At 44.7% G+C, this 230686-nt stretch carries 212 protein-coding genes, 8 tRNA genes, 2 other RNA genes, 2 pseudogenes, 1 CRISPR repeat array and 2 riboswitches (2 of these 227 running past the window's edge); of the genes and pseudogenes, 26 read left to right on the top strand and 198 right to left on the bottom strand.

Going from position 1 to position 230686, the window contains the following annotated elements; translation table 11 throughout:
* The 6 genes in view from rimO to M3079_RS01655 are tightly spaced (at most 57 nt apart) and all read left to right on the top strand, a layout consistent with a single transcriptional unit that may run on beyond the window.
* Nucleotides 1–559, top strand: partial view of a 30S ribosomal protein S12 methylthiotransferase RimO gene (gene rimO / locus M3079_RS01680; protein ID WP_249076832.1) — the 3' end only. The gene continues 785 nt to the left of window position 1, outside the view; only the last 559 of its 1344 coding nucleotides appear in the window; its start codon lies beyond the left edge, outside the window; the stop codon is at nt 557–559.
* Between the two features lie 18 nt (nt 560–577).
* Nucleotides 578–1840 carry a competence/damage-inducible protein A gene (locus M3079_RS01675; RefSeq protein ID WP_249076831.1) on the top strand — a complete coding sequence of 421 codons (1263 nt, stop codon included), beginning with the start codon at nt 578–580 and terminating at the stop codon, nt 1838–1840.
* Nucleotides 1837–3429, top strand: a complete 1593-nt coding sequence (locus M3079_RS01670) for a DEAD/DEAH box helicase (RefSeq protein ID WP_249076830.1) — start codon at nt 1837–1839, stop codon at nt 3427–3429. The genes M3079_RS01675 and M3079_RS01670 overlap by 4 nt, the downstream gene beginning before the upstream one ends.
* A 57-nt stretch (nt 3430–3486) precedes the next feature.
* Nucleotides 3487–5301: a GTPase HflX gene (hflX, locus tag M3079_RS01665; protein WP_249076829.1), complete on the top strand. Its 1815-nt coding sequence runs from the start codon at nt 3487–3489 to the stop codon at nt 5299–5301.
* A 9-nt stretch (nt 5302–5310) separates the two neighbouring features.
* Entirely contained in the window at nt 5311–6549 is a 1239-nt protein-coding gene (locus M3079_RS01660) for a methionine gamma-lyase family protein (RefSeq protein ID WP_249076828.1), read from the top strand.
* A gap of 26 nt (nt 6550–6575) precedes the next feature.
* Nucleotides 6576–7013 (top strand): PaaI family thioesterase, encoded by a 438-nt coding sequence (locus tag M3079_RS01655; RefSeq protein ID WP_249076827.1) that lies wholly within the window; start codon nt 6576–6578, stop codon nt 7011–7013.
* Nucleotides 7014–7343: 330 nt separating this feature from the next.
* On the opposite strand, the gene lexA is transcribed toward M3079_RS01655, so the two are convergent.
* From lexA to M3079_RS01635, 4 genes are all read right to left on the bottom strand, one after another.
* On the bottom strand, nt 7344–8003 hold the full coding sequence (gene lexA, locus M3079_RS01650) for a transcriptional repressor LexA (protein WP_349293315.1): 660 nt from the start codon (nt 8001–8003) through the stop codon (nt 7344–7346).
* Nucleotides 8004–8555: 552 nt separating this feature from the next.
* Nucleotides 8556–10238, bottom strand: coding sequence for a hypothetical protein (locus M3079_RS01645; protein WP_249076826.1), 1683 nt, complete (start codon nt 10236–10238; stop codon nt 8556–8558).
* Nucleotides 10239–10275: 37 nt separating this feature from the next.
* Nucleotides 10276–11592: a sodium ion-translocating decarboxylase subunit beta gene (locus M3079_RS01640; protein WP_249076825.1), complete on the bottom strand. Its 1317-nt coding sequence runs from the start codon at nt 11590–11592 to the stop codon at nt 10276–10278.
* Nucleotides 11593–11611: 19 nt separating this feature from the next.
* Nucleotides 11612–12187 (bottom strand): PduL/EutD family phosphate acyltransferase, encoded by a 576-nt coding sequence (locus M3079_RS01635; RefSeq protein WP_021716417.1) that lies wholly within the window; start codon nt 12185–12187, stop codon nt 11612–11614.
* A 194-nt stretch (nt 12188–12381) separates the two neighbouring features.
* Between M3079_RS01635 and M3079_RS01630 the strand changes: the two genes are divergently transcribed.
* Nucleotides 12382–13269: a GIY-YIG nuclease family protein gene (locus tag M3079_RS01630; protein ID WP_249076824.1), complete on the top strand. Its 888-nt coding sequence runs from the start codon at nt 12382–12384 to the stop codon at nt 13267–13269.
* 53 nt (nt 13270–13322) lie between these two features.
* On the opposite strand, the gene gltA is transcribed toward M3079_RS01630, so the two are convergent.
* The 26 genes from gltA to M3079_RS01500 form a co-directional block, all read right to left on the bottom strand.
* Nucleotides 13323–14714: an NADPH-dependent glutamate synthase gene (gene gltA / locus M3079_RS01625; protein WP_249076823.1), complete on the bottom strand. Its 1392-nt coding sequence runs from the start codon at nt 14712–14714 to the stop codon at nt 13323–13325.
* Nucleotides 14699–15541 carry a sulfide/dihydroorotate dehydrogenase-like FAD/NAD-binding protein gene (locus tag M3079_RS01620; protein WP_249076821.1) on the bottom strand — a complete coding sequence of 281 codons (843 nt, stop codon included), beginning with the start codon at nt 15539–15541 and terminating at the stop codon, nt 14699–14701. The genes gltA and M3079_RS01620 overlap by 16 nt, the downstream gene beginning before the upstream one ends.
* A 25-nt stretch (nt 15542–15566) precedes the next feature.
* Nucleotides 15567–16847 (bottom strand): amidohydrolase, encoded by a 1281-nt coding sequence (locus M3079_RS01615; protein ID WP_249076819.1) that lies wholly within the window; start codon nt 16845–16847, stop codon nt 15567–15569.
* Nucleotides 16847–17515, bottom strand: coding sequence for a class II aldolase/adducin family protein (locus M3079_RS01610; RefSeq protein WP_249076818.1), 669 nt, complete (start codon nt 17513–17515; stop codon nt 16847–16849). Before M3079_RS01610 ends, M3079_RS01615 begins: the two co-directional genes overlap by 1 nt.
* 2 nt (nt 17516–17517) lie before the next feature.
* On the bottom strand, nt 17518–18762 hold the full coding sequence (locus tag M3079_RS01605; RefSeq protein WP_249076815.1) for an adenosylhomocysteinase: 1245 nt from the start codon (nt 18760–18762) through the stop codon (nt 17518–17520).
* Nucleotides 18755–19819: an S-methyl-5-thioribose-1-phosphate isomerase gene (gene mtnA / locus M3079_RS01600; protein WP_249076814.1), complete on the bottom strand. Its 1065-nt coding sequence runs from the start codon at nt 19817–19819 to the stop codon at nt 18755–18757. The genes M3079_RS01605 and mtnA overlap by 8 nt, the downstream gene beginning before the upstream one ends.
* A 9-nt stretch (nt 19820–19828) precedes the next feature.
* A complete protein-coding gene (gene mtnP / locus M3079_RS01595; protein WP_249076812.1) occupies nt 19829–20626 on the bottom strand; it encodes an S-methyl-5'-thioadenosine phosphorylase in 798 nt (265 codons plus the stop codon).
* A 9-nt stretch (nt 20627–20635) separates the two neighbouring features.
* Nucleotides 20636–21289: an HAD hydrolase-like protein gene (locus M3079_RS01590; RefSeq protein WP_249076810.1), complete on the bottom strand. Its 654-nt coding sequence runs from the start codon at nt 21287–21289 to the stop codon at nt 20636–20638.
* A 125-nt stretch (nt 21290–21414) separates the two neighbouring features.
* A complete protein-coding gene (locus M3079_RS01585; protein ID WP_249076807.1) occupies nt 21415–22965 on the bottom strand; it encodes a glycosyltransferase family 39 protein in 1551 nt (516 codons plus the stop codon).
* Nucleotides 22965–23900: an NAD-dependent epimerase/dehydratase family protein gene (locus M3079_RS01580; RefSeq protein WP_249076805.1), complete on the bottom strand. Its 936-nt coding sequence runs from the start codon at nt 23898–23900 to the stop codon at nt 22965–22967. Before M3079_RS01580 ends, M3079_RS01585 begins: the two co-directional genes overlap by 1 nt.
* On the bottom strand, nt 23900–24901 hold the full coding sequence (locus tag M3079_RS01575; protein WP_021716402.1) for a lysylphosphatidylglycerol synthase transmembrane domain-containing protein: 1002 nt from the start codon (nt 24899–24901) through the stop codon (nt 23900–23902). Before M3079_RS01575 ends, M3079_RS01580 begins: the two co-directional genes overlap by 1 nt.
* 2 nt (nt 24902–24903) lie before the next feature.
* Nucleotides 24904–25749 (bottom strand): ChbG/HpnK family deacetylase, encoded by an 846-nt coding sequence (locus M3079_RS01570; protein WP_249076803.1) that lies wholly within the window; start codon nt 25747–25749, stop codon nt 24904–24906.
* An 11-nt stretch (nt 25750–25760) separates the two neighbouring features.
* Nucleotides 25761–26678, bottom strand: coding sequence for a ribonuclease HIII (locus M3079_RS01565; RefSeq protein WP_249076801.1), 918 nt, complete (start codon nt 26676–26678; stop codon nt 25761–25763).
* A complete protein-coding gene (larC, locus tag M3079_RS01560; protein WP_249076799.1) occupies nt 26668–28053 on the bottom strand; it encodes a nickel pincer cofactor biosynthesis protein LarC in 1386 nt (461 codons plus the stop codon). Before larC ends, M3079_RS01565 begins: the two co-directional genes overlap by 11 nt.
* A gap of 4 nt (nt 28054–28057) precedes the next feature.
* Complete coding sequence (gene larB / locus M3079_RS01555) at nt 28058–28813, bottom strand: nickel pincer cofactor biosynthesis protein LarB (RefSeq protein WP_021716398.1); 756 nt, start codon at nt 28811–28813, stop codon at nt 28058–28060.
* 97 nt (nt 28814–28910) lie between these two features.
* Nucleotides 28911–29477, bottom strand: coding sequence for a type 4a pilus biogenesis protein PilO (gene pilO / locus M3079_RS01550; RefSeq protein WP_249076797.1), 567 nt, complete (start codon nt 29475–29477; stop codon nt 28911–28913).
* Nucleotides 29478–29480: 3 nt separating this feature from the next.
* Entirely contained in the window at nt 29481–30920 is a 1440-nt protein-coding gene (locus tag M3079_RS01545; RefSeq protein WP_249076796.1) for a PilN domain-containing protein, read from the bottom strand.
* Between the two features lie 11 nt (nt 30921–30931).
* Complete coding sequence (locus M3079_RS01540) at nt 30932–31648, bottom strand: A24 family peptidase (RefSeq protein WP_249076794.1); 717 nt, start codon at nt 31646–31648, stop codon at nt 30932–30934.
* 165 nt (nt 31649–31813) lie between these two features.
* The gene (gene pyrE, locus M3079_RS01535; protein ID WP_021716394.1) at nt 31814–32389 is read right to left on the bottom strand and encodes an orotate phosphoribosyltransferase; all 576 of its coding nucleotides are present in this window, start codon (nt 32387–32389) and stop codon (nt 31814–31816) included.
* Between the two features lie 4 nt (nt 32390–32393).
* On the bottom strand, nt 32394–33110 hold the full coding sequence (gene pyrF / locus M3079_RS01530) for an orotidine-5'-phosphate decarboxylase (RefSeq protein WP_249076792.1): 717 nt from the start codon (nt 33108–33110) through the stop codon (nt 32394–32396).
* Nucleotides 33111–33113: 3 nt separating this feature from the next.
* Nucleotides 33114–34079 carry a dihydroorotate dehydrogenase gene (locus M3079_RS01525; protein WP_249076790.1) on the bottom strand — a complete coding sequence of 322 codons (966 nt, stop codon included), beginning with the start codon at nt 34077–34079 and terminating at the stop codon, nt 33114–33116.
* Nucleotides 34073–34840: a dihydroorotate dehydrogenase electron transfer subunit gene (locus tag M3079_RS01520; protein WP_249076788.1), complete on the bottom strand. Its 768-nt coding sequence runs from the start codon at nt 34838–34840 to the stop codon at nt 34073–34075. The genes M3079_RS01525 and M3079_RS01520 overlap by 7 nt, the downstream gene beginning before the upstream one ends.
* A 3-nt stretch (nt 34841–34843) precedes the next feature.
* Complete coding sequence (carB, locus tag M3079_RS01515) at nt 34844–38053, bottom strand: carbamoyl-phosphate synthase large subunit (RefSeq protein WP_249076786.1); 3210 nt, start codon at nt 38051–38053, stop codon at nt 34844–34846.
* A gap of 1 nt (nt 38054) precedes the next feature.
* Nucleotides 38055–39131 (bottom strand): glutamine-hydrolyzing carbamoyl-phosphate synthase small subunit, encoded by a 1077-nt coding sequence (gene carA, locus M3079_RS01510; RefSeq protein ID WP_249076784.1) that lies wholly within the window; start codon nt 39129–39131, stop codon nt 38055–38057.
* Entirely contained in the window at nt 39119–40411 is a 1293-nt protein-coding gene (locus M3079_RS01505) for a dihydroorotase (RefSeq protein ID WP_249076782.1), read from the bottom strand. The genes carA and M3079_RS01505 overlap by 13 nt, the downstream gene beginning before the upstream one ends.
* A complete protein-coding gene (locus M3079_RS01500; protein ID WP_021716387.1) occupies nt 40395–41351 on the bottom strand; it encodes an aspartate carbamoyltransferase catalytic subunit in 957 nt (318 codons plus the stop codon). Before M3079_RS01500 ends, M3079_RS01505 begins: the two co-directional genes overlap by 17 nt.
* A gap of 441 nt (nt 41352–41792) precedes the next feature.
* Here M3079_RS01500 and M3079_RS01495 point away from each other — a divergent pair, with 441 nt between their 5' ends.
* The gene (locus M3079_RS01495) at nt 41793–42923 is read left to right on the top strand and encodes an ABC transporter ATP-binding protein (protein WP_249076780.1); all 1131 of its coding nucleotides are present in this window, start codon (nt 41793–41795) and stop codon (nt 42921–42923) included.
* Nucleotides 42920–44521 carry a glycine betaine ABC transporter substrate-binding protein gene (locus M3079_RS01490; RefSeq protein ID WP_249076778.1) on the top strand — a complete coding sequence of 534 codons (1602 nt, stop codon included), beginning with the start codon at nt 42920–42922 and terminating at the stop codon, nt 44519–44521. Before M3079_RS01495 ends, M3079_RS01490 begins: the two co-directional genes overlap by 4 nt.
* A gap of 56 nt (nt 44522–44577) precedes the next feature.
* On the opposite strand, the gene M3079_RS01485 is transcribed toward M3079_RS01490, so the two are convergent.
* The 3 genes from M3079_RS01485 to M3079_RS01475 form a co-directional block, all read right to left on the bottom strand.
* Entirely contained in the window at nt 44578–45522 is a 945-nt protein-coding gene (locus tag M3079_RS01485; RefSeq protein WP_249076776.1) for a nitronate monooxygenase, read from the bottom strand.
* A gap of 75 nt (nt 45523–45597) precedes the next feature.
* On the bottom strand, nt 45598–48927 hold the full coding sequence (locus M3079_RS01480; protein WP_249076774.1) for a UvrD-helicase domain-containing protein: 3330 nt from the start codon (nt 48925–48927) through the stop codon (nt 45598–45600).
* Nucleotides 48920–51943 (bottom strand): PD-(D/E)XK nuclease family protein, encoded by a 3024-nt coding sequence (locus M3079_RS01475; RefSeq protein WP_249076772.1) that lies wholly within the window; start codon nt 51941–51943, stop codon nt 48920–48922. Before M3079_RS01475 ends, M3079_RS01480 begins: the two co-directional genes overlap by 8 nt.
* Before the next feature lie 199 nt (nt 51944–52142).
* Between M3079_RS01475 and M3079_RS01470 the strand changes: the two genes are divergently transcribed.
* Nucleotides 52143–53528: a GntP family permease gene (locus M3079_RS01470; RefSeq protein ID WP_249076771.1), complete on the top strand. Its 1386-nt coding sequence runs from the start codon at nt 52143–52145 to the stop codon at nt 53526–53528.
* Between the two features lie 15 nt (nt 53529–53543).
* Entirely contained in the window at nt 53544–54674 is a 1131-nt protein-coding gene (locus M3079_RS01465; RefSeq protein ID WP_249076770.1) for a glycerate kinase, read from the top strand.
* A 66-nt stretch (nt 54675–54740) separates the two neighbouring features.
* Here M3079_RS01465 and M3079_RS01460 read toward each other — a convergent pair whose 3' ends face one another.
* Nucleotides 54741–55253, bottom strand: coding sequence for a hypothetical protein (locus tag M3079_RS01460; RefSeq protein WP_249076769.1), 513 nt, complete (start codon nt 55251–55253; stop codon nt 54741–54743).
* A 265-nt stretch (nt 55254–55518) separates the two neighbouring features.
* On the opposite strand from M3079_RS01460, the gene M3079_RS01455 reads away from it, so the two are divergent.
* A complete protein-coding gene (locus tag M3079_RS01455; protein ID WP_249076768.1) occupies nt 55519–56472 on the top strand; it encodes an L-lactate dehydrogenase in 954 nt (317 codons plus the stop codon).
* 81 nt (nt 56473–56553) lie between these two features.
* Here M3079_RS01455 and M3079_RS01450 read toward each other — a convergent pair whose 3' ends face one another.
* The 15 genes and pseudogenes from M3079_RS01450 to M3079_RS01380 all read right to left on the bottom strand — a co-directional run bounded on the left by M3079_RS01450 (nt 56554) and on the right by M3079_RS01380 (nt 66892).
* Nucleotides 56554–56907: a molecular chaperone Hsp90 gene (locus M3079_RS01450; protein WP_249076767.1), complete on the bottom strand. Its 354-nt coding sequence runs from the start codon at nt 56905–56907 to the stop codon at nt 56554–56556.
* A 45-nt stretch (nt 56908–56952) separates the two neighbouring features.
* Nucleotides 56953–57297: a hypothetical protein gene (locus M3079_RS01445; protein WP_249076766.1), complete on the bottom strand. Its 345-nt coding sequence runs from the start codon at nt 57295–57297 to the stop codon at nt 56953–56955.
* On the bottom strand, nt 57294–57812 hold the full coding sequence (locus M3079_RS01440; protein WP_249076765.1) for a hypothetical protein: 519 nt from the start codon (nt 57810–57812) through the stop codon (nt 57294–57296). Before M3079_RS01440 ends, M3079_RS01445 begins: the two co-directional genes overlap by 4 nt.
* Before the next feature lie 27 nt (nt 57813–57839).
* Nucleotides 57840–58250 carry a hypothetical protein gene (locus M3079_RS01435; RefSeq protein ID WP_249076764.1) on the bottom strand — a complete coding sequence of 137 codons (411 nt, stop codon included), beginning with the start codon at nt 58248–58250 and terminating at the stop codon, nt 57840–57842.
* Between the two features lie 14 nt (nt 58251–58264).
* A complete protein-coding gene (locus tag M3079_RS01430; RefSeq protein WP_249076763.1) occupies nt 58265–58591 on the bottom strand; it encodes a DUF5713 family protein in 327 nt (108 codons plus the stop codon).
* A gap of 16 nt (nt 58592–58607) precedes the next feature.
* Nucleotides 58608–59336 (bottom strand): annotated as a pseudogene (locus M3079_RS01425) (DUF4261 domain-containing protein); the annotation flags it as partial.
* A 350-nt stretch (nt 59337–59686) separates the two neighbouring features.
* Nucleotides 59687–60433, bottom strand: a complete 747-nt coding sequence (locus tag M3079_RS01420) for a DUF4241 domain-containing protein (protein ID WP_249076761.1) — start codon at nt 60431–60433, stop codon at nt 59687–59689.
* A 14-nt stretch (nt 60434–60447) separates the two neighbouring features.
* Nucleotides 60448–60666, bottom strand: a complete 219-nt coding sequence (locus tag M3079_RS01415) for a cytochrome D ubiquinol oxidase subunit II (protein ID WP_249076760.1) — start codon at nt 60664–60666, stop codon at nt 60448–60450.
* 1 nt (nt 60667) lies between these two features.
* On the bottom strand, nt 60668–62578 hold the full coding sequence (locus M3079_RS01410) for a DUF2185 domain-containing protein (RefSeq protein ID WP_249076759.1): 1911 nt from the start codon (nt 62576–62578) through the stop codon (nt 60668–60670).
* Between the two features lie 251 nt (nt 62579–62829).
* Complete coding sequence (locus tag M3079_RS01405; RefSeq protein WP_249076757.1) at nt 62830–63993, bottom strand: MFS transporter; 1164 nt, start codon at nt 63991–63993, stop codon at nt 62830–62832.
* Nucleotides 63994–64007: 14 nt separating this feature from the next.
* Nucleotides 64008–64937: a lipoprotein gene (locus M3079_RS01400; protein ID WP_249076756.1), complete on the bottom strand. Its 930-nt coding sequence runs from the start codon at nt 64935–64937 to the stop codon at nt 64008–64010.
* Nucleotides 64934–65338 (bottom strand): ribonuclease Z, encoded by a 405-nt coding sequence (locus M3079_RS01395; RefSeq protein WP_249076755.1) that lies wholly within the window; start codon nt 65336–65338, stop codon nt 64934–64936. The genes M3079_RS01400 and M3079_RS01395 overlap by 4 nt, the downstream gene beginning before the upstream one ends.
* Before the next feature lie 2 nt (nt 65339–65340).
* Nucleotides 65341–65760 (bottom strand): FosX/FosE/FosI family fosfomycin resistance hydrolase, encoded by a 420-nt coding sequence (gene fosX / locus M3079_RS01390; protein WP_249076753.1) that lies wholly within the window; start codon nt 65758–65760, stop codon nt 65341–65343.
* A 132-nt stretch (nt 65761–65892) separates the two neighbouring features.
* Nucleotides 65893–66447, bottom strand: a complete 555-nt coding sequence (rbr, locus tag M3079_RS01385) for a rubrerythrin (protein ID WP_021716662.1) — start codon at nt 66445–66447, stop codon at nt 65893–65895.
* Between the two features lie 43 nt (nt 66448–66490).
* Nucleotides 66491–66892, bottom strand: a complete 402-nt coding sequence (locus M3079_RS01380; protein ID WP_021716661.1) for a transcriptional repressor — start codon at nt 66890–66892, stop codon at nt 66491–66493.
* A gap of 295 nt (nt 66893–67187) precedes the next feature.
* Between M3079_RS01380 and M3079_RS01375 the strand changes: the two genes are divergently transcribed.
* Together M3079_RS01375 and feoB are read left to right on the top strand one after the other, a co-directional pair.
* Nucleotides 67188–67427: a FeoA family protein gene (locus M3079_RS01375; RefSeq protein ID WP_021716660.1), complete on the top strand. Its 240-nt coding sequence runs from the start codon at nt 67188–67190 to the stop codon at nt 67425–67427.
* Nucleotides 67424–69439: a ferrous iron transport protein B gene (feoB, locus tag M3079_RS01370; protein WP_249076751.1), complete on the top strand. Its 2016-nt coding sequence runs from the start codon at nt 67424–67426 to the stop codon at nt 69437–69439. Before M3079_RS01375 ends, feoB begins: the two co-directional genes overlap by 4 nt.
* Nucleotides 69440–69590: 151 nt before the next feature.
* Here the strand turns inward: feoB and larA (M3079_RS01365) are convergent, their stop codons facing one another.
* Genes larA (M3079_RS01365) through larA (M3079_RS01355) form a run of 3 tightly spaced genes read right to left on the bottom strand, consistent with a single transcriptional unit; the run spans nt 69591 to nt 73538 of the window.
* The gene (gene larA, locus M3079_RS01365; RefSeq protein ID WP_249076748.1) at nt 69591–70892 is read right to left on the bottom strand and encodes a nickel-dependent lactate racemase; all 1302 of its coding nucleotides are present in this window, start codon (nt 70890–70892) and stop codon (nt 69591–69593) included.
* Between the two features lie 51 nt (nt 70893–70943).
* Nucleotides 70944–72233, bottom strand: a complete 1290-nt coding sequence (gene larA, locus M3079_RS01360) for a nickel-dependent lactate racemase (protein ID WP_249076746.1) — start codon at nt 72231–72233, stop codon at nt 70944–70946.
* Between the two features lie 6 nt (nt 72234–72239).
* Nucleotides 72240–73538, bottom strand: coding sequence for a nickel-dependent lactate racemase (gene larA / locus M3079_RS01355; protein ID WP_249076745.1), 1299 nt, complete (start codon nt 73536–73538; stop codon nt 72240–72242).
* Between the two features lie 167 nt (nt 73539–73705).
* Here larA (M3079_RS01355) and ssrA point away from each other — a divergent pair.
* Nucleotides 73706–74050: a transfer-messenger RNA gene (gene ssrA, locus M3079_RS01350) on the top strand.
* A gap of 139 nt (nt 74051–74189) precedes the next feature.
* Here ssrA and M3079_RS01345 read toward each other — a convergent pair.
* The 33 genes from M3079_RS01345 to M3079_RS01185 all read right to left on the bottom strand — a co-directional run bounded on the left by M3079_RS01345 (nt 74190) and on the right by M3079_RS01185 (nt 103818).
* The gene (locus tag M3079_RS01345; protein WP_249076744.1) at nt 74190–74624 is read right to left on the bottom strand and encodes a rhodanese-like domain-containing protein; all 435 of its coding nucleotides are present in this window, start codon (nt 74622–74624) and stop codon (nt 74190–74192) included.
* Nucleotides 74625–74656: 32 nt separating this feature from the next.
* Nucleotides 74657–75121: an SsrA-binding protein SmpB gene (gene smpB / locus M3079_RS01340; protein ID WP_249076743.1), complete on the bottom strand. Its 465-nt coding sequence runs from the start codon at nt 75119–75121 to the stop codon at nt 74657–74659.
* Nucleotides 75121–77460, bottom strand: a complete 2340-nt coding sequence (rnr, locus tag M3079_RS01335; protein ID WP_249076742.1) for a ribonuclease R — start codon at nt 77458–77460, stop codon at nt 75121–75123. The genes smpB and rnr overlap by 1 nt, the downstream gene beginning before the upstream one ends.
* Before the next feature lies 1 nt (nt 77461).
* On the bottom strand, nt 77462–77860 hold the full coding sequence (locus tag M3079_RS01330; RefSeq protein WP_021716652.1) for a PaaI family thioesterase: 399 nt from the start codon (nt 77858–77860) through the stop codon (nt 77462–77464).
* Nucleotides 77861–78595, bottom strand: coding sequence for an alpha/beta fold hydrolase (locus tag M3079_RS01325; protein WP_249076741.1), 735 nt, complete (start codon nt 78593–78595; stop codon nt 77861–77863).
* Between the two features lie 112 nt (nt 78596–78707).
* A complete protein-coding gene (gene secG, locus M3079_RS01320; protein ID WP_021716650.1) occupies nt 78708–78932 on the bottom strand; it encodes a preprotein translocase subunit SecG in 225 nt (74 codons plus the stop codon).
* A gap of 124 nt (nt 78933–79056) precedes the next feature.
* Complete coding sequence (rpsO, locus tag M3079_RS01315) at nt 79057–79323, bottom strand: 30S ribosomal protein S15 (RefSeq protein WP_021716649.1); 267 nt, start codon at nt 79321–79323, stop codon at nt 79057–79059.
* Nucleotides 79324–79427: 104 nt separating this feature from the next.
* Nucleotides 79428–80378: a bifunctional riboflavin kinase/FAD synthetase gene (locus M3079_RS01310; protein ID WP_249076740.1), complete on the bottom strand. Its 951-nt coding sequence runs from the start codon at nt 80376–80378 to the stop codon at nt 79428–79430.
* Between the two features lie 8 nt (nt 80379–80386).
* Complete coding sequence (truB, locus tag M3079_RS01305; RefSeq protein WP_249076739.1) at nt 80387–81271, bottom strand: tRNA pseudouridine(55) synthase TruB; 885 nt, start codon at nt 81269–81271, stop codon at nt 80387–80389.
* The gene (locus tag M3079_RS01300) at nt 81268–82218 is read right to left on the bottom strand and encodes a bifunctional oligoribonuclease/PAP phosphatase NrnA (protein WP_249076738.1); all 951 of its coding nucleotides are present in this window, start codon (nt 82216–82218) and stop codon (nt 81268–81270) included. The genes truB and M3079_RS01300 overlap by 4 nt, the downstream gene beginning before the upstream one ends.
* Complete coding sequence (gene rbfA / locus M3079_RS01295) at nt 82211–82570, bottom strand: 30S ribosome-binding factor RbfA (protein WP_249076736.1); 360 nt, start codon at nt 82568–82570, stop codon at nt 82211–82213. The genes M3079_RS01300 and rbfA overlap by 8 nt, the downstream gene beginning before the upstream one ends.
* A 12-nt stretch (nt 82571–82582) precedes the next feature.
* The gene (gene infB, locus M3079_RS01290; RefSeq protein WP_249076735.1) at nt 82583–85135 is read right to left on the bottom strand and encodes a translation initiation factor IF-2; all 2553 of its coding nucleotides are present in this window, start codon (nt 85133–85135) and stop codon (nt 82583–82585) included.
* A 16-nt stretch (nt 85136–85151) separates the two neighbouring features.
* The gene (locus M3079_RS01285) at nt 85152–85457 is read right to left on the bottom strand and encodes a ribosomal L7Ae/L30e/S12e/Gadd45 family protein (protein ID WP_249076734.1); all 306 of its coding nucleotides are present in this window, start codon (nt 85455–85457) and stop codon (nt 85152–85154) included.
* Complete coding sequence (locus M3079_RS01280; protein WP_044896970.1) at nt 85447–85725, bottom strand: YlxR family protein; 279 nt, start codon at nt 85723–85725, stop codon at nt 85447–85449. Before M3079_RS01280 ends, M3079_RS01285 begins: the two co-directional genes overlap by 11 nt.
* Nucleotides 85706–86791, bottom strand: a complete 1086-nt coding sequence (nusA, locus tag M3079_RS01275) for a transcription termination factor NusA (RefSeq protein ID WP_021716640.1) — start codon at nt 86789–86791, stop codon at nt 85706–85708. The genes M3079_RS01280 and nusA overlap by 20 nt, the downstream gene beginning before the upstream one ends.
* A gap of 21 nt (nt 86792–86812) precedes the next feature.
* Nucleotides 86813–87289 (bottom strand): ribosome maturation factor RimP, encoded by a 477-nt coding sequence (gene rimP / locus M3079_RS01270; protein WP_249076733.1) that lies wholly within the window; start codon nt 87287–87289, stop codon nt 86813–86815.
* 156 nt (nt 87290–87445) lie between these two features.
* The gene (gene bcp / locus M3079_RS01265) at nt 87446–87904 is read right to left on the bottom strand and encodes a thioredoxin-dependent thiol peroxidase (RefSeq protein ID WP_021716638.1); all 459 of its coding nucleotides are present in this window, start codon (nt 87902–87904) and stop codon (nt 87446–87448) included.
* A gap of 45 nt (nt 87905–87949) precedes the next feature.
* On the bottom strand, nt 87950–88594 hold the full coding sequence (gene rpe, locus M3079_RS01260) for a ribulose-phosphate 3-epimerase (RefSeq protein WP_249076732.1): 645 nt from the start codon (nt 88592–88594) through the stop codon (nt 87950–87952).
* The gene (gene rsgA / locus M3079_RS01255) at nt 88591–89475 is read right to left on the bottom strand and encodes a ribosome small subunit-dependent GTPase A (protein WP_249076731.1); all 885 of its coding nucleotides are present in this window, start codon (nt 89473–89475) and stop codon (nt 88591–88593) included. Before rsgA ends, rpe begins: the two co-directional genes overlap by 4 nt.
* Entirely contained in the window at nt 89472–91388 is a 1917-nt protein-coding gene (pknB, locus tag M3079_RS01250; RefSeq protein ID WP_249076730.1) for a Stk1 family PASTA domain-containing Ser/Thr kinase, read from the bottom strand. The genes rsgA and pknB overlap by 4 nt, the downstream gene beginning before the upstream one ends.
* Nucleotides 91389–92117: a Stp1/IreP family PP2C-type Ser/Thr phosphatase gene (locus M3079_RS01245; RefSeq protein ID WP_249076729.1), complete on the bottom strand. Its 729-nt coding sequence runs from the start codon at nt 92115–92117 to the stop codon at nt 91389–91391.
* A 19-nt stretch (nt 92118–92136) separates the two neighbouring features.
* Nucleotides 92137–93180: a 23S rRNA (adenine(2503)-C(2))-methyltransferase RlmN gene (rlmN, locus tag M3079_RS01240; protein ID WP_249076728.1), complete on the bottom strand. Its 1044-nt coding sequence runs from the start codon at nt 93178–93180 to the stop codon at nt 92137–92139.
* A 2-nt stretch (nt 93181–93182) separates the two neighbouring features.
* Nucleotides 93183–94556: a 16S rRNA (cytosine(967)-C(5))-methyltransferase RsmB gene (gene rsmB, locus M3079_RS01235; RefSeq protein ID WP_249076727.1), complete on the bottom strand. Its 1374-nt coding sequence runs from the start codon at nt 94554–94556 to the stop codon at nt 93183–93185.
* Complete coding sequence (locus M3079_RS01230) at nt 94531–95325, bottom strand: DUF116 domain-containing protein (RefSeq protein WP_021716631.1); 795 nt, start codon at nt 95323–95325, stop codon at nt 94531–94533. Before M3079_RS01230 ends, rsmB begins: the two co-directional genes overlap by 26 nt.
* A 13-nt stretch (nt 95326–95338) precedes the next feature.
* Entirely contained in the window at nt 95339–96274 is a 936-nt protein-coding gene (gene fmt, locus M3079_RS01225; protein ID WP_249076726.1) for a methionyl-tRNA formyltransferase, read from the bottom strand.
* The gene (gene def / locus M3079_RS01220; RefSeq protein ID WP_249076725.1) at nt 96274–96744 is read right to left on the bottom strand and encodes a peptide deformylase; all 471 of its coding nucleotides are present in this window, start codon (nt 96742–96744) and stop codon (nt 96274–96276) included. Before def ends, fmt begins: the two co-directional genes overlap by 1 nt.
* 65 nt (nt 96745–96809) lie before the next feature.
* A complete protein-coding gene (priA, locus tag M3079_RS01215; protein WP_249076723.1) occupies nt 96810–99062 on the bottom strand; it encodes a primosomal protein N' in 2253 nt (750 codons plus the stop codon).
* Nucleotides 99063–99189: 127 nt separating this feature from the next.
* Nucleotides 99190–100368: a methionine adenosyltransferase gene (metK, locus tag M3079_RS01210; RefSeq protein ID WP_249076721.1), complete on the bottom strand. Its 1179-nt coding sequence runs from the start codon at nt 100366–100368 to the stop codon at nt 99190–99192.
* Nucleotides 100369–100431: 63 nt separating this feature from the next.
* Nucleotides 100432–100534: riboswitch (SAM riboswitch) on the bottom strand.
* A gap of 50 nt (nt 100535–100584) precedes the next feature.
* The gene (gene coaBC / locus M3079_RS01205) at nt 100585–101784 is read right to left on the bottom strand and encodes a bifunctional phosphopantothenoylcysteine decarboxylase/phosphopantothenate--cysteine ligase CoaBC (protein WP_249076718.1); all 1200 of its coding nucleotides are present in this window, start codon (nt 101782–101784) and stop codon (nt 100585–100587) included.
* 14 nt (nt 101785–101798) lie between these two features.
* Complete coding sequence (gene rpoZ, locus M3079_RS01200; protein WP_349293323.1) at nt 101799–101987, bottom strand: DNA-directed RNA polymerase subunit omega; 189 nt, start codon at nt 101985–101987, stop codon at nt 101799–101801.
* Nucleotides 101988–101998: 11 nt separating this feature from the next.
* Nucleotides 101999–102622 carry a guanylate kinase gene (gmk, locus tag M3079_RS01195; protein WP_349293322.1) on the bottom strand — a complete coding sequence of 208 codons (624 nt, stop codon included), beginning with the start codon at nt 102620–102622 and terminating at the stop codon, nt 101999–102001.
* A gap of 21 nt (nt 102623–102643) precedes the next feature.
* Entirely contained in the window at nt 102644–102904 is a 261-nt protein-coding gene (locus M3079_RS01190; RefSeq protein ID WP_021716623.1) for an extracellular matrix/biofilm regulator RemA, read from the bottom strand.
* Nucleotides 102905–102918: 14 nt separating this feature from the next.
* A complete protein-coding gene (locus M3079_RS01185; protein ID WP_249076714.1) occupies nt 102919–103818 on the bottom strand; it encodes a YicC/YloC family endoribonuclease in 900 nt (299 codons plus the stop codon).
* A gap of 132 nt (nt 103819–103950) precedes the next feature.
* Between M3079_RS01185 and M3079_RS01180 the strand changes: the two genes are divergently transcribed.
* On the top strand, nt 103951–105687 hold the full coding sequence (locus M3079_RS01180; RefSeq protein ID WP_249076713.1) for an NFACT family protein: 1737 nt from the start codon (nt 103951–103953) through the stop codon (nt 105685–105687).
* Between the two features lie 55 nt (nt 105688–105742).
* On the opposite strand, the gene M3079_RS01175 is transcribed toward M3079_RS01180, so the two are convergent.
* Nucleotides 105743–106777: a PilT/PilU family type 4a pilus ATPase gene (locus M3079_RS01175; RefSeq protein ID WP_249076711.1), complete on the bottom strand. Its 1035-nt coding sequence runs from the start codon at nt 106775–106777 to the stop codon at nt 105743–105745.
* 9 nt (nt 106778–106786) lie between these two features.
* Nucleotides 106787–107980, bottom strand: coding sequence for a GspE/PulE family protein (locus tag M3079_RS01170; RefSeq protein WP_249076710.1), 1194 nt, complete (start codon nt 107978–107980; stop codon nt 106787–106789).
* 117 nt (nt 107981–108097) lie between these two features.
* Here M3079_RS01170 and M3079_RS01165 point away from each other — a divergent pair, with 117 nt between their 5' ends.
* The gene (locus M3079_RS01165) at nt 108098–108550 is read left to right on the top strand and encodes a hypothetical protein (protein WP_249076709.1); all 453 of its coding nucleotides are present in this window, start codon (nt 108098–108100) and stop codon (nt 108548–108550) included.
* Entirely contained in the window at nt 108543–109793 is a 1251-nt protein-coding gene (locus M3079_RS01160; RefSeq protein WP_249076708.1) for a secretin N-terminal domain-containing protein, read from the top strand. Before M3079_RS01165 ends, M3079_RS01160 begins: the two co-directional genes overlap by 8 nt.
* 82 nt (nt 109794–109875) lie before the next feature.
* Here M3079_RS01160 and rlmD read toward each other — a convergent pair whose 3' ends face one another.
* The 24 genes and pseudogenes from rlmD to recG all read right to left on the bottom strand — a co-directional run bounded on the left by rlmD (nt 109876) and on the right by recG (nt 135427).
* Nucleotides 109876–111252 carry a 23S rRNA (uracil(1939)-C(5))-methyltransferase RlmD gene (gene rlmD / locus M3079_RS01155; RefSeq protein ID WP_249076707.1) on the bottom strand — a complete coding sequence of 459 codons (1377 nt, stop codon included), beginning with the start codon at nt 111250–111252 and terminating at the stop codon, nt 109876–109878.
* An 18-nt stretch (nt 111253–111270) separates the two neighbouring features.
* Nucleotides 111271–112293: a copper amine oxidase gene (locus tag M3079_RS01150; RefSeq protein WP_249076706.1), complete on the bottom strand. Its 1023-nt coding sequence runs from the start codon at nt 112291–112293 to the stop codon at nt 111271–111273.
* A gap of 260 nt (nt 112294–112553) precedes the next feature.
* Nucleotides 112554–113576: a dTDP-glucose 4,6-dehydratase gene (rfbB, locus tag M3079_RS01145; protein ID WP_283162393.1), complete on the bottom strand. Its 1023-nt coding sequence runs from the start codon at nt 113574–113576 to the stop codon at nt 112554–112556.
* A gap of 11 nt (nt 113577–113587) precedes the next feature.
* Nucleotides 113588–114310: an SDR family oxidoreductase gene (locus M3079_RS01140; RefSeq protein WP_249076705.1), complete on the bottom strand. Its 723-nt coding sequence runs from the start codon at nt 114308–114310 to the stop codon at nt 113588–113590.
* Nucleotides 114307–115539: a fatty acid--CoA ligase family protein gene (locus tag M3079_RS01135; RefSeq protein ID WP_249076704.1), complete on the bottom strand. Its 1233-nt coding sequence runs from the start codon at nt 115537–115539 to the stop codon at nt 114307–114309. The genes M3079_RS01140 and M3079_RS01135 overlap by 4 nt, the downstream gene beginning before the upstream one ends.
* 2 nt (nt 115540–115541) lie before the next feature.
* Nucleotides 115542–115781, bottom strand: a complete 240-nt coding sequence (locus M3079_RS01130) for a hypothetical protein (RefSeq protein WP_249076703.1) — start codon at nt 115779–115781, stop codon at nt 115542–115544.
* A gap of 5 nt (nt 115782–115786) precedes the next feature.
* A complete protein-coding gene (locus tag M3079_RS01125; RefSeq protein WP_249076701.1) occupies nt 115787–116380 on the bottom strand; it encodes a GNAT family N-acetyltransferase in 594 nt (197 codons plus the stop codon).
* A gap of 13 nt (nt 116381–116393) precedes the next feature.
* Entirely contained in the window at nt 116394–117806 is a 1413-nt protein-coding gene (locus tag M3079_RS01120) for a polysaccharide biosynthesis C-terminal domain-containing protein (RefSeq protein WP_249076699.1), read from the bottom strand.
* A 4-nt stretch (nt 117807–117810) separates the two neighbouring features.
* Nucleotides 117811–118575 carry a hypothetical protein gene (locus M3079_RS01115; protein ID WP_249076698.1) on the bottom strand — a complete coding sequence of 255 codons (765 nt, stop codon included), beginning with the start codon at nt 118573–118575 and terminating at the stop codon, nt 117811–117813.
* 327 nt (nt 118576–118902) lie between these two features.
* A pseudogene (locus M3079_RS01110) lies at nt 118903–120002 on the bottom strand (DegT/DnrJ/EryC1/StrS family aminotransferase).
* A 2-nt stretch (nt 120003–120004) separates the two neighbouring features.
* A complete protein-coding gene (locus M3079_RS01105) occupies nt 120005–120415 on the bottom strand; it encodes an FdtA/QdtA family cupin domain-containing protein (RefSeq protein WP_249076697.1) in 411 nt (136 codons plus the stop codon).
* Nucleotides 120415–121386, bottom strand: coding sequence for a glycosyltransferase (locus M3079_RS01100; protein WP_249076696.1), 972 nt, complete (start codon nt 121384–121386; stop codon nt 120415–120417). The genes M3079_RS01105 and M3079_RS01100 overlap by 1 nt, the downstream gene beginning before the upstream one ends.
* Before the next feature lie 5 nt (nt 121387–121391).
* Nucleotides 121392–122228 (bottom strand): dTDP-4-dehydrorhamnose reductase, encoded by an 837-nt coding sequence (gene rfbD / locus M3079_RS01095; RefSeq protein WP_249076694.1) that lies wholly within the window; start codon nt 122226–122228, stop codon nt 121392–121394.
* A 68-nt stretch (nt 122229–122296) separates the two neighbouring features.
* A complete protein-coding gene (gene rfbC, locus M3079_RS01090; RefSeq protein ID WP_249076693.1) occupies nt 122297–122842 on the bottom strand; it encodes a dTDP-4-dehydrorhamnose 3,5-epimerase in 546 nt (181 codons plus the stop codon).
* A gap of 14 nt (nt 122843–122856) precedes the next feature.
* Nucleotides 122857–123735 carry a glucose-1-phosphate thymidylyltransferase RfbA gene (gene rfbA / locus M3079_RS01085; RefSeq protein WP_249076692.1) on the bottom strand — a complete coding sequence of 293 codons (879 nt, stop codon included), beginning with the start codon at nt 123733–123735 and terminating at the stop codon, nt 122857–122859.
* 13 nt (nt 123736–123748) lie between these two features.
* Nucleotides 123749–124612, bottom strand: a complete 864-nt coding sequence (locus M3079_RS01080; protein ID WP_249076691.1) for a glycosyltransferase family 2 protein — start codon at nt 124610–124612, stop codon at nt 123749–123751.
* A 28-nt stretch (nt 124613–124640) separates the two neighbouring features.
* Nucleotides 124641–125732, bottom strand: a complete 1092-nt coding sequence (locus M3079_RS01075) for a glycosyltransferase (protein ID WP_249076690.1) — start codon at nt 125730–125732, stop codon at nt 124641–124643.
* Nucleotides 125733–125748: 16 nt separating this feature from the next.
* Complete coding sequence (locus tag M3079_RS01070; protein ID WP_249076689.1) at nt 125749–126594, bottom strand: glycosyltransferase family 2 protein; 846 nt, start codon at nt 126592–126594, stop codon at nt 125749–125751.
* The gene (gene wbaP / locus M3079_RS01065; RefSeq protein ID WP_349293321.1) at nt 126594–127964 is read right to left on the bottom strand and encodes an undecaprenyl-phosphate galactose phosphotransferase WbaP; all 1371 of its coding nucleotides are present in this window, start codon (nt 127962–127964) and stop codon (nt 126594–126596) included. The genes M3079_RS01070 and wbaP overlap by 1 nt, the downstream gene beginning before the upstream one ends.
* A 288-nt stretch (nt 127965–128252) precedes the next feature.
* Nucleotides 128253–128702, bottom strand: coding sequence for a dUTP diphosphatase (locus M3079_RS01060; protein WP_249076686.1), 450 nt, complete (start codon nt 128700–128702; stop codon nt 128253–128255).
* A 63-nt stretch (nt 128703–128765) separates the two neighbouring features.
* The gene (locus tag M3079_RS01055) at nt 128766–130853 is read right to left on the bottom strand and encodes a polyribonucleotide nucleotidyltransferase (RefSeq protein ID WP_249076685.1); all 2088 of its coding nucleotides are present in this window, start codon (nt 130851–130853) and stop codon (nt 128766–128768) included.
* A gap of 162 nt (nt 130854–131015) precedes the next feature.
* Nucleotides 131016–132572: a [FeFe] hydrogenase, group A gene (locus M3079_RS01050; RefSeq protein ID WP_249076684.1), complete on the bottom strand. Its 1557-nt coding sequence runs from the start codon at nt 132570–132572 to the stop codon at nt 131016–131018.
* 93 nt (nt 132573–132665) lie between these two features.
* Nucleotides 132666–133358 (bottom strand): TVP38/TMEM64 family protein, encoded by a 693-nt coding sequence (locus M3079_RS01045; RefSeq protein WP_249076683.1) that lies wholly within the window; start codon nt 133356–133358, stop codon nt 132666–132668.
* A gap of 11 nt (nt 133359–133369) precedes the next feature.
* Nucleotides 133370–135427 carry an ATP-dependent DNA helicase RecG gene (gene recG / locus M3079_RS01040; protein ID WP_249076682.1) on the bottom strand — a complete coding sequence of 686 codons (2058 nt, stop codon included), beginning with the start codon at nt 135425–135427 and terminating at the stop codon, nt 133370–133372.
* A 110-nt stretch (nt 135428–135537) separates the two neighbouring features.
* Here recG and rpmB point away from each other — a divergent pair, with 110 nt between their 5' ends.
* A complete protein-coding gene (gene rpmB, locus M3079_RS01035) occupies nt 135538–135729 on the top strand; it encodes a 50S ribosomal protein L28 (RefSeq protein WP_021716145.1) in 192 nt (63 codons plus the stop codon).
* Nucleotides 135730–135980: 251 nt separating this feature from the next.
* Here the strand turns inward: rpmB and fni are convergent, their stop codons facing one another.
* From fni to M3079_RS00955, 16 genes are all read right to left on the bottom strand, one after another.
* Nucleotides 135981–137036, bottom strand: coding sequence for a type 2 isopentenyl-diphosphate Delta-isomerase (gene fni, locus M3079_RS01030; RefSeq protein ID WP_249076680.1), 1056 nt, complete (start codon nt 137034–137036; stop codon nt 135981–135983).
* 17 nt (nt 137037–137053) lie between these two features.
* Entirely contained in the window at nt 137054–139126 is a 2073-nt protein-coding gene (ispH, locus tag M3079_RS01025; RefSeq protein ID WP_249076679.1) for a 4-hydroxy-3-methylbut-2-enyl diphosphate reductase, read from the bottom strand.
* A gap of 1 nt (nt 139127) precedes the next feature.
* Entirely contained in the window at nt 139128–139715 is a 588-nt protein-coding gene (locus M3079_RS01020) for a lysophospholipid acyltransferase family protein (RefSeq protein ID WP_249076678.1), read from the bottom strand.
* A gap of 1 nt (nt 139716) precedes the next feature.
* A complete protein-coding gene (gene cmk / locus M3079_RS01015; protein ID WP_249076677.1) occupies nt 139717–140385 on the bottom strand; it encodes a (d)CMP kinase in 669 nt (222 codons plus the stop codon).
* A 17-nt stretch (nt 140386–140402) separates the two neighbouring features.
* Nucleotides 140403–141644 carry an NAD(P)/FAD-dependent oxidoreductase gene (locus tag M3079_RS01010; RefSeq protein WP_249076676.1) on the bottom strand — a complete coding sequence of 414 codons (1242 nt, stop codon included), beginning with the start codon at nt 141642–141644 and terminating at the stop codon, nt 140403–140405.
* A complete protein-coding gene (locus tag M3079_RS01005; protein ID WP_249076675.1) occupies nt 141637–142365 on the bottom strand; it encodes a pseudouridine synthase in 729 nt (242 codons plus the stop codon). The genes M3079_RS01010 and M3079_RS01005 overlap by 8 nt, the downstream gene beginning before the upstream one ends.
* Nucleotides 142366–142368: 3 nt before the next feature.
* Nucleotides 142369–142956: an SMC-Scp complex subunit ScpB gene (gene scpB, locus M3079_RS01000; protein WP_249076674.1), complete on the bottom strand. Its 588-nt coding sequence runs from the start codon at nt 142954–142956 to the stop codon at nt 142369–142371.
* Nucleotides 142946–143671 carry a segregation/condensation protein A gene (locus M3079_RS00995; protein WP_249076673.1) on the bottom strand — a complete coding sequence of 242 codons (726 nt, stop codon included), beginning with the start codon at nt 143669–143671 and terminating at the stop codon, nt 142946–142948. Before M3079_RS00995 ends, scpB begins: the two co-directional genes overlap by 11 nt.
* A gap of 58 nt (nt 143672–143729) precedes the next feature.
* A complete protein-coding gene (locus tag M3079_RS00990; RefSeq protein ID WP_249076671.1) occupies nt 143730–144350 on the bottom strand; it encodes a site-2 protease family protein in 621 nt (206 codons plus the stop codon).
* 103 nt (nt 144351–144453) lie between these two features.
* The gene (locus M3079_RS00985) at nt 144454–145230 is read right to left on the bottom strand and encodes an enoyl-CoA hydratase-related protein (RefSeq protein ID WP_249076669.1); all 777 of its coding nucleotides are present in this window, start codon (nt 145228–145230) and stop codon (nt 144454–144456) included.
* 34 nt (nt 145231–145264) lie between these two features.
* The gene (codY, locus tag M3079_RS00980; RefSeq protein ID WP_044897031.1) at nt 145265–146041 is read right to left on the bottom strand and encodes a GTP-sensing pleiotropic transcriptional regulator CodY; all 777 of its coding nucleotides are present in this window, start codon (nt 146039–146041) and stop codon (nt 145265–145267) included.
* A 12-nt stretch (nt 146042–146053) separates the two neighbouring features.
* Nucleotides 146054–146974, bottom strand: a complete 921-nt coding sequence (gene xerC, locus M3079_RS00975; RefSeq protein WP_249076667.1) for a tyrosine recombinase XerC — start codon at nt 146972–146974, stop codon at nt 146054–146056.
* Nucleotides 146975–147136: 162 nt separating this feature from the next.
* Nucleotides 147137–148471 (bottom strand): methylenetetrahydrofolate--tRNA-(uracil(54)-C(5))-methyltransferase (FADH(2)-oxidizing) TrmFO, encoded by a 1335-nt coding sequence (gene trmFO / locus M3079_RS00970; protein WP_249076665.1) that lies wholly within the window; start codon nt 148469–148471, stop codon nt 147137–147139.
* Nucleotides 148455–150569 carry a type I DNA topoisomerase gene (topA, locus tag M3079_RS00965; RefSeq protein WP_249076664.1) on the bottom strand — a complete coding sequence of 705 codons (2115 nt, stop codon included), beginning with the start codon at nt 150567–150569 and terminating at the stop codon, nt 148455–148457. The genes trmFO and topA overlap by 17 nt, the downstream gene beginning before the upstream one ends.
* An 11-nt stretch (nt 150570–150580) precedes the next feature.
* A complete protein-coding gene (gene dprA, locus M3079_RS00960) occupies nt 150581–151666 on the bottom strand; it encodes a DNA-processing protein DprA (RefSeq protein ID WP_249076662.1) in 1086 nt (361 codons plus the stop codon).
* Nucleotides 151667–151722: 56 nt separating this feature from the next.
* A complete protein-coding gene (locus M3079_RS00955) occupies nt 151723–152859 on the bottom strand; it encodes a glycosyltransferase (protein ID WP_249076661.1) in 1137 nt (378 codons plus the stop codon).
* 127 nt (nt 152860–152986) lie between these two features.
* Here M3079_RS00955 and M3079_RS00950 point away from each other — a divergent pair, with 127 nt between their 5' ends.
* The gene (locus M3079_RS00950; protein WP_021716827.1) at nt 152987–154039 is read left to right on the top strand and encodes a nicotinate phosphoribosyltransferase; all 1053 of its coding nucleotides are present in this window, start codon (nt 152987–152989) and stop codon (nt 154037–154039) included.
* A 54-nt stretch (nt 154040–154093) separates the two neighbouring features.
* Nucleotides 154094–155308 carry a [FeFe] hydrogenase H-cluster maturation GTPase HydF gene (gene hydF, locus M3079_RS00945; RefSeq protein WP_249076659.1) on the top strand — a complete coding sequence of 405 codons (1215 nt, stop codon included), beginning with the start codon at nt 154094–154096 and terminating at the stop codon, nt 155306–155308.
* Between the two features lie 164 nt (nt 155309–155472).
* Here the strand turns inward: hydF and M3079_RS00940 are convergent.
* From M3079_RS00940 to M3079_RS00900, 9 genes are all read right to left on the bottom strand, one after another.
* Nucleotides 155473–155547 (bottom strand) — tRNA-Glu (locus M3079_RS00940).
* A 9-nt stretch (nt 155548–155556) separates the two neighbouring features.
* Nucleotides 155557–155630 (bottom strand) — tRNA-Gln (locus tag M3079_RS00935).
* A gap of 155 nt (nt 155631–155785) precedes the next feature.
* Entirely contained in the window at nt 155786–156442 is a 657-nt protein-coding gene (locus M3079_RS00930) for a lactate utilization protein (RefSeq protein WP_249076657.1), read from the bottom strand.
* A 29-nt stretch (nt 156443–156471) separates the two neighbouring features.
* Nucleotides 156472–157023, bottom strand: coding sequence for a bifunctional pyr operon transcriptional regulator/uracil phosphoribosyltransferase PyrR (gene pyrR, locus M3079_RS00925; protein WP_021716831.1), 552 nt, complete (start codon nt 157021–157023; stop codon nt 156472–156474).
* A gap of 16 nt (nt 157024–157039) precedes the next feature.
* Complete coding sequence (locus M3079_RS00920) at nt 157040–157984, bottom strand: RluA family pseudouridine synthase (RefSeq protein WP_021716832.1); 945 nt, start codon at nt 157982–157984, stop codon at nt 157040–157042.
* Entirely contained in the window at nt 157948–158391 is a 444-nt protein-coding gene (gene lspA / locus M3079_RS00915; protein ID WP_249076656.1) for a signal peptidase II, read from the bottom strand. The genes M3079_RS00920 and lspA overlap by 37 nt, the downstream gene beginning before the upstream one ends.
* Nucleotides 158392–158520: 129 nt before the next feature.
* Nucleotides 158521–159660, bottom strand: a complete 1140-nt coding sequence (locus M3079_RS00910; protein ID WP_249076655.1) for an acyl-CoA dehydrogenase family protein — start codon at nt 159658–159660, stop codon at nt 158521–158523.
* A gap of 124 nt (nt 159661–159784) precedes the next feature.
* On the bottom strand, nt 159785–160957 hold the full coding sequence (locus tag M3079_RS00905; protein WP_249076654.1) for a phosphoribosylaminoimidazolecarboxamide formyltransferase: 1173 nt from the start codon (nt 160955–160957) through the stop codon (nt 159785–159787).
* Nucleotides 160958–161000: 43 nt separating this feature from the next.
* Nucleotides 161001–161079, bottom strand: a riboswitch (ZMP/ZTP riboswitch).
* 67 nt (nt 161080–161146) lie between these two features.
* Entirely contained in the window at nt 161147–161311 is a 165-nt protein-coding gene (locus M3079_RS00900) for a DUF6290 family protein (protein ID WP_249076653.1), read from the bottom strand.
* Between the two features lie 346 nt (nt 161312–161657).
* On the opposite strand from M3079_RS00900, the gene M3079_RS00895 reads away from it, so the two are divergent.
* Entirely contained in the window at nt 161658–162548 is an 891-nt protein-coding gene (locus M3079_RS00895) for a radical SAM protein (protein ID WP_249076652.1), read from the top strand.
* Nucleotides 162549–162625: 77 nt separating this feature from the next.
* Here M3079_RS00895 and M3079_RS00890 read toward each other — a convergent pair whose 3' ends face one another.
* The 10 genes from M3079_RS00890 to typA all read right to left on the bottom strand — a co-directional run bounded on the left by M3079_RS00890 (nt 162626) and on the right by typA (nt 175563).
* A complete protein-coding gene (locus M3079_RS00890; protein WP_249076651.1) occupies nt 162626–163045 on the bottom strand; it encodes a DUF3783 domain-containing protein in 420 nt (139 codons plus the stop codon).
* Nucleotides 163046–163214: 169 nt separating this feature from the next.
* Nucleotides 163215–164993, bottom strand: coding sequence for an aspartate--tRNA ligase (gene aspS / locus M3079_RS00885; RefSeq protein WP_249076650.1), 1779 nt, complete (start codon nt 164991–164993; stop codon nt 163215–163217).
* Entirely contained in the window at nt 164986–166257 is a 1272-nt protein-coding gene (gene hisS / locus M3079_RS00880; RefSeq protein WP_249076649.1) for a histidine--tRNA ligase, read from the bottom strand. The genes aspS and hisS overlap by 8 nt, the downstream gene beginning before the upstream one ends.
* A gap of 162 nt (nt 166258–166419) precedes the next feature.
* Entirely contained in the window at nt 166420–167529 is a 1110-nt protein-coding gene (locus M3079_RS00875; protein ID WP_249076648.1) for an AI-2E family transporter, read from the bottom strand.
* A gap of 3 nt (nt 167530–167532) precedes the next feature.
* The gene (locus M3079_RS00870) at nt 167533–168153 is read right to left on the bottom strand and encodes an MBL fold metallo-hydrolase (RefSeq protein ID WP_249076646.1); all 621 of its coding nucleotides are present in this window, start codon (nt 168151–168153) and stop codon (nt 167533–167535) included.
* A gap of 25 nt (nt 168154–168178) precedes the next feature.
* Entirely contained in the window at nt 168179–170407 is a 2229-nt protein-coding gene (locus tag M3079_RS00865; RefSeq protein ID WP_021716843.1) for a bifunctional (p)ppGpp synthetase/guanosine-3',5'-bis(diphosphate) 3'-pyrophosphohydrolase, read from the bottom strand.
* Between the two features lie 20 nt (nt 170408–170427).
* The gene (recJ, locus tag M3079_RS00860) at nt 170428–172752 is read right to left on the bottom strand and encodes a single-stranded-DNA-specific exonuclease RecJ (RefSeq protein ID WP_249076645.1); all 2325 of its coding nucleotides are present in this window, start codon (nt 172750–172752) and stop codon (nt 170428–170430) included.
* On the bottom strand, nt 172749–173087 hold the full coding sequence (locus tag M3079_RS00855; RefSeq protein ID WP_021716846.1) for a LapA family protein: 339 nt from the start codon (nt 173085–173087) through the stop codon (nt 172749–172751). The genes recJ and M3079_RS00855 overlap by 4 nt, the downstream gene beginning before the upstream one ends.
* Nucleotides 173088–173296: 209 nt before the next feature.
* Nucleotides 173297–173656: a cell division protein SepF gene (gene sepF / locus M3079_RS00850; protein WP_021716847.1), complete on the bottom strand. Its 360-nt coding sequence runs from the start codon at nt 173654–173656 to the stop codon at nt 173297–173299.
* Between the two features lie 89 nt (nt 173657–173745).
* Nucleotides 173746–175563, bottom strand: a complete 1818-nt coding sequence (gene typA, locus M3079_RS00845; RefSeq protein WP_021716848.1) for a translational GTPase TypA — start codon at nt 175561–175563, stop codon at nt 173746–173748.
* Nucleotides 175564–176246: 683 nt separating this feature from the next.
* On the opposite strand from typA, the gene M3079_RS00840 reads away from it, so the two are divergent.
* Both M3079_RS00840 and M3079_RS00835 read left to right on the top strand, forming a co-directional pair.
* Entirely contained in the window at nt 176247–176603 is a 357-nt protein-coding gene (locus tag M3079_RS00840) for a type II toxin-antitoxin system RelE/ParE family toxin (RefSeq protein WP_249076643.1), read from the top strand.
* Nucleotides 176603–176920, top strand: a complete 318-nt coding sequence (locus tag M3079_RS00835; RefSeq protein WP_249076641.1) for a helix-turn-helix transcriptional regulator — start codon at nt 176603–176605, stop codon at nt 176918–176920. Before M3079_RS00840 ends, M3079_RS00835 begins: the two co-directional genes overlap by 1 nt.
* A 101-nt stretch (nt 176921–177021) precedes the next feature.
* On the opposite strand, the gene M3079_RS00830 is transcribed toward M3079_RS00835, so the two are convergent.
* From M3079_RS00830 to cdaA, 13 genes are all read right to left on the bottom strand, one after another.
* Nucleotides 177022–177110: transfer RNA gene (locus tag M3079_RS00830), tRNA-Leu, on the bottom strand.
* A 7-nt stretch (nt 177111–177117) separates the two neighbouring features.
* Nucleotides 177118–177191, bottom strand: a tRNA-Cys gene (locus M3079_RS00825).
* Nucleotides 177192–177198: 7 nt separating this feature from the next.
* A tRNA-Gly gene (locus M3079_RS00820) sits at nt 177199–177273 on the bottom strand.
* A gap of 3 nt (nt 177274–177276) precedes the next feature.
* Nucleotides 177277–177352, bottom strand: a tRNA-Phe gene (locus M3079_RS00815).
* Between the two features lie 2 nt (nt 177353–177354).
* Nucleotides 177355–177431, bottom strand: a tRNA-Asp gene (locus tag M3079_RS00810).
* Between the two features lie 72 nt (nt 177432–177503).
* Nucleotides 177504–178169, bottom strand: a complete 666-nt coding sequence (locus M3079_RS00805) for a hypothetical protein (RefSeq protein WP_249076640.1) — start codon at nt 178167–178169, stop codon at nt 177504–177506.
* Between the two features lie 36 nt (nt 178170–178205).
* Nucleotides 178206–178796, bottom strand: a complete 591-nt coding sequence (locus tag M3079_RS00800; protein WP_249076639.1) for an N-acetylmuramoyl-L-alanine amidase — start codon at nt 178794–178796, stop codon at nt 178206–178208.
* Nucleotides 178797–179337: 541 nt separating this feature from the next.
* On the bottom strand, nt 179338–180543 hold the full coding sequence (locus tag M3079_RS00795) for an S-layer homology domain-containing protein (RefSeq protein ID WP_249076638.1): 1206 nt from the start codon (nt 180541–180543) through the stop codon (nt 179338–179340).
* Nucleotides 180544–180776: 233 nt separating this feature from the next.
* On the bottom strand, nt 180777–182606 hold the full coding sequence (glmS, locus tag M3079_RS00790) for a glutamine--fructose-6-phosphate transaminase (isomerizing) (protein WP_249076637.1): 1830 nt from the start codon (nt 182604–182606) through the stop codon (nt 180777–180779).
* Between the two features lie 273 nt (nt 182607–182879).
* Complete coding sequence (gene glmM, locus M3079_RS00785) at nt 182880–184220, bottom strand: phosphoglucosamine mutase (RefSeq protein ID WP_249076636.1); 1341 nt, start codon at nt 184218–184220, stop codon at nt 182880–182882.
* 80 nt (nt 184221–184300) lie between these two features.
* On the bottom strand, nt 184301–185899 hold the full coding sequence (locus tag M3079_RS00780) for an FAD-dependent oxidoreductase (protein ID WP_249076635.1): 1599 nt from the start codon (nt 185897–185899) through the stop codon (nt 184301–184303).
* A 12-nt stretch (nt 185900–185911) separates the two neighbouring features.
* Nucleotides 185912–186826: a CdaR family protein gene (locus tag M3079_RS00775; protein WP_021716857.1), complete on the bottom strand. Its 915-nt coding sequence runs from the start codon at nt 186824–186826 to the stop codon at nt 185912–185914.
* Nucleotides 186823–187659, bottom strand: a complete 837-nt coding sequence (gene cdaA / locus M3079_RS00770; RefSeq protein WP_249076634.1) for a diadenylate cyclase CdaA — start codon at nt 187657–187659, stop codon at nt 186823–186825. The genes M3079_RS00775 and cdaA overlap by 4 nt, the downstream gene beginning before the upstream one ends.
* A gap of 210 nt (nt 187660–187869) precedes the next feature.
* Here cdaA and uraA point away from each other — a divergent pair, with 210 nt between their 5' ends.
* Nucleotides 187870–189120, top strand: coding sequence for a uracil permease (gene uraA, locus M3079_RS00765; RefSeq protein WP_249076631.1), 1251 nt, complete (start codon nt 187870–187872; stop codon nt 189118–189120).
* 699 nt (nt 189121–189819) lie between these two features.
* On the opposite strand, the gene M3079_RS00760 is transcribed toward uraA, so the two are convergent.
* The 14 genes from M3079_RS00760 to M3079_RS00695 all read right to left on the bottom strand — a co-directional run bounded on the left by M3079_RS00760 (nt 189820) and on the right by M3079_RS00695 (nt 202300).
* Nucleotides 189820–191100 carry a glycosyltransferase family 2 protein gene (locus tag M3079_RS00760; RefSeq protein WP_021716860.1) on the bottom strand — a complete coding sequence of 427 codons (1281 nt, stop codon included), beginning with the start codon at nt 191098–191100 and terminating at the stop codon, nt 189820–189822.
* Between the two features lie 24 nt (nt 191101–191124).
* A complete protein-coding gene (gene pssA, locus M3079_RS00755; RefSeq protein WP_021716861.1) occupies nt 191125–191802 on the bottom strand; it encodes a CDP-diacylglycerol--serine O-phosphatidyltransferase in 678 nt (225 codons plus the stop codon).
* Complete coding sequence (locus M3079_RS00750; protein WP_021716862.1) at nt 191802–192431, bottom strand: phosphatidylserine decarboxylase family protein; 630 nt, start codon at nt 192429–192431, stop codon at nt 191802–191804. Before M3079_RS00750 ends, pssA begins: the two co-directional genes overlap by 1 nt.
* A 96-nt stretch (nt 192432–192527) precedes the next feature.
* The gene (locus tag M3079_RS00745) at nt 192528–193259 is read right to left on the bottom strand and encodes a WecB/TagA/CpsF family glycosyltransferase (protein ID WP_249076630.1); all 732 of its coding nucleotides are present in this window, start codon (nt 193257–193259) and stop codon (nt 192528–192530) included.
* An 11-nt stretch (nt 193260–193270) separates the two neighbouring features.
* On the bottom strand, nt 193271–194881 hold the full coding sequence (locus tag M3079_RS00740; protein ID WP_249076629.1) for a peptide chain release factor 3: 1611 nt from the start codon (nt 194879–194881) through the stop codon (nt 193271–193273).
* 12 nt (nt 194882–194893) lie between these two features.
* Nucleotides 194894–195448: a hypothetical protein gene (locus tag M3079_RS00735; RefSeq protein WP_249076628.1), complete on the bottom strand. Its 555-nt coding sequence runs from the start codon at nt 195446–195448 to the stop codon at nt 194894–194896.
* Between the two features lie 76 nt (nt 195449–195524).
* Nucleotides 195525–195601, bottom strand: a tRNA-Pro gene (locus M3079_RS00730).
* Nucleotides 195602–195646: 45 nt separating this feature from the next.
* Nucleotides 195647–196564 carry a homoserine kinase gene (gene thrB, locus M3079_RS00725; RefSeq protein WP_021716866.1) on the bottom strand — a complete coding sequence of 306 codons (918 nt, stop codon included), beginning with the start codon at nt 196562–196564 and terminating at the stop codon, nt 195647–195649.
* Between the two features lie 4 nt (nt 196565–196568).
* Entirely contained in the window at nt 196569–197870 is a 1302-nt protein-coding gene (locus tag M3079_RS00720) for a homoserine dehydrogenase (protein ID WP_249076627.1), read from the bottom strand.
* A gap of 34 nt (nt 197871–197904) precedes the next feature.
* On the bottom strand, nt 197905–198348 hold the full coding sequence (locus M3079_RS00715; protein WP_021716869.1) for an ACT domain-containing protein: 444 nt from the start codon (nt 198346–198348) through the stop codon (nt 197905–197907).
* A gap of 159 nt (nt 198349–198507) precedes the next feature.
* Nucleotides 198508–199128 (bottom strand): glycerol-3-phosphate 1-O-acyltransferase PlsY, encoded by a 621-nt coding sequence (gene plsY / locus M3079_RS00710; RefSeq protein ID WP_249076626.1) that lies wholly within the window; start codon nt 199126–199128, stop codon nt 198508–198510.
* 11 nt (nt 199129–199139) lie between these two features.
* Entirely contained in the window at nt 199140–200468 is a 1329-nt protein-coding gene (der, locus tag M3079_RS00705; protein ID WP_249076625.1) for a ribosome biogenesis GTPase Der, read from the bottom strand.
* A 17-nt stretch (nt 200469–200485) separates the two neighbouring features.
* Entirely contained in the window at nt 200486–201010 is a 525-nt protein-coding gene (locus M3079_RS00700; RefSeq protein ID WP_249076624.1) for a cob(I)yrinic acid a,c-diamide adenosyltransferase, read from the bottom strand.
* A 9-nt stretch (nt 201011–201019) separates the two neighbouring features.
* Entirely contained in the window at nt 201020–202300 is a 1281-nt protein-coding gene (locus tag M3079_RS00695; protein WP_249076623.1) for a DUF512 domain-containing protein, read from the bottom strand.
* A gap of 1186 nt (nt 202301–203486) precedes the next feature.
* On the opposite strand from M3079_RS00695, the gene M3079_RS00690 reads away from it, so the two are divergent.
* Complete coding sequence (locus M3079_RS00690) at nt 203487–205742, top strand: autotransporter outer membrane beta-barrel domain-containing protein (protein WP_249076622.1); 2256 nt, start codon at nt 203487–203489, stop codon at nt 205740–205742.
* A gap of 111 nt (nt 205743–205853) precedes the next feature.
* Here the strand turns inward: M3079_RS00690 and M3079_RS00685 are convergent, their stop codons facing one another.
* From M3079_RS00685 to dnaK, 25 genes are all read right to left on the bottom strand, one after another.
* The gene (locus M3079_RS00685; protein ID WP_249076621.1) at nt 205854–206471 is read right to left on the bottom strand and encodes a hypothetical protein; all 618 of its coding nucleotides are present in this window, start codon (nt 206469–206471) and stop codon (nt 205854–205856) included.
* Nucleotides 206472–206826: 355 nt separating this feature from the next.
* A complete protein-coding gene (gene efp / locus M3079_RS00680) occupies nt 206827–207384 on the bottom strand; it encodes an elongation factor P (RefSeq protein ID WP_021716879.1) in 558 nt (185 codons plus the stop codon).
* Nucleotides 207385–207409: 25 nt separating this feature from the next.
* A complete protein-coding gene (locus tag M3079_RS00675; RefSeq protein ID WP_249076620.1) occupies nt 207410–208474 on the bottom strand; it encodes a Xaa-Pro peptidase family protein in 1065 nt (354 codons plus the stop codon).
* 68 nt (nt 208475–208542) lie between these two features.
* The gene (locus tag M3079_RS00670; RefSeq protein ID WP_021716881.1) at nt 208543–208770 is read right to left on the bottom strand and encodes a DUF4911 domain-containing protein; all 228 of its coding nucleotides are present in this window, start codon (nt 208768–208770) and stop codon (nt 208543–208545) included.
* Nucleotides 208767–209999, bottom strand: coding sequence for a U32 family peptidase (locus M3079_RS00665; protein ID WP_249076619.1), 1233 nt, complete (start codon nt 209997–209999; stop codon nt 208767–208769). The genes M3079_RS00670 and M3079_RS00665 overlap by 4 nt, the downstream gene beginning before the upstream one ends.
* A gap of 9 nt (nt 210000–210008) precedes the next feature.
* Nucleotides 210009–211022, bottom strand: a complete 1014-nt coding sequence (gene mltG / locus M3079_RS00660) for an endolytic transglycosylase MltG (protein WP_249076618.1) — start codon at nt 211020–211022, stop codon at nt 210009–210011.
* A 65-nt stretch (nt 211023–211087) separates the two neighbouring features.
* Nucleotides 211088–211438 (bottom strand): DUF1292 domain-containing protein, encoded by a 351-nt coding sequence (locus M3079_RS00655; RefSeq protein ID WP_249076617.1) that lies wholly within the window; start codon nt 211436–211438, stop codon nt 211088–211090.
* A gap of 141 nt (nt 211439–211579) precedes the next feature.
* Nucleotides 211580–213211 carry a hypothetical protein gene (locus M3079_RS00650; RefSeq protein ID WP_249076616.1) on the bottom strand — a complete coding sequence of 544 codons (1632 nt, stop codon included), beginning with the start codon at nt 213209–213211 and terminating at the stop codon, nt 211580–211582.
* 24 nt (nt 213212–213235) lie between these two features.
* A complete protein-coding gene (ruvX, locus tag M3079_RS00645; protein ID WP_249076615.1) occupies nt 213236–213652 on the bottom strand; it encodes a Holliday junction resolvase RuvX in 417 nt (138 codons plus the stop codon).
* A gap of 9 nt (nt 213653–213661) precedes the next feature.
* On the bottom strand, nt 213662–213922 hold the full coding sequence (locus tag M3079_RS00640) for an IreB family regulatory phosphoprotein (RefSeq protein ID WP_021716889.1): 261 nt from the start codon (nt 213920–213922) through the stop codon (nt 213662–213664).
* Nucleotides 213923–214036: 114 nt separating this feature from the next.
* Nucleotides 214037–216661, bottom strand: a complete 2625-nt coding sequence (gene alaS, locus M3079_RS00635) for an alanine--tRNA ligase (RefSeq protein ID WP_249076614.1) — start codon at nt 216659–216661, stop codon at nt 214037–214039.
* 102 nt (nt 216662–216763) lie between these two features.
* Nucleotides 216764–218044: a replication-associated recombination protein A gene (locus M3079_RS00630; protein ID WP_249076613.1), complete on the bottom strand. Its 1281-nt coding sequence runs from the start codon at nt 218042–218044 to the stop codon at nt 216764–216766.
* Between the two features lie 3 nt (nt 218045–218047).
* Nucleotides 218048–218737 (bottom strand): tRNA threonylcarbamoyladenosine dehydratase, encoded by a 690-nt coding sequence (locus M3079_RS00625; protein WP_021716892.1) that lies wholly within the window; start codon nt 218735–218737, stop codon nt 218048–218050.
* A 14-nt stretch (nt 218738–218751) separates the two neighbouring features.
* Nucleotides 218752–218938, bottom strand: a non-coding RNA gene (gene ssrS, locus M3079_RS00620) — 6S RNA.
* Nucleotides 218939–219051: 113 nt separating this feature from the next.
* Nucleotides 219052–219613: direct repeats of the CRISPR family, unit length 36 nt; unit sequence GTGTAAGTTTATCAATATCCAACAGAGTACTAAAAC.
* 28 nt (nt 219614–219641) lie between these two features.
* A complete protein-coding gene (gene cas2 / locus M3079_RS00615) occupies nt 219642–219950 on the bottom strand; it encodes a CRISPR-associated endonuclease Cas2 (protein WP_283162404.1) in 309 nt (102 codons plus the stop codon).
* Nucleotides 219951–219957: 7 nt separating this feature from the next.
* The gene (gene cas1, locus M3079_RS00610; protein ID WP_249076611.1) at nt 219958–220854 is read right to left on the bottom strand and encodes a type II CRISPR-associated endonuclease Cas1; all 897 of its coding nucleotides are present in this window, start codon (nt 220852–220854) and stop codon (nt 219958–219960) included.
* The gene (cas9, locus tag M3079_RS00605; RefSeq protein WP_249076610.1) at nt 220815–223967 is read right to left on the bottom strand and encodes a type II CRISPR RNA-guided endonuclease Cas9; all 3153 of its coding nucleotides are present in this window, start codon (nt 223965–223967) and stop codon (nt 220815–220817) included. The genes cas1 and cas9 overlap by 40 nt, the downstream gene beginning before the upstream one ends.
* A 383-nt stretch (nt 223968–224350) precedes the next feature.
* Nucleotides 224351–224794 (bottom strand): GatB/YqeY domain-containing protein, encoded by a 444-nt coding sequence (locus tag M3079_RS00600; protein WP_021716893.1) that lies wholly within the window; start codon nt 224792–224794, stop codon nt 224351–224353.
* 15 nt (nt 224795–224809) lie between these two features.
* Nucleotides 224810–224986 (bottom strand): 30S ribosomal protein S21, encoded by a 177-nt coding sequence (rpsU, locus tag M3079_RS00595; protein WP_021716894.1) that lies wholly within the window; start codon nt 224984–224986, stop codon nt 224810–224812.
* A 118-nt stretch (nt 224987–225104) separates the two neighbouring features.
* Nucleotides 225105–225440: a histidine triad nucleotide-binding protein gene (locus M3079_RS00590; RefSeq protein WP_249076609.1), complete on the bottom strand. Its 336-nt coding sequence runs from the start codon at nt 225438–225440 to the stop codon at nt 225105–225107.
* A 97-nt stretch (nt 225441–225537) separates the two neighbouring features.
* Nucleotides 225538–226851 (bottom strand): tRNA (N(6)-L-threonylcarbamoyladenosine(37)-C(2))-methylthiotransferase MtaB, encoded by a 1314-nt coding sequence (gene mtaB, locus M3079_RS00585; RefSeq protein WP_249076608.1) that lies wholly within the window; start codon nt 226849–226851, stop codon nt 225538–225540.
* A 2-nt stretch (nt 226852–226853) separates the two neighbouring features.
* On the bottom strand, nt 226854–227588 hold the full coding sequence (locus M3079_RS00580; protein WP_021716897.1) for a 16S rRNA (uracil(1498)-N(3))-methyltransferase: 735 nt from the start codon (nt 227586–227588) through the stop codon (nt 226854–226856).
* Complete coding sequence (prmA, locus tag M3079_RS00575) at nt 227588–228526, bottom strand: 50S ribosomal protein L11 methyltransferase (protein WP_249076607.1); 939 nt, start codon at nt 228524–228526, stop codon at nt 227588–227590. Before prmA ends, M3079_RS00580 begins: the two co-directional genes overlap by 1 nt.
* A 360-nt stretch (nt 228527–228886) precedes the next feature.
* Nucleotides 228887–230041, bottom strand: coding sequence for a molecular chaperone DnaJ (gene dnaJ, locus M3079_RS00570; protein ID WP_249076606.1), 1155 nt, complete (start codon nt 230039–230041; stop codon nt 228887–228889).
* A gap of 22 nt (nt 230042–230063) precedes the next feature.
* Nucleotides 230064–230686, bottom strand: the 3' end of a protein-coding gene (gene dnaK, locus M3079_RS00565) for a molecular chaperone DnaK (RefSeq protein ID WP_249076605.1). 1222 nt of this gene lie beyond the right edge of the window; 623 of the gene's 1845 nt are visible here — the last part of the coding sequence; its start codon lies off the right edge, out of view; the stop codon is at nt 230064–230066.

The following is a 230686-nucleotide window of genomic DNA, read 5'->3' as shown; positions in this document are numbered from 1 at the left end:
TGTTGACCTGCCGCTGCAGCATGCAAGCAACAGGCTGCTGGCTTCAATGAACAGATATGATACCAGGGAAGAAGTGGAAACGCTTCTTGCAAAGCTGCGTAAACGTATTCCCGGAATTGTTATAAGAACTACTTTTATAGTAGGTTTTCCCGGTGAAACGGATGCCGATTTTGAAGAATTAAAAGAATTTGTGGAACAGCAGCGTTTTGAAAATGCCGGTGTTTTTGCCTATTCTCAGGAGGAAGGCACTGTTGCCGGAGCTATGCCCAATCAGATTCCTGATGAAATAAAACAGGAACGTTACCATGAATTAATGGCTTTGCAGGCACAGATTTCCGAAGAAATTCATAAGGATACCGAAGGACAGACTCTTGAAGTTCTGGTTGAAGGCATTGAAGAAGACGGTTCGGGCCTGCATTACGGGCGTTCCTACCGTGAAGCTCCAGATATCGACGGACTGGTATTTATTGAAAATCCGGGAGATATTAAACCCGGCTGTTTTGTAAAGGTTAATATTCTGCAAGGCTTCACTTACGAATCTGTAGGCGAAAGAATATAAACTAAAGGGGGAAGGACCATGAAAGTTGAAGTTATCAATACTGGTACAGAGCTTTTGCTGGGTGAAATTTTAAATACAAATTTTCAGTATTTATCCAGACAGCTGAATAAACTTGGTTTTGATGTACTTTATCAGACTACTGTCGGCGATAATGCCGGGCGCTTAAAAGATGTGTTTAAAAATGCTCTGGAGCGTGCTGACATTATTATTACCACCGGCGGTCTTGGCCCTACCCGCGGCGATATTACCAAAGAAGTTTTATGCGAAACGCTTAATTTAGGCACTTATCTTGACCTGGACACATGGAACCGCATTAATAACTATTTTTGCAAAAGAGGGCTGTGCATGTCCGGCAATAACGAAAAGCAGGCCATGATACCCGTGGGAGCCGAAATTTTAACTAACGAAGTTGGCACTGCTCCCGGGCTTGCCATCAGGCATGAAGGCAAACTGATTGTGCTTTTGCCCGGCCCGCCTTCTGAAATGCAGCATGTATATGAAAAGCAGCTGGAACCTTTTTTGATAAACCATTTTACCAAACAGGGAATTATTTATTCGCATATTATCAGGCTGCGCGGCATTGGCGAAAGCGCCGTTGCCGAAAAGCTGGACGATATTATAACTTCACAAACCAATCCTACCATTGCTATTTATGCCCGCAGGGGAGAAATAATTATCCGCATTACCGCAAAATGTATGGAAGTTAACGAGGCCAAAACCTTAATTGCTGCAATGGAAGCTCTGGTAAATACCAGATTAAAGCAGTTTATCTACGGTACGGATGACGAAACACTTGCTTCTTATCTTGGCAAGGAACTGTTAAGAACAAAAAGCACAATAGCTTTTGCCGAATCCTGCACAGGCGGCCTTGCCAGCAGCCTTGTAACGGATGTTCCGGGCAGCAGCGAATACCTTTTGGGCAGTGCCGTTACTTACAGCAACATGGCTAAACATAAACTGATAAATGTATCGGAAGAAAGCCTTGAAGCCTATGGCGCAGTCAGCTGGCAGGTTGCCTGCGAAATGGCACAGGGCGTGCGTGAACTGTTCGGCACAACTTATGGCGTTGGCATAACAGGCATAGCAGGTCCGGGCGGAGCAACAGAAGATAAACCTGTCGGGCTGGTATATATGGCCGTTGCCGATGCTGACGGCGTAAAATGGGCCAAACATGTTTTTGGCGGTACACGTACCGATAATAAAATGCGCAGTGCATTAACCGCGATTTCGATGGTTATTGACAGAATAAAGGAAAAAGAAACGGAGAATAAAGACAAATGACAACAAATCAAAAAGAGATGTTCGGCAGCCTGCTGCTGGATAAAAAAATAGTTACAGCTTTAACAGACATGGGCTTTGAAGAACCTTCACCGATACAGGAGCAAACCATTCCTCTGGTGCTGGATGGCTACGACGTTATCGGCCAGGCACAGACCGGTACTGGTAAAACTGCTGCTTTCGGCATTCCGCTGGTTCAGAGCATTACCGACCATAAGCATATTCAGGCACTTATTATGACGCCGACCCGCGAACTTGCCATTCAGGTTGCCGAAGAAGTAGGTAAAATCGGCCGTACTTCGCGTATTAAGGCTCTGCCTGTTTACGGTGGCCAGCCTATTGAAAGACAGATTCGTGCCTTAAAAAGCGGAGTACAGATTGTAATAGGCACTCCGGGTCGTTTAATTGACCATATTAACCGCAACACCATCAAACTTGACCATATTAAGTTTTTAGTATTAGACGAAGCTGATGAAATGCTTGATATGGGCTTTGTTGACGATATGGAAGAAATTATGCGCAACCTGCCTGCGGAAAGGCAGACGCTGCTCTTTTCCGCAACCATGCCGCGCCCGATTTTGAGCCTTACCAAAAAATACATGAAAGCTCCTAAAAATGTTACCGTCAGCAAGGAAGAACTGACCGTACCTTTGATTGAGCAGTATTATTTTGAAACCAAAGACAAGGTAGAAGGCCTGTGCCGTTTGCTCGATGCTGAAATTGACGGCAAGATTATTATTTTTTGCCGCACCAAAAAAGGCGTTGATGATTTGGCAATCGCACTTGCCAGCCGCGGTTATATGGCAGAAGGCCTGCACGGCGATTTAAGCCAGACTCAGCGTGACCGTGTTATGAAGAAATTCCGCGAAGGCACGGCTGATATTTTGATTGCAACCGACGTTGCGGCACGCGGCATTGATATTGATAATATTACCCATGTTATTAATTTTGATATTCCGCAGGACCCTGAAAGTTATGTACACCGTATTGGCCGTACAGGCAGGGCAGGCAATACCGGTACTGCCATGACCTTTATTACCCCGCGTGAATTCAGGCAGCTTAAACTTATCGAACGCGCAGCAAATACTAAAATTATGCGCCGTCAGCTGCCTACAACGGCAAACGTTGTTGAACGCCAGCGCGAAATTATTATTTCCCGCATGCAGGCGGTTCTGGAGCTTAACCATTACCATGATTATATGCCTATTGCTGAAACACTGTTGCAGGACTATGCTTCGGAAGACATTATCGCCGCTGCCTTAAAATTAATGCAGGAAGGCAACAAAGCACTTGAAGCGCCGAAAGAAGAAGGCTTGTCCAAAGATTTAACCAATACCGGCGGACGCCCCGGCATGGTGCGTTTCTTTATGAATATCGGCCGCAGCCAGAAAATAAGCGTGCAGGATATTGTGCGTACCATTGCTATTGAAGCCGATATACCGGCCAAAGATATTGGCAAAATTAATATTTATGATAAATTTACATTTGTTGAAGTGCCGGAGGATGTTGCCGAAAAAGTGCTTGGCGTAATGCACCGCAACACCATTAAAGGCTATAAAGTTAATGTTGAGCCGGCACGCAGCCGTCAGTAAAATTTTGTTTATGAAAGAGAGCAGGCAGAAATACTGTCTGCTCTTTGAGGTATAATTATGCGTGAAATTAAAGGTAATATAAAAGGCATACGCGACAGCGTTATAGCAGAACTGCAGAAACTGTACGATATGCAGTCGCCGCAGCTTGTTTCGCAGGAACTTGCTGTTAAACTTGCGGATATTACAGAGTATATAAACAGGGAAATTTCCGTTTATATTACACGCAGCGGCCAGATTATAGAAATTGCAGTGGGTGACAATGCTACCGTGGAATTGCCAACCTTCAGCGGCAGGCGCGGAGCAGGACGCCTAAGCGGTATACGCTGCATACATACGCATCCGGGCGGCAATCCGTATTTAAGCGGCGTTGATATTTCTGCTTTAAAAAACAATAAATACGATGCCATGGTTGCCATCGGCGTTGCTTCGCCGGATTTTACCAAATCTGAACTGACTTTCGGGCTGATAACCGGCATAGACAGCAATGAAAATTACACTGCTGAATGTTACGGCCCGTATAGTATAGAAGACGCTGAAAACATTAACTTTGTTAATACCGTAAGCACGATAGAGCGCATACTCGACAAGCAGACCGGAACTGCCTCTTTGCAGGTTATGTCTGAAAGAGCCATTTTAATAGGCATGGAGTGGGGAAGAAACGATTCGCTGTGGACTGTTGACGATTCACTCGAAGAATTAAAACAGCTTGCCGATACGGCAGGTGCAACTGTAATAAAGAAGTTTATACAAAAACGCCCCAAGCCTGACCCGGCATTTTTTATAGGCAGAGGCAAAGTGCAGGAGCTTGCTTTATATGCCCAGCAGGAAAATATCGACTTATGTATTTTTGACGATGAACTTTCCCCGGCACAGCAGCGCAATATCGAAAGTGTTATGGGCATCAGAATTTTGGACAGAACAGCGCTCATTCTTGATATTTTTGCCCAGCGCGCACGTACCAACGAAGGCAAATTACAGGTTGAACTGGCACAGCTGCAATATACGCTGCCGCGTATTATGGGCAAAGGCCTTATGCTTTCCAGGCTCGGCGGCGGTATTGGCACACGCGGCCCTGGTGAAACGAAACTTGAAGTTGACCGCCGCAGAATCCGCGACCGCATTGCTTTTATTAAGGACCAGATTGAAAAGGTTAAAGCAGTACGTTCGTTGCACCGCAGCAAGCGCAAAAAGAACAATGTATTTGAAGTGAGCCTTGTAGGTTATACCAATGCCGGCAAATCAACACTACTTAATACACTTACAAATTCTGATATTTATGCCAAAGACCAGCTTTTTGCAACGTTAGACCCAACTACACGCCAGCTAACGCTTCCCAATAAGCAGGAAATAATCATAACCGATACGGTTGGTTTTATTCAGCGCCTGCCGCATCAGCTGATTGCCGCTTTCCGTTCTACGCTTGAAGTTGTAACGGAAGCGGATTTACTGGTGCATGTTATCGACGTAAGCCACGAGCTTTACAAAGAACAGGCCGCGGCGGTACACGAAGTTTTAAAGGAAATCGGCGCAGAAACAAAGCCGGTTATTACGGTTTATAATAAAATAGATAGACTGCCTCCGGATAGCAAACTGGCTGACAGATTAGCACTGGAAGAAGATACTGTTTGTATATCGGCAGCTAAAAAGTTAAACCTTGAAACTTTGCAGCAGATGATAGAATCACATCTTAAAAGCAAAGCCGTGGAAGTTACTTTGTGTATTCCTTATGCGGAAACAGCCAAAGCTGCCCAGCTTCATGAAACAGCTAATGTTTTAGAGCAGGAATATACCGAAAATGGCGCAGTAATGAAAGTTATTCTGCCGGTAGAAGATTTGGAAGCATACAATGAATATATTTTAAAAAGCGAGTGAATGATTTAAATGGTAGACTTTGCAGAAATTGAAAAAACAGCACTTAATGATGTAGAAAAATATTCTAAAATATATGAAGAAGCCGCCTTATTTAACACAGAAAAAGTAATGAAGGCTTTCCGTAACCACATGGTTTCAGATTATTACTTAAAACCTACAACCGGTTATGCTTATTCCGATGTTGGGCGAGAGAACCTTGACGCAATTTACGCAGAAATTTTCCATACGGAAGCAGCGCTGGTACGTTCACAGTTTGTAAGCGGCACACATGCGCTGGCAGTAGCTCTTTTGGGTGTACTGCGTGCAGGTGACGAGATGATAGCTGCAACCGGAACACCGTATGATACCATGCAGACCATTATCGGCAGCCCTGTAAAAACGCCGGGTTCGCTTGTAGATTTAGGCGTTATTTATAAAGAAATTCCCATGCAAGACGACAAGCCGGATTTAGAGGCAATTTCCAGTGCTATTACAGATAAAACGCGCTTAATACATATTCAGCGTTCCTGCGGTTACAGCAGTGTGCGTAAAACGCTTAATGTAGCGCAAATAGGCGAGATATGCGCAGCCGTAAAAAAGGTTAAGCCTGATGTTATCTGCTTTGTAGATAACTGCTACGGCGAATTTATTGAAAAACAGGAACCCACGGAAGTCGGCGCGGACTTGCTTGCAGGTTCTCTTATAAAAAATATGGGCGGCGGTTTTGCTCCTACTGGCGGCTATATAGCCGGGCGCTCCGATTTGGTGGAACTTGCTTCATACCGTCTTACAGCTCCGGGATTAGGCGGCGAGATGGGGGCAACATTGGGTGATACGGCACGCGAATTTTATCAGGGCTTGTTTATTGCGCCTCATGTTGTAACGCAGGCCGTAAAAACTGCAATTTTCGCTTCGGCTGTTTTTAAAAACCTTGGTTATTCGGTAAAACCGCTGCCGGAAGAAGTGCGCAGCGATATTATTCAGGCTATACGTTTGGAAACACGTGAAAAATTATGCAATTTCTGTGTTGCAATCCAGACAAATTCTCCGGTTGACGCTCATGTAGAGCCTGTTCCTGCCATGATTCCGGGTTATCAGAATGAAATTATTATGGCAGCAGGAACATTCGTACAGGGCGCTTCTATCGAATTAAGTGCTGACGGTCCGTGCCGTGAGCCATATAATGTGTATTTCCAGGGCGGGCTGACTTTTGAACATGGCCGTATTGCCATTATGAGCGCAGCTCGTATGGTAGGCCCCAAAGAATAAATTGTACCGGTAGGGAGGTAAAGTTGATGAGTGCAAAAGAAGAATATACACAAATTATCAAAGATGTATATAGTATTAATAGTTTCGTTAAACTGTGCGGCATGGAGCTTGTTGACGTTGAATGCGGCATGGTAACACTTGCAATGCCTATTGACGCAGCCAAGCACACCAATTTATATGAAGTTGCCCACGGCGGTTCACTGGCAGCACTTGCAGATACTGCGCTGGGGATGGCAAGCGCAAGTGTAGGGGCCAGAGTAGTAACTATTAATTACACGATAAACTTTATAAAAAACCTCCATGCCGGAGATGTAGCTACTGCTGTTGGCACGGTAATTCAGCGCGGGCATAAAATAATTATTATAAAAGTAGAAACCTTTAATAATGAAGGCACGCTGCTTACGGAAATGCTTGGCACAATGTATGTTATAGGGAAGTTTGAAAGTATACCTGAAAAATGGTAAATTTTTATGGGAAGAGTTATTATTATGAAGAAGTTTTTTAGAATTTTAAGGTTTTTTATAATATTTGCAATCGTGCTTGTAATAGCTGTAGTTCTGTCCAATACTATTTACAGCATTGTTTTAAATTAACTGCAACAGTACTAAATTGCATATAAAAAGGAGACTTGTTCTGTATCAGAGCAAGTCCTTTAATTTTTATTAAGTATTGTATATGGTTTTGATTTTTGAAATTATTATGATGTCATTTAGAAGTTAATATAATATTTTTATAGTGCTTGTATAAAACTGAAATAATTTTATTTTAATACAATTGATGAGAATTTTAAAATATTAAAGCATTCTAAAAACGGCAATTACTTTACCGATAACCTGAATATTATCGCCGCCTACAATAGGCTGATAAGCATCGTTTTCAGGCTGTAAGCGTACGCAGCGGAGTTCACGGAAATAGCGTTTTACAGTAGTTTCTTCGCCGTCGATTAAAGCAACAACTATATCGCCGTTGTTGGCAAAATTTTGCTTGCGCACAACAATATAGTCATGGTCTAAAATACCGGCCTTAATCATGCTGTCACCGCTTACGGAAAGCATGAAAACATCATCGGAGCAGCCCAACAAATCAAGCGGAATGGGGTATGTTTCTTCAATGTTTTCAACAGCCAGAATAGGAACGCCCGCCGTTACACGGCCAACAAGCGGAACGGGCACAACAGTTTTCTGACGCCATTCAGCGTCCTGGGTCAATTCAAGTGCGCGTGGCTTGGAAGGGTCACGCTGCAAAAAACCGTATTCTTCTAATTTGTGCAGGTGATTATGAACACTGGCGCTTGAAGATAATCCTACAGCTTTGCCGATTTCGCGCACAGCCGGAGGATAACCTTTATCTTTAACACATTTGCGAATATATTCTAAAATCTGACGCTGACGGTCAGTAAGCATTTCTTCAGTAATTTGTCCTTCAAAATTAGAAAAGCGTTTATGTCTGGCCATTAATAAAAGCCTCCCGAAATAGATTTTATATAATTCTATTATAACAGTTAATTAAGAAGGAGTCAAAACATTTGTTTGCTGTTCGCTGTATTAGTTTAATTTTGATTTTAATATTGGAAGATGAGATAAAACAGAAGTTTAAAGGAAAGATAAATATATAAAAATAACGTCCGATAATATATATTATGTAAAATTTACAAATTGAAGCCGAACGCAAAACCAGCCAAAATATATGACATGGTTTTGCATGAGTTCACATTCACCATTTTACTTAACAAATTATACCAGACGATAAATTCTATATTAATTTTTGACTAATTTTACCTATTCTAATCAATACTCTCATTGATTTTAGATGAATCTTTTATTTACGCCTTTATATTTGCGTTTTAAGGCGTTTTTATAATAAACACGTTAATTTATATGCGCATGTGTTTTAAAATTTGTTACAACCAATTTATGTGGGTGACTTTTACAGTATAATTACAAAAATATAAGAGGCTCAGGCATTTTCTGCATAAGCCTCTTAATACTTTATTATTATAACACAAATCAGTAAAGATATAAATCGGTTGTATTAAACTGCTTCATAATTTGCTGGTTGGCAGCAGCCTTATCGCCTTTTGTAAAATATAACAGGTTATTAAAGCGCTGACTTCTGTCAAAATAAAGCTGGTTTTTAAAATAGCAGTTAAACGGTATCAGATTGGTATCCAGCATGGCAAAAACTTTATCTTTACTCAGGCTGCTGCGCACTTCATCTGCGTCAGCGGCGTTTCCGGCAATAACATTTGCTTCCTGCAGAACTTTAAATATGTCTGGTATGTGAGCCTTTAAGTCAGCATCACAATTGAAGCGTGCATTGTAATTATTGATGTCAAAAGTATAGTTAAAGTTTTCTGCTTTCAGGTATTTTTCTATGGCTGCAATATCTTCCGGGCGCAGGCTGTTAAAAAGCTGGTTCATACTATTGTGGAAGATAAATTTTGTTAATTCCGGATTATCAAAAATAGTTTTATATTCGTTTACATACTTGCTGAAATCAGGCTCAATTTGGGCAACATTATTAAAATTACCACTGGCCATAACAATGCCTTCATCAAACAAATTTAGTAAATCCGGCATTGTAAACTGCGACAAATCCATTTTCAAGGTATTTTTGCTGTTATCAAAACTTATACCAAAGGTTTTAATTGCGTTATTTGCAGCATCAAGTGAAGTTTCCGGCAAAGCGCTGTAAGCAGTAAGCCCAAAGCCGCCTTTATTAATACCGTAAATGCTGCTGAAATCAGTTCTTGTATACAGCCATTTTTCCGGCAATTGCAGTTTGCGTCCGCTGATATTATCATTGATTGTAAGCGGTTTATTGCCGTTTTTCTGAGGTTCCGTAAATTTTAAACTGTTAACCAGCTGTTTGCTTAATTTATTAAATCCTTTATTATCAAGTTTATAAAGGCTGTCGACATCGTCAGGCAATTCGTTAGTTGAAGCAAACAGGCTCGTTACCGTATACAGGTTGTCATTGGCCGATAATAAATAAGTTTTTTCTGTAATATTATATAAATTTGCTATTTTAGTAACTAAATAACCGTCATCAGCAAATTCAAATTTAAAGCCCTGGTCTTTCAGGTTTTCTTCATCAACTGATTCTTGCGGCAATAATTCCGATTTTTTCAGCGGCAGCTTTAACTCAAATGTTATATTTTCAATATCCGATTCTATCATTAAAGCATCTTTGCCTTTAATATTTTCAACGGATGCCTTTTTTATGTTCGCCATACCGGCAAATTGTTTGTTTAATTCCAATAAACCGGCAAGGTCTTCGCTTTCGCCGCTGTAATTTACATAAGCGCCAGCCGCGGCTTCGGTAAGGTATTTATAGCTGCTGCTTTGCAAAACGTCAGCAGCAGTGCCGCTTTTTAAAGCTTTTTTAATATTATTGAGGTCAGCAGTAAATTTTTCCGTTGTAAAAGCGGTATTAAAATTTTGTTCAAGCTGTTCGTGGTTAAGCCCGGTAACAAAGTGCATGCCGTTGGTTTTTACAAGTTTTTTGTCAAGGTCAAAAACACGGTTTTCGGCAGCAAACATATTTTCGCCTATCAGCATAATGTTCTGATCTGGAATGTTAACGGAAAAACCTGCTCCACTGCTTACATATTCAAAGGCATTAGCCGTAAGAGCAACGCTGCACATCAAACCTGTCATTAAAATATCAGCATATAATTTTTTCATCATCTGTACCCTCTTTTTACTTTAAGTACGAATGTGGACATTAATCTTTTAAAAGTGTTTTGCCGTTCCAAAATTTAAGTGCCGTATTTTCATCATCACCGTTACGGTCAAATACAAAAGCCAGATAAGCAGCTTTGCCAATAACTTTGCCTTCGGCAACTAAAGTGTAATAAAAATCAGTTTCAGCAGGCTTCAATTCAGTTTGCAGGCTAAAGCTCCCCTGCCCGTCTTTAAAATCCGTATTATAAGCAAAGGTTTTAAATTCCGTTCCCTGCTCAATAAGGGCGGCTTTTATATCTTCCAACGCTTCATTTACGCCGTAAGCCGTTTTATTGGGGTTATCAAATACAAAATCCGAAAAACTTTTATCGGTGGCTTTAACAGATAATATTATAATGCCATGACGGAAAATATCCATTATATCATCTTTTTTATCTGTTAATTCAGCGCTTATGCTTTTATCAGCCGCAGCGGCCTGCGATGCAATAACTGCCGATTCTATATCGGTAACGCCAATATCAAGCGCTTCTTTAAGAATCAGCGCCATAGCTTCCTGAGGCATGGCAACCGTTATACCGACAGCTTCTTCATTATATCTGCTGTCTGCTAACTGCACGTAAAACCAGTCATCCGGAAGGGTTACTTTTACATTGGCTGTTTTTTCGCCAAAGGTAAACACAGTGTTTTTATCAACCGGCTTAACGGTTTTAAACTTTTTCAGAAAAGTCTTGTTGGTTTCTTTAGCCAAAACATTATCTTTAACGTAAATGTCTGTCGGGCCATCGGCACCGCCAATAACGCCAATGGTATTTTCCGGCCGGTTTTCAACAGCGTTGGAAACAGCCGTTTGCTGCTCTGCCATAAGCATATAAAGCTTATCATTAGCAGAAGTATAATAAATTGTTACAGGTTCAGTTTCCGGATTTACGTTAAAAGTAACGGCAATATACTTGTTTGAGCCAAACTTTTGCGCCGAAATCAGGTAATCCGGTTCTTCATTTTCTGCAAAAGCAAAAAGCGGTGAAACAACCGGTTCAGCTACAAGCTGATTAATACGTTCGTTGCTGATTCCGTTACGCTGTAAAAGTAGAATATCGCTGTAAGTTTTATCAAACGCTGCTGTGCTGAACGGGACTCCTAAAAATTTAGAAGCCTGTTCACTGCTTAAACATTCGGTATACCCTGCCGCAGCACCGTTATCGTCAATAAAACCGTAAAAATGTTTGCCAACAGCCTCTACGTAATTAGCAGAGGACGGACTTTGTGTTTTAAAACCGTCCTCTTTATTGGTATACGCAAACGCCGTTGCCGCAGTTAGCTGCACTAACAACAGCATAAAAAACAATATTTTGCGCATTGTTCTTCCTCAATAACAATTAAAGCCTGGTTACAATATCAACCAAAGCGCCGTTTTCAAGCCCGCATGCATTGCCTTCGTCGGTATCAATATGAATTTCATCCGCATGCTCCGGGCCGGTTCTTACATAAACGTGCTCAAAACGCAGTGCACGTGAGCCTGTGGTTTCCATGGCAACAATATCATGGTTCTTTAAATGATATTTGGCTGCAGTTTCCGGGCACAAATGAATATGGCGCTGTACAAGCATAATGCCCTCTTTTAAAATAACTTCGCCTTCAGGGCCGACGATTTTGCCGCCGAGCGAGCCGTCAAGATAACCGGAGAAGCAAATCGGCGGGTTCAGCCCAAGCTGACGGGCATCTGTTTTGGCAAGCTCGATTTGCGTATAAGGACGCAGCGGCCCGATAACGCGCAGCGGCATTTCGCCTTTATCCGTTACCAGAATAATTTTTTCTTCGCAGGTAAACTGACCGGGCTGCACAATCGGTTTTATCGGGTGCAGCTCGCTGCCTTTACCGAACAAAATATCCATATCTTCTCTTTTTAAATGGCAATGACGCCCTGAAACGCCCATTCTTAATTTAAAACGCATATAATTCACCTCGTAAAATTTTAATTATTGTAAACCATATCATTATTTATTATACACCAAATACAGGCAGATGTCATTTTGTTTTGGTTGTATACAATTATAAATACGTGCTTACTCTATAATTTAATTGAATAAACAGATAATTTATTATATAATTATTGGCATAAAAATATATATTTAAGGTGAGTTAATTTATGATAAAACGTGGAAAAAGCATAAATATGTTTTTAATTAACGGAGATGTAAATGGCTGTGTAAAATGTACTTTAAAAAACTGGACTGGTATTGCCTATAGAATTCCTAGAAAAGAAATAGAAAATTTAAAAGACCGCGATGATTTAAATAAAAGCGGAATTTATTTCTTGTTTGGTATATCTAACGATTTAGATAAATATATTGCCTACATAGGTCAAGCTAATATGCGCCAAAATGGCAGAGGTATTTTAAACCGTTTGGAAGAACATAAACGCAATCCAGAAAAAGACTATTGGAACGAAGCAATAGTTTTTACTACATCTAATAATTCGTTAGGTTCAACTGAATTAAATTATTTAGAAAATAAATTCTGTGAATTAGCGATTAATGCAAATCGTTATATAATAAAAAATGGAAATACCCCTTCTTTTGGAAATCAAACCGAAGAAACGGAATCTGATATGGAAGAATTTATAGAATATGCTAAAACAGTTATGGTTGTTTTAGGTCATAGACTACTAATTCCTTTAACGATTACTGACAATAATAATTTAGATAATTCTTCTAAAGATATACCACTCTTTTTGACTAGAAAAAATAAAAAAACTGGCCAACTAATAGAAGCATATTGTAAACAAACAAATGAAGGCTTTGTTGTATTACGAGGAAGTCACATTGAAAGAAATGATGCAGAATATCTTAATGAAAGTATGAAGAAAAGACGTAAATTTGCAAAAATTGATGAAAACAATATATTACAAGAAGATATTCTTTTTTCCAGTCCTTCTTATGCCGCAGTATTTGTATTAGGTTATAACAGTAATGGTTTAGATGTATGGAAAACAAAAGACGGTATAAAATTAAAAGATTTAGAAAATAATATTTAGCTTTATATTATAAAAGCTTACTTTAGAAAATACTCTAAAGTAAGCTTTTATTTTTATTTATTCTTTAAATACTCATCAATGGCCTGAGCGGCTTTTTTGCCTGCGCCCATGGCAGAAATTACGGTTGCTGCGCCGGTTACAATGTCGCCGCCTGCAAATACGCCGGGAATAGAGGTTGCGCCGTTTTCATCTGCAACGATGTTGCCGCGTTTGTTGGTTTCCAAATCGTGCGTGGTTTGCTTTAACAGAGGATTAGGCCCCTGCCCTATCGCCATTACAACCATGTCAACGTCAAGCACGTATTCACTGTCTTTAATAGCTACCGGGCTGCGGCGTCCGCTGGCATCAGGTTCGCCAAGCTCCATTTTAATGCATTCCATGCCATTAACCCAGCCTTTTTCGTTGCCTAAAATACGTACAGGGTTGTTCAAAAGACGGAGCTCAATGCCTTCTTCTCTTGCATGGCCGATTTCTTCCTTGCGGGCAGGCATTTCTTCTTCGCTGCGGCGGTAAACAATATAAACCTGTTCTGCGCCGAGGCGTTTTGCGGTACGTGCTGCGTCCATAGCAACATTGCCCGCGCCGACAACGGCAACTTTTTTACCGATGTAAACCGGTGTTGCAACTTTCGGGAACTGATAAGCACGCATTAAGTTAACGCGCGTTAAAAATTCGTTGGCAGAATATACGCCGTTAAGGTTTTCGCCTTCAATATTCATAAAGTGCGGCAGACCTGCGCCTGTGCCTACATAAATGGCGTCGAAGCCTTCTTCTTCAAAAAGTTCCTGAATGGTAAACAAACGGCCGATAACAGCGTCTACCATAATTTTAACGCCAAGCTTTTTCAGCGCGTCAATTTCGTGCTGCACAATTTCTTTCGGCAGGCGGAATTCAGGAATGCCATACATTAAAACGCCGCCCGGTGCGTGCAGTGCTTCAAAAATGGTAACGTCATAGCCCATTTTGGCAAGGTCGCCTGCTGCGGTAAGGCCGGAAGGGCCGCTGCCTACAATGGCAACTTTTTTGCCGTTAGGAGCAGCTTTTTCGTTATCTACGTTATCTAAGCCGTGTTCACGTGCATAATCTGCTACAAAGCGTTCCAGACGGCCGATAGCAACGGACTGACCTTTAATGCCGAGCACGCATTTTGATTCGCACTGGTTTTCCTGCGGGCACACGCGGCCGCAGACTGCCGGAAGGCTGTTTTTGCGTTTTAAAATCTTAATGGCTTCCTGCATGTTGCCTTCTTTTACAGCCTGAATAAAAGCCGGAATTTCAACATTAACAGGGCAGCCGCTTACGCACAGCGGTTTCGGGCAATGCAGGCAGCGCTCTGCTTCATCAACAGCGGTTTTCATATCATAGCCGAGAGCAACTTCTTTAAAGTTTTTATTTCTTACATCAGCCGGCTGTTCCGGCATAGGGTTTCTCATTCCTCCACGCATTTGCAATGACCTCCGCAGCTGTATTCAATAGATTCCTGGTCTTTGTACATCATCTGGCGCTGCATTAAGTTGGCAAAGTCAACCAGATGCCCGTCAAATTCCGGACCGTCAACACAGGCAAATTTATTTTCGTTGCCCACCATTACACGGCAGCCGCCGCACATGCCGGTGCCGTCTACCATAATGGTGTTAAGGCTTACGGTTGTTTTGGTGCCGAAAGGTTTGGTTGTTGCAGCAACGTTTTTCATCATAATTACCGGGCCAATGGCAAGTACCAGGTCAATCTTTTCGCCTTTTTCCAGCATTTCGCGCAGCGGGTCGGTTACAAAGCCTTTATGCCCTTCGCTGCCGTCATCCGTGGTTATAATAAGCTCATCGCTGATTGCCTGCATTTTATCACGCCAGATAATTAAATCTTTGCTGCGTGCGCCGACAATGGAAATTACTTTGTTGCCGAGCTCGTGGTAAGCACGGGCAATCGGGTATACCGGCGCAACGCCGATACCGCCGCCTACGCAGACAACCGTGCCAAACCTGCCCATTTCCGACGGATGGCCGAGCGGACCGACAACGTCGAGAATGTCGTCGCCTTCTTCAAAAGTTTCGCAAAGATGTTTTGTGGTATTGCCTACTGCCTGAACGATTAAGGTAATAGTGCCTTTTTCGCGGTCAAAATCGGCAATCGTGAGCGGAATACGTTCGCTGTCTTCATCGGTGCGTATCATTACAAACTGCCCCGGTTGGCATTTATGTGCAATCAGGGGTGCGTCTACTAAAAATTCGTAAACAGAAGGTGCTAAATTACTTTTAAATAAAATTTTAGCCACTTGTGTTTCCCTCCCAAAATTTTTGTTATTTATTGGTTAAGCGGCGTGCGCGCGCGTCTGCTTCGGCATAAACTTTCTCCAGGTCTATGTAAAGCAGTTCGCCGTTTTGCATAAGAACTTTGCCGTTAACAAGTACGGTATCTGCTTCATTGGCGTTTGCCGCATATACAAACAGCGAAGTTCTGTCGTTGCGCGGATGCCAGTAAGGTTTATTCATGTTATAAAGGACAATATCGGCTTTCTGCCCTGCTTCAATTTTGCCAACGTCAGCAAAGCCAAGCGCTTTGGCACCTTCGCTTGTAGCCATGGCAAGTGCCTGTGCTGCCGGTATAATTTCCGGGTCGCCTGTCATGTTTTTATGCAGCATTGCGGCGAGGCGGCATTCTTCCAGCATATCAAGGTTGTTGTTGCTGCTGGTGCCGTCAGTGCCAAAGCCGACCGTAATGCCGTGCTTTAACATTGCCGGTACCGGTGCAATGCCGCTGGCAAGTTTAAGATTGCTTTGCGGGTTATGGGCAACACGCACATGTTTGGCTGCCATAATTGCCATGTCTTCTTCATCTACATGTACGCTGTGAGCTGCTAATGTGCCGCATTCAAACATGCCAAGGCTGTCCATGAGTTTTATCGGGCTCATGCCGTGTTCTTTAATGCAGTTGTCAACTTCGCCTTTGGTTTCGCAAAGGTGAATATGAATTTCACTGCCAAGCTGCTGAGCTTTGGCAATAACATTTTTCAGGTATTCAACAGAGCAGGTATACGGGGCATGCGGCCCGAGCATTACATGAATACGCCCGCCTGCACTGTTATGGCGTTCTTTAAAGAGCGCTGCATTTTCTTCAAGTTTTGCATAATTTTCGTCACTGAATCCGGTTAAGCCGCGGCTTAATGCAGCCCTGATGCCTGTTTCTTCAACGGCATCGGCAACGCGGTTCATTGCAAAATACATATCGGCAAAACAGGTTGTGCCGGTTTTAAGCATTTCGGCAATGGAAAGCATTGTGCCCCAGTAAATATCGTCATCCGTAAGACCGTCTTCGGCAGGCCAGATTTTATTTTGCAGCCAGTCCATCAGTACCATATCATCGGCATAGCTGCGCAGCAGCGTCATTGCTGCGTGGGTATGGGTGTTTACCATGCCCGGCACGGCAATTTTACCTTCGGCATCAATAACCTGCGCGTCTTCATATCCTTGCGGCAATTCTTTGGATATTACCTGAATGGTGTCGTTTAAAATACCGATATAATATTTATCCGTATCTTTTGCGGTAATAATTTCAGCGTTTTTAATAAGTGTTTTCGCCATTATTCTTCTCCTAACTGACGTTTGCGGTAATGGGCTTCGTAAAAACCGTGCATGGCGTCAATATCGCTCTGAGGCAGCAGCACTGCTCCGCCAAGGCTCTGCGCAATGCAATAAAGCTGAGCGGCTTTTTCAACTATTCCCGCTACCATCATGGCTTCGTCAAGCGTTACTCCCCATGCAGCAACGCCGTGGTTTGCCAAAAGCGCCGCACGTTTGCCGTTCATGGCTTTTATTACGTTTTGAGCAAGCGTTTCCGTACCCGGCAGGGCATATTCGGCACAATGCACCGCGCCGCCCATTATCTGCACCATGTCTTCAATAAGCGGCGGGATATCTCTGCGTGCTGCGGCACAGGCACTGGCATAAATGCTGTGCGTGTGCACAACGGCATTTGCTTCCGGCAGCGCTTTATATATTGCCAGGTGCAAAGGCAGTTCGCTGCTTGGTATTAATGATCCGTCAAGCGTTTGTCCTGCTGCGTCAACTATGGTTATATCATCGGGCGTTAAATTGTCATAACCGCGGCCGGAAGGAGTTATTGCATAAGCATTTTTGTTTATTTTAATGCTTATGTTGCCCCACGAACCCGGCAGCATGTTCTGACCTGCCATTTTTTGCGCAGCTTTAACAATTTGTGCCCTTGCTTTTTCAACAGCTTCGTTTTCCATAATTATTCGGCGTGCAGGTAAGCGTATTGTTCCGGAGTTAAGGTATCAATGCCTGCGCCCATTGCTTCAAGTTTCAGCGCAGCAATTTCCGTATTCAGTTCTTCCGGCAGTACATAAAGGTTATTTTGCAGTTCGCCTTTATGCTCCAGCAGATATTTCATGGCAAGGAACTGCATGGCGAAAGAAAGGTCCATAACTTCTACCGGATGGCCGTCGCCGCATGCAAGGTTTACAAGGCGGCCTTCGCCCAGCAGGTTGATTTTTTTGCCATTAGGCATGGTGTAGGTTGTAATGTTTTTGCGTACTTCGTAAGCAGGTTCAACGGTCATTGCTTCCAGGTCTTTAACATTAATTTCAACGTCAAAATGGCCTGCGTTGGCAAGAACTGCACCGTCTTTCATCAGCGGGAAGTGTTCTTTGGTAATTACATCTTTGCAGCCGGTTACGGTTACAAAGAAATCACCGTATTTTGCTGCTTCACGCATCGGCATTACCCGGAAACCGTCAAATACTGCTTCAATGCCTTTAATCGGGTCAATTTCGGTGACGATAACGTTTGCGCCCAAACCTTTGGCACGCATGGCAACGCCTTTGCCGCACCAGCCGTAGCCTGCAACAACAACGGTTTTGCCTGCAACGGCAAGGTTGGTGGTACGCATAATGCCGTCCCAGGAAGATTGGCCGGTGCCGTATCTGTTATCGAACAGATATTTGCAGTAAGCGTCGTTAACGGCAATCATTGGGAAAGCCAGTTTGCCGGCTTCGTTAAGTGCTTTTAAGCGGTGTACGCCGGTAGTGGTTTCTTCGCTGCCGCCGATAAGGTTCGGAATCAGCTCGCGGCGTGTGCTGTGCAGCATATTAACAAGGTCGCCGCCGTCGTCGATAATAAGCGAAGGTTTGGTATCAAGCGCTTTGCTTAAATATAAGTCGTATTCTTCCTGCGAGCAGGCATGGGTGGCAAAAACGGTAATTCCGCTGTCAGCAAGAGCTGCGGCAACGTCGTCCTGCGTGGAAAGCGGGTTGCTGCCGGTAACAACTACGTTTGCGCCGCAGTTTTTAAGGGTCTGGGCAAGATATGCGGTTTTTGCTTCCAGATGAATGGTTACAACCATATTTAAACCGTTAAAAATTTTCTTTTCTGCATAACGTTCGTTTAAAATGTTAAGCAGCGGCATGTGCTCTTTAACCCAGGCAATTTTCTGATGCCCGGTAGGCGCAAGGGCAATGTCTTTAATCATGCTATTCATTAAAAATTTCCTCCTTGATTTTAAGCTGCAATTTTTTTATATTCTCCCGATAAGGCGGTTTAATAACGCCGTATTCGGTAATAATGCCGCTGATAAGAGCGGCCGGTGCAACATCAAAAGCAGGGTTGTAGGCTAATGCTTCGGGCGGCGCGGTAACAACCCCCTGCAATGTTTTTACTTCCTGTGCGCTGCGTTCTTCTATCGGAATCCCGCTGCCGTCTGGAATGGAAAAATCAAACGTGCTTACAGGTGCGGCAATATAAAACGGTATACCGTGGTATTTTGCGGCCAAAGCTACGCCAAAGGTGCCTATTTTGTTGGCGGTATCGCCGTTTAAGGCAATACGGTCCGCCCCGGTAACAACGGCGTTAATGCCTTTTTGCTGCATGGCCCATGCTGCCATGTTATCGGTAATAACGGTAACGGGAATTTTATCTTCCATAAGCTCCCATACCGTAAGGCGGGCGCCCTGCAGAAGCGGGCGCGTTTCATCGGCGTAAACCATGTCTATTTTACCCTGGGCAAAGGCTTCGCGGATAACGCCGAGAGCCGTGCCCCACCCGCAGGTTGCCAGTGCGCCTGCGTTGCAGTGCGTTAAAATACGGGTATGCGGCGGCAAAAGTTCAGCGCCGTACCTGCCCATTTTTTTATTGCATTCAATGTCATCAGTGTAAATTTGCTGTGCCAGTTTTTCCAAAGCGCAGGCAATTTCGCTCTGCGTTTTGCTTTGCCTTGTCAGGCGTTCTGCCTCAGCGTAAAGCTTATTGGCAGCCCAGGCAAGGTTTACTGCCGTAGGGCGTGCTGCAATAAGTTCATTTTTTATTTCTTCGTAAGCAGGCAAATTGCAGCGGTTTTCCGCCATAAGCTGCTGCCAGCCCAAAACCATGGCAAAACCGGCTGCTGCGCCGATTGCAGGTGCGCCGCGGACTTCCAGTTTTTTTATTGCTTCGCCCACGCGGCTGTAAGTACCGCATTTTATAAAACTGATTTCTACAGGCAGTTTAGTCTGGTCTAAAATTTCCAGTGCGTTATGCTGCCATTCCATTGTCTTAACCATAACAGCCTCTTACAATTTAAAACCGCCAAATTCTGCCATGCAGTGCGCACAGCCGCATTCTGTTTCATCAGCACCGTTATCGGCAATAAAGGCTTCAATCAGGCGGGCCATGTTTTTACCGCTTTGCGCCATTGCTTCAACAACTTCGCTGTGAGAAAGCGGTGTCGGCGAAATACCTGCAGCCATGTTGGTTACAATGCTGCAGTTTGTATAGCACATTTCCGCTTCGCGTGCCAGTAAGGATTCCGGAATATTGGTCATGCCTACAAGGTCGCCGCCCAGCATGGCGAACATTTTAATTTCTGCCGCGGTTTCAAAACGAGGGCCTTCGGTGCAGACATAACAACCGGTTTTATGGAACGGAATGTCCGTTCTTTCAAGGCATTTAATAACCTTTGCACGCAGGCGCGGGCAGTACGGATTGGTAAAATCCACATGAGCTACTCCGCGCTCAGGAGTATCATAAAAAGTGTTAACTCGGCTTTTGGTAAAATCAATCGCCTGGTCACAAACAACAAAATGCCCTGCTTTCATATCTTTATTTAAAGAACCGACAGCCGTGGTTGCAAAAATTTCTTCTGTGCCAAGGCTTTTTAAAGCCCAGATATTGGCACGGTAATTTACTTTATGCGGCGGAACACTGTGCCCTGCACCGTGGCGGGTAATAAACACAACCTGATTGCCGTACAGCGAGCCCATTTTGCAAAGCGCATCGCCGTAAGGCGTTATAATAACCTTTTCTTCAAATCCTCCAAGTGCGTCAGGGCTGTAAACCCCGGTACCGCCGATAATAGCTATTTTGCGCATAATAACCTCCTAATTATTGAGTCTGTCTATCAGTTTAACCAAATCATCCATTTTGTTTAAAACGTAATCCGGTTTGCCTTCATTCAAAATAAAATTCCAGTCAAAACTAGTATAACGCACGGCTGCCGTTAAACAGCCAGCGCCTTTGGCACTTTGCAAATCATAAGGGCTGTCGCCCACACCGATACAGTCACAGCCGTTCAGCTTTAAGCTTTTTAAAGCCATCAGGCTCGGTGCCGGAAGGGGCTTATGTTCTTCACAGTCCTGGCAGGTAACAACAGTTTCAATATATTTATCAAGCCCGTAACAGGCAAGCCCGCGCAGAGTCATCGGCCGTTTTTTAGATGTTACCACAGCCATTTTTATGCCGCGCCCTGCAAGCTGTGCCAGTGCTTCGCTAACGCCGTCAAACGGCTGAATAAGCTTATCGTGCTGGCTGCGGTGGTAATCACTGTAAGCAGTGCAAAAATCTTCTATCATGCTTTCGGGCATATAGGCTTTTGCTGCGGTGCGCAGCGGCAGTCCGAAACCTGCAACAAGCGCTTCTTTTGACGGAACCGGCAGCCCAAACTCCACAAAAGTATGGCGGAACGATTCCAGAATCAGCGGCGTTGTATTAATCAATGTGCCGTCAAGGTCAAATAAAACTCCCTTTATTTTCACAAAAAACTCCTTAATTTTATTCAGCATTTATCATCTAATCATACCATATTTAAGCTTTAAAATAAAGATTTATAACGCTGCGTAAAAATTAAACCTCTCAAAAAATTTTGAGAGGTTCGTTATACTCAATATTTTTCCAAAATCATAATTCCGTCTTTTTCTTTAACAATGCGCAGATTTTGGATTGCCTCGGGATTTTGCAGGCGTTTAAATTCCAGCCTGCGTACAACCACATATTTTGGCGCTGCATCGCTGACGGCTTTTTGCAGAGCATCCGTTTTCGGCAGCATTTCCTCACCGGCAATACCGGTGTAATACATAAAGCCGGGGCGCAAAAACTTATCTACATAAAGCGGCTTGGATGTATCACAGCCCGCCACAAACTCGGCAGCCATTGTTTTTACGCTGAAACGGTCTGCAACCGGCGGCAAAATAAACGAAAATGCAATCAGCATTGTTAAAAAGCCCATTGCCGCATGCAGATAACCGGCAAAGATAACATCGCGCTCGCGCCATAAAAACCATATAATTACCAAACCTACCACAAAAGTTGTGCCGCTGAGCACAGACGCTTCCAGGAACGCTTCCGGCAGCTGATTGCCGCCGATAAGCCAGCCGGCACCCAAAAGCCCGAACATAATTACTGTGCCAATAACCCACGAAAGCAGTGATTCTCCGCGCTGCTTTTCAAGCCTTGCAAGATTCCAGCCGATAATAATTGCAAGTGCCGGAAACATAGGCAGAATATAAGAAACAAGTTTGGTTTGTGAAATACTAAAAAACAGCAGCACAAACACCCACCAGATATTGAAAAATGACATTTTAACAAGTTCTTCGCTGCTTGCTTCGGATATGGAAGCACGGATTGACTGCAATAGCAGGCCAGTCCATGGGAACATGCCCAAAATTATTACCGGCAGATAATACCACCACAAAACACGGTCGGGGTGTTCCGGCGTAGTAAAACGCGTAAGATTATGAAAACCAAGAAAAGTATTGATAAATTCCATGCCGTGCGCCTGATACATCAAATAATACCACGGTGCGGCAATGGCAAAGTAAACAACAAGCCCGCGAATAACGTGCATCTTTAAAATTTCACGTAAATTACCGGTAAAAAGCAGATGCAGGAAAATAATCGCACCGGGAAAAACTATGCCGATGGGGCCTTTGGTTACAGTGGCCAGAGCCATGGCAATATACATTACCCAGTACCATTTGTGCTGGTAACATAAAAGCGCGGCTGTCATAAAAAACAATAAAGTTGTATCGGTAACTGCGGCCTTGCCAAGATAGAAAAACTCCACGCAGGTAGTTAAAACAATGGATGCCCAGAATCCGGCACGTTCCGAAAAAATATTGCTTACCGAAAAATAAAGCATTACCGAAGTTGCAACGGCCATTAACGCCGCCGGAAAACGCGCTGCCGCTTCCCCGTCGCCAAAAAGGCCTATTGAAGCAGCTACCAGCCAGTAATACATCGGCGGCTTGTCATACCAGAAATTGTCAAAAATACGCGGCGATAAGTAATCGTTGTACTTAATCATTTCACGTGCGGTTTCCGCATAAACCGGTTCGTCCGGGTCAAAAAGCGGTACGGAACCTATTCCCCACAAAATGGTTACTAAAGCTAAAACTGCAATAATAATCAGGCTTTGGAGATTTAAATTTTTCATTAAAGACCTTCCTTCCGGCGTGCCAAGTAGTCGTTATATGTTTTCGGAATGCCATGCTCTATATCCATTTGCGGTACAAAGCCAAGCAGAGCTTCCAGTTTTTTGTTGCTTAAAACAGAACGGAAAATATCACCGCTGCGCGCTGGCGCATAGTTTACAGTAAGTTCATGCCCGCAGGCAGATTTAAAAGCATCAAGCAGGCTGTTGAGCGAGGTTTCTTTTCCTGTTGAAATATTAATAACATTATAGCCGGTAAGCGCAACTGCTTTAGCCGCAGCCTGCGCAATATCGCCAGCATATACAAAATCACGTGTTTGTTCGCCATTGCCGAAAACTGTCAAAGGCTTATTCTGAACAAGGAGTTTGCAGAAGATACTGATAACGCCGCCTTCTCCCCCTTCACCCTGACGCTCGCCGTAAACGTTGGCAAAGCGCAGCACCGTGCAGTTAATGCCGTACAAATCGTGGTAAACGCGCATATAATGTTCGGATGTCATTTTAGTAATGCCGTAGCAGGATGTCGGCAAAAGCGGCAAATCTTCGGTAAGAGGAATGTTGGGGTTATCTCCGTAAACGGCCGCGCTTGATGAAAATACCACAGATTTAACATTGTATTTGCGGCAGCATTCCAGAATATTAATCAGCCCCAGCAAATTAACATTGCAGTCCTCCTGCGGGTGCTGCAAAGAATACGGAACCATTGTCTGCGCGGCAAAATGAATAACGGCGTCAAAATGTTCTGCGGCAAACAGAGCATCAACGGCTGCTTCGTCACAAACATCTCCTACGCACAGCTTCATATTTGCCAGTACATTTTTAGCAGAACCGCTGGAAAGATTGTCGAAAACAACTGTTTCATGCGCATGCTGTGCATTAAGGTATTCCAAAAGATGAGAGCCGATAAAACCGGCTCCCCCTGTAACAAGTAATTTCATCAGTTCTCTCTCTCTTTTAAATTATTGGCAGCAATAATGTTTGAACCAAAAGCGCGGATGGAAATAAAAGCACCCAGCAAAAACGGGAAATACTCGGCCGTAAAACGCCAGAGCACTGCCATAATGCCTACCATGCCTTCCGGCAGAAGCGACGCGAACAGCACGATAAAACCTGCTTCGGCAATGCCGCTGCCGCCCGGAGTAGGTGAAAAATATAAAACAAGGTTTAAAAGCACCATCCTGCCCATAACCTGCAGCCAGTCAAATTGAATATTCATGCCTAAAAAGAACATCGGCACAGTAGCGTAAATGCCCAAAAGGCTGATGCCCGATTCAATAAAAGCACGCAGAATCATTAAAGGATGCCTGCCCATAATAAACGATGCTTTTTTGAATTCATAATAACTGTTAAAGCATTTGCGCCTGTAATCGTGCGACAGCTTGCCTGTCAGCGCAACCAGCCAGAACTCCGGATAGCGCGTGCGCATAAGCAGCACCACTGCCACAGGTATGGAAATAAAAATTACGGATACTGCTGCGATAACTGCCGGCGGCATCCATTCGCTTAAAAAAGCGTCATTATACAAAACAAACGGCACCAGTAAAATTAAAAAAGTTATCGACATAATCGTGCGCACAAAAACAATTACCGTTGCTTTGGCAACAGGCACATTCGCCCTTTTCATAAACATAATCTGGGCTATTGCGCCACCGCTGGCGCCGGGAGTAAGCACCGCCAGAAAATAATTGCTTAAAACTACATTGATAACTTCTTTAATGCTCAGGCGTTCATCCGTTACACGCGCCAGAGTCATCAGCCTCAGGCCATCAAAAATAAGCCCAACGGCCAAAATACCGAAGGCTGCCGCAATGCTCCACGGCTTGAACATGGTTAAATATTCAAGCGCCCTTATATCAAATGTAAAGTAGATAACCGCTGCCGGTATCAGGACAATAATTACAAAAACCAGCAGCAGCCTGCCTATCAATTTTTTGTTCATAATTAAAGCCTGCCAAAATTAATTAGTTCTATTCCCTGTTCACGGGCAATGTTTTTATTGCTTTCAGACAAAAAAGCATTTAACTCATCATGCCAATGATAACCCCATTTGAAGTTTTGTGCAAGCAAAACATTATCTGCCCCAGGATGAGTCATTATTTCACTTGTCCCCTCAGGCAAACCAAGCAAAATGTTTTTAACCAGAAGTTCATTTAAGTTGCCGCCTGCCAGCATGCCAAAAAAGTGCTGCGGGTAAATAAGCCCTGCTTTTTTTGCCTTGCTTTTTGCCAGCGCGCTGCAAAAGCTCAAACCGTCCCTGCCTATTTTTCTGCCGGCTCCGGCGCTAAACCCGCCTGTCCAGAAAATACTTTCTTCCGGCATTCTTATTTTGCTTATTCCGTATTCTCTGCATAAGCGTATAACCATACCGGCAATGCCCGGCAGCACATGCATATGCTGATGGCTGTCGATATGTGTAGGCTTAATTCCGGCTTCCAGCACTTTTTCTATTTGTGCGCGCAGTTCCTGTTCGAGTTCACTCCTCTTTATACTACCAGTATACCATTTTTTTGCAAAAACTGTATAATCTTCTGCAAAAACTCCCAGCGAAGTAAGCAAAGAATTTACGCCTTTTTTTAAAACAGGCGCAACTCCGCCAACAAGAGTTAAATGAATTCCGATTCCCAGCTCAGGATTTTGGGCAGCAAGATTTGCCGCTTCCTTAAAATAAGGAGCGCCCGGCATGATAGATGTGCTTGTAATCATGCCTTTTTGGTGCCCTTCTATAATTCCTTTATTAATCAATGGATGCAGACCGAAATCATCGGCGTTAATTATCAGTTTTTTCATAAATTCTCCGGTTATATACGTTTATAATTGGCAAAATGCAATTTAACAAAATTTGCAAGGCTTTCTTTGCCAAATTTTTCCGCAATTATGCGTGCACAACTGCTTGCAGCGTCACTTCCGCCTTTTAGAAGCGGTATGCCTGCCTGTGCTTCCAATTCTGCCATAATGCGAAGAAACTCGGCGCGAGCCAATACCGAGGCGGCTGCTACGGCAATATCTGCTTCTGCTTTTGGCATCTGCACAACTTTAACAGCGGGATATTTTTCATGAATGCGCTGCGTTATATCATTATGCACGGCAAAACGGTCTACAAGGGCATAGCCACAGCCTGGGCATTTGCCTATTACCCCCGTAAGTGCTGCTGCGTGCCCGCTGCTTAATAAATGGTTTAAATTCTGCCCTGCCGCTTTAAGCTGATTGTAACGGTAGTTATACATTTTAGGCGTCAGCGCTAAAACAGATACTGCCAGTGCCGCAGAACAGATTTCGTCTTTCATTTTCAGCACATCTTTATCACTGACAATTTTGCAGTCTTTAACGCCCAGACTGAAAAGCCTTGAAGCGCTTTTCTCATCACAGGCAACTGCCGCAACCACAAGCGGTCCGAAAAAATCGCCTTTGCCGGATTCGTCACTGCCTGCCCAGATACCGTTAAATCCCGGCAAATCCTTCAGCAGGCAATAGTTTGTGCCTGTGCTGCTTTCGTCTGCCAGTATATCTTTGCAGGCTTGTGTAAATGCTGCATTTTTGCCGTTCCAAACAAATTTTATGCCTTTTTTGCCGTTATAAACGGATAAAACAGCTTTATCTATACCTTTGGCAAGCACTAACTGGCAGCCGTATTGCAGGCTTTTTTCTTCAGCACTTATACCGTTTTCCCTGAATTTTTTTACTAATTCTTTAATATATGTGCCAAAATCAGTGTTCAAGCTGAGCCTCCGCAGCGGCCGCAGCCATCTGCATTACTTTTTTCAGCGGCATTTTGCTTGCTTCGGCAAGCTTGCGGCAGTCTTCAAATTCCGGTGCTATGTTTAAAATTTGCCCTCCGGCCTGCGAAAATTTAACTTTTACGCTTCCCTGCGGCAGTGCAACCTCTATAAAGCTTCTTTCGCTGCAATGGCGCGCAACATCATAGTAGCGCATGCCTAATGTAGTGGTTTCGGTTAAAATAATTTTTTCAAGCACAGGCAAGTCCTGCGGATGCATTAAAACTGAAAGCATCTGCGCCGGGCGCCCTTTTTTCATAATTATAGGCGTAATCCATGCATCAAGGGCACCGGCGGCCATTAATTTTTCCTGCACATAGGGCCATACTTCGCCGCTCATGTCGTCAATATTGCATTCCGCAACCGTTAAAGCGTGGCTTTTAACTTCTTCAACAGTACCAAGCGTAGCACGCAGCACATTAGGAATTTCAAGGTTTCTTGTTCCTGCGCCATAACCAACTTTTTCTGCGCTGAAGCCTTTAGGCATATCAGCAGAAGGTTCGGCAAGTGCAGCCATTAATGCGGCTCCGGTAGGTGTTGCCAGTTCGCGTTCAATGTTTCCTTTGGCATAAAGCAGCCCATGCGCCAAAAGCTCGGCTGTTGCCGGTGCAGGTACGGGCATCAGTCCGTGCGCACACTGCACAAAACCGAAGCCGGTTTTAATTTCAGACACATAAATTTTTTCTATGCCGAGGTTTTCCAAAGCCAGGCAGCTGCCGACAATATCAATAATCGTGTCAACTGCCCCTACTTCATGAAAATGCACTTCTTCAAGGCTTTTGCCGTGAACTTTTGCTTCGGCAAGGCCAAGCATACGGAAAACATTTACCGCTTTATCTTTTATATTAGTGCTTAAATCTGAAATTTCAATGATAGTTTTGATGTCGTTAAAATTTCTGTGTTCATGATGATGGTGCGCACCTGCTTCATGCGCATGGCAGCAGTGATGTTCATGTGCTTCTTCGGCAGTATGACAGTGCTGATGGCAGCAATGATGCTCCTCATGAGGGTGGTGATGATGTTCTTCACCTTCGCAGCCGTGGGCATGATGATGGCAGTGATGCCCGTCATGATGTTCATGAAGATGTGCTTCTTCTGCTTCGGCTGCTTCCGTTACGCCCGGAATTTTGACATTAAAATAAGCTGCATTTATGCCGCATTTATCTGCGCGCGTATTAATCAGTTCATATTCTCCAAGGTTCATCTTTTTAAGTTCTGCTTCTATATAAGCAGCGTCAGCGCCAAGGTCAATCAATGCGCCAAGCAGCATGTTGCCGCTGATACCGGAAAATGCTTCTATGTAAAGTGCTTTTTTCATGTTCTCACCTCATATGATTAATAATGCTTGCCAAACGCCCTGCACCAAAACCGTTGTCGATATTTACAACGGCAACGCCTGCCGAACAGCTGTTCAGCATGCCCAAAAGCGCGGATAAACCTTTAAAGTTTGCTCCATAACCGACACTTGTAGGAACCGCAATAACAGGCTTGTCTACAAGCCCGCCCACAACGCTTGCCAGTGCGCCTTCCATACCGGCTACAACAATTACCGCGTTGGCATCGCGTATAATATCAATTTTAGAAAACAAACGGTGAATTCCTGCCACACCAACATCATACACGCGTTTAACCGTATTGCCCATAATTTCCGCCGTAAGTGCAGCTTCCTCAGATACCGGCAAATCGCTGGTACCGGCAGTTACAACGGCAATATAACGTTTTTCGTCTTTTGGCAGAGGATTGCGTTCAATTTTTATGAATCCTGCGTCTTTATAATATTCCGCATCAGGAACTGCTTTTTTTACAGCGGCAAATTTCTCCTCGTTTGCCCTTGTGCCGATTATATTGCTGTGAACCTCAGCCAGCCTGCTCATAATTGCCGCCGTCTGCTCTGCCGTTTTTCCTTCACAGTAAACAACTTCGGCAAAGCCCTGGCGCAAACTGCGCTCGTGGTCTATCATGGCAAAACCCAAATCGGTATATTCGCTGCTGCGCAGCTTTTTTAAAAATGTTTCGTCATCAATTAAACCCTGCTTAAAATCTTTAAGCAATTCATAAGTCTGCTCTTTATATCCCATAGTTTTCAATCCTTTTAACTCTTAAAAATAAGTTCTTCCAACTATTTAATTATACAACTTGGAGCAGGCTTATAGCAAGCAGTTCAATTACTTTGCTTTATTTTAAAGCATAAGCAGTAAGGCTGGCAGTTAAAACAACATCGCCCGCAAAACCGTTTTTGCTTCGTTCAATTACAACATTTGCAGGTACAGAAAGGCGTTTTTGCTGCTGCAAATCATCTAAAAAAGCAGCCGCTTTATAAAAGCTGCCGGTAAGCACAATATTTACCGTTACAGATGTATACGCTTCTTTTTTCTGCTTTTCCTGCTGAACAGGTTTAATGCTTTCAATACGCAGGTTATATTTACCGGCAAGCGCAGTATATTCTTTAATTAATTCTGCCGTTGTTATCTGCGGCGGCAGCAATTCATTTGCCAGTAAAGCTGCCTCGTTTTGCTGTTTTTGCAGCGCGCTGTAATCCTCATATTGTTCTGCAAAAGCAAGATAATTATTAAGATTCTGCTGCTTTTCTTCAAGCAGTTCTCTGCTTGTATTAATGGAATTTTGAAGCGGGTCTGTGGCTAAAATTTTTATTGCCAGGCATAAAAATAAAGACGCAATAAAAATAAGGCAATATTTATCAGTACGTTTTAAATTTTGCAATTGCAGATATAAATCCTGCATTTTTTACCTTCTTTCTATAAGTACATTAAAAGCAGTATATTTTTTGCCGTTTAGTTCTTCTGTTTTAAGTTCCGTTAATTCTGTTTTAAGATTGGCTTTTTTGCTGTTGAGCATTTCGGTAAATTCTACGGCCTTATCAATATTTGCGGCGTAACCGGTAACAGTAAGCTGCTTTTTATTTTCCTGCTGCTCAATTCTTTCAAGCCAGCATCCCTGCGGTACGGCGCTGCTGATATCATTTAACAGTTCATTCCATGTAATATTTTGCTTTTTTATATTTTCAGCAAATTTTAAACGCCTGTTAATCTGCATATTTAAAGCGGCACTTTCTTCATAACGCTGCTGCCAAACAGCACAGTCAGCAATTTTTCCGTCAATTTCTTTTAACTGCTGCTGCACTATAAAAAGTTCCGCTAATTGCCATGCCCAAAAGGCAAGCGTAAAAACAACGGCAAAAACAGCGGCACCGCGGTATACTTTCCACCTTGGCAGACTGAAACTGCTTTTATTATGCCCGGCCAAATTAAATTTGCTGTTGTTTGCCAAGCACAATGCTACACCTATTGCAGCCGCAAAAGAATTTAAATGCTGCAAACTTTCAGCCTTTAAACATTCGTTAAAGCCAACGCTATGTGAAATATCATTTTTAATTACAGGCAATGCAATTTCAGATGACAGAATATCGCTTTTTAAACTGTCATCACAATTTAAAACAACCTGTTTAAATTCAATATCCAGCAGCGCAGCTATTACGGTTTTTATTTCGTCAGCAAAACTTTCCCTGTTAAACACATTAACCGTTTTTTGTAATACCGGCATGCCGCCAGCAAAAGCGGTTAATACACATTCATCATCCGCAAGATAATCACATAACAAAAAATCGGTATAGTTTTTGGCAAATGTTTGTTCAATGCCCAAAGAACGCAGAAAAATTCCGCCAAGCGGCAGTTCTGTTTTTACAGCCGTTTCTTCCATAACCTGATAAATATTTTCAGGCATAACTACGGCCGTTACTCTGTTCAGTTCTTCTTTTAAATGTGTGTTATAAACGGCCGCATAACAAAATTCTTCTGCGTTGCTGCCAAGCTCATGTATAATTTCCCATTTTGCAGCTTCGCGCAATTCCTGTTCTTTTAAATATGGCAGCTGTAAGTTAAGCAACGCTGTTTTATCTGCACCAGCAGTAAAAACAAGCACGCCGTTACTGATATTTTCTTCTTTTAAAATTTCGTTGATAAATGCAGCAAGTTTTTCTTTATTAAAAACATAAGCGTCTGCTGCCAATTCCTGCGGCAGCTGTTTTGATATCAGTTTTTCAACTATATTAATGCGTTTACTGCAATTTACAACCGCAATCCGTATAACATCGGAAGCAATATCAACAGCAATAATATGTTTAAATTTATTAGCCAATAATTTTTCTTTTAAGTTTTTGTAATTCATTCTCAACTTCCCTAAAAATTAAATAAATTCCAATAAAAATTTGCCAAATAACCGGCATATAATAGCGCGGCAAAAGCACCGGCACATAAAAAAGGCCCAAACGGTATAGCGTCCTGCTTATTTTTTACACCTGTTATTATTAACAATATACTTATAATTCCTCCGCTAATAAAAGAAAGCAATAAAAATATAACGGTATTTTCAAAACCAAGCCATAAGCCTGCCGCAGCGCTCAGCTTAACATCACCTCCGCCCATGCCGCCGCGGCTGATTAAAAAAATTACCAGCATTAAGGCAAAGGCAAAAACAGAACCGTAAAGTCCGTTAAGCAAACCTCCCGGCAAATACAAACTGCTGTAAAGAAACCCGCCTGCTGCAAGTATAAGCACTAAGCTGTCAGGTATAATTTGCAATTCGTAATCAATTAAACTTATTAAAATAACTGCACAGCAAAATATAAAAAGCAGCAGCAATTTAAGCCCGAATTCTGTCTGCATTCCGCATAAAACAAAAGCCAAACCAGTTAAAACTTCCGCAAATAAATGGCTGATGCCATAATTAACTCTACAATAGCGGCAGCGGCCTTTTAAAAATAAATAACTTAAAACGGGAACGAGGTCTGTTACCGTCAGCTTTTTCCCGCAGGAATCACAGGCTGACCTGCCAGCAACAACGGATTGCCCACGCGGCAGACGGCAGGCATATAAGTTTAAAAAACTGCCAAGCACACTGCCTGTAAAAAAATAAAAAAGCAGCCAGTAAAACATATTTTTTCAATCACCATAAGTTTAATTTTTTGCTTTAAAGAAAGCGCAACCCTGATATTATAGCAAAAAAATAACAGCAGACGCAAGAAGCATCCGCTGTTATGCAGCTTTTAAATTTTAAATTTTTTATTTACCGGTACGTCCGCGTTTTGTAAACGGTTTGCCTTCTTTGCAGAGCGGGCAGTCGTTCGGGTCGTAAGTGGGAACGTCCAGGTGCAGCAATGCTTCGGTGCGCATGCCAAAATCAACTTTGCCGCCGCTGCGGTCAACCAAAAGGCCGATACCAACAGGTACGCCGCCGTGTTCTTTTACAACGTCCAAAACTTCTTTTACGCTGCCGCCGGTAGTAACAATATCTTCAACAATCAAAACACGGGTACCTTCCGGAATCTGGAAGCCGCGTTTCAAAGTCATTTTGCCGTTTTCACGTTCGGTAAAAATAGCGCGTGTGCCAAGAGCCTTGCCTACTTCATGTGCAAGCAGAATGCCGCCGGTCATAGGGCCTATAACAAGCTCCACATTATCGGCTGCATAGCGTTCTGCCAGTTCCTGGCAAAGCATTTCCGTATATTTGGGATGCTGCAGCACATTGAATTTTTCAACGTACATCGGGCTGTGCAAACCGCTTGTCAGTAAAAAATGTCCATGCAGCACTGCCTGGGTTTCTTCCAATAATTGCATTACTTCTTTTTCCTGCATCATAAGTTTATACACCTCTTATTTCTGCTGCAATGCTTTGTGCCGCAGCTTTTTTATCTTCAGCTTTCGTAATGGGCCTGCCAACTACAATATGGGTGGAACCGTTTTTCAGTGCGCCTGACGGCGTGGCAATTCTGCTCTGATCGTTAACATCGCTGCCTGCCGGGCGGATTCCCGGTGTAACAATTAAAAAGCCTTCGCCGCACGCTTCGCGGATAGCAGCTGCTTCCTGCGGAGAAGCAACAACGCCGTCCATACCGGCTTCTTTGGCAAGTTTTGCCAAAGCGATTACCTGTTCGGCAATGCCTGTTTTGTAATTAAGGTCAGCATACTGTTCTTCGTTAATGCTGGTAAGAATTGTTACGGCAATCAGTTTAGGAGCAGGCCTGCCAAGTTCAGCAGCTTTGGCATGCACAGCTTTCACAGCTTCCTGCATCATTTTTCTGCCGCCTATGGCATGCACATTCATCATATCTGCGCCAAGCTCCGTAAGCACAGCCAGTGCGCTGGCAACAGTGTTGGGAATATCATGCAGTTTTAAATCCAAAAATACTTTTTTGTTATGTTCTTTTAAAAAGCGGATGATTTCACTGCCTGCGGCATAGTAAAGTTCCATACCAACTTTATAATGGCATACGGAATCGCCAAGTTCTTCCACACAGTTTTTGGCCAAATCAGCAGTCGGGAAATCAAGCGCAACTATTAATCTTTCATCACTTTGCATAGCTTACTCCTTCCTGCCGCTGCGCAGGGCAAAGCTGCCTTCCGGCAGAGCCGCGCCAATCATATCGGTAAGTTTATTGTAGCCGTGGCGGTTCATATAGTCTAAAATGCCGTGGCTGATGGTTTCGGCAATGCAGGGATTGCGGAAATTAGCCGTACCAACTGCAATGGCACTTGCACCGCAGAGGAAAAATTCCACGGCGTCTTCGGCTATTTCGATACCGCCCATGCCGATAATAGGCACATGCACCTTCTGCGCTACTTCGTAACACATGCGCACCGCAACCGGGCGTACTGCCGGGCCGCTTAAACCGCCGGTAATATTGCCAAGCACCGGGCGTTTGCGTTCAATATCTATCTTCATGCCGATAAGCGTATTAATTAACGAAATTGCATCAGTACCTGCATTTTCAACAGCCAGTGCCATTTCCGTAATGCTGGTTACGTTAGGAGAAAGTTTGGCAATAACTGTTTTGGTAAAATGTTTTTTTACCTGCTCTACAACGGCAGCAGCACTGTCAGGGCATGTACCGAAAGCAATGCCGCCCTGTTTAACGTTCGGGCAGGAAATATTAATTTCTACCGCATCTACACCGTCAACATCAAGCTTATGAGCAAGTTCGCCGTATTCTTCGGGAGAAGAAGCCGCAATATTTACAATTACTGGCACATCATATTTACGCAGTTTAGGCAGTGTTTCATTCAAAAAGTAATCGCTGCCGGGGTTTTCCAAACCTACGCAGTTAAGCATGCCGGAAGGTGTTTCAACAGCACGCTGGCCTTTATTGCCTTCGCGCGGCAAAAGCGTTGTGCCTTTTACGCATACTGCCCCAACTTTTTCCAAATCCAGAAAATCGGTAAATTCAAGGCCAAAGCCAAAAGTACCGGAAGCGGTGGTAACCGGAGTCTGCATTTTCAAACCGGCAATGTCAACTGCCAGACGTCCGTCATACAATTTTGCGCTTACCATTCTCCCACCTCCTCAGCCCAGAATACCGGGCCGTCAGTGCAAACCTTAAGGCGTTTGCCAATGCCGCTGCAAGAGCAGGACAGGCATGCGCCAAGGCCGCAGGCCATGTATTTTTCAAGTGAAACCTGGCATTTAACGCCGTATTTTTCAGCTGCTTCCGCAACTGCTTTCATCATCGGCACAGGGCCGCATACATACAGCGCGTCATATCTGCCGCTGGCAAGAAGTTCCGGCAGTACGGCCATAACCGTACCTTTGGTGCCGCAGCTTCCGTCATCTGTAGTCAGGTGCATTATCGGGCAGTATTCTTCATAGAGTTTTGTCCAGAACAATTCGTCGGCACAGCGCCCGCCCATAACAATTTCCGCTTTGCCTTTTCCAAAAGCAGAAGCAAGGAACAAAAGCGGTGCAAGGCCAAGGCCGCCGCCGACAATGAGCGGATGCTGCGCGTTCATATCGAAACCGCGCCCAAGCGGGCCCACAATACTTAATTTATCGCCGCTGCAATATTCTGCCAGCAGTTTGGTAGCTTCGCCGATAATGCGGTAAATCATGGTAATGGTGCCTTCTTTTTTATTAACGGCAGCAACACCAAAAGGACGGCGCAGAAGCGGCGCAGTGCAGTTAAATACCTGCACGTTTACAAACTGCCCCGGAACGGCAAGTTCTGCCAGTTCCGGTGCGTAAACTTCTATTAATTTTGTTGAATTGTTTAAAACATGCTGCCCAATAACTTTAGCTTCAACTATTTTCTTAGGCATTTATCAGCCCTCCCAGGAAAGGTCCTGCAAAGCAACAATACTTACTACACGGCGGCGGCGCATAGCGCTCATTACATGCTGCAGTTCGCGTGCCGTATCAAGGGATGTCAGGCAGGCAATGGCATGCTCAACCGTCGAGCGGCGGATTTTAAAGCCGTCGCGTTCAGCATCACGGCCATGGTTGGTTGTATTGATAACCATACTGATATGGCCTTCTTTAATTTCATCAAGAATATTCGGGCTGCCTTCACTTACTTTGGTTGCAACCCTTACTTTTACACCGTGGTTGTTCAGATATTCCGCGGTGCCGCCGGTTGCTACAATTTCATAACCAAGGTCTGCAAAACCGGCTGCAATTTCGCAGGCTTCTTCTTTATCCATATCGGCCACGGTAATAAGAATAGCGCCTTCATGCGGCACATTGATGCCGGCAGCAATGCAGGCTTTATACAGTGCGCGCGAATACTGGTAGTCAATGGCCATTACTTCACCGGTAGATTTCATTTCAGGCCCAAGGGTAATATCAACATTGCTCATCTTGTTGAAGGAGAATACCGGTGCTTTAACTGCATAGTAATCCGGGAAGAGCTGCAGGCCCGGGCGGTAACCCTGTTCGCGGATGCTCTGCCCCATTGCGCATTTGGTTGCAACATCAACCATCTGAATGGTGGTAACTTTGCTGAGGAAAGGCACGGTACGGGAAGAACGCGGGTTAACTTCAATAACGAACACTTCGTTATTGCGTACAATGTACTGAATGTTAATCATGCCGTGTACTTCAAGACCGATGGAAATTCTGTTGGTATAATCGATAATAGTTTTAATAACCGATTCTGCCAGCGTGCGCGGAGGATATACGGCAATAGAGTCGCCGGAGTGTACGCCTGCGCGTTCGATATGTTCCATAATGCCGGGAATCAGTACGTCCTTGCCGTCGCAGATAGCGTCAACTTCAACTTCCGTACCCTGCAGATAGTGGTCAACAAGTACCGGATGTTCGTGCGAAGCCTTAACGGCGTTTGTCATGTAGTATTTCAGTTCATCGTCGTTATAAACAATTTCCATAGCACGGCCGCCGAGTACATAGGACGGGCGCACCATTACCGGGTAACCAACGTCGGCAGCTGCTTTCAGAGCGCCTTCGGTGTCGAATACGGTATGTCCTTTCGGACGCGGAATGTTGCAGGAAGTTAAAAGTTCATCAAAACGTTCGCGGTCTTCGGCGCGGTCAATGCTTTCCACACTGCTGCCCAAAATTTTAATGCCTGCTTTTTCCAGCGGGCCTGCAAGGTTAATGGCTGTCTGGCCGCCGAACTGCACAATAACGCCTTCCGGTTTTTCTTTATCGAGAATGTTCAGTACGTCCTCAATCGTCAGCGGCTCAAAATACAGGCGGTCGCTGGTATCAAAGTCCGTACTAACGGTTTCAGGGTTGTTATTGATAATAATGGTTTCGTAGCCGAGTTCTTTCAGTGCCCATACAGAGTGAACGGAGCAGTAGTCAAATTCTACGCCCTGGCCGATACGGATCGGGCCGCTGCCAAGTACGGCAACTTTCTTTTTATCGCTTACTTCAACTTCGTCTTCTTCCGCATAAGTGGAATAATAGTACGGAGTTGCAGCTTCAAATTCTGCGGCGCAGGTATCAACCATCTTATAGGTCGGAATAATACCCCAGCCTTTGCGCATTTCACGCACTTCCTGCCATGTTTTGCCAATATAGCCTGCAATGGTAACATCCGCAAAGCCTTTTTTCTTGGCGGCAAGCATTAATTCTGCCGTCATGGGTTCGGTTTTAATGCGGTTTTCCATCTCAACAATGTTCATTACTTTTTGCAGGAACCATTTGTCGATTTTGGTAATATCGTGTACTTCGTCAATCGTTACGCCGCGGCGGAATGCTTCGGCAATAACAAACAGACGCTGGTCATCAATCAGATGAATACGCTCGCGTACTTCTTCATCGCTCAATGCTTTCAGTTCCGGCATTTCAAGGTGAATAAGACCGATTTCCAAAGAACGTACAGCTTTTAAAAGCGCTGCTTCCAGATTTCTTTCAATGGCCATTACTTCGCCGGTAGCTTTCATCTGCGTACCGAGAGTACGGTCTGCGGTAACGAATTTATCAAACGGCCAGCGCGGGAATTTTAAAACAACATAGTCCAGCGAAGGCTCGAAGCATGCCGTGGTTTTTTGGGTAACGGCATTCTGAATTTCATCCAGTGTGTAGCCAACGGCAATTTTGGTAGCTACTTTAGCAATGGGATAACCGGTTGCCTTGGAAGCAAGCGCCGAAGAACGGCTTACACGCGGGTTAACTTCGATTACATAATAACGGTAGGAATTCGGGTCGAGCGCAAGCTGTACGTTGCAGGCGCCGCGTACGCCGAGTTCGCGTACAATGTCGATAGAAGCCTGGCGCAGCATCTGTACTTCATGGTCGCTCAAAGTCTGTGCCGGTGCGGCAACAACGGAGTCGCCCGTATGCACGCCAACCGGGTCAAGGTTTTCCATGGAGCAAACGGTAATGCAGTTATCGTCAGCATCGCGCAGAACTTCGTATTCAATTTCTTTCCAGCCGGCAACACTGCGTTCAATCAAGGCCTGGCCGATAAGGCTGTACAAAAGGCCCTTACTTACAATATCGTCCAGTTCTTCGTCGTTGTTGGCAATACCGCCGCCGGTGCCGCCCAAAGTATATGCCGGGCGTACAATAAGCGGATAACCAACTTCACGCGCGAATTCCTTAGCTGCGGAAACGGTTTCAACAATTGTGCTTTCCGGAATCGGCTGGTTGATTTTTTCCATCGTTTCCTTAAACAGTTCACGGTCTTCCGCACGTTTAATGCTTTCAATCTGGGTGCCCAGAAGTTTAACATTATATTCGCGCAAAATACCCTGTTTATCAAGGTCAATGGCAAGGTTCAGGCCAACCTGCCCGCCAAGGGTTGCCAGCAAAGCATCCGGGCGTTCGCGTTTAATAACGCTTTCCAAAAATTCCACATTAACAGGTTCAACATAAACACGGTCGGCAATATGCACGTCCGTCATAATAGTAGCCGGGTTGCTGTTTACCAGTACAACCTCAAGCCCTTCTTCTTTTAATGCGCGGCAGGCCTGTGTACCGGAATAGTCAAATTCTGCCGCCTGCCCGATAATAATCGGGCCGGAACCGATAACCAGTACTTTTTTTACATTTTGCAGTTTCGGCATATTAGCGGCCTCCCATCATTTTAATAAAACGTTCAAACAAATATTCGTGACCGCCAGGCCCCGGGCTTGCTTCCGGATGGTACTGCACGGTAAAGGTCGGATGGTCAAGATAACGCACGCCTTCAATCGTATGGTCATTCAGCGAAATATTTGTAATTTCAATATTTTTACCTTCCAGTGATTTTTCATCAACGGCATAACCGTGATTCTGGGAAGTAATCATAACTTTATGTTCAAGCAAATCCTTAACAGGATGATTAATGCCGCGGTGGCCGAATTTCATTTTGTATGTATCGGCACCATTTGCCAGCGCCATCAGCTGATGGCCGAGGCAGATACCGAAAATCGGGCGTTTGCCGATGAATTTTTTAACTTCTTCGATAACGGAAGTCAAATCCTTCGGGTCCCCCGGTCCGTTGGAAAGGAAAATGCCGTCCGGTTGGGAAGCAAGAACTTCCTGCGCGCTTGTAAACGCCGGGAACACGGTAAGGCGGCAGCCGAAGCTTGCCAGATAGTTAAGGATGTTCTGCTTAATGCCGTAATCCATAACAGCTACATGGTATTTGCCTTCGCCCATTGTATAAATTCTCGGAGTTGTAACTTTGGCGACCTGATCATGAACTTCCGGCAGCGCCAGCAGTTTGTCAACTTCTTCCTGCGGCATTTCGTCCGGAACGATAACGCCCTGCAAAACGCCGTAGTTTCTCAGCTTTCTGGTAATGGCACGCGTATCTACGCCAACCAGTACCGGAACATCCTGTTCGTCAAGAAAATCTTCCAGAGATTTTTCGTTTTTCCAGTTGCTCGGATGGTCGCACAGCTCGCTGATAACATAACCCTGGAAGAAGCACCTTCTGCCCTGGTTAAAATCTTTATTGATGCCGTAATTGCCTACCAAAGGATAAGTCATTACAACAATCTGGTCGCAAAACGAGGGGTCAGTCAAAGTTTCCTGATAACCGCTCATGCCCGTTGTAAAAACAACTTCGCCGACAGCATTGCGTTTGCCGTACAAAGTACCTCTGTAAACGCTGCCGTCTTTTAAAACAAGTTTACCCTTTCTGCCTATTTGCCGCATACTACACCATCTCTCATAACAAATTTACCTGCTACCATAGTGGCAACGGCTTTGCCTTTGCAATGTTTGCCATTGAAAGGTGTTACGTTGCCGCGTGTATAAAATTTCGTATTATCAACTGTCCATTCCTTGTTAAGGTCGATAACAGTTACATCTGCCGGAGAGCCAACTTTTAAACTTCCAGCATTTAATGCAAAAATATGCGCAGGCGCTGTACTCATTTTATCAATAATTTCATTAATTGTGAAGAGCCCAGTATGATAAAGTTCGGTTAAAATTACACCCAGAGAAGTTTCAAGGCCGGTAAAACCGTTCGGTGCATAACGGAACTCAACGTCTTTTTCTTCCGGTGCGTGCGGAGCGTGGTCCGTAACGATAGCGTCCGCAGTACCGTCTTTCAATGCCTGGCGGCATGCTTCCACGTGGTCCATGCTGCGCAGCGGCGGAGAAACTCTTGTAGCCGTGCTGTATGTGCTGCATGCTTCATCCGTTAAAGTCAGGTGGTGAACGGTAACCTCGCAGGTTACATTTACTCCCCTTGCCTTGGCGCGGCGGATAATATCAAGCGCGCCTTTGGAAGCAACATGTGCAATATGTACATGCGCACCGGTATATTCGGAAATAATGCAGTCACGCGCTACAGCAATATCTTCGGAGATATACGGAATGCCGGGCACGCCGATGCGTGCGGAAACAGCGCCTTCATGCATATAGCCTTCGTGGTTAAGTTCTTCTTCGATAGAATGGGAAATCAAAACTTTATCAAAAGCGCTTACATATCTTGCAGCCAGTAAAAACAGGCGGCTGCTTTCTACATAATGGCCATCGTCGCTGAAAGCCATAGCACCTTTTTCTGCCATATCACCAAGTTCTGCCAGTTCCTTGCCCTGTTCGCCCTTGCTGATGGCGCCGATAACTTCTACATTTACATAACCTTCGCGGGCAGCGCGTTCTTTAATGCCGCTGACGATAATGCTGTTATCTACAACCGGTTTGGTGTTAGGCATGCAGGCAATGGTTGTTACGCCGCCTGCTGCTGCTGCCATGGTGCCGGTAACAATATCTTCTTTTGCTTCAAGGCCCGGCTCACGCAGATGCGTATGTACATCAACAAGCCCAGGAGCAACCACAAGGCCGGAAGCATCATAAACTTCATCGGCAGCTGCTTCGATATTTTTATCAATTGCAGCAACAACGCCGTCTTCAATAAGCACGTCCATTACTGCATCAAGATTTTGCGAAGGGTCAACCACACGTCCGTTTTTAATTAATGTTTTCAATTTGTTTCCCTCCTGTCAGCGTTAAGAACAGCAATGCCATACGCACGGCAACACCGTTTTGTACTTCGTCCCTGATTTTGGCGTTGTCGCAGTAACCAACATCCCAGGAAATTTCAAGGCCGCGGTTCATCGGGCCCGGATGCAGCACGGTTACATCAGGTTTGGCCAGTGCCAGGCGTTTTTCGTTAATGCCAAAAATTCTTGCATATTCGCGTGCAGACGGGAACAAACCTTTCTGCTGGCGTTCAAGCTGAATACGCAGAATGTCGATAACATCAGCGCCTTCAATAGCATCTTCAACACGTTTATGTACTTTTACACCAAGTGCTTCAATATCGTGCGGAATTAAAGTCATCGGGCCTGCAACATGCACTTCCGCGCCCAGTTTCGTCCAGGCAGCAATGTTGGTGCGTGCAACACGGCTGTATAAAATATCGCCGACAATTGCCATTTTAAGGCCTTTAAAATCTTTGCCCTGCTCGCGGATGGTAAACATATCAAGCAGTCCCTGAGAAGGATGTGCATGGGCACCGTCACCAGCGTTGATGATGACAGCTTTGGAAACATCGGCAGCATAGGCTGCGGCACCTTCGATAGGATGGCGCATTACAATAGCATCACAAGCCATGGACTGTACGGTAAGAATTGTGTCGCGCAGGCATTCACCCTTTACAACACTGGAGCTTGAAGTAGTAATGTTTACAACATCAGCGCCAAGATATTTTCCTGCCAGTTCAAAAGAAGTGCGGGTTCTCGTACTTGGTTCATAGAACAAGTTGATGATAGATTTGCCACGCAGCGAAGGAACCTTTTTAATATCACGCTTCATAATTCTTTTCATCTCGGCTGCGGTTTTAAGAATGAGTTCGTATTCCTCAACGGAAAGCGAATCCAAATCCAGTATATCCCTGCCGCCGAGAGAAACTGTTGCTTTTGCCATTGCAGAAACCTCCTGTTTGTTAATTTAAGCATAACTTGCGGGCTAAAGCCGCTTACTTATAAAAATAAAAGCCTTCCGGTCCCCATGAGGATAGGAAGGCTTGTAGTACAAGTTACCTAAAAGTCTACCTTACAGTCTCACAGGACCGATTTAAAGGTAAGTTTTATGTTGTTATTATTGTAACACTTCCGGGCATTGGAAGTCAAATTTTTTAAAGCATTTTCATTAATTATGTACTGTTTTCTGAAAACGTTAAAAGATTTTGTGTTTTTACAAAAATTTAATTTTTTAGTTAATAAAACAAAACAGGATTTTTTATAAATTATCACGAATTATAAATTGTTATCTATTTTTTATAGAGAGGAGGCTGATATTATGGATGTATGTTTAAAAGCCATTCAAAATTTCAAAACTTAGAAAAACAAAAAAGGAAGTGACCTCATGATTCAATTCATCAATGTAAGCAAGGCTTATAAAGAACACAATGTTATTGAAAACATCAATCTGGAAATAAACAAAGGCGAACTGGTTGTTTTAATAGGCCCCTCCGGCTGCGGCAAAACAACTATTTTAAAAATGATTAACCGCCTTATCGAACCAAGTGATGGCCAGATTAAAATTAACGGTACCGATATTGAAGCACAAGACCCTATCGAACTACGCCGCAATATTGGTTACGTTATTCAGCAGACAGGCTTATTTATACACATGACAGTACGGGAAAATATCGAAATAATTCCCCGGCTTGCCAAAATGCCGGTTTCCGAAATTGTTGACCGTACAGTAAAATTAATGGAAACGGTCGGTTTACCCGAAGAATTTTTAGACCGCTACCCCAATCATTTAAGCGGCGGACAGCAGCAGCGTGTAGGCGTTGCCCGCGCTTTTGCCATGAACCCCGATATTATTTTAATGGACGAGCCGTTTTCTGCGCTGGACCCTCTTACCCGCAGCCAGCTGCAGGACGAACTCGTAAGTTTGCAGTCAAAGCTGCATAAAACAATAGTTTTTGTTACGCACGATATGGACGAAGCCGTAAAAATTGCAGACCGCATCTGCATTTTACAAGGCGGGCGCATTCTGCAGTACGATACACCGGAAAACATCCTTAAAAATCCTGCCCACGGTTTTGTAAGTGAATTTGTTGGCAGCAAACGTATCTGGAGCAGCCCGCAGTTAATATGCGCCAAAGATATTATGATAACCTCGCCCAAAACAACATACCCTTATGTACCAATGTTTAAAGGGCTTGAAAAAATGCGTATTGATAAGGTCGACAGCCTTATCGTCATTGATGAAGATAATCACCTGCTCGGAATTGTACGTGCCAGAAGCATTCTGAATTCGGCCGACAAAAGCCTGCCGGTCGAAACAGTTATGACTCCCGCACGTGTAACCGCCGATACGGAAGAAAATATAGTTTCCCTTTTAGAAAAAATCAACGGGCTTAATATCTCAAATATTCCCGTTACAGACAGAGATAACCGGCTTGCAGGGCTTATAACAAACTCAAGCCTTGTAACAACAATGAGCCACCAGTTTATTGGTGTTAAAGGAGGTGCCGGAGCATGACTGCTTTTCTCACCTTTCTGCTTGAACAGCACCAATATATTTTTGAACTGCTTTTAGGGCATATACAGCTTACTTTGCTTTCTGTGTCAATAGCTGTTTGCCTTGGCATACCGCTCGGCGTTTATATCTCCGGGCGCGATAAAATTATGAAGCCGGTTATGGGGTTTGCCAATCTTGCCCAGGCATTACCGAGCCTTGCACTCCTAGGTTTTCTCGTTCCTTATATGGGTATCGGCTCTATTACCGCCGTATCCATGGTTGTGCTTTATTCACTATTGCCGATTTTAAAAAATACCTGTACAGGGCTGCGCAACATCAGTTCCGAAACTTTGGAAGCAGCAAAAGGTATCGGCATGACAGACATGCAGATTTTATTTAAAGTGCGCCTGCCCCTGTCGCTGCCGGTAATTATGGCCGGTATACGCATTTCAAGCGTTAACGCTGTAGGGCTGATGACAATAGCCGCCTACATAGGCGCCGGAGGGCTTGGCACGCTTGTTTTAAGCGGTATCCAAACCGATAATTCCGCCATGATTCTGGCCGGTGCAATACCTGCCTGCTGCCTTGCGCTTTTAATGGATTTTGTGATGAGCAAAATCGAAACAGCAGTTACGCCTGTTTCATTACAGCCCGCTTCCAAAAAAATGTCAACCAAAACTATTGAGCAAATTAAAAGCCAGCGCAAAAAAACTCTGGCCGTTGCCGCATGCATCATTCTTATCAGCGGCGGATTTTTGCTCGGGCGCGAACTTGTAAACCGTCCGGATATCCGCATCGGCTCCAAGGATGCAACCGAAAGCGTGATTATCGGCAATATGCTTGCTGATTTAATTGAAGCCAAAACCGATATCAAGGTTGAGCGGCGCCTTGCGCTTGGCGGCACAATGATTGCCTTTGAAGCACTGCGCAGCGGTGAAATTGATTTGTACCCTGAATATACCGGCACAGGTTACAGCACTATATTAAAAAATAAACTGCGCCCCGGTTTTACGCCGGAAGAAATGTATGATATGGTTGAAAAGCAGATGCGGCGCGACCACAACATTGAACTGCTCGGCAGTTTAGGTTTTAATAACACATATGTATTGGCAGTTACCAAAGAAACTGCCGAAAAATACCATTTAAAAACGGTAACGGATTTAACCCGTGTAAGCCACAACCTGCGTTTCGGATGCTCGCCTGAATTTGCGGCACGTGAAGACGGTTTGCCCGGTATTGAAAAAACTTACGGCATAAAATTCAAATCTGTCAATAATTTCAGCGGAACGCTTATGTATACTGCCATTACCAGTAATAATGTTGATGTTATTACGGCGTTTTCCACGGACGGGCTTTTGCAGAAATATGATTTGGTATTGCTGGAAGATGACAAAAACTTTTTCCCGCCCTACTATATGTGCCCGTTTATAAACGGCGAAACCGCAGAAGAATATCCGGAACTTATTGAAGCTCTTAAAGTTTTGGACAACGCTATTAATGACAGCACAATGCAAAGCCTTAACTATGAAGTTGTAGAAAAAGGCCGCGACCGCGCCGAAGTAGCACGCAGTTTCCTTTTGGACAAAGGTTTGGTAAAAACTTCTGATTTTGAAGAATAGCTAAAAAACGCATTACACTTTAAAAAGTGTAATGCGTTTTTCTCACTTAATTACAATTACAGTTCAATATTTTTAGCGTTGGCAAGGGTTTCTCTTGCTTCGGCAATCAGTTTTTCCATAACTTCCTTGCAGGGCAGAATTTCGTTAAGAGCGTTCAGGCTCTGGCCTACAAGCACTGCGCCATGTTCAATGTCGCCGTCTACTGCGCCCATACGGTTGGTGCCGGTTGCAAAATCGTTAAGCTCCTGCTGCGGAGCGCCTGCAACTTCTTTTGCAAGATATTCTTTGGTAAATTCGTTTTTCAGACAGCGTACTGCGTTGTTGCGGCTGAAGCCGGTAACAGCTGAATCGGTGTCGGTAGCATCAATAATTGCCTGTTTAGCACGCGGATGAGTCGGGCATTCGGTGGTAAGAATAAAACGGGAGCCCATCTGTACACCGTCTGCACCCATTAAAAGTGCTGCTGCAATGCCGCGGCCGTCGGCAATACCGCCTGCAACCAGAACAGGTACGTTTTTAACCAGAGGCAGTACGTTGGTCATCAGCGCCATGGTGGTCTGCTGGCCGATATGTCCGCCGCCTTCCATGCCTTCAATAACCATTGCGTCTACGCCTGCTGCTTCCACGCGTTTTGCAAGTTTTACGTTCGGCACAACCGGAATAACCTTAATGCCTGCACTGTGCAGTTTTTCAATATGAGGAACCGGGTTGCCTGCGCCGAGAGTTACAAAAGCAACTCTTTCTTCGCATACAACTTCAATAATTTCGTTAACATTCGGTGCCATCAGCATTAAGTTTACGCCAAAAGGTTTATCGGTTAAGGTTTTGCATTTTTGAATTTCTGCTTTGGTCCATTCGGTGGTACGGCCGCCGGTAGCAATAATGCCTGCGCCGCCAGCATTGGAAACAGCTGCTGCAAGGTTAGCATCGGAAGTCCACGCCATGCCGCCCTGGATAACAGGATATTTAATGCCTAAAAGTTCGGTAATTTTTGTTTTCATTATGTAAACACCTCTTATTCTTTTTTGTATACATTATACTATACTAAAGCAAATTTTACTATATGCGCGCCCGCCTTAAATTTTTTTGCAGAAATACGCATACGGGCAGCTGTGGCAATAAGCTGTGCTGCATGTAAATTCCAGCCCATCTGTTTTGGCAAAAATGCTTTGCAGTTCGGCGGCAATTTCTTCCGGGTTAAAGTCTGCCGGAAGTTCAAAACTTACACAACCGCGCAGAAAGTGCAGCTCCGCACTTTTAACAGGCAGGTTAAACATTTTTTCTGCCGCCAGCTTATATAAGGCCAGCTGATATTTATATCCTTTGGGTAGCGCATCAGGAACATGCCCTGTTTTATAATCAATAATGCTTAAACTGCCGTCAGAATTATAAATAATGTTATCTATAAAACCGTAGCACTGCGCATTTATGCCGTATTTTGCAAGTACCGGCAGCGTAAAGCCGGTTTCGTGCAGCTGTTTAGCCTCCAAGCCCGGATATAAATTGCTTTGCAGATATTTTTCCAGCATTTTTTCTGCTTCGCCAAGGTCATAATTCTGTAAATTCTTATCATAAGCAGCCTGCATTAAGGCTTTTTTTACATTACCGGCATATTTTTCCAGTGCTTCATGCACCAAAGTACCAAAAGTTCTGGCATCAATTGCGTTTTCACCGTTCAGCTGAGGCTCAACAGGCGGCATTTGCAAAATATAATGGTAATAAAAACTGCGCTGGCAGATATTATACTGCTGTAAAGATGAAGCCGAAAAACTCTGCTGCCAGGCTTTTCCGTATTCCGGCAGCGGCAGAGTATTGGCAATTACATCTTCCACGATAAAACTTCTGGTATCTTCTTCCGCCTGCATTTCCTGTGGTAATATTTCCGCCGCGTCAACATCGGTAAAAATCATGCCTTCATAGCCGCTTAATATATTTTTCAGATTTTTAAACCATGTGCCTTTATCACCTTTGGTTTTTGTAACGCCTGATAAAATCAGCCTGTCTTTTGCACGCGTTGCCGCCACATAAAACTGGCGTTCCTTTTCTGCCTTGTCAAGTTCACTGTTTAAGGCTTTTATTTCTTTAAAAACACTGCTTTCCTGCAAGTTTCCGTTAACATCAACTTTAATGCCAAGCCCTGTGTTTTTATTAAAATTTATTTGTGTGCTGCCGCCGCCAACACCTGTATCAAGTGCCGGCAAAATAACGGTTGGAAACTCAAGCCCTTTTGATTTATGGATAGTCATAATTTTTACGGCTTCCTGTGCATTACCGGCAACAGCTGCCGCTTCACGCGCATTAAGCGCACGCAGACGTTTTATGTTATCAAGGTATTCACGCAGCCCACCCTGCCTGTGCAGGCAAAATTCAGCGGCAAGAGCAAATAACTTTTTTAAATTGGCGTTTTTTTCTTCTCCACTAGGCTGTGCGGCAGTAACAGCATTAAGATTAATAATCTGTTCGATAAAGCTGAATAAATCCGTAAGCGGCAATGACATGGAAGCATCATAAATTTGTTTTAAAACGCCGCTGCAACAGTTTAATTTGCTTTTTTCCGTTTCGGCTAAATATTCCGGATATGTTCCGTTTTGCAGAACCTGCCATAAACTTTCATATTTATTTGCATTATCCTGTAATTCAAAGAACAAAGCAGTAAGCGTTTCGTCATCAACTGCAAAATATGGCGAACGCAAAACACCTGCCAGCTCCAAATTACGCCTGCTGTCGGCACAAACTGTCAGCAAATTGATAAAATCAATGATTTCCTGTCTTCCATAAAAACCTTTGCCGTCAACAACATTGCAAGGTATTCCGCAGCAGTTCAGTGCATTTTCGTAATAATCAACCTTTGTCATGGCACGCAGCAAAATAACAATATCGCTGTATAAAACGCCTTCTTCATCATGCAGGGTTTTTATTTTCTGCGCAATAAATGCGGCTTCCGCTTCGCGTGCATCCATCTGCGCCGTCTGCTCATCATGGTTTATTACAATAAGTTCCGGCAAAAGCGTGCCTGAACGGTTGGCCCGCAGCGCTTCAAAAAACACATCCTGCGTTTCGTCAAGCCCCAACAAATCCGGGAAGGTTGCATTACAGAAATCAAGAATTTTATCCACCGTGCGGAAATTGTCATCCAGAACAATGTTTTTACCTTTTTTAGCGGCAATATCTCTGCGCACACGTGCAAAAACATTAACATCGGCACCGCGGAAACGGTAAATTGATTGCTTGGGGTCGCCAACAACGAACAGCTTATTGCCGTTCAGGCTGTCCTTATCGTCGCCGCATAAAAGGTATATAATCTCGCGCTGGCTCTCATTGGTATCCTGAAATTCATCAACCATTATGTATTTAAAATTCTGCTGGTATTTATGCCGTATTTCCTGTGAATCGTGCAAAAGCTTCAAGGCAAGGCTTTCCAAATCATCAAAACCGATTAAATTAAGTTCTTCCTGCTTTGCCAGCACAAATTTACGGCAGCTGCGCAAAACATTATGCCATACGGTAACCAGTTCTGCTGCACGGGCATCAATGGCAGCCTGGTATAGTTTTTTCAGTGTTTCTCTAGCTTCGGCAACAACTGCTTTATCTTTAGCTTGCATGGTAAGCACGCCAATATATTTATCAAATACCGTCCGGCTTTCTTCAGTTTCATATTTCTGAATTGCCTCAATAACCAAATGCCGGTTTTCCTTTAAATTCTGCAATTTAGGATACTGCTTGGTTGTTTTCTTGACAACACTGTCCATACCTGCAATAAGCTCATCAACAAGTGCAGTAAGCTCTGCCTGCAATTCCGGCGCACAATCCGCACTTTTTTTATACGGCTCTGCCGGATTTTCAAGTTTCAAAACCTCATCCGCAATGCCATAAATGCTGAGCAGCTGTTCTTTAACGCCGTCAATTCCGTAATTGCGGATAAGTTCTTCCATACCGATATCATTTTCTGCAATCGCTTTTTTTATAAAACCAGTGATATTAGCTTCCAAAAATTCCTGCATATCATTTTCTTCCGCAACATTAAAAGAAGGGTCCAGCCCTGTTTCTACCGGGTTTTCTTTTAATATGCCGTTGCAGAAACCATGAATTGTGCTGATACGGGCCTGGTCAAAATGCTGCCTGTGGTTATGCCAGAACTCTTTATTTACGGCATCTTCTTTTTCAAGTTCATACAGGCGTTTGCGTATGCGTTCCTTCATTTCTGCCGCAGCTTTGCGCGTAAAAGTTATTGCCAGTATTTCTTTTGGCTGCACAGCCTGCTGCGGATTTTTTATGCCCTGGGCAAGAATATTGATGAAACGCTCAACGAGCACTCTTGTTTTGCCGCTGCCCGCACCGGCAGATACGGAGACGTTGCAGTTAAGAGTATTAATGGCCGCTGCCTGATTTTCTGTAAAATTAAACATCTCCGTCTGCACCTCCGTTGTTTTTTTCGTTGAAACGCCTGCAAATTTCACGTGCCGGGCAATAATTTGAGCATATTCTTTTTGCAGACGGCTTAAAATTGCCGCTGCGCATGGCTTTTATGTAACCGGTAATAAACTGCTTTGTTTCTTCAACAAAACTATCCCATTCACCTACGGATTTTGCTGTAAAGAACGGCGGCTTATTCTTAGCGTCAAAAACTATTCCTTTATCACGTTCGGAACTTTTAAAAGAAAAATAATCGCCGCCCAAAACCGTTTTATCTTTTGTCAGTTGTTCAGCTGCCAGTAAATAAAGCGGCATCTGCAAATCCAAACCATCCTTTATATCTTTGGGGTCCGGTATTTTGCTGCGCTTGTAATCGGTAACAAATATTCTTTCGCCGTCAGCGTCAATGCGGTCAATACGCCCTTTAAAATTATAAACCGCTCCGTCTTCATCACTTAAATTAAGCGGCAGCGATGTGCCCGGTCCAAAAGACATTTCCACATTTAAAGGCTTATATGCGTACCATGCTTTTGCATAATTGTATTCTGCTTTAACAAATTTTAGCAGACGTTTTAAAATATTTTCTTTCTGATAAGTTAAAAATACGGTGTCTTTCAATTTGCCGCTTTGTTCGTATTCCCTGCTTAAAGCATCAAAAATGCGCCGCATTTCTTCACATAAAGTTTCCAGCGGATACTCTGCAAGGCTTTTATTTAAATACAAGCCTATAAACTGTGCAGCTGCGGCGTGCATAAGGCTTCCTTCGTCCGCAGCATTTATACCTTCATCCATTTCGGCATATTCTTCCTGCCGCCACAAATAACTTACCATAAATTTAAACGGGCAATCCGCATAAGTTTCAAGCCTTGAAGCACTGAAGCTGCTGCCAATTTTCCGTGGGAGTTCAGACAGCAGCTCTCTGTTTTTCAGTATGCCGCTGTAACGGTTAAAACAGCTTTCTCTTATATATTCAATGCTGCTGCGTTCAGCCCAGTTCTCAACAGCTTCTGCAAGCAGTTTATTATTTCTGTTTGCAAAAGCAAGATTTTCAAGCAGCTCATTGTCCGACAAGGAAGCGTCAATATTAACCGGCGCGCATTTTTCTACTTCAAGAGAATTATCCGCAAAAGTATTTTGCAGCATTTCCACATATGCGGATGCGCCGCCGGAATCATCACTGTACCAGCTTACGGTAAGGCTTTGCAGGGCTGCTGCTGCCGCAGCGGCAAAAAAGTATTTATCCTCGTTTAAACCGGCAATAGTACCAGGCAAATCTATACCAAGCGCTTCCATTGCCGCACGCTCATAATCGTTATAAATCCAGTTTTCTGTTTTTACTGACGGGAATTCACCTTCGCGCACGCCAAGCAGAAAAACATAAGGATAATAAACGCCCTGTATATTAGCAGCCTCTGTAATAAGCACGCCGTTCATATCGCCTTTTTGCAGAACAAGCTCAACCCCTTGTACCGCTTCATATAAAATATCGGCAAAATCCTGCGCCGTTATTTTTTTGTTAAGCATGCCTCCGGCGGCGTAGTCACTTTGCAGGAGCGATAAAATATCTTTTAATTTATCTGCAGCAAGAATATAATTCTTTATTGCGTCATAACCGGCACTGCCGTTTTTATAGGCGCTGCCAAACTTGGAAGCAATGTCCAGCTTTTCCAGAATATTATCTGCCGCCGTGCAATATTCACTGATGCAGGCATTTTCGGGAACGGTTTTTATTAAATCCAGCAAACGGTTTAATTCCTGCTGTTCTTCATCTTTTAACACTTCCATGTCGTCAGCAACAAAACTGTCTGCCGATTGATAGAGTTTTTCTGTTTTCAAACGCAAAAGCAGCTCCGTGTCAAATTCAAACAGCATTTTTACTGCCTGACAGCCCATAAGCGTGCATAAATTGCTAACCGCAGCGGCAGGTGCAGAATAAGCGGCGGTTTTAACAAGCAGATACATAAACTCCGTTAAAGGCTCATTATTCAGTTTTGCCGTCAGCGGCAAAGAAACGGGAATGCCATATTCATCACTTAAATTGCGCAAACCTGCATAAAACGAAAAATCCCTCAGCAAAATAATAATTTCACTGCTTTTTATACCCTTCTGCAAAAGCTTTTTAACGCTGCGCAGCACCGTACGTATTTCCTGCTCACGGCTTGTAGCCTCCAGCAGCTTTATGCCGCCGGAATATACGGCACTGCTTTCTTCACCAAGATACTCCGCCAATATTTTCAAACTGCTTTCGCGTTCAGGCAGTTCCGGCAATAATTTTTCCATATCCAAAAAATGGCTTAAATCGGCAAAGGCATGTTCTGTTGCCGCAAAAATTTCCGGGCGCTTGGGGTCATACATTAAGCCAACATTTATATTGCAATGTTTTTTCAGTTCGCGCAGCAGTTCTATCTGCAATCCGTCAAAACGGTAAAACTCGCTGAAATATAAATTTTCCCACGGAACAACAGGGTTATCTTTTTGCAGCACATAAACAGCAAGGCGGTACAAGCCTTCAACGTCAAACCAGTCTTCTTTTTTTAATTTCTGGCGGTAAGCCGTATAAACGGCGGCAATTTCGCGGTCTTTAAGCCCAAGTTTTCCCGGCCTGTCCCATCCGTTAAGCGCTTCGTAAATTTCTTCCATTTTGGCGCCGCTGCGCGATAACTGCCCAATAAGCGATGTGACCGCTTTAACAAAGCCTTTCTTTTCAACCAGAATGTTAAAATAATCAAGTTTATTATCGTGGGCATATTTTTGCAGAATTTCTTCGACAATAAGCTCCTGCGTGCGGCGTGAAATGCGCTGTAAACCTGCATAGCCGTTAGCGTTAAGCAGACCGGTTGCAACATCGTCAAAATTTTTTACGCGAACTGCTCCCTCTTTAAAAGCACGGCTTTGCAGCACGCCGCTGGGCAGAACCAAAAGCGAATTTTCCCAGCCATTCTCTGCTATTTCATTAATAAAATATCCTCTGACACTGCACCCCAAGGGGACATAGTAAAGTTTATTCATAAATATTTCTCCGATAGTTTTTCTTATATTTTACCACAAAAACTGCCTTATCCAAAAACTTATAATAGTATACGCTATTTAAAGTTTTAACGTTAACTTTATGTTAAATTTTGTTAAGAATAATTTACATTTTCTTAAAAATGTAGTATTCTATATAAGAATTTTAAAATACCTATTAAATTAAGGGGGAATTTTTATTATGTCAGGTTTAGGTTTAATGATAGCGTTTGTTATCGCTATCATCGTCATGATTGTCGCTATCTCCAAGTACAAGATTCATCCGTTTTTGTCTATTATGACCGTATCTCTTGTTCTTGGCCTCGTTGCCGGTATTCCTCTGGTGGACACCAAAGTTGACGGCAAAACGGTTCAGGGCATTGCCACTGTTATCGGTTCCGGTTTCTCCGGCACATTTACAAGTATCGGTATCGTTATTATTTTAGGCGCCCTTATCGGCGGCATTTTGGAAATTACCGGTGCAGCCTTTAAACTGGCAGACCTTATTATTAAACTGGTTGGCAAAAAGAACCCGGAACTCGCCATTGAACTTATGGGCTGGGTTGTTTCCATTCCTGTATTCTGCGATTCCGGTTTTGTAATTTTGAACCCTATCCGCAAAGCGCTGGTTAAACGTACTCTTGCGCCAAGCGTTGGCATGTCGGTAGCTTTAAGCGCCGGCCTTTACATCTCCCATGTATTTATTCCCCCTACACCGGGCCCTATTGCTGCGGCAAATACTTTGGGCATTGGCAATAATCTGCTGCTGGTTATCGGCATGGGCATGGTAGTTTCCATTTTCCCGCTTATTGCAGGCTATGCTTTCGTCAAATATATCGGCCCGAAAGTTAAAACTCCGGAAGACATTAACGACGGCGAAGTTGTAAAAACTTATGAAGAAATTATGGCTTCCCACAAAAATATTCCGGGCGCGTTCATGTCCCTCGCTCCTATTATCATTCCTATTTTGTTAATGGCTTTGGGTTCCATTTCCAACATGGCTAAATGGACCGGCTTCTTCGCCGATGTATGTGTTTTCCTCGGCACACCTGTAATTGCACTGGCAGTAGGCGTTATCTTTGCTGTTGCCCAGCTTATCAGCTCCGGCAAAACCGGTGAATTTTACGAACTTACCAATGAAACCTTAAAAGTTTCCGGCCCTATTTTGTTTGTAACCGCTGCCGGCGGCGTACTCGGCAAAGTTATTGCTGTTTCCGGTATGGTACAGTACATTACCGCCAACGCAGGCATTTTGGAAACTATCGGTATTTTCTTCCCGTTCCTTCTTTCTGCAATTCTTAAAACGGCTCAGGGTTCTTCCACCGTTGCCCTTACAACAACCGCAGGCATTGTTGCACCGCTCCTGGGCGTACTCGGCCTTGATACCCCGATGCTTACCACCCTTACCGTTATGGCAATCGGCGCAGGCGCTATGGTAGTATCGCACGCTAATGACTCTTACTTCTGGGTTGTTACCAACTTCGGCGAAATGACTCCTGACCAGGGCTACAAAACCCAGACCGTCTGCACTTTGGTGCTTGGCGTATCTTCCATGCTTGGCATCTGGCTCTTGTCCCTGTTCTGCTGATTTAAGGAGTAATTTATGAAAAAAATCCTTTTAATACCCGATTCTTTTAAAGGCACGATGTCTTCCATGGAAATCTGCTCCATTATGGAAGAAAGCATACACCATCACTATCCGGAAGCAGAAGTTGTAAGCATTCCGGTTGCTGACGGCGGCGAAGGAAGCGTTGACGCCTTTTTGGAAGCACTGGGCGGCGAAAAAGTAAGCGTTAAAGCACAGGACCCTTACGGCCGCGAAATAAATTCTTTTTACGGAATTTTACCCGATGGCACTGCTGTAATTGAAATGGCAGCAGCTGCAGGGCTGCCTCTGGTAGGCGAAAACCGCCGCGCAGAAAAAACCACCACTTACGGCGTAGGCCAGCTTATCGATGACGCTTTGCGCAACAAATGCAAAAAACTTATTGTAGGCCTTGGCGGCAGCGCAACCAACGAAGGCGGCTGCGGTGCGGCAGCAGCTCTGGGCGTACGCTTTATCAACAGTAAAAATGAAAGTTTTGTCCCTGTCGGTGAAACCTTAAAGGATATTGCCGCTATCGACGCAAGCGGCATTAATCCACTTCTGCGCGAAGTTCCTATTGTTACCATGTGCGATATTGATAACCCGCTCTGCGGGCCGCATGGGGCTTCAGCTGTTTTCGGTCCGCAAAAGGGCGCTGACGAAGGTTGTATAAAAATGCTTGATGCAGGTCTTTATCACATGTCCGAAATCATTAAACGCGATTTGGATAAAGATGTGCTGAACCTGCCGGGCTCAGGCGCAGCAGGCGGCATGGGCGGCGGTATGGCGGCATTTTTTAACAGCACTTTACAGCCGGGCATAGAAACGGTGCTTGATACCGTTCATTTTAATAACCTGCTTGAAGGTGCAGACCTTATTATTTCAGGCGAAGGCAAAATTGATACCCAGTCCCTGCGCGGTAAAGTAGTTATTGGCGTTGCACGCCGCGCTAAAAAATCATCCGTACCGCTTATTGCCGTTGTCGGCGATATCGGCAGCGATATTCAAAAAGCCTATGAGGAAGGCGTTACCGGAATTTTCAGCATTAACCGCGTTGCCCTCCCCTATGAGCAGATTAAATTAAGAGCGAAAGATGATCTGCGGCTGACAATCGACAATATTATGTATTTTATGAAGCATATGCGCTAAAACAAAATAAAACTCCTGTTTGGCAAACTTAACTGCCGGGCAGGAGTTTTTCTTTTCATATTTTAATTAATCTTCGTAGCGGTCATCATCCCATCTGTCATCGTCATCGTGTTCCCAACGGTCGTCATCCCACCTGTCGTCGTCATCTTCCCAGCGGTCATCGTCCCACCTGTCATCATCGTCGTCTTCCCAGCGGTCGTCGTCCCACCTGTCATCATCGTCATCATCCCAACGGTCGTCGTCCCATCTGTCATCATCGTCGTCTTCCCAGCGGTCATCGTCATGCCTGTCACGGCGTTCTTCACGTTCCCATCTGTCACGGTCTTTTTTGTAATTGCCGCGGCGTCCATTATCGTGACGCCATTTATCGTCATTGCCTCTGCCGTTATCATGGTCAAAAGGGCTGTCCTTGCCGCTTGCCGCGCGCAGAATATCGTTTACAACGCCAAGCTCATTGCCGCCCGTATCTGCGGTAATAGCAGGCATTAATTTTTGTTCAGGAGCAGCTTCCGTTTCCGCTGCCCATAACGGGCTGATAAATGCTGCCATCAATAATGTACACAATACCTTTTTCATCATCCCTCACTCCTTAAAATTAAACAATATACCATCTATAATAATTATACAAAAACATAACAATAATAAGCAATAAACCTTACAAACAATTTACAATTAAAATTTCCTTTGCTGCTTATTTTAGCAGCTAATTGTAATATCTGAAACATAAAGCGCCGCGTCCACGGTTTGAATCTGGCAAAATAATAATTAACTTTCACTTTTTAAAAATTTATAGTATTATGTAAATGCAGCTGACGCTGTAATACGTAAAAAGAAGGTATAGTATATGAAAACAAGAAAGGTTGTCATTATCGGTGCCGGGCATGTAGGCTCTCATGTAGCACTGGGCCTTATTCAATCCGGCGAAGCCGATGACATTGTTTTAATTGATATTTTAAAAGAAAAAGCAGCCGCACAGGCATTGGACCTTGACGACTGCGTAAGCGGAGCTTTATGCGGACATGACGCCGTTATACGCGCCGGTGAATACGAGGAACTTAACGATGCCGATATTATGGTTGTTGCGTTTGGGCGCAGCCGCAAACCCGGCGAAACACGCCTTGACATGTTCGACGATACCATCCGCATGGCAAACGAAGTAATCGGCCATTTAAAACAGGTTGATTTTAAAGGTATTATGATTAGTATTTCCAACCCTGCCGATATTATCTGTGAATACATCCGCCGCCAGATGAACTGGCAGACAAACCGCTGCTTCTGCACCGGCACCAGCCTGGAAACCTATCGCCTGCTGCGCGTGCTTTCTGCCGCTACCGGTTACAGCCGCCGCTCCATTCAGGCAATGTGCATGGGCGAACACGGCAACAGCAGCTTTATTGTGTGGTCGCGCATATTTATTAACGGCACTCCGTTTTTGCAGATGCGAGAAAATACCCCAAGGCTTGCCGCACTTAACCTTGATGATTTGCAGGAACAGGTTAAACGCGCCGGTGATATTGAAGTTGACGGCAAGGGCTGCACCGAATTTGGCATTGCCAATGTTGCCGTAATGCTCATAAAAGCAATTTTCCATGACCAGAAACTCATCTGGCCCTGCTCCACAGCACTTAACGGTGAATACGGGCAAAAAGATGTTGCCGCAGGCGTGCCCTGCGTTATCGGCAAAAACGGCCTTGAACAAATTTTAGAAGTAGAACTTGACGAAAGCGAAAAAGAAAAATTCGCCAAATCCTGCGATATTATCCGCGGCTTTTTGGAAAGAGCCGAAAGCGTAAAATAAAAATAAACCAACGTAAACGCAAACAGCACTTCAAAAGTAATTTTACTTTCGGAGTGCTGTTTTACTATTTACGCTGTTAAATTACAGTTCAGCTTTTTTGGCGATAATGGCAGCACAGGCAGTGCAGGCCGGGCAATCGCAGAATTTTGCGCCGTTCTTTTTAATTTCTTCGGCATGGGCAAGTACGTTTTTAGCCATTTCTTCGCCAAAAACTTTAACGCCTGTTTCGCTGCCTGCAAAAGCAATTAAACCGTCAACAGGCATAATGTCCGCTTCAACTTCGGCAATAAGCTTTTTGGTCATTTCTGCTTCTTTATCAGTACCGGCTGCTTCCAGCCATTCAGCGCAAACTGCTTTGGCTTCTGCACAGCAGGAAGGTGCGTTTTTTAAAGCGTTAACCTGTTCAGTAAGGTAAGTTCTTAATTCATTAGTCATAATAAATCATCCTTTTTAAAAATATAAATCGTTGCTTATATAGTATTATAACTTAATACTTTGAACAGATTTTTCAACTAAAGGTCTTACTTCTTTTTCGCTTGCAGCATTATAAATATAATCAAAAGCTATATAATTACCATCTTTTATAAATATATAACTTAAAGAATGACTTGTTGAATCATCAAATTCTAATAGAACAGAATCCATTTTATTTACTTCAATAAAGGATATTTTAACATTTTTCGCATATTTACTTATGTCTTTCGATTCTAACATAAGATTTTCTAAAATTATCTGTTTTTCTTCTGAATTTAAATTAGTTAATGAATTTGGATAATACGAATGCTTAGGATTATCACCCAACTTTTCTAAAATGACTCCTGTCATAAAAGTATTACCTCAATATATGTTATAAACTTATTTTTATAAGGTACTTTCTTTGCATATACAAAATGAAACACTTTTTGATCGTTAATATTTATAATGCTATTTTCTAAAATTTTTTCATCTTTATTAACACGTTCTTTTTTAGCTAAATCAGAAAATTGTTTTAAAATATCTTCTTTCTTCTGATTTTCTCCTTCTTCATTATCAAATACATAATAAAGACCATTCATTTTGAAAGCGTCTATGCTTAATAATGACGCATCAAAATTACTTTTAGCCAATAAAAGTTCTCCCTCTTTTAAATCTCTTTTAACCTTTTCAAATTCTTCGGGGATTTCTAATGTTATCCCAAATTCATCATTAGAAAATATTTTAGTATTTAAAATCGTTGTTGCAGAATATTGTACATTTTTATTTTCGGCAGCATTAACATAAGAGAAATCATAATTTATCAAACTAAAGCACAAAAGTAATGTCATAAAAATTATTTTTAACATAAAATCATTTTCTTTCATTTATCATTCACATAAAAACCATGAACATTACTCTATCATCATACCGTCCGGCAAAATAATATCGCCGTCGCCGCTGGCATCAAAAAAGCCAACGCCGTGTTTTTGCGCAAGCCTGCGCATTGTTTCGTATGCTTCTTCGGCAAGAGACCAACTAAAAGCAGCGTAAACAGAGTCATAGCTTATGCTGTAATCCGTTAAACGGCTTTCCAAATCTTCATCATTTTTAATCGCCTCGTCGTCAGGCGCAAACTCGCCGTTCATCGGCGGGAAGGTTTCTTTCATTTCCATAAACCAGTTTTGCAAAGCGGGCGAAGTTACGCTGACTGTTTCATAATCGTGCTCTTCTTCCCATTCCGTTATTTTATCGTACCATGCCATAAATTCTTTTTTAGTTTTTGGTGCTTTGGTTATTTCAAAAACCATCAAATCATAGCTCATAATTTACTCCTTTCTTACCAATCGCGTTCGCGGATGGCTTCTTCTTCATCAATAGGTACATCAAACCAGTTTAAAATGTAATATATCGTTTCGCCTATACAATCTCTTGCAACGGTTTCAATTTCGCTGTCATTGTCCCAAAATTCTTCCTGCAAATCATTAATGGCACATGTTATTTCATCAAGTTTGCCTTGGATAATTTCAACATCGCTTTCGCCGCTTTCCAAAAGTTCTATCACTTTTGTTATTTCCGCTTTTACTTTATCAACTAAAAAATCAGGGTAATATTCGTCCTGATACATTTCTTCAAGCAGTACATAATCGGGATTAAACTTTTTCATAACAATTCCTCCCTTAATATTCAATTTTCAGCGTCATGCCCGGCAAAGCAACGCCTTCACTGTAAGTTATGGCGTGTTTGTCCTCGGCGCTGAAGCCGATAGTTTCACCGTTGTTAAGGGTTACATCATACTCCAGCACATAGCCTGCTAAGCTGTAGATAAAGTCACGCAAATCGTTGGGGTCGGCATCGGCATCCAAAACTTCCATTTCGTCCTTGCCGAATTCCACCATGCCATAGGTATAGCCGCAAATGCCTTTTTCACTGCGGTACAGCCCTATCCAAATCCAGTTGTAAACCGGCAGGCCGCCTTCTTTCATAATGTTGGCAAATTTAGCATAAAACCACGGCGCAAACACTACGCCGCTGGTATACACGCCCAAAGCGCCGGGCTGAGCGCAGCAGCAAGCCAAAATTTTGGTAAACAGTTTGCCACGTTCCAGTAGGTTTTCTTCTTTGCCGATAATTGCCACCATAATGTGCGCTTTATGCGCTTTGGCTGCTTCCACAGCTTCCGGCCACATATAGTTGTTTGCAGCATTGGCTTCCGCTTCGCCGTTAGGTATCGGCGCAGGCATCAAACTTACAGCGGCAATCATATTGCCAACATCAAATACCAAAGCGTCTTCCCGTTTTTCGTCGCTGTCTTCAACGACTTCAATGCCCCATTCTTCTTTTAAATTGCGGATGAGCTGACCTTTATCCCATTTATTTTCTGCCATCAGCACAAAGCCTGCAAAACTGCCTGCCCTGTTTTTGCGTGCTTCAATCTCTTTAGCCTGTTCCATCCAATAAGTGCGCACCATTTCTACCATTGCCGCAGCTTTTTCTTCGGCTGTTGCGGGGTCATATTCTTCCATTTCGCTGAACACATGCCCGCAATGTTCGAGCCCATCGCCTTCATAACCGCCGCATACGCCAAGCAGCCACGCGCCGCCTGCTTCGGCACGGTATTTAAACAAATAATAAGTCATTTCATGCAGCTCAAAAGTGCCGGCACATTCAATTTCTGCCGGTTCGTGCCCAAGCTCCTGCGGGTGCGCCAGCCATTCTGCCATTGCTGCTTTTGCCGCCTGCATTTGTTCCATATTCATAGCTATTCCTCCTCATCTTCATCATTGTAAGCAAGTTCTATATCAATAAACTGCACTATCAGCTGGCAAACCTTGCCGTTTTCATCAAATCCCCAGTAAACCGGGTATGTTCCGTCGCCAAAGCCAGATTGAAGAAACGGAACGTGATAATCCGTACCGGGAACCTGCCAGTTAATCCAGTCTCCGCCATCACGCTGATACTGCGGATTTTGTTTGTAACTTTCTTTAAAAAAACCATAAAAATAATCGTTATAAATCTCGCCGTCAGGATTTTCCTTTTCCCATTTTTCCTGCCATTCGGCAATAATTTTATTTATTCCGGCATCGCAGATACATCCCAAACCGGCATCTACATTAAAGCCAAAATATTCTCCTTCTTCAAAGTTTTCCAAATCTTCACTGCCAATAAGCGCCTCATAAAATTTTACAGCGCGGTTTTGGTTAAAACGCAGGCGCACAGCAGCATAACGCGCGCAATCACCATCATGCTGTTTAACAACGCAAACTTCCGTTTGATAACTTCCGGCAGGAGCCTGCACTAAATACGGAGTACAATTTTTATCAAGGTAAACCAAAGGGTCGGCAACTATTACTTTGCCGCTTGGCAAATCGCATAAACCAATATTCATAACATCCAAAGCCATTCCGGCAATTTCTTTTTCCTCAAAATACTTATTAAAATCTACCGCACTTTTAGTTTTTTCTTTTACTTTTTCATATAAAGCAAGCCATTCTTTAGTAGGTTCCATAAAAAGACCTCCTTTTAAAACATCAGCGTTAAGCTGCAAACAATAAGTATTAAACCAAGCGCGCCAAAGATAAGCCGGTACATGCCGCGGCTTAAAAGCTGTGCGTCCGGCTTACCGACCGGGTTACACAGCCAGTTCCAGTTTTTTACTGCTCCAACAACAAGCACAATGCCTGTAAAAAGTGTTATGTAATCACGGTATTCGGTTATAAAATCCGTCAAAGCCTTATCCATTTTATTCCTCTTCGTCCTTTATCTGTACCAGTCTGCCCTTTTTATTGCGCTCAAAAGCAGTACCATAAGGGCTGTTTAACAAAGGCAAAAGCTCCGGATACAAATTGCAGATAGTATTTAAATCGTAAATGCCATACTCTGCATCTTCACCGGCATAAACTTCATCCTCGTCGCCAGCTTCAAAGTACCAGCCGCTGTCCCAGCCTGTATCATCGCTGTCAGGTTCCTCCCGGCAGCAAAAGCCTACCGTACAGCCGTCTTTTATAATCCGTTTACTTATGCGGCAATGCCGTGCTCCCTGCCAGTCTGGCAGCAGTTCTTTAAAATTGCTTTCATCAATAAACGGCTGCACAGCATTTTCTTCTCCGCACAGTTTTTGCCATTCGGCAAAACGTCCTTCAATAATTTTTTCAACAGCCCGGCAATATTCGTCACCCCAGGGCAAAAGCAGGTATGCCGCTTCTTCTGCGCAAGGCATTTGCCCTTTAAAATATTCTCTTGCGTATGCTTTTAAATCTTTAATAAAGGCGTAGGGCATGCTGCGGTTGCCGGTGTTGTACCAGTTGGCAAAGCATACCCCTTTATAGTTGTAATCAATTATCATAAGCCTGCCGCCAAGTTCATCACGCACAAAAGCACGCAAATCATTAAGGCTGCCGCTTTTTACATTTATAGCCACGTCACCGTGCTGCTGTAAAAAAACGTCGCCCATTAAATTATGGTTTATGCACCAGCGCAGGTATGCCGCCATATGGCTGTATACTGCCAGTTCATCAACCGAAAGATTATGTTCCTGTATCAGTTTTAAATGCTCTGCGGCACAGTCCATTTCGCGGTCATCATAATTTAATATTTCTGCATCAGTAACAGCGTTTAAACGGTTGGGATTGATGACTTCCAAAATTTCATCCGGGCATTTTTGCAATAATTTATCCATCCCGTTTTCCACTTTATAATCAAGTTCTTCTTTATAAAGCGGTATTGCCTGATAAAAATTTACTGCATCGCCATTTGGAAGCGTGCAGGCATAACTTACTTCGCCAAAAACACCGGGGCTTAAAACAACAGCCGAACACAGCTTTGTACTCTCATCAAAGCTGGTAATATCGTCAAATTCAAGCGTTGAGCCCCAGTCATAATACATTCCGTTATTAACAGGGCTGCGCGCCATAAATTTCAAAAATCGTATAGGCCAGTACCACTTTTCGTCCTTTAGTGATTCTTCGTCAAGCTGCCAACCGGCCGGCAGGTTAATTAAAAGTTCGGCACGTTCCAATTGTTCGTTTTTCAGCTCATCAGGCACTTCCATTTTATGCGCACCCATGCCGCAGGTTACCAGCGTATAATATTCATGTTCCGCCCGTGGCGGGATAACATAAATATCCACGTGAATATCAGGCGATGCCAATTCATGCATTACGCGGCCGTACTTGCCGAAATATTTTTCAATATGGTTTCCAACGCTCTGCATTTCTTCAAAACTGTAAACTTCCGGTTCGCGGTAATTTTCTTCAATATATTCTTCGATGGTTTTAATTAAATTTGCCGCGTCTTCGTCATCAGGCTTTAACTGCTGCCATTTGCGTGCATAGGCCAGTGCTTCCAGCTCGCGCCCGGATGTCATCCACAGAGCGTAAGCCATACGGCAATTCCAATACCAGTCATCCAGCCCTTGCAGGCGCACGCTTTCAAAAATATTTACGGCTTTTTCCAGCAAAAATATATCCACGCCGTCCTCGTTTGCTTTGGAATTATTATCGCCAAACACTCCCAAATTGCTGTAAGCCCTGCCCAAAAGCACGGTCAGTTCATAGCCGCGTTCTTCTTCCGGTATGGCTTCAATGGCATCAACACATTTTTGATATTCATTTGCTTCATTCCACTCCACAATCTTTTTAAGTAAATCGTTCATAAAGCCTTCCCCTTTCAAACAGCCTGCGCCAAAATACAAAAGGACGCCCTGCTGTCTGCGTTAAGCGTAAACAGCAAAGCGTCCGTTAATTTTATTGTTAATATTTATTACATAACAAAGTGCCGGCCTTAAGTTATAACGCCGCTTCGCCTGCCTGATTGCCTGTCTGATGATTACACAGCCCATAATCTTTGCCGCTCCCGGTTATACTTTATTTAATTATACTAAACTTTAAAGTTTTAAACAATGTTCTAACCCATTTTGGCAAAGTAATATTTAACGGCCACGCCCTGAGCGGCAAGCAAAACTGCAAGCAGGTAAAATACCTGCGTTATGCCGAAACCGTGTGCAACAAAACCTAAAACTGCCGGCCCTAAAATTACGCCGGTATAACCCATGCTGGTTATTGCCGTCACAGCTGCGTTAATGGGCATAACTTTCTGGTATTTTGTAAGCGAATAAATTGTGGGCACTATGTTGGCTAGCCCTAATCCCATAAGTACAAACCCCAGCTGAATGGCATAAAAGTTTTCCAAAAAGATAACGCTTAAAAAGCCAATGGCGCCGATAATACTGCCAAAAACCAATGTTTCTTCTTCGCCAAGCACGGCTACTATTTTATCGCCCAAAAGGCGCATACACAGCATTGCTACCGAAAAAACGGCATAGCCTACGCCTGCAAGCGAAAGCTCGGTATTTTTTACTTCTGTAAGCAAAACGCCGCTCCAGTCCATAACTGCACCTTCGCCCAAAAATGTTATGCACGCTAGCACGCCGAAAAACACTACTATGCCTTTGGGAACAGCGATTGGTTTTTCGTTGCCAGCACCTTTAAAGTTTAAAAAGTGGCGGCTGTAAATTACTGTAAACACCATTACTATAAGGCTGTGTATGGCGGCGATAACTGTTATGCCAAGCCCTGCTTTGGCCAAAAGGCTGAATAAACCTGCACCGGCAAAGCAGCCAACGCTCCATAAAGCGTGCATGCCGCTCATCATACGCTTTTTAGAAGCATTTTCTACAATAACGGCATTAAGGTTCATATTAACATCTATGCAGCCCATTGCTGCGCCAAAAACCGCAAGAAAAACCAAAAAGCCCCAAATATTGCCAAGCAGCGATAAAATTATCAAATCCGCTGCCATAACGGCGATAGCTGTGCGCAAAACTTTTTTGCAGCCGTAACTGCGGCTTAACATGCCTGCCAGCGGCATAAAAATAAACGCACTGATGCCGATGCTTAATAACAGCATGCCTAATACATCGGCGCCAATTTGCAATTTATCTTTAACTGCCGGTATCATTGGAGCCCAGGTGGCAACCGCAAACCCGCTGATAAAAAAGGCCATGCGCGCAGCCATCTGCTCTTTTTTGCCTACTTTATAGGCCGATAAATAATCATCTACTAATCCCATTAATTAACCTCCGGTTAAGGCTTGCAAATTCCGCATGGGCTGTAGCCTTTGCTGATTAATTCGGCACGCCGCCCTTTAAAGTTTTCCTTATTTTTAGCGCTTATTTTTTCTGCGCCGCTGCAATCAGGTTTATGGAATTTTTTGCTGCCGTTATTTAACACATAGCTTTGTACTGCATAATCATCGGCAGTTGGGCATACTTTTGGCTTATTGCCGGCAGTTTTTGCCGTTTGCTGGCCTTCTGCCAGTTTGCTTTTGCCGTCTGCATAATTAATTTCCACGCCCGGCTGTACATTATAACAGAAAACATTAAAGCTTATGCCTGCACCCTTATCCTCTACGGACATTGCCTCCATCTGTACGCCTGAGGCCACAAGGTTATTGCCGTTAAACACCGGCGTTACACGGTATAAAACGTGGTTGCCTGTTTCTTTAATATAGTCGGCCACCATATTTTCAAACGGCAGCATGCCGTCCACATTCATATAGCGCGTTCCGGTTATTAAATTGCGTTCGTTTGCATTTTCAGCCGTAAGCTGATAGCCGATTAAATGGCAGCGGTTATAAAGATACTTGCCGTCGACAAAATCGTATTTTGCCGTCTGCCAGCCGCTCGGCTTAACCTGGCCAATACTGCCGCGCTTTTCTTTAGGCATAGTTTCTTTTGATACATTGGCAAACGCCGTGCCGCAGCGTTTTAAACTATCCAGCGGGCTGTATTTTTCAAATGATTTCTCGGTTAAATCAGCCTCGGTAAAATTTGGTTTATTGCCGTTAATTGCAATAAAGGGCTTGCCGCTGTACGCAGGTGCAGAAGCAATACCGGCGGCGTTAACGGAACTGCCTGCCGGTGCGGCGGCATTGCTGCCTTTTTGCCCGCAGCCGCTTAAAACAAGGCTTACAGCCAATATTAAAGAACAAATTACAGCAAATATTTTTCTCATTTTACGTAAACTTCCTCCGTAATTTTATCGTGGGATGAACCGGCAAAATCATTGCTCTCTTTAAGATGCCAGTTTTTTAAATCAATGTCAAAATATAAATCCGCCGGGTAAACGCGGTTCCACCTGTACAAAATAATTTTCTGCACTTCTTTTTCATACGGCTTAACGCTGATGTTTTCGGCAAAACAATAATCATCACTGCCTGCTTTTGCCATAAAATCCTCGTCAACGGTTATGCCTTCAGCAGTCTTATCAAACTGTCCGCGGCTGTATGCGTTCATCCACAGTTTATGCGTGCCGCAAAGCTTCAGCAGCCGCGCACGCAAAATCCTGTCCATGCTCTGGCGGCGTGAATTGAACAACATGCCTAAATTATCATCAACGCAAGCAATTAAAATCATTTTTATACCCTTCCGTGCTGTTTATTATATTCATCATAACTTTTTAAACGCTCTGACAACGTACCTGTATGCAGTTCAAAAAGATGATTGTCATAATCATAAAAATATAAAGAACGCCCTTCTCCCTCTATACGGCTGCGCCCTTCCCTAAAGGTTAAGCCAAGAGTTTCAATACGTTTTTTATATTCATCATATTCCTTTTCATCAATTTTAAAAGCTATGTGGTTATAGGTTGTTTCCTTTAAAGATTCACCCTGCATAATCACCAGCCACAAACCATCAATATCAAAAAATCTTTCCTGCGACAGCGAAAAAGTGTTCTTACCGCTGTCGTAAATAATTTTGCCATTAAGCAGCTGCTGCAACATAACTGTTGTACGTTCAATATCGTGTACAATAAAAGTAATATGGCTTATTTGCATAAACTGCCTCCTTAAACAAATCATTTTCATCATAGCATTATAAAAAACACTTTGCAAGTTAAGTTTTTAAAAGAATACAAAAATCCCCGGCAGGATTTTCCCACCGGGGACTGGTTATTTACCGTTTAGATATTAGTAGTTTACTTTGCGCAGTTCAAAATATGCTTTCGGATGGTCGCAAACAGGGCAAACTTCCGGAGCTTTTTCAGCAATTACAATATGGCCGCAGTTGCCGCAAATCCAAACCTGTTTTTCTTCGCGTTTAAATACACGGTCATTTTCAATGTTGGCAACCAGTGCATTGTAGCGTTCTTCGTGTTCTTTTTCAATTTTGCCAACTTCTTCAAACAGCATGGCAATATAATCAAAGCCTTCTTCTTTTGCTACTTTGGCAAATTCGGCATACATTTCGGTCCATTCATAGTTTTCGCCTGCTGCTGCGTCTTTAAGGTTGGTTAAAGTATCGGGCAGGCTGCTGTGTGCTACGCCGCCGCTGGTTAAAAGTTTAAACCAGATTTTAGCATGTTCTTTTTCGTTGCCTGCGGTTTCTTCAAAAATATTGGCAATCTGGTTGTAGCCTTCTTTTTTTGCAATACCTGCATAATAGGTATATTTGTTTCTTGCCTGAGATTCACCGGCAAATGCTGCCTGCAAATTTGCTTCAGTTCTGCTTCCTTTAAATTCCATTGTTCATACCTCCATAAAATAAATTTTATTTGTGCTGCTGCACTTATTGTGCTTCTTTTGCCTCAAGCTTCTGGCAATCGGGGCACAATCCATTAAAGACAATATCATGGCTCTGCATTTTGAAGCCGGTTACTGCGGCGACCTTTTCGTCAAGGTCTTCCATGTAATCCATATTCTCTACATTCATAAATTTCCCGCAATGGGAACATTTAATGTGGTAATGCTTAGTAAGCATATGGTCAAACCTGTCTGCGCCGCTGGGTACGGAAACCTTGTTTAAAAGCCCGCTTTCCACAAGCGAGTTAAGGTTGCGGTACACCGTTCCCTTACTGATATCGGGATATTCCATGGTTATGCGTTCATAAACCTCGTCAGCCGTGGGATGGTCCGCCAGGAAGCGTACTGCAGCAATAACAAGCTGTCTTTGAATAGTATTACGTTTCATTCTGCCTCTCCCTTCTAACAAAACTTATTCTCAATTACAATTATATACCCAAAAGAAATCTTGTCAAGCAAGTTTACTATTTTTTCACGTATGAGCGTTTTTTCCTTTAAAATTACAGCATTTTTCAGTAAGCGCCTGCTTATCATTCACGTGTGTTTTTAATAAATAATGTTTTTCGTTTATCAGTTTTAGTTATTTAAAAATTTTAAAAACTTTTATTTGATTGCTAATGAGTTTTGGTAGTGATATAATAAATTTGCAGTTAGTCATAAGTAATCAAAGGAGAAAATTAAATATGGAAGCTATTACTTTAAATAATCTGGCTATCGGGCAAAAGGCCACGATTATTACAGTTGGCGGTGAAGGCATTTTGCGACGCCGCTTTTTAGATATGGGGCTGACCCCCAAAACAAGGGTTATGGTGCGTAAAAGAGCGCCTTTAGGCGACCCTATTGAAATTTTTCTGCGCGGCTACGAGCTGACCCTGAGGCTGGATGACGCTAAAAAAATTACCGTGCAGCCGGAGGAAGCATGAAACTTACATTTGCACTTGTAGGAAACCAGAACTGCGGCAAAAGCACGCTTTTTAACTATCTTACCGGCAGCAACCAGCATGTTGGCAATTTTCCCGGCGTAACGGTACAGAAAAAGGAAGGCATTTTGCTGAAAGATAAGGACATTACCGTTATTGACCTTCCCGGTATTTATTCCCTTTCGCCTTATACCTCCGAGGAAATTGTTACACGCGATTTGCTTTTGCGCAACAAGCCGGATGTTATTGTAAACGTTCTTGATGCTACCAATATTGAACGCAGCCTGTATTTATCACTGCAGCTTATAGAGCTTAATACGCCAATGGTAATTGCCCTTAATATGATGGACGAATTGCAGGCAAGCGGCGGCAGTATTGATATTAAAACGCTTGAGAAAAAGCTCACCATACCGGTAATTCCAATAACGGCCAATTCAGGTGCGGGTGTTGATGAACTTATCCGCCGCGCCAAAAACGCCGCTGAAGCTCATCAGCTGCCTGAGCGCCTTGACTTTTGTTCCGGCCCGGCGCATGTGGCAATTCATTCCATCGCCCATTTAATTGAACCTAAAGTACGCAAAAAAGGCTTGCCGCTGCGTTTTTCGGCAACAAAACTCATTGAAGGCGATGATCTGTTAACCAAAGAACTGGAATTAACGGAAAACGAACAGGATATTATAGGCCACTTTGTTACAGAGCTTGAATCCGCAGCAGATACGGATAAAGAAGCCGCTTTGGCAGACATGCGCTACACCTATATTGAAGAACTGTGCAGCCAGACCGTGCATAAGCCAGATGAAAGCGTTGCCCAGAAGCGTTCTGTAAAAATGGACCGCTATTTAACAAATAAATACCTGGCCATACCTATTTTCCTTTTAACAATGTTTACGGTGTTCTGGCTTACCTTTGACGTTATAGGCGCAAAATTAAGCAATTTGCTGGAGCTTGGCATTGCCGCCGTAACAGATGCGGCTGATGCAGGTTTAACAGCAGCCAACGTCAGCGCGCCTATTCACTCGCTTATTATCGACGGCGTATTTACCGGCGTTGGCAGCGTGCTTTCCTTTTTGCCAACTATCGTAACGCTTTTCTTCTTCCTTTCTCTTTTGGAAGATACAGGTTATATGGCGCGCATTGCCTTTGTAATGGATATGCTGCTTCGTAAAATCGGGCTTTCCGGTTCATCTTTTGTACCGATGCTTATCGGCTTTGGCTGCAGCGTACCTGCAATTATGGCAACACGCACTCTTGCCAGTGAGCGCGACCGCAAAATAACAATTATTTTAACGCCTTTCATGTCGTGCAGCGCCAAACTTCCGGTTTACGGCGTTTTTATCGCGGCTTTCTTTGCAGAAAACCGTGCACAGGTAATGATGTACCTGTACCTGACAGGCATTTTAATTGCTATTTTATCTGGCCTGCTTTTAAAAGCCTTTGTATTTAACGGCCAGCCTGTTCCGTTTGTAATGGAACTTCCTGCTTACCGCCTGCCTACCGCAAGAAGCATAGGCCTGCACATGTGGAGCAAAGCCAAAGACTTCCTGCACAGGGCTTTTACCATTATCTTCCTTGCAAGCATTGTTATCTGGCTGCTGCAAAGTTTTGACACACGCTTTTACATGGTAGAAAACCCCGCCAACAGCATGCTTGCACAAATCGGTTCTTTTATAGCGCCTGTGTTTGCTCCGCTTGGCTTTGGCGACTGGCGTGCGGCAACGGCATTAATTACCGGCATTACGGCCAAAGAAGTTGTTATAAGCACGCTTTCCGTTCTTACCGGCAGCGGCGATGAGCTTACCGGCAGCGCATTGCAGAACCTTTTCTCCCCGCTTACGGCGCTCAGCTTTTTAACCTTTGCCCTGCTCTATCCACCCTGCGTGGCAGCGCTTGCTGCAATAAAGCGTGAAATGAACTCCGGCATTGCCACTATTGCCATTATGGCTTACGAAATATGCGTTGCCTGGCTGGCAGCCTTTACAGTTTACCATATTGGTTTGATGCTCGGTTTTAACTGATTATAATAACTGTCAATTCCTAATGTAAGTTTTTAAGGCTTGCATTAGGAATTTTTTATTTTGAAAATTATAAAACAAAAACCGCCATACACATTTGTACGACGGTTTTGTAACTAAGTTTTGTAACTAAATTTTGTAAATGATATATGTTTTATTCTTCAATCATAGGCACGGTGTTGGCCGCATGCTGCATTACATTAATGGTGTAATCGGTTTTGCCTTCGGCTTTTAATTTTTCCTGTGCCAGCTGCCATGCTTCTTCAATGGTTGTAACCGGAATCTGCCCTGTTTTTCTTGCAGCTTCAAAGTTTTCGGGTTTGGTTACAAGGTAAACCGTATTTTCGTGGCACAGGCTTGCCAGTACAAAAGCAACATAGAAAGGAATGGAAAATTCTTCACGCAAGGCTTTTTCCATATCCGTTAAATTATCAAAGCGGAAGCTTTCCATATATGCAGGCGGGTCATTAATTTCACGTGCTTCAAGCGCAGCAATTAAAATGCCGCCTTTTTTAAGTGCAAGTGCGGAGGTATCATAAGTTTTGCTGCCCTGATACAGGTTAATGTCTTTCGGGAAACCGCCCGGAGAAGCAATTACCACATCTGCTTTTCCTTTGGCTTTAACGCCCTGAATTTTTAATACTTCTTTAGTGCCTTCCAGCCATGCATCATACCAGTGGCCGCCAACTATTTTGGCAAAATCACCGTCATTATCAAGCACGTTGTTTACCAAAAAGCACGGGTTGATAAATTCGCAGGCAGCACAAAGTTCTTCGTGGAAACGGTTGCCTTCGATATTAGCAGTGCAAACGCCGGGATACACGCCGCCGCCAAATTCATCGGCAAGTGCCAGAGAATGGTGTTTTTGAATGGTTTCTTCACTGGCAACGCCCGGAAGAATGCTTTTGCGGCCGCCGCCGTAACCTGCAAGCAGATGTACGGTAATACCGCCGGTTAAAATTACTTTATCGGCGTCGGTTACATGCTTGTCAATCCATACAGGCACGCCGCGCGGAGTATCGCCTACATGCACGCATACAGATTCTTTGCTGCTGTGCTGATAAATTTTAATGCGGTCTACTACTTCCTGCCCGCAGACAATTACATCTTCTTCATGTGTTTGCGGACGGTGCGTGCCCTGCGCAACCACGATGCTGATATCTTCATCGGGAATGCCTGCAAGATTAAGTTCGTTAACAATATGAATAAGGATTTGGTCGGTATGAACAAGGCGGGTAATATCACTGACTACAATTGCCACTTTTTCGCCCTTGTTAACGCACTGCTGCAAAGGCTTGCTGTTAATAGGCTCGCGCATTGCTTTTAAAACTGCTGCTTTTACATCAGTAATTTTTTCGCTTTCGTTGCCTTCAATTACCTGCAAAATGTGTTCTTCCGGCAATGCAACTTCCTGAAAGCCATCACCAAAACCAAATTTAAAATTTTTTAATGCCATAATCATCTTCCTTTCCCCTAAAAAGCATTTATATTAAAAAATTTGCAAACATTAATCAAAAAACGGAATGGTTGCCATGCCGTGCGGAATAATATTGACGGTATAATCTTCCCTGCCGACAATTTTTTCAGCCATTGCCATTGCTTCCTGCAAGGTTGCTACCGGTACGGCGCGCGTTTTGCGTGCTTTTTCAAAGTTTTCCGGCCTGGTTACCAAAATTATGGTAAAACGTTCTGCAAGGCAGCAGGTATAAAAGGCTACATAAAATGGAATGCTGAAACCGTCACGCACATCCTGCTCCATCTGTTTCAAATCGTCATAATGGAAGCAGTTGAAAAATACCGGCGGTTCGGCAATATCCTCACATTCCAGCACCGCAATAATAACGCCGCCTTCTTTTAACGCCATAGCCGCAGGCACATAAGCCTTCATTCCCTGATAAAGGTTCATGTCACGCGGAAAACCGCCGCCGCTGCTGATTGCAATATCAGCCTTGGCTTTGGCTTTTACGCCCTGCTGTTTAGTTACAATGCGTGTGCCTTCCAGCCATGCTTCATGCCAGTGGCCGGCAGCAACAGCGTAAAAATCGCCGTCAGCATCCATAATGGCATTTACCAGAAAACAGGGATTCAAAAGCGCCGTCGCATCGCACATATCGTCGCTTACGCGGTTATCCCATGTTTTGGCAAGGCAGGTATCCGGGTTTATGCCGCCGCCAATCGTATCGCTTAATGCCATAACATGGTTATGGTTAATTGTTTCGGCAGCTGCAATGCCAGGCAGCACGCTTTTGCGCCCGCCGCCGAAACCGGCAAACAAATGCGGTGTAATTCCGCCTGTTAAAATTACCTTGTCTGCCTCAACGGCGCGCTTGTCAAGGTACACCGGCGTACCGCGCCTTGTTGTGCCAAGATACACGTTTTTATCCATATCGTAAGCATCATGGTCATAAATTTTCAAGCGGTTATACAAATCTTCGCCAACAATAATTTTCTTTTCTTCGTCTGTATTGGCCCTGTGCGTTCCTGCCGCAACAATAACGGAAATATCCGCATCCGGTATGCCGCTGTTGTTAAGTTCTTCCACTACAATAGGCAGATACTCGCTCGTTCTCGTCCACGCGCGCGTTATGTCGCTTACCAGAATTACTACCTTATCGCCCTGCTTTACTACTTCGCGCAGCGGCGCAGAACCGACAGGATTGCGGACGGCATCCAGCACAGCCTTTTTTAAATCGGTTATTTTTTCACCCGGCACGGCGTCGATAATCTGCAAAACTTTGCTTTCATCAAGCATTACGCTTTGCTCGCCTTTGCCGTATTTCAGCTTATATTCCTTCATGCTTCCTCACTTGTCCAAAATAGGGAGCGTTGCCGAGGCATGCCCCATAACGGTAATTGTATAGTCTTTTTTATTTTTTTCAGCAAGGTCAGCCTGCACCATATTCCACGCTTCTTCAAGCGAAGCCACGGGAATCTGCCCGGTAGCACGTACAAATTCAAAGTTTTCCGGCCTTGTTACAAGATAAGTATGCAGCGAATTTACAATGCATCTTGTTTTAAACGCCACAAATGCCGGAATGGAAAAATCGGCACGTACTTCTTTTTCAAAGCTGAGAATATCGGATTTGGAGAACCAGTCTGTAAAAATAGCAGGTTCTTTAATATCGGGGCAATCCAGCGTTAAAATTAAATAGCCGCCGGGTTTTACCGCAAAAACAGCGTTCATATGGGCTTTGCAGCTCTGGTACAGGTTTATATCTTTCGGGCTGCCGCCTGCCGAAGCGATAACGACATCTGCCTGCTCTTTAATATGCACGCCAGCCATTGCCAAAAGGTCATGGCAGCCTTTTTCCCATGCTTTATACCAGTGCCCGGCAACAACTTCATGCAGGTCGCCTTCGGGGCTGAACACCATGTTTACCAAAAACGCAGGATTAATTTTTGCACATACTTCCGTCATATCCTCGTGCAGCGGGTTATTTTCCAAAACGCCGGTTTCGCACAGCGGATTGCAGCCTGCACCAACTTCATCTGCCAGTGCCATAGCATGGTTGTGCATAATGGTAGCGTGGCCGCTTACGCCCGGCATAACAGCTTTGCGTCCGCCGCCAAAGCCTGCCATCGGGTGCAGCGACACGGCGCCAGTAATAATAATTTTATCGGCTTCTGCCACGGTTTTATCAATTAAAATTGGTGTGCCGCGGCTGGTAACGCCAAGGTCAACCAGTTCTGCGTTATTGCGGCAGTCATGCTGATGAATTTTAATGCGGTTTACAATTTCCTGCCCGCAAACCAGCACATCTTCTTCCGTCGTATGGGCACGGTGCGTACCTGTTGCAACAACAATGGTGATATCTTCATCAGGCACGCCGCCTGCATTAATTTCATCAATAACAACAGGCAGAAAATCGGCAGTACGCACAAGGCGCGTAATATCGCTTACAATAACGGCAACCTTATCGCCTTTTTGCACAACGTCCTTCAGCGGAGCGCTCTCAACCGGGCTGCGCAGCGCATTAAGCGTAGCCTCTTTAATATCACCGGCAACGGACGCCTTATTGCCATGAATGTCGTACAATATATGTTCTTCCGGCAGCATTACCTTCTGGCAGCCGCTGCCATACGGGAGAGTGTATTCCTTCATTGTTCATTCTCCTTTTTTAATAGTAGTTATATGATTATATTATACACTTCTGCATATAAAAATGAAAGGCAAAGGGCAAATTGTTTTAATGAAAGATTATTTTATAATTTTAGTTGTACATTTTGTAACAGATATGCTATAATATTTTAATAAATTACACTTATCACGGGGATGTACTGGTTTCGACGGGGATAGGTGTGGTATGATAAGCGAGCCGTGTTTCCGTCAGCACGTTAAACGGCGGACGTTTAAAAATAAACGCTAAAAACGATTACGCTTTAGCAGCTTAATGCTACGTCCTTGCGTTTCTTTCCTGCGGAAATGCTCTGGACGCCAACAGCAGGATACTTTAAGGGCTTTTCCCTGAGCCTTTAAGGGAAACCTTTTGGGATAGCAACCGGGCAGCCCGCCGTCAGGCGGCACGGAAGCGAATAATAAAATGACGCCTGCGCTCGGAGAAAGTCATATTGCAATATTTTCGGACAGGGGTTCGACTCCCCTCATCTCCACCACTCTTACGGATATACATTAATCAAATGCAGAATACCAAGAACTATTTTATGTAAAACACTACATTTGAATGATGTTGTAATATTATAAGTAAAGTGCCTACACTTTTAATTAGTATAGGCACTTTTTTATTTGTATTATTTATTTTACTATTTCATACGGCCAGTCCATAATGCCGCCGATATGTTCAATATTTGTATAGCCCATGTCTGCCAATGCCTGCGATGCACGGTGTGCGCGTTTACCACTGCGGCAGTAAACCAAAATTTCGGCATCTTTATCCGGAAGAACTTTGGCAACTTCTTCGGATTTAGCTTCAATTAAATCAACCGGCAGCAAAACTGCACCTGGAATATGCCCTGCTGCAAATTCTTCCTGCGTGCGCACATCCAGAACAACAATTTTATCATTCTGTTCCATGCGCTGCTTTGCCTGCTGCGGCGTAAGCGTTTTATAAGCTGCGGCAGTTTGCGTTTGCACCGTTTGAGTGCCTTCAGCTGCCTTGGGCGCTTCTGCAAAGCATACGGCAGATACCGCAAGCACGGCGGCAAATACTAACATTAAAAATTTTTTCATAGTAGACCAGCTCCTTTATTTAAATTTTACTGCTACCTGTTCCGCTCCTTCAAGGCGCGTTCCACTTCGCGTTTGGCATCGCGCTTTGCCATATCCTGGCGCTTGTCATACAGTTTTTTACCGGTGGCAAGGGCAATTTCTATTTTAATCAGCCCATGCGAAAAATACATTTTTAAAGGCACCAGCGTATAGCCTTTTTCTTTTACTTTACCGATAAGGCGGCGGATTTCTGCCTTATGCAGCAAAAGTTTACGGTCGCGCAGCGGCTCGTGGTTAAACCGGTTGCCCTGGTCATAAGGGCTGATATGCAAATTGCAGACAATTACTTCCGCACTTTTTGTTATCTGGGCATAGCTGTCCTTCATGTTGGCTTTGCCCGCGCGCAGCGATTTTACTTCCGTACCCGTCAAGGCAATGCCTGCCTCGTAAGTTTCGTGAATAGTAAAATCATGGCGCGCTTTTCTGTTTTCTGCAACAATTTTTATTTTCTTTTCCACTATTTATTCCTCTGTTTTTTCTTTCTTTTGCCGTGCTTGTTCTTACTGTCTTTTAAATATTTATTGCCGCCAATGCCGCCCTTGCCGCGTTTGGCAAATTTATCCTTACCGCCCTTTTTCTTTTTGCCTTTTTTATCAGGCACATCGCTGCGGTAACTTACGGATTTACGCTGTTCGGCAAGCTGCATTTTAATGCGTTCGCGTACGCTTTCATCTTCACCGGCAAGTATAAAATCTATATTGCGTTCGGCAATATTAACCTGAAAAACCTCAATGCGCACCGGGTCGCCCAAGCGGTAGCATTTGCGCGTATGAGTACCCATCAAAGCATAATTTTCTTCAATAAATTCGTAATAATCATCCAGCAGGCTGGAAATATGCACAAGGCCTTCCACGCCGTTTTCCAGCTCAACAAACATGCCAAAGGCAGTAACGCCAGATATTATGCCGTCATATTCTTCGCCGATATGCCCTGCCATATATTCAGCCTTTTTCAAATCGACGGTTGCACGTTCAGCTTCGGCAGCTGTGCGCTCGCGTATTGATGAATGTTCGGCAATATGGTCAAGCTTGTTAATATATTCGTCCTTTGTTTTTTCTTTCATGTATGGGTCAGCCAGCCATTTATGCAGCAAGCGGTGTACAATCAAATCCGGATAGCGGCGTATTGGCGATGTAAAATGCGTGTAATATTCCGCAGCAAGGCCAAAATGCCCGATATTATCCGTTTGGTAAACGGCCTGTTTTAAAGAGCGCAGTGCAACCGTGGAAACCATGCGTTCTTCCGGGCGGCCTTCCATGGCGATTAACGCTTTTTGAAGCGCCAGCGGCTTAATATCTGCCGCCACCGGCATCTTTACATTAAAACGGCTTAGTAACAGCGATAAATCGCGCATTTTTTCTTCATTGGGCTTATCATGCACGCGGTAAACAAAAGGCCATTTTTGCAGGGCCATATGGCGCGCAACCGTTTCGTTGGCTGCCAGCATAAACTCCTCAATGATTGATTCGGCAAGCCCATGCTCACGCTGTACTATTTTCAAAGGCCTGCCCTGTTCGTCCAGAATTACTTTCTGTTCCGGCAGGTCAAAATCTATTGCGCCGCGCGTTACGCGTTTTTTGTGCAGAATAACGCACAGTTTCTCCATTTCTTCCAGCATCGGCAGCGCGTCTTTATATTTTTCCGTTAATTCGGCATTTTTATTGACCAAAATTTCACGCACAATGCGGTAGCTTAAACGGTAACGCACGTTAATAACGCCGGGGAAAATATCGTAGCTTTTAATGCGGCCTTTTTTATCTATCAGCATTTCGCAGCACATTACCAGCCTGTCTTCTCCTGCGTTAAGGCTGCAAATACCGTTGGAAAGGCGTTCCGGCAGCATCGGCAGCACTCTGTCTACAAGGTAAACACTGGTGCCGCGCTCCTGTGCTTCGCGGTCCAAAATAGTATTTTCGTGTACGTAATAGCTTACATCCGCAATATAAACGCCCAGCGTAAAGTCGCCGTTTTCCTGCGGCTCTACATATACGGCATCGTCAAGGTCTTTGGCATCGTCGCCGTCAATGGTAACAATTAATCTGTCACGCAAATCGTGCCTGCCTTCCAGTTCTGCGGCTTTAATGGTTTTCGGCACGCGTTTGGAGGCTCCAATAACCTGTTCCGGAAATTCCAGCGGCAAATCATACTGCTTTATCAGCGACAAAAGCTCCATGCCTACATCGCCTGTATTGCCAAGCACTTCCACAATTTTTCCTTCGATATTGCGGCGGCTGTCCGGAGCCCACTCCGTAATTTCTACAACAACCTTCTGGTTGTTTTTGGCTTCGCCAAAATTGCGTTTTAAAACATATACATCCTGCCCTATGCGTTTATCATCCGGAACTACAAAGCCGTAATCGCGGCTGGCTTTAAAAGTGCCGACAATTTTATTGTTTGCATGGGTAATAATGCGGATAATTTCGCCTTCGGGCTTATTTTTGTTGCCTCCGCCCTTTTCTACGCGCGCCATAACACGGTCGTTATTCATGGCTCCGTTAAGCAGGCGCGGCGGAATAAACACATCAGGCCGCTCACCTTTGTTATCGGGAATAACAAAGCCAAAGCCCTTGCTTGTAAGCTGAAAGCGCCCAACTACAAGCCCCATACGTTCCGGTAAGCCGAATGTACCGAAACGGGTCTTTATAATTTCTCCGTTTTCCTGCAATTCTTTTAAATCCTGCCAAAAATTGTTTAAATTGCCTGTTATGGGTATTTCTTCAATTAAATCTTCGGCAGTCAACGGCGCATAACTGCTGCGCCTCATAAACTCCAAAATCTGTTCTTTTCCTTTTTTCATTTTAATCCTCCAGCATCATCTTGGCAGTAGCTTCTGCCGCCACAACACCTTTTTTTGTTATAATTTCGCCATGCATTTCAACCAAACGGCCTTTCTGCTTAACGCGCGTTCCCACGCACTTAACCTCCTCACCTATTTTTAAAGGCTGGCGGTAACGCAGCTCCATTTTTGCCGTGTAAGCAGGTTTGCCTTCCATACAAAACAAATAGTGCCCCATAATTTCATCAAGCAAAACGCTTATTAACCCCCCGTGCATCATGCCGTTATAGCTTTGATGTTCTTCCTTCGGGGTAAAATAAGATACACATTCTTTTTCATCCATTTTAAAAGTCATTTTCAAACCGATAGGGTTCTTTTTGCCGCAGGCAAAACACATTGGATATTCCTTGTCTTCAAACATTTATCTTTCCTTAAAAAAAGCAAGTACTTCATTAAATACTGCTTCCCTTTCTTTATCTAAAGTTAAAATATGGCCGCAATGCTCAAACCATATTAATTTTTTCTTTTCTGATGCGATATTATCATAAATAAACTGCGCACTCTGCCAGCGTACGGTATGTTCTATTTTACTCTGCATAACAAGGCACGGAACAGTAATGTTCTTTAAAAAGCCGGTTTTACATTTTTTTATAAATTTAAACATGCTTAAAAGCGGCTTTGTCGGCATTACCTCGCTGTGTACGCAATATTCTTCCGGAACATCAAATTCACGCTGATGTTTTTTTACATAACGGATTAAGAAATGCAAAAACGGAAGCAGAATCTGTCTTTTGTCAAAAACATATATGGGCGCTGCCATAACCACAATTTTATCAGGAGCAAGTTCTGCCGCGGCTTTTAAAGTTAACAGCCCGCCCATAGAAAGCCCGGCAATATAAACTTTGCTGCAAATGGTTTTTAAACGCATAAACCCGCGCTTAACTTCGTCATACCAGTCGGCAAAAGTCTTTTTTGCCAGAACGGATGCCGGTTCACAATGCCCGGGCAGCAAAACGCCAAGCACAGTATAACCCCTGCTGTGCAAAAATTCACCCAGCAGGCGCATTTCTCCCGGTGCGCCGGTATAACCATGTATTAAAAGCACGCCTTCGCTGCCGCCCTTAAAAAAGAACGGTTTTGCGCCAAGTTTAGCCACGTTTAAACCTCCTGATATATACATATCTATTATAGCATATACAAAAAAATCCTACATCTGAAAGGATGCAGGATTTTACAAAAGCTTTGCTTATTATTTTATAAAAATAAAATTACATGCTTAATTTGGCAATTACAAGTGTAATAACGGCAAACAAAATGCCCAAAACAATGGTAGCTTTAGCCATCATTGTGTCCATATCATTGCCTTTACCAAAATAACCGCCACCGCCGCCAAAAGCGTCAGACAGGCCAGAACCCTTGCCGGACTGCATAAGCACAGAGCCAATTAATGCTATGCTGACAATAACGTCCAATACACTTAACGCTGTAATCAACTTGGCTTCCTCCTATAACTAAATTACCCTTTTATTTTATCATAACACAACTTGCGTTACAATAAAATCTTCTGTATCTGGTAAAAAAGCCTGCTTCGCAATGAAGCAGGCCTTTATTTGCCAATTATTTACGCAGGCCGAGCTTTGCAAGGATTGCACGATAACGCTCGATATCCTTAGCCATAAGATAATTTAATAAACCACGGCGCTGACCTACCATTTTGAGCAGGCCACGGCGGGAATGATGGTCTTTTTTGTGTTCTTTCAGATGTTCGGTAAGATATTTAATGCGTTCAGTCAATACTGCGATTTGTACTTCCGGAGAACCGGTATCGCCTTCGTGTCTTGCATTTGCAAGAATAATTTCTTGTTTTCTTTCAGGTGTTAACATTGTAATTCCTCCATTTTTCTGTAATCGCCAGTGCATAGAAACCGCCGGAGCAGCGTATCTCCAAGCAATGGTTCAAAATAATACTATAAAAGTATATCACAGTTTTATGTATCAGGCAACTGTTTTTTATTTAAAAAGTAAGTTTTTATTGCTTTTTTGTCTTCTTCAATCTGCCGGCAAAGTTCTTCCACTCCGCTGAACTTCTTTTCGGCCCGGATATATTTATAAAACTGTACCGACATTGTTTTTCCGTATAAATCTCCGCTGCAGTTAAATAAATTAACCTCCAGCCTTGCGTGTTCAACGTCGTTAAAAGTCGGGTTATTGCCTATATTGCCCATGCCTTCGTAAATGCTGCCTTCGATAGAAGCCGTTACCGCATATACGCCCGGCGCAGGCACAGCCATTTCGCCGTGCAGAAGTTCAATATTGGCAGTCGGGAAACCAAGTTTGCGTCCGCGCTGCTCGCCATGCACAATTTTGCCGGTAATAGCATAAGCACGCCCCAGCATACGGTTAGCATATTCTATATGCCCTGCCTGTATAAGGTTACGGATGCCGGTGCTGCTGACAACGTTTCCGTTCATTTTTACAAGCGGCCTTACAATAACATCAAAGCCGTTTTTTCTGCCGCTGCGTTCCAGTGTTTCCGTTTTGCCGCTGCCCAAAAATCCGTAAGTAAAATTCTCACCAACTACCAAACAGCGGTAATTAAAGCAGGCCAGCCTATCCAAGAATTCATCCGGCGACAAGGCGGCAAAATCTTCCGTAAACGGTATATTAATTAAATAATCCACGCCAAAACTTTCAAGAAGTTTTATTTTTTCTTCCGCAGAAATAATTCTTACCGGAACCAAATCGGGACGGATTAATGCCAGCGGATGGTTGCTGAAGGTAAAAACTGCCAGCTTAAGCCTGTTTCGTTCTGCGTAATCTCTGGCCGTATTTATTACATCAGTATGACCAAGATGCAGGCCGTCGAACGTGCCGAGTGCAATAACCGTTGCAGGATATTTATTTTTTAATTCAGCATCCAGAGATGTAATTATTTCCATGAACAACCTCAAATAAGTTCCTGTGGTTTTTCTGCGTGATGCAGTATTTTTACGCCTTTCACTATTCCGCCGGAGGCTTTGCCGATACCGAAAAACTCTCCGCTGCGCCCTTTCAGCCTGTAAAGGCCGTCAGCAGCTTCTGCCATGCTGGTTGCTACGCCCTGCGTAATGCGCCAGGCCTGCCTGTCCGTTAAAACAAGCTCCTGCAAATGCATAACAGCTGTTTCTTCAGGCAGCAGATATTTTTCACCGCCGTTTTCCAGTTCCTGCAAAGTAACGGCATCTTCTATTTTAAATCCGCCTGCCGAAGTACGCAGCAAAAAACTCATTGTGCCGCAAACGCCAAGTTTTGCGCATATATCTTCCAAAAGCGTTCTGATGTATGTACCTTTGGAACATTCAACATCAAGCAAGGCTTTTTGCTGAGAAAAAGAAAGCAGCTGCAAACGGTAAATAAAAATTTCGCGCTCCTGCCTTTCAACGCTTATACCCTTGCGTGCCAGCTTGTAAAGAGGCTGCCCGTTAAGTTTTAAGGCCGAATACATTGGCGGCAGCTGTTTCTGCCTGCCGGTAAATTCTGCCAGCAGCGCCGAAAAATCTTCTTTGCTGCATGCAGGCAGGCTGCTGCGTTCTGTAACTGTTCCGCTGTCATCACCGGTATCGGTTTTTACACCGAAGGTAATTTCGGCGCGGTAACTTTTGCGGTCCTCCGCAGCGTATTCCAAAAGGCGCGTTGCCGAACCAGCAAAAACAGACAGCACCCCGGCAGCATCAGGGTCAAGCGTGCCGGAATGCCCGATTTTTTTAGTGTTCAGCACCCTGCGCAAAAAGCCGATAACATCATGGCTTGTCATGCCGCAGGGCTTTAATACATTAATAATTCCGTCCGTCATAAGGCTTTACCGATAGCTTCAAGCACTTTTTGCCTGGCTTCTGCCAAAGGCAGTTCAACCGTGCAGCCGGCAGCCCTGATATGGCCGCCGCCTCCGAAGGAAAGCGCTATTTCAGCCACGTCAGTTTTTTGTGAACGCATGCTTACACGCGTAACAGACGGTTCCACAGCTTTAAACAATACTGCTACATCAACACCTTCAATATAACGCGCAAACGAAATAAAATTGTCGGTGTTAACTTCTTTATCGTATAAATCGCTGTTAATTTCAATAGTGCTTACCGCACCGTCATTATAAAAGCTTAAGGTTTGCAGTACCTTGCCAAGCATTTCTATATTGGCTCTGGTATGCGTTCCGAGCGCGTCCGAAATTTCATTCGGGCGTGCGCCATATTCCAACAGTTTTGCTGCCGCACGCATGGTTGCCGGCGTTGTATTGGCAAAGCGGAAAGAACCGCAGTCCGTATAAATAGCCGTATAAAGGCAGGTTGCCAAATCTTTATCCGGCGTAACATCCAGCTTTTCCACCAGTGCGCACAAAATTTCGCCGGTAGCTGCGGCTTCCGTATTAAGGTATAAATAATCAGCATACTGCGTGTTGGAAATATGGTGGTCAATATTAACCATGGCATTATACTTAACAGCCTGTGCAACTTTGCCGATTCTGTCCAGTGAACTTGCATCAAGCACAACCAAAAGGTCTGCAGCAACAGGATTATTTACATCCGGTTTTACAAAACTGTCAAGCTGCGGCAAAAAGCCAAATGCCTTGGGCACATCATCATCTACCATAACTGTAACTTGCTTGCCGGCTTTTTCCAGTGCCATTTTCAGCGCCAGCGTTGACCCCAAAGCATCACCGTCAGGGCTAACATGCGGGCACAATACAAAACTTTCGTTTTTTAAAAGCAGCCCGGCAATTTCTTCAAGCGTACAATTTTTACTCATGCGGGGTTTCCTCTTGTTTAATTTTTCTCAGCAGTTCTTCAATATGCGCGCTGTATTCCATGGAAGTATCCTTGGCAAAAATCAGTGCCGGTGCAAAACGCAGCCTGATTCTTTTGGCAATTTCCGTACGCATGTAGCCCACGGCTTTATTAAGCCCCTGCCATGCTTCTTCCTGGTCTTTTTCCGTTCCGTACAGGCTTACATAAACTTTGGCCTGGCTTATATCGTCGGTCAGTTCAACGCCGGTTACGGTAACAAATTTAATGCGCGGGTCTTTAATATCCTGCAGCAAAATTTTGCTGAGTTCCTGCTTAATTGCTTCCTGTAATTTTTCAACTCTTAATCTTGCCATAACAAGTACCTATTAGTCAACGGCAACTTCTTCCATGGAATAAACTTCAAAAATATCCCCTTCTTTAATATCGCGGAATTTATCAAGTGTTATGCCACATTCAAAGCCTGCCACAACTTCTTTAACGTCATCTTTAAATCTGCGCAGGGAATCAATTTCGCCTTCATGTACTACAATACCGTCGCGTACTACACGTACTTTGGAAGAATTGGTAACTTTGCCTTCCAGTACATAGCAGCCTGCAATAAGCAGTTTGGAAATTGTAATCAGCTGGCGTACTTCCACGCGCCCCTGAATAACTTCTTTAAATTTCGGCGCGAGCATGCCTTTAATGGCTGCTTCAACGTCGTTAATCGCATCATAAATTACCCTGTAAGTGCGTACGTCAACCTTTTCGGTTTCGGCAGCCTTGCGGGCATTCGCATCCGGGCGGACATTAAAGCCAATGATAAGCGCATTGGCAGCAGATGCCAGCATTACGTCGGATTCGGTAATGGAACCAACGCCGGAATGAACTACTACTACTTTTACTTCGTCATTTTTAATATTGGAAAGCGACGATTTAAGTGCTTCAATCGTGCCCTGAACATCAGCTTTAACAACAATATTCAGTTCTTTCAGCTCGCCTTCCTGAATACGCTGGAAAATATCATCCAGTGATACTTTGGCGTTTTGCTGCATTTCTTCGCTGCGGCGTTTTGCAAGGCGTTTTTCGGCAACGCTTCTGGCGGTTTTTTCGTCAGTGCTGTCCAAAATATCGCCAGCCATCGGCACTTCGTTCAGGCCAAGCACTTCAACCGGTGTTGAAGGCAGCGCTTTTTTAACTTTTTCGCCGCGGTCATTAATCATTGCACGTACTTTGCCGTAAGCTGTACCTGCAATAATCGTATCGCCGATGCTTAAAGTACCGCGCTGAACCAAAACGGTTGCCACAGGTCCGCGGCCTTTATCAAGCTGCGCTTCGATAATGGTACCGTGTGCAGGAAGGTTCGGGTTTGCTTTTAATTCCTGCATTTCCGCAACGAGAAGAATCATTTCCAGAAGTTCAGGAATACCGGTTTTCTGATGTGCGGAAACCGGAACCATAATGGTATCGCCGCCCCAGTCTTCAGGAATGAGTTCATGTTCTGCAAGCTGCTGTTTAACATGGTCGGGGTTAGCTCCCGGGCGGTCCATTTTATTAATGGCTACAATGATAGGAACCTTGGCTGCTTTGGCATGGTTAATAGCTTCAATAGTCTGCGGCATAACACCGTCATCGGCAGCTACAACCAAAATCGCAACGTCGGTTACCTGCGCCCCGCGGGCACGCATTGCCGTAAATGCTTCGTGGCCCGGGGTATCAAGGAATACAATCTTTTTGCCCTGATAGTTAACCTGATAAGCACCAATGTGCTGGGTAATACCGCCTGCTTCGCGGCTTGTTACATTGGATTTGCGGATAGCGTCAAGCAATGAGGTTTTACCGTGGTCAACATGGCCCATAACCGTAATTACAGGTGGGCGCGGCACACGTTTTGCCGGGTCATCTTCAACTTCCGGAATTTCGGTCGGGTCTTCCTCCGGCGGCAGCGGAACTACTTCCACATCAAATTCCGTGCCTACAAGCTCTGCTGTTTCAAAATCAATATCCTGATTAATGGTAACCATTACGCCAAGCATAAACAAGGCTTTGATAACTTCATTAACTTCGCGTTTAATGAGATTTGCAAAGTCTTTAACGTTAATGCTTTCGCCAACTTCAACACGTGACGGCCTTACAACCGGTGCCTGTACTGCCGGCTGCTGAGGTTTGCTGCTGCCGGGGCGTTTTTTCATCATATGGTCGCGGCTGTGCATGTTGCGGCTGTCGCGGCTTGCATACTGGCCTTTAATCTGCGGTTTTTCATTACGTTTTTTGTTAAACTGCTGTTTGCCGCCCTGCTGGCTGCCGCGGTTCTGGTTTTCAAAACGGCTTTGCTGCTGTCCTGCGGCACTGCGGTTCTGCTGGGAACCCTGCCCGGACTGCTGTCCTTTCGGTCCGATAAAAATACCTCCCTGCGGGCGCTGAGGACGGTTCTGCTTATTGTTTTTGCCCTGCTGGCCCTGCTGCAAATTACCCTTGCCATGCTGCTGCATCGGCTGATTGTTCTTTTTATGGTTTTGGTTATTCTGGTTATTATTGTTTTTAACCTGATTTTGATTGCGCTGTTCGTTATGCGCAGGAGCAGGTTTATTACCGGCATTTTTCGGCCTGTTATCCTGCTGGAGTTTATTTTTTTCAACCGGTTTAGGCTGATTCTGTACCTGTACTTTAACCTGTTTCTGGGCACTGGCTTTATTAGCGTCATTTTTTGCCGGCACTGCCTTCGGAGCATTGTTTTGTGCTTTTTGCTGCTGAGGCGCAGGCTTTTTCTCCGGCTGAACCGGCTTTTTGGCAAATGCGCGCACTACCATTTCTTTGGCAGCGTCATCCACCGTACTCAAACTTTTAACCTGAATGTTATTTTTTGCCAGTACATCAATTACTTCCTGGTTGCTTTTTCCCAATTCTTTAGCTATTTCATATATTCTATGCTTACCCATTCATCCACCTCCAAACTTAATCGTGGCACTTTTTCTGTATCATTGCTGCAAAATTATTATCCGTAATTACAACGGCCGTACGCGGGGATTTACCTATAGCCGAACCTATTTCCGCACGCGAAGGCCCTGTAATAATATTAACACCGGCCGACTTTGCAAGGTATTCCAGTTCCTTACGGGATGTTTCTGCCGCATCAGAAGCAATCAGCATCAGTTTTGCCTTGCCGCCGTTTAAAGCGCTGCGTACCGCAAAATCACCCGCTGCAACTTTACCTGCCTTTTGCGCCAGCCCCAATGCAAAAGCTACCTGTCTATTGTCCATCTGGCAAATCCTCCAGCAGTTTTGCATAAACTTCTTCCGTTACGGGTTTTTCCAAAGCACGTTCCAGGCGTTTTTCCTTAACGGCTTTTTTTATGCATTCCCGGCTGCGGCAGACATAAGCTCCGCGCCCGGATTTTTTGCCTGTTAAATCAAGCGATATTTCACCTTCCGGAGAACGTACAATACGCAGCAGTGACTTTTTATCTTTCATTTCACCACAGCCGACACATTTGCGCTGCGGCACTTTTTTAATCTTCTGCTGTTTCATCAGCTTCACCCCCAGCGCTTTCAAAAGGCTCTTCCTTGCTCTGGGTTTCGCTCTTTATATCAATTTTCCAGCCGGTAAGCTTTGCTGCCAGGCGTGCATTCTGCCCTTCTTTGCCAATAGCAAGAGAAAGCTGGTAATCGGGCACAACTACACGGCAGATTTTTTCACTTTCCAAAATCTCGGTGCTTACAACCTTGGCAGGAGATAATGCGTTGGCAACATACTGAGCGGGGTCATCGCTGTATTTTACAATATCAATCTTTTCGCCGCGCAGCTCGTTTACAATAGCCTGTACGCGCATGCCTTTCTGGCCTACACAGGCGCCTACCGGGTCAATGTTTTCATCTTTGGTGTAAACTGCAATTTTAGAGCGCATGCCCGGTTCGCGTGCAACAGATTTAATTTCCACCAAACCGTCATGAATTTCCGGTACTTCCAGTTCAAACAAACGTTTCAAAAGGCCGGGATGAGTTCTGGAAACCATAATCTGCGGGCCCTTGCTTGTTTTGCGTACCTCTAAAATATAGGTTTTCATTCTGTCATGGTATTCGTAAATTTCACCGGGAATCTGCTCGCCAACCGTTAAAACAGCCTCTGCTTTGCCCAAATCAATGTAAACATTTCTGTTTTCCATACGCTGAATAACGCCGGTAACAATGTCGTTTTCGCGGTTATAATATTTTTCAAACACCATGCCGCGCTCTGCTTCGCGGATACGCTGAACAACAACCTGTTTTGCATTCTGTGCGGCAATGCGGCCAAAGTTTTTCGGCGTTACTTCGATTTCCACAATATCGTCAAGTTCATAGCGCGGGTCAATTTTACGTGCATCTTCCAAAGTAATTTCATTAGCACTGTCTTCAGCGGTTTCAACAACATGCTTTTGTGCATATACATGCAGCTCGCCGCTGGTTCTGTTTAAATCAACACGTACATTCTGATTGCTGCCAAAATTCTTTTTATAAGCAGTTACCAATGCTTCTTCAACAGCTTCAAACAAAATAGAAGGCTCAATACCTTTTTCCTTGCCTAATTCCTGCACGGCCATAATAAAATCTGCGTTCACTTTTCTTACTCCCCCTAAACCTTAAAAATCTATGTGCGGCCTGATCATGGCAATCGTTTTTCTTTCAAATACAACCGGATTCTTGCTTTCGCGTCCTTTAAGAACAGGTTTGGCGCTGATGGTATTTTCATCATGCGCTGTCAGAACTGCAACTATTTCTTTGTTCTTTTCCCAAGGCGCAAAAAATTTAATATCCACTTTTTTACCGTAGAAACTTTCAAAATCCTTGTCTTTTTTAAGCGGACGGTCAATACCCGGTGAAGAAACTTCCAGATAATATTTATCCCTGATAGGGTCACGCGCGTCCAAAATTTCCGTCAGCTTTTCACTTACCATCTGGCAGTCATCAATCTCGATGCCGCCCGGTTTATCAATATAAATACGCAGATACCAATCTTTTTCACGCACATATTCAACATCAACCAGCGAAATATCTGTTCCCTGCAAAATTTCTTCGGCCATGCCGCTTACCAGTTTTTCAATCTCTGCACTCTGCATAATTCACCTCCGCTTTTTCTTAACCCTAATAAGAGGAAAGAGCGGGTAAAATACCCACTCTCTCAAAAGAAGTCATAATTTTTCTTAATATATTATACCATTATATGCCTTTAAAGACAAGTTATTTGTATCATTTTAAACATTAAAATTAACAAATCAGCCTTTTAAATATGCCAGAATTTCTTCGGCATTGGTATCGGGCTTTGCTTTCGGATAAACTTTTTCAACAACACCGTTTTCATCAATTACAAAAGTGCTGCGCACAACGCCCATGCTTACTTTGCCGTACATTTTCTTTTCCTGCCATACGCCGAAAGCCTCAATGGCTTTACGTTCCGGGTCGCTTAACAAAATAAAAGGCAGTTCCTGTTTGGCTGCAAAATTGCTGTGCGATTTTACGCTGTCTTTGCTGATGCCGATAACTTCCACGCCAAGATTTTTATATTCGCCGTAATTATTGCGGAAAGCGCAGGCCTGGCGAGTACAGCCCGGCGTAGAATCTTTCGGGTAAAAATATACAACTACTTTTTTGCCTGCAAAGTCGTGCAGCGATACCAAATTGCCGTCTTTATCTTCTAAAGTAAAATCAGGCGCTTTCATTCCTGCTTCGAGCATTCTTTATTCCTCCTCTAATCTGAATATATCTGAATTTAAAATATTTTATGCTTTCAAGCTTGCAATTGCTGCGGCAGTATCTTCCGCACCGTACACGTAGCTGCCTGCAACAAGAATATTGGCACCGGCTTCGCGTACAATTTTGCTGGTTTCGGAATTAATGCCGCCGTCAACCTGTATATCGCAGGCCAGGCCTTTTTCGTCAATCATCTTACGCAGTGCTGCAATTTTTGGCACAACGCTTTCTATAAATTTCTGCCCGCCAAAGCCGGGGTTTACCGTCATTAAAAGCACCATATCGGCATCGCCCAAAACCTCCTGCACCATGCAGAGCGGTGTTGCAGGGTTAAGTGCCACACCGGCCTTTACGCCCTTGCTTTCAATATATTGCAGGCAGCGGTGCAAATGTTTGGTTGCTTCTGCATGAACAACAATCATATCCGCACCTGCTTTGGCAAAATCATCAATATATGTTTCAGGGTGTTCTACCATTAAGTGGCAGTCAAAAAACATATCCGTTACCTTACGGATTTTGGTTACAACAGGAGCACCAAAAGTAAGGTTAGGCACAAAGTTGCCGTCCATAACGTCGATATGAACCCAATCTGCACCGGCTTTTTCGATTTTTTTAATTTCGTCCGCCAAAAAGGCAAAATCAGCAGATAAGATAGATGGTGCTATTTTAATCATCTTTTACCACTCTTTTCTTTCAGTAATTTTATTTCGTCTAAAATTGCAAGATAAGATTCATAACGGCTTGCGGCAATTTTACCTTCTTCTACCGCATTTTTTACGCCGCAGACCGGTTCATGCGTATGCGTGCACGGAACAAATTTGCAGCCGTGCTCAAAATGCTTAAATTCACGGAAATACTTATAAAGCTCGCGCGCGTCGATATTTTCGGCCAGCAAATTGCCAAAACCGGGTGTATCGGCAAGATAGCCGCCGTTAAAAGGCAGAAGCTGGGCATAACGAGTTGTATGCCGCCCGCGCCCGATTTTTTCACTTACCTTGCCTGTCTGCAATGCTATGCCGGGCTGCAAGGCATTAAGCATGGATGATTTACCGACACCGGAAGGCCCGGCAAATGCGCTGATTTTACCGTTTAAATATTCTTTCAGTGCTTCAAGCCCTGTTCCGTTAAAAGTTGACACAGTAAAAACAGTATAGCCTGCCTTACGATAAACTCCGGCAATTTCTTCAAGCTGCGCTTCACTTACAAGGTCTGTTTTATTAAGGCATAAAACAGCTTCAATACCAGCACGTTCGGCAAACGCCAGCATTTTATCTGCCAGCAGGTAGCTGAAATCCGGGTCTGCGCAGGCAAAAGCAATTACAATGCAGTCAAGGTTAGCCATTGCCGGCCGTTCCATAAAATTGCGGCGCGGCAAAATGGTTTTAATCATGCTTTCGCCGTCAGGATTTTTCTCAAACTCAACCATATCTCCCGTAACGGCGGAAAAACGCACCTGTTTCATTTTACCCTTTATTTTACAGGTAACAATTTCTTTATCAGGCGTTTCCACATAATAATACCCGTTAAAATTTTTTATAATGCGGCCTGCTGTCAAAGCTGTTTCTCCTCTATAAGTTTATTGTCACAGTAGAATCTGGCCACGGCACTGCCGCTTACTTCAACTTTCTGGCGTATGCGCACGCCTTCACGCTTGGTACCTTCGTAAACTACTTTTTCGCCGTCGTCGTCAACCACAACAATTTTTACTTTTTGTTTTTTCGCTCCGTCAGGCACTACAAATTCGGCATATTTATTCTGAGATGCCGTACCGACGCCGTCAGAAACACGCAGCACAACATCAGTACTGTTCAAAACTTTGCTGCCTTCTTTAGGCGTAATGCTCAAAACAGTACCGGCAACTTTTTTGCTGCCCACGCTTTGTGCGGTAATATTTTTAAAACCGAGTTTTTCAAGCGCCGTCATGGCTTCGCCTGATGCTTTGCCAACTACGGAAGGAATGGTAACTTCTTTCGGTTTTTCGGAAATTACAAGATTTACTTTTTCGCCATGGCGTATTTTTTCGTTAGCTTTAGGGGTTTGTTCAATAACAAGCCCGCTGCCGTCTTCGCGGAAAACGGTTTCTACTTTGCCAAGCGCAAGTTTTTTGCGTTCTATCATCTTGCGTGCGTCGGCAAGATTTTTACCTGCAAGGTTTGGCACTTCCACCATTTCAATGCCTTTGCTCACAGTTAAATAAACGGCGCTGCCTTCCTTGCGCATTTCATTTCCGACAGGGTCCTGCTCAAGCACAAGCCCCGGTGTTACTTTGTCGTCGTAGGCTTCTTTCAGGGTTATGCTGAAACCTGCATTTTCCAGTATCTGCTGCGCTTCAACAACAGTTTTGCCAGTTACATCCGGCACTTTTACAGTTTCACGGCTGAACACGTTGCCTATAAGCAGAAATACTGCCGATAAAACCACTACCACAGCTGCAAGCATAATTTGCTGATGCCGTGTAAGCTGGGTTTCTTTCATTTTTTGCAGCCAGCTTTTTTTAGCTTTCGGTTTTGCAGGAGCGGCAGGAACTGTCATTACAATGGTTTCTTCCGGAACTTCCGTTTCATCTGTCACCAGTGCAGATTTTTCATTAACTTCGTCAGCAAAGCTGTCTGCTTCGGTGTAATCCTCCGCTTCGCCGTTTTTCTCCATTTTATTTTTAATGGAATTTAAGTCCTGGCGCATTTCTTCCGCACTGGCGTAACGCTTGGTTAAATCTTTGGCAAGCGCTTTATCTATCACATGCTGCAAACATACCGGCAGCCCTTCAACGTAAGTACTGAGCGGCGGCGGCGTTTTTTCAACATGCATCATGGCTACGGCAACTGCCGTATTGCCGTCAAACGGCACATGACCAGTAAGCATTTCGTAAAGCACAATACCCAAGGAATAAATATCGCTCTGGGCAGTTACGGGCTTTCCGCTTGCCTGCTCCGGAGATAAATAATGCACCGAGCCAATTACCGAATTAGTATACACCATCGTCATATTGCTTATCATTCTGGCAATGCCAAAATCAGCAATTTTGGGATGCATGTTTTCTGTTATTAAAATATTGTGCGGCTTAATATCGCAGTGAATAATATTGCGCCTGTGCGCATGGCTTAATCCCGCTGCAATATCTTCGGCAATGCAAACAGCCTTATAAGGCGAAAGCCTTCCTTTTTCTTCCAGCAGGTCTTTTAAGGTTTTGCCTTCCACATATTCCATAACTATAAAAGACTTGCCTTCTTCTTCGCAAACATCAAAAATATTTATGATAGAAGGGCTGGAAAGCCGTGCAGCAGACTGTGCCTCATGCTTAAACTGGTTAAGAAGCGTTTTGTCGTCATTAAACTGATCGCGCAGTATTTTTATGGCTACCTGCCTGTTAAGCAGCAAATCTTCCGCCAGATAAACTTCGGCCATTCCGCCTGAACCAATGTGACGCAGGATTTTATAACGTTGTTTTAAAATTGTTCCGTTGTTCATTTATATCTCCTCCGCACAAAAGTCTATCAAAATAACCGAAACATTATCGCGCCCGCCATTATTAAGCGCAAGTTCAATTAAAGCATCCGCCGCTTTTTCCGTATTTTCTTCCTTCAAAACGGCAGCAATTTCATCATCGGCAGCCATATCCGAAAGGCCGTCGCTGCACAAAAGCAGTCTGTCGCCCGGCTCTGTTTCAAAGCTGAAAACGTCTGAATCAAGCCCTTCATCCGCACCGACAGCCCTTAAAATTACATTGCGCTGCGGGTGGCGGCGTGCTTCATCAGTTGTTATATCTCCCTTGCTTAAAAGTTCAGCCACATAAGAATGGTCCTGAGTTATCTGCTTAAGCAGGCCATTGCGCCATAAATAGAGGCGGCTGTCGCCAATATTTAAAGCATAGGCCTTTTTGTCCTTTGCCAGATACACGGCAACCAGAGTTGTACCCATGCCTTCGTAATCAGGCATTTTGCATACCAGGCTGCGCAGATGACTGTTAGCTTTGGAAGCAGCTTCTTTTAAAGCCGTACACAGAGCTTCTCCGGTAAGCCCGGCAAAATTCTTTTTTTCTTCTTTTAAAACTTTAATTGTTTCTACGCTGGCAATTTCACCGCCGGCATAACCGCCCATGCCATCAGCGATGGCAAACAGTTCCGGTCCGTCCGTTAATAAGGCATCCTCATTAACAGTACGCACAAGGCCGGTATTTGTTTTACTGACCGCTATCATACAGCGCCCCCTGAATAAATCACTTGTTATCGTTAAACTTCGCCCGCAGCTGTCCGCAGGCTGCATTAATATCTTTGCCCATCTCCTTGCGGATGGTGGCATTAATTTTATTTTTCTGTAAAATTCTTAAAAATCCTTCAATACGTTTTGCCGGAGGGCGTTCAAAACCTTTTTCCGGTACCGGATTGGCCGGAATTAAATTTACCGATGCGTGCTTAAATTTTAAATAATTACTTAAAAGCTGCGCATCCTCCGGGCTGTCATTTTTATCTTTTATTAAAATATATTCATAAGTTACCTGCCTGCCGCTTGCGCGCGCGTATTTTTCGGCGGCGGCAATAACGGAAGGAAACGGAAAGCCTTTATTAACAGGCATCAGCTGAGTACGCACATCATCTTTTACGGCATGCAGCGAAACAGCAAGATTAATTGGTATATTTTCTTCCGCCAGCCGTTCAATGCCCGGTATAATTCCGCAGGTAGAAACCGTCATATTACGGTAACTCATAAAAGCCGTATCCTCACGGTGCAGGAATTTTAAAGCACCCGTAACCTCATCGTAGTTAAGCATCGGCTCGCCGCTGCCCATTACTACAACGCGGCTTACCTGCTGCGGAGCTATCATAGAGTTAAACAAATAAACCTGCATGATAATTTCCGCACTCGTTAAATTACGCACGCAGCCGTTTAAACCGCTGGCGCAGAAAGCACAGGCCATGGCACAACCAACCTGGCTCGACACGCAAACGCTGTAACCGTAATCGTGGTGCATTAAAACAGTTTCCAAAGAATTACCGTCCTGCAATTCAAGCAGCAGCTTTTCCGTAAGCCCGTCCGACGATTTCCATCGCGTTAAAATGTTTATATTGGCAGGCATAACCGTAAATTTTTCATTTAAAACGGTAATATCTGCCTTGGAGAGATTGTGCATCTCCTCAAATTTAAAAACACATTTTTTATAAAGCCACTGGTAAACCTGCGAAGCACGGAATTTTTTCAACCCTGCTGCCACAAACTCCTGCTGCAATTCTTCCGGCGTTAAGCCAAAAATTTCTTTTTTCATAATCACAGCTCCTTGCGGCGCATTACGCAGATATAAAAGCCGTCAACATTATCACGCTGCGGCAGAAGCTGCAGCTCATTAATTGTTTCACCGGTCAGCGGATGCCTGAACCCGGCATATTCAAATTCCGTATTGGCATTTAAAAACTCACTGACAAGCAGGTTATTTTCTGCCTGCTCCAAAGTACAGGTACTGTAAACAAGCCTTCCGCCTGGTTTTACGTAACGTGCTGTATTTTGCAGAATGGCTTTTTGCAGCGGCGGAAATACTTTCAAATCTTTTTTGCTTTTGCGCCAGCGTGCTTCTGCCCTGCGCCTTAATACGCCAAAACCGCTGCAAGGCGCATCCACAAGGACACAATCCGCAGCGCCTGCCCATTCCGGTTTAAATACAGAAGCATCCATCAGTACGGGTTCTATAATATCTATGCCAAGCCTTACGGCATTTTCTTTAATTAACTCCATTTTATGCGGATGAATGTCGCAGGCATAAATTCTGCCCTTATTTTGCATAAGCTGAGCAAGGTGAGTTGTTTTTCCGCCCGGCGCAGCGCACAAATCAAGCACTGTCATCCCCGGCTGCGGGCATACTGCATGCGCAACAAGCATGGAGCTTTCATCCTGCATATAAAAAGCACCAGGTGCTTTTTCCATTAAAGCATTAAGCCCTGCGGTTTTGGTGCAGATTATGCCTTCCTCGCACCATTTGGAAGGAGCTGCTTCAAAACCAGCTTCTTTTAAAACTTCCAAAAGATTGCTGCGTGTTGTTTTAAGCGTATTGGTTCGCAGGCTTAAAACAGGCGGCAAATTATTGTAATCCAGTAATTTTCCTGTTTCTTCTTCGCCAAACTGCTTTAACCAGTGCTTAACAAGCCACAGCGGATGCAGTTTTGTTAAGGCAAGGTTTAAAGCTGCATCGGCAGATTTATCAGGAAACAGCAAAGTTCCTGCTTCCCTGCCGCGCACGGCAGAACGCAGAATGCCATTTACGAATTTTGCCGCACCGGCATGGCTTGCGGCCTTGGCAAGTTCCGTACTTTCATTGCATGCTGCCGAAGCCGGTACTTTATCAAGATAAAAAATCTGATAGAGCCCCATGCGCAAAATATTTAAAATTACCTTGTCAATTTTTGCCAGAGGCCTTGCCGATAACTGCGACAAAAGCCAGTCCAAAGTACCTTTTGCTTTTATGGTACCATAGACCAGCTCCGTAATGAACCTGCGGTCCCTGTCGTCTGTTTTTTTCGTGCGCAGGGTTTTGTTAAGGGCAATATTGGCATAAGCGCCGCCATCAATAACGGCACAAATTACTTCTAGCGCAATCTGCCTTGCAGTATCTTTTTTTATTTTTTTATTTGCCTGTCTTTTTTCTGTCATCTGCTTCCTCTGTATCTAAAAAGTCTAAAATAGCTGCTTCTACTTTCTTAATATCAACCCGTGTATTAAAACATGGGCCAAACGGCCTTTCGTTTAAAACGCCTATAACCGGCAGCGGAAAAACATCCTGTATGCCGCTGGTTAAATCGCGCTCGCAGGCAACGGCAATTATTGCTTTCGGGCGAATTTCTTTTACCATCTGCCTTGCCAAAGTGCCGCCTGTTGCCACGCCCATGTGAATTCCGTATTTATGTGCCAGCCCAAGCATTCCGCCGACACAGCAGCGTCCGCACTGACGGCAGTTTTCGATATTGCGCGTAATTTTATGGGCGCAGGTATCAAGCTGAATGCAGTGCGGCGTTAAAATCATAATTCTTGAAGCCGGCACTTTTATTTTATGCTGGCGTACCAGATGATTGCTTACTTCAATAAAAGACTGTTCTATTCTCTGGCGAGGTATGTTAAAAATGCGTCCCAGCCCAACGGCAAAGGGAAACAGCATATTAACGGCCTTCCATGCCCAAAAATAAAATGTTTTGATGATTGGAAAGCCTAAAATTGCAAGCACAATGGCGCTGACAGCTGCCAAAAGTGCTATTGCAACCACAATGCCAACGCTGCCAAAAAGCACCGGCAGTGTGGAACTGATTTGTGCAAGCCCCGGCAAGGCCACGCGCCAGCATAAGTAAATAAAAACCGCTCCCAAAAAAGCACTGGCCAATGTCAGCGAAACAAATATGCGTTTTTTCGGTTTCAAAACACTTTCCATTGCTTTACTTACCTCAACCTAAAATATCACCTTTATTAATGCCGCGGCCATTGCAGAACACCGCAGCAGGCATACGTTTTTTCGATTCCGGCTGTACTTCGGTAACAAGAAGAACGCCGCTGCCGCAGGCAACTTTAAACCCGTTCTTTAAAACTTCGGTAACTTCACCTGCTTTGCTGCCGCTGCCACTGGCAACTTCCGCACGCCATATTTTAAGTTTTTTGCCGCCGGGCAAATTCGTAAACGCACCCGGCGCAGGATTAAAGGCACGTATTTTATTATGAATCTCCGCCGCAGGCAGGTTCCAGTCAATGGCTTCCATATCTCGCGTAAGCAAATGCGCGTAAGTTGCTTCAGCATCATTTTGCTTAACGGGCGTAATTTCGCCGCGTTTTATTTTTTCAACGGTTTCAAGCAGCAGTTTGCCGCCAATTTCCCTTAAACTGTCATGCAGTTCACCCATGGTCATTTCCGGCGTAATTTCAACTTCCGCTTTTGCAAGCATATCGCCGGTATCCATACCGATATCCATCTGCATAATTGTTACGCCGCTTTTGGTTTCGCCGTTTAAAATTACATAATGTATCGGTGCAGCCCCGCGGTATTTAGGCAAAAGCGAAGCATGCACGTTTATACAGCCGTACTTCGGCATTTCCAGAATTTCTTTCGGCAAAAACTGGCCAAAGGCAGCTACTACAATTAAGTCAGGCGCAAGGCCGCGTAAAAGTTCAATAACTTCCGGCGTTTTTACGCGCTGAGGCTGGTAAACTTCGTAACCACGTTCAAGCGCATATTCTTTTACCGGCGTCATAAGCATTTTCTGCCCGCGTCCTTTGGGCCTGTCAGGCTGTGTAAATACACCAACTATTTCATCTGTACCCTGCTCTGCCAGTGCCTTTAAACTGGCAACGGCAAAATCAGGGGTTCCCATAAATACAATACGCATCATTACTGCTCCCCGTCAAAATCCTTCGGCATCAGCACTTTAGCCTTGTCTATAAACAGCACTCCGTCCAAATGGTCGAGTTCGTGCTGAATGCAAACTGCCAGAAGCCCGTCTGCCTTAATAAGTATTTTACGCCCTTTACGGTCATAATATTCGCAATGCACAATTTCCGCACGTTCCACTTCGCCTTCGTAATCAGGCACGGAGAGACAGCCTTCTGGTCCAACGGCAGAACCTTCACGGTAAGTAATAACAGGGTTAATAAGCTCAATCAGCCCTTCACCGACGTCAATAACAACAATGCGTTTTAAAACGCCAATCTGCGGCGCCGCAAGCCCGACACCGTTAGCGGCATACATGGTTTCTGCCATATCGTCCAAAAGACGCAGAGTTTTTTTATCCATGCGTTCAACTTCCTGTGCTTTCTGGCGCAGCACAGGGTCTCCGGCAACAAGTATTTTTAATTTACTCACATTATCCTCCTAAAATTCGCTCTCATAATAATTATTATATCACAAAAAATGTTATACAGGCAATTTTACAGCACATTAAACGGGTCAACGTCAAAATAAACATTTTTCATGTCACGGTACGGCGACTGCCATAATGCTGTTTTAAATATATTTATCTGTGTGCTTTTTACCAGCACGTTAACTCGGTATAAATCGCGCACCTTGCCAATAATGCCGGCAAACGGGCCGAATACTTCCGCATCCGTATTTTTTGCCTGCCGCTCCAGAAAATCAGCTATTTCCTTAGCCGTTCCGTTGGCGCGTTCTTCCTTTTTATCCCATACGGTTATCTTTAAAAACGCCGCATAAGGCGGATAGTTAAGTTCCTTACGCCGCAGCAGTTCTTCTTCCGCAAAGGTATCGTAATCCTGTGCCGCCGCAAGATGGACAGTCCGGTTATCCGCATCGTACACCTGCAAAATTACATGCCCCGGCTTATCGCCGCGCCCAGCACGCCCTGCGGCCTGTGTAAGCAGCGAAAACGCTCTTTCGTAAGCACGGAAATCCGGCATGTTCAGCATGGAATCTGCCGAAAGCACGCCGACAAGCGTAACATTGGGTATGTCGTGCCCTTTGGCAACCATCTGCGTACCAATCAGCACATTATACCTGCCGCTTGAAAAAGCGTTTAAAATTTCTTCATGTGCAAATTTGCGCAGCGTGGAATCCTGGTCCATACGCAAAACTTTTACTTCCGGAAGCGCCGCAATCTGTGCCTCTGCTTTTTGCGTGCCGGTGCCGAAGAATTTTATGCGCCTGCTGTGGCATCTGGGGCATTCTTCCGGCACAGGCATGGTGTTGCCGCAGTAATGGCAGCGCATGGCTTTTCCTTCTTCATGGTAAACCAAAGCCACGGCGCAATGCGGGCACATAATGGTTTCACCGCAGTCACGGCACATAACAAAAGTTGAATAACCGCGGCGGTTTAAAAGCACGATTGCCTGCTCTCCTGCCGCAGCAGTACGCACAAGCTCCTGCTGCAAAGCGCGTGACAGCACCGAAAAATTTCTTTTCTGCAATTCTTTGCGCATATCAACAATTTGTACCTTTGGCAGCGGCTGGCCGTTTGGGCGGCCAGTTAAACGCAGATGTTTAAACCGCTTCATTATGGCGTCATAATAACTCTCTATCGACGGCGTTGCGCTGCCTAAAACTACCGGTATATCAAAATATTCCGCCCTGTGCAGTGCTACTTCACGGGCATGATAGCATGGTCTTTCTTCCTGTTTGTAGCTCTGGTCGTGTTCTTCGTCAATAATAACAAGGCCTAAATTTGTAAAAGGCGCAAAAACAGCCGAACGCACGCCAATTAAAATCTGCGCTTCATTATTGCGTATTTTATAAAAAACGTCTGCCCTTTCACTTGCCGATAGTTTGCTGTGCACAACGGCAATGCAGCCTTTAAACCAGCTTTGAAAACGCTTTACTATCTGCGCCGTAAGGGCAATTTCCGGCACAAGTACCAGTACCTGGCGTCCTTTTGCAAGCGCTTTCGCCGTTAAATTAAGGTATACTTCCGTTTTGCCGCTGCCTGTTACGCCCTGCAATAAAAAAGTTTCCTGCCGTTTTTCTGTAATTGCTTTGCTTACGGCATTAACAGCCTGTACCTGTTCTTCCGTTAAATCAAAACTTTGTTTTAAAGTGTTATTACCGGCATAGCTGTTGCGCAAAACGCGCTGCTCTCTGCGGCTGCACCACTCCTTTTGCAGCAGGGTACGCAAAACAGCAGCACTTACACCTGCTGCTTCCAGCTCCTTTGCACTCAGCTCACGTTCTGCCTGCGCCATAATTTGCAGCGCCGCCATCTGCGCCTTAGCGCGGCTGCAGCCTTCCGCCAGCGCCACACTGCCGCTTTCCGTTATGGCATAACAATACTGCATTTTTTCTTTCAGGCGGTTTTCCAGTTCGTAATATAAAAGCCTGCCGTTTTCATCATAAACAGCATGGCGCTTTATACTGCTTTTGCCGGGAATAAAAAGGCGCATTGCTTCTGCCAGCGGGCACATATAATATTCTGCAAGCCAGCGGGCTGCTTCCAGCATTTCACCGTCAAACCACGGCTCAGTGCCTATAACGGCCTGAACCTCTTTATATTTTTCAGGCTCCGGCAAATCGCTGCCCGCTTCGCCAACAACAAAGCCTTCCGTTGTCTGCCGCGCAAAAGGCACAATTACACGCCAGCCTGCGCCTATATAGCCAAACTGCGCCGGCAAAGCGTAGGTAAACTGCTTAAACAAATTTTTAACAGGTAAATTTATTGCTACGTTAACGTATCTCATACAAAACTCCAACTAAAACTTTACCTATTTATTTTACCATATCCTGACAAATACTTTAATAAAAAAACTGCACCTCCTAAAGTCTAACTTTTGGGGTGCAGTTCAAAACAGTTTAAAATTTTAAATTTTACAGTCCGACCTGTTTTCTTAAAGTTTCTGCCTTATCGGTATGCTCCCACGGCAGGTCTACATCGGTACGGCCAAAATGCCCGTAAGCAGCAGTCTGCTTGTAAATCGGGCGCAGCAAATCCAGCGTTTTAATAATGCCGGACGGGCTGAGAGAGAAGTTCTTTTTAATAAGTTCGGCAATTTTGTCGTCGTCAATTTTGCCGGTGCCGAAAGTATCTACCAAAACGGAAACAGGCTGTGCAACGCCAATTGCATAAGCAAGCTGAATTTCGCATTTATCGGCAAGGCCTGCGGCAACAACGTTTTTAGCTACATAACGTGCTGCGTAAGCTGCGCTGCGGTCTACTTTCGTGGGGTCTTTGCCGGAGAAAGCACCGCCGCCGTGACGGGCCATGCCGCCGTAAGTATCAACTATAATTTTACGTCCGGTAAGGCCGCTGTCGCCCTGCGGGCCGCCGATAACGAAACGGCCGGTCGGGTTGATGTAATATTTGGTTTCGTCATCAAGCATTTCTGCCGGTACAACCGGTTTTACAACAAATTCCATAATATCGCGGCGGATTTGTTCCAGAGCAATTTCCGGAGCATGCTGCGTGGAAATAACAATCGTATCAATGCGTACAGGTTTGCCGTCGTCATATTCAACGGTTACCTGGGTTTTTCCGTCCGGGCGCAGGTAAGGCAGAACGCCGGTTTTGCGCACTTCTGCAAGGCGGCGGGAAAGTTTATGTGCCAAAGAAACAGGCAGCGGCATGTATTCCGGGGTTTCGTTAGTGGCATAACCGAACATCATGCCCTGGTCACCGGCGCCTACTTCGTTTTCATCGGCCTTGCCTTCTTTTGCTTCCAGAGATTTATCAACGCCAAGCGCAATATCCGGCGACTGTTCGTCAATGGAAATCAAAACGCCGCAGGTGTTGCCGTCAAAGCCATATTTAGCACGGTCATAACCGATATTGATAACGGTTTCGCGCGCGATTTTAGGAATATCAACATAGCAGCTCGTAGAAATTTCGCCGACAACATGAATCTGCCCGGTTGCAACTACGGTTTCGCAGGCAACACGGCCATGCGGGTCCTCTGCCAGAATAGCATCAAGCACAGCATCAGAAATCTGATCGGCAATTTTATCAGGATGCCCTTCCGTAACAGATTCGGAAGTAAATAATTTTCTCATTCTGTTCCTCCTTATGTAAATAAAAAAGCGCCCTCTGTGAGAGCGCCGCTGATTGTACCGACATTCTCATCTCTCGATTAACTCGCAGGACTTAGCACCGTTTGCATTAATGCAATGGTTGCTGCGGTTTCATTGGGCCAATCCCTCCACCAGCTCTTGATGAGTAATATTAAGTTACTATGATATTATATCCAATTTATGTAAAAAAGGCAACAATTATTTCCTTAAGCGCAGAACGGTGTTCAAAAGTTCTTCCGCAACGTCGTACTTGCTCATCTGCGGCAGTTCTTTAATGCTGCCGTCCGGGAAAATCAGTTTTACGATATTGGTTTCGCTGCCAAAGCCTGCTCCCTGCATTGTTACATCGTTGGCAACAATCATATCAAGGTTTTTCTTGGTAACTTTTTCTTTGGCATTATCAATAAGGTTCTGGGTTTCTGCTGCAAAACCAACAAGAAACTGCCCTTTTTTGCGTTCACCCAGCGTTTTTAAAATATCCGGGTTCTTATCCATTACAACCGTTAAAGCATCATCGGTTTTCTTTTTAATTTTCTGCGCTGCCACATCATGCGGGCGGTAATCGGCAACGGCCGCCGCCTTGATAACAATGTCGCATCCGTCGTAAACGGCAAGGCACGCATCCATCATCTGCTGCGTTGTTTCTACATTTACAACTTTAATGTTCGGCGGCGGTGTAAGCGCGCTGGGGCCTGTAACAAGGGTTACTTCTGCGCCGCGTTCTGCCGCTGCCTGTGCAATGGAATAACCCATTTTGCCGCTGCTGCGGTTGCCCACATAACGCACCGGGTCAATGGGTTCACGCGTACCGGCTGCAGTTACCAAAACTTTAAGGCCGCGCATATCGCCTTCCGTTTTTGCAAAAAAGTCCTTCACAAAATTAACTATATCCGCAGGTTCAGGCAAACGCCCTGCACCAACGGCACCGCAGGCCAGTACGCCGCTTGCCGGAGGCATCACCACAATGCCGCGGCTTTTAATTTTGGCAATATTTTCCTGCGTGGCAGGACTTTCATACATATGCGTATTCATGGCAGGGCACACAATAACCGGTGAATGTGCCGCAAGCAGCGTTGTCGAAAGCAAATCATCGGCAATGCCGTATGCCATTTTGGCAATGATGTTGGCCGTTGCCGGCACAACCATAAACAGGTCGGCCCAATCGGCAAGGGCAATATGTTCAACGTTAAATTCCTGATTGGCATTCCACATGGAAACAGCAACTTTATTGCCGCTGATTTCCTTAAAAGTCAGCGGAGTTACAAACTGCTGGGCATGTTCCGTCATAACGACACGCACTTCTGCACCCTGTTTGCGCAGTTTGCTCACCAGGTCAACGGCTTTATAAACGGCAATGCCGCCTGTTACACCTAAAACAATTTTCTTACCCTTCAACAAGGCCGGCGCCTCCCTTATTTACCCTGATTGCGCTCATAAGTAATGGTATCGTTTGCAATTTCCTTCAAGGCAATGCTTACTTCCTTTTCCGGAAGGTTCTGCCCGGGCACAGTCAGTTCGCGTGCGCGTTTGGCAGCCAGCATGGCCAGAGTATATTTGCTGTCAACTTTTTCTGTTAAATAATCGATGGAAGGATCTACCATAGACATTAAAATCACTCCTCTTTTCTGCAATGGCAAATTTCGTCAATAATAAAATATGTACGGGCGGCGCGGTAACGTTCTGCTTCCATAACGGTCAAAACTTTCTGCGTGGCCCTTTCGGCAATGTCATTAACTATAATATAGTCATATTCACTGGCGTAAGCAAGCTCGCCCGTGGCGGATGCAAGGCGTTTTTTGATAACCTCCTCGCTGTCTGTGCCGCGTTTGTAAATACGCGAAGAAAGCTCATCCAGAGAAGGCGGAACAATAAACACAAACACACCGTCCGGGAAACGCTTTTTAATCTGCAAAGCGCCCTGAATATCAATTTCCAAAATTACATCTTTGCCCTGATTAAGCAAATCCATAACATAATCGCGCGGCGTGCCGTAATAGTTGCCGTATACTTCGGCATACTCCAGAAGGCCGCCCTCGGCAATCATGGCTTTAACTTCTTCAACAGTTTTAAAAAAATAACTTACGCCGTCAACTTCGCCCTCGCGCGGAGCGCGGGTTGTTACAGATACCGAATAACCAATATCCGGCAGCTTTTCACGCAGCATCTGGCAGATTGTACCTTTACCGGCGCCGGACGGACCCGACAAAACCAGCAGCAATCCTTTTGGTTTCAAAATAAGCCCTCCCCTGCTCAGCCGTTATTCTTCATCTTCGTCATCGCTCTGTACAAGCCTGTTGGCAACGGTTTCCGGCTGTACGGCCGACAAAATAATGTGGCCGCTGTCAGTAACAATTACCGCACGTGTTCTGCGCCCGTAAGTTGCGTCAATAAGCGTGCCGTTATCGCGCGCTTCCTGAATAATTCTTTTTATCGGCGCAGATTCCGGGCTGATAATAGAAATAATCCTGTTGGCAGCAACTATATTGCCAAAGCCTATGTTAATAAGCTTAATATCCATAAAGCAGCCTCCTTTTATTCGATATTCTGTATCTGTTCCCTGATTTTTTCAATTTCTGCCTTAATGTCTACCACCAGCTGGGCAATGGTGTAATCATTGGCCTTGGAAGCAATGGTGTTGGCTTCACGGTTAAATTCCTGCACCAGAAAATCAAGCTTTCTGCCCACCGGCTGATTAAGGTTAATAATTTCGCGGAATTGTTTGATGTGGCTTTTCAGCCTTACAATTTCTTCCGTAATGCTTGTACGGTCGGCAAAAATGGCAACTTCCTGCAATAAACGTTCCGGCTCTACAGTCTGGTTATATTTTTCAAGCAGGTCGTTAATGCGTTCGCTCAAACGTTCCTGGTATTCTTCCACAACCTGCGGCGAACGTGCTTCTATCTGCAAAAGTTTTTCTTCAATCAGCGCGGCGCGCTTGATAAAATCGCCGTAAATATTGCCGCCTTCCGTTTCGCGCATGGCAACAAGGTTGTTAACAGCCTGCTGCAAAGCCTGTTCAAGCTGCGGCCAAATGGTTTCCACGTCAAAAAAGCCCTCTTTAACGCTGATAACGTCCGGGCAGCGCGCAAGGTACAATACTTCTGCCTGCTCGGCCAGCTTGCAGCCGCCGATACCGGCAGCTTCGGCAACTTCCTGCAAAGCGTTATGGTACGCCGCTGCCAAAGGCCTGTCCACTTTAACGGTGCAGAGCCCGTCATTTACATAATCTGCTGTGATAAATACATCTATGCGCCCACGGTTAATACTGCGCAAAATAGTTTTGCGTATCCTGTCCTCCAGGGGATTTAAAAAGCGCGGCAAACGGATAGCCACTTCATTGTAACGGTGATTTACCGTTTTCATTTCTACCGTTGCCGAAAACTTTTCATCCTCATATTCGCCGCGGCCAAAACCAGTCATACTTTTAAGCAAAATAAAACCTCCCGCCGCATTTCTAAATTAGTAAAATTGTTGTATACTTATTCTTGAAATAATATTATACCCTATTATGACTTCATAAGCAAACGAAAAACGCAAATTTTTAAAGAAAAAAGGAGAATTTCCATGAATTTGGAAGGTATTACAATAAATATTCTCACAAGCCGGCTGCAGCAAAAGCTGCTCGGCGGCAAAATATACAAAGTTTTTATGCCTAACAAAAGCAGCCTTCTGCTGCTTGTTAAAACAGAAAACGCCGTTATACCTTTAGCTGCCGATTTTTCCGGTGCTTCGCCCTATTTATATATGCCTGATAAAACGCCGGAACGCCCTGAAACCCCGCCTGCTTTCTGTATGCTTCTGCGCAAGCATCTGGAAGAAGGGCGCATTACCAAAATAACGCAAAGCGGTTTGGACCGCGTTGTTACAATGGAAATAAGCAGCATAGGCAGCGCAAGGCAAATTATCAGCAAACAGCTTATTTTTGAACTAACCGGAAAAAACGCCAATATTATTTTTGTAAGCGAAGGCGTAATTTTAGACAGCCTGAAACACATCGGCAAAGCGTTAAGCAGTTACCGTCAGATTCTGCCGGGGCTTGCCTACATTGCCCCACCGCCGCAGGACGGGCTGGATATTTTAACATCCGCCCCGTTGGATATTGCCGCAGCGGCACAAAACCTGCCCCTGCCGCCGCAAAAAGCACTTATTGCCGCTACAACCGGCATTGGTCAGTATACGGCAGGCCAGCTTTTAAAATTTGCCGGCATAACTGCCGAAGGCGGTATTTCAAACGAAAATGCTGCCGCACTGGCAGATGCCATTGGCACTTTGCAAAAAAATATTAACGCTGCCAAAATCGGTACTGCACCTGTATACGCAATTATTACCCGCACCAATACAGTTAAAACAATACTTCCGTTTAAACCTTTGCAGCTTACAGGCGGCGAAACCGTAAAAGAGTTTGCCTCGCTTAACAGCGCCGTTGCTTTTGCGCAAAACCTTACGCCCGTTCTTTTGCCGGAACAGGAGGTTTTAAACAAAACAGTAAATGCGGAAACCGAAAAGCTGCAGAAGAAAATACTGCTTTTAAAAGAGGAACTTACCGCGGCGGAAGATGCCGAACAGCAGCGCATTATTGCCGATACCTTAATGGCAAATTTGTACCGCATTGCCAAAGGCAGCAGTGAATGTACACTGGAAAATATTTATGACGGCATGCCGCTTACCATAAAACTTGCGCCCGATTTAACTGCCAGCGAAAACGCACAAAAATATTATAAGCGCTATAATAAATTAAAACGTGCGCAGGCAGAAATTAAAGAACAGCTGAAACTTACGGAAGAAGCCGTTGAATACCTTGCCAGCATCGACATTGCCCTTAAACTTGTACAAACAAGGGCCGAAGTTGCTGAAATTAAGGCAGAACTTGCTGCCGCAGGCTTTATAACCGTAAAAAATACCAAAAATAAAATGCCGCAGGCAAAATCAACACCAACAATTATTGAACTTTCGGAAGATACAGCTTTATATATCGGCAAAAACAACAAACAGAACGATTACGTTACTTTTTCAATCGGCAGCGGCAATGATTTATGGTTCCATACCAAAAACATTCCCGGTTCGCACGTTATTTTAAAAACAACTCTGCCGCAGGCAGATGAAAAAGACATTCAAACTGCGGCAACGCTGGCAGGATATTTCAGCAAAGCCCGCGGCGGCAGTAAAATACCTGTTGACTGTACCCTGCGAAAATTTGTAAAAAAACCGAGCGGTGCCAAACCCGGCTTTGTTATTTACACTAACCAGACAACGTATTATGTAACGCCAGAAGAAGAAACAATAAACAAATTAATAAATTAAACAAAAACTGCACCCAAAGCTATGATATGTTCAATAACTTTAACGGTGCAGTTTTTTACTGCAATAAATATTTATTTAGCAAGTCAATATCAAAAGCATATTCTTGTGCTGTCTGTTTTGTTATCTCCCCTGTTTTTGCCAAATATGCCAGTGCGTAATCCATGCACTGCATTCCCTGCTGCCTGCCGTTTTGCATGTAGCTTGCTAGCTGATGAGCCTTTCCGTCACGCAAAAGGCTGCGCACGGCCTGCGTAAAGGTTAAAACTTCAAAAGCTGCCGTTCTTCCGCCATGGCAGCCCAGAACAAGCTGCTGCGCTATAACAGCCTGTAAATTTTCTGCAAGCTGCGCACGCATTTGCTGCTGTTTTTCCGGCGCAAAAAAATCCAGCATCCGCGATACTGCCAAAACAGCACTGCGCGTATGCAGCGTTGCAAGCACCAAATTCCCTGTTTCGGCAGCGGAAACTGCACCGGCAACAGTTTGTGCATCACGCAGCTCTCCAATCATAATAACGTCAGGGTCCTGTCGTAGTGCCGCACGCAGGCCAAGTGCAAAACTGGCGGTATCACTGCCAACCTGCCGCTGGCTGATAATGCTTTTATCTTCCGTAAACCTGTATTCCGGCGGGTCTTCCAAAGTAACAATATGCGCACTTTTATTACGGTTAATAAAATCAACCATAGCCGCAAGCGTTGTGCTTTTGCCGCTTCCGGCCGGGCCGGTTACCAGAATAAGCCCGCTGCGCTGCATGGCAAGCTTCTCCAAAACAGGCGGAGCGTTCAAGTCTGATAACGACGGTACTGTACTTTTTATTATTCTTACGGCAAGTGCCGGAAAGCCATTCTGTAAATATCCGTGCACCCTAAAGCTTCCTGCGCCAGCAATACGGCAGCAAAAATCCGCTTCTGTTTCGTTAACGGCACAAGCACTGTACTGCTCAATAAAAGATGTAATTGCATTTTCACTTACAGCAGGTAAATTCTGCCTGTTTAAAACGCCGTTAATTCTGAATACCGGCACTCCGCCTGCTTTTATATGCACGTCCGAAGCGTTTTGGAGCACGGCTTCCTTTAAAATATGTTCCAGCATTTTTACTCCTTAATGCACGGCCTGTAAAACTTCCTCTAAAGAAGTGTGCCCTTTTAATACTTTTTGCACTCCGTCGCTGCGCATACTTACCGCACCAAATTTTTCTGCTTCCGCAAAAAGCGTTTCTTCCTGCGCCTTGCCCAAAATAAATTTTTTCAGTTCCGGCACAACAGGCATTACCTCCTGCAAAGCCATACGCCCTAAATAACCCGTTCCGCGGCATTTTTCACAGCCGCTGCCTTTATAAAGCGTTAAACCGTCGCCGCCGTTAATGTTTAAATAAGCCTTTTCTTCCGCGTTTGCGGCATAAGCAGTTTTGCAATGCGGGCAAATGCGCCGCACTAACCTTTGCGCAACAACTCCGCGCAGGGCAGATGCAACCAAAAACGGCTCTATACCCATATCGACAAGCCGCACCGCAGCTCCCGCGGCATTATTGGTATGCAGCGTGCTGAACACCAAATGCCCGGTAAGCGCTGCACGTATGGCAGTTGCCGCCGTATCAAGGCTGCGTATTTCACCAAGCATAATAATATCCGGGTCCTGCCGCAAAATGCTGCGCAGTCCGCTTGCAAAAGTCAGCCCGGCCTTTTCGTTTACAGCAACCTGGCTTATGCCATTAATGCGGTATTCCACAGGGTCTTCTATGGTTACAATATTGCGTTCGCTGCTGTTAAGCTCTGCCAGCGTGGCATAAAGCGTTGTGGTTTTGCCGCTGCCGGTCGGCCCTGTCAGCAGCACTATGCCGCTACCATAATTATAAAGCCTGCGGTAAAGCGCTAAATTTTCCGGCGTAAAATTAAGTTCATCCAAATTCAGGGCAAACTTTTCCCTGTCTAAAATACGTATAACTATTTTTTCTCCTAAAATAGTCGGCAGCGAAGAAATACGCAAATCAATATTGCGTCTGTCAAGTTCAAGCTTAATGCTGCCATCCTGCGGCAGGCGTTTTTCGGCAATATCCATGCCAGCCAGCACCTTTACGCGCGAAACAACAGCCTGCATAAGCGTTTTATTCATTTCGGCTTCTTTATAAAGAACGCCGTCGATACGCATACGCACACACGCATTGTTTTCTCCCGGTTCTATATGTATATCGCTTGCGCCGGATACAGCGGCTTTGGCAATAAGGCCGTCAGCCGCCTTTACGGCATCAGCGTTTTCATCTTTTTTAAACAATGTCCGTTCGGTTTGTATTATCAACTTTTTCTCTCCATTACAAAAATTTGCAGCTTTATTATTATAACCAGCAAAAATAATATCTTCAAGTAAATTTTTATGGTATAATATTGAACCGAAATTGCGGATACCGGAGGTTTATTGGAGGAACAGCTTCTGGAACACATTAAATTACAACGCCCGCCGCTTGTTTTATGTTTAACGGCAGGCACAATGCTGATTTTAAGCGCTTTGCAGTTTACGCTTGCAGGCACTGCGCAAAAACATGCGCCGGTAAACAGCCATGCAGTTTATACCCCCATTCAACTGCCGCCGGCTGCAAAAAGCATCAAACCGCAGCGCAACCCATTTCTGGCTCCGGCCGCGCCGGATATTAAACACCAAACTGCCGCTTTAACCCCCGTTTTAAAAGGAACAGTGCAAAACGGCAGCACCATCATGGCGATTATAGAATTTGCAGGGCAAAGCAATTACTATCAGCCGGGCAGCAAAATTAATGGTTTTATAGTACGCAGTATCACCCCAAACAGCGTACTGCTCAAAAAAGATTCCCAAACGCTTATGTTAAAAGCAGGAGGAACAGCCCATGACTAAAGTTTTTACTGCTCTTTTAACTGCTTTGTTACTTGCGGCTTCGCCTTTGGCTTATGCAAACGGTATTACGCTTAACGTGCGCGACGGCCAGGTACGTGATGTGCTCGCTTCCATTGCAGCACTTTCCGGCAAAAGCATTGTTGCCGACAGTTCCGTACAAGGTACGGTTACGCTTAACCTTAAAGACGTGCCTTTTGAAACCGCACTGCGTATAATTACTGCTGCCAAAGGCTTAAGTTACCGCCTTACCGGCGATGTTATACTGGTTAGCTCTGCCGCAGGTATGGAAAAATTTAACGATACGGCCAGTATTATTAAACTTAACTATGCCAAAGCGGAAGAACTTAAAACAGCACTGGCACCGCTTATTGGCACCAACAGCAAAATAAGCACCGATACTGTTACCAACAGCATTATTTTTACCGGCACCCCCACCGACGAAATGCGCCTGCGCAGTGCAGTTGCCGCACTTGATACTGCCACGCAGCAGGTAACGCTTGAAGCCAAAATAATTGCGGTAAACCGCGAAGACAGCGAGAACCTCGGCATCAGCTGGAACTGGGATAAAATACCACAAAACAGCAATTACTACGGCAATGATGACGATAACGATGATTCTGATAACGAAAATTTTGGCGGCGTAGTACATTTTGGTGCTAATTATGAATTCCGTTTTAACGCTGCTTTAAACGCCCTTTTTGCCAAAGGCAAAGCCAAAATCCTGGCAACACCGCGCATAATAACCATACCTGGGCGTGAAGCAAGTATATTTATAGGCGATCACATTCCTGTTACAACGGAAAAAATTGAAAATTCCGTTACAACCAACACCACTGATTACGTTGACGCCGGTATTAAACTGCAATACACGCCGATAGTAAGCAGCGACGGTATGATAACTTCGGTTGTACATACGGAAGTCAGTACCCCCACACTTATTTCCGAACTGAAAAATTACAAAATAACCAGCCGAAGTGCCACCACTACCGTAAGAATGCGCGACGGTGAAACTCTTGTAATAGGCGGTTTAATCAATGAAGAAGAACAAAAACGGCTGCAAAAAGTACCGTTCTTATCAAACATTCCGCTTTTAGGCGAACTGTTTAAAAACCGCACCACCAGCAAAACAAAAACCGAAGTTATTATGATTTTAACGCCGCATTTAACAAACCCCGGCGAATCACCGGCAATTTACAATAGCAAATTGCTGGAAAGCGGCAGTATTTTTGATGATAACAACTAAAAATGTTATAAAAAAAGAGCGGCTTGCCGCTCTTTTTATGCAAAACAGGCATTATACAAAAGTATAATGCCTGTTTTAACTTTTATTTTTCCAATATCAGCAAAGCCACTGTTTCAATATGCACCGTCATCGGAAACATATCCACCGGCTGTGCTTTTACTGCTTTATAGCCGTTTTCCGTTAAAAAAGCCATATCACGCGCTAATGAAGCCGGATTGCATGATACATAAACAATTTTTTCAGGTTTTACTCCGGCAATGGCTGCCAAAACCTTTTTATCACAACCTGCGCGCGGAGGGTCAAGCAGCACTGTATCCGGCTTTACGCCACTTTTTAACAACGCCGGCATTTCCACGGCAGCGTCGCCGCAAATAAACTCTGCATTTGCAATATTATTCGCTTTGGCGTTTTCGTTGGCGTCTTTAATGGCAGGCTCAACAATTTCTATTCCGTACACTTTGCGTGCCTTTTGCGCCAGATACAGCGAAATAGTACCTGTACCACAGTAACAGTCAATAACCGTTTCTTTGCCGCTCAGCGCAGCAAAATCCAGCGCCGTGGCGTAAAGCTTTTCGGTCTGCGCGCTGTTTACCTGAAAGAAAGACAACGGCGAAATATTAAATTTTAAATTGCCAAGCCTGTCTTTAATTGTACTTTTGCCATACAGAACACGGTTTTTAGCGCCCATAATTATGTTGGTACGCTTTTTGTTAATGTTCTGCACAATACTTTTTAAACCGTCCACTTCAGTTTTAAGCATTGTTACAAGCTCGCCTGCATGCGGAATATCATAGCAGGCTGTAACAATTACAGCCATAACTTCGCCGGTTTTAGCCCCTGCACGCCCCATAACATGGCGCACAACGCCTTTGCCGGTAGTTTCGTCATAAGCAGAAATATTAAACTGCTGCATCCATTGGCGCACAACCTGCATAATTTTGTTGTTAGCCTGCTTTTGGATAAGGCAGTCATCAATATTTATAACGTTATGGGTTAAAGTCGCATAGCAGCCAATTTGAATTTTTCCTTCTGTTTTAGCTGCCGGGAACTGCATTTTATTGCGGTAATGCCATGGATTTTCCATGCCCAGCACCGGCAGTACTTCGCAGCCGGTAATATGCCCAATGCGCTCAATGGCATCTTTAACCTGCTGCCTTTTAACGCTTAACTGCCATTCGTAGTTTAAATGCTGCAATTGGCAGCCTCCGCATTTTTCATAAAAAATACATTGCGGTTTAACGCGCTGCGGAGATTCTTCCCAAATGTTTAAAATTCTGCCGGAAGCATAGGATTTTTTTACCTGAAATAATTTTACGGATACTTTTTCTCCCGGCAGGGCGCCGTGTACAAAAACCGTAAATCCATCAGCCTTGCCCACGCCTTCGCCGCTGCTGCCAAGCCCTGTTATATTTACTTCAATTATGTCGTTTAATTTAAATGGTGGTTGTTGTTTAGTCATTTCTGCCCCTGATTTTTATTATAAACTGCCGTCCTGCATCCAATACAGCCTTACAGGCAGGTTGGAAGCACCCGGCGGCGACCAGATAAAGCTGTATGTTCCCGGTTCCAAAACTCCAAGCTTAAGCAAATCGTCATAACTGTCGCCTATTGCCACTTTATCCTGCGGCAAAGGCAGAATTTTTTCTTCACCGGCTTTTTTCAGCACTCCGTAACCGGCAAACAAACCGCCCAGCGGATTTAAATACATTGCCGCCGGTTTATTGCCGCTGATTGTAAAATTAACAGAATATACAATGCCGTAATTGCCGTAATTTACAGCATCTTTGCCTGTTGTGCCGTCCTTGCCGCGCGCAAAGCCCTGTTCTTCGGAGGCCAGTTCAAGCATATACACCTTGTTGTTATCAGTATTCAGCGGCGCAGATACAGTGTAATTCCAGTCCGCATCGTCAAAAGTACCCCTTAACGGATGCTCGTCCATAGGCTGAACAGGTGCGTATTCATTATATAAATCCAAATCTGTTTTTTCGTCGCACATAATAACGCTTACCTGCACCGGTCTATCGGTGTGCAAATCAATAGTGCCCACCAAAAGCTGCGCCGGTTCAAGCACATAGCCGCGGCCGGTTAAAAGCTCTGTGTTATTGCCAAAGCCAAGGTTTCCTTCCGTTTTATTATGAACGCCGGAAAAATATTTTTGCTGTGTTTCCTTGCCAACCTTTAAATAATGCCAGCCCGCATTGCCAATGCTGTTGTTGGCAACGCTGTATTTAACCGGGCGCATTTGTTCATTGCTGAGTATAACGGCGAGTTTTTTATTGGTTTCCATTGCATTTACATGATGAAAGAAAATCCTTACATCACCGCTTACGGTATCACGGTATAAAACGCCGTTTCTGTAAACCATTTCCGGGCTGTCAGAAAAAATCAGCGTTGAACCGGAAGTAGTTTTCTGCGCAGTTACTTCTGTATAAGTTTCAGGCAAACCGCGCCCTGTAATAAGTTCATCAGAAGCAAAAGCGTTTAAAGGCAAAAATGCCATACAACTAATTGCCAGAGTTTGAAAACATTTTTTTAGCCTCAAGATTAACCTCCAATAGATGTTTACTGTTTATTATAACACAAATACTGCAATTGTATTTTATTTTTACAGCTCAGAATTTAAAATAAATTGTTGCTGCCAAAACCGCTTTCGCATTAATAAAATAAGGTGTCAAAAACACCATCAATACTACCCGTATATGAATTGCACCCCAAAAGCTTAACTTTTGAGGTGCAGTTCGCTTAACCGGCGCTTTTAATTTATATTCTGTTTTTATACATTTTTTCGTAATACTTCTGGTATTCTCCGCTGATGATTTCCTGCCACCAGTCTTTATTATCTAAATACCACTCAATGGTTTTTGCTATGCCGTTCACAAACTTCGTTTGCGGCAGCCAGCCAAGTTCATTGTGTATTTTGGTCGGGTCGATGGCATAACGCCTGTCGTGACCAGGACGGTCTTTAACAAAAGTAATTAAATCTTCGCTTTTGCCAAGTGCCTTTAAAATAATCTTTACTACATCCAAATTACTCTTTTCGTTATGCCCGCCAACGTTGTAAACTTCACCCTCATGTCCCTCGCGGATGATTAAATCAATCGCACTGCAATGGTCTTCTACATATAACCAGTCGCGCACGTTAACACCATCTCCGTAAACAGGCAAAGCTTTGTCGTGCAGAGCATTGATAATCATTAAAGGAATTAATTTTTCCGGAAAGTGATATGGGCCATAGTTATTGCTGCAACGGGAAATCGTTACCGGCAAACCATACGTTCTGTGGTATGCCAAAACAAGTAAATCAGCACTTGCCTTAGATGCAGAATACGGGCTTGAGGTATGCAGCGGCGTTGTTTCCGTAAAGAACAAATCCGGCCTATCTAAAGGCAAATCGCCGTACACTTCATCCGTACTTACCTGATGATAACGCTTTATGCCGTACTTACGGCAGGCATCCATCAGCACGCCAGTACCAATAACGTTAGTCTTTAAAAACAACTCCGGCTCTAAAATACTGCGGTCAACATGGCTTTCTGCCGCAAAGTTTACTATAATGTCTGGCTTTTCTCTTTTAAACAAGCTACAAACAAAATCACGGTCAGCAATATCGCCGCGCACAAACTTAAAGTTTGGCTGCTCCATCACACCTTTTAAACTGCTTAAATTACCTGCATACGTCAGCTTATCCAAGCAAACAAATTCATCTTCCGGATGATGCTTAAGCTGATAATATATAAAATTGCTTCCAATAAACCCGGCTCCGCCGGTAATGATGAGTTTCATTATTTAAATCCTCATATTGTTCCACTATCAATGTTTATTATACTACCTGTTATCGACTTTGCTTCTTCACTTAATAAAAATACTACCATTGAAGCAACACTTTCTATGTCAGTAGCCATTTTCAATGAAGTACGTTGATAAATTTTTTGTCTTTGTTCATTCGTAAGTGATGAACTAATGGTAGTTTCCATAAATCCAGGAGCCACACAATTAGACCTTATGCCCTTAACCCCCCATTCTCTGGCTACATTTTTTGAAAATGCTTCAAGTGCCCCTTTAGTAGCTGCATACATACTTAATCCTTTATAACCTGTATGGGCTGAAACCGATGAAATGTGAACAATGCTACCCTTATTATTATGAAGAAGCATATCTCTTATAACATATTTAGTTAAAATCATAGGAGAATAGACATTAATACTAAACATTTTTTCAATTCTATTAACATTGGCATTTGTTATAATATCATCATATGCCATTGCTGAATTATTTACTAATCCAACAATTTCACCTAATGTTTTTATTTTATTTTTATACAATTCTCTTATTTCTAATGAATTTTCTAAATCAAAATTAATATGTACATAATTTTGATTATCTTTCATTAAATTCATTATATTTTCATTTAAGCTTCTGCTTATACCAATGACACCATACTTGCCATCATTTAATATATTTTTGACAATAGCAGAACCTAACCCACCGCTATCTCCTGTAACTATAATCCATTTCATTTTCTCACCTTCTTGCCACTTCTATTTCTTTCAATATTACTGACAAAATTAATTATCCGAGGAATTTTAAAATATTGCAGTTCACTTTTTAATGTGTCAAGTATCTTCTTTTTTAATTCAGTATCAGCATATTTTTCATCTTTTCTAATATTTGCAATTAAAATATTACCTAATACACTATTTGCCCTTCCTATAACCGCTACATCTAAAACTCCATTAATTTGCAAAATACAACTTTCTACTTCTTCCGGGTTAACTTTATATCCACCAACATTTATAAAATCACTATCCCTGCTTAATATTTTAAAAGTCCCATCCTCATTCATTGCTACAATATCATTAGTATCATACCAATCATCAATAATTTTGTTTTTTTCTAACAATGAACTATGTATCAATAAATGGTTTTCAGAAGATATTTTTATAAGACTTTTTAACTTTTCCGGTATTTTAAAAGAATCGTTTAGACCCGATAATAAGCTACCGACTTCGGTAGAAGCATAGATATTTCTGATTTTTGCATTAGGGAATTTATTTTTAGCCTTAATTATTAATGCATTGTCAAATTTCTCCCCACCAAATGTTGCATATTTTATATTTACATTTTCTTCATTATGCACAAATATAAAATTTCTATAAAATGTTGGAGTAGCAGAAATACAGGTACATTTATATTTTTTTAACAGCATATCAGCATTATCAAAATTTTTATTAAATAAATTGATAATAGGATTCTTATTCATCAATGCTTGTAAAAAAACTTGGACTCCTGCAAAATGCGTTATATTATAAGCAAATCCCCATATATCACTACTATGTTTCTCGGATATTTTTATATTACGCATAAGCAGAGATAATGGATGTATAAATTTTTTAGGTGCCCCAGTAGTACCTGATGTATAAATTGCTATCTGCACAGCATTGATATTATCTTTTATTTTCTCTATTACTTCATCAATACTTTTAATCTTTTTATCATTTTTTAAAAGTTCTTTTGATTTTAAATCTTCTTCAGTAACATTTAAAAGAGTCAGCTCTTTTGAACTAAAATCACCATCCAATAAAACTACATCATATCCATAATATAATGAAGCAACAAAATTAGTTACAACATCTTCTATATTAGAAGAATATATATACTTCTTAATTTCTTTCTTGGAATTCATTCTTGCAACTAAATCGTTATAACTTATTTTTATTTTATTTGCTTCATCTATGAAAAAATTCATAACTATTTCTCCAACTTAATAATAATTTCACCAACAGTTTTAACAATTCTATCTTCAAAAACATCAATATTATATTTATCTTCTATTTTCGCTGTTAATATTGCTAAATCAAAAGAATCTAAATTAAGATCATTGCGTAATAATAATGAATCATCTAAATCTTTAATTTTATCATCACCCTTCTCGCATTTTATTTCATTTATCATATTTAAAAGAGCAATTTTAATTTCTTCTTTTTTCATAACTATCACTTCTCCTTTTTAAAATCAAAATATTTTTTTATTTTATTTTTTACTAAATCATAATCTTTTAAAGTACGTATATATTCATTCTGTCTCTTACCGTTCACTACAAGTTCTTTGGGAAATTCAATAGAAGAATTATTTAGTTTAAATCCCCAATTTTTTGACCAAGAAATTGAATCTTTATTTTCGCAAAAGATATGCGCATACATAATTTTTATATTTAAATCATAATATAAATAATCATTGTACAATAAAGTGGCTTCTAAAAATTCTTTTCTCCCTCTGTACTTATATTCTCCAACTAATACTCGTCCAGATATGCATAATTGTTTATTTTTATCATAATCTGTCCATCCAATGGTTCCAAACGGTATATTATTTTTTTTATCAACCATAATGAACAAGCCCTGTGTCATATCATTAAGATATTTATTTTCATACCATTGCTTCTCTAAATCAATTGTTAATTTAAAAGGCTGGTTTAAAAATTTATTATTTTCTGGATTATTACGCCATTCAACTACTTTTTGAAAATATTTAGGAGAAATTTCTTCTAAACGTACATATTTACCTTCAAGTACAATATTTCTTGCCATAAAATTTTCCTTTCTACTTTTTATTTAATAAAATATAAATTTCTCTTTTATAAAATAGTGCGCAACATATTGCAAATATTATTGCCATCATTGTGCTTATCAACAAATAATTTATAAAATACACTCTCCATAAAAACATAAAGAAAAGCATTAATAATGATAAATATATAAAACGCCGTTCAATATCTACCAAACTCATTTTTCTTAAAACAATACCACATATTATTACTGAAACTGTGTAACCAATTAATGTTGCTATAGCTGCTCCTTCAATACCTAACACAGGTATTAAACACAAATTAAGTAATAAATTTAAAATAGCTCCAAATAACAAAATAAGCATTCCAGGCCATGTTTTTTTTATAACTAAGAACTGATTTCCTAATACCTGATAAAGCATTAAAAGTAATGGTCCTAAAAACAAATATGGCATTACTATGTAACCATTTACATAATCACCAGTAAAAAATATTTCAAAAAAACTTTTACTCCATGCGCAAGCAAACAATCCGCTTATAAAAGAAATTATTCCTAAATATTCAAAAACTAAAGAATTATTTTTCACCTGATTTTCTTCACGCATTGTTGAAAAAGCAAAATATTGCCATCCACCAGCAAAAGCTGTATAAATCAGTTGACTTGCACTAGCAATTTTAGCACCAACCGCATATAAACCAACAGCTTCATTATTTAATAATTTTGCAATTATAAGACGGTCACTTGAAGTAAAAATCCAATAAATTAAAAATGTCGGCAACAAAGGCAAAGCTATTCTTAATAAATTTTGTAAAATTTGAATATCAAATAATCTATACGAAAACCATTTTCTGTTTATTATATAAAAACTAATTTCAGTTATTAAAGCTGTAATAATTCCAGCTAAAGGTAAAGCTATTAAAAATTCACCTATTAATAACAAAGGAACTGAAATTGAATATGATAGTATAGATGATACCAAACCAATGCTTATAAATATTTTTCTTTTATTTTGTGCTCTGGTTGGTAAAGCAATAATACTATTCGTTGCTCCTACAAATATACTAATACACGTTAAATGCAAAAGAATTTTATATTCTTCACTTCCAAAAATCCATAACGTAACCTGTAAATCAAATAAATATAATATTAAAGAAATTATAGTACCTATACAAAAAACAAAAATTAACGCAGTTGAACAAATTTTCCTTTGATAAGTAAAATCATCTTTATCAAAAAATAACCTAAATACTGCATCATACATTCCCATAATTGCTATAGCAGTACCGAATTGAACTATTGTATTAGATAAATCATTTAAGCCAAAATACTTTGTATTTGGCATTAATCTTGTTATAATAGGCAACATTAAAAACGGTACTATTCTGTTTAATATGCCACCTAATCCATATACTAAAAAATTTTCAATAAAAAGTTTAAATTTGCTCATTATATTATTTATCTTGTAATAAAGTAAAATTTTCTGATAGAAAACTACATCTACAAATCTTTAATTTAAAAATAAAATTTTCAAATTTTTTGTAGAAAATATCAAATATAAAACACACTAAATATATACCAATACACGAAAACATCATATGTAATATCATTACGGCTAAATTACTGTTAACAAAATAAGAAATATTTAATTTATTAATAAAACTAAAATGAAGTAGAAAAACAGAAAATACACTTTTTGCTAAAAAATTTATTTTTTCATTTTGTAGTTTTATTTTGTTAAATATTAAAAATACTAAAATAGTTTCTAATACTATTAATGGATTACAGTATTCCCATGCCGTAGTAATATTTATTTGTGACCAAATATTTATCAATAAATTATTTAAAACAAAAGACACATATAAACGTTTATTATCTATACTACTAAAATCATATCTCTTTAAAAATGCACCAATACAATACATTAATAAAAAATTTATATAACTATACCCATATTGACTGCCATACATACCTATACTACTTAACCCCATTAATTTATGTCCAACAGCTTCTTCTATTAAATCTACAATAGTTGGCCATACCGAAAAAATTAAAAATATTATTAAAATAAAGCGTTTATTTTGTTTTAATGACAACATTGCCATTAATTTATTAATATATGGAGAAGTTATATACACTGCAATATATAATATTACAAAATAATTAGCCGGAATTAATGCTCGTAATATTGCTTTAATAGCGAATGTTTTCTCAAACAAAAAAAACATTCGCTAAGTATAAAAATAATTGTACTAATATAACCTGAACTATTAATTTTAATGGTTTCATTAATGAACGTTTCTCATTGTTCACCATAAAATACCCACTTATTAAAATAAAAAGATTTACAGCACAAATAGCTAAACTAATAATAAAGTGCATACAATAATAGTTTAAACTATCTGTATCCACATAAAGTAAACCCTTTCCAATTTCAATATTGCAGTAATGTAATAAAATTACGCCACAAATACATAATATACGTAATAATTCAATATTAGTTTCTCGTTTGTTATAAGTTAATGCCTGCATAGTTAATATTATAATTAATTAAATTTATTTATTACTTCAATAACATAGTTAATCTCTTCATCTGTCATACCATAATACATTGGTATACTTAAAACTGTTCTACTAATTTCCTCAGCAATTGGCAATTCGCCATGTTTAATTCCTAAATCTTTATAACATTCCTGTTCATGCATAGGTATAGGATAATGTTTCAGCGTCCCAATCCCATTATCATTTAAATATTTTTCTAATTCATCACGTTTATCACAACGGATAACAAAAACATGATAAATATGCTCAAATTCATCAGTAGATTTTAGAGGAAGTTTTATTAAAGGATTTTTATACCCTCAAAATACTTTTTAGCTGTTGCACGCCTGTCTTCATTCCATCTATCCAGATTAGGTAATTTTACTCTTAAAAATGCTGCCTGAATTTCATCTAATCTGCTGTTAACTCCTTTATAAATATGATGATATTTATAATCAGAGCCATAATTTCCTAAAGCTCTGACTTTATCAGCCAATGCTTTATCATTAGTAGTCACACAACCGCCGTCTCCAAGCGCTCCTAAATTTTTACCGGGATAAAAACTAAATCCGGCAGCGTCACCTAAAGAACCAGCTTTTTTACCTTTGTATTTTGCTCCATGAGCTTGTGCTGCGTCTTCTATAACTTTTAAATTATGCTTTTTAGCGATAACATTAATTGCTTCCATATTCGCAGTCCGCCCTTGCAAATGTACCGTTATAATTGCTTTGGTGTTAGATGTTATTTTTTCTTCTATTCTACTTGGATTTATATTAAACGTTTCTATTTCAGGTTCTACAAATATAGGTTTTGCTCCAGTATATGAAACTGCTAATGCAGTAGCAATGTAAGTATTTGACGGTACTATAACTTCATCACCATTACCTATATTCATAGCTTTTAAGATTAAAAATAGTGCATCTAATCCAGTCGCTACACCAACGCAATACTTTACTCCACAGTATTCAGCAAATTCTTCTTCAAATTTTCTACATTCATCCCCCTGTATAAAATAACTTTTATCCAAAACGCGGTTATATGCAGAATCTAATTCCTGTCTAATTTCATTATGCATTGGCAAAAAAGTTGCAAATAGTACTTTCATTGTTATTCTCCTTTATTTACCTTAAGAAAATTTAAAAAGTCATCATAGTTTCTTATATAATCATTTTCGTCATATAACTCGGACGCCAAAACCATTAAAACAGCATCAGTAGAAAAATCATACATTTCACGCCACATATTATTAGCTACATACAGTCCTTCATAAGGCTTTTCTAAAGGTATAATTTTCTTTTCTTGTCCATTATCTAAAAGTATTTTGCAGCTTCCATGTATGCAAACTAAAATTTGTTCTAAAGATTTATGTGCATGATGACCACGCACTACGCCTTTAGCGGTATCATACATATAATAAACACGCTTAATTTTAAAAGGTATATCTTTAAACTCCTCTAATGCCACAAGTTGCCCTCGTTCATCACCATGTGGCTGAAAAACATATTTAATTACCTGCATTAATACTCACTTCCCATTTTTAAGTAATTTTCTAAAATTTTTTTATTAATTGGATGTTGCAAACCTATGGATTTTGGCATTAGCCTTATCTTTAAAATTGTAAATAAAATCATTGGATGATTTAACACCATACATATAGTTTTTGACAACTTTTTATTCATTTTACTCGTATGATAAAAAGCGCTAATAATATTATCTTTAATGTATGAATTATACAATTTCTCATAACAATTATTAAAATCTTGTTCTAATAACTTACTCCATTTTTCACTTTTGCTCGTAGATACACCGGTTCCATATTCATACCAAACTATATGTTTTTTTAAATGATGAATTCTTATATTATCCGCCAAAATAAACGCAGTTGAAGTGTTATCTTCAACATACCTACAATAATCTTTTATTTTGCCAATATATTTAATAGCAAGTTCTCTATTTCTAAAAAAAGAAACACCCAAAATATAATTTCCCCATAAAAATCCTATTTTTTGCGTATTAAATGGAATATCATCATCATAAATTGCACTTTTTAAAGGCGCATTATTAACTTCTTCATATATTTTTAAATGATTATTAAAATTAGAATAATATACAGCATCTCCAAAACAAACTTTGACTTTATTTTTCTCCGCAAAATCAAATATAGAAAATAAACTATTTTCATCATATATCATGTCGCCTGGTGAAATACCAAATACATATTTTCCTTTGCTTATAATTAAAGCATTATAAAAATTATTAACTGTACCAATATTAATCTCATTTTTTATAAGTTTATAATTTTTAAAATTATTTCTTTCAAAAAATACTATAACTTCTTTAAAATAATCCTTTTGAGATCCATCGTCGGTAACTATTATTTCAAACTTAATACCTTTTTGTATTATTATTGATAACAATGTACTCATTAACTTATTTAAATCCGGATTATATGTCGCGACAATAATTGATACATCATATTTATTTTTCATGTAAATTACCTATTTAAAAATTGTCTCAATGCGTCATTCCATAATTTTAAATATTTAAAATTATTTATTTGCAAACTTTTCTTACTCAACCTACTATTCATCGGTCTTTGGGCTCTTGTTGGATATTCAGCAGTCGTTATATGGTTCACTTTAACATCCATACCAACAATTTTAAAAATTTCTTCGGCAAATTCTGCCCATGTACATACACCTTTGTTTGTTGCATAATAAATGCCGTATTTATCTGTTTGTATCATCTCCACCAATAACGGCGCTAAATCTGCTGTATATGTTGGGCTGCCATATTGGTCGGCAACTACATTTATTTCTTTACGTTCTTTGCCTAAACGCAGCATTGTTTTTACAAAATTATTGCCATGCTCACCAAATACCCAGGATATACGCACAATAAAATATTTATCTAATATTTTTTGTACTGCCTGCTCTCCAAGCAGTTTTGTTTTACCGTAAACATTTATCGGGTTCGGTTTATCATCGACTTCATAAAAACCGTTTTTTGTTCCGTCAAAAACATAGTCCGTACTGATATAAAGCATTTTGGCATTTATTTTTTTGCAAATTCCAGCAATATTTTCTGTTGCAGAAGCATTAACTAAATAGCATAATCCTTGTTCGTCTTCTGCTTTATCAACAGAGGTATATGCTGCACAATGAATCACAACGTCCGGCTTATAATTTGTAATAAATTTTTCCGTAGCTTCAAAATCAACAATATCAAAATCTTTACGCACTGCACCGTAACATTCTATATTTTGTTTTTGCAATTCTTTTACAACATCGTAGCCAAGCTGACCATTAGCACCAGTTACTAAAACTTTCACTATCAAATCACCTATATAATAAACTTGAGCTAGAGCAACGGCCTTCTAAACCGTGGGTCTATTTACTGCTAAAACAATTCTCTACAATCTTTCAAAAATGGATTCTTTTTATCTTTTTCAGATAAAATCGGATTTTCTATACCCCACTCTACACCTATGTCCGGGTCGTTCCAGCGTATTCCGGCATCAGCTTCCGGTGCATAATAGTTATCCGCTTTGTACAAAAATTCTACATCGTCAGTTAATGTTACAAATCCATGCCCAAAACCACGCGGAATCAAAAGTTGCTTTTTATTTTCTTCACTAAGTTCTACACCAACCCATTGTTTAAATGTTGGGCTGTTTTTACGCAAATCTACCGCAACATCAAGCACAGCTCCTTTTACGCAGCGTACCAGTTTTGCCTGTGCTTTATCGCCTTTTTGAAAGTGAATACCACGCAACGTACCTTTTACCGTGCTTTTAGAATGATTATCCTGCACAAAATCATAATCTAAACCTGCTTCAGCCATTTTCTTTTTGTTCCAGCTTTCCATAAAAAAGCCGCGGTTGTCGCCAAATACTTCAGGTTCTATTATTACCACACCTTCAAGTTTTGTTTTAGCTATTTTCATTTTATGTTACCTTCTTAATATTTTATTTTGCCTTCTGCTACCTTTTTTAAGTATTGTCCATAAGGAGCTTTTCCATATTTTTCAGCGCTTTCTAAAAGCTGCTCTTTTGTTATCCAGCCGTTGTTGTAGGCAATTTCTTCAAGCACAGCAATGGGTATACCGGTTCTTGTTTCAACAGCTTTTACAAATTCTGCCGCTTCATTTAAGCTATCAACCGTGCCAGTATCAAGCCAGGCATAACCGCGACCCAAGGTAATTACGTTTAACTTGTCGTTTTGCAGATAAATTTTGTTTAAATCAGTAATTTCCAATTCGCCGCGGGCGGATGGCTTAAGTGTTTTGGCATATTTGCAAACATTGTTATCGTAAAAATACAAGCCGGTTACTGCATAGTTACTTTTAGGCTGCGCAGGTTTTTCTTCGATAGATACTGCTTTACCGTCAGCATCAAATTCAACAACGCCAAATCGCTCCGGGTCATCTACATAATAACCAAATACCGTTGCACCGGTTTTATTAGCAGCTGCTTGTTTTAAATGTTTGCTTAAACCTGCACCGTAAAAAATATTATCACCTAAAATTAAAGCACAGCTATCATTGCCTACAAATTCTTCGCCCAAAATAAAGGCTTGTGCCAAACCATCTGGTGAAGGCTGTACTTTATAACTTAATTTAAGCCCGTATCTCTCGCCTGTACCTAACAATTTTTCAAAATTTGGTAAATCATGCGGCGTAGAAATTATTAAAATCTCCCTAATACCTGCAAGCATAAGCGTAGATAACGGATAGTAAATCATCGGTTTGTTATATATTGGTAATAATTGTTTACTTGTAACCATAGTAAGCGGATAAAGACGTGTGCCGCTGCCACCTGCTAAAATTATACCTTTCATTTCAATCCTCCCACTAATAAAAAAATTTATAAAGTATTTTTCTCGCAAAAATACCATAATACATAAAAATCTTAAGAATAAAGATTTGTAATTTTGTTGAACTTAAATAATTTTTGTGAAAATATAATTTTGATTTATATAATAATTTCAATTGATTTATTTTAGTTATAGATTTATTAATTGATTCAGAATGCATATGTTTAAAACTAATATTTTTGCATATAGCAAGCCTATAACCAAATTCCTTAAGCTTCATACTAATAATACTTTCTTCACAATATAAAAATACTTTATCATCAAATCCTTTAATCTTAATAAAAGCACTGCTATCAATAGCAAATAAAGAACCAGGTAAAAAATCAACATAAATTAATTCGTTTTTTACAGAAGTATAGTCAAACGTATAATTTTTAAAAAAGTGTTTTAAAAAAATTGTGCAATCCATTACATCTTCATAAAAGTTATTAATTTTTCCATTCCAAATACTTTTATGACCGTTTGGCAATAACATGATTCCACTAATAGCTTGCAGTATTTTCTTATCAATATAATCTGAACATTTTATAATAAATTGTTCACTAAATTCAACATCAGGATTAGCTATAAACAAAATATCAATATTATATTTATTTACTAGATAAAACGCTCCAAAATTATTACCATAAGAATAACCACCATTTTTATCAGTCTGAATGACATCAATTTTATCAGTTTTATTTTTAGATAATTTATAATATGAATCGTCTGGCGATAAATTATCAACAATGACAATTTTATCTATAACATTGTAATTTTTTATTATATTAGACAATTTTATTGTTGTATTTGCATCTTTATAATTTAAAATTACAACGCCAATTAATTTATTCTTATACATTGAATATTACTCTTTCTTTTTATAATTTTTACTGTAAAATCAATTCAAACAATTCTTTCCAATTATTTGCAAAAGGTATTTCATAATTAATACTTTTAGAATACCCTTTTACTGTATTTGTATTAATAACCTCAAACATTTTCTTACTTAGTTCTTCAAAATCATCTTGTTCTACAAAACAAACTTTATCATAATTTCCTATTGTTTCATGTGCATAAGCTAAATCTGCTAAAATTATAGGTTTATTAGTTTGCTTAAATTCTAGAATTGGCATACCAAATGTTTCTAATTTTGACATAAATATTAGACATTTTGCTTTCGCATATATTTCATATAGATTTTCTCGTGTTAATAAACCACAAAAAACTATATTTTCACAATTTCCATATTTTTCTACTAATTCTTTTGCATATATATTTTCACTTCCATCAATAGTTATATATACTTTAAATTTTTCATTACTTGTTTTTGAAAGTAATTCAGCAGCTTTACAAACAACTTGAAAATTTTTAAAATACCTTGGATAAGATGGATATATAAATATATTTTCATTCGTCTTTTTATTAGTTATTTTATCAATATTAGGTATTGATGGTCTCGCCACAATAATATTTTCTATTTTATATGTACTTTTAAAAGCTTTACGAATCCATTCTTGCTGGACAATTACAGCTGTATTACGTTTTATATTTATTGCATATAAATATTTATAAAATTTGGAAAACAAATAATATTTATAGCCATATTTTATTTCAGTAAATTTCATATCACTAAACTGACTAGAATTATGACAATAAACATATTGTTTACATGGTTTTATGTTAGGTGTCATATCATGCATTGAAATCCATATTTCAGGATTTAATTTATAAGATAATTTTTTGAAATAAAAATATTCATAATATAATCTTTTAAACCAACTTTTTTTAGAATCTGGAAATTCAATAATTTTTAAATAACTTTCATAATTATCAAACAACTTTTTCTTACCAACTAAAGCAATTATGTTGTATTTATCTGTATATCCGTACTCTATCAATGACTTAATACAATCTTGATATACAGATAGGGTACCTCCATCAACTAAATTTATTCCTGACAAAACAAGTGTTTTTTTCATAAAAATCTCATTTCTTTTAAAATCTATATCCCAAATATTTAACTGCATTATGCAAAAATGCTATTGGCAAATAATAAAACTTACCATTTTTAACAAGATATTTGGCTTCATTAACTACAAATTTGAATCCTTCACTTTCTGCTTTACCAAAAGTTTCTAAAAGCCATTTTTCTTGCCTGTGAAATTTGCCAATTTCTCTATTACGAACATATTCCTGATATAAACTATAATCATGTGAATGATATACTTTAGCATCAGCACAGTAAGCTGTTTTATAACCATTCATCAATAATTTAGCAGCAACATAAGTATCTTCGCCAAAATTTACATCAGGAAAGCCACCTATTTTATTTAATAGCGTTTTTTTATAAGCGCTAAAAGAATCTGATAAAAAAGCTGTTTTTATTCCTTTCTCTTTTTTATCATAAAAATTATTGATTTTAGATATTGGCGGATAATTATATAAACGTGCAAATCTACCTAAAATACCGGTATTTTCATAAGGCATTTGTCTGCCATAAACTGCGGCAATTTTTTCATCACTTATTAAACACTGAACTAATTTTTCAACGGAAAATTCATCATACAATAAAGCATCTTGCGTTAAAAATACTGCTATTTCAGTATTGATTTTCTCTAATGCATATTGACGTGTTTTACCGTGCCCGAATTCTGATTTTGGTATAATTTCTACTGTAAAATTATATTTATCAGCTATACTTACGGTTTCATCCATTGAACTGCTGTCAATTACTAATACCTGCCTAATATTTGCTGTTTGCTTTTTTATCATTAAAGCAAGTTTTTCAAATTCTTTTCCAGCATTATAAGTAGGTATTATTATACTTATAGGTATATTCATCAATACGCACCTTTTCTTAGTAATACTACTTTAAATGTTTTAAACAGTAGCATTAAATCTAGCCACACACTCCAGTTTCTTGTGTACCAACTGTCTAAAAGTACACGCTCTGCGTAATCGATATCGCTCCTGCCGCTTACCTGCCACATGCCGGTTATGCCTGGTTTTACCATCAGGTAGTCGTCGATGTATTCTCCGTACCTTTGCATTTCATCCCTTATTATCGGGCGCGGACCTACAAGGCTCATTTCGCCTTTCAGTACGTTGAATATCTGCGGCAGTTCGTCCAGGCTTGTTTTACGTAAAAACGCTCCGCTTTTTGTTATGCGCGGGTCGTTTTTTAGCTTAAAGTCTTTTTCCCATTCTGCTCTGGCTTCGGCGTCATTTTTTAAAAGCTGCTCCAGCTTTTCTTTGGCGTCTACGCACATGCTGCGGAATTTATAGCAGTTAAATTCTTTGCCGTTTTTGCCTATACGCCTGTGCTTGAAGATTACCGGCCCAGGTGAGTCTTTATATATCCATAAGGCTATTACTATAAGTATCGGACTGATAACGATTGTGCCGGTTATGGTAAGCACGTAGTCAAAGATTGTTTTTATCCATCTATTAACCGGGCGTGCAAGATTATTTTTTAAGCGCAAAAGCATTAGTTTTTCATTAAATAGGCTTTCTGCTTCTATGCCGCCCATTGGTACACCTACAAGGTTTGGTATTACGCCCATACTTTTTACTAAAGGCTGCACTTTATAGATTAACTTTGTAAGTTTACCTTGTTCTAACCCCGGTGCTGCTATAAACACATGGTTAATATTGTATTTTGTTATTACTTGTTCTGCATCACTGAATTTACCAAGTACAGGGTAGTTTTCTAATATTCCTTTTTCTACTTTGTCGTCTTCAAGTAAACCGATTATTTTATAGCCCATACCGGCATCGTTTTTAATGCCTTGTACAAGTAGTTCTGCTGTTTTGCCTGCGCCGATGATGAGTACAGGTATTTGTAATAGCTGATATTTTTCAAGTATCTTTTTAACGATATAACGAAATACTACAAGCAGTATAAAGCTCAATATCCAGAAAACTGCAATAAACATTCTTGAAGTTGAACCTGCAATACGCGCTATATAGAGTAATATGATAATGCTTGTAACAGCGTAGCAGCTGGTAATAAAGAGCTTTTGAATTATCTGCCAGAACTGAGCTCGGCGGTTATAGAGCTGTTCAATATTTAAGAAGATTAAATAAAGCAACGGAAATACTACCCAAAAGTTGAGCCAGGAGATATGCAGGCTGTGATTACCGGTATAGAAGTTACGAAAGTTAAAGGCAAGTTCTTCTGCACATACTATAGCAATGTAATCAACACATATTAATACAAACGGTAGAATAATATTGGTATACTTATTTATTTTTTGCAGATTTTCTGCCACGTTTTCTCACCCTGAGTTTAATTTTTATTTAAAACTTATCTATAACTTTATTTTGCAATCAATTATTATGTATTATATCACTTTTAAAATAAAATCTCTACTCTTGCCTTTTAACTTAACTCTGTTTTTACGAAAAAAAGACTGTCTGCAAGCGCGTTTGCACTTACAAGCAGTCTTTTAAAACCTGTAATTTAAATTTTAGTATTATTTAATTTTTAAGGGTACAGTTTATTTATCGCCCGTGCTGCCGAAGCCGCCGCTGCGGGTTGTGTCGGCGCTGTCGCCGTCAGCCGTAAGGTATTTGTAAAAAATGCCCTGTGCTACGCGCTCGCCCTTTGCCATGGTAACATCGCTGTCCGTTGTGTTATACAAACCCAGCATAATATGCCCTTCGTTATCCTCGTTATTGTAATAATCGGCGTCGATAATGCCAACGTTGTTCACCAGCGCCAGGCCTTTTTTTACCGCCATACTGCTGCGTATATGCACGCCCAAAAACTCATCGTCCTGCATGTAGGCTTTCACGCCGGTCGCTACCATTTGCAACGTATGCGCCTTAATTGTAACATCCTGCGGCAGGCAGATATCGTACCCCGCCGCCATTTTTGTTTTGCGTTCCGGCATGGGGAACTCAACTTCTTTAAAAGAAGCAATTTTTTCAAAACCACGTAATTTCATAGTACACCTCACTATAAAAAATCCCGCCGAAACTAATTCAGCGGGATTTAGTTTTTACTTAAATTATTTGCTTAAGCCGCCTGCCAGCACTGCTTTGCGGGACAGGTTAATGCGGCCCTTCTGGTCGATTTCCGTAACCTTTACAACGATTTCGTCGCCTACGGAAACAACGTCTTCAACTTTATTTACGCGCTCGGTAGAAAGCTGGGAAATATGAACCAAACCTTCTTTGCCCGGCAGAATTTCAACAAAAGCACCAAACGCCATCAGGCGGGTAACTTTGCCGGTATAAACTTTGCCAACTTCCGCTTCGGCGGTAATGCCGTTAATCATATCAATTGCTTTTGCAGCTTCTTCGCTGTTAACTGCGGCAATATATACGCGGCCGTCTTCTTCAATATCAATTTTGGCGCCGGTTTCGTCAACAATCTTTTTGATGGTTTTGCCGCCGGGGCCGATAACCTTGCTGATTTTTTCGGGGTCAATATGGATGGTGGTAATCTTCGGAGCGTATTTGGACAGCTCTTTGCGCGGTTCGGCAATGCAGTCAAGCATAATGCCCATGATGTGTTCGCGGCCGCGTTTAGCCTGTGCCAGAGCCTGTTTGAAAATTTCCTTGTTGATGCCGTCAATCTTAATATCCATCTGGATGGCGGTAATACCGTTTTTGGTACCGGCAACTTTAAAGTCCATATCGCCGAGAGCATCTTCAAGGCCCTGAATATCAGTAAGGATGGTGAAATAATCACCGTCTTTAACAAGGCCCATTGCTACGCCGGCAACCGGTGCTTTAATAGGCACGCCTGCATCCATAAGAGAAAGGGTGCTTGCGCAAACGCTGCCCATGGAGGAAGAACCGTTGGATTCCAGAGTTTCGGAAACCAGGCGGATTGCATACGGGAATTCTTCTTCGGAAGGAATTACCGGCAAAAGTGCACGTTCTGCCAGCGCGCCATGGCCGATTTCGCGGCGGCCCGGGCTGCGCAGCGGTTTGGTTTCGCCAACGCTGTACGGCGGGAAGTTATAGTGATGGATATAACGTTTGGTAAGTTCTACGCCAAGTCCGTCCAAAGTCTGTGCTTCGCTGAGCGGAGCCAGTGCCAGCACGTTTAAAATCTGAGTCTGGCCGCGGGTAAACAGTGCGCTGCCGTGCGGGCGGGCTAAGAGGCCTACTTCGCAGGTTACAGGGCGTACTTCGTCAAGCGCACGTCCGTCCGGGCGGATTTTATCCACGGAAATGGTGCGGCGTACAATCTTTTTAACGAGTTTCTGGGTAATATAAGCAACGTCTTTGGCATTGTCAGGATATTTTTCCATAAATGCGTCAGCGATTTCAGCTTTAATGCGGGCAACGTTTTCTTCGCGTTCCAGCTTGTTGGCGTCCATCAGGGCTGCTTTCAGCTGTTCAGCGCCGTAAGCTTCAATTTCTGCGGCAAGTTCGGCAGGAGGTTCGTAAACAGGCACTTCCATTTTGGGTTTGCCAACTTCTGCCATAATTTTTTCCTGCCATTCAACCAGCTTTTTAATTTCTTCGTGGCCAAACCAGATAGCGTCCAGCATTTCGTCTTCGCTGATTTCCTTGGCACCTGCTTCAACCATCAAAATAGCGTCTTTGGTGCCTGCAACAGCAAGGTTCAGGCGGCTTACTTTAGCCTGTTCAATGGTCGGGTTAATAATGTATTGGCCGTCAATCATGCCTACGCGCACACCGGCGATAGGGCCTTCAAACGGAATATCGGAAATGGAAAGTGCGCAGGAAGCGCCAATCATTGCCGGAATATCCGGTGCGTTGTCCGGGTCTACGGAAACGGCGGTTGCAACAATCTGCACGTCGTTGTGGTAGCCTTCCGGGAACATCGGGCGGATCGGGCGGTCGATAAGGCGGCTGGTTAAAATAGCGGTTTCAGCCGGGCGTCCTTCACGTTTAATAAAGCCGCCGGGGATTTTACCCACAGCGTACATTTTTTCTTCAAAATCAACAGTCAAAGGGAAAAAGTCTACACCTTCACGCGGTGTTTTTGTACCGGTAGCAGCAACTACTACCGCAGTGTCGCCATAGCGCACCAATACTGCGCCGTTGGCCTGCTTGGCAATTTTGCCGATTTCCATCGTCAGCGTTCTGCCGCCAAGCTCAATGCTGTAACTATGCATTTTTTGTCCTCCTAATTTTCTCTCATTTTTGGTTTACCTGCCATATATTCTACAACATTTTTTATTTTCCTTCACTATTTTTTACAAAATTTTTTAATTTTTTTGCTTTTTTTATGCAGCAAAAAGCCCCTGCCCGTTTTTACGGCAGAGGCTTTGGCAAAACTATTCTATTTTTTCAAACATATTGGCGCCCATACCGCACAGAGGGCATTTATAATCCTCCGGTAAAGTTTCGCCTTCATATATATAGCCGCAAACCTTGCAGCGCCATTTATGCGTGCCAATATCCTGCTGCGGTGCAGCTACTTCTGCCGCAGGCTGTTTTTCCGCGCCGGGCGCGATATATACGCCGCCCAAATCCACACTGCGGTCAAAATATACGGTATGCAGCATCTGTTCCGCCAGTTCGCTCAGCGGCCTGCCGTAAAAATCTGCATACAAAGCTTTAATTTCCGGGTTTTCGTGGCTTAAACGCAGCTTCATGCTGCTGTCACGCTTATAAAGACCTTCAATGCGTGCCGCACGCAGAGCGTCGCCCTTATATTCCTTGTCTTTTGGCTGTCCGCCGCCGCCGATGCAGCCGCCCGGGCATGCCATAACTTCCACAAAGTGGTACTCTGCTTCGCCTGCTTTAATTTTTTCAATCAGTTTGCGGGCGTTGGCAGTGCCGTAAACAACGGCCACTTTAACCTTGGTGCCTTCAATGTCAACCTCCGCCTCGCGGATGCCGTCCATACCGCGTACGGGCTGCAAATCGTACAAAGCCTGCGGTGCGTCCTTGCCGGTTGCGTAGCAGTAAGCAGTACGGATTGCCGCTTCCATAACGCCGCCGGTGTTGCCGAAAATAACGCCTGCGCCGCTCGCCTGCCCCATTAAATCATCATAGGCAGAATCCTCCAGCGCGGCAAAATCAATACCTTCGTCTTTGGCCAGCATTGCCAGTTCGCGCGTGGTAATAACGTAGTCCATATCGCGCATATCTTCAATGCCAAGGTAACGCCCGGCCGCATTCATCTCGCCGCGGCGGATTTCAAACTTTTTGGCAGTGCAGGGCGTAACTGCCACGTTGACAATTTTACGCGGGTCAATGCCCATTTTTTGGGCAAAATAGGTTTTAATGGTTGGTCCCTGCATGCCGATAGGGCTTTTGGCACTGGAAATATGCGGCAGCATTTCTGGATAATACGTTTCGGCAAATTTAACCCACGCCGGGCAGCAGCTGGTAAACTGCGGCAGCGGCTTATTGCCTTCGGTAATACGCTGTAAAAGCTCGCTTGCTTCTTCCACAATCGTCATATCGGCGGCAAAATTGGTATCAAGCACATAATCTGCGCCAAGCCTGCGCAAAAGCGCAACCATTTTGCCTTCAACAAAGCTGCCGTCGGGCATGCCGAATTCTTCGCCCAAAGCAATACGCACGGAAGGCGAAGTGCTGAAAATAACAATTTTATCCTCATCACGGATTTCCGCCATTACCTGATACGCTTCTATTTTTTCGGTAATGCTGTCTGCCGGGCAAACATTGGCGCACTGCCCGCAGTTAATACAGATAGGCTTATCACCCGTTGCCTTAAGGTCATAAGTTCCGCATACGCCGATATAATCGGTGCAGACGGTTTTGCAGTTTCCGCATTTAATGCACTTAAACTCCAGACGCTGGATGGAAGGATTATCCGGCTCGATGGCAACGCGGATATCCGTAAATTGGTGTTTGCTCATAGCTGCCTCCTTTTGAATCTTCTTTAAAATAACTGCTGCTTTAATTATACCTTACAGCCAAAGAAAACACAACAGAGTGCTAAAAGAAAACAATTATTTTTTGTAGTAATATTTGTAAGCGGCAAAAATAAGTATTGCCACCGTTACCAGCACGGCAAGGCGTTCGCTGTGCTGCTGAAAATTAACAATGTCGTGCCCTATAACAACTTCCAGCGCCGTTGAAGGGAACTTGCCTATAAGGTTGGCAATAATGTAATCGCGCGTGGAAATTTTGCTTACCGCGCCAATCGCCGTCAAAATTCCGGACGGAAAATACGGCAGCATTCTTGCCGCCGCCATCCATTGCAGCCCTTTGCGCCCGCTCAAATCGTCAATCTTCATCAGCATCGGGCTTTTGGCAATCATCTTCTCGGCAGCGCCGCGGAACAGATAACGCATCAGCCAGAAGCTGATAACAACGCCGGTTGTTTCTGCCAGCCACGAAATTAAAATGCCCAGCGGCAAACCGAAAATAAGCCCGTTGGCGGTAGAAATAAAGATGGACGGGAAAATGCTGCCAGCATTGATTAATACATCAAGCAGGAAGCTGATAAGCATTGCCCACGCCCCAAAAGAGCGGAAATACGCTGCCAGCGCTTCCACATCGCCGCTGACGGCCAGGGCAAACATTTTTTTTACTTCTTCACCGGCAAACAGCCACGTTAACAAAGCGGCCAGGGCTAAAATAATTACCGCAGCCGCCTGTGATGCTTTTTCCGGGTTTTGATACCATTTTTCTTCCGCCATTGGGGCCTCCGTTACGAATTGAATATACGTTTAAAACGTTCGTCAAACTGCGCATCCAGAACTTTGGTAATTTCTGCCGTCTGTCCTGCGTCTGCCAGCGTTTTTTTGGCAAGGGCTCGCGCTTCTATCAAAACATCTGTATCTTGAAGTATATCAGCAATATATAAATCAGGCAAGCCATGCTGCCGCAGGCCAAAAAGCTGGCCCGCGCCGCGCAGTTTTAAATCCTGCTCGGCAAGGTAAAAACCGTCGTTTGATGTATGCAGAACGTTAAGGCGCGCCAGTGTTTCCTGGCTGTCAGAATCAGTAAGCAGCACGCAGAAAGACTGTGCCTCGCCGCGCCCTACGCGCCCGCGCAGCTGGTGCAGCTGGGCAAGGCCGAAACGGTCGGCGTTTTCAATAATCATCAGTGTGGCATTTGGCACGTTAACGCCAACTTCTATAACCGTAGTGCTGATAAGCGCCTTCATTTTACCGGCGGCAAAATCTTCCATCACTGCTTCCTTCTCGGCAGGCTTCATTTTGCCGTGCAGCAGTGCACAGGGTATATCCTTTAAAAAAGTACGCTGCAATTCTTCATAAACTTCCGCTGCCGCACGCACGCCTAGCATTTCACCCGGCTCTATCACCGTGCAGACGATATATGCCTGGTGCCCGGCTTTAATCTGCCGCACCATGCCTGCGTAAACCTCGCGCCGCTTGTCGCCGGTGTAGCACAGCGTTTTTATGCTCTTTCTTCCCGGCGGCATTCCCTTCATTACCGAAACATCCAAATCACCGTACACCGTCAGCGCCAGCGTGCGCGGTATCGGCGTTGCCGTCATAACCAGAACATCCGGCTCGTAAGCCGATTTATTTGCCAGTTTGGCGCGCTGCTCAACGCCGAAGCGGTGCTGTTCATCCGTAACGACGAGCGCGAGTTTATCGAAGATAACGTCATCCTGTATTAAAGCATGTGTGCCTACAAGCACCTGCAAATTGCCTGCTGCAAGGTTTTCCAAAAGTTCGCGGCGGCGCACGCCTTTAACGCTGCTTGTTAACAGCCCGCAGCTGATACCGGCAGGCTCCAGAAACGCCTGCAAAGTTTCGTAATGCTGCTGGGCCAGAATTTCTGTCGGCACCATAATGCAGGCCTGATACCCGTTTTCCGCAGCCTTGGCAAGCGCCAGCGCCGATACAACGGTTTTGCCGCTGCCAACGTCGCCCTGCAAAAGCCTGTGCATGGGCTTTTTATCCTGCATGTCAAGGCTTATATCCTGCCATGCCTTTTGCTGCGCTTCCGTAAGTTTAAAAGGCAGCTGCGCCAGCACTTTTTGCAAAAGCGTGCCGTCAGGCGCCATTTTTATGCCGCTGCGCGTGCTTTTTACCCTGCTGCGGTAATACAAAAGCCCGCACTGCAATAAAAACAGTTCTTCAAAAATAAAACGGCTGCGTGCCCGGGTAAGTTCCGCAAAACTTACGGGAAAATGAATGTTTTTAACGGCTTCAAAACGCGGAGGCAGTTTTTTGGCGTCAATTATTTCCTGCGGCAGCGATTCCGGCAGGTAGTCTTCTGCCATGGCCAGAGCCGTTTTAACGGCTGTACGCACATTCTGCTGCGTCAGAGCGCCGCTTAAAGCATACACCGGCAAAATACCGGGTGCAGAAACGCTTTCGCCGTCTTTTAAAATCTGCACGTAAGCATCCGTTACCATTTTTGCCCCGCGTCCCGGCTGCACCTTGCCGTCCACCAAAAGCTGCGTGCCCGGCTTAAAATTGCGCGTTTGAAAGCGCTGATGCGAGAACATATACAGCTCCGCAAAGCCGGTAGCGTCTTTAAGCGTTACCAGCGTATAACGCATGCGCCTTGCCGATATTCTGTCCGCCACGCGGTAAACCTCAGCGCAAAACAACTGCTTTTCTCCGTCTGTTGTAAGCTCCGCTATTGTTTTAACTTTGCTCTGGTCTACATAAGTACGGGGATAACGGTTCAGCAAATCGCCAATGGTAAAAATGTTTAAATTGGCAAAATCTGCCGCTTTTTTAGGCCCGATACCCTTTAATTTTGTAATTGGCTCCTGCCACCACATAAAATCACACTGCCAATCTAAAAATAACTTGCTTTTAATTTCATTCTATGGTATGATACTTCTGTTAAATTTGTAACTGATGCTGGAATTACGTTAAGGAGGTGGGACTCATGGCATCCATTTGCGAAGTTTGCGGCAAAGGTATTCAAGCTGGTTGTAACGTCAGCCATTCCAATAGACATTCTAAACGCGCTTGGAAACCGAACATTCAGCAAGTAAGAGCCGTTGTAAACGGTTCTGTAAAACGTATTAACGTTTGCACCCGTTGCTTGCGTTCCGGTAAAGTTAACCGCGCTATCTGATTGTTACGGATTATAAAAGAAGCCTGATACCTTGGTATTTGGCTTCTTTTTTATTGGCTGAGCGCCAATTAGTGCCGAGTAATAACGATGGCAATAATTGTGCCAGCGAAGCTACGCAAATTTTGCGATTGAATAATGAGCAAAATTTACGGACCTAAATGCTGCAACTACATCTAATTTTTAATAAAAGTATCTTAAATAAAACTATAATACAGAAAACGGTATAACAAAATGTTATACCGTTTTATTTTTTATCTTCTTGAGCGGGCAACTTCCGCAGGTTCCCAACCTCGGCACTGCATAAAATCAAGCAGGCTGCCTGTAAAATACAGCGGCTTTGCCCTCAGGCTTTTTATATCGGAAGAACCCGTTAACAGCATCAGCATGCGCAGTTCTTCTTCGGCCTGCAAAATTATTTCTGCCGCCGCGTCCTCGCCTTTGTTTACAGCCGCTTCCAGCACATTGCCGGCCATGCCGGCTATATCCGCGCCAAGTGCCAGTGCCTTTGCCGCGTCCAAGCCGCTGCGTATGCCGCCGCAGGCTGCAATATAACCTTCGTTGCCGCATACACCGCCCGCTTCCAAAAGCGATTGGGCCGTATTAAGCCCCCAGCCGTTTAAAAACGCCGTGCCGCCGTAGCGTTCCGCCTCAATAGCCGGAAAATTAGTACCGCCTGCGCCGCCGACATCAAAACAGGTAAAGCCCGCTTTTAAAAGCTGCTTAACCTGCCGCGCCGCCATGCCGCAGCCGGTTTCCTTAACTATTACCGGCACAGGGCATTTATCAAGTATGCGCTGCATATTGGCAAACAGGCCTTTAAAATCCCTGTCGCCTTCGGGCATAATCAGTTCCTGTGCAGGGTTTAAATGTATCTGCAAGGCATCGGCGTTAAGCATGCGCACAGCCTCCAGCGCTTCTTCCGGCGTAGCCAGTGCGCTGGTATTGGCAAAAACAATGCCGTCCGGGTATTCCTCGCGTACAACTTCGTAGCTTTGGTAGTTGGTTTTATTTTTAACAGAACCGTACTGCGAGCCTACTGCTATTGCCGCACCCGCTTTTTTGGCCGCACGCGCAAGCCGCCTGTTAATTTCCGTAACGGCGTCTGCCCCGCCCGTAACGGCGTTAATTAAAAACGGAGATAAAAAGAAAATGCCGCCGAACTGTGAGGAAAGGACTATATCCTGCGGGTTAAGCTCCGGCAGGCAGTTATGTACAAAATGTACATTCTCCAAACCGTTGGTGAGCGGTCCGTCACCAAGCTTCAGCGCATATTTGATATGGTCAAGTTTCCTCTGTTCACGCGACATTAATTACCACCGTAAAATTATTTTAAAGTTTCAAGCTGTTCGGAAAGGTCAAGAGTCAGTTCCGGTTTGTTGTTAAGGTAAGCACTGTATTCTGCTTTTTCTTTTTCTTTGGCAGCTTTGGCAATGCTCAGGCCGATTTTTTTGTGTTCCATATCTTTTTTGATAACTTTAACAACAACTTCCTGGCCTGCTTCAAGAACGTCTTCCGGTTTTTCAACGCGGGTATCGGCAATTTCGGATACGTGTACAAGTCCTTCTACCCTGTCGGTTACTTTAACGATAGCGCCGAAAGGCAGGAAACGGGTTACAATGCCTTTAACGATAGCGCCTTCCGGAAGTGCGTTTGCTTCGGTTACCCAGGGATCTTCCTGAGTAGCTTTAATGCTGAGGGCAACGCGTTTGTTTTCGCGGTCAATTTTCTTAATGAGAACGGTAACTTCGGTTTCTGGTTCGAAATCGCTTGCTTTTACGTTGCGGTCCCAGGAAAGTTCGGTATTGTGAACAAGACCAACAAGGCCTTTGCCTACTTCTACAAACAGGCCGAAATCAGCAATGCGCAGAACTTTACCCGGTACAACCTGGCCTTCTTCAACGCTGTTGTATGCTTCTTCTTCAGCAGCTTCGCGTGCTGCTGCACGTTCTGCAGCTCTGGCAGCTTTAGCTTCGCGCCATGCCTGTGCTTTTGCTTCGCGTTCAGCGCGCAGCAAATCGCGGCGGGAAACTACCAGGCGTTTTTTAGCAGTGTCAACTTCAATAATTTCTGCTTCCAGTTCCTGGCCGATATACGGAGTGAAGTCCTCAACGCGTTTCAGTTCAACATGGGATGCGGGCATAAAGCCTTCAACGCCTTCAACTGCAACTGCAAGGCCTACAATGTTTTTCTGGCGGTTTTTAATTACGCGCAGAACTTTAACGGTTGCCGGGCGTTTTTCGCCTTCAGCAAGTTCGGGAACGTTTTTCCATGCTGCGTCCTGCTCAGCACGGATTTTGGAAAGGCGTACAAAATCATCTTTGGAAGTGCCGGGAATAACCTTTGCTTCAACTTCGTCGCCTACATTAATTGTTTTTGCTACTTCTTCAGGATCTCCGGCAGCCCATTCGCTGTAAGCAATGGCGCCTTCTTTCATATAGCCAAAGTCTACATAAACTTCATCCTTATCTTTTTGAATAACAGTAGCCTTCACGATTTTGCCGGGATAAATGTCGTTGTTTTCCCAACTCTGCTCCAGCATACTTTCAAAAGATTCCATGTTTTCCATGTTTTCCATTACAAATAAAGCCTCCTTGATTAATCGGTCCGGCGTCGAAGCACCGGCCGTTATGCCAATTTTGGTGCAACCACGAAACATTTCCGGTTTTAATTCCGCAGCCGTTTCGATGTGGTATGCAATTTTACAGCGTGCAGACACAATATCATATAAATGCCTTGTGTTGGCGCTGTTTTTACCGCCGATAACAATAAATGCATCAACTTTTTCCGCAAGTTCCCCCGCAGCATTCTGACGCTCGCTTGTTGCCGTACAGATAGTTTTTTCTATTTTGTACTCTCCCGGCCTTTCTTTTTGAATTCCGGCAAGCAGTTCTTCAAATTTTGCCAGCTCAAAAGTAGTCTGAATCGTAACTCCATATTTATCTGCAACGGGTATACCGGCAATATCTTTATTATATTCTACTATTATAGCATTTTTTCCTGCCCATGCCGAGATACTTTTTACTTCAGGATGATTTTTTTCTCCGATAATTATAACAAAATATCCTTCGTCGGCCAATTTTTTTGCTTTTAACTGTGCTGCGCGCACATGCGGGCAGGTTGCATCAATAATATTCAGCCCTTTTTCTTCCGCAGCGGCGTAAACTTCAGGCCCAACTCCGTGCGAACGGAAAATAACCGTATCACCATTTTTAAAACTGTCAAGGCTGTCACAGCAGCTTACTCCGCCTGCTGCCAGCTCCGCCGTAAGCTGCGGATTATGTATAAGCGGCCCCAAGGTTGCCGCGTGCGTTTCTTTGCCGCATTCGCCGCGCGCCATATCCACCGCGCGCTTAACTCCATAGCAAAAGCCGCATGGCTCTGCCACAAACACCTGCATGTTACTTCACTCCCTGCAGAGCTTTTATGTCTGCCGTTAATTTATCTGTCAAATCCTGCAAAACTTCTTTATTTAAGCCAACCGGCGGAAAAGGCACCGGCGTGCCGAATTTTACAACAACCTTAGGCCACAGCCTACCGCAGCGCTTGATATCGGTGCCGCTTACTGCCGTCGGCACAATAACGGCGTTTGTTTTGCCTGCCATCATCAGTGCGCCGGGTTCAAGTTTGCCAAGCTGCCCGGTTTTGCTGCGCGTCCCTTCGGGGAATATCGCCAGCACCTCGCCGCTTTGCAGAATTTCAATGCCGTGCTTGATTGCCGCCCTGTCCGCGCCGCCGCGGTTAACGGGAAACGCGCCAAGAGTTTTATAAATATAGCCGAGCACCGGCACGAAAAGTTCGCGCTTGGCCATAAAATGCACCTTTCGCGGTGCCGCAACGCCAATAACCGGCGGGTCGAGCAGGCTTAAATGGTTGCTTGCTATAACAAGCGGGCCTGTTTTGGGAATATTTTCCGCGCCGTGTACTTCAAGACGCAGAAAAATTTTAAACAAAATTCCCAGTACAACATCCAAAAATGAATACAGCATCTTATTTCTCCTGTACTGCTTTTAAAATATGCTCTGCCACTTCGTCTATCGTCATATCGGAAGTATCTAAAAACTCAGCATCGTCAGCCTGTTTAAGCGGAGCAATTTCGCGTTCGCTGTCCTGTTTGTCGCGGAAAGCGATTTGTTTCTCAAGTTCTGCCAAATCAACTTTTTCGCCTTTGGCAAGCATTTCTTTATAGCGACGCATAGCGCGTTCCTTAACGCTGGCCGTTAAAAATATTTTTACCTGTGCATGAGGAAACACCACGGTGCCAATGTCACGCCCGTCCATAACAACGCCGCCGGCTTCGCCCATACGGCGCTGCTGGTTTACCATTTCAGCACGCACGCCGCCCACGGCGGATACTTTGGAAACAACGGCCGTTACTTCCGGAGAACGGATTGCTTCCGTAACTTCCGTGCCGTCAACAAAAACGCGGTTGGCGTTTGCTTCGGGCTTAAAAGTAATTACCATTTCCTGCGCCAGTTTTTCTACCAGCTCCGGGCTGAACGGTTTTTCCGTTTGCAGAAACTTCCACGCAACGGAGCGGTACATGGCCCCGGTATCAATATAAATGTAACCAAGTTTGCCTGCGACCAGTTTGGCTATGGTGCTTTTTCCGGCACCGGCCGGGCCGTCGATGGCAATTACCGGTTTTTGTGCATTCATTTTATCCCCACCTGTTTTTATATTTGTGCGGCAAAGGTGCCTGCGGCATAACCAGTAGAAAACGCCGCCTGCAAATTATAGCCGCCCGTATAACCGTCGATATCCATTACTTCGCCCGCAAAAAACAGCCCTTTTATTAATTTTGATTCCATTGTTTTAGGGTCTATTTCCTTCAGGCTTACGCCGCCCGCCGTTACAATGGCTTCCGCTATCGGCCTTGTGCCGGTAATGGGTACTGTAAACGCTTTTAAAACATCAACAAGGCGGCGGCGTTCTGCGCGCGAAAGCTGGTTGACAAATTTTTCTTCATCAATAAACGCCTGGTCAAGCACCGGCGCAATAAGCCTCTGCGGCAACAAATCCTTCATGCCGTTGGGCATTTGCTTGCGGCTGTACTGCGTAAAATCGCGCTGCAAACGCGCGTCCAGCTTGTCTTTATCAAGCGCAGGCTTTAAATCAATAGCAAGTTCAACATCATGCGCGCCTTTGGCAAAGGCTTCCGCCACGCATTTACTCAGCGAAAGTATTATCGGGCCCGATACGCCGAAATGCGTAAAGAGCATTTCACCGAACTCCGAGCCTATTTTTTTGCCGTCCGCATAAACGGTGCCTTCTATATTGCGCAGGCTTAAGCCCTGCAATCCTGCAATGTAGGGCGAATCGCTTTCAAGCGGAACCAGGCTTGGCGCCAGCGGTACAATGGTGTGCCCCAACGCTTTGGCAAGTTTCACGCCGCTGCCGTCGCTGCCGGTGCCCGGGTAAGATGACCCGCCTGCCGCCAGAATAACGGCGTCGGCCGCAAATTTCTGCCCGTCGGCAGTTACAGCGCCCGTTATTTTGCCGAATTCTGCCGTAATGCTTTTTACTTTGCAGTCTGTAAGCAGCCTGCCGCCATAGTTTTTATAAATTTTAACAAGAGTATCAACAACGTCAGCCGCCTTGTCGCTTACAGGAAACACCCTGCCGCCGCGTTCAACCTTGGTAGGCAGGCCGTTATCCTCCAGAAGCTGCACAATATCCTGATTGGTAAAGCGGCGCAGCGCACTGTTTAAAAAGCGGCCGTTGCCGGGTATGTTTTTAATAATTTCCTGCAAATCGCAGTTATTGGTAATATTGCAGCGCCCCTTGCCGGTAATAAGTATTTTTTTGCCGGGGCGGCGCATTTTCTCTAAAATTACGGTTTGGGCGCCGCTCTGTGCTGCGGCAATGCCTGCCAAAAGGCCCGCAGCCCCGCCGCCGATAACAAGTACATTAGCCATTAAGCTTTGCCGCCTTTTTTAAAGTTTCTGCCTCGTCCTCGTTAAGTTCGCGCATTTTGCCCTTGCTTAAACCCTTTAAGCTGAGCGTGCCAAACTTAATGCGTTTAAGATTGCGCACCGGAAAGCCGATATAATCGCACATACGGCGGATTTGGCGGTTGCGCCCTTCATGTATGGTAATATCAAAATATGTCATATTTCTTTCGTGGTCATATTCCAGAAGCGTTACAACGGCAGGAGCCGTCACACCGTCATCAAGTTTAACGCCAAGGCGCAGCAAATCGAGCTTTTCCTGCGGCACAATGCCCGGCACGCCCACGCGGTAAGTTTTGTTTACCTCACGGCTCGGGTGCATCAGCCCCTGCGCCAGCGCGCCGTCATTTGTTAAAAGCAAAAGCCCTTCCGTGTTATAGTCAAGCCTGCCAACGGGGAACACGCGCTGCGACAGATCCTTAACATAATCGGCCACGGTGCGCCTGCCCTGCGGGTCGCTCATGGTTGTTACCACTCCGCGCGGTTTGTAAAACAAATAATATGCCTTACGCTCACGTTTAATGGGCTTGCCGTCAACGGTAATAAAGCATTTTTCATCAACCTTGGTGCCGAGTTCTTTAACGACTTTGCCGTTAACCTTCACTCTGCCGCCAAGTATATATTTTTCTGCTTCGCGCCGCGAAGCAACGCCGGCTGCCGCCAGCACTTTCTGCAATCGTTCTTCCATGTATTATACTCCGTCATTTTGTATATTGCTGTCTGTATCTTTCAGACTGTCCAAAAGCGAAATCTGTTCAGGCCCGCTGCTGTCCTCATCCGGCAAAGCAGGCAAATCCTTCAGTGAATTAAGCCCGAAAGTAAGCAAAAATTTATCTGTCGTTGCGTAAAGAATCGGGCGTCCGAGCGCTTCCTTGCGCCCTGCTTCGCAGATAAGCCCGTATTCCAGAAGCGTATTTACAACGCCGTCCACCTTAACACCGCGGATAGCTTCCATTTCGCCGCGCGTTACCGGCTGCTTAAACGCAACAATGGCCAAAGTTTCCATTGCCGCTGCCGATAATTTTACTTCCTGCACGCGCTCCAGCTGTTTTAAAAGGGCATAATGCTGGGGCTTGGCGCACAGCTGATAGCCGCCCGCCACTTTGCGCAGGCATAAGCCGCGGTTTTCTTCATTGTAGCTTTCTTCAAGCATGGTTAAAAGTTCCCACACCTGCGGCTTGTCAAGCTGCATAATACCGGCAATCTGTGCTACCGTAAGCGGCTCGCCTGCCGCAAACAGCAAAGCCTCCAGAGAGCCCTGCAAATATTCATGAAACATTGTTTTCGCCCTCCCGGTGCAGGAATATGTATATCGGCGCAAAAGGCTCCGTCTGCGTTATATTTATAATGTTCAGCTTCAGCAGTTCCAAAAGCGCTAAAAATCCGGCTATTTTTTCACTGCGCGAGCCAGTGCTGCTGAAAACTTCTTTAAATTCCACACCGTTTAAACGGCGCTTAAGCAGGCTGACAATTTCTGCCATTTTTTCCTGCACGCTGAACTCCTGACGCTCAATAAAAGCCGTGGTTTCGTGCCCGGCAGCCAAAAGCGCCAACAGGCTTTTTACCAAATCGCCCGCCTGATACTGTGCAATGCTGCGGTTTATCCTGCCTTCTGCCAGCGGCCTGCGGTAAACGTAACGCTCCGCCGCCGTTTTCATTTCGGTAAGTTTTGCCGCACACGCTTTAATGCGCCTGTACTCAATCAGCATCTCCACCAGCATGGTGCGCGGGTCTGCTTCTTCCTCGTCGGTTTCGGGCACAGGTTTCGGCAAAAGCATTCTCGATTTTATCTGCAGAAGTGTTGCCGCCATTACCAGAAACTCACTGGCAATTTCCATGTCAAATTCCGCCATGGCGGATAAATAAGCAATGTACTGCTCTGTAATTTCCGCTATGGGAATATCGTAAATATCTATTTTATCTCTTTCGATAAGGTACATTAAAAGGTCCAGCGGGCCTTCAAAATCACTGACTTTTAAAGATAAATCTGCCATAAATTATACTGCCCGGCCTTTAAGCCCTGCCAATATGGCGGCAATCCCTTCGTTAATATCAGAAAAATATTCCTAAAACAGTGTTGATGAGCTCTAAATAAGCCAAAGCAAACGGCGTAATAATATAGCTGATAAGCCCGCTTGCCACAAGGGCTATAAGAATATAAAAACCGTAACGCCCTACAAAACTGTTATATTTGTATGCAGTCTGCGGCGGCAAAAATTCATCCAGCAGGCGTGAACCGTCCAGCGGCGGTATGGGCAGCAGGTTAAAAAAGGCAAACCATACGTTATACTGCATAGTCCACAACAAAAACGCGCTGACGCCGGGGGTTAAAACATGCAATCTCTGCATGGAAACCATAATCAGAGCCGCAAGAAAACATAAAAACAAATTAGCAGCAGGCCCTGCCAGAGATACTTTTATCATGCCTTCGCGCCTGTTGCGGAAATTATTGGGGTTAATGGCAACCGGCTTTGCCCAGCCGAAATGGAACAAGGCCAGCATTATTGCGCCCAAAATATCAAGATGCGCCAGAGGGTTAAAGGTTAAACGCCCAAGATAACGCGGCGTAGGGTCACCCATGGCATCTGCCGTAAGGGCATGGGCATACTCATGTATGGTAATGGCAATTAAAAGTGCCGGTACCGTATAAATCATCGAACTAAAATCAAACATAAAACCCTCCACTAAAACAAACTAAACAATAATATTATTATAACGTATTTTTATAAAAAAGAAAACGGGACTGTAACAGACAGCCCCGTTTTTTGCAAATATTTTATTTACCGGTAAAACGCGGTGCGCGTTTTTCTTTAAAAGCGGCTATGCCTTCGCGGCAGTCTTCCGTTGCCATGCAGAGAGTCTGGGCTACGGCTTCCGTATCAAGCACATCGTCAAGGCTCATGGCAGTATTGTTAACGTACTTTTTAATCAGCGCCAGCGAAAGCGGTGCCGATTCAGCAAGCCTTGCCGCCATTTTATAAACTGCGCCCTGCAGTTCTTCCGCAGTGCATACATGGTTCAGCATGCCGAAGCGTTCTGCCGCAGCGGCGTCAATCAAATCGGCGGTAAACATCAGTTCCTTGGCACGGTGTACGCCAACTGCTTTCGGCAAAAAGTACAGGCCGCCGCAATCGGGTATCAGGCCAACCTTGGCAAAACTCTGCGCAAAACGTGCAGTATCAGCGGCATATACCAAATCACAGGCCAGCATCAAATTAACGCCTGCACCGGCCGCAACTCCGTTAACCATGGCAATAAACGGTTTGTCAATAGTTGTAATGCGTTTGGCAACCGCGCCCACTTTAATAATAAAGGCACGGCGGGCACCGGCATCGGGCAATGCTTCCAAAAACGGCAGGTCGCCGCCTGCACAAAAGGCCTTGCCGCTGCCGGTAAGCACTACGCAGCGGATTTCTTCATCCTGCTCTGCCCTGTCAAGAGCTTCGTGCAAACCGTCAATAAGCTTGTCATTCATGGAGTTCAGGCTTTTCGGGCGGTTCAGCGTAATGGTTGCTACATGGTTTTCAACACTAAACAAAACTGCTTCTTCCATATTTTCAGCCTCCTTTGGCATACTACCACTGCTGTTATTTATGTTCTTTTTTCAGTTCGTCCAGTAAAAACTCGTTTTTAACGCGTATATAAGTCCCCTTCATGCCGAGGGATTTTGTTTCTATCAAACCGGCGCTTTCAAACTTTCTTAACGCGTTTACAATAACGGAACGCGTAATGCCAACGCTGTCGGCAATTTTAGAAGCAACCAGCAGCCCTTCCGTGCCGTTAAGCGCTTCCATAATGCTGTTAATGGCCTCCAGCTCCGAAAACGAAAGTGTGGAGAAGGCTATCTGCACCATGGCTTTTTTGCGGGCTTCTTCTTCCACGCGCGCTGCACGCTCATGCAGAATTTCAACGCCGATAACAGCCGCCGCGTATTCGGCCAGCAGCAAATCTTCGTCATTAAATTCACGGTCATACTTGGCAACAATTAAAGTGCCGATACGCTCGCCGTTGCCGTAAATAGGCACAATTGTTGTACGCTTATCGCCAAAATAGCATTTGGTGCCCTTTAAAAAGGAGCATTCCTCGTTTACATGGCCGATATTGGAAACAGTTTCCCTTGTTTCCATTATAAAATTAAGGTAAGACGGAGGAAAACGCTTTACATCAAGCACCTGCTCGCGCATAATATCACATTCAAAATCGTCAAGCAGCGCATAGCCTTTAATGCCGCCCTTACGGCCGACAATATAGACATTAGCCACTATAACGTCCTTCAGCAGGCGGGCAATGGCATTAAATTCCACTTTCTCACCGCGCTGAAGCAATTTGTTGATTTTTCTTGTTTTTTCTAAAAGTTCCACAATAGCCCCTCCAATCTACGCGCGCGGGAAATTCTTCTCATAAACAGAAGTAATCCTCTCCGTCGTTACATGCGTATAAATCTGAGTAGTTGACAGATTAGCATGGCCCAAAAGCTCCTGCACCGCCCTCAAATCCGCACCGTGGTCCAGCAAATGAGTGGCAAAGGTATGCCGTATTGTATGCGGCGAAACATTTTTTCTTAAGGCCAGCTTTTTAATATATTTATCAAGTATGCGGCGTACGCTGCGGTCCGTAAGCGGACCGCCCAGGCGGTTAACCAGCAGTTTATCGTGCGGTGCGGCGTTATAGCGTGCCATTAAGGCCTGCCTTGCCCCGTTAAGGTATTTTTCTACAGCTTCGCGGCAGGTATGGCCAATAGGCACCAGCCTGTCTTTATTGCCTTTGCCGTGCAGCAGCACAAACATATTGCCAAGGTCAATCGTATCAAGCGTAAGCCCTACCAGCTCCGAAACACGGCAGCCGGTGGCATACAAAAGTTCCAGCACTGCCTGGTCACGCAGGCCCAGTTCACCTGTTGTATCGGGCAGTTCCAAAAGCTCGTTAACTTCAAACTCCTCCAAAAATACGGGCAGGTGCTTTTCAAGTTTCGGTGTCCGCACTTTTACAAAAGGATTCTGCTTTACTTTGTTTTCTCTTTGCAGGTATTTATAAAAAGAACGCAGGGCAGATATTCTGCGGGCAATGGTTGTGCGCGCATATTTTTTGCCGTTCATGTCAGCCAGATAGGAACGGATATCCAGCACGTTTATTTCCTGCCAGTTAAAGCCGCCGGGATAACGTGTTTTTAAAAATCCGGCAAATATGTCTATATCTGCCGCATAATTTTTTACCGTAAGCGCAGAAGTATTTTTTTCAACTGCAAGGTACTGCAAAAATTTATGCACTTCCGGATATGCGTTTGCTGCTTCTTTCATAAATATCCCTCTTTTAAAGTAAAATTATAGTATCATAATTGTTAAACAATTTCAATAATTGCTATCCATATTTTTTAAATTTTCTGCGTTTTTATTTTTTGCAAAGCCCAAAAACGCAAAAAGCAGCGGTTTTAAAGCCGCTGCCTCATATTTTACCGCATTTTAAAGCCCGGTATTTAATTGTTTCTGCACCTCTGCCAGTGCTTCAAGCGCCCTTTCGGCAATCATTGCATTTTTTATCTTTTTGCCGCGTACGCGCTTGCCGAGCGGCGGAATTAAGCCAAAATTAACATTCATCGGCTGGAAATTTTTAATTTCCGGGCTGCTGATGTAATGCGCCAGTGCCCCATGTGCCGTTTCCGGCGGAAAATCAACCGACGGCTGCCCCAGCACCCTGCGTGCGGCATGGATGCCTGCCATAAGCCCGGACGCTGCCGATTCAACATAGCCTTCCACACCGGTGAACTGACCTGCGAAGAATAAACGCGGCTGAATGCGCAGGCTGAAGTCGGCATTTAAAAGTTTGGGAGAATTGATATAGGTATTTTTATGCATTACGCCGTAACGCACAAACTCTGCATTTTCAAGCCCCGGAATCATACCGAATACACGCTTCTGCTCGCCCCATTTAAGGTGAGTCTGGAAACCGACGATATTATAAAGCGAAGCCGCAACGTCATCCTGCCGCAGCTGCACAACGGCATAAGCCTCCTTGCCGGTGCGCTTGTCCACCAGCCCAACCGGTTTTAACGGCCCGAAGCGCATGGTGTCTTCCCCGCGGCGCGCCATTTCTTCAATGGGCATGCAGGCTTCAAAAAACACTTCTTTTTCAAAATCCTTTACGGGGGCAAGCTCCGCCGTACGCAGCGCTTCCCAAAAGGCAACATATTCCTCTTTGGTTTCAAAGGGGCAGTTTAAATAATCTGCGTCGCCCTTATCATAGCGCGAAGCACGGTAAACCTTGCTGTAATCAAGGGAATCGGCTGTTACTATCGGCGCTGCCGCATCAAAAAAGTGAAAGTAATCTTCACCGGCAAGCTGCGCAATTTCTTCTGCCAGCGCGCCGTCCGTCAGCGGGCCGGTAGCGGTAATTACAACGCCTTCAAGCGCCGCAAGGCTTGTAACTTCTTCGTTTTTAACCGTAATTAACGGATGGTTTTTAATTTTCTGCGTAACGGCTTCCGCAAAACCTTCACGGTCTACCGCCAAAGCACCACCTGCCGGCACTTTATGTTCGTCGGCGCAGGCCATGATAACGGAATTAAGGCGGCGCATTTCTTCTTTTAAAAGCCCGACGGCGTTTTCTATATTGCCTGCGCGCAGCGAATTGCTGCACACAAGCTCCGCAAATTTATCGGTTTTATGTGCCGCGTCCGATTTAAGCGGCCTTTTTTCGTACAGTATAACCGGCACGCCGCGCCGCGCAAGCTGCCATGCAGCCTCGCACCCCGCCAGCCCTGCGCCGATAACGTGTACCGGCTCATTTACTTTTTGCATTGGCTGCCGCCTTTCCTTTATAAGTTTTTACGGCATCTTCACAGTTTTCGTTTGTGCAGAATAACTTTTTGTTGCCGTTTCTGTCTGTTTTTTCATATAAAATATGTCCGCATTTGGGGCAATGCTGCTCTGTCGGCTTGTCCCAGGAGGTAAACTTGCACTCCGGATAGTTGGAGCAGCCGTAAAATACCTTGCGAGTTTTTGTTTTGCGCTCGATAATATCGCCGCCGCAGTCCGGGCATTTTACGCCGATTTTTTTCAGTATCGGCTTGGTATTGCGGCATTCCGGAAAACCGGGGCACGCCAGGAACTTACCGTAGCGGCCCTGTTTATATACCATCATGCGCCCGCATTTTTCGCATTTTACGTCGCTTACTTCCACCGGCGCTTCAACGGTTTCTATTTCTTTATCCGCCTTTTGCAGAAGATGTGAAAAAGGCTCGTAGAAGTTTTCCAGCACGGTTTCCTTATTGGCTTCGTGCTCGGCAATTTCGTCAAGCTCGGTTTCAAGGTTTGCCGTAAACGGAATGTTGATAATATCTTTAAAATAAGTAGTCAGCATGTTGACTATCAGTTCGCCAAGCTCTGTGGAAACGAGCTTTTTGCCGTCCTTAACGATATAGCCGCGGTCAAGGATGGTTTGAATGGTAGGCGAATAGGTACTCGGGCGGCCTATGCCCTTTTCTTCCAGTTCCTTAACAAGCGTTGCTTCGGTAAAATGCGGGGGCGGCTCGGTAAAGTGCTGCTCTGCCGGCATAAGTTTATGCAGCTTAAGCGGCGTTTGTTCCGGCAGATACGGAACTTCTTTTTCCTTCTCGCCTGCCAGTTCTTTTTTGTCGCTTAATTTTAAAAAGCCGTCAAACTTAAGCACTGCCCCGCCTGCACGCAGCTGGTAGCCTGCCGCGCCGATTAAAAGAGTTGTAACATCGTACACGGCGGCTTTCATCTGGCAGGCAACGGTGCGTTTCCAGATTAAGGTATAAAGCTTAAGCTGGTCTTTGGTAAGGTACTGCGCCACAGCTTCCGGCGTGCGTTCCACAGATGTCGGGCGGATGGCTTCATGCGCGTCCTGCGCGTTCTTTTTGCTGCTGTAAACATTAACGCCTGCCGGTACATATTCTGCGCCGTAAGTACTGCCTATAAAGCTGCGCAGCTCGGCCGTAGCCACATCCGAAAGGCGCACGGAGTCGGTTCTCATATAAGTAATAAGGCCGACGGCGCCGCCCTTGCCGACATTTACGCCTTCATAAAGCTGCTGTGCCAGCAGCATGGTTTTTTTGGTAGAAAAGTTCAGTTTTTTTACGGCATCCTGCTGCAGGCTGCTGGTGGTGTACGGCGGCAGCGGGTTGCGTTTGCGTTCTTTTTTATCTGCCTTTTCAACAATATAAGCGGCTTCTTTCAGTGCAGCTTCTGCCTTGGCGGCTTCTTCCGCATTATTTATTTCAAGCTTCTTGCCGTTAAATTTAATAACGTCGGCGTCAAAAATGGGCGCTTTGTCGTTCTCGCGCAGGCGCGCCGTAATAGTCCAGTATTCCTGCGGCACAAAGTTGGCAATTTCCTTTTCCCTGTCGCAGATAATTTTTACGGCTACTGTCTGCACGCGCCCGGCACTGAGCCCTTTGCGTATTTTGCGCCACAAAAGCGGGCTTAACTGGTAGCCCACAATGCGGTCGATAATGCGGCGCGTCTGCTGGGCGTCAACCATGTCAAGGTCAATCTTGCGCGGGTGCTTCAATGCTTCTTTTACAGCGCCCGGCGTAATTTCATGAAACTCAATGCGGCAGCTGCTTTCAGGGTCAAGCCCCAAAATATATGCCAGATGCCAGCCGATAGCTTCGCCTTCGCGGTCAGGGTCAGTTGCGATATAAACTTTATCAGCCTTTTTGGCTGCTGTTTTCAATTCCTTAATCAGTTCTCCCTTGCCGCGGATATTGATGTACTTGGGCTGAAATCCGTTTTCTACATCCACGCCGAAAATGCTTTTCGGCAAATCGCGCAGATGCCCCATGGAAGCGCGCACAGTATAATTGCGCCCCAGAAATTTTTCTATTGTTTTTGATTTGGCGGGAGATTCCACAATAACCAGGTTTTTAGCCATTAAACGTCCTCCTAAAGCAGGTAATAACTGCGGGCGGCGGTTTGCGCCACCTTGCCGCGCATCTCCAAATCCAAAAGCCCCATGCCGGCTTCCGCCAGCCCAAGGCCGCTTTTTTCAAGTATTTCTTCAAGCGAAAGCGGTTCAAAACTTAAAATTTTTAAAACCGCTTTTGCGTTATCATCAAGTTCATCTTCCCCGTTCCCGCTGGCGAACAATGCCGGCTGCTGAGGGAAGCTTGCCAGTTTGAGGCTTTCAAGTATGTCCTCCGGCCTGTCTACAAGCTGCGCACCGCTTTTTATAAGGCTGTGGCAGCCAATGCTCGTTGGCAGAAAAATGCTGCCGGGCACGCAGTAAACTTCATGCCCTTCTTCAAGCGCATATTCGGCGGTAATCATGGCGCCGCTTTTTTTTGCGGCTTCTGCCACGAGTATGCCGTGCGTCATGCCATTAATTATGCGGTTGCGCGCCGGAAAATTATACGCAGCAGGCGGTGTTCCCGGAGGGTATTCCGTAACAAGCGCGCCGCGTTCACAAATTTGTGCAAATAAATTTTTATTGGCTGCCGGGTAGGCAATGTCAATTCCGCAGCCCAAAACGGCAACGGTTATGCCGCCTGCCGCAAGTGCACCCCTGTGTGCAGCCGTGTCTATGCCTTTTGCGCCGCCGCTTACAATAACAACGCCTGCCGCTGCAAGGTCTGCCGCAAAGGCATCGGCAGCTTTAAGGCCATAGCCGGAAGCCTCGCGCGAACCGACAATGCCGATACTGCCGCGTAAATCGGTCAGGCTGCCTTTAACGTACAGCACCTGCGGGGGCGATGCGATTTGCTTTAAGCTGTAAGGGTAAGCATCATCTTCCGGCGTTAAAATTGTTACGCCGTTATTCAAACAAAAATCTTTCAGCCAGGCGGGATAATTAAAATCCCTTCTGGCAATAAATTTATTAACGGTTTTTTCATCAATTCCGGCTTCCGCCCATGCTTCCGGCGGAGCCATATATGCTTCGGCAGGGCTTTTAAACTTCGCCGCCGCTTCTGCAATTTCTGCGCTGCGCGAGCCAAAGGCTGCAAACAGCGCGGCAAAATAGTATTTATCCAAGCAGCACACTCCATACTGTATTGTATCCGCAAATTCACTTCATTATAATTGCTAAATCAGTTATGGTCAAGCCCGTCAAGCGTTTTCAGTACAAAATCTGCCACTGCGTCTGCCGCGTAAGGTTTGCCGTAAGCCGCCCTGCGCCTGCGCCGCAGGCCGTTTTTTTCTTCCGTGCCAAGCTCCGCATATTTTTTTACAAAGCCGCAAACCTCCTGCGGCGTTGCGGCAATTTTTGCTTCGCATTTTTCGCACAGGTAACCGGCGTTGCGCACCTCCTGCCCCGGCAATGGGTCATATAAAATAAATTCGGTGCCGATAGCAAGGGTTTCTGCTGCGGTAAGCCCGCCAGCCTTGCTTATTACAATATCGGCGCTGCGCAGAAGCTGGGGCAGTTCTGCAATAAAATCTAGCACCATTACGCCGGGCAGCGCCATTTTTTTCAGCTTTTCGGCTAAGTTCCTGTTATGCCCGGTTACGGCAGCTATTTTTAAGCCCTTAATATCGCGGCATTCCGTAAGCGCGCGCAAAAGCTCCGGCATCGGCAAAAGGCCATCGCCCCCGCCCATTACAAGGCACAAGGTATCATCGGCAGCATAGCCGAGCCTGCTGCGCCACTTTTCGCGCTCAAAAGGCGCACTGAAGGCACTGCGCACAGGTATGCCGGTTACAACGGCAGGTATGCCGAGTTCCGGCGGCGGCTGGATGGATTCGTCCGCCGTAAAATAAACATCAAGCCCTTTGTAAATCCACCAGTGGTGAAAGTTAAAATCGGTTATTACCGCACCAAGCCAAAGCCCGGGCGCGCAGCGTTTTTTGTACTGTGCCATAACCCCCGCCGGCGTAGGATGCGTTACTATTACCGCATCCGGCGAAGTTTTTTTAATGAACCCCTGCGCCAGATAAGAAAGCAGCAGGTTTAAAAAATCGCGCAGCCAGAAAGAATTATTGCCGGTGTTGCTCCAGTGGTACGCTATATCGTACAATTTCGGAATATGCTTTAAAATGCCGATGTAGCCGCCCAAAATAATGTTGCCCAGCCACTTCGGGAAGAAATCAAAAGCACTGCCGTTGACCACTTTAACGTTGCCGTGTTTTTTAAACGCCTCCTCCAGCGCTTCGGCCGCCATTTTATGGCCGCTGCCAAGCGGAGCCGAAAGCAGGAGTATTGTATATTTGCATGCTGATGCAGCCATTTAACGAACCTCTTGAAAAAATTTTGTAAAAAAACTTGAACCTGTTATCAAAATCATATATCATAAATAACAATTAGTAAAGAAATTAACCATAATTTTATATTTGTAATTTTATATGGAGGCTATTATGCAAAAACGTTTACCTGTTGAACATTTTCATTTTCCCGTTGAAAAAATTAAATCCGGTTATTATTCGGACGCCTATTTTCTGCGTACCGAAGAAATTTTAAACGGCGACAATCATCACCCGCGCGTTATGATGCAGGTGTTTACCCGCGAAAATGTCGTTGTATGCGGCATTGACGAAACAATAGCGCTGATTAAAACCTGCGCACACAATCCCGAAAACATCACCATCCATGCCCTGCATGACGGCGATGAGGTTAAGCCATGGGAAACCCTGATGACCATTGAAGGCGACCTTGCCGACTTTGCCCATCTGGAAACTGTTTACCTCGGCATTCTGGCACGCCAGAGCCGCATTGCCACCAACGTGCGCCGCACGGTAGAAGCTGCAAACGGCAAACCCGTGCTGTTCTTCCCCGCGCGCTACGATACCTGGCAGACCCAGGAATGCGACGGCTATGCAGCCAAAATCGGCGGCATTAAAGGCTTTTCCACCGACGCCAATGCTCTTGCCAGCGGCGGCAAAGGTCTGGGCACAATTCCCCACGCTTTAATTGCTTCGTACAACGGCAATACCGTTGCCGCAACCGAAGCCTTTGACAAATATGTTGACCCGAAAATTGCCCGCATTGCACTGGTAGATTTTGACAACGACTGCGTGAACACCGCTCTTGCCGTTGCCCGCAAACTTGGCAGAAATCTTGCAGGCGTACGCCTTGATACCAGCGGAACAATGGTAGACAAAAGCCTGCTTGGCCAGCTTGGCATGTTTAACCCAACCGGCGTATGCAAGGAACTGGTATGGAACGTACGCCGCGCGCTTGACGCCGAAGGCTTTGACTATGTAAAAATTATCGTTTCCGGCGGCTTTAACCCGGCACGCATCCGCGAATTTGAAGCAGCCGGCGTACCGGTTGACACTTATGCGGTTGGCAGCAGCCTGTTTGACGGCAACATCAACTTTACCGCCGACATCGTTATGGTAGACGGCAAAGAATGTGCCAAACAGGGACGCAGGCATTTGCCGAATCCGCGCCTGGAACTTGTTGACTAATACCAAAGCACTGCGCCATGCAGTGCTTTTTTTATAAGAAAGAAGGCTTTTATTATGGATTTAAACGCTACCCCATCCTCGGAACGCATCCACATAGGTATTTTCGGCAAACGCAACGCCGGCAAATCAAGCCTTATTAACGCCATTACAGGGCAAAACCTCGCCATAGTATCCGACACCAAAGGCACTACCACCGACCCCGTTTACAAGGCCATGGAAATTTTGCCGCTTGGGCCAGTTATGATTATTGATACCCCGGGTATTGACGACGAAGGCGAGCTTGGCACGCAGCGTGTACAAAAAGCAGTACAGGTACTTAACAAAACCGATATTGCCATTCTCGTTATCGACAGCACGCTTGGGCCTGATAAGGAAGATACGGCGCTGCTTGCGCGCATTACAGAAAAAAAGCTGCCGGTTATAGCTGTTTTTACCAAAGCCGAAAAAGAAACAGACCTGACAAATTACGAAAAAATACTCGGCGTAAAATGTATGGCCGTAAGTTCCGTCAGCGGGCAAAATATTGCAGAACTGCGCCTTTCCCTTGCCGCCCTTGTGCCGGATAAAAAAAGTACGCAGCAGCTTGTAGGTGACCTGGTAAACCCCGGCGATACCGCCGTACTGGTTGTGCCGGTAGACAGCGCCGCCCCAAAAGGCAGGCTTATACTGCCGCAGCAGCAGGTTATACGCGGGCTTTTGGACGCTGGGGCAACGGCTTTTGTAACGCAGGACAAACAGCTCGAAAGCTGCCTTGCCGCTCTGAAAGAAAAACCGAAAATCATCATTACCGACAGCCAGGTTTTCGGCTTTGTTGCCAAAACGGTGCCAAATGATGTTTTACTGACATCATTTTCCATTTTATTTGCACGCTACAAAGGCGATTTAAAAGAAGCAGTGCGCGGCGTAAACATGCTGAAGCGTATTAAAAACGGCAACCGCATTTTAATCAGCGAAGGCTGCACGCACCACCGCCAGTGCGACGATATCGGCACCGTAAAACTGCCGGCGTGGATTAGGAAATTTACCGGTGCGGAACCTGCCTTTGAATGGACAAGCGGCACTGCCTTCGCCGAAGACTTAACCAAGTACAAAATGATTATTCACTGCGGTGCCTGCATGCTTAACGAAAAAGAAATGCAGCACCGCATAAGCTGCGCCAAAAACCAGGGCGTGCCCATTACCAACTACGGCATTGCCATTGCCTATATTAACGGCATCCTGCGCCGCACGCTCCAGCCCTTCCCCGATATCTTAAAGGAACTGGAATAAATAAAATATAATACCGCTGAATTAAAAATACATTAACTTAAACAAGCCTAAACTTTAAAAGCAGTACCGTTATTGCGGCACTGCTTTTACTTTTGCCTAAAATAACAAAAGCCCTGATACTTAAATATCAGAGCTTATTTATCGTAAAAAAATTGTCAGCCATTTGGTAGCGCTAACGGGAATCGAACCCGTGATTTCGCCTTGAGAGGGCGACGTCTTAGCCTCTTGACCATAGCGCCGTAAAAAAATGGCTCCGGGACTAGGACTCGAACCCAGACAAAATGATCCAGAGTCATTTGTGCTACCATTACACTATCCCGGAGTTACCTTGTGCTCAGCTCTCCTGAACACAAGAGTTATTATAATACAGCTTTATCAAAAATGCAAGCCTTTTTTACAAAAATTTTTAATTTTTTTCAGTAAAAAATCCCCGCACTTTCATGCAGGGATTTTTATACTTGCCTTATGCTGTTTTTATCAATAACCAAGGCTTTCGCCGACAAGTATTACTTTAATGCGCGGCGCAGGAGCGTTCATGGTGCTGCCTTTGCGGGTGGTTAAAATAAAGTTGCAGATGCTGTCGGGCGCGGTGCAGTTAAAGCAGTGCCCGTTATTTTTGCACGGCGGGTTAAAATTGGCAAAGCGCTGTACATTAACCGGCGCTGCCAGGTTGCGTGCGCGTGCCACAGCGTCCTCATAGCTTTTTACCACTTTGTTGATGCCGGCAATAACAACTACGCTTTTAGGGCCGAATACCATTGCCGCCACGCGGTTGCCGGTGCCGTCGATATTCACCATTACGCCGTCCTCGCTCATAGCGTTGGTGCTCATAAAATAGGTATCGCAGGTAAGTGCCTTGCGCAGAAGCTCCAGGCGTTCTTCCTGGCTTTTTGCGGTATCGCGGTCAATAATGTTGTAGCCCTGCGTACGCAAGGTTTCCAAAAGTCCCATTTCTTCCAAAGTCATACTGCCGCCCCAGGATACACACTGCTCTTTGTCAATCAGGCTTAAAGCCTTTTCAAGTGCTTCTTCCTTTGTTGCACAGTAGCAGGCGTCAAAAGCACGGCGCTGCAAATTTTTTACAACGCGCTGTGCCAGTACTTCATTGCGAAGTTCAAACGGTGTTTTAGCCATAGTTACCCCTCCTCTGTAACTAACTGCCTTTAATCTACGCGTTCACCAATGTAAACTTCATCGGTGCCGTCAATCTCGTTAAGCACAACTTCAATGGTTTCCTTCTGCGAAGTAGGCACGTTTTTGCCAACATAATCCGCACGGATGGGCAGCTCTTTATGACCGCGGTCTACCAGCACGGCAAGCTGAATTGTTTTAGGCCTGCCCATGTCGATAACGGCATCAAGGGCAGCGCGGATTGTACGGCCTGTATATAAAACGTCATCCACCAGCACAACGTGCTTGCCGCTTAAGTCAAAGTTAATATCGGTGCCATGCACCACAGGATTGTAACCAAGCGTGGAAAGGTCATCACGGTACAGGGTAATGTCAAGCATGCCTACCGTCATTTCGCAGTTTTCAATAGCGTTAATTTCGGCGGCAATGCGCTGCGCCAAAGGTACGCCGCGTGTGCGGATGCCGACGATAACAACGTCCTCAACGCCTTTGTTTTTCTCGATAATTTCGTGCGCAATGCGGACGAGCGCCCTTCTGATGGCTTCGCTGTCCATAATAACGTTTTTCTTAACAATATTGCTCATTGTTTTCACCCCAAATTTAAAATTGACCGTTATGTAAACGGGTAATTATTTTATGCATGTCCTCAGGCAGCGGCGCTTCAAACTTCATGCGTTCGCCGGTGCGCGGGTGCGTAAATTCCAGCGTGTGCGAATGCAGCGCCTGCCCTTTTATGCCAAACGGCGTTTTCATGGGCGAATACTTGGGGTCGCCCACAAGCGGATAGCCCAGATATTCCATGTGCACGCGGATTTGGTGCGTGCGCCCCGTACGCAGCTTGCAGCGCACAAGCGTGTATTTGCCGAAGCGCTCCAGCACTTCGTAATCGGTAATGGCGTCACGCCCGCCCTCTTTAACCACAGCCATTTTTTTGCGGTCGGTTTTATCGCGGGCAATCTGCGTTTCTATCGTGCCGCTGTCGGTTTTAATATTGCCGCGTACAACGGCAAGGTAAGTGCGCACAGCGGTTTTGCTCTGTATCTGCTGCGAAAGCGAAATATGCGCCGCATCGTTTTTGGCTACAATCATAATGCCACTGGTATCCTTATCCAAACGGTGTACAATGCCCGGGCGGATGGCGCTGTTAATGCCCGAAAGGTTGCTGCAATGATACAAAAGTGCGTTTACCAGCGTACCGGTATAATTGCCCGGCGCAGGATGCACAACCATGCCGCGCGCCTTGTTAAGCACTACCACATCGTCATCTTCGTAAATTATATCCAGCGGAATGTTTTCCGGTACGGCTTCAATCGGCTCCGGTTCGGGAATATCCACCACAAACATTTCACCGGCGCGTACTTTGTAATTGGCTTTTATAATTTTTTCGCCGCGTTTTACGCGCCCATCCTCCAAAAGCTTCTGCATATTGCTGCGCGAAACGCCGAGTTTTGCCGCCAGAAATACGTCAGCCCTTGTACCGGCGTCTTCTGCTTCTGCCGTTACGGTTTCTAATCCCGCTTCAATTCCGTCTTCAGTAAATTCCATATTATCAGTCCAACTCCAATACAAATTGCAATATCTGCTATGTTAAACACCGGCCAGATGCGGAAATCGAAAAAATCAATTACCAGCCCCTGCCGCGCCCTGTCAATTAAATTGCCTATTGCCCCGCCCAAAAACAGGCCGCAGCCGGCTTTAACCTCCCACGGCGATGCTAAAATTTCCCTGCGTGCCCAAATGATAATGCCAATTACAACGATGGCAATGGCAATAAAAAACAGGCGGTTATGGGCAAACATTCCGAATGCCGCACCGGGGTTTAAAATATACGTTAAATGAAAAACTTCTTCAATAATGGGAATGCTTTCTCCCAGTGCCATGTTTTCCACTACAATGTATTTGGAAAACTGGTCTAAAATAACTACCGCAAGCGGCAGCACAAAAAGCCACATAGTTTCACCTTTACTGTTTATTTATACATAAAGCTATATGCTTATTATAAACTACTCTTTAATTATTTTCAATCAGCCATAAATTACAAAAGCCCGCTGTCATAGCGGCAGCGGGCAGTATGCTTAAAATCAGAATATAATTTTGTTTGCGATAACGAGGCGCTGAATCTGGTTGGTGCCTTCGTAAATCTGCATAATTTTTGCGTCGCGCATCATTTTTTCTACCGGATATTCACGGCTGTAACCGTAACCGCCCATAATCTGTACAGCGTTGGTGGTTACTTCCATAGCGGTATCGGCTGCATAGCATTTTGCCATAGCAGCTTCCTTGCTGAATTCCATGCCCTGGTCACGCATCCAGCATGCTTTGTAAACCAGCATACGGGCAGCTTCAATGCGCATTGCCATATCGGCAATCATGTTCTGAATCATCTGGAAGGAAGCAATCGGCTGGCCGAACTGTTTGCGTTCTTTGGCATATTTAACTGCGCAGTCAAGTGCAGCCTGTGCCAAACCTACGGAAACAGCACCAACAAACGGGCGTGCATTGTCAAGAGTGTTCATGGCAATGCGGAAGCCTTCGCCTTCGCGGCCTACGCGGTTAGCTTCGGGAATTACAACGTCCTGCAGAATCAGTTCGCAGGTATTGGACGGGCGGATGCCCATTTTGTCTTCTTTTTTGCCAACGGAAAAGCCCGGAGTGCCTTTCGGTACGATAAACGCGGTTAAGCCGCGGATGCCGCCGGTTTTGCGGGTATTGGCAAATACCAAGTAAGTATCGGCAATGCCGCCGTTGGTAATAAATGCTTTGGCGCCGTTAAGGGTGTAGGTGCCTGCTTCTTTGTCTTTAACCGCGGAAGTGGAAACCGCACCTGCATCAGAGCCTGCGCCCGGTTCGGTAAGAGCAAAAGCAGCAAGCTTGCCTTCGTTCAGAAGGTCGCAGTGAGCTTTTTTCTGTTCTTCGGTGCCTGCAAGCAGAATCGGATAGGACGCAAGAGAATTTGCAGCGATAGAAGTAGCAACGCCTGCGCAGCCTTTGCCGAGTTCTTCGTAAATAACGGCAACAGTAACGCTGTCAAGGCCCATTCCGCCATATTCTTCAGGAACAACTACGTTCAAAAGCCCCATATCGGCAGCTTTTTCCATCAGTCCTTCTCTGGCATGGTTTTCTCTGTCCATTTCAGCAGCGTAAGGGGTAATTTCTTTGGCAACAAACTCCCTTACCATTTCCTGCAGTTCAAGTTGTTCTTCGGTTAATGCAAATTCCATTTTGTCCTCCTTATGTTAAAAGCTGTAGCTTTTTTTGACATTACACTTTCAGTATTGTACCACAAAATCGGCTTTTGCTCAACAACTTTTAACAAAGTTATCTAAATTTTTGCTGAACTTTAAATTAATGATGGAACAGCCTGAGACCGGTAAACGCCATGGCAATGCCGTATTTATCGCAGGTTTCAATAACATTGTCGTCACGGATGCTGCCGCCTGCCTGAGCGATATATTCAACGCCGCTGCGCTGCGCGCGTTCGATATTGTCGCCAAACGGGAAGAATGCGTCGCTGCCGAGCGATACGCCTTTAAGCTGGGCAATCCATGCTTTTTTCTCCTCGCGGGTTAAAGGCTCCGGCTTTTCGGTAAAGAAGTTTTCCCATACGCCGTCTGCCAGCACATCTTCATAGTCGTCGGAAATGTAAACGTCAATGGTGTTGTCGCGATCCGGGCGGCGAATGTTTTCTTTAAACGGCAGTGCCAGAACTTTAGGGTTCTGGCGCAGCCACCAGATATCGGCTTTGTTGCCTGCAAGGCGCGTGCAGTGTACGCGGGACTGCTGGCCTGCACCAATGCCGATTGCCTGTCCGTCCTTAACGTAGCATACGGAATTAGACTGCGTGTATTTTAAGGTAATAAGCGCAATTAAAAGGTCGCGCTTAGCGTTTTCGGGAATTTCTTTATTTTTGGTCGGGCGGTTTTCAAGCAGGTCTGCCGTAATTTTGGCTTCGTTGCGGTCCTGCTCGAAAGTAATGCCAAACACTTCTTTGGTTTCAGTCAGTGCCGGTTTGTAATCGGGGTCAATTTTAATAATGTTGTAAGTGCCTTTACGTTTGGTTTTTAAAACTTCCAGTGCTTCGTCGGTATAACCGGGAGCAATAACGCCGTCGGAAACCTCGCGCGCCAGCATTTTGGCGGTCTGCACATCGCAAACATCACTGAGTGCTACAAAATCGCCGTAGCTCGACATTCTGTCCGCACCGCGCGCACGGGCATAAGCGTTTGCCAGCGGGCTGAGTTCAAGGTCGTCAACATAATAAATCTTTTTCAGGGTATCGCTTAAAGGCAGGCCAACTGCTGCGCCTGCGGGGCTTACATGTTTAAAAGAAGCCGCTGCGGGAAGGCCTGTTGCCTCTTTCAGCTCTTTTACAAGCTGCCAGCTGTTGAATGCGTCCAAAAAGTTAATATATCCGGGGCGGCCGTTTAATACTTCAATAGGAAGCTCGCCGTCTTTCATAAAAATACGTGCCTTTTTCTGGTTAGGGTTGCAGCCATACTTTAATTGCAGTTCCTTCACGTTAATTCCTCCCTGTAAATTAAAAATGCCGGCACTTCCGGACTATGTTTGCCCAGACGGTCGGCTTCAATCCGGCCATACTCCATGTGGTTAACCCACTTCCGTCAGTTATATGGCCTTTATATTTAAATTATATAGTTGCAGTTCTTTTTTGTCAAATTATAGCTGCTGCAAATTGTAAACTTTATATCAATCGCCTGCTTCTTTCCAAAGTTCCGAAACAGGTCTGCTCTTTTTGCCATTTTTAAGATATTCTTCATACGCTTCTTCAAAAATTGCTTCATCAACGCTGTCCTCAATTTGTTCAGAAGTTTTCTTTAAGAACGAATCTTTATTTTTATCTTGCAAAAACATATTCTTACTCCACATTATTTTAATTATAAACTACATAACATAAAAAAACATACACGTTCACGTATAGCTTTAATATGCGTCGTTTTCGATATAAAAAACAGCGGCATGGGCAAAACTGCAACATCATAAAAACAGGCAGTCACAAAATTGGTGACACTTGCGGCATTTGCCGAGGATGTCTGAGCGCAGCGAGTTCCGCAGGCGCTGCAAGTGTCAGCTTTGTTAATAAACTGCTGTATAGTTTTTATGGGCGCAGATTTGTCTATACCGCTGTTAAACAAACATACAAACCCGTTCATTCTGTGGTACAATATAAAAAAGCAGCAATTAAAAGGAAGTGTTATAAATGGAATGTTATGTTTGCCCGCACCGCTGCGGTGTTGACCGCCCTGCCGATATGCACGCGGAAGGAATTTTCGGCTCGTGCCACTGCGGCATTAAGCCCATTGTTGCCCGCGCCGCCCTGCACTTTTGGGAAGAACCCTGCATCAGCGGCGAAAAAGGCAGCGGCACCGTGTTTTTCAGCGGCTGCAACCTGCACTGCGTATTTTGCCAGAACTACGAAATTAGCAGCATGAACAAAGGCAAAGAAATTACCGTGGAACGCCTGCGCGAAATTTATTTTGAACTTATCGCCCAGGGCGCAAACAACATTAACCTTGTTACGCCCACCCATTTTACCCACGCCGTGCTGGAAAGCCTTAAAGAACCGCTGCCCGTACCGGTTGTGTACAACACCAGCGGCTTTGAAACGCTGGACACACTGCGCAAATTAAAAGGCAAAGTACAAATCTGGCTGCCCGATTTAAAATACAGCGACGACCTTGCCGCCATAAAATACAGCAACGCGCCCAGCTACTTCCGCATTGCCACGGACGCCATTAAAGAAATGTACAAGCAGGTTGGTCCCTACAAGCTTGACGGTAACGGCATTATGCAGAGCGGCGTCATCATCCGCCATTTGTTAATGCCCGGCATGGTTGAAAACACCAAAGGAGTTATCGACTGGGTTGCCAAAACCTTTAAGCCCGGCGAAGTAATGTTCAGTTTAATGCACCAGTACATTCCCTGCGGGCGCGCCGCCGATTACCCCGAAATTAACCGCCGCGTAACGGAAGAAGAATACAAAGAAGTTGAGCAGTACCTGTTCGACACCGGCATTGAGGACGGCTTTGTGCAGGAGGACGATTCTGCCTGCGAAGATTTCATCCCCAAATTTGACGGCACCGGCGTGTAAAATTTATTAGTATTCTTTATAAATATACTAAATCCCTGAAATTCGTTGGAACTTCAGGGATTTTTGCTTTTACGCTGTTATTTTTTATCTTCGGCCTGTTGTTTTTGTTTGCGTTTTTCTTCTTCCATCTGCTTAAAAGCATCGCGTTCCTTGCACAGTTCTTCGTACAAGTCAAGGCCGCTCCAAGTGCGGTTATTTTCCGTAAGCATGGCTTTTAAATCAATGCGCCCCACGCCTACGCGCTGCAAAGCCGTTAAAAACTTTTGCAGCTTGTCCGCGCCAAAGCCGTGCAGTAAAAGCATTTCTTCCGCCATCGGCGCGTTATCGGCTTTCGCTTCCTTCAGCGGAACATCTTCCATGCCTAATAATGCGCCAAGCGGCTGGTGGTAATCCTCCTGCCCTACGCTTTTAAAGCGGATGTTCATCATCATGCAGACCATTTTTGTCATTTCGGCTTTTTTGCCGGTAAAATTATAAAGCAATGCGCAGCTTACCATAGTGTTCTCCTTTTTATTATCAATAATTAACTTCATTATAACTTAAAAATGCTTACAACGCAAAATACCGGCCGCCGTTAAGCAGCCGGTATTTATTAGTTTTGCTGTTTTAATTTTTTAATTTGCCTGCGCGCTGCCATAAATTACAGCACGCTTAAAGCAAATCAGCTTATTTTTTTACAAGCACGGTGCGGATGTGCAGCTCGCGCAGCTGTTTTTCTTCTACGTCGTTCGGAGCCTGGCACATCAAATCGCTTGCGCTCTGGGTTTTCGGGAAAGCAATTACGTCGCGGATGGAATCGCGTTTTGCCATAATCATTACCAAACGGTCGAGGCCGAAAGCAAGTCCTCCGTGCGGTGGAGCACCGTATTCAAACGCGCCCATCATAAAGCCGAATTTTTCCTGTGCTTGTTCTTCGCTCAGGCCGATAGCATGGAATACTGCGTCCTGCACATCGCGTCTGTGGATACGGATGGAACCGCCGCCGATTTCGGTGCCGTTAAGTACCATGTCGTAAGCTTTGGCATATACTTTGCCGGGGTCGGTGGCAAGCAGAGGAATATCTTCTTCGCGCGGAGAGGTGAACGGATGGTGCATTGCAACATAGCGTTTTTCTTCTTCGCTGTATTCAAACATCGGGAAATCAACAACCCAGGTGAAGGCCAGTTTGTTTTCGTCGATAAGGCCGCGGCGTTTTGCCATTTCGATACGCAGTGCGCCGAGAGCAGCTGCAACAACAGAAGGCTTGTCGGCAACAAAGAGCAGCAGGTCGCCCGGTTCTGCTTCAGCGGTTTTGAGAATGTTTGCAAGGTATTCTTCGCTGAAGAATTTGGCAATCGGGGATTTTACGCTGCCGTCCGGCTGAATCTGCATCCAGGCAAGGCCTTTGGCGCCGTAAATGGCAACAAAATTAACCAGCCCGTCCAGTTCGCGGCGCGGAATACCGGCATCGCCCTTAACATTAATGGCTTTAACAATGCCGCCTTTATCAATAATATCGTTAAATACTTTAAATTCGCTGCCTTTAACGGCTTCGGTCATATTGATAAGCTCCATGCCGAAACGCAGGTCAGGTTTATCGCTGCCGTATTTGTCCATAGCTTCGTCCCAGGTCATGCGCTGGAATTTTTCCGGCAGGTCAACACCAAGCGCGCCTTTGAATACGTGGCGGATTAAACCTTCGGTCATATCCATAATATCGTCGGCGTCAACAAAGCTCATTTCAATATCAAGCTGGGTAAATTCCGGCTGACGGTCGGCACGCAGGTCTTCATCGCGGAAGCAGCGTACAATCTGGAAGTAGCGTTCCATACCTGCTACCATCAAAAGCTGTTTGAAAATCTGCGGGGACTGCGGCAGAGCATAGAACTTGCCGGGGTTTACGCGGCTCGGTACGAGGTAATCGCGTGCGCCTTCCGGAGTGCTCTTGGTCAGCATCGGAGTTTCAATTTCGCAGAAATCATGATTGTCCATATAATCGCGCATCAGTTTGGTAACTTTATGGCGCAGCATTAAATTGCGCTGCATTTCCGGACGGCGGAGGTCCAGATAACGGTATTTAAGGCGCAGGTTTTCGTCAACGTCAATGCCGTCCTGAATGTAGAACGGAGGAGTTTTGGCGCTGTTTAAAACTTCCAGCTCTTTGGCTACAACTTCAACTTCGCCGGTAGCAAGGTTGGGGTTGATGGTTTCTTCGCTGCGCAGGCGTACAACGCCGTGCACTTTAATAACGTATTCGCTGCGGATAGCTTCTGCCTTGGCAAAATCTTCACCGGCGTGGTCGGGGTCAACCACTACCTGCACAATGCCGCTGCGGTCGCGCAGGTCAATAAAAATCAGTCCGCCGTGGTCGCGTCTTTTGGCAACCCAGCCGCAAAGCACAACTTCTTTTTCGTTGTCGGCTTTGGCAAGCGTGCCGCAATAATGATTGCGTTTCAAATTACTCATACTTTTGCACCTCTGTTTGTAAAATTGTTACTATTTCATCAACAGGAATTTCTGTTTGTGTACTGTTTGCCATATTCTTTAAGGTTACGGTACCGCGTTCCAGTTCGCCGTCGCCAAAAATAACGGCAAATTTGGCGTTCAGGCGCCCGGCCTGCTTCATCTGCGCTTTCATGCTGCGCGCCATAAAGTCAAACTCGGTTTTAAGCCCCGCCTGCCTTAAGGCGATAGCGGTTTTAAAGGCCAGTTCAAAATTATCCTGATTGGGGCAGACGATAAAAGCGTCGATGCCGTCTTTATGCTCCGGCAAAAGGTTCTGGCTTTCAAGCGCCAGAAGGATGCGTTCCATGCCCATGGCAAAGCCGATACCGGAAACATCCTGACCGCCGATTTCCTTAACAAGGCCGTCATAGCGTCCGCCGCCGCATACAGCGCTCTGCGCTCCCAGCGGCACATACTGAATTTCAAACGCGGTTTTGGTGTAATAATCAAGCCCGCGCACCAGTGTGTTGTCCACTTCAAAATCAATGCCTGCGGCAGTTAAAAGTTTTTTTACGCCTTCAAAATGCTCGCGGCATTCTTCGCACAGACAGTCACCAAGGCTCGGCGCACCGGCTGCAAGTTCATGGTCATGCGGTACTTTGCAGTCCAAAAGGCGCAGCGGGTTGCGCTCAAAGCGCGATTTGCAGTCGTCGCACAATTCTTCCAGATGCGGGCGGAAATAATCCTGCAATTTGGCTCTGTGCTGCGGGCGGCATTTGGGGCAGCCTACGGAATTGATTTTCAAGTGCAAATCCTTTAAGCCCAGTTCCTTTAAAATGGTAACGGCAAGTAAAATTGCCTCGGCGTCAATCGCCGGTGTATCCACCCCCAGCGCTTCAATGCCAAACTGGTGGAACTGGCGGTAACGACCTGCCTGCGGACGGTCGTAGCGGAACATCGGCCCGATATAATACAGCTTGGTCGGCGCAGGCTCTGCATAAAGCTTGTGTTCGCAGAAAGCGCGCACGGCAGACGCCGTATTTTCCGGGCGCAGTGTAATGCTGCGGTTGCCGCGGTCGGTAAAAGTATACATTTCTTTTTCAACAACATCGGTGGTATCGCCAATGCCGCGTTTAAACAGCTCGGTATGCTCAAATACCGGCGTTCTTATTTCTTTATAGCCATATTGCGCGCAAATACGGCGCATAACGGCTTCTACATACCGCCAGTTTTCAATTTCCTGCGGCAGTATATCTTTTGTGCCTCTTGGCGCAGTAGTAAGCAAGCTGATTCCTCCTCACTGCCTTCTGCGGCAAATCCATAAGTTTACATACTTAAATATTGTACCACAATTAAGGCGCATTATTCAACACCAACAGCAAAAACTTTGGCTTGCGGTGTAAAAATAAGGTTAAAAATAAAAATACGGCCCGTTAAGACCGTAATTTTATTTTTTGCGGCTTTCGTCAAACTGCGCGGGAGTTGCTTCTTCCAGTGCTTCGTCAGTGCTGTGCCACAGCTCTTTATACAAAACGCGGTACACAGCGGCAACAGGCACGGCAAACAGCATACCCAAAATGCCGTACAGCTTGGCGCCGATTAAAAGGCTTAAAATTAAAATTACCGGATGCAAATCAATCTTTCTGCCGATAATGCGCGGCATTAAAACATTGGCATCAAACTGGTAGAACACCAGATAAAACAGCGCCACATAAAAGGCCGACTGCGGACTTTGCGAATAAGCTATAAACACCGCAGGCACGGCGCCGATAAGCGGCCCTACAACCGGCACCATTTCCGCAAGGATGGCAAGCAGGCCAAAAACAAGCGGATAATGAATACCCAAAATAGTTGTGCCAACGGCTATGCAAAAGCCTGCAATAAGGCTCAGGCGTGCCAGCCCCTGAATGTAGCAGCTTAAGGTTATGCCTATTTCATCAATAATATGCGCCACACGCGGCTGCGCTTCATAGCTGAAAAAGTTAATCAGCATTGCGCGCAGGTCGCGCCAGTCTTTTAAAAAGTAAAATGCCAGGAAAGGAACTACAATAAGCCCGACAAGATTGGCAATAATATCAAGCGTCGATTTTAACAGGTTGCGCAAAACCGCTGCCACAAAGCCCATCAGCCAGCTGGTAATATAATCGAAAAGGCTTTCTATATTATGCGGCAGGCGCGGGTAATTGGCAGGGTCTTCCAAAAGCCAGTCAAAAGTTGCGGCATCCATTTTGGTGGTATAGTCAGGTATTTTGCCTACAAGGGCGTTAATCTGCCCGAACAGCGGCAAAATAATAAAGGTTACGGCGCAGAACACAATAACCCCGAAGGCCACAAACGCCATTAAAATTGTTACCACGCGCGAAAGATGGATTGTGCCGCGCCCGAGCGTAATTTTGCCGAACAGTTTGGTAACGGGGTGCAGCAAAAATGCCAGCCCCACCGCCAAAAGTATCGGCAGCAGAAAGTTGCCCAACAGGTAAAATATAAACGATATAAATGCCGCCACAGCCACTTTAAAAGCGGTGCTGTTGCGTAATGTGCTGAAATCTTTAATCATCTGTTACTGCAGAAACGGATTTCTGCGTCTCTCCCATCCTACCGTAGTAGCAGGCCCGTGGCCCGGCAAAAGTTTAACGTCGTCGTCAAGCGGAAGAATTTTTTCTTTAATGGACTGTAAAAGCTGTTTGTATGAACCGCCGGGAAAATCCGTCCTGCCGATTGATTCGGCAAAAACTGTATCGCCGCAGAACACAACGCCGCCGGTTAAAAGGCATACGCCGCCGGGAGTATGCCCCGGTGTTGCCAGCACTTTAAACTTAATGCCGGCTGCTTCCACTTCGTCGCCATCGGCATAAAACTTATCGGCTGCTTTTTTAAGCGCTCCCCCGCCGATATAAGCGGCAAGGCTGCCCACAGGGTCTGTCAGCATCGGCGCATCTTCTTTACTGATATACACCGGAGCGCCGGTCTTTTCAGCAACTTCTGCCAGCGCCATAATATGGTCGCCGTGGCCGTGCGTTAAAAATATGGCGTCAACGGTAAGGTTTTCTTTCTGCACGGCTTCCATAATGCGGCCTGCATCTCCGCCCGGGTCGATAATAACGCCGTGGTGCGTTTCTTCGTTAACTACAATGTAACAGTTGGTGGCAATATAGCCAACCTCCATTGCGATAATTTTCATCTAAATCCTCCTGTAAAGCGGTTTATTAAAGGTGGTGCACGCTTGAAGAAACCTGGCGTTCAACACTGTAAACGCCCTTCATGCGTTTTATTTTATTCATAATGTTATCAAGCTGCTCCAGATTGCTTATATCCAGCCCCATGGTGATGTAAGCGTTTTTATGCTTGTCGGTGCGGCAGTTAAGCGCGTTAATGTTCAGCTTGGCTTCGCTTGTAACCTGCATAATGTCTGCCATCATGCCGGGCCTGTCGGAAGCGTTGATAACAATGTTAACTTTATAAACGGCATCGGTAGTAATATCCCACGATACCTCAATCAAACGGCGCTGCTCGTCCGGATTGTTGCTTAACACGTTGGGGCAGTCCGTGCGGTGTACGGAAATGCCGCTGCCGCGCGTAATATAGCCTATAACCGGGTCGCCCGGAATCGGGTTGCAGCAGCGCGCCAGTTTAACCATAATGCCCTCCTCGCCTTTAACGAGAATGCCGTGGCTGGCCTTGGCCTTGCTGCGGCGAGGCTTAAGTTCTGCCAGAAGCTGCGAAAGGTCCTTGGTAACTGTAAGCTTCTGCTCTTTTTTATAAAGCTCAACCAGCTTGCTCATAACGCCGTTAAGCGTTACGCCGCCGTAGCCCACGCTGGCATACAGAGCTTCCTCGCCATCCAGGCGGAACGAGGCTGCCACTGTTTTAAGCTTGTCTGCCTTAAGCAGCACTTTAATATCGTAACCGAGGCGCTTGGTTTCTTTTTCAAGCATCTCGCGCCCTTTGGCGATATTTTCTTCGCGGCGCTCCTTTTTGAACCACGAACGGATTTTGTTGCGCGTATCGGAAGAACCGACAATGTTCATCCAGTCGCGGCTCGGGCCGGTGGCCTGTTTGGAGGTGATAACTTCGACGATATCGCCGTTGCTTAATTTGTAATCGAGCGGCACAATGCGCCCGTTAACCTTCGCACCAACGCAGCGGTTGCCTACGTCCGTATGAATACGGTAAGCAAAGTCAATCGGCACACTGCCGACAGGCAGGTCGATAACATCGCCGCGCGGCGTAAACACGAATACTTCGTCGGCAAAAACATCCATTTTTACCGTGTTTACAAAGTCGCGCGAATCGCTCATATCCTTGTGCCATTCCAAAAGCTGGCGCAGCCAGGAAAGTTTGGCTTCAAAGTCCTTGTCGCCGCCGGACGGCATATTGCTCTTGCCGCCGCTTTCTTTATAACGCCAGTGCGCCGCAATACCAAACTCAGAAATGCGGTGCATTTCAAAAGTACGGATTTGGATTTCCAGCGGCTGCCCGTTATGGTACAGCACGGTGGTGTGCAGCGACTGGTACATATTGGATTTCGGCACGGCAATGTAATCCTTTACGCGCCCCGGAATCGGGCGCCACAGGCTGTGCACAACGCCCAGCGTGCCATAGCAGTCCGCAACGGTATCAACCAGCACACGGATGGCCAGCAAATCATAAATTTCGCTGAGTTCTTTATGGTCGCGCTGCATTTTTTTGTAAATGCTGTAAAAATTCTTCGGGCGTCCCTGAATTTCACACTTAATGTGCTGCTCGTCCAAATGCTCTTTAATTTCCGCCATTGCCTCGTGAATCATGGCTTCTCTTTCGCGGCGCTTTACTTTAACCTGCTCTACAAGGTCATAGTAAATTTCCGGCTCCATATAACGGAAGGCCAAATCCTCAAGCTCCCACTTAATGGTGTAAATGCCGAGACGGTGTGCAAGCGGCGCGTAAACCTCCATTGTTTCGCGCGAGATGGACTGCTGCTTATGCACCGGCATATACTTCATGGTGCGCATGTTGTGCAGGCGGTCGGCCAGCTTAATCATAATAACGCGTATGTCCTTGGCCATGGCCAGAAACATTTTGCGGTAGTTTTCAATCTGCTGGTCCTCTTTGCTGATGTATTCGATTTTGCCGAGCTTGGTAACGCCGTCTACAAGGTCTGCCACCTTCACGCCGAACATTTCCTTTAACTGGTCAAGCGTGGTTTCGGTATCTTCAACAACGTCATGCAAAAAAGCAGCGGCAAGCGTGGTTTCGTCCATTTGCAGCTCTGCCAGTATCGTGGCCACGCCCAGCGGATGAATAATATACGGCTCGCCCGATTTACGGCGCTGATTGGCATGGGCTTTGGCAGCTACGTCATAGGCCTTATGTACAAATGCCACCTGGTTATCATTAAGATATTTTTTTATCATTTCGAAGAATTCTTCGACGCTAATTACATGTGTTTCCGGCATATAACCACATCCTTACCCAATCAAATTCCGTGCCCGCCCGCTATTACCTGCGGAGAGGCAAGCATATTGGCACGGTACTGCCTGTAAATCCTACGGCCGGTTTCTTCAGCCTGCCTGAAGGCAGGAGAATTTTCCAGATTATTTTTTCTGACGGCGGCCATGCTCACTTTGCCGCCGCTGCGGCTGATGAAATTCAGTTCTTCAAACACCGTTAAATAAATTTCTTCCATGCCGCATTCGGCAATAAGCACGGCTTCATCAGCAATTACTTCTTTTTTCAGGCGGCAGGCCATTTTTTTATAGGCTTCCGCCAGATGCAGGCGGTTGGGGCAGCGCCTGAACAGCACTTCAACCGCATTATCGTAATCAACATTATTATACAACAGAAATAAACTGCAACCAAGGCTGCCTTTTTTTAACGATGCTGCAAATCCGGCAACATCGCACTCCGGCAAATCATACAGCACCACGGTGCGCGCCGCATCGCTGCTGCCGTATTCCCTTACAAACGCTGCATCTATATCCGTATTTTCCAAAAAGGCTTTTTTATCGTTAACATAAATAAGTATATCACTTTCGGTTTGCAAAAGTTTTTTTACAAAGGCCTGCTTGTTAATTTCTTCGTGCCGGTAATCGTAAATTGCCAGCTTCTGGGAAAAATCAACAACCTGCAAATTAACGTTTTCCTTATCCTGCCATACATTAATTTTCGGCATAAACACAAGGTCTGCCTCTGCGCCGTTATACATGCAGGGGTAATTTTCCGCTCCGCCCCACATCAGGCACTGGTAAGGCTGCCCGCCGTACAAAACAGAAAAACGCAGATGCGTATTTTCCGCACCGAAAATTTTGGCATAACGCACCGCAGCGCCCTTAAACGCAAACAGCGGCGCCGGGTTGCTGCTGCCGTAAGGCTCCAGCAGCTTAAGTTCGTTTAAAAGCGGCACATCAAGCACGTAATCTTTATCTACCAAAAGGTCTACGTTAAGCACAGGCAGGTAATCTTCCGGCTTTAAGGTACGCGCCACCTCTGCGCGAAACTGCCGCTTAAACTCCTCTATATTTGCCGTTTTTACCGTCAGCCCCGCCGCCTGATGATGCCCGCCGAACTGTACTAAAAGCCCGCTGCACGCATCAATGGCACGGTACAAATCAAGGCTCGGTATGCTGCGGCAGCTGCCCTTGGCAACCTCGCCATCGATGCTTATAAGTATTACCGGCAAATGGTACTTATCTACCAGGCGCGACGCCACAATGCCGATAACGCCTGCGTGCCAGCCTTCCTTTGCCAGCACAATCGCCGTATCAATGTGTTCATACTGTGCCAGCATTTTTTCGGCATCCATAAAAATCTCACGGCTTATTTTCTGCCTCAGCGTGTTTTCTTCGTTCAGCGCTTCGGCAATTTCCGCCGCACGCGCTTCATCCTGCGCCGTTAAAAGCTCCACCGCCAGCTGCGCGTGCTCCAACCTGCCAACGGCGTTAAGCCTCGGCGCCAGTATAAAACCGATATTTTCGGAAGTTATATCCTTAACCGGGCAGCGGCTCTTTTCTATCAGCGCCTTCAGCCCAATGTTTTCCGTTGTTTCCATCTTTTTAAGCCCGTGCTTAACCAGCGCGCGGTTTTCGCCCCACAGCGGCACAATGTCGGCCACCGTGCCCAAAGCCACAAACTCGGTGTTGCCGTCCCACAACGGCTCATCCGGAAAGCGCATTTTATAAAGCGCCTGGCACAGCTTAAAGGCCACGCCCACGCCGGAAAGATGCTCAAACGGGTAATTGCAGTCCTTCTGATGCGGATTTACCAGCGCGTAAGCCTCCGGCAAAACCTCCGGCGGCGTATGATGGTCAGTTACCACAATATCAAGCGTTTTTGGCGCGCCTGCAATTTCCTTTACCGCGCTGATGCCGCAGTCCACCGTTACAACAAGCGTCGTCCCGGCTTCGGCCAGGTGGTTAAGCGCGTCAATATTCAGCCCGTAGCCTTCGCTTTTTCGCTCCGGTATGTAAGTGTTAACATCTGCTCCGCAGTCTTTTAAAAACAAATATAAAAGCGAGCTTGCGCTGATGCCGTCCACATCATAATCGCCGTAAACCGTAATGCGTTCGCCGGCATCAATGCCGCGCAGGATACGCTCTGCCGCTTTGGGCATATCCTTCATTAAAAACGGGTCGTGGTAAGGCTCGGCGCTGCCGTATAAAAACTCACGCACGCTTTTGGCATCTTTTATGCCGCGGTTCAGCAAAATGCCTGCCACCAGCGGCGAAACGCCTGCCTGCTGCGCCAGTTTTTCCGCTTCTTCCCTGTTAAATTCGTTAAACTGCCATATTTTATGTTTCTTCATGCTTTGCTAACAGCTTCTTCCGCAGGTTTTTCCAGTTCTTTATTGCGCTGGCTGTGCATAAGCATTTCTTTTTCTTCTTTTAATTTGGCATTTTCTTTTTTCAGCTGGTCAATTTCAAATTTCAGGCTCTTGTTATACAAATAGTGCTTGGCTTTCAGCATCAGCGTAAAAAAGCCCATGGCCAGCGCGCCCAAAAGCGCAGCGCCCAAAATTACCACAACAAGGCTGGTCTGCACCGTCCACATCAAAAAGCCAACCGTTACATCAGCAGCGTTCTGCACTGCAAATACCGCCACAATAATACTGATAATTAATGTAAAAAGCAAATACGGCATATCATCATCTCCCATCAAAAATTTAAATAAACTTATAAAGTATATTATTCGCTTAAACTATGCAAAATACCTGCCGCAGCCATAAACAGCGGCAATTTTTTTGCATATCGCCGCCAAAAGCTGCCGCATACAGTTACAAACTTTACAAAAACAAGCCTACATAAAAACGCCTGGCGGCATTAACCGTCAGGCGTTAAAAGTTTTATTTATTATCTGCCAAGCCAGGAGCGGGAAGATTTTTTACCTGCTTCTTTGTTTATTTCTACGGAAGAAGGAGCATACAAAAGCATATCGTCCTGCACTTTGGATACGCGCGCACCGATAATATAGCTTACACCGTTAAGGTAATCGAAAATACGGTTGCGCATTACGCAGTCCACAGCTTCAAAAGAAATCATCAGCGTGGAGCCGCTCATCAGCGCATCTGCATATTCACGCACATCGCTGAACTGGCGCGGGGTACGCACCAGAATATCCATATGCCCGGATTTTACAAGGCAAGGCCCGCCGTAGCCAACTTCTTCAGTATCTGTATGCCAAAACTTTAAAGCAGTGTTTTTTAAATCCATCTCCTGTGCCTCCATCCAAATTCATATTTCAGCTAATGTGCTGTTAATACTTCTACAAAAAATTTTTAAATCCTGCTTTTGGCAAAAATTTATTGTTTATTGCGCGCACGCAGTCTGCCGCGTTCAACCCTGTCGAGGATTTTCTTGCGCATACGGATGCTTTTGGGTGTTACTTCTACAAGTTCGTCGTCGTTAATGTGTTCCAGAGCCTGTTCCAGAGAGAAGGTTTTGGGCGGAATCAGGCGGATTGCTTCATCACTGCCGGAAGCACGCATATTGCTGACATGTTTTTTCTTGCAGGGGTTAACGTCCATATCATCTTCACGGCTGTTTTCGCCGATAATCTGGCCTTCGTAAACCTGTTCGCCCGGCACGATAAACATGGTGCCGCGTTCCTGTGCGTTGCTGATGCCGTAAGAAGTGGTTTCACCGGCTTCAAAAGCAACAAGGCTGCCGCGGGTACGGCCCGGAATATCGCCTTTATAAGGCGCATAGCCTGCAAACACGTGGTTCATAATGCCGTTGCCTTTGGTATCGGTTAAGAACTGGTTGCGGAAGCCGATAAGGCCGCGCGCCGGAATTAAAAATTCCATACGCAGGTAGCCAGCCATTTCGGTCATGTTCTGGAGCTCTGCCTTACGCAGGCCAAGGCCTTCCATAACGGCGCCCATAAAGTCCTGCGGCACATCAATAGTCAGCGCTTCCATAGGCTCAAGCAAATTGCCTTCTTCGTCGCGGTGGGTAATAACCTTCGGTTTGCCAACCTGTAATTCGTAGCCTTCGCGGCGCATGGTTTCAATTAAAATGGAAAGGTGCAGCTCGCCGCGGCCCTTAACAATGTAAGAATCCGGGCTTTCCGTTTCTTCAAGCCTCATGGCAACATTGGTTTTAACTTCTTTAAACAGGCGCTCACGCAGATGGCGGCTTGTTACAAATTCGCCCTCGCGGCCTGCAAACGGGCTGGTATTAACGGAAAATACCATGGAAAGAGTAGGCTCGTCAATGCTGATACCTTCCAGTTTTTCGGGGTTTTCGGCGTCGGCAATGGTATCGCCGATATTAGCGTCGGCAAGGCCGATTAAAGCAACGATATCGCCTGCGGCAACTTCGTCAACTTCAACACGCTTTAAGCCCTGATAGGTATACAGGCGGCCGATTTTAGCCTTGCGGTTACTGCTATTGTCCATCAGCATAATGTTTTCGCCGTTGTGAATGGTACCGCGTACAACACGGCCTACAACAATGCGGCCTACATAATCGTCGTAGTCAAGCGTATTAACAAGCATTTGCAGCGGAGCTTCGGTATCAACGTCCGGTGCGGGAATGTTCTCTAAAATTACGCGGAACAAAGGTTCCAGGTTGTCGCTTTCATCTTCCATGGAAAGTTTGGCAATGCCGTTGCGGGCAGAGGTTAAAACAACCGGGAATTCCAGCTGGTCGTCGTTGGCGTTCAGTTCAATGAACAAATCAAGAACTTCGTCAATAACTTCGTTTACGCGCTGGTCGGGGCGGTCGATTTTATTAATAACAACAATAGGTTTCAAATTGCGTTCAAGCGCTTTGCGCAGAACATATTTGGTCTGCGGCATAGGGCCTTCGTAAGCATCTACAAGCAGCAGCACGCCGTCAACCATGGTGAGCACGCGTTCTACTTCGCCGCCGAAATCGGCATGGCCCGGGGTATCGAGAATATTAATTTTAGTGCCGTTGTGCATTACAGCCGTGTTCTTTGCCAAAATAGTAATGCCGCGTTCACGTTCCAGTGCGTTAGAGTCCATAACGCGTTCTTCAACATGTTCATTGGCCCTGAAAATGCCGCTCTGTTTCAGCATGGCATCTACAAGGGTTGTTTTGCCGTGGTCAACGTGGGCAATAATTGCAATATTACGCAAATCGTTTCTTATCATAAAAGTCTTTCTTCCTCTCTTGCTGGCTGCTCACGGCAGCAGGGTAATGCTAAAAAATAATAACGCCGCAGCTTCCTATGCGACTAATCTATTATATTATTTTTAAAAAGCAATGTCAACAAAACGCCGTAAAGAAGCTGTAAAAGCGCAGTAAACAGTAAAATAAAAATTTATTCTAATAATCAAATCTCATTATAAAAATTTTGCTGTGTCATTTATTTTTACATCAATTTAGTGTAAGATAAAGTTAGAATATAAACCGGATAACCCCTGAATAAAACGAGGTGATTACGTTGAAATACTGCAACTACTGCCACCGCATGATAAAACCCGAAAAGAAAGTTAATTACTTTATTTTGCTTTTGCTGACATTTTTTTACAGGCGGCAGCTGGCTGCTGTTTTACGCCATTTATTATTTTTTCTTTAAAAGCCCCGTCTGCCCCATTTGCGGCGGCGACAGCTTTTTGGATTTTGACCCGCATGACAGATAAGTGCGTTATAAACATTATTAATTTCATGTATTTTTACAAATTTCAATAATCTCAAATATTTTCAGTTATAAGGTTTTACTGTCGATACCGGCGGTAAAGCCTTATTTTTTGCTCTGTTATATTTAATAACTTAAAAGTTATTGACTGCTTATAACTTTTAAGTTATAATAATTGCGAGAGGAGCTGCAAATTTGTATAAAATCTATTTTTATAAAGACCGCAAGGGTAATTATCCTGTTTTTGATTATATCAAAAAACTAAAAACAAAAAATGATAAAGACAGCAGAATCAAATCTTCAAAAATAAATGATTATATTCAGGCTTTAAGTGTTTACGGAACACAAATCGGCGAACCTTATTTAAAACATCTTGAAGGTGAAATTTGGGAACTCCGCCCACTGCGCGACAGAATTTTATTTGCCGCCTGGATTGATAACAGTTTTGTACTATTGCATACTTTTATGAAAAAGACTCAAAAAACACCAAAAGCAGAAATTGAAAAAGCTAAAAAGGAATTATCTGAAATCAGGCAAAGGGGGCTTGAATAATGGAAAAAGATTTACTTAAAAACAATCCAGCAGTCGGTATAAGTTGGGAAGAAGCACGAAAAGAACTTTTTACACCCGAAGAAATTGCTGCCAGTGACTTACGTGTCGCCATTATCGGTGAACTTATCAAAGCGCGCCGTGAAAAAGGCCTTACTCAAAAAGAATTGGAAAATATAACAGGTATCAAACAGCCTGTCATTGCCAGAATAGAAAAAGGTACTACCAATCCGCAAATAGCAACTATTTTAAAACTGCTCGCTCCGCTCGGCAAAACTCTTGCCGTTGTCCCGTTAAAACCTGTTAACTCTACAACATAAAACTTCCCATAACATAAGCAAAAGCCCATGGAGCAAATTTCATGGGCTTTTTTGTATACAAAAAAGCAGCACTCTTTCGAGTACTGCTGTGTATTTACCATTGGTGCCGAAGACCGGACTTGAACCGGTACGGGGATCACTCCCCGAGGGATTTTAAGTCCCTTGCGTCTGCCAATTCCGCCACTCCGGCATGAATATGGAGGCGACACCCGGAATCGAACCGGGGATAAAGGTTTTGCAGACCTCTGCCTTACCGCTTGGCTATGTCGCCGTAATAATGGAGCGGAAAACGAGATTCGAACTCGCGACCCCCTCCTTGGCAAGGAGGTGCTCTACCACTGAGCTATTTCCGCAAATGGTGCCTCAGCACAGAATCGAACTGTGGACACAAGGATTTTCAGTCCTTTGCTCTACCAACTGAGCTACCGAGGCAATGGCGACCCGGATGGGACTCGAACCCACGACCTCCGCCGTGACAGGGCGGCATTCTAACCAACTGAACCACCGGGCCATAAAAGCTACATTCGATATTATATGTTATTTACGGCCTACTGTCAACCCTTTAAGTTAAATTTATTACAGATTATTTAAAATTAAGTAAAAAACCTTCCAGCTTTTCATCAAGCAGCGCCTCAAGCTGAGGCAGGCTTTTAGCATCAAAATCCGTAATATTGTCAGGTTTCAGGGCATGCTTGGTTTCGGCAAAAAATTCATCACGGAAACGGTTATACAAAAATACCAGCTGGTCGCCCGTGGCAAAATCCGTATAATCCAAAAAAATAATACTGCCGTTAATATATTCAATCGCGTTTTCTGGGCGTATAAAAAGCCCAAAGCGGCCTATCTTTTCCGGCAGCTTTTCGCCGTACGTCCATTCAGGCAGGCCCGTTTCTTTAATAATCACGCCCAAATCGTGCCTTGTGCGGATGTCTATATCATGCACCAGCGCAGGCAGTTTGTCCTTCACATGTTCGGCAAAGCGCTCACGGCTGCGGAAAAAATAACGTATATCGCGGCACTGGTGCAGCCCGGCAATTTTTACGGGCACATAGTCAAAAGTTTCGGATGTATAAGTTATATCCAGACGGCAGCGCACAGCGTCATTGCGGTATGAAGCAATATTCAGCACCTGCCCGTCAATCGTTCGGTCCTGATGCAGGGTAAAGCCGTTAATTTCTTCCGGCAGCTCTTTTAAAAACTCCCAGCCGTCCAGCGCCTCACGGATTTCTTCTATACTCGGTTCGCTCATAAAATCCTCCCAAAAGTAGTCTGCCCTTATTATACACTATTTAGCCGCCTGCGTTAAGACATAATCGCGCCTGCCGATAAACTGCCTGTACCACAGCGCTTTGCCGCGGATAACATTGCCGCCCGGCACCAGCCCGCCGTAAAGCGGCCTGTCCGGCAGATACCATAAATCCCAGCGGGTATCCGGGTCGCCGCTGTGCGGGCCGTAGCCGTCAAAAAGTGCAGCTTCGCAGTGCGTAGTAACCGTCAGCAGCTTTATTTCAAGCCCCAGCACATACGTTAGCACCGCCACAGTTTTCGCCATTGCTTCAATCTGCTGCTGGGTCGGCGGTTCTTTGCCAAAATCTGTTTCGCTTCCGCGGATAGCCGTTGCGCCTGCCGCACAGCACATGGCTATGCCGATGCTGCCCGTGTTGCGCCGCCAGGTATGCGCTTTAAGCTCCGTAAAATCTTCGCAGGTTAGGTACAGCTCGCCGCCTGCGCCGATGTTGATGTGGTAATCGTCATAAACATCGTCATAGTGCCCCGCCGTCCAGTGCAGGTAAATGCGGTTTATTTTGCCGCGGCTGCGCTTTGCCACCTCCGCCAGCTTTTGGTAATCGATTTGAACAGGATTTACAACAATCACTTTAACAACTCCTCTCAGCCATATAAACGCTATAAAAGCTAAAAAAATTTACCATAGCCAAAAATTTTTTAAATATTTTTTCGCCGCAGGTAAATTTTCGGGGTTAAAAATCCGTTTATGTGGGTGAGAGTTTCTTTTCTTGTTCTCTTTTTTGCCTGTTTTTTCTCTTGTTCTTTTCTTTGCCGTATTACGTTCCTACCTTGTTCTTAAGTAATTCAAAGATTATTATATATAATCTACCTTGTTCCCTAAATTCTAACGTACGTAAGCAGTAAAACCTGACAGTCTTGTGAAAAAGTAAGGGAGCAGGAAAAGCAGCAGTAAGTTAGCAGTGTTGCCTGACAATTTTATGCAAACGGGCACTATCTCTAAACTGAGATAGTGCCGTAAGCAGGGCTTTGCCGTTAACTTTGCAGGCATCACTTAAAACACCTGCTGCCGCTAGCAGAATTTCTAAAGCTGCTTACAAACAGCAAAAGGGAGCAGCCCTGAAACTGCTCCCTTTTGAGAGAAATAAAAAATTATTTGCTGTATCTGTTAATTAAAACATGAAGTACAGTTCGGAGAAGATGGTTTGTGCATCTTCGTTAGTGGTCTGAGATTCCATATCCCAGTAGTTAACCATGCCTACAATGTTTTTGGCAAAGGTATAGCTTACGCCTACGTTCCAGCCTTTATAGCCATCATCAAAATATTCGGCATCGGTAGTCGGCATAATGTAAGCATTTACGCTCTGGTCATAGTAGCCTGCATGAATACCGTAGCTGCCCGGCTGGTCTGCTTCAGCGCCTTTCCAAGCAAGGTCTGCCCACCAGCCGTCTTTACCTGCATTTGCATAATGTTCTTTGTCGCCGCGCATATATTCAGCACTCAGGGTAAAATCGCCAAAGCCGTAGCTTGCGCCAACGTTCCAGATTTCTTTTTCAAGCGAAGAATCGGTTTTAAAGTATGCAACATAAGCATCAACATCGCCCAGTGCTGCTTCAATGCTGCCGATATAAATTCTATCATCGTCTTGCAAAGTGTATTTTTTATTGCCGTTGCCGTCAAAAACATTATCAGCAGTATCATAAGCTTTACCTGCCAGTGCAGATACTTTTACTTTGTCGCCGTAGGATACTTTTGCCATATCCATGTTGGCATCAAGGATGTTGCCGGTGAAGGTAACTTCGTTGTAACGGCCTGCAACCACGTCAAGTCCGCCAACGCGGCCTTCTACATAAGCGCGGGCAAAGTCAATTTTTTCATCGCCGGTTTTGTTGCCAAAATCCTGATTGTTTTCGAACATACCGGTGTAGCTCCAGTCCTCATTAATCTGGCCGTTTACCCATAAACGGGAACGCAAAAGACCTTCGTGTCCGTCATGACCAGCAGCCTCAGTGTCAACATCACGGTAGGACGCGCGTACTTCGCCGGTAATTTTTACGTTGTCTGCTTTCTTTTCAAGGTTAGCAACGCGTACGCCGAGGCTGTCGAGTTCATCAGCAAATTCTGCTGCCAGTTTATCAACATTAGCGCCTTTGGCCATTGCTTTTGCTACAATCTGTGCCATTTCGTAGCGGGTCATCAGCTTATCGCCGCCGTAAGTGCCATCGGGGTAACCGTCTACAACACCTTCTGCAGCCAGTTTGTTAACTGCGTCATAAGCCCAGTGGCCTGCCGGTACATCACTGAAAGGGTTTGCGGCATAAGCGCTTGCGGTAACGCCAAGAGCCATTGCCATTGCTAAAACTAAAGATTTTTTCATTGCGGGTTCCTCCTAAAAACTTTTTAGAGAACGCCTACTGCAAACTGCTTTTTATAACGCGAGTTGCCTTGTTTCCTCTGTTATTTCTTTTAACAGTTTACGCTTACGTAACTCTTTAGTTAGTATACGCTAACTTCGTGATTTTGGCAACCCCTTTTGTGAAATTTTTGACACATTTTCCCAACTACAAAATAACCCTGCCCTTTTTACAGGCAGGGTTATGGTTAAACTTGTTATTCTACTGTTACCGATTTTGCAAGGTTACGCGGTTTATCAACATCGCAGCCTCTTGTAAGGGCGGCATAGTAAGCCAAAAGCTGCAAAGGCAGCACGGCCAGTATCGGCGCCAGCTCTTTATCCGCACGCGGAATGTAAATAACATGGTCTGCATATTTGGCAATGCTGTCATCACCTTCAAGGGCAATGGCAATAACCATGGCTTCACGCGCCTTAACCTCCTGCAAATTGCTTACGGTCTTGTCGTAAACATCTTCCTGTGTTGCCAGCACAATTACCGGCACACCTTCAACAATAAGTGCCAAAGTGCCGTGTTTAAGTTCACCGGCAGCATATGCTTCAGCATGAATATAGCTGATTTCCTTCAGTTTCAGCGCACCTTCAAGGGCAACAGCATAATCCAGGCTGCGGCCAAGGAAGAATGCGTCCAGACTGCTGCCGTAGTGGCGTGCAAAAACTTTAATCTGGTCAACATTTTCCAGCATGTCGTGCAGCTGTTCCGGAACCTTATGCAGACCTTTTGCAAGTGCGTCCGCTTTATTGCCGTCCAAGGTTCCGCGCAGGCGGCCAACGTAAACGGCAAGCATTAACATTACCAAAAGCTGGGTAGTGTATGCTTTGGTGGAAGCAACGGCAATTTCCGGCCCTGCGTAGGTGTAAACAACCTGGTCTGCCTCACGCGCAATGGAAGAACCTACAACGTTAGTAACTGCCAAAGTACGGCTGCCAAGACGTTTGGCTTCTTTCAAAGCTGCCAGGGTATCAATGGTTTCGCCGCTCTGGCTGATAACAATAGTCAGGCAGTTGGCGTCAACCAGCGGGTTACGGTAACGGAATTCACTGGCGATATCCACTTCAACAGGGATGCGCGCCAGATTTTCCAGATAGTATTTGCCGACAATGCCTGCATGATAAGCCGTGCCGCAGGCAACAATAAAGATTTTGCTGATGCCGGTAAAGTCTTCCGGAGTCCAGCCAAGCTCGGTAAAGTTAATTTCCGTGCCGTTTTCGGCTAAACGCCCGCGCATGGTATCTTTAATTGCTTTTGGCTGTTCGTAAATTTCTTTCAGCATAAAATGCTCAAAACCGCCTTTTTCAGCAGCTTCGGCATTCCAGTTAACTTCAAAAACTTTTTTGGTAATCGGCGTGCCGTTAATGTCCTGCACCCAAACGCCGTCCTTGGTAACGGTGGCAATTTCGCCGTCGCTCATAATGTAGGTGCGGCGGGTTTTGGCAATAATCGCCGGAATATCGGAGGCAATAAAGTTTTCTCCTTCGCCAAGGCCGATAATCAGCGGATTGTCCTTCTTAGTGCAGATGAGTTTATCCGGCTCTGCCGCGCACATAAATACCAAAGAATAAGAGCCTTCAATGGTTTTTAAAACTTTTTTAACGGCTTCTTCCATATCGCCTTCGTAAAAATCGGCAAATAAATGCGCTACAATTTCCGTATCGGTGTCGGAAGAAAATTTCTGCCCTTTGGCAATGAGTTTTTCTTTCAGCATCAGGTAGTTTTCGATAATGCCGTTGTGTACAACAACAAAATCACCGCTTTCATCCGTATGCGGATGGGAGTTGCGGTCGGACGGCCTGCCGTGAGTTGCCCAGCGTGTATGGCCAATGCCCATGCTGCCTTCAGGCATTCTGCCTTCCAGCTTATGGCGCAGGGCGTCAAGGCGGCCCACGCATTTTTCAACCCTGATTTTGCCTTTTTCGTAAACCGCAATACCGGCGGAATCATAACCGCGGTATTCCAGCTTGCTCATTCCGTCCAGCAAAAACGGCGCAGCCTGTGCATTGCCTACGTAACCAACAATACCACACATATTAAAATCCTCCTAAAGGTTATTTGCCAGTTCTGCCGCAGCTGCTTTGTCCCCCACGTTGCCATGGGGCTTTGTCAGTCTGCTTACGGCCCGCAGCCGGCCGGGAGGCACCCGCTGACTAATCGATAAACCTCCGCCTCGTCTGCCGCTAAAAGCGGCACTTGCGCTTGGTTGCTGCACATACATTTTGTGCCGCACAGGCCTGGCTGTCCCATGCGGCACCTTTGCAGCTACTTTATTTTACTATATTTTTACAATACGGTCAATCTAAATTCAGCCCAGCTCGCGCGTAACAACTTCGCCGATGCTGTCGGCAATTTTCTCCAGGCGTTCCTGCACGGGGCCTTCCGCCATAATGCGGATTAACGGCTCGGTGCCGGATGCACGCACGAGTACCTGCCCGTTGTCGCCCAGTTCGTCCTGATATTTTTTTATAACGGCTTTAATGGCTTCGTTTTCTTCCCAGCCGTATTTGTTTTTAACGCGTACGTTAAGAAGAATCTGCGGGTATTTGGTCATAAGCGCACCGAGTTCAGAAAGTCGCTTGTTGTTTTTAACCATTGCCGAAAGCAGCTGTACGGCTGTTAAAATGCCGTCGCCGGTTTTGGCAAATTTGCTGAAAATAATATGCCCGGACTGTTCGCCGCCGAGGTTATAGCCTTCTTTCAGCATTTCTTCAAGCACATAACGGTCGCCTACATTGGTTTTTACGCAGCGCCCGCCATGTTCTGCCATTGCTTTGTGCAGGCCAACGTTACTCATAACGGTTGTTACAAGCACATTATCGTGCAGCTCTTTCTTTTTCATCAGTTCCAATGCGCAGATAAGCATAATCTGGTCGCCGTCAAGCGGTCTGCCTGTTTCATCAACGGCAAGGCAGCGGTCGGCGTCGCCGTCGTTGGCAATGCCCACGTCTGCGCCTTCTTCCAGCACTTTGGCCTGCAAAGCCTCAAGATGCGTACTGCCGCAGCCATTATTAATGTTAATGCCGTTAGGCTGGTTAAAAATGGTAATAACATGCGCGCCCAAAGTACGCAGAATTACCGGCGCAATCAGGCTGTTGGCACCGTTGGAGCAGTCCATAACAACCTTTAAGCCGTTTAATTTGGTCGGCGCAGTGCTGATGATATGGTCGATATAAAGCTTATCCATGGCTTCTTCGTTAATAACGCGCCCAACGGAAGAACCGCTCGGGTTTTTGCTGCTGTCGTGTTCTGCGGCAACCATGGCTTCAATTTCATCCTCCACGGCGTCGGGCAGCTTGTGCCCGGTTTGCGAGAAGAACTTAATGCCGTTGTCTTCAAACGGATTGTGCGAAGCAGAAATTACCGCACCGGCATTGGCATGCAGTTTGGAAGTTAAATACGAAACAGCCGGCGTAGGAATTACACCTAAAAGGTGCGCGTTGCCGCCCGCAGAGCAGATACCTGCCGCAAGCGCAGCTTCCAGCATGGTGCCGGAAAGGCGTGTGTCGCGCCCGATAATGATTTTAGGGTTGCGTGTTTCCCTGCCAAAGTAAGACGCAGCAGCGCGCCCAAGTTTAAAAGCAAGTTCCGGTGTAAGTTCCACGTTGGCAATGCCGCGTACACCGTCAGTACCGAATAAACGAGCCATTTTAAAACCTCCATTTATATGTAAAGTTTAATTCTTTTCACCGCATGTATTATAGCAGGCTTTGCCTGAATAAGCAATAATTATAATGGTGCAAAACGCTCCATAACGGCACGCGCCACGTGATAGCCGTCAAGTGCGGCACTCATAATGCCGCCGGCGTAGCCCGCACCTTCGCCGCAGGGGTACAGCCCTTTGTGCGATACCGACTGCTTATCGCTGCCGCGGATAATGCGCAGCGGGGCGCTGGTTCTTGTTTCAACGCCCGTTAAAAGCGCGCCGCCGTCGTCGAACCCGGCAAGGCGCTGCCCAAAGGCTTTAATGCCGCCGCGCAGCGTAGCCGTAACGTAATCAGGCAGCACCATATTCAAATCGCACGCCGTTATACCCGGCAGGCAGCTTGCTTTAACAAGGCTCTCTGCCGAAGGCGCCGAACCGCTTAAAAACGTTTTAAAATTCTGCGCCGGTGCGTAAAACTTTTCGCCGCCGCATTTAAACGCCAGGCGTTCCCACCTGCGCTGAAACTCCACGCCGTCCAGCGGGTTATGCCCAAAATCTTCCGGGCTTACGTTAACCACCAACGCGCTGTTGGCAATGCCGCTGTCGCGTTTGTACATACTCATGCCGTTAACAACAACGCCGCCTGTTTCGCTGGCCGCGCCAACAACCTGCCCGCCCGGGCACATGCAAAAAGAATACGCCGTGCGCGTGCTTTCAAGGTTATGCCATACAACGGCATAATCTGCCGCGCCGAGCTTCGGATGCCCGGCAAACTCACCGTACTGCGCGCGGTCAATCAGTTCCTGCGGGTGTTCAATGCGCACACCGATGGCAAATGCCTTGGCTTCGGCAGCAATTTTATTTTCTGCCAGCATGGCATAAGTGTCACGGGCGCTGTGCCCGCACGCCAAAATAACTGCCGGTGCGTAAATTTTTTCACCGGTCTGCGTTATCACGCCTTTAACGGCGTTATCTTCAATAATAAAACCGGCAGCGCGCGTATTAAAGCGTATTTCGCCGCCCAGGCCTGCTATCATTTTGTTTAAACCGGCAACCATGGCGCGCAGCCTGTCCGTGCCGACGTGGGGCTTTTGCTCCCACAGTATTTCTTCCGGCGCACCGGCCTCTACAAACAGTTTTAAAATATCATTCATCACTGGGTCATTAACGCGCGTGGTTAGCTTGCCGTCGCTGAACGTACCAGCGCCACCTTCGCCAAACTGCACATTGCTGTCGGGGTCAAACTCGCCCTTTTTCCAAAAACGCTGAACGTCATCCACACGTTCGGCTATTTTTTTGCCGCGTTCCAGTAAAAGCGGCCTGTAACCGTAACGCGCAAGTTCAAGCGCAGCCACAAGCCCCGCCGGGCCCGCGCCGATAACGACAGGGCGCTCCTGCATTTTTTCCGTGCCGAACACCGGCAGCGGTGCCGGTTCTTCCTTAAATCGTGTTACGTCCTTATCGCGCAGAAGGCGGTTTACAAGGCGCGCCGGTGCGTCAATATCCGCCAGCACGTGGTAATTTATAACGATATTGCTTTTACGGCGGGCGTCAACGGCCCGCCGCAGTACCCTTATGCTGCCTATATCCTGTTTTTTTACGCCAAGCCTGCGGGCAGAGGCCTCACGCAGCGAAGCCTCGCTCACAAGCGGAATTCTTACATTATTTATTCTTAGAAGCATTTACCTCTCCTGTTAATCTTCGGTTATAAACCTTACCGTAACTGTTTTGGTTTCGCACATTACCCTTTCCGGCAGTTCCAGTTCCACATCAATCGTACTGTCGGAGCGCAGCTGGCTTAAATCCACATTTTTGGTATGCAGCGCAACAATGCTGTGTACCAGCGAAGGTTCTGCCAGAATATTAACTTTCTCGGGCACACATTCAGCCTTTTCAAGCTTTTTGCCGTCGGCAAATTCACCGCTCGTACTTACAATAACAGGTATCTGCGCCGTTATCATCTGGCGCACCAGCGTTGCCTTAATTTTTGCATCGGCAGGCTCAATGGCCAAATCGTGCATTTCAGCGCCGGTATCGCTTATTGCTACTAAATGGCTGTCAATTTCAAAATCGCGCTGTTTGTCGCTTACATCAACAGGCGCAACAACCCTTACCATAGCGTCAAGGCGGTGCCCTGCGCCGCGTACCTGCACCGTCTGCGGCGAAACATCCTGCTTGCTGAGTGCGTAATCGTTGGCAGGCAGACCTATTACAACGGTTTCAACCGGCATGGTGCGTTCGCTTATTTTATCAAGATAAACATAAATATTATTCGGGTAAACTTCTACAACCTGCCCTTCCGGGAACTGGGCATGCACCGGCAGATACTGCTGCCCCACGTCGCGCCCGTCGCAGTCGATATAGGCAATAACTTCTTTTTCCGTTACGCCGCCCAGAAGGCTGCGCTGGCCGCTTACCTTAACTTTAATGTTATCAGGCGCATTAAGCACAACCATGTTTTCGGCAACGTTGCGTTGCTGCAGCTTAACCACAAAATCGCGCTCAATTACCGGGTTCTGCTCGCTCATAACATACAGCCACAATCCGCAGGCCACTATCAAGGTGACGATACGCGGAATTAAATTCTCACGTTCAAAAAACTGCTTCACTTTTTGTCACCTCTTAAATCACGGATTTTTTCACGGAGCATCTGTTTAAAATCGGCTTTGGGCCGTGTAATGGAAGCCTTTAAAAACTCTTTTACGTCGTCGGCAGTTAAATAACGCTGCAAAGTGCCGTTGCGCGCCAGCGAGATGGTGCCTGTTTCTTCACTTACAACAAGAATTACCGCGTCGGACTGTTCGGATATGCCAAGCGCTGCCCTGTGGCGCGTGCCGAGCTCCTGGCTGAGGTTGCGCATTTCCGTCAGCGGCAAAAGGCAGCTTGCGGCGGCAATGCGGTTGCCGCGGATAATTACCGCGCCGTCATGCAGCGGGGTATCTTTTTCAAAAATATTTAAAAGCAGGCTGTCGCTGATAAGGCCGTCAATGGCAACGCCGGTTTCAATACGTTCTTCAAGCCCTATTTCGCGTTCAACAACAATCAGCGCGCCTATTTTGCGACGTCCCATTACAATGGCAGCCGAAGTGATGGAGTTAACCATTTCGTCCACTTCGTACTCGTCAAGCTCGCCGTGCTTGCGGAAAAGCCTGCCGCGGCCAATCTGCTCCAGCGCGCGGCGCAGCTCCGGCTGAAAAACTATCGGCAGTGCAACAATAAGCACCGTCATGCTTTTTTCCAGCACCCAGCTGATAACATGCAGATTAAGCCAGCGGCTTATAAACATAATGGCGCCCAAAGTTAAAAGGCCCTTTACAAGCACAGCGGCTCTTGTGTTCTTCAGCATTAAGTATATTCTGAAAAGAAAATACGCCACCACCAAAATATCTATAACATCAAGGATGCCGATGGTTTTGATGAGGCTGTTAATATTAGTCAGCAAAAACATCACCCATTTCTTAAATACTGCTACATTAGTTATTATATCAAACTGCAAGTTTATATTCTATGCCCGCGGCATATATTTTTAAATTTTTTCGCAAAGCTGAAATTTTTCTGCCGCACAGTACATAAACAGGCTTTACAAACTTGCCCTTTGCCGCAAAATACATTAAAATATTACAGGCTATAAAATAGAAAAGAGGTTATGTGCATGGAAAGAAAAATTATCCAAGTTGAAGAACGTCCGCCCCTTGCGCTGAACATTCCGCTCAGCATACAGCACTTGTTTGCCATGTTCGGCTCAACGGTGCTCGTTCCGTTTTTGTTTAACGTAAGCCCTACAACCTGCCTGTTTATGAACGGTATCGGCACGCTGCTGTACCTGTTCATCACCAAAGGCCGCATCCCTTCCTATCTCGGTTCCAGCTTTGCTTTTATTTCCCCAGTGCTCGCAATTATGGCAACAAGCAGCTACCACGATGCGCAGTCCGGCTTTATTGTGTTCGGCATTATTTTCATTTTGTTTTCCGCACTTATTAAAGCTACCGGCACCGGCTGGATTGACGTTATCTTCCCTCCCGCGTGCATGGGCGCCATTATTGCAGTTATCGGCCTTGAACTTGCGCCGACCGCTGCTTCCATGGCCGGGCTGACGGGCGAAAACATTAATACCAACCACATTATTGTTTCTATGTTTACCCTTTGCGTTACCATTATCGGTTCCGTCGCTTTCCGCGGATTCCTTGCCATTATACCGGTACTGTTCGGCGTTATCTGCGGCTACATTCTGGCGCTGTTCATGGGCCTTGTTGATTTAACCCCCGTTATTAACGCACCGTGGTTCCAGCTTACGCATTTTTACAGCCCAGTATTTAATCTGGATGCCATTTTGATTATCGCTCCTGCGGCACTGGTTGTACTGGCAGAGCATATCGGACATCTGGTTGTTACCGGCAATATTGTTGACCGCAACCTCATTAAAGACCCGGGCCTTTCCCGTTCTCTCTTTGCAGACGGCTGCTCCAACATTTTATCCGGCTTCTTCGGTGCAACGCCTAACACCACTTACGGAGAAAACATCGGCGTTATGGCCATTACCAAGGTTTACAGCGTATGGGTTATCGGCGGTGCGGCAGTATTTGCCATTCTGCTTTCCTTCATCGGCAAGCTCTCCGAGCTGATTCACAGCATTCCCGTACCGGTTATGGGCGGCGTGTGCATTCTGCTGTTCGGCGTTATTGCAGCCAGCGGCCTGCGCGTACTGGTAGAAAGCAAGGTTGATTACAGCAAATCTTCCAACCTTGTTATGACCGCCGTTATTATGATTATCGGCCTGTCCGGCGCCAAACTTACCTTCGGCACCATCAGCGTACAGGGCATGGTTTTGGCAACACTGGTTGCAATCCTGCTCAGCGTTACCTTTAAAATTCTCGACCGCTTAGGATTTTTGAATCATATTTAAAAACTAATAAAAGTTAAAGTTTTCTTTTAATAATTACAAAACGCAGGTTAACCGCAACGTTAGCCTGCGTTTTTATTTTACCTTGCTGAACAGCAATAACCATTGACACTTTTATTTTTGCTTACAGCTATTTGACTTTAACACCATATTTGCTATAATAATTATAGAAAAACAAACGGCTGCCGATAGACGGTCAGCCGCAAATTAGTAGATTATTAAAGAAATAATCGCCCAAGTTTGTCAGGCTGCGGGCGGTTATTTCTGTTTATTAGAGAAATCTTTTCCCAAGGAGTATCCAAGGGTAAAAACTGCTATTGTATAACCTACAATGGCTATAAACGACAGAATATCCACGTTTACTCCTCCCTTCGCCGGAAATTTCAATCTGCAAAAACAAATTGATTTCTATATCAACGAAGGGTCACAGTCCCTTCAGGGAAGGGCTAACCGCCTACCGTTATGGCAGCACATTTGCCTGCTTATTTTAACAGATAAATATAAAACTGTAAAGAAATATATTTTATGTAAATTTTGCTTATGCCAATCGTTTTTACCCGTGCTGCGGGTATCGGTTAAACACAGGCGTAAGCATTAATTTAACTGCCAAACTACCCTATAAAGCACAAAAGCGGCGGCATCAGCCGTCGCTTTTGTTTTGCGTATCGTATTCTTTTTTAACGCCCTCAGGCGGGGCGTTTACTACTTTTTTGGGAATACCACCTGTTTAGGTCCGAATTCTGCATTTTTAGGAACCAGCACTTCATCAAATTTGATGTTGCGGGTGTGCAGCGTATGGCTCCATTCGTGGTCATGCCTGTGCAGGAAACCGATAAACGAAATGGGAATCCAGCTGTAAATAAACAGCGGGTACAGCAGAAGATACAGCCACGATTTAAACGAAGCGCGTATTTTCCAAAGTACAATTACCGGGAACACATACTGTCCGATACCAATCAGCGTCCATACCTCAACCGGCAGAATGGAATAAAGCACGTTTGTATAGAACGGATAGTACATATAAATATAGCTGCAAATTACATAAAAGGTAGAAAGCAGCAAAAAGTACGGCTGGAACAAATGCAGGATGCCGTCCAGCATAATCGGGTTTCGCTCTTTAATGCCTTTTTTAAACAGCTTGCCGATATAGCGGCTGCCTACGTCAAACTGACCCTGCGCCCAGCGTTTGCGCTGATTCCAAGACTGCATGAAGGTCAGCGGCTTTTCGTCGTAAACAATAGCGTCATGCGCCCAGGTTGTCGGTATGCCCTCCAGAATCGCTTTCATGGTAAATTCCATATCTTCCGTCAGGCAGGTTGCGCCCCAGCCATAGCGGCGCAGAATATCGGTGGAAATGCACATGCCCGTACCGCCGAGGCAGCTGGACAAGCCGATATTGTATTTTGCCAGATGGTATACATGGTTAATAACCCAGAAAGCAATCGAGAAAGTACCGGAAATCCAGGTATCGTTAGGATTTTTGGAATCAAGGTAACCCTGAATAAGGCGCTCACCGTTGCAGAGGCGGCTGTTCATTTCCTTTAAAAAGTCGGGGTGTACGAGGTTATCGGCGTCAAAAACGCACACGGCGTCATACTGGCGTTCCATTTTGAACAGACGGTTGAACATCCAGTCCATGGCATAGCCTTTACCCTTTTCGGTGTCGTTAAAACGCTCATGCACCTGCGCACCGGCTTTGCGTGCCACTTCGGCAGTTTTGTCGGTGCAGTTGTCGGCAACAACAAAAATATCATACAGTTTGTCAGAGTAATTCAGCAAATGCAGGTTTTCTACCAAAGCGCCGATAACGCGTTCTTCGTTATGCGCGCAGACAACCATGGCAAAAGTATGCTTTTCTTCATAAACCTTTTTGTCTTTTTTGCGGTAAACCAGCCCGAAGAACGAAAGCGTAAAATAATAAATGGTAAAAAATACGATTAACAGCTGGAGAGGAATCATTATTATATCAAAATACGTTGTCATAAAAGGCTCCTCGCTTCACACTAATCACTGCTTATGCAGTGCTTTAACATAAACCGCATTGATGATGCCGATAAGCGTATAGGTAAACATAATTACAAACGGCCAGCCTTCCGGGCGCAGGTAAAAAATGTACGCGCCAATGGCAAGCCCGATAATAACGGGCACTTTAAAGAGCGGGTTGCCCTTGCCCTTAAAATCCGGATAACGGATAGTGCTGTACAAAATGCAGCCGATAACAAAGGTCAGTACGGCAACATAGCTCTGCGGCACGTCGTAGCCGGAAAGCACGAACGCAGCCAGAACGCAGGCACCGCCGGGAATAGGCATGCCCTGAAAATAACCGTGGATAACATCGGCATTAATGTTAAAACGCGCCAGGCGCAAAGCGCCCCATACCGGAAACAGCGCAGCAATAAGCTGGCCCCAGATGCCGAAATCGGTCATGCCGTAGTAGTACATCATTACGGCAGGCGCAACGCCAAACGAACAAACGTCGCAAAGAGAATCCATCTCGACGCCGAACTTGCCGGCCACGCCGAGCGCCCTTGCCGCACGCCCGTCGCAGGCATCAACGGCAACAGCCAGAATAATGTATATTGCCGCCCATTCAAAATTGCCGGCAACAGATTCAAAAATAGAAAGAACGCCTAAAATCAAGTTAGTACCGCTGATACTGTTAGGTATTATACGACGGTATTCCATCAGTCCATGACCCTCCCGATTATGGATTTACCGCCGGTGACGGCATCTCCTTTTTTTACAAGTATTTCTACATTTTTGGGCAGCACAAGCTCGGTGCTGGAGCCAAATTTAATCATGCCGTAGCACTCGCCCTGCGTAAGGTTATGCCCCAGCGTAACCCACGACACAATGCGGCGTGCCAGCAGGCCTGCCACCTGAATGACAAGCACTTTCATCTTATCGTTTTCCACGCCGATGGCATGGCGTTCGTTTTCAAACGAAGCGTTTTTTTCGTATGCCGGCACAAACTGCCCGCAGGTATAACGCTGATATTTAATTTCGCCGCTGACGGGGCTGCGGTTAACATGTACGTTAAAAACAGAAAGGAAAATCGTTACCTTAACGGCTTCTTCATTAAGATATTCTTCGTCGTAAAAATCCTCCACGCCCATTACCGTTCCGTCTGCCGGAGAATAAATTACCGAAGTGTCCTGCTCCGTAACGCGTTTTGGATTGCGGAAAAAATACGCAAAATATGCCGTAAGAACCAGGAAGGGAATGCACCAAATGATGCCCGCGCCATACCATACCGCAAGCGCCACTGCCAGGCTGCCGAGTATGAACGGGTAACCATCTTTTACTATCGTCATTGCTGCTCCTTTCTATTCATCTGCAAAAAAATAATATGATGAACTCATTTATTCATCATATTATTATAGTATAGGTATTTCCTTTTGTCTACCAAATTATTTACTTTGTAACACTTTAATTACAAACTGCGGCAGCACCATCATGCGCCCTATGCGGCTCGGCTGCTTGTAAAGGCGGAACAGCCATTCCAGCGATGCTTTCTGCATCCACAGCGGCGCGCGGTCCATCTTGCCTGCAAGCACGTCAAAGCTGCCGCCCACGCCCATTAAAACCTGCGGATTCAGTTCGCTACGGAAGCGCGCCAGCCAGTTTTCCTGCTTAGGTGCGCCCAGTGCCGCAAAAAGCATGTCCGCACCACTTGCGTTAATTTCGGCAATAATTTCTTCATTTTCGGCTTCGGTAAAATAACCGTTGCGGCAGCCTGCCACTTTAAGCCCCGGCGCCACCAGCAAAAGCTTGTCGCGCGCGGCTTCGGCAATGCCCGGCGCAGCACCGAAGAAAAATACCTTATAGCCTTTTTTTGCCGAAAGCTTTGCCAGCTCCACAAATAAATCGCAGCCTGCCACACGCTCCGGCACATTATGCCCCAGCTTGCGCCCGGCCCAAACGGTACCGGCGCCGTCTGCCAGCACCAAATCGGCATTTTGGCAGACTATTTTTTTATATTCCGCATCTTTCTGGCACATCATAATAATTTCCGCATTGGCGGTAACCACGAAAGTCTGCTTTTTATTTTTTACCTGCGAATTTAAAAAGTTAACCGCGCCGTCCATTGTATATGGGTAAACCGGCACATCAAGCACATAAAACGGTTTTATTTTTTCCATAATTTTGTCCTTTAAATCTTCGCCACATCAGAAGGCACAGTTAAGAACTGCAAATTGGGGTTGCGGTCCAGAATCCAGTTCAGCGCCCATTCGTTGTTAACCAAAATTACCGGGCGGTCTTTTTTATCATAAACCAGCATGCCGTTATCGAGGCCTTTTAAGTTCTCGATATCCTTTTCGTTTTCGGCATATACCCAGCGTGCCACGCTGTAACCAAGCTGGTTCATCAAAAGCTGCGCGCTGTATTCGTTTAAAAGGCGGTATTCCAAAACTTCAAGCTGCAGCGAACCAACCACGCCGACGATAAAGCTTTCAATGCCAAGATCCTTCTGGCGGAATACCTGAATGGCGCCTTCCTGCGCCAGCTGCACAATGCCTTTTTCAAACTGTTTGCGTTTTAAGGAATCCTTAGGCTGCACACGGGCAAAAATTTCCGGCGGGAAAACCGGGAAATCTTCAAACTGAATTTTCAGCTTTTCGTCGCTCAGCGAATCGCCGATACCGAAAATGCCCGGGTCGAAAATACCGATAATATCGCCGGGGTACGCTTCTTCAACAATGGTGCGCTCCTGCGCGAGGAACTGCTGCGGCTGCGCCAGCTTAACCGGCTTGCCGCCCTGCATGTGGTACACCGTCATGCCTTTTTTGAACACGCCGCTGCAAATACGCATAAAAGCAATGCGGTCGCGGTGCGCCGGGTTCATGTTAGCCTGAATTTTAAACACAAACGCACTGAACAGTTCGTTGTCCGGGCTTAACAAATCGCCGTTCTGCAAAATACGCGGCTGCGGCATCGGCGAAAGCTCCAAAAATTTCTCCAAAAAGCTGCGCACGCCGAAGTTTGTCATGGCGCTGCCGAAGAACATCGGAGTCAGTTCGCCGCTGTTTACCTTCGCCATGTCGAACTCGTCGCCGGCCATGTCCAAAAGTTCAATATCGTCGCATAATTTATGGTACAAATCTTCGCCGATGGCATTAATAATTTCCGGGTCATCCAGGCTGCCAGTGGTGGATTTTAAAATTTTGGAGCCGTGGCTGCTGTCGTTTTCAAACAGTTCAATCTGTTTTTTAACGCGGTCATAAACGCCGATATAATTGCCGTCGATACCGATAGGCCAGTTAATCGGGTACGCGCGGATGCCCAGCACCTGCTCGATTTCGTCCATCAAATCAAACGGGTCGCGGCCGTAACGGTCAAGCTTGTTTACAAAAGTAAATACCGGCAGCTGCCTGCGGTGGCAAACCCAGAACAGCTTTTTCGTCTGCGGTTCCACGCCCTTGGCGCAGTCGATAAGCATTACGGCGCTGTCAGCCGCCATCAAAGTGCGGTAGGTATCCTCCGAAAAGTCCTGATGGCCCGGCGTATCCAGAATGTTTACGCGGTAGCCGTCATAATCAAACTGCAAAACGGAGCTTGTTACGGAAATGCCGCGCTGCTTTTCAATTTCCATCCAGTCCGAAACGGCATGGCGGTTGGATTTACGCGCCTTAACCGTACCGGCAAGGTGAATTGCGCCGCCGTACAGCAAAAGTTTTTCCGTCAGCGTCGTTTTACCGGCGTCAGGATGCGATATAATGGCAAAAGTGCGGCGTTTTTCAATCTTTTCAAGTAATTCCTGCATTGTTTTCCCCCGTTATTCCCTGTTCTGCAATTCGTAAATACTGTAAGCGTCAATAATCTGTTTCAAAATATAATCGGGCACCGGCACAGCCGTTTCCATAACACCCTTAATGTTCACGCGGAAGGCAACGTCCTCATATTTTTCGCCGCCGTAGGTTTCGCAGCTGAAGCTGGTACGCATAAACTCATCCTTAAAAGTGCAGTATTTCAGCACATCATGCTTGCGTTTTAAATCCCATTCGTTGTAAAACTCATACAATTTTTTCTGCGCCTCCGGCGGAATATCCACACCGGCAACCACATAGCCGTCCATAGGCGTGCAGTCCAAATCTTCGTAAACCGTGCCGTCCTCCAGTTCGATGGTGACGGTCATCACATAGTCCACTTCGTTAAATTCGGCATTTTTAATCTGCCATTTTTCGTGCCATTTTTTAATGCACGCCGGGCAGATGAACTTTGCCTCTTTTACGGTATTATTAATGTAATTGTCCTTATAATACAAAACGCCGCCTTCCGGCACAAACTCACTGCCGCATTCGGCGCATACAAGCCTTACGCTGCGAATCATTGCACGCACTCCTTTTCTGTCAAGGCTATAAAAAAAGCCTTCACGGGGATTTCCCGTAAAGGCAGTTGTTTCGGAATGGTCGGAGCGGCGGGATTCGAACCCACGACCTCTTCCACCCCAAGGAAGCGCTCTACCAAGCTGAGCCACGCCCCGAAACACAAGTAATATTATAAACAAACTAAATGCAAATGTCAAGCATTAATTATCAATAACGCGTGCGCCTTCTTCGTCAAGCTTCAGCACATGGTACACCGCCTGCTGCCCGGCTTTTTCAAAAGCCTGCTGCATGGCGCGCCCAATGGCTTCACTGTCTGCATCCGCCGCGGCGTATGCCATTAAGGTAGAACCCGCGCCGCTGATAATAGCGCCGTAAGCGCCGGCATTTTTAGCAGCCTTAAACACAGCCTGCGTGCCGTTAATAAGCGGCATGCGGTACGGCTGGTGCAGCCTGTCCTCCAAAGCGTCGGGCAAAAATTTATATTCGCCCGTTAAAAGCGCACTTACCAAAAGCGCACTGCGCCCGGCGTTAAACACCGCATCCTTATGGCTTACCGTTTCCGGTATCGCCTGCCTTGCCCTTGCGGTAGAAAGCGGCTCCGCCGGTACTGCGGCAATAAAGCTCAGCGGCTTTTTGGGCACAAAGCGCAGCGAAGCAGCCTTGCCGTGCGCCATATAACTTACCGTAAACCCGCCCAGAAGCGCCGGTGCCACATTATCCGGATGCCCTTCAATTTCGGTAGCGTAATCTACAAGCTGCTGCCTAGTTAAAGTGCTGCCGGTTAAATAATTGGCCGCCATCAGCCCGGCAACAATGGCCGTACTGCTGCTGCCCAGCCCGCGCGAAAGCGGTATGCGGTTGTGCATGGTAACTTTCAGCCCGGTATAGCGGCGGTCGGTAAGCTCGTTCCACAAACGGAAAAACGCCAGAAACGCCAGGTTTTTGCCGCTGGCATGCAAACGCCCGCTGCCCTCGCCGGTAACTTCAAGTTCAAAGCCGCGCTCAGTAAGCTCATAGGTAAATTCGTTGTATAAATTACAGGCAGCGCCCAAAACATCAAACCCCGGCCCGCAGTTGGCCGAAGTGGCGGGCACAATAACCCTTACGCTTTTTTTCATAACATCACTCCACGTTGTCATCTTCAACATGGATGACGCTGCATACTTCCTTAATAACCGGCAGGCCCTTCAAAGTCTGCACGGCCATCTGCATATCCAGTTCGGAAACATGGTAGGTAATAACAACAAGTTCTGCCAGCTTGTCGCCAACCATCTGTTTCTGAATAACCTTTTTCAGGCCCACATTCTGTGCGGCAAAAGCGGCGGCAATCGCAGCCAGCACGCCCGGCCTGTCCACAACATGCAGGCGGATATAAAACGGCGAAAGCATATCTTCAAGGCGGCACAGGTGCTTTTCGTCAAAGCAGGTGCAGTTAATGCGCCCGGTAGAACCATGCACCATATTGCGCGCCACGTCGATAATATCGCCGCAAACAGCGCTTGCAGTAGGCAGCCCGCCTGCCCCGCGGCCCATAAACATTGCTTCGCCAAGGGCATCGCCTTCCACAAACACAGCGTTAAACACATCGTTAACGCCTGCCAGCGGATGCTCCGCAGGCAGCATGGTAGGCCTTACACAAACGGTAATGCCTTTTTCTTCATCATGTTTGGCAACTGCCAGAAGTTTAATGGTATAGCCCAGTTCTTTGGCGTATTCAATATCGCAGAGCTTTAAACTTTCAATGCCCGATACCAGCACATCATCAAGGCTGATGCGTGTATTAAAGGCAATGGAAGCCAAAATTACCAGCTTGCGTGCAGCGTCCAGCCCGCCAACATCGGCAGTCGGGTCCGATTCGGCATAGCCTTTTTCCTGCGCCTCGCGCAGAACTTCGCCGTAATCCATATGGTCCTGCGACATTTTGGTAAGCATATAATTGGTTGTGCCGTTAACAATGCCCATCACCGATTTAATGCGGTTGGCAGCCAGGCACGATTTAAGCGGGCGGATAATGGGTATACCGCCGCCCACGGCGCCTTCAAACATAAAATCAACATTGTGCAGCTCCGCCAGCGGAAACAGCTCCCTGCCGTATTTTGCCAGCACATCCTTGTTGGCCGTAACAACATTTTTTCCGTGCTCCAGCGCAGAAGCAATATATTCCTTCGCCGGATGCTCACGTCCAATCAGCTCAACAACAATATCAATATCCGGGTCATTTACAATGTCCTCAAAATCACCGGTAACGGCATATTTTTTGCCAAGCTCCGCCGCTTTCTGCGGATTGCGCACCAATATTTTCTTTATTTCTATTTTGCAGCCTGCTTTTTTGGCAATTTCGCCGCCGTTATGCTCAAGCACGTGCAGCACGCCGCTGCCGACGGTTCCCACGCCCAAAAGGCCGATATTAATACAATCTTTCATTTGTTCCCCCCGTAATTAAATAAATGGCTGCGGCTTAAACCTGCCCCAGAACTTCCAGGCGTTTAACGCCGTCAATCATGCGGAGCTTATCCAAAAGCGCTTCCAAATCAACCGTCAGGTTTTTGGTTTCGATGGAAATGGTAGTGTTGGCAACACCCTGCAAAGGAATACCCTGGTTAATGGTCATAATGCTGCCGGAATCACCTGCAACAGTATTCAGCACGCGCGAAAGCACGCCCGGTTTATGTTCAAGCAAAAGAGAAAGGGTAATGATTTTTTCCTTGCTTGCTTCATAAAACGGAAATACATAATCTTTATATTTGTAATAAGCGCTGCGGCTCAGCCCCATTTTTTCAACGGCCTCATTAATGGTTCTGATTTCCCCGCGTTTTAAAATTTCCTTTACCTTAATGGTTTTTTTGATTGCTTCAGGCAGAATTTCCTCTCTGACAAGATAGAACGTAGATTTTTCTGTCATGTAATCATCTCCTAAAAAATTTTTTTACACCTTACTCATAGGAATATTATAACACTGTTTCGTGGTAAAAGCCATATGTTTTTATGAATTTACTGAAATATTCTTACAATTTAAAAAATAAAACACATTCCGCTTATAAAACAGAATGTGTTTGTAAAATTATTTCTTTAAATCTTCAGCGTGCCCCTGGCGGATTTTGCTTTCCGTGCCGTTTAAAAGGCGCTTGATATTATCCTTATGGCGGATAATTACAAACGCTGCCGCAACGGCGGCAAACAAAAACACCGGCAGCGGATACCCGAAATACCACGCAAGGCACGGCGCGCAGAACGCACCCACGCAGCTGCCCAGCGAAACATAGCGGGTTGCCAGCACAATGGCAAGCCACACAATAAAGCAAATGCCGCTTACCTTAGGCATTAAAAAGATTAAAAGCCCCAGGCCGGTTGCAACGCCGCGGCCGCCTTTAAAGCCAAGAAACAAAGAATAATTGTGCCCCAGCAGCGCGCCGATAGCGGCAAACAGCATGGCGTACAAATCGCCGCCGGTCATACTTTGGGCAATCATAACGGCAATAATGCCCTTGCCCGCGTCGCACAAAAGCACCAGCGCCGCGGTTTTGCCGCCAACAGTACGGAAAACATTGGTACTACCGATATTTTTGCTGCCGTACTCGCGTATATCAATGCCGTGAATTGCCTTAACCAGCCACAGCCCAGAAGGGACGGAGCCAAACACAAAACCAACGGCAAACCATAATACAAACATCATTACATCCATTTATCCAGCCTCTATTCGTCCTCTTTTTTGCCGCGGATAATCATTGACAGCGGCGTACCTTCAAAACCGAACGCTTCACGCAGTTTGTTTTCCAGATAACGCTGGTACGAAAAATGCATGATTTCCGGCTCGTTGACAAAAATAACAAACGTAGGCGGCTTAATTTTAACCTGCGTTGCATACAAAATCTTCAAACGCTGGCCTTTTTCCGTCGGCGGCGGGTTAATTGCCACAGCGTCGGCAATAACCTGGTTCAGCACGCTGGTTGCCACGCGCATGGCGTTCTGTTCGGCAACGTAGTTAATAACCTCCGGCAGACGGTGAATACGCTGCTTGGTAAGCGCCGATACATACACAACAGGCGCATACTGCATAAAAATCAGCTCTTTGCGCAGTGTTTCGGTATAGCGCAGGGTGGAGTTTTCGTCCTTTTCGTAGGCGTCCCACTTGTTAACAACAATTACAATGCCCTTGCCCGCTTCGTGCGCATAACCGGCAATTTTTTTGTCCTGCTCGGTAACGCCGTCCACAGCGTCAATAACCATCAGCACCACATCGCTGCGGTCAACGGCGCGCAGGCTGCGGATAATGCTGTACTTTTCAATCGGCTCGTCAATTTTGCCCTTGCGGCGCATACCGGCAGTATCAATAAACAAATACTTCTGCCCGTTGCGCACAACCGGCGTGTCAATAGCGTCGCGCGTAGTACCGGCAACGTCGCTTACAATGCTGCGCTCCTGCCCTACCAGCGAATTAAAAATGGAAGACTTGCCTACATTCGGGCGGCCGATAAGCGCAACTTTAATCTGGTCCTCGTCATTGTCAAACACGCCCGCCTTATTCTGCGGAAATTTTGCCACAACGGCGTCCAAAAGGTCGCCAATGCCCAAATGGTTAGCCGCCGAAATCGGGAACGGCTCACCCAGGCCCAAATTGTAAAACTCATAAACGTTAAGCTCCTGCTTGGGCGAATCGGCCTTGTTTACAGCCAGCACAATCGGCTTGCCGCTTTTGCGCAGAATTCTGGCAACATCGGCGTCCTCCTGCACAATGCCGCTGCGCGCATCGCACACAAACAAAATAACGTCTGCCTCTTTAATGGCAATTTCCGCCTGCTGGCGGATGGAAACAGCAATCGCGTCGCTGTTCATAATCTCAATGCCGCCGGTATCAACCATCATAAACTGGTTGTCCAGCCAGTCGCCCTCGGCGTACAAGCGGTCGCGCGTTACGCCCGGGGTGTCTTCAACAATGGAAATGCGGCTGTTTGCAAAAATATTAAACAATGTCGATTTGCCGACATTAGGCCTGCCAACAATGGCAACTATCGGTTTACCCACTCCACTAACCTCACTCTCTAAAAATCTATGCCTGCCCGGGAACTTACCCCCAGATGGAAATAGTGCTTAACCTCCTGCATATCCGTTACCAGCCCGGCAGCATCACACAGCTTCTGCGGTGCGCCGCGCCCGGTGCAGATAATTTCGGCATAACCCTTATGCGCCTTCAAAAAATCAACCACTTCGTCCACCGGCAGCATGCCCGTCTGTAAAACAATGTTAATCTCGTCAAGTATTATTAAATCGGCTTCGCGGTTTAAAATTGCTTTTTTGGCTGTTTCCCAGCCGCTGCGCGCCAGGTCAAGGTCTACCTGTGCCGGATTTTTAAAATTTACAAAAGCATCGCGCCCCACCTGCTTTAAAGTAAAGCCCGGCAAAAGATGCGCGCCGATTGCCTCACTGTAATTGGGGTCATCCTTTAAAAAGGCCAGCATTAACACACGCGCACCGCGTGCGCACGCACGGAACGCCACCCCCAGCGCGGCACTGGTTTTGCCCTTGCCGCCGCCGGTATAAACCTGCAAAATACCGTAATCTTTCATAATAACACCTTATCTTTGCAGCAGCTTGTACAAATCCCCTGCCGAAGCAGCCCTGTGCACAGGCGCTCCGCAGGCGGCGCAAAACTCTGCGTAACTCATATCGTCAAGGAACAAATCATCGCTGTTTAAAACAACTTCCGGCAAAATAACGCTCTCTGCGCCCTTAACGGCGTTTAAAATATCATTGCCGCACAAAAGCCCGGTTACGTTAACCGTATTGCCAAAAAACTCGTTTTCCACCGCCAGCAGCTTGTGCTGCATGCCGGTTTTGGCGTTAAACTCCTCAATAAGCGGCTGCAAAACCTTATAAGCGCTTGTGCCAACGGGTATAACGCTGTTTGTACTGCCCTTAACCGGGGCAATTTTGCCTGCCTCCTGCCATTCTTCCAAAAAATTGCGGCTCAGGCCGATGCCGTTTTCCAGCTGCGGAAAACCGTCATACCACTCCGCTTCCGGCAGCGGCATGCCTGCCAGAATGTAAAACTCGTCGCCAAGGTACACAAACGATTTGCCAAGGCTTTGGCGGCATTCCTTCTGCCAGTCCGTAACCATGGTTACAATTTCACGCGCTTCCTGCGGCGTAAACAGTCGCAGCGGCGTTAAATGCGCGCGGTTTTTGGTAAGCCCAACAGGCACCACGGCCATAGTTTCAACATTCGGCGCCAGCGCGCGCAAATCGGCATAAGTGCGTTTTAAAACCTCACCGTCATTATAGCCGGGGCAGCACACAATCTGCGTATGCACGGTAATACCGGCTTCAAACAGGCGTTGCAGCTTATCCATCAGCTCACCCGCAAAGCGGTTTTTCATCATTGCGCAGCGCACTTCGGGGTCGGTAGCGTGTACGGAAACGTACAGCGGCGACATATGCGTTTTAATAATGCGGTCAAAATCTTCGTCCTTCATATTGGTAAGGGTTATAAAATTGCCGTACAAAAACGAAAGGCGGTAATCGTCATCACGCACATAAAGCCCCTTGCGCATGCCGGGTATCATCTGGTCTACAAAGCAGAAAACGCATTTGTTGTAACAGGTTGTTACCTTGTCAAATACGGCGCTTTCAAACTCCAGCCCCAGGTCTTCATCTATGTTTTTGGTTATCTGCACTTTGCGCTCATTGCCTGCGGCATCGACAAGCGCAAGCTCCACTTCCTCATCCGCCAGCAAAAAGCTTAAATCTATAATATCGCGCACGCTGCTGCCATTAACCGCCAGCAGGCTTTCGCCCGCTTTAATGCCTGAGGCATCGGCAAGGCTGCCGCGTTTAACGCTGCTTATTAATCCCTGCATAAAAACTCCTTTATATAAAACACTCTTTTAAAACATACTTTGTTAGTTTATATTATACCGTTAAATATGTCAAATTGCAAAAAGATGGGATTGAGTTTTATTTTTTGGGTTTTGCTTTTAATTTTCTTTTAATCCTTTGTATGTAGGTTTTATGTTTTAATTTTCTTTTTTATTCATGTTCATTTTAATTTACGTTTCATCCTTGTATGTAGTTTTTATACTTCGATTTTCTTTTTTTACTCATCTTACTTCTTTATAACTAAAGAAGTAAGCAAGAAAGTTTTGCTCCTCAAAAAACTTAACGGCTCAATATTAAATCAGTTTGCCACTTGCAGCGCCTGCGGAAACTCGCTTCGCTCAAACATCCTTCGGCAAATGCTGCAAGTGCCTTTTTATTTTAAGCTTTCGCCTGTTTTTTGAAAGTCGCCTTTTGACATAACCCGTACTTTTATAGCTTGATTTTTGATATTATGCTCTTAAATCGTATTTTATGACTATTCATTATAAAAAATATATGCAACCTGCGATAACATTGCTGCTTTTTATAAAAATTTACCAAAGTATGAATTTAAGCAAATCAACTCACCTAAATTCAATATATTAAAAGTACGGATTACATCAAATCGCGGCATTAAAAATTTGGCGGTATTTACTGAAAAGCAATAAAATTTTCCCGGTGTTTGAGCGAAGCGAGTTCCGTGGAAAATTTTATTGCTTTCTGCGTGCCGCGTTTAAATTTTTATCAGCCGCGTGAGTTTTCTTTGGCTGAATCGCCAATTAGAAACGAGCTTTAAGCGAAGTTTATAATTGTGCCAGTGAAGCCAGGCAAATTTTACGACCGAACAGGAAGTAAAATTTACCATCCAAAATTTCTTTTGCTCAGTCAAAAGAATGAAGATGAATAATAAAAAGAAATAAAAAATAATAAATTATAATCAAAGGCGATAACAAAATTAAAAGTAACATGAATAAAAATATAATAACTACAAAACCACAAAACCATCTTAAAAAAATCTTTTAAGGTAAAATTGCCCTCAAACTTTACACAAATCAATCTGTTTTATATACAAACATCTCCGGCAATGGTATAATTAAAGCAAACAAAAGAGTCCGCGGGGGGGAATTACGTACGCTAATTTTCTCTCGTGAATCTCCTCCCGTAATTTTTATTATGGGAGATTTTATTATGGGTAAAAATTTGCAGTACAAAATTTTATTAAGCCTGCTGGCAGCGGGCAGTATAAGCGTGTACGGCTTTGTAAATACGGCAGCGGCGGAAGATTTAATTGGTAATGGTTCGGTAACTATAAATTCTGGTGATGTTTATGATAATGTATACGGTCAGCCTGAAAATAATTCCGGTGAACCTATTAACAATGCTTCAGTAACTATGACTGGAGGAACAATTAACGGAAGTATTTATGGTGCAGAAGGAACTTTGGCAGAAACTAATCTTCTTGGTACAACTGTAACTATTAGCGGAGATTCTGTGTTTAATAGTGTATATGGTGCACAAAACTATAATGCTAATATAATTAGCGGTACTACTGTAGAAATTATCGGTAATGCAAAAGCAAATAGTGGAAGTATTTATGGTGCACGCGGTAATAATAAATTAGAAAATAATAAAGTTTTAATAGGCGAAAATGCTAATGTAAATTTTGTATATGGCGTATATGTAAATTCACCTGCTGGCAGTGGATTAAATAACTATGTAGAAATTAGCGGAAATGCTGTTGTAAATGGAGATATTTACGGCGTCTTTGGTGGAAACAGCAGCGAAAATACTGTTGTAGTTAAAGATAATGCCAATGTACAAGATGTTTATGGCGGATATAATTATGCTGCTAATACTACAATTGATACTTTAAAAAATAACCATATCTATATTATTGGCGGTACTGCAAATAATGTAGTTGGTGGATGGACGATGAATGGACATAGTATAGAGGGAAGTACTATATACATAAGCAGTGCAAAAATAAATGATGATGTCTACGGTGCATATCATTATATTGATTCAGTCCAAAATGACCGTTCATTTTCAAATAATATAATTACTTTAGGTATAGGAGCAGATGTTTCTGAATCTAATTTATTTGGTTATTATATTGATGGTACACCGTCAAATGATTTTAATATAAAGACAGAAGGGAATAAACTTATAATTGATAATTGGAACGGCAGTGTTAAAGGCGTCTACAACTTCAGTGACATTAATTTTGACAACATCACTTGGGACAGTGACGGCACAGTTTTAAACATTATTAATAACACCGAAGATAGTGCGCTTGCTGATACCAATATCAATCTTAACAAGCTTAATTTTGAAGGCGGTGCAGAACTTACTACCGGCGACAGCATGACCTTTATTAACGGTGAAAAATTAGGAATTGATTCTGGAAAAGTTATCGTTGCCGATGAATTTACCGCTGGCGTTGCTACGGTTGGTACTGGTGCGGTTGAAGTTGCGGACAACGGCAACAGCGTTAAATACACATTAACCGAAGTTAAACAAAACAATCAGGTTAATTTGGTTGCTGAAAACCGCGCCGTTGCGGCAGCCTTTATAAACCAGGGCACGGATTTAATCAGCGACAGCCTGGACACCATAAGCCGCGACAGCAATTACGGCGTTAAAACCTTTGCCGCCGTGCACGGCAACCGCAGCAAGTATGATGTGAACAGCGACATTAAAATTAACGGCTGGAGCACAATTGTTGGCGTTGGCAATGCCGATAAGTTCGGTAACGGCAGCGAGTTCAGCTGGGGCGTGTTCTACGAAAACGGCAGCGGCAATTACAGAACGTTTAATGAGTTCAACAACGAGTTCTTCCGCGGTGACGGCAGCCTTGTTTACAACGGCGGCGGCATTGCGGCACGCTACACCAATAAAAACGGCGTTTATACAGAAGGCAGCCTCCGCGCCGGTATGTTAAAGAGCGATATGGATAACGCTTTGCGCGATGGTGCAGGCAATTTTTACGGCTATGAAAGTGAAAGCGCTTACTACGGCGCGCACATTGGCGTTGGTAAAATCATCAGCCTCAGCGAAAGCAGCGACCTTGATATTTACGGTAAGTTCTTCCACACCTACACCGAAGGCGACAGCTTTAAGGTTGCTAATGACGAGTTTGAGTTTGACAGCATTAACAGCGACCGCCTGCGCATAGGCGCACGCATTACCAGCAATAAGGAAAGCAAGTTCACCACTTACTATGGCTTAGCGTATGAGTACGAGTTTAACGGCGATGCTGATATGACGGCGCAGGGGCTTAAAGCGCCCACACAGAGCTTGCAGGGCAGCAGCGTAATGGCAGAAGTTGGCTTTAACTACCAGCCCACGCCTGACAGCCCGTGGACCCTTGAACTTAACATGCGCGGCTACGCAGGCGAACGCCAGGGCGGCAGCTTTAACGTACAGGCAACGTATACTTTTTAACTTTATAAAACAAACATATAAGCAAAAACAACCGGCGGCACAGTATAATGCTTCCGGTTGTTTTTTATAAAAATTATGTTTTAACGGCAGTTATAAAACGTTTTAATGGCATCATTTTGACTTAGCAAAATATTTTACGGCATAGTATGCGGCAAACGCCACAATACAGGTAAGTGCTGCCATAGCAACTTTTTTGTTGTAACCAATCTGTTCGTCTACGTAATCTTCTGCTGTCATATCTTTTTCAACAGTAATATATGATTTTTCTTCCGGTATATAAAGCACGCGGCGTTCAACAGGTTTTCCTTCATCAACAATTTGTTGGGCGCTGCTTTCAATGCCGCCTTTTTCAAGGATATAATTATACTCGTTCACAAAACGCAGCTTACCTCTCAACCTTTTGCCCTGTTCAATTTTTTCACGCCAGTTTTCAGGCTCCGGCATCTTTTCGGCTGCTGCCGCCAGTTTATTTTTCCTGTTTTCTTCCGTCCAGTAATCTACGGCATAAACTGTAGTTGTGGGGTTTCTTCTTTTCATTTTGCCGCTAAAATTGGTTTCTTTTTGCAGCGGCATTACCCTTTGCGGGTAAAACGTGTAAACGCCCATATCCTTATACTCATCAGCCGGGCGCACCTTCTGCATATCTCCGTAGCTGTTAAAAAGTGCAATTACAGCAACAATAAATATAAACACCGGCAAAAAACGCAGTATGCTTTTAATTTTCTCCATAACACGCCACCACCCGTTTAATTATGGCATAACGAACCTTTTATAATTTAATCATAGCATAAGCGGCAATTTATTACTATAACTTATAAGCAATTTTACAGTTACTGTTTTTACTTGCTTTATGAACAGGAAACCACTGTTTAAATGAAGCGCAGAGCAAAATCGCGACGGCTAAATCACTGTTGTATCCTCCATGCGCAAACCGCTGCGCAGCCGTGTTTGCGTACGCAATTAGGAGCGACGTTTTGCCAAGCTGAATATAAACAGTGGTTTCCTGTATGTACAAAAAAAGAGCCGAACATAAAGTTCAGCTCTTTTGCGTAATTATAAATTTTATAATCGGCGCTCAGTTAAGTTATGCGCGGGAAATGTATTCGCCGGTACGGGTATCAATGTTGAGTACGTCGCCTTCGTTAATGAACAGAGGTACTTTAACAACATAGCCGGTGTCCATGGTTGCGGGTTTGCTGCCGCCGGTAGCCGTATCGCCGCGGATGCCCGGGTCGGTTTTAACAACAGTCAGTTCAACGGTGTTCGGCAGGTCAACGCCGATAACGCGGCCGTTGTAAATCATGATTTTGGCATCCATGTTTTCTTTAAGGAAGTTGATGGCATTGCCAAGCTGTTCTTTGGTAAGTTCGGACTGTTCGTAGGTTTCGTTGTCCATGAATACATAATTGCCGTCGGATTCATACAGATACTGCATTGCGCGGCGGTCGATATGTGCTTTCGGCAGACGTTCGCCTGCGTTGAAGGTGCGTTCTACAACGGCACCGGTGCACATGTTGCGCATTTTAGCACGTACAAAAGCTGCGCCTTTGCCCGGTTTTACATGCTGGAATTCTACAACCTGCCATGCGTCGCCATCGATGGTAACAGTTACGTTGGTTTTAAATTCGTTGGTTGAAATCATAAATGCTCCTCCTGTTTATTTAAAATTAAACAATTTCCATCAGTTGCTTTTTAACGCCGCACAGCACTTTAGCGCCGTCATCCGTCAATACAACCGTGTCTTCGATACGTACACCGCCCTTGCCGGGAATGTAAATACCTGGTTCTATGCTGAATGTCATGCCGGGCTCCAGCACAACATCAGTACCGCGTTTGTTGATATTGGGCATTTCGTGAATTTCAAGGCCCACGCCGTGCCCCAGCCCGTGCACGTAGTTTTCGCCGTAGCCGCGCGAGGTAATGTATTCTCTTACAATCGCGTCAAGCTCCGCGCCCGTCATGCCGGGCTTTGCGCTTTTTAAACCGCGCCACTGGGCTTCTTCAACTATGGTGTAAATTTCCTTGTGCCACGAATTGGCCATGCCGAGCACAACCGTTCTTGTCATGTCGGAATGATAACCGTCGTACACAGCACCAAAGTCGAAGGTAATAAAATCACCTATTTCAATCTGTTTATCGCTTGCCATGCCGTGCGGCAGAGCGCTGCGCGCGCCGGAGGCGATAATCGTATCAAACGAAGGTTTTTCGCTGCCCATACTGCTCATGTAGTATTCAAGCCTTGCAGCCAGCGCTTTTTCCGTCATGCCGGGTTTAATTTCCGGCAGCAGTTTTAAAAACGCCTGGTCGGCAATTTTAAAGGCCTTCCACATCAGGTTCAGTTCGCGTTCGTCTTTAACCATGCGCAGATACTTTAAATCAATGTTTAAAAGCTCTTTGCCGCTTACTGCCTCTTTAAGGCTCTGGTAATCGTTATAGCTGTAAGCTGCGCCGTCAAAACCAATTTGGGTATGCGCCTTGGCAAAATCCGCCGCTGCCTGCCAGATATCGCCGGTGTAGGTAAATACACGGCAGTAATGCTGCACTTCGCCTTCTGCCTGCGTAGTGTAGCGCCCGTCGGTTATTAAAACCGTGCTTTTGGCGTCAACATAAAGCAGGCTGCTGTCGCCGCGGAAGCCTGACAGATAGCGGATTGTCGGTATATCCTTCACAATAACGCAGTCAAGCCCGTTTTTGGCCATCAGGCTTAAAAACCTGCCCAAACGCTGCATCATTTCCACTCCACCAGTCTTTCCTAAACAATAATACCATTATATTTTATCATAAATACTGCCTGCTGTCACTATAAAACCGGCTCGCCTTCCAGAATTTCTACCGTAAAGGGCATGTTTTCAATTATTTCCATTACGTCGTTGTAGGTATCGGGCGTGCCCAAAAGTTTAACCACGCCTTCACGCGGGTCTTCGGTTGTAACAAGCGCCAGGTGTTCATAACCTTCCATAATCCAGTTTACGTCGGCAATGCGTTCCGGCGCCACGCGCAGATAGATAATACTTCGGTCGTCGCTCATATAAATTTCCTCCGCAGCAGCGAATCGGGCAGAAGCTCCGCAGCGCAGTCAATCCAAAAGTGCTGGCGTGCGTGCGGCGCACATTCGATGGGCGTGCCTTCTTCGTCCTGCATATTTTTAAGTTCCAGCGGCATTAAGGTGCCGTCCGTCATTAAAAGTTCCAGCTTTTCGCCGTTTTTTACGTTGTTGCGCTGTTCAATCAGCGCTTTTTTGTTTGCTTTATCGTAGCTTAAAACAATGCCCACAAAATCGTGCGTCTGTTCGTAGCTGCTGGTGGTATAAACCTGCGCATCCGCGCCGGGCGTGCCAAAGGCAAAGCCTTCGGTATAAGGGCGGTGCGATACCTTGTTCAGTTCTTCAATCCACTCAGGCAGCACTTTGTAGCCATCCGGGTCTTTCATGTAAGCGTCAATTGCCTTGCGGTACACGCTGACCACGGTTGCCACATAATGCACGCTTTTCATGCGGCCTTCTATTTTCAAGCTGCAAATACCTGCTTTAACAAGCTGCGGTATGCGCGCAATAAGGCATAAATCCTTGCTGTTCATTACATAGGTACCGTGCTCGTCTTCTTCAATATCGTAGCTTTCGCCGGGGCGGTTCTTTTCGTGCAGGGTGTATTCCCAGCGGCAGGCCTGCGCACATGCGCCGCGGTTGCCGTCGCGCCCAGTAAGGTAACTGCTTAAAAGGCAGCGTCCGCTGTAGGATATGCACATTGCGCCGTGTACAAAGGCTTCCAGTTCCACAGTAGTTTTAGCGCCGATTTGTGCAATTTCTTCCAGCGAAAGTTCGCGCGCCAGCACTACGCGTTCCGCGCCCAAATCATGCCACGCCTGTACGCTTGCCCAGTTGGTGGTGTTAGCCTGCGTGCTTACGTGCAGCGGCATGCCGGGCACAACGCGCCGCGCCGTCTGCCATACGCCAAGGTCGCTTATCAAAAGCGCGTCCGCGCCTGCTTTTTGCAGTTCTTGCAAGTATTCCGGCAGTTTTTCAATATCGCTGTTATGCGCAAAAATGTTTACGGTTACATAAACTTTTTTGCCTAAAGAATGGGCAAAATCTGCCGCTTCTTTAATTTCGTCAATTTCAAAATTATTGGCAAAAGCGCGCAGGCCAAACATTTTGCCGCCCAGGTAAACGGCATCCGCACCGTAGCGCAGCGCCATTTTGCACTTTTCCATATTTCCTGCCGGTGCCAAAAGCTCCGGCTTAACAAATTTTCTTGTCATGTTCCTTCCTTACTGCGGGCCGTGAATATCTTCTATCGCCTGTAAATGTTCTTCGTAAGTGCGCGTAAAACGGTGGTGCCCGTCTTTTTCGGCCACAAAGTATAAATAATCCGTATTTTCTGGGTTCAGCACGGCTTTAATGGCGTCCATGCCGGGGCTGCCAACCGGTCCCGGCGGCAGACCGGAGTTAACATACGTGTTGTACGGATTTTCGATGCGCGTATCGGCAATAGTGATTTCGGCCTTCTGTTCTCCGCCCAGTATATATTGAATGGTTGTATCCGACTGAATGGGCATATAAATTTGCAAGCGGCGCAGAAAAACACCGGCAATGCGCGGCTGTTCTTCTTTAAAAACGGCTTCCAGTTCCACCATTGAGGCAATGGTTACTATATCGTGAATGGACATTTTGGTTTTTTCTGCCGCTTCGCCGATTTTTTCGTGGTTAATCTGCGTGTTAAACTCCCTAACCATCATGGCAAGCATGTCTTTTTCCGTCATGCTGTCGTTAAACTGGTAGGTTGAAGGGAAAATAAAGCCTTCTGCCTTGTATTTTACATCGGCATTATTGGTTTCCATATATTTATACGGAGTGTAATTGCGTGCGGCTTCTTTAAATTTTTCCGCATCGCCCAGCCCTTCCGCCGCCAGTTTGGCCGCAGTTTTTTCTACCGTGTAGCCTTCAGGCACGGTAAAGCTTACGGTTTTAACCTGCCCGCGCGCCAGAATATCTATAATTTCGCCGTTTGATTTTCCTGCTTCAATTTCGTAGCTTCCGGCCTGCAATTTGCCTTCCAAGCCCATAAAACGCGCTTCCAGCCTGAAGCTTTCAGGGCGTTTAATAAGTTTCTGCTTATGCAGCATATTGGCAATGTCTGCCGCCGTCATGCCGTTTTCTACCGTAATAACGTAGGTTTTGCCGTCGGCTAAATCGGCATTGTTGCCCGTATAATTTAAAACCCAGTAAGATGCTACAAATATTACCAGCAAAGTGCTCATAAAAAACGGTAATATTTTTCTCATGCTACGCCGCCCCTAAACATTCGTACTTTAAAAATGCCGGACCAGAGGTCCGGCAGGCAGTTTAATTATTCTTCGTCCCATTCGGCAACGAGTTTTTCGTAAGCCGCTTTAACTTCTTCAAACTCCTCGTCGGTAGGGCCAAGATAAATTTCGTTGCCGTCTTCGTCAAAGTCAATGCGGGCAATGATTACATTGTCATCGTCATCGTCTTCTTCATCATGGCAATGGCATTCTTCATCTTCGCAGCCGCAGTCGTCAGCGTCCAAAGCGGAAAGAACCGCAAAGCTCTTTTCACCAACGGGGATAACCATTTCCTCACGGAAATACATTTCGTTGCCGTCCTCGTCGGTAATAACTACGATTTCTTCTTCGTCGATATGGTCATGCTCAAGCTCAAATTCTTTGTTATCGTCCATTTTGTACCTCTTTCTTAAAGCATAAGTATAATTAGGTTTATTTTATCGTATCATACCGCTAACTGTCAATAAAAGGATAAGTGAAATTTACTTAAACAAAAACAGCGCCCGCTGAAAATACGGACGCTGCTGCGTTAATTTTTACTTGCCGAAAAGTTTGCCGAGGCCCTGTTTTACTGCTCCGCCAACCTGCTGGCGCACGTTTTCGCGCACTTCTTCTTTGGTAGGTGCGGTAAAGCCTGATTCGCTCATTTTATCAAAAGTAATTTTGCCATTAGAGTTCATTACGGCGTTAGAGGTAAAGCTGCCAAGCGGTGTGCCAATGGTAATGCCGGAGAAGGTCATCTGCCCGTTGGCGCGGCTGAAATTACCAGAAAGCGAGTTAAACGGAACGCCTGCAAAATTACCGGGCGCAATAACAAACGTACCGCCCGCAACAGCGCTGTCTGCACTGCCGGTGCCGCTGGCGTCTGCTTCAAAGCTCAGCGGGCCGCTGATTTGCGTTTCCGTTACCGCGGTGCTGTCCATACCGCTGCCGGAAAGATGCAGCGCAAAGTTTTTGGTTGCTGCCTCTACCGTACCGCTTACGCCCAAAGTACCGCTGTAAACATTGGCGTAAGTGTTGCTTAACGTTACCAAGCCATTGGTATAGTTGTAATTACCGTTAATGCCCGTTGCCACAAGCGGAGCAACTTCCAGCTTATCCATGGTAAAGCTGCCGTTAATTACAGGCGCGTCAATCGGGCCTGTTACCTTGCCGTTAATGTTAACGCTGTCGGTAATGCCCAGGCCGGGGCTTACAGCGTCCACGCGGAAGGAAGGCGCTGCCACGTTCAAATCATAAGTAGGCATACCCTGTTTCTGGAACAGGATTTTGCCGTCCATGTTAACATCCTGCCCTTCCACTTTGCCTTTAACGGCGGTAAACGAAGCTGCATTGTTGTCAATGGCAAAGCTGCCGCCGCCATCGGTAATGTTATAGCCCAAAGCCTTGCCTGCCACGCCGCTCAGGCTGCCGTCAAGGTTAAGGTTCCACTTCGCATCGTGCAGCCCAGCTGCAAGTTTGGCGCCGTTAATAACGCCGCCGGTAATGCTCAGTTCACCAAACGAAGGCAGAACCTTCATAAGCTCAGTAATTTGCAGGTTTTTAACTTCGGCTCCGATTGTTACATCGTCATAAACCTTGTCAATGCTGCCAATTAAATCAGCATCGCCGTTTTTGCCCTGCAAAGTAAATTTAATATCCGGGAACTCTTTTAAATTAGCCTGCATTTCCACATTGCTGAAATCAAGCTTCTGCCCGTTCATGTCAAGCGCCAGAGCGCCGTCGGTAATTTCCACCATGCCGCGGAATTCTGTCGGCGTTTCATCATCCTTATCGGAAAAATTGATATAGTTAATAATGTCAAGCCCGTCTTTATCGGTGTAATTTACCGCAAACTGCGGCTTTTCGATAGAAATGCTGTTAATGGAGTTAATGCCGAAAGAACCCTTAAGGATATCAAAAAGGTTGGCGGAAACGTTCATTTCCGGTACTTCGGCCAGTTTTTTGCCGTCAGGCGCAGTCCACACTACGTTTTCAAACACAACATTGCCCGATACACTGGCGCTGAAATGCCCTATTTGCAGCTTGCCCTGCAGCACCGTCTGCCTGTCGGCCATTTCGTTTACAAAGCCTGCGGCTTTATTGCCTGCCACATGCACTGCCAGCGTGCCGAGAATTATCAGCACCGCTATTACGCCGCCGGCTATTTTATGTTTTCTCTGTAACATTAAAATCACCCCGCTGCCGTTTGTTTAGCGCCGGCTGTCCAAATAGTTCTGCAAAATAACCACAGCCGCCATCATGTCAATAATTTTACGGCGTTTCTTGCGCTTCAAATCCGCGTCTATCAGCACATTTTCCGCCGCTACTGTCGAAAGCCTTTCATCCCACAGCACAACTTTAATGCCTTCAAAGCGTTTTTTCAGTTCTTCGGCAAAAGCCTCGCTTACATGTGCGCGTTCGCCTATTGTGCCGTTCATATTTTTGGGGTAGCCCAAAACAACCGTATCCACTTCATGCTCTTTAATCAGCTCGCCTATGCGCTCAAAATCGCGTTCTTCCGTTGTACGGCGTATGGTTTCCACGCCGCCGGCAATCATGCCCAGCAAATCACTCGTTGCCACGCCTATTGTGCGCGTGCCGATATCAAGCCCCATGCTTCTTTTCATAACGCCGCCCTACTTTTTAGCCGATGCGGAAAGATAACTTTTTACAAGCTCTTCCAAAAGCTCATATCGTTCAAAACGGCGCAGCTTGGTGCGCGAATCTTTATGGCTGGTAATGTAAGTGGGGTCGCCGCTTAAAAGATAGCCCACAAGCTGGTCTACCGGGTTGTAGCCTTTTTCCTCCAGCGCGGCATAAACCTCACGGATAGTCTGGGCTACGTCTTTTTTATCTTCAGTGCGTTTAAACATCATGGTTTCGCTTGAAATGCTCATAACTATTCCTCCTTTAAAAATAAAAAGGTTTTTTATTTATTTTAACATACCTTAACGCAAAATAATAGAAAGAAACGGCTGAGCTTTAAACCCAGCCGTTACTATTTTGTGAAATTATTTAATCTGTCCTTCAATAACAGTCAGTGCGGTTTTCAGTGCTTCATCAAGTTTGGAAGCATCTTTGCCGCCGGCCTGCGCCATATCGGGGCGTCCGCCGCCGCCGCCGCCGCAAACCCTGGCAACTTCCTTAACAATCTGCCCGGCATGAATGCCTTTGGCAACAGCGTCTTTGGCTGCCATGGCAAGAATATTGATTTTGCCGCTGTCAATAACGTCAGCCAGCACTACAACGCCGCCTACTTTATCGCGCATCTGGTCGCCGAGGCTGCGCAGTGCTTCAACGTCACCGGCACTTACTTTCTGTACAAGTACGGGAACACCTTTAATATCGCAAACGCTGGAAGCAGCGTCGCTTACCTGTGCTTTGGCAATCTGGCCTTCCAGCTCGCTGATTTTCTGTTCCGCTGCTTTATAATCGGACTGCAATGCGCAGATACGTGCACAAAGGTCATTGCTGCGGCATTTAAGGCCGGTTGCTGCTGTTTTAACCATGTCTTCCATCTCGCGTACATAATTCAGCGCGCCGTGGCCGGTTACGGCTTCAATACGGCGTACGCCTGCGCCTGTGCTCGATTCGGACAGGATTTTAAACATGCCAATCTGCGCGGTGTTGCCAACATGCACGCCGCCGCAGAATTCCATGGAAAAGCCCGGCACGGTAACAACGCGTACAATGCTGCCGTATTTTTCGCCGAACAGTGCAACCGCACCGCGTTTTTTGGCTTCGTCAATCGGCAGTTCTTCAATAGTTACATCTTTTGCTGCCAGAATCTGGTCGTTTACAATTTCTTCAACCCTGCGCAGTTCTTCTTCCGTTACGGGAGAGAAATGCGAGAAGTCGAAACGCAGACGGTCAGGGCCAACATAGCTGCCTGCCTGGTTTACGTGGTCGCCCAAAACCTGTTTTAAAGCTGCATGCAGCAGGTGGGTTGCTGTATGGTTGCGGGCAATATCGTTTTTGCGCCCGCGTTCAATTTCAAACTTAACTTCGTCGCCAACGGCAACGGTGCCTTCGGTTACGGTACCAATCATAATGGTTGCGCCGTCCGGCAGTTTTTTGGTAATTTCAACCTGCATTACGCCGGCAGGGGCAATAATGCGGCCGGTATCGCCAAGCTGTCCGCCGCCTTCAGCGTGGAATGCGGTAACGTCGGTAATAACAGCGGCTTTTTTGCCGTCCTCCATGCTCTCAACCGGCTGTGCGTCATGAGCAGGATACATGGCAACAATTTTGCCGCACTGTGCGCCTTCATCAACCTTTAAGGAAGCAAGGTCAATGCTGCGGGTGTTGTAAATTACCGGGCGTCCGGTTTTGTCATCGCGAGCGTCGCGTGCCATTTTGCGCTGAACTTCCAAAGCCTCGTTAAAGGCCTTATCGTCCATCGTCATGCCTTCTTCTTCCAGAATCTCGGCAGTCAGTTCACGCGGGAAACCGAAAGTATCGCTCAGGCGGAAAGCAGTTGCGCCGTCCAGCACGGTTTTGTTTTCTTTTTTGAGGCTTTCGATTTCAGTATATAAAAGGTCGCAGCCCTGGCGCAGAGTGCGCAGGAAGCTGGTTTCTTCCATCTCGATAACTTTATGGATAAAGCTTGTTTTTTCAACAAGGTACGGATACGGTTCTTTAAACATGTCAATAACAACATCAACCGCACCGTTAAGGAACTTGTCTTCAATGCCGATTAAGCGCGCATGGCGTACGGCACGGCGCAGAACGCGGCGCAGTACATAGCCGCGGCCTTCGTTGGAAGGAAGCACGCCGTCGGCAATCATAAAGGTAATGCTGCGGACATGGTCGGCAATAACCTTTAAGGATACGTCGGTCTTTTTATCCTTGCCGTATTCTACGCCGGCAACCTTAGCTGCGTATTCAATAATCGGGAAGATAAGGTCAGTTTCAAAGTTGGAAGGCTTGCCCTGCAATACGGAAGCAAGGCGTTCAAGGCCTGCGCCGGTATCAATGTTTTTATTGGCGAGCGGGGTGTAAGTGCCGTCTTCATGCTGGTCATACTGGGTAAATACCAGGTTCCAGATTTCAAGGAAACGGTCGCAATCGCAGCCGGGTTTGCAGTCCGGCCTGCCGCAGCCGCGTTCTTCGCCCATATCAATGTGCAGCTCGCTGTCGGGTCCGCACGGGCCGCTGCCGGTTTCCCAGAAGTTTTCTTCAAGGCGTACAATGCGTTCATCAGGCACGCCTACAACATTGTGCCAGATTTCGTATGCTTCATCATCAGTCGGATGGATGGTTACCCACAGTTTATCGGCAGGCAGCTCCAGTTCTTTGGTTAAAAATTCCCAGCTCCAGGGAATGATTTCTTTTTTGAAATAATCGCCGAAGGAAAAATCGCCCAGCATTTCAAAATAGGTATGGTGGCGCGCAGTGCGGCCTACGTTTTCAATATCGCCGGTGCGCACGCATTTCTGGCAGGTAGTGATACGCGGAGAAGGCGGTTTCATTTTACCGGTAAAAAACGGTTTAAAAGGCGCCATGCCCGCACCAATTAAAAGCAGAGTCGGGTCGTCCTGCGGAATGAGCGAAGCGCTCGGCAGCACAAGATGCCCTCTGTCTTCAAAAAACTTTAAAAATCTTTTACGGATTTCATTACCACTCATGTACTTCATAATTCAAAAATCGCTCCTTTTAAATAGGTACAACGCATAAGAAAATTATATAAAAATTAGCGTGCAAAGTCAACGCACGCTAAAAGTATACAGGGTTATTAATTAATTTTTCTGTTTGTCATGCAGCGCTTTTTCCGCGCCAATGTCCTTCGGGAAGTAATATTTGTGCCCGATAAGTTCATCAGGCATATACTGCTGCTGTACCCATCCGCCGGGGTAATCGTGCGGATATTTATAGCCCGTTCCGTGCCCCAGCGCACCTGCACCGGGGTAATGCGCGTCGCGCAGATGTTTGGGTACCGTGCTCTGCACCGCACGAGCTTCTTCACGCGCACTGAAAATTGCCGTGCAGCAGGCGTTGCTTTTTGGGGCGTTTGCTATATAGCACACGGCCTGCGCCAACGGCAGCTGTGCTTCCGGCAGGCCTATAAAATGGGCAGCCTGCGCCGCGGAATTAGCCACAACCAGCGCCATCGGGTCAGCATTGCCCACATCTTCTGCTGCGCAGATAACAATGCGCCGCGCGATAAAACGCACGTCCTCGCCGCTTTCCAGCATCTCTGCCAGATAATGCAGCGCCGCATCAGCGTCACTGCCGCGCATGCTTTTTATAAACGCCGATACCGTATCGTAATGGCGGTCGCCCTTTTTATCGTAGCGCTTAAAAGCGTCACCCATTACGCTTTTAAGCACCGCGCCGTCAATCGTTTTTACGCCGTCCGGCAGCATAAATTCTGCCTGTTCCAAAAGGTTCAGCGCCACGCGCGCGTCGCCGCCGCAAAAATCAGCCAACGCTTCCAGTGCCTCGTCCGTCATGGCAAGCCCCTGCCTGCCGTAGCCGTTTTCCTTATCTGTCAGCGCCTTTTGCAAAATCTTTTTAACGGCGTTTTTATCAAGCCGCTCCAGACGGATAATTTTCATCCGCGACAAAAGCGGCGCATTTACTTCAAAAAACGGGTTTTCCGTGGTTGCGCCGATAAGAATAACCGTGCCGTTTTCCACATACGGCAAAAGCACATCCTGCTGAGCCTTGTTAAAGCGGTGTATTTCGTCGATAAAAACTATCGTGCGCCCCATGCCGCTGTACAAAGCGTCACGCGCTTCGCCAATCAGCCTGCGCAGCTCCGGCACACCGCTCGATACTGCATTAAGCGCAACAAAACGGCTTTGCGTCATATTGGCAATAATATGTGCCAGTGTTGTTTTGCCTGTTCCCGGAGGCCCGTAAAACAACAGCGGCTGCAAAGCGTCGCGCTCAATCATCCGCCGCAGCGGGCTGCCCGGCCCAAGCGCTTTTTCCTGTCCGGCAAAATCGCTTAAGCGCCGCGGGCGCATGCGGTCTGCCAGCGGTTTGGTAATTGTTTGTGCAAATAAACTGTCCATATTTTAATCCTGCCCGGCAATTATTTTTTGTACAATATGCGCAGCCATCATCATACCGGCGCAGGCAGGCACAAACACCAGGCTGCCCGGCACGCTGCCTTCAATAAAGCGCTGCGGTTCTTCATGAGAATATACAACGGTAATGCCTTCGGTAATACCGGCGTCGCGCAGTTTTTTGCGCATGCTGCGCGCCAGCGGGCACACGCTTGTTTTGCTGATATCCGTAATTTCCAGCATTTCCGGGTGCAGCTTGTTGCCCGTGCCCATAGCCGATACCACGGGAACATTATGCCTGTAAGCCTCTATTAAAAGGTCTGCTTTCGATTCCGTGCTGTCGATAGCGTCGGCAATAAAATCAAAACCGTCCACAAAAAGGGTTTCAAAATCACCAGGCCTGTAAAAATCCTTAATAACCCTTATGCGGCACAAGGGGTTAATATCGCGCAGGCGCGCGGCCATAACATCGGCCTTAAACTTGCCGATAGTGCTTGTAAGCGCAGGCAGCTGGCGGTTAATATTGCTTGCTTCAACGGTATCATTATCCATAATTACAAAACTGCCGACACCGGTGCGGCACAAAGCCTCCGCCACATAAGAACCAACGCCGCCAAGGCCTATAACAGCAACTCTGGCGGCATTTAATTTTTCAACGGCCTTGGGGCCGATAACCATTTCTACACGTGAAAGCTCCATGAGTCCTCCAAAAAAATTTCCCCGCAATGCCGTCCTGCCCAATGTTTTGAACCTGCATGTGCAGGTGGGTGCCCTCCCGCCTACCGCAAAAGTCCCCTCGAGAGGGCTTGTTTTTAATAGGCGGAGCTCAAATTCCGGGCTCCCTAGGTAAGTGTGTTGGCTCAAAACTAAAAGGCAATGTAACGAACACCGCAGGGGAATTTGCTCCATTTATAAGACCGGCTTCTGCCAATCTCTTTACATATACTATAACAAAATTTGCCTTAAATCACAAGTGGCAAGCAGTTTAAAAACAGAAAAATACACGGTAATCATAACAACATTATCAATATCCAACAGAGTACTAAAACCGTGTTACCGGCATTTATCCGAAAAATACCGGTGTAAGTTTATCAATATCCAACAGAGTACTAAAACTGCCAGAAAATGCAATATTTACTCCGCCCGGTGTAAGTTTATCAATATCCAACAGAGTACTAAAACAGCGTACTACATAGTTTTCTGTGACATCTCGTGTAAGTTTATCAATATCCAACAGAGTACTAAAACTTGTGTGGCACAGAGCATGAGCATTGGGCAGTGTAAGTTTATCAATATCCAACAGAGTACTAAAACCGAAAATTGCCCTTACTCTGCGGCCATGGCGTGTAAGTTTATCAATATCCAACAGAGTACTAAAACTTAGGGCGTGGCGGTACGCCTGTTTACAGCGTGTAAGTTTATCAATATCCAACAGAGTACTAAAACGTAATAAGTGGTGAGCGTGTATTGGTTAGTGTAAGTTTATCAATATCCAACAGAGTACTAAAACTAGGGTGTGGAATGCCAGAACAATTTGCAGTGTAAGTTTATCAATATCCAACAGAGTACTAAAACCTTAACTTTATTTTACACCACTATCAGGTTACAATTCAATTAAATCTTCAGTTGTTAAAAGATTTTCCGTCGGTGTTTTTTCACCAAGCATAATAATCATACCGGCATACTGTTTTTCTGTAACCTGCAATACACGCACCGAGCCTACTGGCGGCAAAATTGCTTTAACTTTGTTTATATATTTTCTGGCATCATCGTTATTGCGCGTTATCCTGCTGTAAACAGAAAATTGCAGCATATCAAACCCAAGTTTTATTAAACCTGTACGGAAATGCAGATATTCTCTTTTATCTTCTGTAGTTGCGGTTGGTAAATCAAACATTACTATAATACGCATAAACCTATTATACAAATTTTTCTCCTATTATTGGTATTATCAGTTTATTAACATCAGCATTATCAATGGCTGTCGTTAAACTTGCTATATATTTATCAACCGCATTATGTACTTTCATTATTTTATTACCGCATGCTATATCTCCGTTTATAATATTGGCAAGCCCTATTTTATTATTTTTTGTCAAAGTATCAACTAAATCCTCATTATTTTGCCAAACCCATATATCCGCTAACGGACGTAAAGGTTCCATTAAATCATCCGCAAGATTAAATGGATTGGTTTCACTAATATGATGTATACCCAAAGCACAATTATAACCATAAGCACACAGCGAGCGCGCCACAGATGAACGGATAACCGCATAACCATAATTAAGCGCTATATTGATTATGTCGTTTTCAAACCTAATAAAATCACAACCATAAAAATTTCTAAAAAACATTTTGGCAGCAATGCCCTCACGGTTACCTGTATCACCGCTTAATACTTCTTGTGCTAATTGCTGCATACGCTCGCAAACCTTTGTGCCTGTACCACTCATTTTTAACGCTGTACCCTGATTTATAATTTTTGCCTTAACAATACGCTGCCACAGTAAATTTTTAAATGCATCCGTTAAAGCAATTTGCTTTTTTAATACACCATAAGGCTTATAATGCGTATTTATTGGCAAAAGGTTAGAACACGGCAAATGTGTATCATCGCAAAGTATGGCATTAATGCCATACTTTGCCAGTTTTTGCAAGGCATACGCCGATATATTAATATACACATTATCTATGAAAAGATTTTTAATATCACTTAAAGGAACTTTTTTAACAGTATCTCCATAATTAATAAGCAGCCACTCATCTTTAACCGTTAAATATTGTCCTTTAGTGATAAAAACGGTACGGAACATTTAATTTCACCGCCAATTTTACCAAGTATATCAACGTAATATTTTTTTATAATATCTTTTTTAGAAATTGTTTTATCTTCAATTAAATTGTTATTATTATTTTTGCAATAAATTCTATTTGCTTTAGCACTTTTTATGCTTCTGTAATAACCGCTAAATTTAATGCCTCCAACATTATCAATTATTTTAATATAATCATTAGCAAATAAATACATAATATGTTTCTGATAATCTTCCGGATAAGGAGTTATAAGATGTAATTTTTTATTTTTCTTTTTCAAATCAACATATCTTATTCCCCGTAAAATAGTTTGATTTTTATTATTTTTATACAGTTCTGCACAATAATATTCTTTTGTGTCCAAAATATTGGCATTTCCAAAACTGTCAATTTTTTTGATATAAGCACCATCTGTTTCGTTTTTCCTCAGTGGATTATCTTTTGTTACTTTACCCTGATATTTTTTGTTTTGCTTGTACGAAACAAGTACCGGTTTTATAGTATCGGCAAAAACTGCATCATCTTTATAAAAAGCCTTTAAATTTTTATAAAACTGTTCTTCACTTACATCCTTATAACATTCAAGACTGTTGTCCCACAAACGTATATCAGTTTCATCTGCTATATTTCTTATCATAGCAGGTACACGGCTGTTTGGTGTTGCCAAAAGCTTTTCGGCATATTCTTTATTAAAGCCGTAATATTTAACCATTTTATTGACTGCTTTACCTAAATAAGTTAAATACTCTTCGCTTATACGCTTATGATAATCTTTATAAATTCGGTCAAGCTTAATTTTATCACTGGCAATCTCAAGATATGCAGGTGTTAAATTTGCAATTACTATAGCGTCTGCTGCGTGATGTAAATTATTATCCCTGTTTTTCTGCTCATCACCCCATGTTTTTTTATTAAGCCATAACCTTCTCATTCTTGAAGTTATTATGCCTTTTACACCAAACACATTTTTTGCCTTACCACTGCTAAACAACAAATTAGCAGATAAATAATTTACCAAAAACCTTGTAATATACCTTGTATCGTTAATGTTTCTGGATTTCCATTCTGAAAGCAAATCTCTGTTGCCATATAAATTAGATAAGGTTAAATATTTATATTTTTTAATGCTTATCTTCTTTTTCTTAAATAAAGTATTAACCCGTTTTAAATAATCCTCTTTGTCCGCACTGCTTAAATAGCCCAAAGGTACCTGCTGCCCTTTTTGCTGCCTGTTAACGCCTAAATTAACCAGCGCTTTATTTTGTAAAGTATCATCTAAAATAAGAGAAAAAGGCACTATATGGTCAACATCATAAATACCGCTTAATATTTTTTCTATAGGAATGACATCACCCGTATATAAATCTTTGCCTTCCTGTTCTTCCCATAAACGGTATCTTTCAATATCGAAAGGCTTTACTTCTCCTTCTTTACGCAGGCCGAGTTCAATTAACTTATTTGCAATTTTATCTTTTTCTTTTTTGTTATCATTAATACGTTTGATAATTTTAGCACGTTCTTTAAAACTGCGTCCCAAATCATTGGCAACCTCTATATTAATATATTCAGGCGAACCATACTTTCTAATAAGCTCATTTAAAATTTTACGTGTTTCATTTACAGCTTTAAAAATAACTGCGTTCTTTACAAGTTCTTCGTCAACTTTTTTATCAAACGGTGCAAGATATTTTTGTTTTTCTATATCAGGCAAAGCATTTTCTCTTTCTTTCAGCATGCGTGCCTGAAAATTACCGTAAGTTTCTCCACGCTTAAAGGCTTCGATTGCTTCAATCATATACTTTTCGCATACGCTTGCTGTACCACCAAATTTTTTGCGGATAACTTCTTTCTGTAATTTTTCGTTCCATCCTTTTGCTTTTAACGCTCTTATTCTGCGTGCCGGTGTAATATTTTCGGACAACAATAAACATAATTGATGTAATTTTGAAGGATTGTTAACATCAAACTGATTTTCTTTTATTAATTCTTCATATTTATAACCAGCATTAGTTAAAATTGCCTTCAACAGTTTTAATGTTTTAGTTGTGTCAGGTACTTTAACTTCAAGTTTACCTGGTTTACGCATTTCTAATTTATATGGTTTTAAAATATTTTTTATATCATTTTCTGTTATTGAAGCATTTGTAAGAGAAGTATTAATTATCTCTTTCGCAACATTTTCAGGTAATAAAATTTCCCCTGTTTCCGTATTTACAAACGAAAGCTGCGACAAGCAATTTACCAATGCATAAATATCAGCTATAACAGTACTTCTATAAGCTCTTTTTTCATCTTTGTAATACATGCACTGACCAATACTGTCAATAAAGCCCATAAATCTTCTGGTTTTATCGTCTTCGTTGCCAGGTCCTGTTTCAAAATCTCTTTGAGCAAAGACCATATCATCGCAAATAATTCTAATATTATTTGCTGTAAGCTGCGGATAATATTCACTTTGTTTATTTAAAATATCTTCCAGTTCTTTTTTTACAAATTCTCTTTTAATTAAAATATAACGCTTTGCATTTTTATGGTTGCGATAATCAGCAAAAGATGTTTCTGTTTTAAAAACAGGGGCATTAATTAACATTTCTGCAACGGATTTATACCCACCGGATTGATAAATTTCATCAAAATTAGCCAAACCGCCTTCATTTTTTTGCAGTTCATCTTTATCGGCATTGTCTTTTTTAGAATCGTCACCGTAAAATTCACGATAACCACGCCGGTTACAAATATGGATAATGCAATCCAAAATTTCTTCAGGTGTTAGTTTTTCATTTAAACCTTTTATTCTTGTTTGCAGGACATTTTGATTACCATTTTGTTCCTGCCATTCTTTCAATTGTACTTCATTCATTAATTTTATTTTTAAAAAGAATTTTTTTATACGTTCTTTACGGTGTTTTCTTCTGCGAAGCAAACGGCGTGTACTTCTATATTCCCGTCTTTCCTGCGCATTACTTGCTTTTTGGCGGATATTTTCACCGGAATTAAATAATCTTACGCCTATATCTTCTATACGCGCATCTAAATTATTTGTTTTGGAAATAACGGCATAACCAACTGAACCAATACCAATATCCAAACCTATCCCATATTTTCTTTCCATAGCAATTCTCCTTATTATATTATATTGACACGTAGCTTGACCAATGTTAAAATAAATACAAATTAGAATTACTGTTGTGTAGGTTTATCAATATCCAACAGAAAACCATTTATTGCAAACTTGTAAGTTTATCAATATCCAACAATAGTTCTAAGATAAGGCTATTTATGCCGTAGGGTACGGCGGTATCCCGTTAATCCGCCTTTAAGCCATTGCTTTGCAATGGCTTATTTATATTTTACCGTAATTTATTTTTACAGTAAATAAATATTGACATTTTTATGAAATGAAAAAGGGGAGTGGTATTAATCACCATTCCCCTTTTTTCAAAAAAATAACAGAGCCTGCGTCTGCAAGCTCTGTTATTAAGCATTGGCTTATACTTACTGTAAAAGTTGTTTTACCATGGCATTAATGCGTTTGCCATCGGCACGGCCACCGGCTTTGGCAATAACCTTAGGCATTACCTTGCCCATGTCCTTCATGCTGGCTGCTCCTGTTTCGGCAATTACTTCCTTAACAAGGCTTTGCAGCTCGTCATCTTCCATTGCGGCCGGAAGATATTTTTGCAGCACTTCAATCTCAGCTTTGGCCTGGTCTATCAGATCGGTGCGTCCTGCTTTCTCAAACTCAGCAAGAGAATCCTGACGCATCTTAACTTCTTTCATCAAAACTGCAATTACTTCGTCTTCAGTAAGTTCTTTTTTGTCATTGATCTCGACATTTTTGATATTGGCACGCGCCATGCGGATGGTTTCCAGCGCCACTTTGTTGTGGGCTTTCATGGCCTGCTTCATATCTTCTGTCAGCTGATCTTTAATTGACATCTGCACGCGCCCCCATTATCTGGATTTACGTTTTCTTGCGGCTTCGGATTTCTTTTTGCGCTGAACGCTCGGTTTTTCATAGTGTTCGCGTTTTCTTACTTCAGAAAGGATGCCGGCTTTTTGGGTAGCTCTTTTGAATCTGCGCAGTGCGCTGTCAAGAGTTTCGTTTTTGCCAACTTTAATTTCTGCCATCTGATCTCCCTCCCTCCACACACTTAGGGAAGTGTATATACAATTTATATGCTTTGAGAATACTCCGAAGCATATAATCTCACCGTCTAATTATACATTACTGTAAGGAGTTTGTCAATCAGCACGGAGGCCAGCCGAGCATTTTACCGCCCAAAAGATGGATATGCAGATGGTGCACGGTTTGTCCGCCTTCGTCGCCGGTGTTAACAACAATGCGGAAGCCTTTTTTGCTTACGCCGAGTTTTTCGCTGAGCATTTTTACTTTGCCCAGCATGTACTTAACAAGTTCCGGGTCTGCCGCAACAATGTTTTCCGTATGTTCCTTCGGAATCATCAGTACGTGTACGGGCGCAGCCGGTGCGGCGTCGCGGATAACAATCATTTTATCGTCTTCATATACTCTTTCGGCAGGAATCTCTCCGGAAATAATACGGCAGAATACGCAGTCGTTCATATTTTTACCTCCTCGCTGTTTAAGGTTGTATTTAATTGGTAACTTATTATAAATTCGCCAAAGATAATAAAATTCCTTTTAAATTATGTTAAATTCTTCAGTCTTTTATAATTTCGCCAAACAGTTTTTCACCGTCAAAGGCCGTTATTTTTACAGGCAGTATTTCGCCGCCCAGATTATGGCCGCCGCTTTTTACAAAAACGCGCTGATAGTTGCCGGTTAAGCCTTCAAAATAATCTTCACCGGCAGGCTGCTCAAACAAAACTTCCGCATTTTGTCCAACCATGGCCTGCAAAAAAGTTTTGTGCATGGTTTCGTCAATTTTGCCCAAAATATCGGCGCGTTCTTTTTTAACGGCTTCCATTACAGCGCCCGCAAATTTTTCGGCAGGCGTGCCTTTGCGCGCCGAAAACGGGAAAATATGCATTTTGCTGAAGCCGCAGCTTTCGGCAAATTTGCAGGTTGTTTCAAAATCAGCTTCCGTTTCGCCGGGAAAACCTGCAATAACATCCGTAGTTATGGCAATATCAGGCACCCTGTTTTTAATATCCGCCAGAAGCGTTTTAAATTTAGCCGTTGTGTACGGCCTGTGCATGGCCTGCAAAACTTTATCGCAACCCGATTGCAGAGGCAGGTGCAAATGCCTGCAAAAACGTGCGTCTTCCTGCATCAGCGTTAAAAGGCGCGGCTCTACCTCCACAGATTCCAGCGAACCGAGGCGCAGGCGCTGCACGCCCGGCACATCAAGAACGGTTTTAACTGCGTCATACAAAGTAGGGCCGTCAGGGTTTTCTTTGCCGTAACAGCCAAGGTGAATGCCGATAAGCACAATTTCCTTAAACCCGGCGCTTATAAGGCGCTGCGTTTCGGTACGGATGCTTTCAAGGCTGCGAGAACGCAGCGGACCGCGTGCATACGGAATAATGCAGTAAGTGCAGAACTGGTTGCAGCCTTCCTGTATTTTTAAAAAGGCGCGCGTTTTATCGGTTATATCGCCTGCTGCCATTTCTTCAAAAGCAGTGCTGGCAGTTAATTTATGCACGGCATCCAGCGTATCGGTCTGCCTGTGCGCAAGGCGTTCTTCCACCAGCTGCACAATCTGCGCGCGGTCCTGGTTGCCAATAATCATATCCACACCGGCAATAGCTTTTACTTCTTCCGCCGCCGTCTGCGGATAGCAGCCGGTAACCACAATCAGCGCATTGGGGTTCTTGCGGATGGCGCGGTGAATGGTCTGGCGCGATTTGCGCTGCCCGGTATTGGTAACAACGCAGGTATTAATAATATATACATCAGCTTCGCCATCGAAACTGACAAGCTGATGCCCGCTGCGCAAAAACAGGTTTTCCATGCTTGCCGTATCGGCCTGGTTAACCTTGCAGCCAAGCGTATAAAATGCAATTTTTGCCATTTTCAGCCTCCCAGTTCGTCAAATTCGTATAAAACGGCACTTAAAGCTGTAAGCCCGGCCGTTTCGGCGCGCAAAATGCGCCTGCCAAGCGACACAGGCACCGCTCCGCCGCTGCGTGCTTTATCAAGCTCAGCTTCGCTGATGCCGCCTTCCGGGCCGATTATAATTAATATGCTGTCTGTCTTTAAATTGCTTTGCAGAACCTGTTTAAGACCCTGCCTGTCCTCACATTCGTAAGCAATTATTTTAGTTGTGCAGTCACATTCAGCCATCAGTTTATCAATAGCTGCAACCTCCGCAATTTGCGGAATAATGTCGCGCTTGCTCTGCTTGGCTGCGCTTTCGGCGATTTTTTGCCAGCGCTGGCATTTTTTGGCAGCCTTCTCGCCGTCATAACGCACAACGGAATGTTCCATTGCCAAAGGCACAATGCGGCTTACGCCGAGCTCCACCGCCTTTTGAATGATAAAATCCATCTTTTCGCCTTTTACAAGCCCCTGCGCCAGTGTAATCTTTACCGCAGGCTCATGGCTTTCGGCAATAACTTCAAGGCATTTTACAAGCGTCTGCCCGGGCGCAGTTTCAGTGATTTCTGCAAGGGCGGTTACGCCGTCGTCGCTCACAATCTGCACCTTTTCGCCCGGCTTCATTTTAAGCACGGTGTAAATATGGCGTGCGTCAATGCCGTCTATCATCATGTTTTCCGCATAAGGGCGCGGAATAAAAAATCTGTGCATTAATCCTCCAGTGCCATCAGCATGGCAACCCAGCCGCCTTTATGGCGCGTGCTGATAATCTTCAGCCCGCTGGCTGCAGCAGCCTGTTTAATATCGTCTTCACGTTCTTCTATAATGCCGCTGGCAAGAAACTTGCCGTCCGCTTTAAGCTTTTGAGCAACATCCGGCAGCAGCATAATAATAATATCGGCAATAATATTGGCAATAATCACGTCGGCCTTGCCTTCCGTGCCGTGCAGAAGGTCGCCTTCTTTAACTGCAATAACTTCGCTCAGGCCGTTTCCGGCAATGTTTTCTTTGGCAATGCGCACGGCGTTGGCGTCAATATCTACGGCAACAATGCTTTTGGCGCCCAGTTTGGCAGCCGCAATGCTTAAAATACCGCTGCCGGTGCCAACGTCAAACACCTCCGCCTGCGGCGTAATAATTTCTTCCAGGTATTCCATGCACATGCTTGTTGTATGGTGCGTGCCGGTGCCAAAGGCCATGCCGGGGTCAATTTCAATAACAAGGTCATCAGCCTTGGCGTCGTATTTTTCCCACGAAGGCTTAATAACAAGGTGTTTGCCGATATGGGTTACATGGAAATACTGCTTCCATTCGTTTGCCCAATCCTGCTCGCACAGTGTACGGAACAGCGGATTGCGGAAAACGCATTTTTGCCCGATACGTTCTTCAACGGCTCTAACCTCACGCGAGATAAACTCCAAACGTTCGGAAAGTTTTTCGTCGTCCGGGTAATAAGCAGTTACTGTAACGACCTCGGTATTCTGCTGTTCGGGAATATCGCACAGCTCCCATGTCCCGCTTGCGCGCAGCTGATTAATTAAAAGCGGGTCTTCCATAGCCACACCCTGCGCACCGGCGCTGTATAAAATATCGGCAATCGTGTCTGCCTGTTCATGCGTTGTCTGTAAGCTGACTTCCGTCCACTGCATTACGTTTCACTCCTCAAAAAACTCATAGTAAAAAGATATAAATTTCCGCCTTTTATCTTATCATAACAAGGCCGAAATGTACATTATAAAATCAGTCAATTTATATTTATCACGCCGCGGTTGGTTTTATGTTAAGCGTTACTATATTTGACTTTTTGTGCCTGTTTGCTATAATAATTATAGAAAAACAAACGGCTGCCGATAGACGGTCAGCCGCAAAATTGAAAATCAGTTAACTAAAGTAACGACCGTCAAAGTTTGCAAGGCTCTTGGCGGTCGTTACCGTTTGTAACAGAAAAATATAAAACTGTAAAGATACTAAAAGCGCGCTTCCGAATTTACGGAAACGCGCTTTATTTGTTATTTAAACAAATCTTTAATTTTGTTCAAGAAGCTTTTTTCTTCGGGGTTAATGTTGTCCTTGCTGATATCGGCAAATTTACGCAGCGCGTCTTTTTGCTTTTCGCTCAGCTTTTTAGGCACAACAACTTTTATGCGTACCAGCTGGTCGCCGCGGCCGCCTCCGCGCAGGCTGGGTATGCCTTTGCCTTTCAGGCGCAGCACCTGACCCGGCTGAGTGCCTTCAGGAATCTTCATGGTTACCTGGCCGTCCAGCGTCGGTACTTTTATTTCATCGCCCAAAGTTGCCTGTACAATGTTAATAGGCACTTCGCATAATACAGTGTTGCCGTCGCGTTCAAAGAACTTGTGCGGCTTCACATACAGATATACGTAAAGGTCGCCTCTCGGTCCGCCGCGCATACCTGCTTCGCCTTCTCCGCTTACGCGCAGGCGCGAACCGTCGTTAACACCGGCAGGAATTTTAACTTTAAGCTTTTTGGTTTTGCGCACGGTACCTTTGCCCTTACATTCTTTGCACGGCTCGGTAATAATTTTGCCTTCGCCGTGGCATCTGCTGCACGGGCGTACGTTACGCATCTGCCCGAACATAGTGTTTTGCGTAAAGCTTACCTGGCCTGTACCGTGGCATTCGGGGCAGGTTTCCACCTTGCTGCCCGGTTCAGCGCCGCTGCCTTTACATTTTGGGCATTGCTCGTCACGCGTCAGGTTAATTTCGCGTTCTACGCCGAAAGCCGCTTCTTCAAAGGTAATTTCCATATCGAAGCGCAAATCGCTGCCGCGCTGCGGGCCTGACTGACGGCCGCCTCTGGAGCGCCCGCCGCCGCCAAAGAACATATCAAAAATGTCCTCCATACCGCCGCCCGCGCCGCCGAAGCCGCTGAAATCAAACCCGCCGAAACCGCCCGCGCCGCCTGCTCCGGCAGCGCCGTCAAAGGCTGCATGGCCAAACTGGTCATACTGGGCACGTTTCTTTTCGTCGCTCAAAACACTGTATGCTTCGGAGCATTCTTTAAACTTTTCTGCAGCATCAGGATTATCCTTGTTGACATCAGGATGATACTGACGTGCCAGTTTACGATATGCTTTTTTTATCTCGTCTGCCGTTGCGCTTTTAGAAACGCCCAGCACGTCATAGTAATCTCTTTTTTCCAAGGTTTACACCATCCTAAGCTGATTATTTCTTGTCGTCGTCAACAACTTCTGCGTCAACTACATCGTCGTCGGCTTTTTTAGCGCCGCCTGCGTTTGCTGCACCTGCATTACCGGCTTCTGCACCTTTGGCTGCTTCAGTCTGTTTGTAAAGCTCAGCGCTCAGTTCATACAGCGGTTTGGTAAGTTCTTCGGTTGCTTTCTTAATTGCGTCAACGTCGTCGCCTTTCATTTTTTCTTTCAGGGCGTCCATTGCGGTTTTAACTTTAGCAATCAGTTCATCGCTGCCTTTGCCTTCCATGTCTTTAATGGTTTTTTCTGCCTGATAGCAGAGGCTGTCGGCCTGGTTGCGTGCTTCAACTGCTTCTTTGCGTTTTTTATCTGCTTCGGCGTTGGCTTCGGCTTCTTTTACAAGACGGTCAACTTCGTCTTTATCAAGCGTGCCGGAAGAAGTAATGGTAATCTTCTGTTCTTTGCCGGTGCCGAGGTCTTTAGCTTTTACGTTTACAATGCCGTTAGCGTCGATATCGAAGGTAACTTCAATTTTCGGTACTCCGCGCGGTGCAGCCGGAATGCCGGACAGTTCAAAACGTCCCAGAGTTTTGTTGTCGGCAGCCATGTCGCGTTCGCCCTGCAGTACATGGATAT

This window comes from Phascolarctobacterium sp. ET69 (assembly GCF_023336935.1).
GTDB classification, from domain to species: Bacteria; Bacillota; Negativicutes; order Acidaminococcales; family Acidaminococcaceae; genus Fusicatenibacter_A; species Fusicatenibacter_A intestinipullorum.
Note: the sequence above shows the minus strand (reverse complement) of the source record. Positions and strands in the feature narration are given on the sequence as shown.

Excerpts from the sequence above, each read along its gene's own strand:
- M3079_RS00590 (WP_249076609.1), bottom strand. The coding sequence starts at position 225,440 with ATGAACGACTGCGTATTCTGCCGTATTATTTCCGGAGAGATTCCTGCC.
- M3079_RS00870 (WP_249076646.1), bottom strand. The coding sequence starts at position 168,153 with ATGAAAATTATCGCAATGGAGGTTGGCTATATTGCCACCAACTGTTAC.
- M3079_RS00865 (WP_021716843.1), bottom strand. The coding sequence starts at position 170,407 with ATGCCGGAAACACATGTAATTAGCGTCGAAGAATTCTTCGAAATGATA.
- glmM (WP_249076636.1), bottom strand. The coding sequence starts at position 184,220 with ATGGCTCGTTTATTCGGTACTGACGGTGTACGCGGCATTGCCAACGTG.
- cas1 (WP_249076611.1), bottom strand. The coding sequence starts at position 220,854 with ATGTTCCGTACCGTTTTTATCACTAAAGGACAATATTTAACGGTTAAA.
- M3079_RS00630 (WP_249076613.1), bottom strand. The coding sequence starts at position 218,044 with ATGGACAGTTTATTTGCACAAACAATTACCAAACCGCTGGCAGACCGC.
- M3079_RS00875 (WP_249076648.1), bottom strand. The coding sequence starts at position 167,529 with ATGATTAAAGATTTCAGCACATTACGCAACAGCACCGCTTTTAAAGTG.
- M3079_RS01615 (WP_249076819.1), bottom strand. The coding sequence starts at position 16,847 with ATGGCGAAAACACTTATTAAAAACGCTGAAATTATTACCGCAAAAGAT.
- M3079_RS01300 (WP_249076738.1), bottom strand. The coding sequence starts at position 82,218 with ATGAGTAAAAATTGTACGCTTGAAGAAATTGCCGGGCTGCTTTTAAAA.
- rpoZ (WP_349293323.1), bottom strand. The coding sequence starts at position 101,987 with ATGGTAGATCCTTCCATCGATTATTTAACAGAAAAAGTTGACAGCAAA.
- M3079_RS01280 (WP_044896970.1), bottom strand. The coding sequence starts at position 85,725 with ATGAAACAGCAGAAGATTAAAAAAGTGCCGCAGCGCAAATGTGTCGGC.
- M3079_RS00670 (WP_021716881.1), bottom strand. The coding sequence starts at position 208,770 with ATGAGCGACGACCGAAGTATTATCTATCTGCGCGTGGCGCCGGAACGC.
- M3079_RS01285 (WP_249076734.1), bottom strand. The coding sequence starts at position 85,457 with ATGGACAATAGACAGGTAGCTTTTGCATTGGGGCTGGCGCAAAAGGCA.
- M3079_RS00580 (WP_021716897.1), bottom strand. The coding sequence starts at position 227,588 with ATGCACAGATTTTTTATTCCGCGCCCTTATGCGGAAAACATGATGATA.
- M3079_RS01130 (WP_249076703.1), bottom strand. The coding sequence starts at position 115,781 with ATGAAAAAAGAAGAAATTAAAATTGCTCTTTTAAATATGATAAATGAA.
- priA (WP_249076723.1), bottom strand. The coding sequence starts at position 99,062 with ATGAGATACGTTAACGTAGCAATAAATTTACCTGTTAAAAATTTGTTT.
- rlmD (WP_249076707.1), bottom strand. The coding sequence starts at position 111,252 with ATGACTAAACAACAACCACCATTTAAATTAAACGACATAATTGAAGTA.
- M3079_RS01080 (WP_249076691.1), bottom strand. The coding sequence starts at position 124,612 with ATGTATAAGAATAAATTAATTGGCGTTGTAATTTTAAATTATAAAGAT.
- metK (WP_249076721.1), bottom strand. The coding sequence starts at position 100,368 with ATGAGAAAATTATTTACTTCCGAATCTGTTACGGAAGGGCATCCTGAT.
- M3079_RS01525 (WP_249076790.1), bottom strand. The coding sequence starts at position 34,079 with ATGGTAAGCGCAAAATTGTATGACGGACGTCTGGCAGTTGACATTGCC.
- M3079_RS01660 (WP_249076828.1), top strand. The coding sequence starts at position 5,311 with ATGGTAGACTTTGCAGAAATTGAAAAAACAGCACTTAATGATGTAGAA.
- bcp (WP_021716638.1), bottom strand. The coding sequence starts at position 87,904 with ATGCTCGAAGCAGGAATGAAAGCGCCTGATTTTACTTTAGAAGATAAA.
- M3079_RS00855 (WP_021716846.1), bottom strand. The coding sequence starts at position 173,087 with ATGCCGTATTTGCTTTTTACATTAATTATCAGTATTATTGTGGCGGTA.
- cmk (WP_249076677.1), bottom strand. The coding sequence starts at position 140,385 with ATGAATGCACAAAAACCGGTAATTGCCATCGACGGCCCGGCCGGTGCC.
- M3079_RS01050 (WP_249076684.1), bottom strand. The coding sequence starts at position 132,572 with ATGAGCAAACACCAATTTACGGATATCCGCGTTGCCATCGAGCCGGAT.
- M3079_RS01395 (WP_249076755.1), bottom strand. The coding sequence starts at position 65,338 with ATGATTTTAATTGCTTGCGTTGATGATAATTTAGGCATGTTGTTCAAT.
- M3079_RS00745 (WP_249076630.1), bottom strand. The coding sequence starts at position 193,259 with ATGGAAAAAATAAAACCGTTTTATGTGCTTGATGTGCCGGTTTACCCA.
- M3079_RS01675 (WP_249076831.1), top strand. The coding sequence starts at position 578 with ATGAAAGTTGAAGTTATCAATACTGGTACAGAGCTTTTGCTGGGTGAA.
- scpB (WP_249076674.1), bottom strand. The coding sequence starts at position 142,956 with ATGTTTCATGAATATTTGCAGGGCTCTCTGGAGGCTTTGCTGTTTGCG.
- M3079_RS00675 (WP_249076620.1), bottom strand. The coding sequence starts at position 208,474 with ATGATGCAGCGTTTGGGCAGGTTTTTAAGCCTGATGGCCAAAAACGGG.
- M3079_RS00780 (WP_249076635.1), bottom strand. The coding sequence starts at position 185,899 with ATGCTTCTAAGAATAAATAATGTAAGAATTCCGCTTGTGAGCGAGGCT.
- carB (WP_249076786.1), bottom strand. The coding sequence starts at position 38,053 with ATGCCGAAACTGCAAAATGTAAAAAAAGTACTGGTTATCGGTTCCGGC.
- M3079_RS00795 (WP_249076638.1), bottom strand. The coding sequence starts at position 180,543 with ATGAAAAAATCTTTAGTTTTAGCAATGGCAATGGCTCTTGGCGTTACC.
- cas9 (WP_249076610.1), bottom strand. The coding sequence starts at position 223,967 with ATGGAAAGAAAATATGGGATAGGTTTGGATATTGGTATTGGTTCAGTT.
- M3079_RS00835 (WP_249076641.1), top strand. The coding sequence starts at position 176,603 with ATGGAAAAAGATTTACTTAAAAACAATCCAGCAGTCGGTATAAGTTGG.
- M3079_RS00700 (WP_249076624.1), bottom strand. The coding sequence starts at position 201,010 with ATGAAAGATTACGGTATTTTGCAGGTTTATACCGGCGGCGGCAAGGGC.
- M3079_RS00650 (WP_249076616.1), bottom strand. The coding sequence starts at position 213,211 with ATGTTACAGAGAAAACATAAAATAGCCGGCGGCGTAATAGCGGTGCTG.
- M3079_RS01640 (WP_249076825.1), bottom strand. The coding sequence starts at position 11,592 with ATGCGCAAAATATTGTTTTTTATGCTGTTGTTAGTGCAGCTAACTGCG.
- M3079_RS00760 (WP_021716860.1), bottom strand. The coding sequence starts at position 191,100 with ATGACAACGTATTTTGATATAATAATGATTCCTCTCCAGCTGTTAATC.
- M3079_RS01375 (WP_021716660.1), top strand. The coding sequence starts at position 67,188 with ATGGAAGCTATTACTTTAAATAATCTGGCTATCGGGCAAAAGGCCACG.
- M3079_RS01580 (WP_249076805.1), bottom strand. The coding sequence starts at position 23,900 with ATGAAATTACTTGTTACAGGGGGAGCCGGTTTTATCGGCTCTCATCTT.
- M3079_RS01430 (WP_249076763.1), bottom strand. The coding sequence starts at position 58,591 with ATGAAAAAGTTTAATCCCGATTATGTACTGCTTGAAGAAATGTATCAG.
- M3079_RS00895 (WP_249076652.1), top strand. The coding sequence starts at position 161,658 with ATGGAATGTTATGTTTGCCCGCACCGCTGCGGTGTTGACCGCCCTGCC.
- M3079_RS01125 (WP_249076701.1), bottom strand. The coding sequence starts at position 116,380 with ATGGCAAGAAATATTGTACTTGAAGGTAAATATGTACGTTTAGAAGAA.
- M3079_RS01500 (WP_021716387.1), bottom strand. The coding sequence starts at position 41,351 with ATGGCAAAAGCAACAGTTTCTCTCGGCGGCAGGGATATACTGGATTTG.
- prmA (WP_249076607.1), bottom strand. The coding sequence starts at position 228,526 with ATGCAGTGGACGGAAGTCAGCTTACAGACAACGCATGAACAGGCAGAC.
- sepF (WP_021716847.1), bottom strand. The coding sequence starts at position 173,656 with ATGGATTTAAAAAACACTGCTTTAAAGTTTTGGCATACAGATACTGAA.
- recJ (WP_249076645.1), bottom strand. The coding sequence starts at position 172,752 with ATGAAGAAACATAAAATATGGCAGTTTAACGAATTTAACAGGGAAGAA.
- M3079_RS01230 (WP_021716631.1), bottom strand. The coding sequence starts at position 95,325 with ATGGAAAGTGTTTTGAAACCGAAAAAACGCATATTTGTTTCGCTGACA.
- mtnP (WP_249076812.1), bottom strand. The coding sequence starts at position 20,626 with ATGCGCAAAATAGCTATTATCGGCGGTACCGGGGTTTACAGCCCTGAC.
- M3079_RS01105 (WP_249076697.1), bottom strand. The coding sequence starts at position 120,415 with ATGCAGGTAATTAAATATGTTTTTCAGCCACATGGTGATGAACGAGGG.
- rfbC (WP_249076693.1), bottom strand. The coding sequence starts at position 122,842 with ATGAAAATAGCTAAAACAAAACTTGAAGGTGTGGTAATAATAGAACCT.
- M3079_RS00950 (WP_021716827.1), top strand. The coding sequence starts at position 152,987 with ATGCAAAAACGTTTACCTGTTGAACATTTTCATTTTCCCGTTGAAAAA.
- pilO (WP_249076797.1), bottom strand. The coding sequence starts at position 29,477 with ATGCAGGATTTATATCTGCAATTGCAAAATTTAAAACGTACTGATAAA.
- rbr (WP_021716662.1), bottom strand. The coding sequence starts at position 66,447 with ATGGAATTTAAAGGAAGCAGAACTGAAGCAAATTTGCAGGCAGCATTT.
- M3079_RS01670 (WP_249076830.1), top strand. The coding sequence starts at position 1,837 with ATGACAACAAATCAAAAAGAGATGTTCGGCAGCCTGCTGCTGGATAAA.
- M3079_RS00910 (WP_249076655.1), bottom strand. The coding sequence starts at position 159,660 with ATGGAATTTGCATTAACCGAAGAACAACTTGAACTGCAGGAAATGGTA.
- ispH (WP_249076679.1), bottom strand. The coding sequence starts at position 139,126 with ATGCAGGTGTTTGTGGCAGAGCCATGCGGCTTTTGCTATGGAGTTAAG.
- M3079_RS01405 (WP_249076757.1), bottom strand. The coding sequence starts at position 63,993 with ATGGGATTAGTAGATGATTATTTATCGGCCTATAAAGTAGGCAAAAAA.
- M3079_RS01470 (WP_249076771.1), top strand. The coding sequence starts at position 52,143 with ATGTCAGGTTTAGGTTTAATGATAGCGTTTGTTATCGCTATCATCGTC.
- M3079_RS00720 (WP_249076627.1), bottom strand. The coding sequence starts at position 197,870 with ATGAAAGATTGTATTAATATCGGCCTTTTGGGCGTGGGAACCGTCGGC.
- M3079_RS01415 (WP_249076760.1), bottom strand. The coding sequence starts at position 60,666 with ATGGATAAGGCTTTGACGGATTTTATAACCGAATACCGTGATTACATA.
- M3079_RS01045 (WP_249076683.1), bottom strand. The coding sequence starts at position 133,358 with ATGGCGGAAGAAAAATGGTATCAAAACCCGGAAAAAGCATCACAGGCG.
- M3079_RS00750 (WP_021716862.1), bottom strand. The coding sequence starts at position 192,431 with ATGACGATAGTAAAAGATGGTTACCCGTTCATACTCGGCAGCCTGGCA.
- uraA (WP_249076631.1), top strand. The coding sequence starts at position 187,870 with ATGGAAAGAAAAATTATCCAAGTTGAAGAACGTCCGCCCCTTGCGCTG.
- M3079_RS01160 (WP_249076708.1), top strand. The coding sequence starts at position 108,543 with ATGACTAAAGTTTTTACTGCTCTTTTAACTGCTTTGTTACTTGCGGCT.
- M3079_RS01465 (WP_249076770.1), top strand. The coding sequence starts at position 53,544 with ATGAAAAAAATCCTTTTAATACCCGATTCTTTTAAAGGCACGATGTCT.
- rlmN (WP_249076728.1), bottom strand. The coding sequence starts at position 93,180 with ATGAAAAAAGAAATTTTTGGCTTAACGCCGGAAGAATTGCAGCAGGAG.
- typA (WP_021716848.1), bottom strand. The coding sequence starts at position 175,563 with ATGATAAGAAACGATTTGCGTAATATTGCAATTATTGCCCACGTTGAC.
- fni (WP_249076680.1), bottom strand. The coding sequence starts at position 137,036 with ATGTCGCGTGAACAGAGGAAACTTGACCATATCAAATATGCGCTGAAG.
- M3079_RS01480 (WP_249076774.1), bottom strand. The coding sequence starts at position 48,927 with ATGTTTAATTTTACAGAAAATCAGGCAGCGGCCATTAATACTCTTAAC.
- M3079_RS00995 (WP_249076673.1), bottom strand. The coding sequence starts at position 143,671 with ATGGCAGATTTATCTTTAAAAGTCAGTGATTTTGAAGGCCCGCTGGAC.
- M3079_RS00735 (WP_249076628.1), bottom strand. The coding sequence starts at position 195,448 with ATGATTCGCAGCGTAAGGCTTGTATGCGCCGAATGCGGCAGTGAGTTT.
- pyrR (WP_021716831.1), bottom strand. The coding sequence starts at position 157,023 with ATGAGCAATATTGTTAAGAAAAACGTTATTATGGACAGCGAAGCCATC.
- mtnA (WP_249076814.1), bottom strand. The coding sequence starts at position 19,819 with ATGGTTAAGACAATGGAATGGCAGCATAACGCACTGGAAATTTTAGAC.
- M3079_RS01345 (WP_249076744.1), bottom strand. The coding sequence starts at position 74,624 with ATGAAAAAATTTTTAATGTTAGTATTTGCCGCCGTGCTTGCGGTATCT.
- rbfA (WP_249076736.1), bottom strand. The coding sequence starts at position 82,570 with ATGGCAAGATTAAGAGTTGAAAAATTACAGGAAGCAATTAAGCAGGAA.
- feoB (WP_249076751.1), top strand. The coding sequence starts at position 67,424 with ATGAAACTTACATTTGCACTTGTAGGAAACCAGAACTGCGGCAAAAGC.
- M3079_RS01655 (WP_249076827.1), top strand. The coding sequence starts at position 6,576 with ATGAGTGCAAAAGAAGAATATACACAAATTATCAAAGATGTATATAGT.
- M3079_RS01575 (WP_021716402.1), bottom strand. The coding sequence starts at position 24,901 with ATGAACAAAAAATTGATAGGCAGGCTGCTGCTGGTTTTTGTAATTATT.
- efp (WP_021716879.1), bottom strand. The coding sequence starts at position 207,384 with ATGATTTCAACCAACGAATTTAAAACCAACGTAACTGTTACCATCGAT.
- M3079_RS01075 (WP_249076690.1), bottom strand. The coding sequence starts at position 125,732 with ATGAAAAAAACACTTGTTTTGTCAGGAATAAATTTAGTTGATGGAGGT.
- fmt (WP_249076726.1), bottom strand. The coding sequence starts at position 96,274 with ATGATGCGTATTGTATTTATGGGAACCCCTGATTTTGCCGTTGCCAGT.
- M3079_RS00955 (WP_249076661.1), bottom strand. The coding sequence starts at position 152,859 with ATGGCTGCATCAGCATGCAAATATACAATACTCCTGCTTTCGGCTCCG.
- hflX (WP_249076829.1), top strand. The coding sequence starts at position 3,487 with ATGCGTGAAATTAAAGGTAATATAAAAGGCATACGCGACAGCGTTATA.
- rfbA (WP_249076692.1), bottom strand. The coding sequence starts at position 123,735 with ATGAAAGGTATAATTTTAGCAGGTGGCAGCGGCACACGTCTTTATCCG.
- M3079_RS01450 (WP_249076767.1), bottom strand. The coding sequence starts at position 56,907 with ATGACTAATGAATTAAGAACTTACCTTACTGAACAGGTTAACGCTTTA.
- M3079_RS01635 (WP_021716417.1), bottom strand. The coding sequence starts at position 12,187 with ATGCGTTTTAAATTAAGAATGGGCGTTTCAGGGCGTCATTGCCATTTA.
- larA (WP_249076748.1), bottom strand. The coding sequence starts at position 70,892 with ATGGCATTAAAAAATTTTAAATTTGGTTTTGGTGATGGCTTTCAGGAA.
- truB (WP_249076739.1), bottom strand. The coding sequence starts at position 81,271 with ATGACGGACGGAATTATTAATGTATTAAAGCCCTGCGGCATGACAAGC.
- M3079_RS01490 (WP_249076778.1), top strand. The coding sequence starts at position 42,920 with ATGACTGCTTTTCTCACCTTTCTGCTTGAACAGCACCAATATATTTTT.
- M3079_RS01380 (WP_021716661.1), bottom strand. The coding sequence starts at position 66,892 with ATGAAACGTAATACTATTCAAAGACAGCTTGTTATTGCTGCAGTACGC.
- larA (WP_249076746.1), bottom strand. The coding sequence starts at position 72,233 with ATGAAGGAATATAAGCTGAAATACGGCAAAGGCGAGCAAAGCGTAATG.
- M3079_RS01400 (WP_249076756.1), bottom strand. The coding sequence starts at position 64,937 with ATGAGAAAAATATTTGCTGTAATTTGTTCTTTAATATTGGCTGTAAGC.
- rfbB (WP_283162393.1), bottom strand. The coding sequence starts at position 113,576 with ATGAAACTCATCATTACCGGCGGAGCCGGGTTTATTGGAAGCAATTTT.
- M3079_RS01420 (WP_249076761.1), bottom strand. The coding sequence starts at position 60,433 with ATGGAACCTACTAAAGAATGGCTTGCTTTATATGAAAAAGTAAAAGAA.
- larA (WP_249076745.1), bottom strand. The coding sequence starts at position 73,538 with ATGAAGGAATACACTCTCCCGTATGGCAGCGGCTGCCAGAAGGTAATG.
- rnr (WP_249076742.1), bottom strand. The coding sequence starts at position 77,460 with ATGAAAAAAGGAAAAGAACAGATTTTGGAGTTTATGAGGCGCAGCAGT.
- lexA (WP_349293315.1), bottom strand. The coding sequence starts at position 8,003 with ATGGCCAGACATAAACGCTTTTCTAATTTTGAAGGACAAATTACTGAA.
- recG (WP_249076682.1), bottom strand. The coding sequence starts at position 135,427 with ATGTGGTGGCAGGAGCCAATTACAAAATTAAAGGGTATCGGGCCTAAA.
- pknB (WP_249076730.1), bottom strand. The coding sequence starts at position 91,388 with ATGAACAACGGAACAATTTTAAAACAACGTTATAAAATCCTGCGTCAC.
- M3079_RS01445 (WP_249076766.1), bottom strand. The coding sequence starts at position 57,297 with ATGACAGGAGTCATTTTAGAAAAGTTGGGTGATAATCCTAAGCATTCG.
- topA (WP_249076664.1), bottom strand. The coding sequence starts at position 150,569 with ATGGCTAAAAACCTGGTTATTGTGGAATCTCCCGCCAAATCAAAAACA.
- M3079_RS01610 (WP_249076818.1), bottom strand. The coding sequence starts at position 17,515 with ATGGAAAACGAAGCTGTTGAAAAAGCAAGGGCACAAATTGTTAAAGCT.
- M3079_RS01410 (WP_249076759.1), bottom strand. The coding sequence starts at position 62,578 with ATGAACGATTTACTTAAAAAGATTGTGGAGTGGAATGAAGCAAATGAA.
- pyrE (WP_021716394.1), bottom strand. The coding sequence starts at position 32,389 with ATGATGCAGGAAAAAGAAGTAATGCAATTATTGGAAGAAACCCAGGCA.
- M3079_RS00715 (WP_021716869.1), bottom strand. The coding sequence starts at position 198,348 with ATGACAGAAAAATCTACGTTCTATCTTGTCAGAGAGGAAATTCTGCCT.
- M3079_RS00695 (WP_249076623.1), bottom strand. The coding sequence starts at position 202,300 with ATGCAGGGATTAATAAGCAGCGTTAAACGCGGCAGCCTTGCCGATGCC.
- M3079_RS01100 (WP_249076696.1), bottom strand. The coding sequence starts at position 121,386 with ATGAAAAATAAATATGATGTATCAATTATTGTCGCGACATATAATCCG.
- larC (WP_249076799.1), bottom strand. The coding sequence starts at position 28,053 with ATGAAAAAAGCACTTTACATAGAAGCATTTTCCGGTATCAGCGGCAAC.
- M3079_RS01440 (WP_249076765.1), bottom strand. The coding sequence starts at position 57,812 with ATGAAAGAAAATGATTTTATGTTAAAAATAATTTTTATGACATTACTT.
- larB (WP_021716398.1), bottom strand. The coding sequence starts at position 28,813 with ATGGGATATAAAGAGCAGACTTATGAATTGCTTAAAGATTTTAAGCAG.
- trmFO (WP_249076665.1), bottom strand. The coding sequence starts at position 148,471 with ATGCAAAAAGTAAATGAGCCGGTACACGTTATCGGCGCAGGGCTGGCG.
- M3079_RS01180 (WP_249076713.1), top strand. The coding sequence starts at position 103,951 with ATGAATTTGGAAGGTATTACAATAAATATTCTCACAAGCCGGCTGCAG.
- M3079_RS01435 (WP_249076764.1), bottom strand. The coding sequence starts at position 58,250 with ATGAGCTATGATTTGATGGTTTTTGAAATAACCAAAGCACCAAAAACT.
- M3079_RS00640 (WP_021716889.1), bottom strand. The coding sequence starts at position 213,922 with ATGAGCATTTCAAGCGAAACCATGATGTTTAAACGCACTGAAGATAAA.
- M3079_RS01485 (WP_249076776.1), bottom strand. The coding sequence starts at position 45,522 with ATGAAAACAAAAATTACCGAACTTTTAGGCATTAAATATCCTGTTATC.
- M3079_RS00920 (WP_021716832.1), bottom strand. The coding sequence starts at position 157,984 with ATGGAATTTACTGAAGACGGAATTGAAGCGGGATTAGAAACCGTAACG.
- M3079_RS01570 (WP_249076803.1), bottom strand. The coding sequence starts at position 25,749 with ATGAAAAAACTGATAATTAACGCCGATGATTTCGGTCTGCATCCATTG.
- M3079_RS01455 (WP_249076768.1), top strand. The coding sequence starts at position 55,519 with ATGAAAACAAGAAAGGTTGTCATTATCGGTGCCGGGCATGTAGGCTCT.
- cas2 (WP_283162404.1), bottom strand. The coding sequence starts at position 219,950 with ATGCGTATTATAGTAATGTTTGATTTACCAACCGCAACTACAGAAGAT.
- infB (WP_249076735.1), bottom strand. The coding sequence starts at position 85,135 with ATGGGTAAGCATAGAATATATGAAATAGCTAAAGAATTGGGAAAAAGC.
- fosX (WP_249076753.1), bottom strand. The coding sequence starts at position 65,760 with ATGCAAATAAGCCATATTACTTTTATTGTACACGATATTGAACGTACA.
- M3079_RS01645 (WP_249076826.1), bottom strand. The coding sequence starts at position 10,238 with ATGATGAAAAAATTATATGCTGATATTTTAATGACAGGTTTGATGTGC.
- M3079_RS01245 (WP_249076729.1), bottom strand. The coding sequence starts at position 92,117 with ATGATAGCGGTCAGTAAAACAAATACCGGCCTTGTGCGTACTGTTAAT.
- lspA (WP_249076656.1), bottom strand. The coding sequence starts at position 158,391 with ATGTGGCTTTTTGTGCTGCCGCTTGCGGTAGTTATTTTAGACCAGTTT.
- M3079_RS01175 (WP_249076711.1), bottom strand. The coding sequence starts at position 106,777 with ATGCTGGAACATATTTTAAAGGAAGCCGTGCTCCAAAACGCTTCGGAC.
- pyrF (WP_249076792.1), bottom strand. The coding sequence starts at position 33,110 with ATGCAAAGTGATGAAAGATTAATAGTTGCGCTTGATTTCCCGACTGCT.
- M3079_RS00600 (WP_021716893.1), bottom strand. The coding sequence starts at position 224,794 with ATGTCAATTAAAGATCAGCTGACAGAAGATATGAAGCAGGCCATGAAA.
- M3079_RS01140 (WP_249076705.1), bottom strand. The coding sequence starts at position 114,310 with ATGAAATGGATTATAGTTACAGGAGATAGCGGTGGGTTAGGTTCTGCT.
- M3079_RS00805 (WP_249076640.1), bottom strand. The coding sequence starts at position 178,169 with ATGAGCGAACCGAGTATAGAAGAAATCCGTGAGGCGCTGGACGGCTGG.
- M3079_RS01585 (WP_249076807.1), bottom strand. The coding sequence starts at position 22,965 with ATGAAAAATTTAAATCTCCAAAGCCTGATTATTATTGCAGTTTTAGCT.
- M3079_RS00665 (WP_249076619.1), bottom strand. The coding sequence starts at position 209,999 with ATGACAAGAAAATTTGTTAAGCCGGAGCTTTTGGCACCGGCAGGAAAT.
- M3079_RS01190 (WP_021716623.1), bottom strand. The coding sequence starts at position 102,904 with ATGGATATTAAGCTTATTAACATAGGCTTTGGCAATATAGTTGCTGCC.
- M3079_RS01060 (WP_249076686.1), bottom strand. The coding sequence starts at position 128,702 with ATGAAATTACGTGGTTTTGAAAAAATTGCTTCTTTTAAAGAAGTTGAG.
- M3079_RS00930 (WP_249076657.1), bottom strand. The coding sequence starts at position 156,442 with ATGGCTAAAACACCGTTTGAACTTCGCAATGAAGTACTGGCACAGCGC.
- M3079_RS00690 (WP_249076622.1), top strand. The coding sequence starts at position 203,487 with ATGGGTAAAAATTTGCAGTACAAAATTTTATTAAGCCTGCTGGCAGCG.
- aspS (WP_249076650.1), bottom strand. The coding sequence starts at position 164,993 with ATGAGTAATTTGAAACGCAATCATTATTGCGGCACGCTTGCCAAAGCC.
- rimP (WP_249076733.1), bottom strand. The coding sequence starts at position 87,289 with ATGCAGAGTGCAGAGATTGAAAAACTGGTAAGCGGCATGGCCGAAGAA.
- M3079_RS01150 (WP_249076706.1), bottom strand. The coding sequence starts at position 112,293 with ATGGCATTTTTGCCTTTAAACGCTTTTGCTTCTGATGAACTTATTACA.
- gltA (WP_249076823.1), bottom strand. The coding sequence starts at position 14,714 with ATGCGTGGAGGAATGAGAAACCCTATGCCGGAACAGCCGGCTGATGTA.
- M3079_RS00990 (WP_249076671.1), bottom strand. The coding sequence starts at position 144,350 with ATGTTTGATTTTAGTTCGATGATTTATACGGTACCGGCACTTTTAATT.
- ruvX (WP_249076615.1), bottom strand. The coding sequence starts at position 213,652 with ATGAAAAGAAGCATGGGGCTTGATATCGGCACGCGCACAATAGGCGTG.
- M3079_RS01605 (WP_249076815.1), bottom strand. The coding sequence starts at position 18,762 with ATGAATAGCATGATTAAAGACATTGCCCTTGCGCCTACCGGGCATCAG.
- hydF (WP_249076659.1), top strand. The coding sequence starts at position 154,094 with ATGGATTTAAACGCTACCCCATCCTCGGAACGCATCCACATAGGTATT.
- rsmB (WP_249076727.1), bottom strand. The coding sequence starts at position 94,556 with ATGACAGAAAAAAGACAGGCAAATAAAAAAATAAAAAAAGATACTGCA.
- glmS (WP_249076637.1), bottom strand. The coding sequence starts at position 182,606 with ATGTGTGGTATTGTTGGTTACGTAGGCAATGCACAGGCTGCGCCGTTT.
- M3079_RS01520 (WP_249076788.1), bottom strand. The coding sequence starts at position 34,840 with ATGCCTAAGAAAATAGTTGAAGCTAAAGTTATTGGGCAGCATGTTTTA.
- thrB (WP_021716866.1), bottom strand. The coding sequence starts at position 196,564 with ATGAAAAAAAGCGTAAGGGTTATTGTGCCCGCCACTTCGGCCAACTGC.
- mltG (WP_249076618.1), bottom strand. The coding sequence starts at position 211,022 with ATGAGAAAAATATTACCGTTTTTTATGAGCACTTTGCTGGTAATATTT.
- M3079_RS00655 (WP_249076617.1), bottom strand. The coding sequence starts at position 211,438 with ATGGACGATAACAAAGAATTTGAGCTTGAGCATGACCATATCGACGAA.
- M3079_RS01495 (WP_249076780.1), top strand. The coding sequence starts at position 41,793 with ATGATTCAATTCATCAATGTAAGCAAGGCTTATAAAGAACACAATGTT.
- M3079_RS01135 (WP_249076704.1), bottom strand. The coding sequence starts at position 115,539 with ATGAATTTTTTCATAGATGAAGCAAATAAAATAAAAATAAGTTATAAC.
- M3079_RS00625 (WP_021716892.1), bottom strand. The coding sequence starts at position 218,737 with ATGGAGCTTTCACGTGTAGAAATGGTTATCGGCCCCAAGGCCGTTGAA.
- M3079_RS00740 (WP_249076629.1), bottom strand. The coding sequence starts at position 194,881 with ATGCAGGAATTACTTGAAAAGATTGAAAAACGCCGCACTTTTGCCATT.
- xerC (WP_249076667.1), bottom strand. The coding sequence starts at position 146,974 with ATGAAAGAAGCAGCAAACGCATATCCGGAAGTGCATAAATTTTTGCAG.
- M3079_RS01005 (WP_249076675.1), bottom strand. The coding sequence starts at position 142,365 with ATGGAAGAACGATTGCAGAAAGTGCTGGCGGCAGCCGGCGTTGCTTCG.
- M3079_RS01330 (WP_021716652.1), bottom strand. The coding sequence starts at position 77,860 with ATGTTTGAAGACAAGGAATATCCAATGTGTTTTGCCTGCGGCAAAAAG.
- M3079_RS00685 (WP_249076621.1), bottom strand. The coding sequence starts at position 206,471 with ATGGAGAAAATTAAAAGCATACTGCGTTTTTTGCCGGTGTTTATATTT.
- rpsO (WP_021716649.1), bottom strand. The coding sequence starts at position 79,323 with ATGTTAACACCTGAAAGAAAACAAGAAATTATTCTTGCAAATGCAAGA.
- carA (WP_249076784.1), bottom strand. The coding sequence starts at position 39,131 with ATGCGGCAAATAGGCAGAAAGGGTAAACTTGTTTTAAAAGACGGCAGC.
- rpmB (WP_021716145.1), top strand. The coding sequence starts at position 135,538 with ATGGCATCCATTTGCGAAGTTTGCGGCAAAGGTATTCAAGCTGGTTGT.
- M3079_RS01010 (WP_249076676.1), bottom strand. The coding sequence starts at position 141,644 with ATGGCTAATGTACTTGTTATCGGCGGCGGGGCTGCGGGCCTTTTGGCA.
- M3079_RS01070 (WP_249076689.1), bottom strand. The coding sequence starts at position 126,594 with ATGAATATACCTATAAGTATAATAATACCTACTTATAATGCTGGAAAA.
- alaS (WP_249076614.1), bottom strand. The coding sequence starts at position 216,661 with ATGAAGTACATGAGTGGTAATGAAATCCGTAAAAGATTTTTAAAGTTT.
- M3079_RS01630 (WP_249076824.1), top strand. The coding sequence starts at position 12,382 with ATGATAAAACGTGGAAAAAGCATAAATATGTTTTTAATTAACGGAGAT.
- rpsU (WP_021716894.1), bottom strand. The coding sequence starts at position 224,986 with ATGGCAGAAATTAAAGTTGGCAAAAACGAAACTCTTGACAGCGCACTG.
- M3079_RS01460 (WP_249076769.1), bottom strand. The coding sequence starts at position 55,253 with ATGATGAAAAAGGTATTGTGTACATTATTGATGGCAGCATTTATCAGC.
- pssA (WP_021716861.1), bottom strand. The coding sequence starts at position 191,802 with ATGGAATACCGTCGTATAATACCTAACAGTATCAGCGGTACTAACTTG.
- M3079_RS00985 (WP_249076669.1), bottom strand. The coding sequence starts at position 145,230 with ATGGAAGAAGCAGTTTTGTTTAGTGTTGAAAACCATGTAGCAACCATT.
- M3079_RS01310 (WP_249076740.1), bottom strand. The coding sequence starts at position 80,378 with ATGGAAATAATTACATCTCTGGATGCTGAATTAAAAAATAAATATCCT.
- M3079_RS01545 (WP_249076796.1), bottom strand. The coding sequence starts at position 30,920 with ATGAATTACAAAAACTTAAAAGAAAAATTATTGGCTAATAAATTTAAA.
- M3079_RS01055 (WP_249076685.1), bottom strand. The coding sequence starts at position 130,853 with ATGCATAGTTACAGCATTGAGCTTGGCGGCAGAACGCTGACGATGGAA.
- M3079_RS01120 (WP_249076699.1), bottom strand. The coding sequence starts at position 117,806 with ATGAGCAAATTTAAACTTTTTATTGAAAATTTTTTAGTATATGGATTA.
- plsY (WP_249076626.1), bottom strand. The coding sequence starts at position 199,128 with ATGGATGTAATGATGTTTGTATTATGGTTTGCCGTTGGTTTTGTGTTT.
- rpe (WP_249076732.1), bottom strand. The coding sequence starts at position 88,594 with ATGATTAAAATAGCACCATCTATCTTATCTGCTGATTTTGCCTTTTTG.
- mtaB (WP_249076608.1), bottom strand. The coding sequence starts at position 226,851 with ATGGCAAAAATTGCATTTTATACGCTTGGCTGCAAGGTTAACCAGGCC.
- M3079_RS01020 (WP_249076678.1), bottom strand. The coding sequence starts at position 139,715 with ATGCTGTATTCATTTTTGGATGTTGTACTGGGAATTTTGTTTAAAATT.
- M3079_RS00900 (WP_249076653.1), bottom strand. The coding sequence starts at position 161,311 with ATGTTTTTGCAAGATAAAAATAAAGATTCGTTCTTAAAGAAAACTTCT.
- M3079_RS01475 (WP_249076772.1), bottom strand. The coding sequence starts at position 51,943 with ATGAATAAACTTTACTATGTCCCCTTGGGGTGCAGTGTCAGAGGATAT.
- M3079_RS00890 (WP_249076651.1), bottom strand. The coding sequence starts at position 163,045 with ATGGTAAGCTGCGCATTGCTTTATAATTTTACCGGCAAAAAAGCCGAA.